Below are 230,686 nucleotides of genomic sequence, written 5' to 3'. Positions count from 1 at the left end.
GAGTGCGCGGCCCCGCCCCTACCTCCCCATTCCCGAATCCGTGCGGTTACCCGACCACCACCAGGCCATCGTCGATGCGGCGATCACAGTGATGCGCGCAGGACGACGCCCGGTGATGGCGCGATTGAGTTCACCGATATCTGTTGAAAAGCAGCGTGTCTCAGTGATCCCGAATGGCGGTGACGGGTCGGCCCAGCTTGCTCAGCGTCCGCTTCCGCCGTCGATCGGGATGATCGTCCCGGTCACATACGCTGCACTGGAGACCAGCCAGGCGACCACTTCGGCCACGTCATCGGCGGTGCCGAGTCGGCCGAGGGGGATGCCGCTCACCGCCGCCTGGGTGGCGTCCTCGACCGATGTGTCACTTGCGTCCGAGAGCATCTCGAGTTCGGCGGCACCCATGTCGGTGTGGATGAACCCCGGTGACGAGGCTCAGAAAAATTCCTCAGGTGTGCTCACTGAAATTCCCCACCTGTGGGCGGCTCCTACTGTAGCGATCTGCGTGTCGGCGCGGTAGCTGCCCGCTGGTTTTGGGTGCGGGCGTGGTGGTCGCGGAGTCGGTAGGAGTCGCCGTCGAGTTTGAGTACGACTGAGCGGTGCAGGAGTCGGTCGAGCATGGCCGCGGCGACGGTGGTGTCGCCGAGGACTTCGCCCCATTCAGCGACTGACCGGTTGGTGGTGATGACGATGCTGGTTTTCAAATATCGTTGCGCCACAACCTGAAATAGTGCGGATGCGGCTTCGGCGGGCAACGGAAGATAACCAAGTTCGTCAATCACCAGCAGAGTCGGTCCGGCGAAGAACCGCATGCAGGTGGCCCACCTGCCCTCGATCGCGGCTTTGTGGCAGCGGGCGGCGAGGTCGGCCGCGGTGGTCACATAGGTGCGATATCCGGCGTGCACCGCGGCGTGGGCCAACCCGACGGCCAGGTGCGTTTTGCCGGTCCCGGGTGGGCCGACGAGCAGCACGTTGGTCGCTGACTCGAGGTAGGCGCAGGTTCGGAGTTCGCAGATCAGCGCCCGGTCCACACCAGGCGCGGCGTCGTAGTCGAACCCCTCGAGGGTGGCCGGGGTGGGCAGGCAGGCGAACCGCAACCGCCCGGCCAGTCGACGGGCCTCGGTCGCATCGACCTCGATGCCCAGCAGGTGCTCGAGGGTCTGGGTCATCGACCAGTCCTGCTCGCCAGCGGTCTGCAACACCTGCGGCAATGCTTCGGCGACGGCGTCGAGTTTGAGCACCGCGAGGTGCCCACGCAGTTGCTGATACACCGAGACCGCTGATTGTGGTTGCGGTTCAACAGTATTGGACGTGCTAACTCGGGTCAAGTTGTTGGTGGTGGTCATGGAAGGGAGGTCCTGTTCTGTGCGGCGCGTTCGTAGACGCTGAGATCGATCACCGACGTCTCGGCGGAATCGTCGGTGGTGGTGTTGGTTGTGTTGTTGTGGCGCAATACTTCTGCTGCATCGCGTGCGGTCTGGCCGGGTGGGATGCGTTCCTTGCGGCGATGCGGCCGCCCGGTGGCCGAGGCGGTGGCGGCCTTGGCGAAGGTATCCAGAGCCAAGACATGCCCGTGGTCACGAACCTGTGCCCCCGCCCCGGCCAGGGCCAGGCGGTGGCGGGCGATCACGATTCCCGACTCGGTGGCAATGTCGATGTGCCCGTCACCGAGACGTTCACTGACAGTCACCTCGCTCATCACCAGTTCTGGGGGCACCGAGTACTGGTTGCCTCGCCACGCCACCAGCGCCTGCCGGGACACGGTCCGGGTCCTCCGTGACCGTGGCGGGATACGGGGCCGCTGGCGGGGCGCTCAGCGGCTCGCGTGCGGCCACGGTGGCCACGTTCGCCCGCCCGTCTTTGGTGCGCCGCATCCGCACATCGGAACGGGTCCGGCAGAACGTGTCGCAACTGGCTTGCGCCTCGATCGCACTCATCTCATCCGGCAGAGTGCGCCACCACCGTTGCGCGGCAGTGTGATTGGCCTTCTCCACCACCCCTTTACGATTTCCACGCCGGGGTGGGCACACGGCCACCGACACGCCGTAATGCTTGGCCACGCCCGCGAACTCGGCGGTCAACGCCCCGGTCGAGGGGTGACACACCGTGGCCATCCGATCGAACCGCCACTTCTTGGTGACACCACCGAGTCGGCGGGTGATGCGGTCGAGGCCGGCGATCACCTGCGGGCGGGTCATATCCGGCGCCAGATAGCCGCGCCAGCGACCCGAATGCGCCAGCGACCCGACAAGCAGGAATGCCGTTGCACCCCAACCCCATTGCGCAGGAGGGTTCGGCAGTTCAACCCAATCCCATTGCGTCTCTTCACCCGGCGGGTGATCGATGACCGCGTTCGCGCGTTCGGTCACCTGCGCGCACTCCTCGCACCGGGGACGCAGCCCGAGCTGGCGGATCTGGCGGGTCAACGTCTGATACGACTGCGTGTAGCCCAGATCCTCGAGCTCGTCGCACAACGTACGCGACCACAAATGCGGATCCTCGACCAACCGCGCCCGCACATAGGCCACGAACGGCTCGAACGGATCGACCGCCGGCTTCTTGCGCTCACCCGGAACGCGATCGCCGTTGATGTAGGCCCGGATCGTCTTCCTGTCGTGCCCGGTATGGCGGGCGATCGCCGAGATCGTCCACCCCCGTTTATGCAAAGCATGTACTTCCACATCTTCCTCCCGTGTCAACATGAAAGCGGGCCTCCCGTGTGCTGGTGAGTGGTCAGAGACCATCAGCATCACGGGAGGCCCGCCTACTCTGGCGGAGCCACACGGGTGGGGAATTCAGATGAGCATCACTGGGGAATTTCGATGAGCGCCGTCACCGGTGCGACTGCGTTGACCCGGATGCCGCGCGGACCGAGTTCTGCCGCAAGCAGTCTGGTCAGGCCGACGACGCCGTGCTTGGCGACGTTGTATGCACCGTAGCCTGCAATGCCGATGAGCCCCGCGGTCGAGGCGACGTTGACGATCGCGCCGTGGCCGTGCTGGGCAAGGTGCGGCACCGCGAGTCGGGAGATTCGTGTCGCACCGAGGACGTTGACCTGCCAGGAGAGCTCCCACTCCCCGTCTGGGACGTCGGCGAAATCGCCGACACCGATTGCGGCCCCGGCATTGTTGACGAGAATGTCCAGTCGCCCGAACTGGCTCACCACATCGGCTATCACCGCCTCCGACCGGGCAGCGTCGGTGATGTCGAGAGCCATGGCCTGCGACCGCACGCCTTCGGCACGGACATCGGCGGCAATCGCTTCGATGGCGTCCATCGAATCCCCGAGGCCGACACCCGCGAGTGGGCCACCACCATGCGGTTCTTCGCCGGCCCAACTCTGTTGGTGATTGACGAACTCGGGTATCTGCCGTTGCCCGCCGAAGCGGCATCCGCACTGTTTCAGGTTGTGGCACAACGCTATTTGAAAACCTCGATCGTGGTCACCACCAACCGATCGGTCGCCGAATGGGGTGCAGTGCTCGGCGACACCACCGTCGCCGCAGCCATGCTCGACCGCCTGCTGCACCGCTCAGTCGTGATCAAACTCGACGGCGATTCCTACCGCCTGCGTGACCACCACGCACGATCGCAAGACCAACGCACCGCCACCGCCGACACCCGCCGGCCGCTACAGTAGGAGCCGCTCACAAGTGAGCAGATTCGATGAGCATCGCTGAGCACTTTCGATGAGCCTCGTCATTGCCTCGGGATCAGTGGCCGGATTGCTCCCAGCTGCGAGTTATCGCGGAAGGGTCAACTCATCGGGCTTGGGCTGTCGATCAGCGAAAGACGGACAACACCGGGTGGGGTGACGGCTCCGACACGCTGCAACCCATCAGCGATCTCGCCTGCTCCATCGAGAGCATGCTGATGGAGCAGATGGGGACACGCCACTGCCGCTCATGCGGCGACTGTGAGAATCATCAGCGCAGAAGTGCTGTCAGAACAACGTACGACTCATGGTCACCCACCAGTTCACGGAGCGTGACATCCGTGAAGTAGTGCCACGTTTGTGGTGGGTGGTACATGCGGCGCGAGCGCAGCTCGGCCAGGGTGACGACAGGGCTCAGTCTTGTCACCCTCGCCAAGTGAAGTGCTGTTGCACAAGAAGTCCCACGGAAGTAGGAGTCGAACTCCCGTGCTGAGATAGCAGCATCTCGCAGAGCCGCACGCTTAACGGTGGTCGGCCGACCACTGACGACCTTGTCGACCTCGCAGGTCGCCACGACGGCGGACATCGGTGCAGTTGCATAGATCGCCACTGGTTGCCCCGGCTCGATCCGAGGGCGAGTACGTCGGAGTTCGACGGTCTTCGTCCCGGCGAGAATATTGGTCACGTGCTCGGGCCGAATGGAGAGGACCATCAATCGGTTCTCAGTCGTACTCGGCGCCACAGCAGGCTTCCTCCATCAGGTCGGCGAACAGTTTAGGACTGATTTTCGTGGCAGACCATACCCGAGGGGTCTGACCGTACTTCGCAGCAAGCTGCTTTAGGCGTGCGTACGACACTGGGCGCTCGAGCAACTCAGTGTCTGCCAATTGCAGCGCTCGGACCGATCCGAGTTATTGTCAAGACCTGTGGATGGGCGAGTTTCAGGCGGCCTCCTCGGAGTCTGAGTTGGGGTCGGGTTCGACGAGTTTGCCTTTTTCGAAGGTGGCGCCGTCACGGACCAGTTTCACCAGGTGCGGTGCGTTGACCGCCCGCCATTTCGATTGGGCAGCCTCGATCAACTTGTAGGCCATCGCGATGCCGGCGGCCCGTGATCCGGGGCCTTTGGTCACCTTGGTCCGCAGTCGCACGGTCGCGAACGTGGACTCGATCGGGTTGGTGGTGCGCAGATGTATCCAGTGTTCGGCCGGGTACCGGTAGAACTCGAGTAGCACGTCGTCGTCATCGACGATCTTGGCCACGGCCTTCGGGTACTTGGCGCTGTAGGCTTTCTCGAACGCGGTGATCGCTTGGCGGGCGTGGTGTTCGTCTTCGGCGTTGTAGATTTCCTGCATCGCCTTGATCGCGTTGGGGTGGGCTGATTTCGGTAGCGCAGCAAGAACATTGGCTTGTTTGTGGAACCAGCATCGTTGCTCACGCGTGTCGGGGAACACCTCCCGGATCGCGGCCCAGAAGCCGAGCGCCCCGTCCCCGACGGCCAGAGCCGGCGCCGGCATGCCGCGGCGTTTGCACGACCGCAGCAGATCCGCCCACGACTCGGTCGATTCCCGATACCCATCAGCGACTGCGATGAGTTCCTTCTTGCCGTCGGCGCGGACCCCGATCATCACCAGCAGGCACAGCTTCTCCTGCTCCAAACGCACCTTGAGGTGGATACCGTCGACCCACAGGTACACATAGTCGGCGGTGATAGCCCGGTCGGCGAAGGCGGCGGCCTCTTTCTGCCATTGCTTGGTCAGCCGGGTGATCGTGGCCGCCGACAGTCCGGCGCCCGACCCCAGGAACTGCTCGAGCGCCGGCCCGAAATCACCCGAGGACAGCCCATGTAGATACAGCAACGGCAGCACCGCGGAGATCTCCGGACTCTTACGCGCCCACGCGGGCAAGATCTTCGACGAAAACTTGTGCCGCTCCTCGGTTTCGGGGTCGACACGCTTGTCATTGACCCGCGGTGCTTTCACCGTGACCGCACCCGCGGCGGTCATCACCTCCCGCGCGTTGTGGTACCCGTTACGGACTACCAGTCGGTGCCCGTTCTCGTCGACCTGATCGGCGAACTGGTCGATGTAGGCGGCCACCTCCGCGCGTAGCGCCGCGGCAAGCATCTGTCGGGCGCCGTCACGCACGATCTCATCGAGGATCGAGCGGCTCTGATCGTCGGCCGGGTTGGAACCTTCATTGGTGTTGACTACCGTGAGCACGAGGCGTGCCTTTCCGCCAGCGCTGCAACGCTGACTTGATCAAGTGACTACCGGGATCATATTTGCGGGAAGGCACGCCCTCCCAGATCCACAGGTCTTGATCATTCCTCCTCCGATCGCCCCGACTGGCGGTGTGGCCACGGCAGTCGGATGGGTGATGATCGGGGTGTTTTGGGGCCGGAGCGGCAGCGGTCGGGGCGATGCTTGGGCACGCCGCCGCTGTCCGGGGTGCAGACATTGAGGAGACAGCGATACGCCGGGCCCGCCTTGCCCCTGCGCTGCTCGCCGCCGTCGTCGTGCTCATTGCCGCTATCGTCCTGGGAAGCTTGGTCAACCCGCTGCCCATCTCTGTCGCTGTCGTGGTGTTGGTGGGCGCAGCGATCGTGGCGGTAGTTGGCGTGTATGCCTCCCTACCTGCCCGTCAGAAGTCGAGAACTCGCTGGTGCGAATACGAAGAGGGTCTGGTCCGATGCGGACCAGACCCTCTTGTTCGTACTGAGCCTGTTCGGCCTCAGGGCTGCGGGATTCGGACGTAGTACGAGACGCCCTTGTTGAGGTTGGGGTGGGTGGTGAAGGACATGAGGTTGATGCCTTGTCCGACTCCGCGGAGGTTCACGCGGACTGGCGCTTCTGGTCGTGGTCCGAGGTTCATCGGCACGCCTTTCTCGCGATATTGGATGCCGGACCAGTAGCCGATCGCGACGTTGACCCGGCAGGAGGGGTTGCGTCCCCAGGCGGGTTGGGTGCCGGTGAATCCGCGTGAGGTGAGGGAGATGGTGGCTTGGCCTCGTTTGGCGGGGTTGGTGTCGATTCCGACGTGGATGGCTCCGTGGCAGAAGGCGTTGTTGCCCATGACCCAGATGTCGTCTCCGAGGACGCCGAGTCGTGGTGCTGGGGCTGCTGATCCTGTCGTTGGGACGGCCAGTAGCAGTGTCGACAGTGCGGCGACGGTGACCAGAGCCCGGGTGGTGATCGTCTTTGTTGTCATGGATCGCACACTACTGCAGGACTTCGCTAATCATGCGGACGAAGAATGACTGAGATCAGCGACCTCGCGTGAGGGACGTTTCCTGTTGCGGTACAGCCCTTTTGGAATGAGCATGCGGAGTGGCTTGGGTCCATGCTCATGAGCGGTGGACAAGCTCACCCTCGCACGGGTTTCGCCGCTGCGCGGGTTGGGTGCAGGGGTGGTCTACCCGTCGACGGAACCCGCGAACCTCCGAGAAGCCCTGGAGTTCTGTCGCGTTGTCGATGGCTACGACCGCTGAAGGGCACCGGCTCTTTCGTCGGTGGGTGGGGGTGGTGCCAATAGGGGGGCTGTGTCGGGACACACGGGCACAATGTGAACAGTAGTGCCCCATAGAGTGGTGTAACTCGGTGGCCGAGATCGTGTCTGACGCTGTGTTGTTGACCGATGCAAAGCGGCCACCGAGCTTGTCAAGATGTCTGTGTAAGAACGTGACTCCTGGTGTTCCTGTGGTTGTTGGTGGGTCTAGCTGAGGTGGGGTTCGATGCGGTCGGGGTAGGCCAGGGCGAGTTGCCCGAGGGCCTGTTTCCAGTTCGTCACGACCTGTCCCTCGACGAGTCGTCCGGGGGCTCTGCGCGTGGCGGCGGGCGTGCCGCGTTCTTTCTCGCGTTGCCTGGCGCGTTTGTCCTCGATGTCGCAGATCGCCAACCACAACAGTTTGCGGACCGCGACGTCGTTGGGGAAGTGTCCCCTGTTCTTGATCACCTTGCGTAGCTGGTAGTTCAGTGACTCGATCGAGTTGGTGGTGTAGATGACTTTGCGTAGCTCGGGCGGGAACGCTAGGAACGGGATGAATCTGTCCCAGGCGCGATCGAAAGCCAATGCCGCACTCGGATATTTGAGCCCGAGCTCGGAGTCCCGGAAGGCTTCCCACTCGCGGCGAGCGGTGTCGGCGTCGGGGGCGGTGTAGATCGGTTTGATCGCCCGGGCGACGTCTTTGCGGTCTTTGTAGTTCACGAACCGCATCGAGTTGCGGATCAGATGCACCACGCAGGTCTGCACCGTGGCCAGCGGCCAGGTGGCCTCGATCGCCTCGGGGAATCCGGTCAGCGCGCATGCACCGCTGACGTTCAATGCCGGCCAGTACCTCGAGGTCCACACGCCGCAGTGGCCCAAGCAGTGGCGCAACTTCTCGCCGTCGATCCCCCCGAACCCGGCCGGTGAACTGGAGTTCCACGTACGGGCGATCAAGGGTGGGACGGTCAGTTCGGCCATCGTCAGCGAGACCAGCGTCGGAGACGTCTGGACGCTGTCCCAGAGTCACGGCACACTGCACGTCGACCGGGACCGGCCCGTGCTGATGGTCGCCGGCGGTACCGGGCTCGCGCCGCTGCGTGCGCTGCTCATCGAGATGTCCAAGCGCGCGGACTCGCCGCCGACGCACATCTTCTACGGCATGCGGTATCCCGGCGAGCTCTACGACCTGAGTGTGCTCCGGCGTATCGCGTCGACCAATCCGTGGTTGCAGGTCACCGCGGTGTCGGAGGAGGAGCGGGATCCGTGGTGGATCACCGCGGTGGCGGCGCCTGCCGAACTCGGGATCGACCACCGGATCGGCACCCTCGCCGACGTCGTCGTCGACACCGGGAACTGGGAGAACCATCAGGTGCTGATCGCGGGGTCGTCGCAGATGATCGAGGCGACCCGGCGCAAGCTGATCATCGCCGGGGTCCGGGCGAGCCGTATCCAGCACGATCCGGTCTAGTCGGTCCGGTTCCCCGGCTCACCTCGTCAGGGCGCCGACTGTCCCGGTTCTCCCGGAGCGGGCACCTCGATGGTGGTGGTCTCCGTCTCGGTCACCGTGAAGGGGCCGGGTATCTCTTCGGTCACCGTGGTCGTCCGGGTGACCGGACGCGGCGCGGTGGTGACCGTCGTCGTGCGGGCCTGCGTCTCGGTTTCGGTCCGGGTGACCGTCGTCGCGTCGGCGGTGACGGTCACGGCCGCGGGTGTCTCGGTGATGGTGACCGACACGGGTTCGGGGGTCTCGCCCTCACCGGCCAGGAGCAGGGCCAGTCCGACGGCACCGAGGAACACCGCGGCTCCGATCGCGGCACCGACGAACCACCAGCGTCGTCCGGTCGACACCCGCGTGGCCCCCGCGGGCGCAGACAGCGCCACCAGGGCGGCGTCGGCCGCGCCGATCGCCGAGGCCAGCGACGGGTTGCCGGCAACCGTCACAGGCCGCTGCGCGGCGTACTCGACGGCCGGGGCGATACCCGGCAGCTCCGCCCCCGGCCCGACGACGATGATCGAGGTGATGTCGCGACCGCGCGGCAGCTTGGTGACGGCCGTCGAGAGCTCGGACGCCCCGTCCGGATCGGTGACCGGCGCGAGCCGGTTGGTGGTGAAGTCGGCCGTCCCGAGGACCGCGCCCGACGTCGTGTCGATCGTGGCCATTGTCGTACCGGCCGCCGGAGCGGCATCGCGGTCGAGGTCGACGACGGCGACGACGCCGCCGCGGGTCGCGTGAGTGCACGCGATCTCGGCGAGCGCCGAGGCATATCCGGTGACGACGACGCGGTCGTACCAGGACTCGGCCGCGGTCTCCGAGGCGAAGACCTGGGCCAGATGCTTGCGAACGTCCTCGCGGGAGACGGAGACGCCGATCTGATCGACGACGACCGGGACCGACTCGACGAGTTCGACGATCGCGGTCTCGACCGCGGGGGCAGAGGGGTCCGGCAGGTCGACGAGATTGCTGGCCAGGATGTGGCCGTCGGCGTCACGGACGACGGATGCGATCTGGTCGTCCACGACAGATATCCCGAGAACCACGGATCCGGGCAGTCCCCCGCCCGCCGGTTCCTGGGTCATCGTCACCTCCACATCGACGTTTGCCCATGAAGCCTAGCGGCTGGTACGAGATCCGTGGCATCCGGACCGTTCGACGCACACTTCGTCACCTGCGGTGCCCGGACCGTGTGAGCCGCGGCGTTGCCGCGGCCCACTTGACTGTTCAGACCCTGTGCACTATCTGGCCGTCGACCATCGTCAATGCGATCGGGCGACCCATCAACGATTCGACCTCGGGATCATCGGGCCAGGTGCCGTCGAGCACGGCGAGGTCAGCGCGCTGTCCGACCTTGAGCGTCCCACGCCACAGTTCGCCGTGCTCGCGGTAGGCGGCCTCGCGGGTGAGCATGGCGAGCGCGTCGAGACTGGTGATGCCTTCAAGATCGTCGGCCGGGACCGGGCCTTCCCAGCAATGCGAGCGGGACACTGCATAGACGACCGCCGGGCGCCAGTCCGGTGGGACGACCGGGGCATCGGAGGTGAGCCCGGGCCTGACCCCCGCGCGCAGCGCCGACCCGATCGGCTCGGTCCGGCGAACGCGGTCCTCTGGGAGCGTCGTGGCGAAGGTCGAGATGATCACCGGGTTGAAGCAGGCGCCGATCCCGTTGTCCACCAGGGTCTTCATGCCCTCGGGATAGAGCTCGGTGGTGTGGATCAGGTAGTGACGCGCCGGGCTGTTCGGGGCGATCTCGGCGATCTTGTCGATCACGGTCTCCACGGTCTGATCGCCGATCGAATGCACACCGATCTGCAACCCCGCACCGTCGACGTACCTGATGATCTCTTCCAGTTCGGCGACCTTGTCGACGTCGCTGTCCCCGGCGATGACCATGTGTCCGCAGCGATGCCCCGGCGCGTTGTCGGTGTGCACCGGTTCCTTGTGCCACGTGGTGCCGTTCTGCGGGGTCCCGTCCGCGAACACCTTCACCCCGACGATCTTCAGTCGCCGCGGATCGATCTCGCGGTCGTCGTAGGCGTTGGCGAGTCCGGCTTCGAGGTGCCGTCGAACGTCCTTCGCACTGCAGCCGCCGGTACCCACCGGCAGCACGAGCACGGAGACACGCATCGTCAGGTCGCCGGACTCAGCGAAGTCACCCAAGACCTCGAGTGCCGCCTCCGACCCGGACCCGTCGAGCAGCGACACGTGGCCCGGCCCCAGTCCGGGTTCGGTCAGAGCCGTGATCCCGAGGGCATGAAGGTCCGCCTGCCCCGCCCGGTACGCCTCGATCAACTGACTTCTCGGGACGGTGGGGATCGTCTCGATCATGGGTGCGATCGCGGCATCGGTGAGGAAACCCGCCGGCGCACCGTCCGCGGTGCGGCTGATGAGGCCACCGGGAGGATCGGGGGTTGCCGTGGTGATCCCGGCCAATTCCAGGGCAACCGAGTTAGCAGTCAGCGAGTGCCCGCTCCAGTCGAAGAGAACCACCGGGGTACCGGGAATCCCGTTGGCCTCCAGTGCCTTGTCGATGTCCTCGGCAGTAAGGTTGCGCCCGAGGACCAGGCCGTCCCAGCCGTGTCCGCGGATCCAGCCGCTCGGATCGATCTTGTCCCGTGTCAAGAACTGGGGAAGCTGTGCGAGGTCGGTGAAGATGTCGGTGCACATCTTCACGTATGTGTGCGTGGTGACGGAATAAGCCGTGAAGTGGAGGTGCCCGTCGTTGATACCGGGGATGACGGTGGAACCGTCGAGCTCGACGACTTCGGTACCCTCACCGATCAGCTCCTCGGCGTCATCTCCGAGCGCGACGATCTCGCCGTCTTTGACGGCCATGGCCGTCGGGCGCGTGCTGAGCCACGCCGCGGTGGCACGGTCGCCCGGCTGCCAGTCGGAGAGGTCGAGTACGGGCCCACCTCGCAGCACGGTGTCGGCTGCTGTGCTTGCGGACATCATTCTCCTATCATCGAAATGGTCGGTACCGGCAGCCCAGGGCGGCGGTGAGAGTGATTGTGGTGTCGCTCAATCGAGTTCACCCGCGCGTGGTCCGCTGGCCGGACCCGCGGACCACACTGGGGACCGATCCGCCTCAGAGGCTGTCGACGTAGAACTGGCGGAGGTCCTCCAGGACCGTGAACGTCACCTCGGAACCCTTCACGAACGAGGCTGCGTCACCCGCGGCAATCCGGTATGTGGGACCGTCGGTGACGGCGTACTCGACGGCACCCTCGACGACGTAGATCGTCCGGTCGAACGGCAGCGTGAGGGTGACCGGGCCAGGCGTCTCATCCGGCCGGACGATCCAGAATCCTGTGCGTACCGCATCATCCTCGCGGAGATGACCCATGCGGCCTGCTCTGTACGGTGTCGTGATGTCTTCAGTGGACGGGCGGTAGTAGGCGGTCACGTGTCTCCGATCGCGGGTTGGCTGCTTGAGTCGGAAGTAAATGCCGATCGGATGCCGTTGGCGCCCCGGCGGTCCGATGAGTGAACCCGGGCGTCGATCGACACACGGTTTGGCCTCAGGATTTCCACACCCGATTTGCACACGTCGTGACCGGACCCAGCGTCGACCACGCGTGTGTCAGGTCGGTCGCCACGCCAGCCGCGCGCTCATCGTCGAGTGCTGTCCCGCGGCTGCTCCTATCAGCCCCATGGGGTTGCACAGCCACGGCTTCCAGCCGCCAGGAGAATCCATATGACCGACAGTCTCACCCCCTCTACCGCAGCGCCGGTGCCACCAGACGACGCCACAACTCTGAAGAGCGGGACGGTTGGGACCACCCACATCGTCGCGATGGTGATCGCCGCAGCCGCACCGATCGCCTCGGCCGTCGCCCTCATCCCCTTGGGAATGCTGCTCGGCAACGGCGCCGGCATGCCCGGTGCCCTACTGCTGGTGTCACTGATCCTTGCCGTCTTCGCGGTCGGATTCGTGAAGATCCTCCCGTACATCACCAACACGGGCGCGATATACGCATATGTGAGCGCCGGTCTCGGGCGCCCCGCCGGTCTCGCGTCCGCGTACGTCCTCGCGCTGGTCTACGTCGCACTGGGAGCTTCTGTAGTAGGTGGGTTCAGCTACTTCGCCACCGCGTTGATGGAACGCTTCTTCGACTTCAACCCGCCATGGTTGATCGTCGCCATCGCTTGTGTGGTGATCGGGACCGGCATGGCTGTCGCCGGTGTCACCCTCACCGCCCGGGTTCTCCTCGTGATCCTGACCCTCGAACTCATCGGACTGCTCGTCGTGGACATCGCGATCCTTGTCGAGCAGGGCTTCCCGGCCTTCACACTGGACGTCTTCAGCCCGTCCACGGTGTTCACCGGAGCCGTCGGGGTCGCCGTGATCTACGCCTTCTCGATGTTCCTCGGCTTCGAGGCCACCGCGATCTACTCCGAAGAGGCGAAGGCGCCGCGGCGAACGATTCCGCGCGCGACCTACATCATCCTCGTGCTCATCGGCGGGCTCTACACCTTTTCGTCGTGGGCCATGGTTGCCGGCACCGGCGTCGACGAGCTGGTACCGGCCGTGGCCGAGGACCCCGGCACATTCGTGTTCCGCCTGTCGGATCACTACGTCGGAACCGGCTGGACGGATATCCTCTCGGTCCTCAACGCGCTCAGCCTCTTTGCCGGCGTGCTGGCCTTCCAGAACGCCGGGGCGCGCTATCTCTTCGCGCTGTCCCGGGACAACATGGCGCCCCGAGCCTTGGGGGTCACGCATCCGAAGACGGGAACGCCGTCGATCGGGCTGATCTCGATCGCAGTGGTGTTCGTCCTCCTCTCGGTCGTGTACTTCGCCGCGGATTACAGTCCGCTGCTGGACATGTCGACCTCACTGGTCGGTATGGGCACCATCGGACTGGTGGGGATGCTTACCGTCGCGTCGATCTCGATCGCGGTCTTCTTCTTCCGCCGTAAGGTCATCGGTGTCACGACTGTCGGAGCCCCGGTACTGGCGGCGATTCTTCTCAGCCTGTGCACCTACGCCGGGATCGACAACTACGGCGCCTTGACCGGTGTGCCGACCTGGTGGGTCAACAACCTGCCCTGGATTCTGCTGGTCGTCGCAGCGGCCGGCCTGGCCTTCGGCTTCTGGGTGCGCGCGAAGTACCCCGAACGCTACGAGCTCATCGGTCAGACTCGTATCTGACGAATCCGACAGAGATTCCGAGAAGGCCTCGGCCGGACATGTTCCGGCCGGGGCCTTCTCGGTGTTCGTTCAGCGATCGAGCGCTCGCGCCGAGCAGCGGCAGGTCCGCGACGCCGACACGGAGTTCAACCGGGTCGCCCACAGCGTCGCCCCCCAGATCTTCCTGAATCCCCGGCACGGCAGCGAAATAGGGGTAACGGACGAACGTTCCGAGAGCAAAGAAGGGCCGGCAGGGCGAATATCTCCGCCCTGCCGGCCCTTTCGTTGCCTTCGAGATGTGCAGTCACAGCAAGAGCATCGCGGTCATGGCACCGACCGACGCGACTCCCGCCCCTACCTCGATACGAGATCGCAGGGTCCGCCGGCCTCGGCCGAACCTCACCTGCCACAGCAAGAATCCCGCGTACGCGACCACCAGCAGAACCATGATCGCCAGACCTGCGGGCCAGAAACCATCGACACCGGCCGTCGACGCCTGTGTCGCAACGGAATCGGCCGACATGTGCGCGCCGTGGGCGCCGTGGCCTGTACGCAAGTGGCCCGTCGGCCCAGGCGAGACCGGAGCCGAGCCGGCGGTCGCGGCATGCGCACTGCGCCCAGCCCCCAGGGCAGCCGGCATGACACCACACAGGACCGCCATGACTGCCGACGTCGCCACTCGCACATACCGCAGGCCGGAATCGTCGGGCCCGAAGAGCTGCGACACCGCGGCGAGCGCGAACACCGCCACCCATGCGAAGGTGGGCAGAATCCGGCTGTCCAGTGCCATGACGTCGACCATGCCGAGGAGCATGACCGACATAGTCATGAGGTTACGGACGTCGATCCGTTTGCCTTCCGCACAACCGATGAGCGCGACCGCCATCGAGATCAACGCGGCCAGGGTCAAGATCGTGTGCATCACGACTCCCTCAGTGGCCGCAGGTGCACTCACCCGGAGGGCAATGGCTGCACCCCGAGGACGAGCAGTGGCTCTTGCTCAGGTCCGGGACGTCCAGAGCAGGGTTCTTGTCGAAGAAGTTGTTGGGCACCAACATGAAGCTGGCCACCTCGGTCGGCATCACCGGCCAGTCCTCCGAACGCGGGATGTGCGTCACTCCCACGGTGTGCCACAGGACCACGTCGGTGTTCTCCACCGGACGATTCGCCTCTGTCCAGGTCGGCAGACCCGCTCCGGACCGGTCCTGATTCGGATGGTCACCGGCAGAGTGCATCTCATCCGGCTGGTACGGGGTGACCCACATGTTCTTGGTTGCGAAGCCGGCACGCTTGACCATCAGCGACGGTTCCTGAGCGATCAGGGTGTCCGACGCCCAGCCCGGGATGAGCTTGTAGCCGACCGGCATACCCCACTTGTTCGCCTTGTTCGGGTTCACGACCGTCCAGCTCCGCGCCGTCTGCGGGTTGGTCAGGCCGTCTCCGTCCTGCTCACGCCCGATCAGTGTCTTGGTCACCGCGATCGCGTTCCCGTACGGGTTGGCGTCCCCGACCGGCGCCGCGTCGACATCGTTCTGGTACACCGAGTTCTCCCAGCCGTCGACCTCCATGTCGAGACGGAACGAGAACAGGTGCTGATGCCAGGTGGCCGCTAGATTCTCGGCGATCGGCGTCGCATGGGGCGGCACCTCGCCGGATTCGTAGGAAATGGTCTGGACGATGCCCAGCAATTTGGTGTCGACCTCGATGTGACCGTCCTGGAAGAAGTTCCAGTAGAAGCCATAGTGGTAGTTACCCACGGTGGCGATGAAACTGACGACGAGCTTGCGCGACCGCCGGACATCGACCTTGCCGGTGACCCAGTCGGTGTGCTTCCAGAGGATGCCCGCGTCTTCTTCGTGGATGCAGATCGCGTTCTTGATCGTCGTCGGGTTTCCGTCGTCGTCGGCCATGACCGCATCGAGGTAGGTGATCTCCCCCAGACAATCACACCCGAGCAGCAGTGAGTTGGCCATCTTCCCGAGTCCGTACTCGCCGGCGTCGAATGCGCTTCGAAAGTAGTGTGCCGCTTCGGGGATCCCGTAGGGAACCATCATCTCGGCCAGCGATCCACGATGCATCACCGAACGGTAGGTGTCACCGTCGCGGTACTCGACACCCGACAGCACGAGACCGTCCAGCGGATGCATGTTGATGCGGAACCGCCACTTCTGCCATTCCATCTGCGGGCCGTCGAGGCTGAAGCTGACGCCCTCCGGCTGGATGATGTCGAGCGGCTTGATGTCGTCGCGCAGCGGCTGATTGTGCTCTGCGGTGTAGTTGTCGCACGTCGGGTTCATCGGCTTGACGCCGTGGTCCTCCACGTCGAACACCTCTTTGCGGACGGTGTCGACGACGATGATCACACCTTCGACGATGTGCGCATACGCGTTGTCCTCGGGGAAGTGACGGTAGTAGGTCACGCAGGCCCACAGCCGACGACCGGAGACGTCGAGGTCGGCGCGGTTGCCCACCCCGAACGGATCGAGTTGCACCAGCGTCAGATCGGTGATGCCGCGCTTCGCGAGTGCCTCGATGTAGCGCGGATCCTGCTTGGCGAGGTCATGGATGATCTCGAGTTCTTCCTCGAGCATCTGCGCACCACCGTCGGTGAGCTGCGTGCTGGAGACAACCGACTCGTCGTCCAGATCGACCAGGACGTCGAAGGTCGCGGCCGAGGTCCGATCGAGGACGAGTGCGCGCGCCTGACGAGACACCGCCGCTCCGGCGCGGAGGAGCGCCTTGTCGGGTTCCTGGGTGAAGACCGACCCGAAACCGGGCCGCTCACCGCCGATCCCGGCCTTGCGAACGATGGTGGAGACGGCACTGATCTCGTCGGCGGTCAACGCGTCGAAGAGGTGGCTGTGCATATCGAGCTTCCTTTCCGGGCCCCGGAAACCGGCTACGACACCACGCCCCGGCGGGGCGGAGTTCACCGTCTCGGTGCTGCTTGGTCGAACTTCGTTGATACCTGGGGCGTTTCAGCCCAGGTTGATGAACACGGACTGGGTCTCGGTGTACTCGTCGAGCGAATAGGCACCCATCTCTCGACCCCAACCGCTCTTGCCGAACCCGCCCCACGGGGCGCCCGGGTCGATGAGCGGAAGCTGATTGACGAACACCGTGCCGGCCTCGATTCGTTCGGGCAGGCTGTGTGCGGTCTTGAGATCTTGCGTCCAGACGACCGCCGCCAAACCGAAGTCGGTGTTGTTGGCACGCGCAATGGCCTCGTCGAGATCCTCGTAGGGCATGATCGACAGCACGGGCCCGAAGATCTCCTCGCGTGCGATGGTCATCTCGTCGGTGACCTCGGTAAACACCGTCGGCCGGTAGAAGAACCCGTTCTCCAGTTCACCGCCGACGCGCTCACCACCGGTGACAAGCTGTGCCCCTTCGGTTTTCCCGGAGGTAACGAAGCCATGGACCCGAGCCAGGTGCTCGGCGGATGCGAGCGGTCCGACGACGGTCTCGGGATCGGAGCCGGGCCCGATCTTCAGCGCGTCGGCCGCCGCCGCGATCTTCTCGACGAACTCGTCCACCCGCGAGCGGTGAACGAAGAACCGGGTGAACGCGCCACATGCCTGTCCGGTGTTGAACAACGCGCCCTGCAGATTTCCCATCACCGCGGCGTCGATGTCGGCGTCCTGCGCGACGATGCTCGGGGCCTTGCCACCCAGCTCGAGGCCGACACGCTTGAGGCTCGCCGCCGCCGCGCGGACGATGTCCTGTCCCACGGCTGTGGACCCGGTGAACGAGATCTTGTCGACCCCGTCATGAGCGACGAGGGCCTTGCCCACCTCGGGACCACCGGTGAGCAGATTCACGACGCCTGCGGGGACTCCCGCCTCACGTGCCAGCTCGACGAGTCGAACCGTCGACAAGGGGGTCTGCTCGGCCGGCTTGAGAATTGCGGCATTCCCCGTGGCCAGCGCGGGTGCAAGCTTCCATGCGGCGATGTCGAACGGGAAGTTCCACGGAGTGATGAGGCCGACCACCCCGAGCGGGCGGCGCTGCTGGTAGGTGAACTGACCGGGGATCGAGACCGGCGACACCTTGCCCTCGAGTTTGGTCGCCCAGCCCGCGTAGTAGCGAAAGGTCTGTGCGGCCAACGGGATCGAGACGTTGGTGCTGACGCCGATGGGCTGTCCTTGGTCCGAGGTCTCCAGCGCCGCGAGCTCGGCGCCGTTCTCCTCGATCAGATCGGCGATGCGCCACAGGATCTTCCCTCGCGCATCGGGCGTCAGCGACCGCCACTCATCGGATTCGAACCCCGACCTCGCTGCGGAAACGGCAGCGTCCACATCTGCGGGACTCGCTTCGGCAAAGTCTGCCAGGATCTCTCCGGTGGCGGGATCGACGGTCTGTCCGGTGGCTCCGGTCGCTGCGTCGACCCATTCCTCACCGATCAACAGCTGAGTGGCGGGCACGAGGTGTCTCCTTCGGTCGCGGTACCCGCCGAAGGTGTCATATCGGCAACCGGGAGAGCACTCGGATGGTCCGTTGACCGAACCGTCGGCCGCACGAACCGTCAGTCGTCGGCGGCCCCATGGCTCTGCAGGACGCGCAGCACCTCACGGAGCCGTTCGAGGATGCGCTCCGAGCGGTCGTCCGACACGTAGATGGCGTGCTGCATCACGAGCCCGTCGACCGCAGCGAGAACGAGTGCGGCGAGCGAACCGTCGTCATCGGTGACACCGATCTCCTCGAGTGTCGCGGAGACCTGCCCGATGTAGATGTCGTATACGGCCACGAGGCGCTCCAGGGGCACACCACCGCGTACCGCCCGTAACAAGTAGTCGTACTGCAGCATGCCGCGGTTGCGCTCACCGGACATGACGGTGACGAAGTCCCGGTTGAAGTCGTCGATCGAGTCTGCGCGGAGTTGCGATTCGTCCGCGTCGAGATGCGCGGCACGCTCGAGGGCCTCGCTGACCATGGCTTCTTTTGATCCGAAGTAGAAGCGCACCAGGCTATGTGACAGGCCGGCGTGCGCGGCCACGGACCGGTAGGTGACCTTGCCGAGCCCATCGGTGCTCGCGATGTGGATCGCGGCATCCAGCAGACGCCGCCGGGTTTCCGGATCCCCCTCACCGCCGCTTGTCGCGGATGGCGCGGTTTCCGTCATGTGGTCCTCCCCGAGTCGAGTGCCGGCGTGTCCGTTTCACCTGCACGGTATCGGAGTTCCACTTCGATACGGCGAACGTGTTGGGTCATTTGGTCAGGCTGACCGCCGACGAGGCCGCCACAGGTTCGGTCAGCGGACCGGCCGTTCGCGCAACAGGGGTTCCCGGCCATTCTGGATGTTCCGACCCTGACCGAGAGGTTTCACCATGCGCGCCGCCCGAATCCACGACTGGGACAAGCCCCCGGTGGTCGAGGACATACCCGTTCCGACGCGACGCCCAGGTGAGACCCTGGTCCGCGTGGACGCCGCGACGGTGAGCCATCTCGACATCACCGTGTCCACCGGACGCTTCGAGTTGGTTCCCCCGCTCCCCTACGTGCCGGGCTGCGAAGGTGCGGCGACCGTCCTCGAATCCGATACCCATGCGCCCGGCACCCAGGTGATCTTCCGCGACGGAGTCATCGGACTCGATCGCGACGGAACGTGGCGCGAGCAGGTCGCCGTGTCCGACGACGCGCTGATGCCTCTCGGTACGCCGCTCGATCCGGCGATCGCCGCGACGTTTTTCGTCCCGACCACCACCGCCTACGTCGCGCTCTTCGATGTCGGGGCGCTCGAAAGCGGACAGACGGTACTGGTCAGCGGTGCGACCGGCGCGGTCGGGTCGATGGCACTGCAACTCGCACAAGACGCCGGCGCCGAGGTCATCGCGCTGGTCTCCCGCGCCGATCGCCTCGCACGCCTGCCCGAGGGAGTTCGGGGTGTGGCGCTCGACGACGCCGCGGCCACCTCCGCGTTGAGAGACGCGAAATCGGCAGATCTGTTGCTGGACACGATCGGTGGCCAGTCGCTGAGCGAACGGATCGGGTGGGTGAAGCCGGGCGGCAAGGTCGCCTGTCTCGGCTACACGGCCGGTACCGAGCTGACCATCGATCTTCCGAACTGGTTCTTCTCCGACGTCACCATCGCACCGGTGAACCTGCTGAACAAAGAACCTCGGGCACAGGAGGTCGCACGGTCGTTGCTTCCCAAGATCGCGGACGGCACACTCCGGGTGACGGTCGAGGAGTTCTCACTCGACGAAGCGTCGACAGCACTCGAGCGGCTCTCCCATGGTTCGGTCACCGGTCGGGCCGTGATTCGTTTCTGACGATCGGGCCACCAAATTCGGTCGTGCCACCAAATGCTCAGCGGGCCCGGAACACTGACGTTCCGGGCCCGCTTCGCAGTTGCAGCGTCATGCCGTCACAGACGGTCCTTGATCCGGAACAGATTCTGTGCGGCCTTGCGCACCAGTCTTTCCGGAGCGCCCAGCGGCGGCCAGTTGCTGTGCCGGTTCCCGCGGAGGAGGTCGTACGCGGCGTATTCGGGGCTGGTGGCCGCGGCTGCGATTCGTCCGCCGTTCCACGATGCCAGCACACCGTTGCTCGAGGTGACCACGGCGGTGGGCGCGATGCGATCCAGCAGTGGCGTCTCTTCGACGGTCGAGGCGATCGCACCCTCCCAGGCGCTGTGGAACGCGACGTCGCCGAGCGTCGGGAAGGTGTCCCGCAGTTCGTCGCGGATGCGGTCTTCGAGCGCCGGTCCGTCGATGGTCTCGAACAGCGTGCTGATGCCGAAGAGCAGGCGGTTGCCCGGGAGTCGGCGGAAGTAGCGCGAGAACGACGCGATCTCCGACGTCGAGTACCACGACGGCATCGCCGCGTCGAGAATCGCCTCGTCGATCGGCTCGGTCACCGCGATCTGCGAGTATCCAGTGAACAGGGTCTTCTGGGTGGACGGGACGACGTCACCGGAGCCGGTTCCCGCCGCGACCACCAGACGCTGCGCATGGATCTCCCCCGTATCGGTCATCACCGTGACCCGGTCACGGCCCGCGTGCATCCCCGTGACCCGGCTGTGTTCGGCGATGACGACGCCGAGCTTCTCCGCATGAGCCGCAAGCCCTTCCAGGAGCGCATGCGGATTGAGGTTGATGTTGTCACGCTCGTAGAGGCCGGCCTCATAGCGATCGGACCGTAAGAACTCCTTCAGGTCCTCGCGGTCGAGATACCGTCGACCGGCTCTGGCCTGTTCGGAGCCCGCCACCGCCGACTTCGCCAGCTGGGCCGCCTGCCGCTTGGTGATCGCCAACCGGATGGAGCCGCGTCGTAGGTCGGCATCGATTCCGTTGTCCTCGATGAACCTGACGAGTTCATCGGCTGCCGCGCCGAGCGACTCGTCGACGATCGAGGACTCCTCCGCGTCGCCGAGATGCGTGCCTTCGCTGAGCAACAGGATGCCGCCGTTGCGGCCCGAGGCACCTGACGCGACGGTTGCCTTCTCCAGAACGATCACACTCATTCCGGCCTCGACGAATGCGGTTGCCGCGGAGATACCCGCGTAACCGGCTCCGACGACCACTGCATCGAAGGTGTGTGTACCGGACAACGGAGGGCGCTCAGGCGTGGCCAATCCGAGTGCGTAATAGGTCTGTTGAGCATCGAGGTCGTTCACAGATGCGACGGTACGGACACTCGCGCCCTTTCACGGCTTCCCGGGTCCGTTCACCGGTCCGCCTTCTGGAGTGGCGCCGTGCGGGCTCCGACACTGAGGCGGCACGGGTGAAATCCCATCGGCGGGATGCCGACACGTCACACCCGACAAGGACGCGCTCATCACCGAGGCGACCCCTCAACCCCTGACGCAATAAGGAGTAACCGTGAAATTCGGCGTCGTTTCCGAAGCCCAGGTGAACCTGGGCATGTCGTACGGAGTCCGTCTCCGCGAGACCATCAAGGAACTGGTGTTCGCAGAGGAGATGGGCTTCGATTTCATCGGCACCTCCGAACAGCACTTCATGGAGGGCCAGTGGTCGATCTCGGCACCCGAGGTCATCATGCCGATCCTGGCCGACCGGACGAACAGCATCAAGATCCGCCAGATGGCGATCACCTGTCTGGGCTTCAATCACCCTCTGCGCGTTGCGGAACGCGTGGCCACCATGGACATCCTGTCCAACGGGCGCTTCGAGTTCGCGACGGCACGATCCAACAACGAGAAGTACATGCGCGGGTTCGGGGTCGACCCAGAGAAGACGCGAGACGAATGGCGCGAGCACATCGAGGTCGTGATCCGCGCCCTCGCGCAGGATGAGATCACTTACCACGGCGACTACTACGACATCGACGGGGTCTCGGTCACCCCGCGTCTGGAGAGCCAGGAGCTCCCGCCCATCTATGCGACCGCGACCAGCCCGGAAACCCATTATCTCGCAGGCAAGATGGGACTCGGCGTCATGACCGCCGACAGCTATCTGGGCTGGGAGTACCAGCAGATGGTGATCGACGAGTACAAGCGCGGACTCAAAGAGGCGGAACCGATCGACAACCTGTACCCCGTCAATCCGCACATCACCGGTTTCACATTCCCCGCCTATTGCGCGGCAACAAAGGAGCAGGCGTTCGACGACGCGGCAGTCAGCATGCGGGCGATGCTCAAGAGCGTCGAAGACCTCGCCGCGGGTCTCGCCGGCACCAAGGCGCCGGGCTACCAGTACTGGCAGAAGCTGTACGAGAACATCCGTGACCGCAGTGATGATCTCCAGTACCTGAACGACACCACCCCGATGCTCATGGTCGGCGACCCCGATTTCTTCATCGAGCGCTGCGAACGTCTCGAGGCGATGGGCATCGACGAGGTCGTGCTGAAGATCGACGGGTACGGACACTCCAAGACCCTCAAGACGATCGAGTTGATCGGCAAGTACGTCATCCCGCATTTCAAGGCACGTAAGGGATCGATCCCGGAGAACTCCTTCACCCGTGTCGGCATCGAGGGCGTCGGCAAGTTCGAGCTCTGACCGTCGTCACGACAGACAAACAGGTGGGCCGTCACCCAGAGGTGACGGCCCACCTGTTGTTTCGGGTTGTCGCGAGCGGTCAGGCATCCTCGGCCGCGAGCACGATGTCGAACCGGACGCTGTCCCACGACCGGTCACCGACAGCACGCCCGTCGGGTGTCGCCTCACCTGCGTCGTGATGCACGAACTCCTTGATGAGAGAGTCCTTGACACCGAAAACACTGTCTCCGAGTGCAATCTGCGGATCGTCCTGGGAGAAGATGTGGGTCACCAGGGTACGGAGACCGTCGGCACTCACCATGAAGTGCACATGTGCCGCGCGCACCGGTGAACGCCCGACGGCGTCGAGCATCTTGCCGACCGGGCCGTCATGCGGGATGGGATATGGAACGGGAGTGAGTCCCCAGAAACGGTATTCACCGTTCTCGTCGGTGAACAGGTGCGCACGAGCCGCCATCCGGTCGTCACCGTATTGCACGTCGTAGAAGCCGTCCTCATCACATTCCCAGGCTTCGATCCGCGCACCGTGCACCGGCAGACCGTCGGTGTCGGTGACACGACCCGAGAACCAGCAGGGCGTACCCCTGGCACCGCCGGCGAGATCTCCTCCGAGCGGGATCTCGGGCGAGTTCTCGAGGAAGAACGGCCCGAAAACGGTTGATTCCGTGGCATTCCCGACGGACGGATTGGCGATGGTGATCGTCTGCATCGACGCACCGAGCACGTCGGACAGCAGGATGAACTCCTGCCGCTTGTCGTCGGTGATGTGTCCGGCGGCGGTCAGGAATTCGATGGCGGTGCGCCACTCCGACTCCGACAGGCGCACATCGCGGATGAACGCGTGGAGGTGTCGGACCAGTGCCTGCATCACCTCCTTCAGGCGAGGATCGGTCGCCTGCTCGAAGGATGCGACGACACGATCGGTCAGAAGCTGTTCGTGCACCGCTTGCCGCTCGTGGTCGTCATCGAGGCGGGCGTGGGTGGACAGGGCCATGATTGTCTCCTTGGTGGTTGATCACACGCTCGGGCGGAGTTCCGTCGCGGGCGTACCCGCCCACGCGGCGCGGAGCAGCGCATCGATGGACTCACTGGTCACCGGCGCGGGATTGGACGGGGGCGCGATCGCCACCACGCGGCCGACGGCCTCGGGGATGTCGTCGGCTCGGAGGCCGAGAGCGGCCAGTGATCGAGGCGCAGCCACGTCGGTCCGCAAGGCCTCGAGGGCTTGGACGGCGTGGGGCGCCCCGCTTCTGTCGTCCACCCGATGGCCCAGAACCTCCGCAAGTCGACCGGAAAGTGCAGGCAGCTTGGGAGCATTGAGTGCCAGGACATACGGGAGGACCACAGCATGGGTCTGTGCGTGCGGCATGTCGAAAGTCCCGCCGAGCACATGGCAGATCTTGTGGTGGAGCCCCGACCCGGCCGACGCGAAGGCCACCGCGGAGAGATAGGTGCCGTAGAACGCGGTCTCACGGCCGGCAGCCGCCTCCTCGCCGTCGATGTCCGGCGAATCACCGGCGATGTCCCGCAGCGCCGCGGACAGCGCACGCGTCGCTTCGAGTGCCAATGCCTGGTTGATGGGATCGGCACGCGGGGCCCACAGCGCATCGACGCAGTGCGCCAGCGCATTCAGGCCGCTCGCGACTGCTAACCCAATTGGTAGCGTCGCCGCGAGATCAGCGTCGTAGATGACGCTGACCGGCAGCACCGCGCTATCGATCCCGGTTGTCTTGGTGCCGTTTTCGGTCAAGCCCCACATGTCGGTGCCTTCCGACCCCGAATAGGTGGTGGGCACCGCGATGATGGGTTGTCCGCCGGTGAGGGCGATGGCCTTCGCCAGTCCGGTCGCCGACCCGCCCCCGACCGCGATCAGGACGTCCGCGCCCGACTCACGTGCGACGAGACGCGCACGTTCGGCATTCTCGATCGGCACGTGTTGCCGCACCTCGTCGATGCGGACCACGGGCGGCAGTACCGCCGTCATTCGTTCGACCAGTCCCGAGTCCCGAGCCGACGCGATCAACAGGGGTTTACGAGCCCCGATGCGGTCGACCTCGTCACGGAGATGTCTGGTCACCTGACCCCGGCCGAACAGGACCCGTTGTTCATTTGTCACATGGACGAACTCCATGGCCATGGCGATACCTCCTTGTATGCCAGTTGATCGTGAACGCGTCAGTTGGTGTGGCTGTCCCGGAAGATTCCGTCGGGGTCGTACTGCTCGCGAACCCGACCCAGCTGTCGGCGCACGTCCGGCAGCCAGGCGCGGTCGACCTCGCCCGGCTCGTTGGCCTTTCCGATGTAGTTCGGGATCGTTCCGGAGCTCTTCAACCTGTCCACGCAGCAGTGCAGGGCACGGATCTGATCCGTGATCACCGTGTCGATCACGTCGGGCTCCGCGCCGATCACGTGGAATGCGTACGCGGCGTCACGTCCGGTCACCGCATTGCTCGACGTCCTCGGCGAGGCCAGCGCGCCGCCCAGGCGTTGCAGACCCACCGAGACGAGGGGGACGTCGTCGTAGGAATGTTGCGGTCCGGCAAGTGCCAGGATCGCGTCGACGGCCTCGTCGTCGAGGTCGTCGAGATAGATTCCGCCGTCGGCGACGGTCACCGGGGCCATCGTGTCCTCGCGCACCCTTCCCGGCTCATGGAACACCGGTTCGGCCGATCGGAGAAGAGGTTCGACCAATTCGAGACCGTCGGATTCGTCGCCGACGTAGATGTGGATCAGTTCGAGCAGGGTTTGGCCACGGAGCGGTTCGGGGAGTTCGGGATCGTCGGGCATCCGGACCAGGTGGGCGTAGGTGTTCATGGTGTCGGGGATGCCGCCACACCATCGCACCCAGTCCCGAAGCACCGCCTCGACATCGGTTGCCGCATAGTACCACGCGTTGCCGTGCACGGTGTCGAGAGGCACGAGCCTGGCCGTCATCGCGGTGACGATGCCGAGCCCGTGATTGCCGCCCCGCAACGCCCAGAAGAGCTCGGCGTGGTGTTGGTCGTCGACCGTGAGCGCACGCCCGTCGCCGGTCACGACGTCGAACGAGATGACCGCGTCGGCGCCATAACCGTAGGTCCGGCCGAGTGGCCCCAGGCCTCCACCCAGCACGTACCCGACGGCACCGACACCCGCATCGGATCCGGACAGCGGCGTCAGGCCGAAGGGGGCCGCAGCGTCGGCGACTTCCTGCCACTTGGTGCCGGCACCGATCCTGGCGGTATTCGTGGCCGGGTCGACGGTCACCGACCGCAGCCCGCGGGTGCGCACGAGGATTCCGTCACTCACCCCGCGATGGAAACCGTGTCCTTCCCCGAGCGCGGTCACCGGTAGCCCGGCTTCTCGCGCCAGGGTGACGATGGCGACGACATCGTCGACGCCGGTCGGCCCGACGGCCACCGGCGGCGTATGGGCGAACGCCAGATGAAATCCCGCGACCAGCTCGCCGTACCGAGCGTCCGACGGTGTCGCAACCTCGCCTCGTAGCCTGCCGCGGAGCGCCTCGACGACACCTGATGCCGTCACCGTGATATCGGCGGTCATCGGGCTCGCACGCTTTTCGCCTCGGGGCTCTCGACTCGGGGGCGGCGGGCCGCGGGCTCGGGGAGATGGGACAGGTCAGGGTGGCGCACGGTGCTCCTCGCAGACGGCTGGCGATCGGGTCCTCGGCACGATCACACAGCGTTCGAACCCTCGACCACGCTCCGGTTCGCTGACCGAACCCAGCCGAACGCGAGTCGTTGTCCAAATGGACAACGTTTCACATTCGTAACTTGAACCGGCTGCAACCGGAAACACAATCTGCGCAGAATTCTGTTGTCCAAATGGAAAACGCCCAGGCAAGGCAGCGGGAGCAAGAATGGTCAACATCAACACAGCGTCGAACATCGCCGAGACCGAAACGGTCGAGATCGGCAGCGGCGCCACCACCCATCCGATCTCCGTCCTGGGCAAGGCGCATCAACTGCTGGCGGCGTTCGGTGCGGGCCCGAGCACTATGGGTCTCACCGAACTGAGCCGGCGCTCGGGTGTTCCGAAGGCGAGCGCCCACCGGTTGGCCATGGAACTGTCGTCCCTCGGATTGCTGGAGCGGACCCCCGACGGCTACCAACTCGGCTGGCGCATGTTCGAACTCGGACAGCTCGTTCCCGGACCCGCGAGCCTGCGGTCCATGGCTCGGCCCGCCCTGATGGACCTGCGCTCGGCGACCAAGGGCGTCACCCACCTGGCGGTACCGCAGGGTTCGGAGTGTGTCTACCTCGAGCGGTTCGCCGGACGGCGCGAGATGCGTCTTCTGGCTTCCGTCGAATACCGCGTCCCGATGCACACCACCGCTTCCGGTCAGCTGTTCCTCGCCTACGGCGATTTCACCCCGAGCGAGCTCGACGCCGCGACCATGCCCCACCTCGGGATCACCCGTCGCGAACGTGACCTACGTTTCGCGTCCATCCGTGAGCGCCGCTACTCGGACGAGAACCAGCGCTGCGTGCCCGGATACAAGACCATCGCGGTCCCGGTGTTCGGTCCGGCGACCGGCGGAGTCGTTGCCGCCATCTCGATCTCGATGGCGGCCGAGCGCCGCGACGACCAGAAGGTTCTTCACGCGCTGTGGTCGGCCTCGGCCGACATCTCGCGCGGGCTCGGCGGCCCGGCGACCCGGCCGCGCCGCAGTCCCGAGCGTTGGGCGGTCTGATGTTTCCTGCTGCCGGAGAGCCACACGCGCGTCTCCGGCAGCAGCGCGTCATCAGCTCTGGTCGGCCCAGGAGGCGTCGGCCTCCCAATAGTCCATGCCACTTGCACTCTGCGAGTGTCGCCAGTCCGATGTACGTCGCAGGGACGGCTCCACCGTCGCGGTGACCCGGTCCGCCGCGTCGGGACCGTCTTCCGGCACTCCCCAATGGACCCAGCCGAGTTCGCGGCCGGCGGCATCGTGGACGAACAAGTCCACATGCTTCCACCCCCACCCGTGGGTGTCGTTGTAACAGACGAGCGTCATGCGCGGAGTCTCACTGTCGGCCGTGGTCGAACCGCCCCCGCCCTCACCCGACGGCATGAAACTCTCGCTGGAAGTAGACGAGGCCGCCGCCGTCGGCGGAGGTGAGCACGGTGTCGATCTCCACGAAGAGCACCGAATGCGAGCCGTGCTGAGCCACCGTCGAGATCCGGCCCACCAGTGAGGCCATCGATCCCTCGAGGACAGGAACACCATGGCCGGCGAGATCCCACCGCTCGTCGTCGAACCGCTTCTCCCGCGGGATGTCTGTGGCGTTCGCGAAGATCAACGCCACGTCCTGCTGCTCCTGGCCGAGCACGTTGATACCGATACGACCGTTCGACACGAACGCGTCATGCGCGGTGGCCGTCTGATTGACGCACACGGCCATCGTGGGCGGCGAGTCCGTCACCGAGCACAATGCGGTGACCGTCGTACCCGCACGGCCGTGTTCGCCGTCGGTCGTGACCACGCCGACGCCGGCGGACAGGTTCGCCATCGCGCCGCGAAATGCCAGTTGGGTCGGCGAAAGCTCTGCGGTCATCGGTTCACACCCCTACTTTGTCGAAGAATTCCTCAAGCGCGGCAACCACTTCGGCCGTCTTGTGTTCCATGACCGGCACAGTCCCACCCACGATCTCGACCATCTCGACCGACGTTGCGTTGGGATAGGCCGTCAGGACGCGATCACGATGCGGATAGGACACCGGGTCACCGGTGTTGGCGAGGATCAGTATCGGTGCGGACACCAGGTCGACACGGTCCTCCATCCGGTAACGGGCACAAGCGAGGTGACCTTCGGCAGGATCGACGCCGGGTGCCAGTGCATCGCGGATGTACCGGTTGAGGATGTCGGGGCGGTGATCCGGATAGACCGGTGCTCGCTTGCTCCACAGCACCTGGAGATGGGAACCGTCGTCCTCGACGGTCGCGACGTCGACATCACCGGCGGTTCCACCCTCGACTTCCTCACCGTGCATCTCCCGGGTCACGGTGTCACGGAACTCCGCGTCCGCGTACTCGGCGCCAGAGAGCACCAGGGCGGCAACGCGATCAGGAACCGCCGAGGCCACCTCCGACGCCACGAAACTCCCGGTGTGATGGCCCACGATCGAGAACTTCTCGATGCCGAGGGCGTCGAGGAGAGTGATCGCGCCGAGGGCGTACTGTTCGATCGTCTGCGGCGTTCCCACCGGCGGTTTCGCCGACAGACCGAATCCGTACATGTCCATCGCGATGACGCGACGGTTGGCTGCGAGCAGCGGTAACACCTCACGGTATTCATCCCAGGAGCGCGGGGTCTGGTGCAGCAACAGCACCGGAGCACCTCCGCCCCCGCCCGCCTCCGCGTAGTGCAACTGCCCCAGGTCGGTGTCGGCGTAGCCGCATCGAACGGTCACGTCGGTCATGGTTGTGCTCCTGACTCGAGTCCACAGTGTCGCCGACCACGATCGCAGCCGCGAGACCTCGGCGGAACGAACGGGTTCGCTCACCGAACCCCGTTGCAGCAAAGAACTTTCCATCTTCCCGCTCGGCACCATCCGGCTGTGGGTTCGGTCACCGGACCACATCATGTCGCCTGGTCGGGCGTACGAGAACAATCGGCACCGTAGGGCGCCGCCTGCGCGCGCCCTCAGCACGAGAAAGGGCCACCGTGACAACAATCTCGGAGGACGCAGGGACCTCCCCCGCCGTCGGATCATCGTCAACCGCGGAGCTCGGCGGATCACACACCGCGGTCATCGACGAGGTCGTCGAGGAGACCCGCGACGTGCGGGTCCTCCGACTCGTCCGCGAGGACGGATCGCCGTTCCGTCCCTATGAGGCCGGCGCGCACATCGACGTCACAGGTCCGACGGGCGTTCTCCGCCAGTACTCGCTCTGCGGTGAACCGTCCGATCTGTCGGGGCTGCTGATCGCCGTGAAGCGCGAACCGGATTCGAGGGGTGGCTCCCGGGCCCTGCACGAGGTCGTTCCGGGAGACCGCCTCACGATCGGCGAACCGCGCAATCTCCTCGCGATCGACGACGGCGCCGATCAGCACGTCCTCGTCGCCGGCGGCATCGGGGTCACCCCGCTGCTGAACATGGCACACGAACTCCACCGCCGCGGAGCGGCTTTCACACTCCTCTATTTCGCCCGCTCCCGCGACGAGATGGCGTTCGCCGATCTCCTCTCGAGCGGCGTCGAGTTCAGCTCGAACGTGCTCCTGCACCCCGGGGTCCCGCGACGGGAGCAACCCGCGATCCTCCGCTCGATCAGAGAGACGCTCACGCCGCGCAGTCACGTATACACCTGCGGGCCGGATGGATTCATGGAACAGGTCTCCGAGGTGTTCGGCGAGACCGTCGGCGCCGGACACGTCCACATCGAGAACTTCACCGCCAAGGACATCGACACCGCGGGCGACCGTCCGTTCGTCGTCGAGATCGACGGCGAATCGTACGATGTGCCCGCCGATCGCACGATCCTGCAGGTTCTCGAGGAGCACGGGATCGAGGTCTTCAAGTCATGCGAAGAAGGCGTTTGCGGATCCTGCGTCTCCGGAGTCCTCGACGGTGTACCCGACCACCGCGACAACTGCCTTTCCGCCGCCGACAAAGCCGCCAACAACGAGATGGCGCTGTGTGTTTCGCGGGCACTGACGGAGAAACTCGTCATCGAACTCTACTGACGTCATCTGGTCCTGATTCGCCAGGACGACTCGTCCATCAACAAGAGAAGGAAAGCCCATGACCGACAACGCCACGATCGAATCCCTCGTCAAGCGCATCGAAGCCCTCGAGGCCGAAGCGGACATCCGCCGAATCCAGGCCCGCTACATGTTCCTCTGCGACACCCCCTGCCCCGAGTTCGGAGTCGTGGACGACGCGCAGCGAATCGAGCTCATCCTCGATCTGTACACCGAAGATGCCGTGTGGGAGGGCGTCGGCGAGTACTACGACAACCAGTTCGGCCGGGCCGTCGGCAAGGATGAACTGCGTGCGCACTTCAATCGGTTCTGGCCGAAGGAGCAGAACCCCCGCCTGCTCCTGAACGCCCACTACCTCACGTCCGAGCAGATCCATGTTCACGGCGACGAGGCCGATGGCCAGTGGATTCACTTCCAGCCGTGGCTCTTCGAGGACGGCAAGTCGCTGATCCGCGGTAGCCGTCTGAACAACGCGTTCCGTAAGGTCGACGGCGTCTGGAAGATCACGCGCACCCGCACCGAGAATGTCGCGATCGTCGACCTGCCGGACTTCTTCGCCTCGAGCTACCCGTCGGAGTCGTTCCTGCTCAAGGCTCCCGGCACCGACCACACCAACGATCACGTGTACGCGGACAGCACCGCCGCCGACTCCTGATCGGCCGTATCCACGACGAAGCCGTGGGTCACCTCCGAGATCTCGGTGGTGACCACGGCTTTGTCGTTGACGGCTCTACGCGGATGCGCCGGCCACCGGGACGACGTGTGCCCGTAGGTGCGATCCGTCCCCGTCGGTCCACCCCTTCGATCCGGCGTACTCGACCATCTTCCCGAAAGCGCTGTACCACTCGGGATCCTCGGCTCGACCTGACGATCGGACGAGCTCGTCGACGGAGACCCACACGTGTTCGACACCGTCCGCATACCCCAGTCCACCCAGAGCACGATTCAGTCCCGGCTCGGTCACCTCGCCGTGAACGTCGACCTGGAACCTCTTCAGATCGTCCGCCTCTGCTACTGCCATCCGCTCTTCGGCGGGAAACACCAGAATCCTCATTCTGAACCTCTCACTGTTTTCTTGCCCGACACAGAAAACGGGCGTCCTGGGGACTCGGGAAGCCCCAGGACGCCTGTCCTCGTGATCACTGCTGTTGCGTCACAACAGGAAACCCGCGGCGGGAACCGGCGAGTCCGAGTCGATCAACCTGATGACCTTCCTGGCGATCTGGTCGTCGCCTTCCGAGACGCCCAGCCGGATGGTGTATTCGACGTCGGCCGCCCACAGGTCATGGCGTCCGCGCTTGAAGGCCACGACCACCTGCCCGGCCGCGATCTCCACGATCTCGTCGGTCACCGCCACCGGCATGAAACGGGAAACCGTACGGACCGTGTTCGCCGCGTCGACGGCCGAAATCGCATAGCCCTCGATCAGGCGTTTGACACGTTCCTCGCGTAACCGCTTGTCGTCGAACACCATGTTGAGGGCGTTGTCGAAATCATTGGTCGACGCGTCGACGGGGATCACATAGATCGCGTCGTCGGCGTAGAGATCTTTCCACTCGACGTAGTCCTTCTTGTCGAGCAGATAGGCTTCCCGCCAGATCAATTCGATCGCACGCTGGACACGCACGTCTGCCAGGCGACTCGTCACGATGGCCTCAGTCATCACTCATCATCTTCTTCCACATCTGATAGGCGGCACGCATTCCCGATTCGTCGGTGCTGTGCGAAGTCGGCCAACCCTCCGGTGCGAGGGTTTCGCGATTCAGGCCACGGTTCACCATGATGGGCATCTCGGGCGACGTCTGCGCGCCCCGCTGAACCCGTTCCCACCCCTCCGCATCGTCCGGAGTTCCGAAACCGAAAGGCCCCTGGAAGTTCTCGTGGATGCGCAGGCGCTCACGGATGACCGGTCCCGCGATCTCCGCGGGCGCGTCCGGCCCGAGGGCGACATGTTCGATCACCGTCTCGTCGACACTGATCGGCCGCAGGACACGGAAGAACGCCGAGGACAGGCCCACATTCGGGAACAGGTTGAGGTTCGAACCGGTGCCGTGCATCGACCGGACCAGCTTGCGGATCTGTTCGTCGTCGACGCCGGCGGACTTCAGTTCCGCCACGAGATCGTCGAACCGGGGCTGCAGCGGCTCGGAACCGTCGTCGTCATCGAGGTCGATGTGCTCGGGGACCATGTGCATGACGCTGTGGCCGTTCCCCAGGTCGTGGCACGTCGACGCCGGGTCGGTCATGAAGCTCAACATGTCGGCCGTCTCGGCGTCGACAGAGGCCATCCACGATCGATGCACGATCGGGAAATGGTAACCGTCGGTGGTGTTCTCGAGCTGGATCTTCCAGTTTCCCTTGAACTTGAAGCGATGTGTGCCGATGACCTTGATCGGGTACCCGCCACCCTGCTTGAGGAACCGGTCCGCCCAGAGCTTGACGTCGCCGAGGAACTCCTCGAGCGGTTCGGCGTCCTCGTTGAACGTGGCGAAGATGATGCCGCGGTAGCTCTCGGTCCGCAGGGTCTTCAGGCCCATGTCCTTCTTGTCCATGACGCCTTCATAGCCGTCGGGGTAGGGAATCCCGCGCAGCTTCCCATCCAGACCGTAAGACCACGCGTGATACGGGCACGTGAAGCCGTTTGCCTGCCCGCTGGGTTGTTCGCACACGCTCGCGCCGCGGTGCCGGCAACGGTTGACCAGGGTGCGGAACTCGCCGCGACGGTCGCGGGTCACGATGACCGGATTCCGGCCGACGTAGGTCGATTTGAAGCTTCCCGGCTTGGGCAGCTCGCTTTCGTGTGCTACCCAGATCCAGGTCTTCTCGAAGATGTTCTTCATCTCGAGTTCGAAGATCTCTGGATCGGTGTACACGCGGCCTGCCACGCGATCACTCTGGACGAGGTCCGCGGGGGCCAGGTCGTGCACGTTGTCGGCGGTTATCTCGATGTCCAGGTCGTTGATGCTCATGTCATTCCTCCTCCAGCACGGGTGAATCGGTGTCAGTCCGGGGTGTCATAGGAAGCCCGGCGTGGTCGGTTGCAGGCCCAGCAACACCGCGCCCGCGTCGTCGTACATGTGTTGACTCAACGAGGCATGGAGCTGGGGAACCTGGGCATCCATGCGAATCTGGTTGAGGGGGTGTGAATTGTTGATGATCGCTGCACCCGAGATCGCGGAGATGTCGTGCACGACCTGACTCGCGACGTCGGACATGTTGACCGCGCTCAGACGGATACGGGCCTTCTGCTCGTCGCGCGCCTCATCACCGGCACGCACCGTCTCCCACACCTCCTCTGCGACATCGAGGAAATACGCCCGCGCAGACTTCAGCGCCACATAGGCTTTCGCGAACTCGGTGCGATGGTAGGCGCGTTCGCCGACCGGCGGCGCCCCTGTGATCCCTCGGTAGGAGCCGGCCTGCTGCGCGTAGTCCAGGGCAGCCTGCGCGACTCCGAGTCCGATCGCGGCGTGGCATTGCGCCTGGTAGCCGATCAGCGGATACCGGAACAGGGGCTCGTCGATCAGCGGTTTGCCGCCGCGGACGAACGTCCAGTCCAGAGGGATCTCGGCGTCCTCGACCATCGTGTCGAATGACCCCGAGGCCCGCATACCCGACACGTCCCAGTTGTCCACCGTGGTGACGCGGGATGCGGGAAGGACGGCTGCACGCGGTTTGCCCCCGGCCGACTCGTCCAGCAACCCGACACTGATGTAGTCGGCGGCCATACAGCCGCTCGCGAACTTCCAATGCCCGCTGACGCGGAAACCGGTCTCTGTCCGTTCTGCCTTCTGCATGGGAAACAGACCACCCACCGCGACGACATCCGGTCCGTTCCTGTAGATCTCGGCTTGCGTCTCGACGGGCAGGGCACCCAGATATGTGTTCGACGACGCGAAGGCGACAACCCAAGCCGTGGAACCGTCCACACGTCCGATTCGCTCCACCATCGTGAGGAACTCATGGGGCGGGATCACCTCACCCCCGAACTTCTCCGGGGTCGCGTGACGGTAGACACCAAGAGGGAAGAACTTCTCGATGAAATCGCGTGGTACGTAGCCCTGTTTGTGAAACTCCGAGCGCCTCTCGGCGAGCTCGGTGAGAACCTCGTCCCAGGCCGGATCGCACGTACTGTCTGTGTCTCGCATAGTCGTTTTCTTCCTCACCTTCTCGACTTTCTGCATGGTTCAGCAGCAGAACGAGTGGATCGAGAGCCCGGACCGCTCACCGGACTCACCTGACCGACGAGGCATTTCGTGGTCCGCGGTGGTCCGCTCATCGAACCCTCCGATGGCGCCCGCGGGATTGTGGACGGAGAGTTCCACCACCGACGTACCGATCCCGGAGGTGACCGTGACCGTGGCTCTCGATCCACCCCAGAGTCTGTCCACCGAGAGTTTCTTCATCGCGGTGGTCGACCGAGCCTGCGACCTGAAGCGCGACCAGGACGCGTTCACCGACACCGGTGAGCAACCGGTGGTGTTGTCATGCGCCGATCTGCCGACCGCACAGCGGGCGTCACAACGTCTGCGCGAGAAGACTTCTGACGGACTGACGGTGGTGCCGATCGTCGAGGTGGTCGCGACGGGGCGGGCGGCATCCCACCACGTGTCCGTTCCGCACAACTCGCGGTCGGTGTCGAGCCTCGCCATCGATCTGGGCCTGCTCGCGATCGCCCGGGGGGTCATCGTCGTCGTCCCCGAAGCCGCCGATGTGGACGGATTCCGGGAGCGCGTCGTCGAAGAGATGACAGCGCAGGGCTATTCGACCCGCACGACGATCCCCGGATGGACGACCGTCCCGCGCGGTTGACGGGCTACACATCGTCCCACCGGACAAACACTGGAGGAGAGATGAACACCGACCACTGGAGCCTCCCGCTCGGTGATCAGGCCGCTGCGGTGCGCGACGGTGTCCTCAGCGCGCGCGACCTGGTCACGCAAACCCGGGAACAGATCGCCGGCCGGGAACCTGATCTCGCGGCGTGGGTCACGTTGTCCGACTCCGTCGTCGACGACGCCGGGGCGATCGACGCCCGTGCTGTCGATGCCCGGCCGGGAGACCTGCCCTTGTGCGGGATCTCCGTCGGGGTCAAGGACCTCATCGACGTGGCCGGCCTGCCCACCCGCGCCGGGAGCGTGACGACCTCTGACCGTCCCGCGGCATCGGATGCGGCGTGCATCGCCCGCCTGCGCGAACTGGGCGCGGTGATCCAGGGAAAGACGGTCACCACCGAATACGGCTACTTCGCCCCGGGACCGACGCGCAATCCACATGCTCTGGACCACACTCCCGGAGGCTCGTCGAGTGGGTCGGCGGCCGCGGTCGGCGCGGGTACCGTCCTGATCGCGTTGGGCACCCAGACAGCGGGCTCGCTGACTCGACCGGCGTCATACTGCGGGGTTGCCGGGATGGTGCTCGCGCAGGGGTCCGCGAGCCTCGCCGGTGTCACCGGAATGTCCGAAACCCTGGACTCTCTGGGCATTCTCACGCGCACCGTGGACGATCTCCACTACGTCTACTCGGCTTTCACCGGCGATCCCGCGTCGGCGTCCGGTGAGACCGCGGGCACTGAAGTACTCATGTGGAGGGGCAGCGACCTCGGCGTCCTGGATCCCGCGATGCTCGATCTCATTGAATCGCTCCCGGCGATCCTCTCGACCGCAGGGCTCGGCTACGGCCGGCTCGAGTGGGACGATGCGGTGCGGACCCTCTCCGACGATCACTCGACCGTCATGTCGTACGAGGCGAGTCGGAGGCTCGCACCGGTCCACACAGCCCAATCCGAGTCACTGAGTCCGCAGTTGCGTGCCCTGCTCGATGACGGACGTCTGGTGCGTGATTCCGCCCACCGGGACGCCTTGGATCGTCGAGATCTGGCCCGCACCGAGCTCTTCTCGATCATCGGGGACAACGCGGTGATCGTCGGACCCGCCGCCCTCGGCCCGGCGCCCGCCGGCCTCGACGCGACCGGCTCGCCGATCCTCAGCAGGCCGTGGCAGCTTCTCGGCCTGCCCGTCGTCGTCGTCCCGGGAGCCCGCGACGATCAGGGTCTGCCCCTGGGACTGCAGGTGATCGGCCGCCCGGGTCGAGAGGCGCAGCTCTTCGAGGTCGCTCGCCGACTCGAGGCCGCGTTACAGGCAGAACGCACTGCAGCGCAGTGACGACGACCGACCTACCCGCCCGCCACTCTCAGAGGAGGAAGCCATGACCGTCCATCAACTCCGTCCGAACAATGAGCGACGAAACCTCCCTGCCGACAACCAGACGACGCCCCTGGACTTCCTGGCGCAGTGGTACCGGCACGGCGGCGGCTCTGACCAGGAGATTTTCGAAACCTTCGGGATCACCTCTCGCGAGTACTTCTCCCACATACTCGAGACACTGGACGACGAGCACAGCGATTTCTCGGTCGCCACGGTGGCAGCCATCAGATCGGTGGCCCGGAGACGCCTCTGGCTCGCGTCGTGAGGTGACAGCACGGGGATCAGGCGAACCGCTGCGCGAGCGCGCGCAGCGTGTCCTCGATGCCCTGACCGTTCTTCTTGTCGTAGCCGATCAGTTCCATGATCTTGGGGATCCTGAGCGTCGAGTAGTCGAAGGTCTCGGTGACCTGAGTGGTCGTCGGTGAGGTGGCCTCCAGCTCCCAACGCCAGCGATGGCCCATGGGGTGTTTCCATTCGACGACTTTGTCGGTCTGGACGTCGGTCGCGGTGGAGGTGATGGTGTACGGGACACCGAACTGCTTCATACCGACACTGAATCGCGCACCGGGAGTGAGCTTCTCCGGCCCCTTGACCGGCGTGTCGCGCACCGTCCCCGAACCGTCGAGTTCGTGGTGACGATGCGGATCGGCGATGAGGGCGAAGACCTCGTGGGCCGGTGCGTCGACGACGATGCGCCGTGAAACACGATGTGGGCCCGAGTCAACGGTGGTGACGGTGTCGGATGCCATACATCCAACGTACGCGGACCGACCGGCCTCCTCGGGAGATCGGTCGGTTCGCGTCTCGTGAAACGAGACAGTTCACTCAGTCGGCGGAACGCTTACGACGCGGCTGCCACACGACGAGGGCGTTGGTCCGGGGCACCGGGACGAGCTCGCCGCCGCGGCGGTTCCGCGACGCGGCGACCTCGTCGGTGAGCTCACGGACGCGCTGCTGCAGCGCCTCGACCTGATTGCTCAGATCGATGATCCGTTTGATACCTGCGAGGTTGACACCCTCCTCCTGCGAGAGACGCTGGATCTCACGCAGGAGGTCGACATCGCGGGAGGAGTAGCGGCGACCGCCGCCACTCGTCCGCTGCGGGGTGACCAGACCGAGGCGGTCATAGGTCCGCAGGGTCTGAGCATGCATGCCGGCGAGCTCGGCGGCCACCGAGATCATGAAGGTCGCGCCGTCGGCGTCGAAGTTCTTCTGACCGGCCATCACTCATCGCCGAGTTATTGTCAAGACCTGTGGATGGGCGAGTTTCAGGCGGCCTCCTCGGAGTCTGAGTTGGGGTCGGGTTCGACGAGTTTGCCTTTTTCGAAGGTGGCGCCGTCACGGACCAGTTTCACCAGGTGCGGTGCGTTGACCGCCCGCCATTTCGATTGGGCAGCCTCGATCAACTTGTAGGCCATCGCGATGCCGGCGGCCCGTGATCCGGGGCCTTTGGTCACCTTGGTCCGCAGTCGCACGGTCGCGAACGTGGACTCGATCGGGTTGGTGGTGCGCAGATGTATCCAGTGTTCGGCCGGGTACCGGTAGAACTCGAGTAGCACGTCGTCGTCATCGACGATCTTGGCCACGGCCTTCGGGTACTTGGCGCTGTAGGCTTTCTCGAACGCGGTGATCGCTTGGCGGGCGTGGTGTTCGTCTTCGGCGTTGTAGATTTCCTGCATCGCCTTGATCGCGTTGGGGTGGGCTGATTTCGGTAGCGCAGCAAGAACATTGGCTTGTTTGTGGAACCAGCATCGTTGCTCACGCGTGTCGGGGAACACCTCCCGGATCGCGGCCCAGAAGCCGAGCGCCCCGTCCCCGACGGCCAGAGCCGGCGCCGGCATGCCGCGGCGTTTGCACGACCGCAGCAGATCCGCCCACGACTCGGTCGATTCCCGATACCCATCAGCGACTGCGATGAGTTCCTTCTTGCCGTCGGCGCGGACCCCGATCATCACCAGCAGGCACAGCTTCTCCTGCTCCAAACGCACCTTGAGGTGGATACCGTCGACCCACAGGTACACATAGTCGGCGGTGATAGCCCGGTCGGCGAAGGCGGCGGCCTCTTTCTGCCATTGCTTGGTCAGCCGGGTGATCGTGGCCGCCGACAGTCCGGCGCCCGACCCCAGGAACTGCTCGAGCGCCGGCCCGAAATCACCCGAGGACAGCCCATGTAGATACAGCAACGGCAGCACCGCGGAGATCTCCGGACTCTTACGCGCCCACGCGGGCAAGATCTTCGACGAAAACTTGTGCCGCTCCTCGGTTTCGGGGTCGACACGCTTGTCATTGACCCGCGGTGCTTTCACCGTGACCGCACCCGCGGCGGTCATCACCTCCCGCGCGTTGTGGTACCCGTTACGGACTACCAGTCGGTGCCCGTTCTCGTCGACCTGATCGGCGAACTGGTCGATGTAGGCGGCCACCTCCGCGCGTAGCGCCGCGGCAAGCATCTGTCGGGCGCCGTCACGCACGATCTCATCGAGGATCGAGCGGCTCTGATCGTCGGCCGGGTTGGAACCTTCATTGGTGTTGACTACCGTGAGCACGAGGCGTGCCTTTCCGCCAGCGCTGCAACGCTGACTTGATCAAGTGACTACCGGGATCATATTTGCGGGAAGGCACGCCCTCCCAGATCCACAGGTCTTGATCATTCCTCTTGATCAGATGGCGCAGAGTCTGACTGACCTCGAACGGGTGCGAGGCTCGATCGTCACCAGCAAGAGAGCTATCAGGCCTCACCCCGAAGTCGTTGGGGTCACCAATCCGCTCAGCCAGGCGCTCTATCGCCTCGGCGGGCTTAGCCCACTTTGCCCGGATAGTCTCGCTCGAGGCCATCGCCGGCGTCGCCCCACGGGGTGCCGAAACACACCCCGTCCGGCAGACCGGTGGTTATCCGAAGCGACACGATTCCGTATGTTCCAGGAATACGTGTGGCAGTTCCTCGGTAGCGCCATCGACCATCTCCGGCTGGTCGACGAGCCTGGCAGCAAACTAACGACTACCGTTTGCGTTCGCGACACTAGCTCGCACAGCCATCACGAATACTGCGACCGCAGTGGCTTCTTGACGCGACGAAGCGACAGGTCGTTCCTCAAGCCCACCCGTCTAGTGGTTCGTGTCGTTAGTTCCTAAATTCTTGTGGATTTGTGAGAATTACCGCATGGCGAATTCTCCGGCCCCAGCATTGATCCTTCGGGATGGTGATCGGGATGTGTTGTTGTCGTGGACGCGTGCCACGACGATCTCTTCGGGCCTGGCGTTGCGTGCCCGGATCGTGTTGCTGGCCGCTGACGGGCTCGCGAACGCACGGATCGCGGACGCAACCGCAACGACCACGACAACGGTATGGAAGTGGCGTAAACGCTATATCCAGCAAGGCATATGCGGTCTCGACGATGCCCCTCGGACCGGGCGACCCCGACATGTCGATCCCGAACGGATCATCACCACAACACTGAAGCCACCACCGAAGAAGTACGGGGTCACCCACTGGTCCTCACGGTTGCTGGCCGAGCACCTCGGTATCGGTAACGCCACGGTGGCCCGGGCATGGCGGGCCTACGGGGTACAACCCTGGCGAACCGAGACATTCACGTTCTCCACCGACCCGGAGTTGGTAGCCAAGGTCACCGACGTGGTCGGGGGAGTATCTGGCCCCACCAGACAATGCGATCGTGCTGTGTGTGGACGAGAAAAGCCAGATCCAAGCGTTGGACCGGACCGCCCCCATGCTGCCGGTCCGGCCCGGTGATGTGGAACGACGTACCCATGACTACAAGCGTCACGGAACCACGACGTTGTTCGCCGCGTTGGAGATCGCGACCGGACAAGTCACCGCAGCAGTCAAGCCGAAACACCGGCGCCAGGAGTTCCTGTCGTTCCTCCGGCAGATCGACCGCGCCTACCCTGACCAGGAACTGCACGTGGTCATGGACAACTACGCCACCCACAAGACCCCCGAAGTACGGGCCTGGCTACAGGCGCACCCGAGGTTCCACACCCACTTCACCCCGACTTCGGGTTCCTGGCTCAACCTGATCGAGGTGTGGTTCGCGATCATCGACCGACAAGCGATCCGCCGCGGCATCTTCACCAGCGTCACCGACCTCAACGCCAAGATCCGGCAATTCATCACCGGCTGGAACAATCGGAAACACCCATTCGTCTGGACCAAGACCGCCGATGAAATCCTGAAAAAGGCCAACCGTCAAACAATTTCAGAAACGAACCACTAGTCTCAAGACTCACCGATAGCGGCAGCTACTCAGCCACGCGCCATATCCACGAACTTCGACAGGTGAAGTTGGTGTGCCACAGTGATTGTCGCGGTCGGACCGTTACGGTGCTTGCCGACGATGATGTCGGCCTCGCCGGCACGCGGGTCGTCACGCTCGAAGGCGTCGGGGCGGTGCAGCAGGATCACCATGTCGGCGTCCTGCTCCAGCGAACCCGACTCGCGGAGGTCGGAGACCTGTGGCTTCTTGTCGGTACGCTGCTCGGGTCCACGGTTCAGCTGGCTGATCGCGATCACCGGAACCTCGAGTTCCTTTGCCAGCAGCTTCAATTGGCGGGAGAACTCCGAGACCTCTTGCTGTCGGGACTCGACCTTCTTACCCGAGGTCATCAGCTGCATGTAGTCCACCACGACGAGTTTCAGGTCGTTGCGCTGCTTGAGACGACGCGCCTTGGCGCGGATCTCCATCATCGTCAGGTTCGGTGAGTCGTCGATGAACAGCGGAGCCTCGGAGATCTCGCCCATCCGGCGGGCCAGTCGCGTCCAGTCGTCGTCGGTCATGGTGCCGCCGCGCATGTCGCCGAGCTTGACCTTCGCCTCCGCCGACAACAGGCGCATGACGATCTCGGTCTTGCTCATCTCCAACGAGAACATGGCGCCGGTCAGGCCGTTGTGGATCGAGCACGACCGCAGGAAATCCATTGCGAGAGTGGAGTTGTGGGTGGGAACCATCGCCTCACCGGCGAGGTAGAGGTGCTCCTCGTTGTCCACCTGCACGCATCGCACGGGCACGCTGTCGACCGGACGGACCGACACCACCCGGCGGACACCGGATCGACGACGGAGTTCCTTGTGCCGCACCGCTTTGTGATGGACGGTGAACACGTCGTCGTCGGCGTCGACGCGCAACCAGCCGGTGGCCGAACGGCGGTAGGTGTAGCCCAGACCGGCCACCAGGTCGGCCACCACCTCGGTCATGTGACGGGTGGCGGCGGGCACGATGATCCAACCGTCGTCGTCGACGATCGCGCGGGCGTCGAGCAGTCCGGCGAGCAGCGCACGACGCTGCGCGATCGAACCGCGCAGGTACTCATAGGGAATCCGGCCACCGAGGTCGGCCATCAACGTCATCACGTCGACGGGCCCCTCGGCGTCGATCCGCATGCCGATCTCGGGGTCGTCGAAGGCCATCCCGGCCAGGGCGGCTACGGTGTAGGGCCCGTAGGCGAAGTTGCGGCGCGGCAGCTCCAGCGGCCGGGTGTTGCGGATGACCGCACTGCCGACATGCCCCCGCAGGGTCTCGGTGGTCATCACCTGGGTCTGGTCGTCGACGTCGGCGACCCACTGGTGCTGGGCGTCGGCGACGAGGACGTTGCCGTCGCTGAACTCGACCTCGAAGCACGGCCGGTCGGTCATCACCTCGGTCGCCGCGACGACCGTGGTGGGGCGACCGTGTGCGTCGAGCAACCGGTCGCCGACGGCCACCCGACCCATGGTGGTCCAGCCGGTGGGCGTGGGCAGCGGGGTGTCAAGGGCGAGCGCCTTGCCGACACCGGGGCGGGCCGCGACGATGATCATCTGCCCCGGGTGCAGCCCGTTGGTGAGCTTGTCGAGGTCGGCGAAGCCGGTGGGGACGCCCAGCGACAGACCGCCCCGCGAGGCGATCGAGTCGATCTCGTCCATGGTGGGCTGCAGCAGCTCTTCGAGCGGGACGTAGTCCTCGGCGGTGCGGCGCTCGGTGACCTCGTACACCTCGGCCTGGGCGCGGTCGACGACCTCGGCGACGTCCTGGCCGTCGGCGCCGGCATAGCCGAACTGCACGATGCGGGTGCCCGCCTCGACGAGTCGGCGCAGGATGGCCTTCTCGGCGACGATCTCCGCGTAGTAGCCGGCGTTCGCCGCGGTCGGCACCGTCGAGATCAGGGTGTGGATGTAGGGCGCACCGCCCACGCGGCGCAGTTCGCCTGCGCGCTCGAGCTCGGCGGCGACGGTGACCGCGTCGGCGGGCTCACCACGCCCGTAGAGCTCCAGGATCGCGTCGTACACGGCCTGATGGGCCGGGCGGTAGAAGTCCGCGGGACGGATGCGCTCGACCACGTCGGCGATGGCGTCCTTGGACAGCAGCATGCCGCCCAGGACGGACTGTTCGGCGGCCATGTCCTGCGGAGGCTGCCGGCCGAACTCCTCGGCCGGGATGTCGGCGTCGTCGAAGTCGTCCTTGCGGCCCTTGCCGCGGAAATCGCCCTTGCCTTTCCGGCCGCCGTCGAATCCGCCGTCGTGCCCCCGATCATCGACAACAGCCACTGAACGTCAACCTTCCACCGAACGGGGCCGGCGCCGAGATCGACACCGAAACTTCCCCTACAACCGGGATCAACCATTACCCCGCGACTCCGACAAAAACGGGGCCGGATTCCCTCCCATGCCACGTGTGCAATGGTCTGTGCGCTGACCTTAGGGGCTGCGGCGGCACCAGCTCAAACCGTCCTGTGCATGAACCTGTGCAGCGATTGTGGAGGGCGTGTGAGCAGCGCAGGAGCCGTTGTGCACCCACTGTGGAATATCTGGGGAATTCGCGTGTGAATGCTCCCATCCGTGCAGGTCAAGGCGGTTCTCAAATTCCACAGGCACAACTTCTTTGTTCCCACGGCGTGTCGGGGGAATGTGGATGCCGGGCGTGTTGTGATACTCGACAACTCACAGTTGTTGACCAGCCGATGAACTCTGCGTGGAACAGGGTTGACCAACGCTTGGGACGACGAATGCGGAGATGTGACTCACAACCGACCCGCGCTGTGTTGCAATGGGGACCGTGCACAGGTTCCGATCGTCGGCCGGTGTCGCCCGCATGATCGCCACCGTCGGGGTGTCGGCGGCAATCATCCTCGGGCTTCCCGCGACCATGTCTTCCCCCGCCGCGCAGGCCGCGCCTGCGGGCCCCACGATGCCGGTCGAGTTCGACCTGGCCCGGTACACACCGGTCGATCCCGACCACTACCGTTCCCTGGCCTACGCCGACAACGGACGCTCCTTCTTCACCACCGGCAGGTGGATGTGCCAGGTGGGCCCGCAATACCGCTACGTCGGCTGTCAGGGCCGTCCGGCCACGGCCCCACGCAACGCCCTGGGTGCGGCGATCGCCGGCGACCAGCAGGGCCCGTGGTGGGTTCAGCCGGGTCTGGGTGACCCGACCTACCGGTTCGGTTCCAAGACCGGCTTCCGGCCGCCGCAGCTGCGCGTCGGTCAGCGGGTGACGATCGGCGGGGTCACCTGCACGGTCCCGCGCGCCGACACCGTCGCCTGCCGCACCGGTGCTCGTGCCCTGATCTTCACCCCGGGCTGGCACAAGTTCTTCTTCCCGGCCTGGGACACCAAGGCGCACAGCGCGAATCCCGCCCCACGGTATCTGCCACCGCGGTTGCAGTACTGGAACCAGCTTCCGGCGTCACCCCCGCCGCCGAAGTAGCGGGCCTTCGCCCGGTCAACGGATTCGGGCGCCCAGTCAACGAACTCGAGGGCCCAGTCAACGGATTCGGGCGCCCAGTCAACGGATTCGGGCGCCCAGTCAACGAACTCGAGGGCCCGGTCAACGCGTTCGAGGGCCCGGTCAACGGATTCGAGCGCCCGGTCAACGCGTTCGAGGGCCCGGTCAACGCGTTCGAGGGCCCGGTCAACGAGTTCGAGGGCCCGGTCGACGACAAAACCCGCCGGACACTGTGTGCCCGGCGGGTTTCGTTGTGTCCGTGCAGGTGTCAGCCCGCGACGACGGCAACCTCGACGGTTGCGGTGACGTCGGCGTGCAGGTTCACCACGACCGGGTACGAGCCGGTGGCCTTGATGTGGCCCTTGGGGAACTCGACGTTGCGCTTGTCGACGACCGGTCCACCCGCAGTACGGATGGCGGAGGTGATGTCGGCGGCGGTGACCGAACCGAACAGCTTGCCCGAGTCGTGGGTCTTGACGGTCAGCGAGACGCCGGACAGACCCTCGAGGGCCTGCTTGATCTCGTTGGCGTGCTCGAGGCCACGCACCTCGCGGGCGGCCTGCGCCCGGCGGATGTCCTCGACCTGCTTCTCCGCGCCACGGGTGGCCTTGATGGCCAGCCCACGCGGGAGCAGGTAGTTGCGGCCGTAGCCGTCCTTGACCTCAACAGAATCGCCGGCCTCGCCGAGGTTCTCGACGGCAGCAGTCAGGATGAGCTTCATGTGTGTTCTCTTCCCTTCCGCTTATCGGCTGGTCGAGGTGAAGGGCAGCAGGGCCACCTCACGCGAGTTCTTGACGGCCACGGCGACGTCGCGCTGGTGCTGCACGCAGTTGCCGGTCACGCGACGCGAACGGATCTTGCCGCGGTCGGACAGGAAACGACGCAGCAGCGCGGTGTCCTTGTAGTCGATGACGGACTTCTTGTCCTTGCAGAAGGAACACGCCTTGGTCTTGGTGACCTTTTCGACGCGAACCTTCCGGCCTTTTTGCTTAGCCATGTGTTGCTCCAGTCAAAATGCTTGCGAACGCACGTGGGTAGACGTCGCCACAGGTTCGCGTATGTATCAGAAAGGTGGTTCGTCGTCCCCGCCGAACGACGACGACCCACTGCTCGCGGGTGCAGAGCCCCAGGGATCGTCGGGCACCGACTGCGCCGATCCGCCTCCGCTGCGGGCTGCGCCGCCACCGGAAGACGAACCGAAGCCGCCGCCACCACCGCCACCGCCGCGCGAGGCCCGATTGACCTTGGCGGTGGCATATCGCAGCGAGGGGCCGATCTCATCGACCTCGAGCTCCACGACCGTGCGCTTCTCACCCTCGCGGGTCTCGTAGGAACGCTGCTTGAGCCGTCCCTGAACGATGACGCGGGAGCCCTTGGTCAGGCTCTCGGTGACGTTCTCCGCAGCCTCACGCCAGATGTTGCAGCGGAGGAACAGCGCTTCGCCGTCCTTCCACTCGTTGGTCTGGCGGTCGAAGGTACGCGGAGTGGAGGCCACCGTGAAGTTGGCCACCGCGGCACCCGACGGCGTGAACCGGAGTTCCGGGTCGGCTGTCAGATTGCCAATGACGGTGATGACCGTATCGCCTGCCATGTGTCTCCCCTTGGTCGTGGTTGGGCACTCGTCGATCGATGTGCACCGGGCTGCGGCCACGAACGGATCGTGGCCTCATGGGTGTCACCCTAGGGCCCGGTACCGACTAACTCGGCACATCCAGAAGAAGCCTGTGGATTACTTCCGCAGGACCTTGGTACGCAGCACCGACTCGTTCAGCTTGAGCTGGCGATCCAGCTCGCTGACCGTCTTCGGCTCGGCGTTCAGGTCGACGACGGCGTAGATGCCCTCGGTGTGCTTGGCGATCTCGTAAGCAAGACGACGCTTGCCCCAGATGTCGACGTTGTCGACCTTGCCACCATCAGTGCGGACCACGTTCAGGAACGTGTCCAGCGACGGAGCAACGGTGCGCTCGTCCAGATTCGGGTCGAGGATAACCATCAATTCGTAATGACGCATGTGACCACATCACCTCCTATGGGCTCATCGGCCACGGACTGTCCGCGGCAGGAGGGTCGCCTGCGTCGGCAACCCGTCCAAGATACACGAGGTTGCCCTGACCTGCGAAATCGTCCTCTTCGCCCAGGGTAGCCGGGCATGGGACGTCGACGACCCCCTACCCTGTAGCCCATGTCTGAGGGCCTGAACACCCTGTATCGGTACGGGCGTTTCACGTTCTCGCGCCGCGGGGACATGGTGCTGATCCTGACGGTGTCGCTGCTGCTGACACTGTTGCTGCTGGCCTGGGGACACCAGGTGAAGGCGGCGTGCGGTGGCGAACCGTACTTCCCCGACGGGCGCAGTCACCGCTGGCCGGTGGGCGACCCGAACGCGATCGTCCCCTGCTATTCGGACCTGATGTATCTGTGGGTCGGACGCGACATCAACAATCACGTCTTCCCCTACATCCACGGCGGGATCGGCGCCGACGGCCAGCTGTTCGGCGGCGTCGTCGAGTACCCGGTGCTGTCGGGGCTGCTGATGTGGCTGGGCGCGATCGGTGCGCACACCGACCTGCAGTTCTTCCAGCATTCGGCACTGCTGCTGGCACCGTTCGGTCTGGCCATCACCATCATGCTCGCGGTGCTGACCCGCTGGAACGTGCTGTGGTGGGCGGCCACACCGCCGCTGGTGCTCTACGCCTTCCACAACTGGGAGCTACCGGTGGTGGCCACCACCGTCGCCGCGGTCGCGGCCATGGCATGGGGTGCGAGCCTGCATCCGGCGACCGGGGAACGGCGGTGGAGTCTCCGCACGAGCGGGATCGTCGCGTCGGTGCTGCTGGCGATCGGGTTCTGTCTGAAGCTCTATCCCGGGTTCTTCGTCCTACCGCTGGCGATCTACGTGCTGACCCGCGGCGACGGCGCACCGGTGGTCGCCGGCGCCCGCAAGGCACTCGACTGGGTGGGCGCGGTGTGGGTGGCCGCGGCCGCGGCGATCACAGTGATCCTGGTGCAGTTGCCGTTCATGATCCTCGGCTACGACGGCTGGAAGGCGGCACTGACGTTCCAGGGCAAACGCCGGGCCGACGTCGACACCAACTCGATCTGGTACTGGGGTCTGCGGCATCTCACCGGTGGCCAGAACGACACCTACAACTCACTCGTCGGGGTGCTCTCACCGATCCTGATCGTCGCGTCGTTCGCGCTCGCGATCTACCTGGGATGGCGGGTGTACCGCAATGGCGGGGCCTACCCGTGGCTCGGCGTGTGCGCGGCGATGCTGGCCGGGTTCATGCTGTTCCACAAGGTGCACTCCCCGCAGTACACGCTGTGGATCCTGCCGCTGTTCGTGCTGCTGCGGATTCACTGGTCGGTCATCGTCGCCTACCTGATCGCCGACCTCTCCCTGGATCTCACGATCTTCCGGCTGTTCGGCATCCTCACCTCGGGCGCCCCGATGAAGTGGTGGGTGATCGGCGGGGTGAACCTGGGCGTATGGGTGCATGCGGTGCTGCTGGTCTATCTGATCTTCGGGTTCGTCCGCGCCGGGATGCGGGAGCCGCTCGCATCGATCGGCCGCCGGCCGGCACCGGAGGAACCAGAGTCGACGCCGGTGCCCGCGCCGGTCTGATCTGCCCCGGGATCCCCCATCCGTGAGGAGACGATGATGAGTTCCTGGCTCGGTACCGGCGCCCTTGTCGGTGAGCGGGTGACCTTGCGGCCGTTCACCGTCGACGATGCCGACGAACTCGCACAGGTGGTCGCCGACCCGGATCGGTTCCGCTGGACGTCCGGAGTGCCCACCGACGTCGACGCCGCACGTGCCTGGATCGATACCGCACTCGCAGATCCAGAACACCGGGTCGCCTACGCCGTCGTCGACAACACCGACGGCACCCTGCTGGGGTCGACGAGCTTCTACGACATCGACGCCACTTCTCTGGCAACCGCGATCGGCTACACCTTCTACGCCGAACGGGTTCAGGGGACGACGGTCAATCCGACGGCCAAGTTCCTGCTGATGCGGCACGCCTTCGAGGACTGCGGCGCAGTGCGGATCGTGTGGCACACCCACGCCGAGAACGCACAGTCCCGTTCTGCCATAGCGAAACTCGGAGCCCAGTTCGAAGGACTCCTACGCAAGCACCGCCGGTTCGGTGACGGATGGCGCACCACCGCCCAGTACGCGATGATCGACGACGACTGGCCGGAGGCGAAAGCCCGCTTGCTGGATCGGATCTCGTAGGTTTCGGTTCCGGTTTCCGACCGCGGCTCAGCGTGGTTCGGATGCGACGGGATGAGCTGGTTGCGTTCCGAGGTCGGCCCGGCGGAGGTTTCGACACGCCTCGTCGCTCCGCTCCTCATCGGCTCAACCACCAACAGCTGCAACCACTTACGGAATTTGTGCCAGGACCGTCAACCCCCACAACCACTTTGATGGCTGAGCCGGGACCGAGCCGGAAAGGCGAGGACCCGAGTCGAAATCTGGTGAGCCGAGAATGTCGCCAACCACACCCCAATCCAGTGGTCACGTCCCGAACTCGGCCGACGGAGGTTTCGACACGCCTCGTCGCTCCGCTCCTCATCGGCTCAACCATCGTTCCCCGCAACAATTTTCGCCACAACCGGCTACGTGGCTCCGCCCCTCATCGGCTCAACCATCGTTTCCCACAACCGTTTTCGCCACAACCGGCTACCAACGGCAGCAACGTCATCCAGTGGGTAGCGGGACACCGTTCGGCGCGACGCGCGGCCGGTGTGCCCCGATGCGGTCGGGTGCACCGTCGAGGACGCCGCCGGCCGGGTCGTCGAGGATGTTGCCCTCGCCGTCCCGGCGCATGAGGTCTTCTTCGGGACGCAGGATCTGCCAGATCACGATGACACACAGGACGATCACGAACAGCGCGCGGATGACGATGATCGCGGTGAACCATTCCTGCGGCAGCCATCGTCGGCTGGGGTCGATGTAGAGCGACATCCGCGGAATCCACACGAGGGCGTCGACGGCCATCCATGCCAGCAGCAGCCGGGTGTGCGGGATCGCCAGGACTGCGAGTGGGACCAGCCACAGTGAGTACTGCGGACTCCACACCTTGTTGAGCAGCAGGAAGCCCGCGACCAGCAGGAACATCAGCTGGGCCACCCGGGGGCGGGTGGGTGCGGCCAGGGCCAGGACCGCGATGCCGATGACGAGCAGGATCATCAGGCCGAACGACACGATGTTGAGGATCGGCACATCCCAGGTGGTGCCGACCGCCTTGGCGGCCAGCCGCAGCAGCGAGTCGGAGTCGGCGCCGCGCTCGGAGTTGAGGCGGAAGAACTCGTACCAGCCACGGGGATAGAGCGTGAGGATCGGCAGGTTGACGACCAGCCAGGTGACCACCGCGGCGATCGCGGTCTGGGCGAATGTGCGGAGCCGCCCGGACCGCAGGCACAGCAGGAACAACACCACCAGCAACAGCACCGGATAGAACTTGGCGGCCGCCCCGAGACCGATGAACACGCCGGCCAGCCAGGGACGCCGACGCGCCCAGCACAGCATGGCCACCGCCAGCATCGCCGTCGCGATGGCGTCGAAGTTGGTGAAGGCGTGCACGATCACCAGCGGCGACACCGCGGCCACCCAGGCCGCCCAGATCCGGGCACGGGCGGTGAGTGCGGTGGCCCAGATGGTGACCAGCCAGAACAGGACCAGACCGAGGGCGGCCAGATCGAAGAACAGGACCGACTCCAATGCACCGGGCACACCCCAGTGCTCCATCGCCCACGACCACGCCTGCGCGCCCTTGGCGACGACGTACATGTACATGCCGGTGATGACCGGATACTCCATGTACCGCTTGATGGTCTCGCCGTTGCCGTCATCCTCGAACCAGTAGGTGCGATACGGGAACGCACCCTTGTCGAGCCGCTCGGCGCCGTAGAGGGCGATCACGTCCGAATAGCAGAGGTCGGTGAACTGTCGCTGGTCGGAGCGGTCGAGCTCGAGCGTCGTCGCGCCGTCGGGGCCGGTGACCACCGCTTCTTGTTGCAGGCAGCCCGCCTTGCCGAACCAGCCCAGGGCGAGGGTGCACAACGCGAGCAGGAACAGCACCCGGATCGGGGTCCAGTGGCGGCTGCGGCCGATCGCCGCATGCGCGCCCGACGGCCCGCCGATGACGCGCGCCGCCTCGGCCACCACCACATCGTGATGGCCGGGGATCACCCGACGGGTGTCGGTGCGCAGGTCGGCGGACAGCGGAGCCGGGCTGTCCGTTTCCGGATCGCCCGGCCCGGGGTCAGCCGCCTGGGACGCCAGGGACCACTCCTTCGCCGTCACCGGTACCGCCGCCGGTCCCGGTGTCGCCCGTATCGCCGGTGCCGGAATCCCCGGTCCCGCCGTTGCCCGTACCGCCGTTACCCGTTCCGCCGTTGCCGGTGCCCCCGTTGCCGGTACCGCCGTTACCGTTGCCCGTACCGCCGTCACCCGGCTGCGCGGCACCCGGTATCGGGATGGTGATACCCGGTGCGACGGTCAGGTTCCCGTCGGCTCCGGTCCCCGGAATGCTCGGGATCTGCGGTCGGGTGCGGGTGGACGGATTGGTCGGCTGGTAGGTGGTGGGCGGCGGCTCGTAGGGCACACCGGCCTGGCCGCCGACGGCCTCCGGCTCCGGGAACTGCTCGATCGGATCACCGTCGAGCGCATTGTCCATCGCCCGCTTCCAGATCTGCGCGGGCAGTCCACTGCCGTAGATCGACGATCCGCCGTAGTTGGTCAGGGCCGTGCCCTTGTCGGTGCCGACCCACACCGCGGTGGCCAGCTGCGGGGTGTAGCCGACCATCCAGGCGTCCTTGTTCTGGCCGGTGTCACCGAGCTGCGCGGTACCGGTCTTGGCCGCCGACGGCCGGGACCCGAGCGACGAGTCGTAGAGCGAGTTGCCGTTGGAGTAGGCCGCGATCGGCTCGAGGGCCGCGGTCACGTTGTCGGCGACCTTGGCCGGGAACACCCGTTTGCCGGGATTGGGCTGGCGGTCGAAGAGCACCTCGCCGCTGGAGGTCTCCACCTTCTGCACGAAGTACGGTTCGCGGTAGATGCCCGACGCCGCGAGCGTGGCGTAGGCGGAGGCCATGTCGATGACGCGGGACGGGTACTGGCCCAGGACCACACCGCCCTCGACGGCACCGTTGTCGTTCTGCAGGGTGTGCTCGACGCTGCCGAACGACTCGGCCACACCGGCCTTGTGCGCGGCGGCCGCGACATCCTCGGCCTTGTTGTCGAGGTCCATCATCAGCCGGTAGTACACCGTGTTCAGCGACATCTTCATCGCGGTCGCCAGGTTGCACGACCCGCAGCTCTCGCCGTCGGAGTTCTCGACGGTGATGTCGGTGTTGGGGATGGAGTACGGCGCAGAGCTGTACACCTTGGACAGCGGGATGCCCTGCTCCAGGGCCGCGACCAGCGCGAACACCTTGAACGACGAGCCGGTCTGCAGTCCCGCCTGGGCGTAGTCCCAGCCCTGGGCGTCGTCGCCGCCGTAGTACCCGGCGACACCACCGGTCTTCGGGTTGATCGAGACGACGGCGTCGCGCAGCTGTTTGGGCTCGCCGTTGAGGACACCGTTCTCGCAGGGGTAGACGTCGTTCTTGCGGCAGGCGGCCTGCACCACAGCGTTCTGCACCTGCGGATCGATCGAGGTGGTGATCTTGAGCCCCTCGGTCTGCACCTGCTGCTCGGAGATGTTGAGCTCGGCCAGCTCGGCGAGGACCTGACGCTTGATCAGTCCGTTGGGTCCGACCGTCTCACCGCCGGTGGCGGGAGCCGGATAGACCTTCGGGTACTTCATCTCCTGCGCCTCGGCGGAGGTCAGGGCACCGGTGGCGACCATGCCGTTGAGCACGTAGTGCCAGCGGGCGACCGCGGCCTCCTCGTTGACCGCCGGATCGTAGTAGGAAGGCGACCGGATGGTGGCGGCAAGGACCGCCGACTCGGCGGGGGTGAGCTTCTGGACCGGCTTGCGGAAATACGCCTGGGAGGCGGCCGCGACGCCGTAGGCCCCGCGCCCGAAGTAGATGGTGTTGAGATAGGCCTCGAGGATGTCGTCCTTGGACCACTGCTCGGACATCTTGGTGGCGATCACCAGCTCGCGCAGCTTGCGCTCATAGCTGTGCTCGTCGCCGACCAGAGCGTTCTTGACGTACTGCTGGGTGATGGTCGAACCACCACCGGCGAGGTCGTTGTTGGTGACCCGGCCCCACACCGCGCGGGACAGGCCACGCACCGAGAAGCCGTCGTTGGTGCGGAACTCGCGGTCCTCGGCGGCGATCACCGCGTTCTGCAGGGACGTGGGGATGTCGGCGATCTTGACGTCGGTGCGGTTGCCCTCCGGCGGGACGATCTTGGCGATCGTCTTACCCGTGGAGTCGACGATCGTGGCGATCTGGTTCTGCTTGATGTCACCCGGCTTGGGCACCGTGGCCGTCTCGTAGGCGATCACGAAGGCGATCACACCGATCAGGACCACCGCGGGGACGATCAGACCGAATGCCCCGACCAGCCAGGCGATGATGCGCTGACGCGAGCGCTTGCTGTCTCCCGTGTCGCTTCCGGAACCGGCACGTGACGACGACGTGCGGCGTTCGTCGCTCAACGTCGAACCTCCCAATGAATCACGCCGCTCTTCGGCGCAACGTTGCTCACCCTACTTGTTTGTCCTCACCCGACGTCCCACTGTGACGCACGACCAGGGGCGCGACCAACCCGGTCACGGGCCCCCGACGTGCGGCATCGCCGGCGGGGATCGCGACGATCCCGGCGGCGGTGGACCTACTTGGCCACCCGGCGACGACGATGCGGCCGCGGCGGCAGACCGGCAACGTACGACTGGACCAGATGGTTCCAGCTGCAGGTCCGGCACACCTCGACGACGTGCACCGAGAACTCCTCGGCGGTGGCGTCGAGACGGGCGATCTCGTCGTTGGAACGGGCCGACCCCGAGACCTGGCCCAGGCGGTCACCGAACACCCATGAGACCAACGTCACCTGCTCTTTCCGGCAGATCGGACACAGGGTGTTGCTCGGGCGACCATGGAATTTGGCGGCACGCAACAGATACGGACTCGCGTCGCAGACATCGGCGACGGCGGTCCGTCCCGACGTCACCTCGGACAGCCGCGACCGACGCTGCAGGGCGTAGTCGACGATCTGGCGTTGCACGCGTTCCAGAGTACGTGGTCGGCACCCGCGTCGTCCGTGTGACCTGCCCGGCTCCGACCGCCACGTCGACCCCCTTTCGCATGTCGTCGGCGGTCGTCCGATCGGTTCATCCGAACGACCCGATATCGACATCGTTTATATCGGTGCGATACATTGAGAAATGCATCAGCGCGAGGTGTTGGTGCGTCATCTCGGGGATACAGATGCGAAAGGAGGTCGACGATGCTCGAACTCGCCATCCTCGGCCTGCTGCTGGAGTCCCCGATGCATGGCTATGAGCTGCGCAAACGCCTGACCGGACTCCTGGGAGCGTTCCGCGCCTTCTCGTACGGCTCGCTGTACCCCACCCTGCGGCGCATGCAGGCCGACGGCCTGATCGACGAGGCCAGCGCCGCACCGTCGGGGATGAAGGTGCGCCGCGGTCGCCGGGTCTACCAGCTCACCGACGCCGGCCGGGTCCGCTTCACCGAGCTCGTCGCCGACACCGGACCGCAGAACTACACCGACGACGGCTTCGGCGTGCACCTGGCGTTCTTCAGCCGCACCCCCGCCGTCGCCCGCATGCGCATCCTCGAAGGCCGCCGCCGGCAGGTCGAGGAGCGCCGCGAGGGACTGCGCGAGATGGTCGGACGCGCCACCCGCAGCTCCGACCGCTACACGCGCCAGCTCCATGAACTCAGCCTCGAGTCCAGCGAACGAGAGGTCCGCTGGCTCAACGAACTGATCGCCGCCGAGGCGTCGGAGAACACCGCGGCCGCCCACGGTCCGACGACCACCGATGTCGACCTCACGGCCGCACAGACCTCCCCCGAACTCCCGGACACCGATTCATCGCAGACCGGTGTCGCAGGGCAGGAAGATGCCGAGACGCCCCGGGCGCTCGGACGAACCCCGGTGTCGCAGCCCAGCGCTGCGACCCACCAAGAAGAAGGAGAACCCGACCATGGGTGAGCCCAATAAGGTGCGCGTGGCCATTGTGGGCGTAGGAAACTGCGCTTCATCCCTGGTCCAGGGCGTGCAGTACTACAAGGACGCCGACGAGAACTCGACCGTCCCCGGTCTGATGCACGTCAAGTTCGGCCCGTACCACGTGCGTGACGTCGAGTTCGTCGCCGCATTCGACGTGGACGCCAAGAAGGTCGGCTTCGACCTGTCGGACGCGATCTTCGCGAGCGAGAACAACACCATCAAGATCGCCGACGTCGCCCCGACCGGCGTGACCGTGCAGCGCGGCCACACCCTCGACGGCCTCGGCAAGTACTACCGCGAGACCATCACCGAGGCCGACGGCGACGGTGTCGACATCGTCAAGACCCTCAAGGACGCCGAGGTCGACGTCCTGGTCAGCTACCTCCCGGTGGGCTCCGATCAGGCCGACAAGTTCTACGCTCAGTGCGCCATCGACGCGAATGTCGCCTTCGTCAACGCACTTCCGGTGTTCATCGCCTCGGATCCGGTGTGGGCCAAGAAGTTCGCCGACGCCGGTGTCCCGATCGTCGGTGACGACATCAAGAGCCAGGTGGGCGCGACCATCACCCACCGCGTGATGGCCAAGCTGTTCGAGGATCGCGGCGTCACCCTGGACCGCACCTACCAGCTCAACGTCGGCGGCAACATGGACTTCAAGAACATGCTCGAGCGTGAGCGTCTGGAGTCCAAGAAGGTCTCCAAGACCCAGGCCGTCACCTCGAACCTGACCGGCCCGCTCGCCGGCAAGATCGCCGACAAGAACGTCCACATCGGCCCGTCCGACCACGTCGAGTGGCTCGACGACCGCAAGTGGGCCTACGTCCGTCTCGAGGGTCGTGCCTTCGGCGACGTGCCGCTGAACCTGGAGTACAAGCTCGAGGTGTGGGACTCCCCCAACTCGGCCGGCATCATCATCGACGCCGTGCGCGCCGCCAAGATCGCCAAGGACCGCGGCCTCGGTGGCCCGATCCTGCCGGCCTCGGCCTACCTGATGAAGTCGCCGCCGGAGCAGGTCGCCGACGACATCGCCCGCGCCCAGCTCGAGGCGTTCATCATCGAGGGCTGATCACCCGACGGGGCAAGAACCACGGTGCCGCACACCTTTCGGTGTGCGGCACCGTTGTCGTCGGCGCAACCCACCCTCGCCACCGACCCGGAGAAGATTCATCAATTCGGGGGAATGTCATCCGATCGTCTGACACATAACCTTGGGACAGCGAGAGGAGGACATGGTGGGCGCGTGCGAGAGGTGCACACAGCGGTTGGCGCCCTGCCCTGGATGCGACGGTGAGGCCGGCGGTTACAGCATCGCGGGGAAGCTCACCTGCGCACGGTGCGACAACACCGGCCGATGGTGCCCGGTTCATGAGAAGAACTGGCGCGCCTGATCTCTCATGGGATGTGTGCCTTCACCACGCCTGCAGCCGGGCGCGATCCACCCAACCGTCGGCGATCAGCTCGATCAGCAGCTGCGACTTGTTGTTCACCGGCCGACCCGCATCCACATACCGATCCATGACCCGACGGAGATGCGTGCGAACGGTGCTCGGCGCGATGAAGTGCCGCGACGACGTCTCCCGCACGGTGGCACCGAGGACATAGGTCACCACCACCTCGCACTCGCGGCTGCTCAGGTGCACCCGCTGCGGTGCCTCCTGATCGGGCCCGATGATCGCGGCCAGCGCGTGCTGCAGGGCCCCGACCGCCCCGGGCGAGTCCGGCAGCCTGATGCCCTTGACCCGGAGGTCTCGGATCCCGATCCCGATGATCTGCGCGGTAGCCGATGCCCTCGTCGCGATGAACCGGTTCAGCCGATCGACGCTGCGCACGATCACGACCGCGGGGGCCGGAACCGGCAGCGGGTTCCCGGTGTCGACGTCGACGATCACCGCGCGATATCCCAGGCGTTCGACGAACGCGAGATAGGCGACGTCGGAGAGGTCGTGCTCGGCGATCACCGCCACCGAACGGCTCGGTGGGAGAGGGCGAACGGGGACGTTCAGATCGTCATCGACATCAGTGGTCATCGAGACTCCTGGAGGGGAGGACGGCGCGCGGTGGAGAGGACGGATCCTCGGGGCCCTTCCACGATCACCAGTGGCCGACGGCACGTCAGCCGTCCTGACGACACTTTCGCCTCATGACGGAGTGGGATGTGGCCCCGGATTCGACGATGGAGGTCGAATCATGCACGGAACCGACCACGTGGGGCATGATGTCGCACGTGACCGCCGGACTGCGCATCCTCATCGCCTCCCCCCTCGGCCATGTGGTCGCGGCACCGTTACAGACCGCGTTCCCGGGTTCCACGGTCGTCGTCGCACAGGATCAGGCGGAGTTCCAGAACGCGATCTCCGCTCGGGTCCGGTTCGACGTGGTCAGCGCGGACCTGATCTTCAACCGGGCCGACCTGGAGTGGACATTCGATGGCCTGGACGTGATCGAAGGGCTCCGCACCGCCGACCGGCTCTCACCGGTTCTCCTGGCCACCCAAGGACATTCGATGGAGGAGGACCACCTGGCCGAAGCACGCGTGCGCGACGACGTCTCGGGTGTCGTGTCGAAGTCGGACGGTCTTCAGTCGCTCGTCGACTCACTGCGCGCCGTCGCGTTCGGCCAACGCCTCGCTCCCCCGGCCGCCACCACCCATCGACCGTCGTTGTTCGAGTTGTTCGACAGTCGCCGAGGGGTCACCACGGCCCGTCTCGCCGGCGCGATCGCATCGGGCAACGCGGCCGACGTGGCCAGTCTCGCGACCATCGCCCGGGTGTCGACCAACACCGCCAACAAGGCGGCGACCACCTACCTGGGGCCGTTGATGCGGGCCCGGAACGAACACGACGAACGGTTGCCGCTGACCCAGGCGTCGGTGTACCGCTGGTGCGGCCTCCACGCCCGCTACATCGTCAGTTGGTGCCGACGACATGGCCACGAGGACGTGCTGGGACTCCCGTCCTGACCCTGGTGGGACCGGCCCGCACAGCTCGATCGACACTCGTTGCCGGTGTGCTGCGCCGTGATCGGCGTGACCGCGGACGCGGGATATCACCCGACCGCGTGCGGTGTCAGGGGCATCGGCCACAATCACCGACATGACCGCACACCGTCGCCGCACCCGTCACGTCCTGCTCATGGCCGGGATGGTCGCGTGCTCACTTCTCGCCGGATGTGCTGCACCGGAATCAGATTCGATCCAACCACCGGTTTCGTCGACGGCCCCGGAGGCGGATGACACTGCCACACAGCCGGTTCCGGGCACCGGAACGGAACGGCCCGAGGAGAGTTCTTCCGCGCAGACGACCCTCGATTCCCTCCCGGTGAAGGGCCGGGCACCGAAAACCGGTTACAGCAGGGCGCAGTTCGGCCAGAGCTGGACCGACGACGTGGACGTCGCCGGCGGACACAACGGTTGCGACACCCGTAACGACATCCTGCGTCGAGATCTCACCGACATCACCGTCAAGCCGGGGACCCGTGAGTGCGTCGTCCTCTCCGGCACCCTCGACGATCCGTACACCGGCACGACCGTTCGGTTCACGCGCGGAACCGACACGTCGTCGCAGGTGCAGATCGACCACGTCGTCGCCCTGGCGGATGCCTGGCAGAAGGGTGCCCAGAACCTCACCCCCGAGAAACGGGCCGACCTCGCCAACGATCCGCGCAACCTGCAGGCGACGATCGGATCGGTCAACCAGAGCAAGGGTGCCGGCGACGCAGCCACCTGGTTGCCACCGAACAAGGCCTACCGCTGCACCTACGCCGAACGGCAGATCGAGGTCAAGGCCGCCTACGGGCTGTGGGTGACCGCGGCCGAACGCGATGCGCTCGCACGCCTCCTGGACGACTGCTGACCCCTCGCCTCGAAACGGTCGCCCGGAACGGTTCGCCGAGGGGACATCGCGCAGCGGCCGCGCGACGGATCCGGCGGTGCCGCACTGGCCTACATGATGGACCAGCTGCGCTCCGACCTGGCCGGCCACGGCATCCATCGGTTGCCCGCCGGATGGCAGTTCGTCCATCTCGACGTACCCACCTCGCCGTCCCGGGTCGAAGGTGTCGGCAACGTCCGCGACCAGGGTGGCGTCTACGTCGGCACCGGCCCGGAGAGCGACAGCTACAAGGTCCTCGACAACGCGATGACCCAGCGCCTGGCCACCAACCAGGCGGTCGACGGGATCGCCACCTGGGCCCCGCGCGACCCGGACTCGGTCTACACCCCGCTGTCCACCGGAGCCGGCCAGTACCGGTCGCTGGGTCGCATGATCACCCTCAGCCGGGTGGGGCAGGTCCGCGACGCGCTGCAGCAGGCCTGGGATCGCCTGTACCTCAACTCCACCGACACCGAGATGCGGTCGCTGTCGATGCCCGGCGCCGGGACCTACAGTCCCGACGACCAGCCGATCGTGCTGGTCGTCTCCTCGATGGCCGGTGGCGCCGGTGCGTCGATGGCACTCGACGTCTGCCGCATCCTCACCCTGGTCCAGGGAGTCGACCCGCGCCTGATGGCCGTGTTCATGGTGACCCCCGACATCTTCGAGACGTTGCCCTCTTCCGCGGTCACCGGTACCCGCGCCAACGCGCTGACCATGCTCGGCGAGATCGTGGCCGCACAGACCGGTTCGGCCCGCGAATCCGACGTCGCACTGTTGCGGGCCCTCGGCTACGAACGCGGTGAGGGCGAACGGATCCCGTTCGCCCGGGTCTTCCCGGTGGGCCGATACGTCGGCGCCCAGCGCACCGTCTTCGGCGACGGCACACCCAACGCCGTGTACCGCGGGCTCGGGCGCGGTCTGGCCGGCCTGACCATGTCGGGTCCGGCACTGCAGCAGTTCGTCGAGTGGGACCTCACCAACGGTGTCGGCGACCAGGGTTCGCTGGAGTTCCTCGGATGGGGCAACCGGCAGTGGAACAACATCCCGTGGGGCACTTTCGGTTACGCCAGCCTGTCGATGGGACGCGACCGCTACGCCGAGTACGCCGCCCAGCGACTGGCCCGCTCCAGCGCCGACAAGCTCCTGCACGGCCACCTCCAGCCCGGCAACAGCGCCTCCGACGAGGAACAGGTCAACGCGATCCTGGACAACCAGTGGGGCAACATCTGCCGGCAGCTCGGTCTGCCCGAGGGTGCCGGCGGCAACCTCGTCGGCCAGTGGCTGGCGTCGCCGGCCGTACTGTCGCACGAGCAGGTGAGCACGCACGGGATGCAGATCGTCAACGCCGCGGTCCGCCCGCGCATCGACCAGAACCCCGGCGTCAACGGCGAACAGTGGGCGGCCTCGGTCTACCGGGTGCTCGGCGAGCAACGCGACACCGTCAAGGGAGCCGCCGCCACCACCGCGTACTCGGTGGCCTACACCTGGCATCAGAACTTCGCCAACGCACTCACCTTCGTCACCACCGAGGCGATCGCCATGCTGGGTCTCCCGTATGCGACCGGCCTGGTGAAACGGGTCTCGCGCCTCATGTCGGATGTGATCCTGCCCGAATCCCAGCAGCTGTCGGGGTATGCGCCGGGCGACGTCGTCGAGGTGTCACCCGAGGTCGCGCGGACCCTCGCATCCCTCAAGGGCACGTTGACCAACCCGGCCGGGGTGAGTGAGCAGGTCCTCGACGGTCTGCGCGGTCCGGTGCAGCAGGAGATCTACGCCTCCCTGGCGACCCGGGTCGCCGACGCCGCGAGTGCGATCGTCGGGGAGATCCTCGACCCGCTGATCACCGGCCTCAACGAGTCGCAGACGCTGCTGCGTCAGGCCGCGGCGGCGCCTCGCCGGGAGACCGGCCTCGCCCACCTGCAGACCACCGAGTACGCGGCCTGGCCGTCGGACAACGACGAGCGCGTCGCCGAACGCTTCTCCGAGGCCGACAACGAGGTGATGCTGACCCGGTCGGGAGAGTTCAAGCAGCGCTACGAGATCGACCTCCCCAGCTCGATCGGCGCCCAGACCTCTGATCCGCACACCTTCCGCATGGCGGTGGGCCGCGCCGCCCACCAGGTGATCACCGGCCACTGGACCACGGTCGGCGGCACCCGCGCACCCGGTGACGTCCAGCCGACGGTGGAGCGCACCTCCGCATGGGTCTCGCGGGCCTTCCCGCGTCACCCGGAGAGCGGCGAGACCCTCATCGCCTCCCCCGCCACCTTCGACATCCACATCCGGCCAGGCGAACTTCTCTCGCGCGCACGGGAATTCGTGGCCCGCCCGGGCGAGGCCTTCCACCGCTTCTGCTCGGTCTCGTTGCGCGAGTACGTGACCGGCCGGACCAGCAGCGACGCCCAGGTGGCCGAGTCCGAGCTGGCCGCCCGCCGACGCGACCTCCTGCTCCGATTCGGCGAGGCGGTGAGCCTGGCCCGGCCGCTGGCCAGCGTGAACGAGAACGCCATGCAGGCCATCCACGGCGTCTCCGAGATGATGTACCGCTACAAGTTCTCCGCGGTGCCCTTCCACAGCCTGACCGTCGCCGACGAACTGTCGACCACCCTCGGGCAGCAGATGCGCGTCGACAAGAACAGCGTCCGCGCACTCGAGGGCGCGCTCACCGACGAGGCCAACATCAAGCGCATCGACATCTTCGGCTCGTACCCGAACTACTCGCCGCTGGCCTACGACGCCGTGGTCGAGGCGGCGTCCCGCCAGTGGCTGGAATCGTCGGCGGCCGAACGCAAGGCGTTCTGGACCCATCGTCGGGCCCGCCCGCTCGCGGCCAGCCTGCCGATGCACGTCGACGAACGCCGGGCGATGGTCGGCGGATGGATCCTCGGCCGCGCCCTCGGCCTGGTCTCGGTTCCCGAGGCGCCGTTCACGCAGGCCGCGCAGGTCTGGGACGGGGAGAACAAACGGTGGTTGCCGTTCCCCGCCCAGCTGCTCACCCCGCCGTCGGAGTTCCTCGCCGAATACGACTGGCTCCCGGCGATTCTCGAATCCGTGCTGCTGGCCATCGCCAACTCGCACCAGCCGCCGGCGATGAGTTCGATGCATCCGTACCGGGCGCTGCGCCGGGTCTACGACGCGGCCGCACAGAACACCACCTCCGGAATGGATCGGGACCAGCTCGCCGCCCGCCGCAACATCGCCGACTGGTTGCGCTCCGGCGATCTCGGCACCGGTATCGCCTCGGTGATCGCCGACACCGGGCCGGGCTCCGACATCGCCACGCGCGCAGAACGACTCACCGCATACCTGACCGAGTACCGCACCTTTGTGGGTGCACACTTCATGCGCCCCGGCGACGGCGGCACCGACGGTCACCCACCGGCCCCGGGCGGTGGTGTCTTCTCGGTGATCTCGGTGCGCGAGCAGGCGTCGAAGACCCCGATCTTCCGCGACCTCGCCCCCGACGTGTACTGGGTCACCAGCGAACTGCTGGCGCTGATCCCGGCGGCGGTGGCCGACGCCGAACGGCCGATCGCCCCGGACACACCGAGCCCGGTACCCGTACAGGGACGTGAGAACGATTGGTCGGCACCGTCGATGGACTTCGGTTCGGCATCCGGCGGGAGCATCTTCTGATGACCGCACTGACGGTGTTCCTCGCCCCCAGCGGCCCCGCCGACGGCGTGCTGGCCGCACTCACCGACCTGTCGGCGGCCGGTCTCGTGGACCAGTTCGCCTGGGTCACCGACCCCGACACCGCCACGCCGGTGCAGTCACTCGTCGTCGTCGAGCGCGGGATCGCCCACGACCTCGCACTGACCGAACTGGTCACCACACGGCGGATCACGCTGCTGCGGATCTGTTCGGTCGTGCCGATCGCCGAGGGCACCCACCGGCTTCCGGTGGGCGCCGAACTCGGTGTGACCCGAGCGCTCCACTCGGCCACCGGGGCCGCACAGGTGGTCCGAATCCGGGTGGCGCTCACCGGCCCCGCCGGGATCGACGGACCGTCCACGGCACTGTCGGTCGAGGGCTGGCACAACGTCGTCGTATCGCCGGAGGATTCACGCGGCCCCGAGTTCGGCCGCATCCCCACCCCCACCGAGCCCACGTCCATCGATCACGGCCGCTTCGCCGGTCCGGTGATCGCGGGACTGACCGGACTGTGGAGCGGGATCGAGCACGCCCCGCTCGACGACGCGCCGGTGTTGCCCGGCAAGGTGATCCGGCTGGCCCGGTCGTTCTACCGGAAACTCGAGACCGCCGACGTCGAGTCGTCCCTGCGCGCGGAGATCCTGGCGCAGGACGGGCGTCTGCCGCTGCCCAGCGATCAGCGCATGCAGGTCGTGTACCTGCAGGATGCCGGGCTGGCGGGCCGGACGATGGCCTCGACGCTGTGGACCAAGCACAGCGCCGTCCTGCGTGGCACGCGCCTGTCCTACCCCACCCAGACGGTCGAGACCATCGGGGCCTGGGCGGCCATCAAGATGTTCCTCGGCTTCCTCTGGGCGTCGATCAAGAACGCCCCGGCGGCCTGGTACCACAAGGTCGCCGGCGGGTTGGCCCGCAGCGTCGCCATCGGCGTCCAGCAGGCCGTCTTCACCGACGCCCCCGCGGCCTACGAGGTGGTCGCCCACGGCCGCCGGGCCAACGGCCAGCACGCCGGATGGGCCGACATCGGCGAGGCCTCCGATCACCTGGGTGGCCTGATCACCGGCACCGGCCCCGTGCATGACGCGGGTACCGACCTGTCGGGGTTGTGGCAGGACTACGCCCGGGCGTCGATGACCCTCGCCGATGCGGGCAACCGCACGTCGGATCTGCCCCCGGTCCCGGTGGGGGCCGCGGTCGGGATCGTGCACGAGGCCGCCGGTGTGGTCCCCGGCCCGGGCGAACGGTTCACCGCGATCCCGGGTGTGATCGGTGCCGCGACCGAGATCGACGGGGTCGACGCCGTGGACGCCCTGGGTGTCGAGGATCTGCGCCGCCGCCTGGGCGATCTCCAGCGCGATCCGCACAACGGCCTCGCCGCCGGTTCCACCTTGTCGGCGTTGAACGACTGGCAGCGCCGGCACTCCGGCAGTTTCGGTGCCGCCGTCGGCGACCAGCTCGCGAAGTCGTTCGCCGGCTGCTGGTCCGAGGTCCAGGGGCTGTTCGCCAAACTCATGAACGCGCAGACCCCGCCGGACCCGGGATCCCGCAATCTCGGACTGGCCCGCTGGGTGCAGGTGGCGGTGGTGCTGTGGCTGATCCTGACCGGCGTCTTCACCTATCTGGCGATCGCGGAGATCGTGGACTGGTGGGTGGCACCGACGGTGATCGTCGGCACGCTGATCGTGCTCGTGGTGGCGCTCGGCTGCGCGTTCATCAGTACCCAACGACGACTGTTCGCCCTACTGCACCAACGGAAATCCGTCATCGCCGAGCACGAGATCGATCTGCAGAACCTGCGGGCGGCGCTCAACGATCTGCGTCGTCTGTCGCAGGCCTACGGACAGTTCCTGGCCTGGAGCCGCGTCATCGGCGGCTTCCTCGCGGCACCGCTCGGACCCGACCTGCATCGCCCGGAGCAGGTCCTGCACATCTCGCGTGGAATGCCGATGTCCACCTCGGTGGGTGTCGCACGGCCTGCCGAGGCCGAGATCGCCACCATCGCAGGACATCTTCGGCGGGATCTGTTCCGGCCGGGGTGGCTCACCCGCTCGTGGGAGGACCTCATCACGCGGGCCGCACCACCGCAGCCCGGGGCACGTGACCTCGGTGTCGGTGCGTCACCGCTGTGGTCCGAACGTGGCCGGCGCTCGGGCTCACAGCTCGACCGGTTCTCGACCGCGGTCCACACCGGCGCCGTCACGTCCTCGGGAGCCGACGTCGTGTGGCAGCATGCGCTCGACCTGCTCGCCGGCCCGATGGGCACCCTCGTCCCGCGACTGCTCGCCTCGGTGCAACCGATCGATCGGGCCGAGACCACCATCGACGAGTTCCTCGGCGGGATCGATCGGCCGACCGAACCGAGCGGGTCGTTCTCGACCGACCTCCTCACCGACGGTGCGATCATGGACGCCGTCGCCAAGGTCGACATCGACTACCGGCGCGCCCAGCGGTGGGGACTCGGGATCATCTGCGCTGCAACCCAGCTCAGCGACGCTTTCACCGCAGATCATCTGGTGACCGTGGGCGACCAGACCCCGCGGGCCGACACCGACTGGGCGGCGCCACAGCCGATCGAATCCGGGTTCGGTGTCTCCCGGAACGGCCAGGACCCCACCGGGGCCCCTGGTCCGGCGACCCGACCGGACGAGTTCCGGGCACCCGAACCCGGCCGAGGATTCGAGTTCTGACATGACGAGCATCAGCCCCGAGACATACCTGGCCACCCTGCAGGTCTGGCGTGGATGGGCAACCGACCAGGGTTACCCGACTCCCGAACCGCCGCGGCTCGTGGAGATCTCCCGGATCCCGCAGCAGTGGGCCGACGGTCCGCTCAGCCCGCTGGAGACGGCGTACCGGGAGACCATCGATCACCTCCTGGCCCAGACGACCCTGGGGGTCACCCCCGAGATCGCCGTCGCGCACATGCCCGAACACCTGCGCGCCGCCCCCGATGTGCCGGATCCCGAACCGGCACCGCGCCGCGACGATCCGCCGGCCGCCGCCACCGCGACCGACGACCCGCAGGCCCGAATCCTGCGGGCACTCATCGAGTGGCGCACCGCCCAGATCGCCAACGGGGTCGAGGGGGCCGACTCCATCAAGGACGTCACCCTCCGAAACCTGCTGCGACGCAATCAGACCAGCGTCAACCAGATCCGGCGGAAGCTGACCGGTGCCGCAGCCGCCCTGGCCCCGGAGATCGCCACGGTGATCGCCGCGTTCGCCGACGAGGCCGCGGACGAGCCCGAGACGGTGACCCCGGAGCCCCGTCGCACGCCGCGGCCCCCGGTCACGCCGGCCGCGTCACAACCGACACCGGCACCGACACCGACAACCGCACCGAGTTCACCGGCGGCATCCGGCGCCCCGGCCGCAGACACCACCACCGCCGATACCACCGGTCAGGCCGGGTCGGCCACCGGCACCGGCACCGGACGCACCTGGTCGCATGGCGACTTCTGCGAATACGACTATCCCGAAACGGATGTCGAACCCGGGCGGATCAAGGTGGGTACCGCAGGAGACGGCGTCCAGCTGAGTTGGGAATCCTGGCCGACCGAAGGCCGGGAGACCGTGCTGTACCGCGTCGTCTCCGGCGACGATGTCGCACCGTACAAGCCCGAGTCCGGGGAGCTGATCGGCGTCACCGCCACCGCAGCGCTCGACGACGGCCGGTTCCTGGCCTCCGCCGTCCGCGTGTTCCAGGTCTGGTGTCACGTCGGCGTCGACGAAAGCTCCGCCCGCGCAGCACAACCGGTGAAGTGGGCCGAGGGCGAAGAGGTCAGCCCGGTGGAGGGGATGCGTCTGTCCGAGGAGTCCGGACGCGTCATCGGCGAGTGGTCGGTCCATACGGGCACCCGCAGCGTCCGGGTGTACCGCATCCCGCTCGAGGGCAGCGGACCGCCGGTCGCGAACCCGAGCAACCAGATCTGTTCCGATCAGCCGAATCTCACCGGATTCGTCGATTCCGGCGCCACCCGGGGAAGACGATTCCTGTATGCGGTCCAGGCCGAGGTGATGGTCGACGACTCGGCGCGGCTGTCCCGCCAGGTCAAGAAGGACATCCTGGTCACCGTCGACCTCGATCCGGTCACCGATCTGACCGTGACCATGTCCGAATCCGGCGGCACCTTCGACTTGCGCTGGAGTACACCGGAATCCGGTCAGCAGGTCCAGATCCACCGGTTCGCCTCAGCGCCGCCGGCGGGCCTGGAGAACGAGGATCGTGACGCCTCGGCGATCACCGTCCAGGGCTTCACCGAGGAATCACGGATCAAGGACCCGGTCACCGCACTCGATCCCACCACCTCCCAGATGACGGGGGTGCTGTGGCCACCGGACTGGGAACGCGCCTACCTGACCCCGGTGACCCTCGCCAACGGACGCGTCCGGATCGGCACCACCCAGGTGCAGACACGTCCGCTGCCCGCGGTGATCAAACCGCGGATCATCGAACGATTCAACACCGAACTGATCACCTTCGGCTGGCCGGCCGGTGCGGCCGCGGTGCAGGTCTTCGTCGGTCCGACGACGCTGAGCCCGGAACAGATCTGCTCCCAGTCGCGGCCATCCGCCGAGGTGACGGCGTCGACGCACCGGCGAGACGGCGCGATCATCATGCCACAACCGTTGAGCTCCAACGGATGTACCGTCTGCCTGGCACCGGTCGCCTACTCGCGCGGCGAGCAGATCCGGGGTGAGATCGCCACACTGGCCTATCCGGGCCTGACCCGGATGGAGTACCGGTTCGAACCGGTGCCGACCGACAACCCCCGGTCGCGTGTGCTGCGGCTGTGGGTCGGCTCGGAGAGCGAGCTCGCGAACCCGCCGGCGCTGGTGCTGGTGGCAAACCGCGAACGACTGCCACTGGATCTCCGGGACGGACACAATCTGCAGTTCCTCGTCCGTGGTCAACGGACTCCGCACTGCCAGCTCCCCCACATCCAACCCGGGGTGCACCGCACCGACTTCTATGTCGATCTCGGCAACGAGTTCGCATTCGTGCGGGTGTTCGTCGACGACACCGCGGACCGCACACCGCGTGTGGCGCTCACCGACCCGCCGATGCAGCAGCTCTGGCAGTTCCGGGCGCCCACACCGCAGGGGGACCAGAGATGACGGCTGCGCCGCCGCCGCCCGCATCGCAGTACGCGCAACTGACCTACACCTCGTTCGACGACGGCGCCGGGCGCGGCGGATGGCAGGTCAAAGAGGTGCGGGGGGATCTGACCACGGCCCAGCGCGACACGCTGGTGGGTCGGGTCGTCACGCGGTTCGACCTCGATCCCCGTCTGCCCGACTTCCCCACCGAGGCACAGATCGCCGAGCGCCCGAGCCGGCTGGCGTACGCGCGGATGGACGACGCCGGGGTGTTCTGGCACACGACGGCCGCCGGCCCGGATGCCACCGGCAGGCCCGGCAATGTGTTCGCGCACATCGCCGTCGACCGCAGCCGTGTCCACCGGCCCGGGTATCGGCCGATCCGGCTCTGGGGTTCACCGGACTGGCTGCGGCCGTACCGCGCCGAGAACGTGGCCGCGGCCCGACTCGGTACCGCCGACATCCCCGCTCCCGGCAGCATCATCACACTCTCGTCGGTCGTCCGGTTCGTGACCGACGATGCCGTCGACCGGCAGGGCGTCTTCCGCGTCCTGATCGACGCCGTCACCCATGCCCTCGAGGACGGCCCGGCGGTGGTGCTGCTGACGCACTCGCACGACGCATCGGCCGCGTGGATCGCCGCCGTGTCCTACCTGCTGCCCCCGGAACTCGCGGGACGACTCGGATGGACCACCCATGATCGCCCGGATCAGATCCCGGCCCACATCGACCGCGGGACACATCTGATCGCCGTCCCCGCCGACAGTGTCGACGAGCGCACGACCTTCGGTGGTGCCCTGGTGATCGACGAGAACGAGGCGCCGCTGCTCGGAGATGTGGGATCGGTGCATCGCGTCGCACGCGGCGAGGTGCCGGTCTCGGCGCTGTCCACCTTTGTCGAGGGTGTTCTCGAAGACGAGGACACCGCCGTCGCCGTGCTCCTGCGCCGCGACGAGGTGGGACTCGCACTCGGTGGGCAATCCACCTCGGGGGCATGGCCGTTGGCGGTGGCGATCGCCGAGAACCCCGCACTCGACGAGTTCCACGACGATGCCCTCCGCGTGGTCGCCCACGACGAACCGGCCGACACCGCCGCCCTTCCCGAGGTCGCCGCGTTGATCGCCCGGGCCCGCAAGCAGTTCCCGATCACCCCGGATGAGGCACTTGCCCAGCTGCGCAAGGCCGTCGCCGGCCAGTCCGATCCGGGCATCCCCGCGTCCCGGTTCCTGGTGGCCGCGCTCGACGACAGGCAGTGGCTTCACACCAGTTCGTTCGGCAAGCTGCCGGCCGTCCAGGCAGTCGACCTCAGTGGGGTACGTGCCACGATCACGTCCCTGCTCGCCGATGCCGAGAAGTCCGTCGACCACGAGCCCACCGGAACCGCCATCTTCGTCATCCGGCTCACCATCCTGCTCGATCAGCTCGCGCGTCATGACAGCGAGTTCGTCGAGGTCGAGGCCGAACTCACCCGTCTCTGGGAGAGAATCGACCCGTCGGTGATCTGGGATACGAACCAACAGTCGAATCTGGTGTTCATTCCGTTGGGGGTCCGAGCCAAGTTCGTGCGCCCCAGTCTTCTTCGCTGGAATCGTGTGCACCTCGAGGCCTTTCGCAGCCCGTTGTGGAACTGGGTCTTCGACGACGGTTCGGGTCGACCCCTGGAACCGCCGGCGAATCCATCCAATGCCGATCGGCGCCTGTACCCGATCGCGGTGGCAGCGTGCCTGCGCGGGACCCCGGCAGGCACACCCGATGCCCTGAACCTGGGCACCGAACAGCGACAGGCGGCCGTCACCCAGGCGATCGAGTTCGTCCTCGAGGACCTGACGCTCGACGACGCGCAGGCCAGGGACCTCACCGGCGAACTGACCCGCCTCGAGGCACCGGCCGCCGCCGATCTGCTGATGTGGACCCACGAGAAGCCCCGTCGGACCTCGCCGACCATGCTGCACGACCACGTGTTCTACGAGAATCCCACGCCGGACATGCTCTACGACCTGGCCGGACAACCGCGCGGTGTGGACGCCGCACAGGATGCCCTGGTCGCCGCGGCATGTCTGCGCAGGTTTCACATGAACCCGGGCAACATCCCGGACCCGCCGACCCTCATCGAGACCGTCCGCGTATGCATGGGTGATCCGGTCGGGTGGAACCGGCCGCTCGCCGAGGATCTGCGCCGGATGCTGTATGCCGGAATGCTCGTCGCGCAGTCCCGCGCGGCGGCGTTCGCGACCGCCGGGGGTCCGGCCGACGAGCGGCTCACACACCAGCGGCCGGACACCGCCAACAGACTCCTCGATCTCCTGGGGATACTCATCGGCCGCAAGCTGCTCGACATCGGCTGGGTCGCGGCGCGCAGCTACCTGTCGCAGTTCGAGCACATCAGGATCGACCACGTCATCGCCGACGACCTCGCCACCGAAGAGCCGTGGGCCGACCGACTGCTGGACGAGGCGGTCCAGGACCAGAGGTATCACGGGCCGGCCACCGCCGACGCCCTGCGTGATGCCGTCTGGCCCACCCTTCGCACCGTCACCGCCGCCGACGCCCAGGACTTCTTCGCCGAGCACCCCAAACAGGCCTCGGCATGGCTGGAGTCCTTCAAGATCATCAGCCCGGAGTCCCCGCTCCGCTGGCTCCGCTCCCGAGAGGATCGCTGACATGGCCACCTACGTTCTCGACGGCAAGGCATCGGCAACACTGCCGCGCCGGCCGTTGGCCGTCCAGCTGGCGACCGCCACCCCCACCACGGGTGTACGACTGGCCGCCCGGACCGCCGACGGCGCCTCCACCCGCGTCATCCAGCAGTCCCCCGGACTGCTGATCCTCCCCCGGGTCGACGTGGAGACGACCATCGTCGCCGTACCCGACGCCGGGCGATCGAACTTCGACCAGGGCACCGTCGTGCATGTCTCGTTCGGTCCCGACGGCGGGAACGACCCGAGCGCCGACATCGCACAGCTGACCCCCCGTGACGTCTCCGGGATGAGCTTCATCGAGCTGGCGACGGTCGCCCCCGACGGCCCCGACACCCTCGTCGTCCAGACCCGTCTGACCATCCCCGACGCGCCGCTGCCCCCGCTCGCCGCCAAGGCGCGAGTCGCATGCCGCGGCGTGCTCCGGCTCGACCAGGTCCCGGCGGCCGATGCGGTGACCGTCCGCTGCATCGTCGACAGTTCCGCCTCGATGGCGGCCCTGATCGCCTCGGGTGCGGTCGCCGCGGCCGGCGACGTCGTCGCGGGCGTCGCCGCTGTCGTCGGCGACCGGCCGACCATCGCCTGTACCCGGGCCGACGGCGCCACCGAAGAGATCGCCCCGGCAGATCTCGGCGAGTTCCTCTCCCGTCCGCCCGGCAACGGATTCGGCCTGCTGGTGGGCTCGCGGCCGACGAGCCCGGCCGTGGGCAGGTCGCTGACCGTGGTCATCACCGACGGACCCGGGACCGGGCTGACCACCGGCACCGGCCCGCGTTCGGGTGAGGCCACCCTGGTGATCTCGCCTTCCCGGGCAGCCACCACACGGCCCGGCTTCATCGGCGCGCAGATCGAACCGCCACAACCCGGTGGAGACCCGAGGGAAGCACTGATCGCCTCGCCCGAACGTCTCACCACCGTCGTCGCCGGACTGCTGGCCGCGACCGAACTCGGGAGCGTGCGACGATGACCGGACCAGGCCCGGCACCGGTGAAATGCCCTCGGTGTTTCACCGCATTGCCCCACGACAAGGTCGCATGGACCGAGGCCACGCCGGAGTCGGTCGCGCACAACCCCACCGCCAGCGCCTACGCCGGGGTCGCCACGTCGACGGGGCAGGTCCACACCGCGAACCGCCCGGAGAACAGTCCCGACTGGATTCCGGCCAGCTTCGATGTGCACCGGCACGTCGAGGTGTGCGTGACCTGCCACTACACGCTGCCACCGATGTGGCGGTACGGCGAGGCCACCTGCGTGGCCATGGCCGGGGCCCGGTACACGGGAAAGACCGTGTTCATCGCCGTCCTGATCAAACAGCTGCAGCAGTACACCGAACGGTTCCACCGTGAGGTCATCCCCGCCGACGACGAGACCGCGAACCGCTATTCGGCGATCTACGAGACCCCGCTGTTCGTCGAACGCGGGATCGTACAGGCGACACCGAGTGCGGCGTCGGAGGCCCATCACCCGCTGATCTTCGACCTCGGCGTGTGGGACGGCCTCAAGCGGTTCCTCGTCATCCGCGACGTGGCCGGTGAGGATCTGGAGGAGGCCAAGGTCGCCGGACCCGCCTGGGAGTTCTTCTCCCGCGCCGACGCGGTGTTCTTCCTGTTCGATCCCCTCCGGGTGGAAGACGTCTCCGATCAGCTCCGCGATCTGATCCCCGATTCCTCACGGGTCGGCGGCGATCCGCGCGACGTCCTGCGGGTGGTGATGCGGCTGATCTCCGGCGGGAACCCCCGGCTCGGTGTCATCCTGTCGAAATTCGATGCACTGCAGGAACTCTCACGGGTCAAGAACAGTGCCTGGGGTCAGGTGATGGGTCATCCGGGTGCGGCCTTCAACCGGGATCCGAGCCTGGTCAACCGGAGCTACGACGAGACCGACGGACAGCTCCTCGACGCCGAGGTGCGCAGTCTGCTCCAGCGCCTGCGGGCCGGGCCGTCGTTGCTCAACATGGTGGACCCGGTGACCGGACAGCAGTACCACCACCGATTCTTCGCAGTGTCGGCCCTGGGTGAGTCACCCGAGGGAGAACGGTTGCACCCCAACGGGATCTCCCCCTTCCGCTGCATGGATCCCATCCGCTGGGTACTCGCCGATCGCCACGTGCTCCAGGAATGAGCGCATGCCGTGACACATCCCCCGAATCCCTTCGGACCCGACCCGTTCTCACCGAACCCGGCCCGGCCCAACCCATTTGCGCCGGGAGCCGGGAACGACCCGTTCCGTCCGGCGGTGCCCACCGAATCGTCACCGCCGGCGAATCCGTTCGGGCCGCCGGCACCGGTACCGGCGTGGGCCGGGACACCACCCCCGCACCCGGGCGGGACAGCGCCCTTCGGCACGCCGCCATCCGGGTATCTCGGCATCCCCGCCGCCGCACCGGTTCACACGCCGCGGCCACCGGCGATCGTGCTGAGCGCCGCCGCTCTCACGGCCGCGGGCCTGCTGGTCGTGGTGCAGACGGTCTTCGGTGTGATCGCGGTGTCGCGCGTACGCGCATCGGCAGACGCCGCCCTCGATGCCGATCCGACCGGTACGGCCGACCGGGTGGCCGGGACCTGGGTCGACACCGGCCACTCCATCGGGATCGGTGCCACCATCGCGCTCGGGGTGATCTTCGCAGCGTCGTACGCACTGTTTACGATCGGTACCTGGCGGGGCCACCGGTGGCCGCGATATGCGGCGATCTTCCTCGCCGTGCTCTCGCTGTTCGGTCTGCTGGCCGGACCGGTCGTCATGGCGATCGTGGTCTGCGGACTGCTCGCCACGGCGGGATTGTGGTTGCCACCGTCCCGGCGCTACACCGAGCAGCGGCCGGCGGCGAGATGACGAGAGGACAACGATGACGACGACTCCGGATCGCCTGGCGGTGATCACCGTCGCGATCGAGTGGGACGGTGCACGCACGCCGGCCGGGATCGACCTCGACCTCGCCGCACTCGTCCTCGGCGACGACGGCACAGTGCTCAGCGACGACTACTTCGCCTTCTTCAACCAGCACGACACCCCCGAGAAGGCGGTCCGGCTGGTCGGCGGGAACGCCCAGGACCCGCGCGAGAGCCTGACCGTCGACACCCTGCTCCTGCCACCGAAGGCCCGCGAGGTGGCCATCGTGGTGACGGTCTATGACAACGCCGACGTGTTCGGCCGGTTCGAGGCCGCCACGATCAGCGCCGCCGACAGCTCCTGTGGCGCACTCGCCGAGTACTCGCTGTCGGCCGGGCAGCCCGATGTCCGGGCGCTGGTCTACGCGCGCCTGGTGCTCGAGGACGGCAAGTGGCGATTCCGGGCCACCGCCGAACGGCATGCGAGCCTGTTGTCGATCGCCTCGGCGTTCGGCGTCAACACCTGAGTTCACGCCCCGGGGCCCCCGGTGCGAAAGCACCGGTGACCACCGCCGAGATCGGTCGTACCGGAGTCCCACGCAGGGGCCCGACCTCGGCCTACCCTGGTTCACAGGTCGGGGCGACCGACGTCATGGGGAGGCAGACGATGAGCTCGGCACACCATTGGGTGGCCACCGGTCCGGCCGGATTGGCCGACTTCGCCTTCGTCGAGACCGAGGTACCCGCACCGGGTCCCGGCGAGGTGACCATCGACGTCGTCGCCGCGGGGATCAACCCGGCCGACCTCAAACATGCGGCGCGCGCCGAGACCTTCCCACTGCCGATCGGCTACGAGGTGTCGGGGCGGATCGCGGCCATCGGCGCCGACACCGAGATCGCCTCGGGTCCGGCGGGGATCGGCGACGAGGTGCTCGCATTCCGTGTCCACGGCGGCTATGCGACCTCGCTGACCGTCCCGGCGTCGACGGTGTTCGCCAAACCGGAGTCCCTCGGATTCGACGAGGCGGCAGGCCTGTTGCTGGCCGGGGTGACCGCCGCCGACATGATCCGTGCCGCCGAGGTCGCCCGCGACGAGCTCGTCGTCTTCCACGGCGCCTCCGGGGCGGTGGGTTCGATCCTGTTGCAACTGGCCCGGATTCGCGGATTCCGGGTGATCGGCACCACCGGCGAGGGCGGCGCCGGGCGGGTGCGCGAGTTCGGTGGACTGCCGGTGGAGTACGGCCCCGGACTCGTCGAGCGCATCCTGGCCCTGGCCGGTGACATCCCGATCGCCGCGGCCCTCGACGCCGTGGGCACCGACGAGGCCGTCGACACCTCCCTCGCCCTGGTCGCCGACCGCTCACGGATCGTCACCGTCGCCGCCGCCGCGCGCGCCCGGACCGACGGGTTCATCGCACTCGGGGGCCGGCAGCCGGAGAGTCAGATGTTCCGGGATTCGGTGCGCACCAGCATGATCCGACTCGCCGGCAATGGCGAGGTGGTGGTTCCGATCGCCGCGACGTATCCGTTGTCGGCGGCACCGGACGCCGTGTCGGTGGTGGCCGGCGGACATGCCGGCGGCAAGGTCGTCCTGCGCCCCTGACCGCGCCGGCCGACACACAACGTCCCCCGCAATCCCACCGCCATGACACCCTCGCCGTGACCTCGGCGCCGTGACCTCAGCGCCGTGACCTCAGCGCCGTGACGGCCCGACGATCAGTTCGGCCCGGAACCGCTCGACGGGGAGAGGACGTCGGCGTGCCCGTTGCGGCGGCACCAGCTCACCAGATACCGCGCGTGCAGACCGCACCAGCGGTAGACCGCGGCCTGGGTCATCGGCATGTCGGGATCGTGCTCGCCCCGCCGGAGGATGATCGGACCGAGGTAATGACTGGTCACCTTGTTGGCGGTGTTCGGCGACACCTTCGCGACGCGGGCCAGGGAGGCGTTGTCGGAGACGTGCCCGGCGGCGATGGCCCCGGCCATCCGGCCGCTGGTCTCGCCGCGGCGGCCGTCGAACAGCTCGTGCAGCGAGGTCCCGTCGGTGACCGGCGTGGGCGGCAGTCGACGCCCGAGCGCGGCGGTGCGGACCGCCTCGGCGAGCGCGCCGAGACCGGCGGACTTGGCGATCACGCCGACCACCTCGGGACGGCGGCCGGCCTCGTCGAGCAGGTCCTGCTCCATACTGTGTCCCTGCGTGGCCAGCACGACCGGCGCCAGGCGGCCGTACCGGGTGAGCGCATCGATCACGTCGAGCCCGTCGAACTCCCACTCGGTGACCGGGTGATTCCACACCAGATCGGCCACCACCACGTCGTAGCGCACCCGGCCGGCGACCCGCTGGGTGAAGTCGTCCCGGTCGACGGCCACGTCGACGTGGGCGCGTTCGAGTGCGGTCGCGAGCGGACCGGCCACCATCCGCCCCAACGGCGAGGCGACCAGCACCCGGAGACCATTCGGCATGACACTCATTGTGTCCGATCAAGCGACTTCATGCGTAATCACGCATGAGATTGTGACTCTGGTGGTGTTTTCTGCTCGAAATCGGAGCGATGGTGCCAAACAGAGACCTGATCTATGCGGTACTCGCGGTAATGCTTGTTCGGTGACCTCCGTTCTCGGCCGTGAACTGCCACCCGCCGGCTCCCACAGCCCCGCCCTGACCGTGGCGGTGCTCGCGGAGGGCGGCATCGCCGACGCCGCATTGTGCGCGCTGTTGCAGAACGCCGGTCACGCGTCGTTCCTGGTGCACACCTCCGATCTGAGCCCCGACCCGCTGCGGCCGACGTCGGCGTCGATCGCGGTGGTCGTCGCACGCTCGGCCGATCACATCGAGGCCGCCCGCAACGATCCGTTGCTCGCCGACGCCCGGTTCGTCGGGCTCGGGGTGGCCTCCGGCGACCCCGACGGAATCGATCTCACCGACTCCCCCAATGCGGCGTCGGAACTGCTGGCCTTCCTCCAGCACGTCGCCGACGACCGGACCCGCACCCCGCAGGTCATCCGCCTCACCCCGCGCGAGCGCGAGATCGTGGTGGCCTATGCGCTCGGCGGCACCACCCGTGAGGTCGCCGAGATCCATCACGTCGCCGAGAGCACCGTCCGCGAGCACTACCGCCGGGTGGTGCAGCGATACGAGGCGGTCGGGCGCAGCGTCGGCAACAAGTCCCGGCTGCTGGTCAACCTGCTCGCCGACGGCTGGGTGCGGCCCCAGGAGATCGTGGCCGCGGTGTGACCCGGTAATCGGCGCCGCCCGGTGACGCACGTGGCACAGTGATACCTGTGTTGCTGCCGACGATGATCCCCAATGCGCCCGACCTCGCCGATGCCGTGATCGTCGGCGACGACCATCTGTCCCGGGAGGAGCTCGTCGGCGCGGCCACCGCGACGGCCGAACGAATCCGCGGCGCCCATACGCTCGCCGTGCTGGCCCGCCCGACCGTGTCGACGGTGCTGGCCATCGCCGGCGGTCTCGTCGCCGGCGTCACGATCGTGCCGATCCCACCGGATTCCGGGCACCGCGAACTGGTCCACATGCTCTCCGACTCGGGGGCCCAGGCATGGCTCGGCGAGGCCCCGCCGGACACCACACTGCCCTCGATCCCGGTCCGTCGATACGCCAAGTCGTGGCATTCACATCCCGAGCCGCCGGCCGACTCCACCGCCCTGATCCTCTACACCTCCGGGACCACCGGCATGCCGAAGGGCGTGCCGATCACCCGGCACGCGATCGCCGAGGGTCTCGACGCCCTCGCCGACGCCTGGGACTGGACCGCCGGTGACACCCTCGCGCACGGGTTGCCGCTGTTCCACGTCCACGGCCTGATCCTCGGTGTGCTCGGCCCGCTGCGTCGCGGTGGCCGACTGATCCACACCGTGCGGCCCACCCCGGAGAACTATGCCGCGGCCGCCCAGGCGGGTGCGTCGATGTTCTTCGGTGTGCCGACGGTGTGGGCGCGGATCGCCACCGACCTCGCGTCGGCGCGCGCGCTCGCCCCGGCACGGCTGCTGGTGTCGGGCAGCGCCCCGCTGCCGGTCCCGGTGTTCGACGAGATCCGGGATGCCACCGGCCACGAGATCGTCGAGCGTTACGGCATGACCGAGACCCTGATCACGGTGAGCACCCGGGCCGACGGCGAACGCCGTCCCGGCTGGGTGGGACTGCCGGTGACGGGTGTGGAGACCCGGCTGCAGGAGGCCGGCGAGGAGCTGCCGCACGACGGGGCGAGTGTCGGCGATCTGCTGGTGCGCGGACCGATGCTGGCCACCGGATACCTCCATCGACCCGAGGCCACGGCCGAATCGTGGTCGGCGGACGGATGGTTCACCACCGGCGACGTCGCGGTGATCGGACCCGACGGGATGCACCGCATCGTCGGGCGCCGCGCCACCGATCTGATCAAGTCCGGTGGTTTCCGGATCGGTGCCGGCGAGATCGAGACCGTGCTGCTGGCCCATCCGTCGGTGTCGGAGGTGGCCGTCGTCGGCGTCCCCGACGAGGACCTCGGCCAGCGGATCGTCGCCTACGTGGTGGGCTCGGCCGTCGAGGACTCCGAGCTGATCGAGTTCGTCGCCGAGGAGCTGTCGGTGCACAAGCGACCCCGCGAGATCCGGTGGGTGGAAGCCCTGCCGCGCAACGCGATGGGCAAGGTGCAGAAAAAGCTGCTGGGCTGACCGGCCGGGAACCGAAATCGGACATGCCACGTTCATTCGGATGACAGACCAGACCCGGGTGGGTCGCCTCGCACTTCACATACAGTGAGGGCCATCGCACGTAGAGTGGCGTTTGGCCGTTCAACGACAGAAAGGCACGACAACCATGGGCGTGAGCCTGAGCAAGGGCGGAAATGTCTCGCTGACCAAGGAGGCCCCGGGACTGACCGCGGTTTCCGTCGGTCTGGGCTGGGACGTCCGCACCACCACCGGCACCGACTTCGACCTGGATGCCAGCGCCATCGCACTGGGCACAACCAAGAAGGTGCTCTCCGACCAGCACTTCGTCTTCTTCAACAACCTGCGCTCACCGGACGGCGCGATCGAGCACACCGGTGACAACCTGACCGGTGAGGGCGAGGGCGACGACGAGGTCATCAACATCGACCTGGCCGGCACCCCGCCGGAGATCGACAGCGTCGTCTTCCCGGTCTCGATCTACGACGCCGACGCCCGCTCGCAGTCGTTCGGCCAGGTCCGCAACGCCTACATCCGCGTCGTGAACCGCGCCAACGGTGCCGAGATCGCCCGCTACGACCTGTCCGAGGACGCCTCCACCGAGACCGCGATGGTCTTCGGCGAGATCTACCGCAACGGCGCCGAGTGGAAGTTCCGCGCCATCGGTCAGGGCTATGCGTCCGGTCTCGCGGGGATCGCCCGCGACTACGGCGTCAACGTCTGATCTCCTCCCCGGTCATCGACAACGTCACGCATGCCGCACCCGGTCATCGCCGGGTGCGGCATTCGTGTGCAGCGGGCGTCGCAGCGCGGCGCGCCCACCGCGGTCCGCGGGGCCGGTCCCCGCGATCGACGGCGTAACGCCCACCGCATCACCAGAAAGGCCACGCCCCAGTGGTTCTCCGAATATTCGGTCTGTCCATAGTCGTCACGATCTTCTCGCTGATCATCGCCTTCCTGTACGGCGGTCCGACAGCACTGTTCCTGACCCTGATCCTCGGCATCCTCGAGGTGTCGCTGTCCTTCGACAATGCCGTCATCAACGCCACCGTCCTGCGACGGATGAGCGAGTTCTGGCAGAAGATCTTCCTCACCGTCGGCATCCTCATCGCCGTCTTCGGTATGCGCCTGGTGTTCCCGCTCGCCATCGTGTGGCTGGCATCGGGGCTCAATCCCATCGATGCCCTCGACCTGGCACTCAACCCGCCGCCGGGCGATGCCGCCTACTTCGCGGACGGCAGCCCCAGCTACGAGACCATCATCACCGACGCGCATCCGCAGATCGCGGCGTTCGGTGGCATGTTCCTGCTGATGCTCTTCCTCGGATTCATCTTCGAGGAGAAGGAGATCACCTGGCTCAGCTGGATCGAGCGGCCGCTGGAGAAGATCGGCAAGCTCGATCAGCTCGAGGTGGTCATCGCGGCGCTGCTGCTGATCATCACCGCCGAGTTCATCGCACCCGACGACGAACGCTCCACCGTGCTGTTCGCCGGCCTCCTGGGCATGGTCACCTACATGGTGGTCAACGGACTCGGTGAGTTGTTCAACACCGACGAGGGCGAGGACGAGGACGAGGCCGACGACGAACGCGCCAAGAACGATCCGCGCGTCGACGAGGCGGCCGCAGTCGCCGACACCGAGCTCCGACGACGCTCCGGCCCGACCGATCTGGCCAAGGCCACCGGTAAGGCCGGCTTCTTCCTGTTCCTCTACCTCGAGGTCCTGGATGCGTCGTTCTCGTTCGACGGTGTGATCGGCGCGTTCGCGATCACCGCCGACCCGATCATCATCGCGCTCGGCCTCGGCCTGATCGGTGCGATGTTCGTCCGTTCGCTGACGGTGTACCTGGTCCGCAAGGGCACGCTGAGCGAGTACGTGTACCTCGAGCACGGCGCCCACTGGGCGATCGGTGCACTGGCCGTGATCCTGCTGTACTCGATCGGTACCCACGTCCCGGAGCTCGTCACCGGTCTCGTCGGCATCGTGCTGATCGGCGCCGCGTTCGCCTCCAGCGTCATCCGGCGCCGCAACGAGCCCGAAGGCGCGAAGGACCACATCGAGATCTGATCGCGGAGATCCGATCGCACACGACAAACCCCCGGCACTCGGTGAGTGCCGGGGGTTTCGTTCATCTCGCGGCCGGTCGGGTCCCGGCACAACCTGCCCGAGGTTTCGACGCCCGGGTGGCCTCGCACCGTCCACGATGGTTGAGCCGACGCGGAGCGCAGAGCTGACCCCTTGAATCCGCCCAGCGACAAGTCGAGTCGACACCTCCGCCGGCCAACATCGGCGGGTGACCACTTCGGCTGTGGTCGCGGACACGCACATCTCACCGGGTTTCGACGACGGGCGGCCTCGCTGCGCGAGGACGACCTGCTCAACCACCAATGGCCACACGATAGTTGAGCCGACGCGGAGCGCAGCGACAAGTCGAGTCGTGCTCAACCACCAATGGCCACACGGTGGTTGAGACCGGCCACGCGCACAGCGACGAGACGAGTCGAGATCTCCACAGCCGACCACGGAACGAGGACGACCGGCCGACATGTGGGCGCGGCCTACCCCTGCTGCTGCCCCAGCTGCTGGTTGATGTGCTGGTTGATCTGCTGCAGACCGGGCACCGACAGCCCCGGGATCTGCCCCTGGATGGTGCGGATCACCGACATGTCGTTGCGGACCTTCTCACTGGACTGGACGAGAACCGTTCCGCTGCCGGTGAAGTCGAACTGGCGTTCCTCACCGGAGTTGATCCCGAACCGGGCGCCGGCGGCGGCGATGAAGGAGTTCACCCACACCTGGTCGTAGTGGTGGCTCGGGGACGGACAGTCCGCCCAGCCGACGAGCGCCTCCGGGTCGACCCGCAGCGGCGGCTCGGCGAACATCACCGGACCGTTCGACGACGCGAGGAACTTGCCGCTGCCGATCAGCGTGAGGAACCCGGGCACGATGGACTGCTGCAACGACAACTGCGGTTGGAAGGCGAGCAGATTCGAGGCCCGGATGGTGAGGTTGCCGTCGTCGAGGTCGAAGGCGTTGATGTTGTAGCCGCGGTCGCCGATGATCAGCTTCCCGTGCCCTTCGGCGACCACATAGTCGCCCAGGTACAGCGGTGCCGAGAACTGTTGGGCCACCATCTGCAACAGACTTCCCTGCAGTCCGTGCTGCAGCGAGGTGAAGTTCATCTGCCCGTAGTAGGCGATCATCGCGCCCTTGGACATGAACCACGGCTGGGTGAGATCGATACAGAACGAGTAGTCGTTGTCCGGGATGTTGTCGTCGACCGGCAACGACATCGGGTTCCAGACCGTGTTCAACTGGCTCACAGCTTCTCCTCCGACGCCTGGACGTATACGACGCCGTGTCCGTTGCACTCCAATTGCATTGCCTCGCCACCGGTCCGGCCGACGTTGCGCCAGCTCATCGCCGACCGCAGGGTGGTGTTGACCTGCCCGGCGGATGCGACGAATGCCTGCGGGTCGACGGTGACCTGCGGCCGGTCCGGCGCGATGGCCAGCTCGAAGACCCCGCCGTGACCGAGGATCACGACCTGCCCGGCCCCCGAGAGCTGGGTGGTGAACATGCCCTGACCGGTGACCGCACCCGCGGCCGCATTGCGCAACGACCCGAACAGGCCACCGCCACCACCGCCGCCGCCACCGCCCTGCGAGGCGACCGAGACGATCGAGGCCTGCAGGCCCGAGGTGTAGGCCAGGGTGCGGGAGGCCTCCACCCGGATCATCCCGCCGACGGCCCCGACGTCGACGATCTCGATCTCGATGCCCTTGAAGCCGTAGTGCACCACGCCCTGCCCCTGGGCGATCATCGTCGACTCGTGCTCACCGGAGAGCATCCGGCCGGCCATCCCGCCGACCCCACCCATCCCGCCGGGGGCACCGGCGACCTGGTGGGGTTGGAAGTAGACGTTGCCGGTGTAGAAGAGCATCGCGCCGCGGCGTGCCACGATCGGGCCGCTGCGGCCGATGTCGACGGACACGACCTTGCTGTTGACCTTGGTGAACATCGTTGTCGCCCTACCGTTCCGCCGGTTGGATGGAGACCACGCCGGTACCGTCCCAGCGCAGCGAGAACGCCTCACCGCCGCCCTGACCGACCGCTGCACGCCAGGTCACGTCGGTGACGAACGACTGGCTGAGCGCGCCGCGGGCGCAGACGAAGGCATCCGGGTCGACGACCACCGGGAACTGCGGCGACACCTCGAGGTGGATCAGCGGACCGCCCTGCGACAGCAAGGCGATCTGCCCGTGGCCGCTGACCGTCGTGGTGAACAGGCCCTGCCCGGAGGTCGCGCCGCGCACCCCGGCGAAGGTGATGTTGGTCTGCAGGTTGCCGTTGAGCACCATCAGCTGCTGCGACTCCACCTGCAGGGTGTCGCCGTTGAGCTCGATGATGGTGGTCTCGGCGGCATCGTGGGCGAAGTAGACGACGCCGGTCCCGGACGCCTCCATCAGCGACAGGCCCTCGCCGGTCGCCCGTTGCTTCATCCCCGCGAGCAGACCGTCGCCCCCGCCGAAGCCGGCCGACTTGAAGCTCACCTGTCCCTCGTAGGCGACCATCGATCCGGACAACGCACGGACCGCGGTGTTGTTCAACCGGGCCTCCACGACCCGCTTCGAACGCTGCACCAGTTGCACCCGCCACCCCTCTCGGCCGCCGCGGCCGCCAGACGCAGGCCGCGTACGACGGTGAAGATAGTCGATAGCATCGGGTGCGTGCCCAGGAACTCTTCGCGTCGATGGTTCGGGGCCAGGTCACGCCCGAATCCCGACCTCGGTGAGTACACAGGACGAATGACGGCGGCGTTCCTGGCGTCGGAGACCGCGCTCGCCGACATCGACTCCGCCGTCCAGGTGGCCCACCAGCTCGACCCCCGCTCCCGAGTGCGGGCCGACTGGACTGCGCTGCGCGAACGGTACGGCCAGGTCACCGCCGAGTACCTGCGTCTGTCCGGGGCGGCCGCCGCCGATCCGCCGCCTCGCGCCGACGAGTTCGCCCGCTGCACCGACGCCCTGGTGGCGATGACCGACGAGATGGCACGGTTCGGTCAGGCCCACGCCCGCGAACTCGACCGGGCCCGGCATGCCGTGACCGAGCTCGGGGTGCTCGATCAGCGTGCCCGGACCGCAGCGACGTCGGCCGGCCACGCCCTCGAGCAGGCCCCGGCGTCGTTCATGCGGCTGACCTCGGTGTCGCAGGCCGCCGACGGCCTGAGCGGTGCGATCGGGGCCTACGAGCAGGCAACCGACCTCCCGGCCCGGCGATCCACGGCGAACGCACTGATCAGCGCCGCCCAACGGGTGGACACGGCGCTGTCGGCGGCGCCGGGATTCACCGAGCGTGCCCAGCGCGTCATTCGATCGGTCGATACTCGCCGCGGCGGGATCGTCACCCGCGCCGAGCGGGTACCGGAGACGATGTCGGCGTTGCGCCGTGAGTTCAGTGGCGAGTGCTCGGCGGATCTGCAGACCGCCGAGGCCGGTATCCGTCGCAACATCGAGGCCGCCGAGGCCGATCTCGCGCGGGCCCGCGAGCGCCTGGCCGACGCCCCCGACCAGGCCATCGCCGACGCCGAGAACGCCCGCGACGATCTCGACGCCGCGGAGTTCGCCGTCGACTCCGTGCTGAGCCGGCTGGAGTTGCTGCGCCAGGTCCGCGCCGACCCGGCCGCCACCGAGCAGCGTGTCCGATTCCGGCTGCGTGACGCACAGCACCTCGCGATGAACAGTAACCTGGTTGACGAATGGGGATCGGTACTCGATGCTCAGGCCGACCGGATCTCCCGTGCGCACACCCGACTCGAACGCGTTCACCCCGACTACTGGGCATATCTGACCGAACTGCGAGCCGTGGAGGACCGTGTCGCCGAGATCGTCAACCGGATGAGAGGACAGGTGGCGGCGCGATGACCGCAACGGCTTCCGAGGACACCACCGCACCGGCCGTCGAGGGCCCGGCACATTTCCATCACCTGGCCGAGGACACCCTGCAACGTCTGTTTCTCCATCGGCCCGAACCGATCTCGCAGTTCTGGGATGCCCGCCGCCTGGGTGTGGCGCTCGGTGCCACGCTGTACGTCCCGGCGACGCGACCGAATCTGGCCGAGGTGATCTCGCGGCGGTTCGCATCCGGGGTGATGACGATGGTGATCGACCTCGAGGATGCGGTGGCCGATCACGAGGAGCCGGCGGCCATCGCGAGTGCGATCGCCGCGATCGCCGAACTCGAGGGCACCCCCGCCGGGCAGATGCTGTTGTTCGTGCGAGTGCGCACCGCCGAGCAGATCGAGACCATCGCGTCCCTGACCGGCGGTTCGGATGTGCTGACCGGCTTCGTGATCCCGAAGTTCGACGCCCACAACGCGATCCACGCCCTGCAGGCCGTCCGCACCGCCGGCACGGCGACCGGTCGGCATCTGTGGGCGATGCCCGTGCTGGAGTCCGCGGCGATCGTCCACCGGGAGACACGCGATGACCAGCTGTCGCTCCTGTCGAGCCATCTCGACGAGTACCGCGACATTGTCCCCGCGGTGCGGATCGGTGCGACCGACATGTGCGGGCTGTTCGGGATCCGCCGCGACCGCGACCTGACCATCTACGACGTGCGGGTGGCCGCCGACGCGATCGCGAGCGTGGTCAACCACCTCGGCCGCGCCGACGGCGGACACGTCATCACCGGACCGGTGTGGGAGTACTTCGCCGACCACGAACGACGATTCGCGCCCACCTTGCGGCACACGCCTTTCCGCGACCACGACGCGGTGTGGTTCCGCCAGGAGCTGGTCAGCCGCGACATGGACGGCCTGCTCCGGGAGATCGCACTGGACCGGGCCAACGGCATGAACGGCAAGACCGTCATCCACCCCCGCCACGTCGCCCCGGTACACGCACTGAGCGCGGTGACCCACGAGGAGTACCACGACGCCCTCGACGTCCTCGCCACCGAGGCCGGGGGCGTGGCCCGCTCGTCGTACGGGAACAAGATGAACGAGATGAAACCCCACCGCAATTGGGCCAACCGTGTGATGGATCGCGCCGCCGCCTTCGGTGTGACCAACTCCGGGATCAGCTTCGTGGACCTGCTGACCGCCGCGGACGTGGCCGCATGAGCGCGATCGGATCGACCTCCGCGGCAACGGGTCCCACCGACTGGGTGACCGAACGGTTCGGGGTGCAGATCACCGGCGATCCCGACGCCCGGTGGGAGCTCTCGGATCTGCTGATCCTGGGCCTACGCCGCAATCGCCGTCGGGCCCACCTGCTGGTGTCGACGGTGCTGGGCAAACACATCCCCACCCCGCCCGAGCAGGTGCGCGGTGCCGCCGACGCCCTCGGCGACGCGGTGATCGGGGTCCTCGGCGCCCAGGATGGGGCCCGCAGCACCGTGATCGGCTTCGCCGAGACCGCCACCGGACTGGGACATTGCGTGGCCGAGCGGATCTCGGCGCAGGTGTACCTGCACTCGACGCGTCGGCAGGTGGGTGACGCGCAGGTGCACGGCACCTTCGAGGAGGGGCATTCGCACGCCACCACCCATCTGCTGCAGCCCAGCGACGCCGCCCTGCTGCGCATCGATCCGGGCGCACCGCTGGTCCTCGTCGACGACGAGATCTCGACGGGGTCGACGGCGATCCGGGCGATCTCGGCACTGCACGCACTCGCCCCGCGGGATCGCTACGTGGTGGCCTCGCTGGTGGACATGCGCACCGACGCCCACCGGGCCGAGTCCGAGCGCTTCGCCGCCGAGGTCGGGGTGCGGATCGACCACGTGTCGCTGGCACAGGGTGAGATCACGTTGCCGGACAGTCTGGTCGACGATGTGTGGGCGCTGACCGCACCCGAGCTCAATCCGGTCGGGATGCGCGGGTCGGTCACCGAGGTCACGCTGGACTGGCCCGCCGACCTGCCCGACGGCGGCCGGCACGGCTTCCTGCGTACCGATACGGCTGCGTTCCACGCGGCGGTCACCGCGGCGGCCGGGCAACTCGCCCCCGCCCTCGCGGCCGATCGTGACGTGGTGGTGCTCGGTCACGAGGAACTGATGTACCTGCCGCTGTGCCTGGCCGAACGCCTCTCGGCGGCCGGGGTGGCCACCAGGTATCAGACCACCACGCGCTCACCGGCCCATGTCCGCGACGAGGCGGGCTATCCGCTGCGTCGCGGATTCACCTTCACCGCACCGGAATCCGACCCGGGCACACCGCGATTCGTCTACAACGTGCGGGCCGCCGACGCCCCCGCCGACGCACCGCTGCCACAGGTCGTGCTGGTGATCGACTCGCCCGCCGACACCGACCTGCTGCGCGCCGACGGTGGGGTGCTCGACGTACTCACCGCCGCCGGTCACGACGTGTGCGTGGCGATCGTCCCGGCCACCACCCCCACCGCACTCGCCGGCCGCACCCTGCCCCTCGAGACGGAAGGTGTCGTGTGAGCACCCCGACCACCGTGACCCCGCCGCTGTACGGACCGGCCTTCGGCTCCTATGCCGCCGACGAGGTGACGTGGCTGCTCAAAGACCTCTCGCATCTGTCCCTCGAGGGTGATCTCACCGAGCGGGAACGCAGGATCCAGTCCGGTGCAGCCCATTACGCGGAGTCCCTGCCGATCGAGTATCAGCCGGGCGAGCAGTATCAGGCACTGTTCCACGAGACGCTGACCGCGTCGGCGGACCGGCTGGCCGAGGCGGTCGGCGTGGTGGCCGAACTCGTCGTCGCCGAGCGCGCCGAGGTGCCCACGCTGGTGTCACTGGCGAGGGCCGGCACCCCGGTGGGCATCCTGATGCGTCGCTGGATCGGTTTCGCGCACGGCACCGATGCCCCGCACTACACGATCTCCATCGTCCGCGACCGCGGGATCGACCGGGTGGCAATCGATCACATCGTCGCCCGGCACGACCCGGCATCGGTGGTCTTCGTCGACGGGTGGACCGGCAAGGGGGCGATCGCGCGTGAGCTGTCGGCGGCCCTGGACGCCTACGCCGCCGCCGGGGGTCCGCGACTGGACGGCGAGCTGGCGGTGCTGGCCGATCCGGGCTCGTGTACGACGACATTCGGCACCCGCGACGACTTCCTGATCGCCTCGGCCTGCCTGAACTCGACGGTGTCCGGGCTGGTGTCGAGGACGGTGCTCAACGCCGACCACATCGGACCCGGAGAGTTCCACGGTGCCAAGTTCTATCGTCATCTGATCGATCACGACGTGTCGCGGCTGCTGCTCGACACCGTCTCGGACCGGTTCTCCGCCGTCGCCGACACCGTGGCGCACCGCGTCTCGCAGATGCGGTTCGCCGAGACCGCCGTCGCCGACCGCCGGCCCACGTGGTCGGGGTGGGCCTCGGTGGAGGCGATCGCCGCCGAGTACGGACTCTCGTCGATCAACTTCGCGAAACCCGGTGTGGGCGAGACGACCCGGGTGTTGCTGCGGCGGGTGCCGTGGCGGGTGCTGGTGAGCGCACCGGATCTGCCCGAGCATCGTCATATCCGGCTGCTCGCGGCCGAGCGCGGGGTGCCGATCGAGGTGCGTCCCGATCTGGCGTACTCGTGTGTGGGCCTGATCAAGGAGGACGCGTGACCGCCCTGGTCGCCACCGACCTCGACCGCACCCTGATCTTCTCCCGCACCGCCATGGGCGAGGAGCAGTTCGCCGGCCTCGCACCGGAATGTGTGGAGATGTATCAGGGTGGACCGCTGTCGTATCTCACCCCCGATTCCCGAATCCTGCTGGAGGAGCTGGTCGCCCGGGTTCCGGTGGTTCCGGTCACCACCCGCACCCCGGCCCAGTTCACTCGGATCATGCTGCCGGGTGGCCCGTTTCGGTATGCGGTGGTCTCCAGTGGCGGGCGCATCCTGACCGACGGATCCGACGACGCGGCGTGGCGGGAGACCGTCGAGCGGCGGGTGGCGTCGACGTCGGCCACCCTCGACGAGGTGACCGCCGCCCTGCGCGCCCGGATCGACGAGCGCTGGGTCCGCTCCCTGCGGACCGCCGACGATCTGTTCTGTTACCTCGTCGTCGACCTCGACGCCCAGCCCGCCGACTTCCTGCCCGAATGGCAGCAGTGGTGCGGTGACCGGCAGTGGATGGTGTCGCAGCAGGGTCGCAAGATCTATGCGCTGCCGCAGCCGGTGACCAAGTCCGCCGCCCTCGCCGAGGTGCGGGCCCGGCTCGTCGCCGACGGGACGCTGCCCGCCGACGCCCCGGTGCTCGCCGCCGGCGACGGCCGCCTCGACACCGACCTGCTCGAGTACGCCGACCACGCGATCCGCCCGTGCCACGGCGAACTGCACGAGATGGGCTGGAACCGACCGCATGTGACGGTCACCGAGCGGCCCGGTGCACTCGCCGGCGAGGAGATCCTGCGCTGGTTCACCGGGCGGGTGGGCGGGGCCAAGGCCCTCGCCACCTGACTCGTGACAGCTCGCAGACCAGATGCAGGTCGAACGGGGGGGTGAGCATCGTTCGCACTTCCGTCCCGTGACCTTCATCGTTGACCTCGGCGACGGCGTCGTATCCGAGCGCCGCGATCGTGGAGCTCGGGTGGCCGGCACGGGCTCCTGGTGGCGTGTACAGCCGGATACCGATGCAGTCGGGCGACAGCCCCATCGAAACGGCTGCTCACGGGCTCTGTGTGCTCGTCGCCGCGAACGGCCGACCACCCGGCGTTCCTCGCTCGGGCCCATCCCTGGTGCGGGCGACGGTGGTATCCGCGATGGTATCCAGCTGTCATTCCATGTGGGATCTATACTGGGATCGAGAGGTGATCATGATGACAGCAGCGCATCCCCGACCGGACTTGGCCGCCTACACCGAAGCGGCTCGTATGTCGCAGCCCGAACTCGTGTCCATGTTGCGAGATCTGCTCGGCGCGCGGTTGGTTGCCTACCTGGGCCGGGTGAGCGAGACGCGTGCGGTGCGGCAGTGGGCCGCCGGCACCCGCACCATCGCCAACCCGGAGGACGTCGAACGGCTCCGGATTGCCTACCGCGCCGCCCGGCTGATCACCGAACGCGACACCCCCGCCGTCGCACAAGCGTGGTTCCAGGGCCTCAACCCGATCCTCGACGACCGTGCGCCGGCGTTGCTGTTGCGCGACGGAGAACTCGCCGACGTCGGCCCCCAGGTACTCGCCGCCGCCCGCCAGTTCGCCGCGGTGGGATGAACCACCCGCACCACCGCTCGGCGATCGACACTCCACGCGGCCCGATCACCACTACCGTCCACACCGGTACGCCCGTCTATCGGGTCGGGTACGCGCCGAGTCCGTGGGAGTGGACGCCGTGGGAGTACGCCACCGACGGCCGCTTCGTCGGCCGCTGGGATGACCCCGAGGGGGTGTGGCGCACCCTGTACTGCGCCGATACTCCCCTGGCCTGCTACCTCGAAGTTCTTGCGTTCGCCCGCCCCAGCCTGCAACTGATCGCCGATCTCGACGAGATCGTCGTCGACGATGAGGACGAGGAGCACTACCCCACGCTGCCGCCCGGGCAGGTTCCGCGATCGTGGTGTGAGGCGCGGATGCTCGGCCACGGCACCCTGACCGGACGGTTCGCGGTGCCCGCCGACCCGGACAGTCTCGCCACCCTCCGGACGGTGTTTCGGCCGCTGGCCATCCGCTACGGGCTGGATGACCTCGACACCGCCGCTCTCCGGGACGGGCGGCCGCGCGGACTCACCCAAGCCATCTCCCACTGGATCTACGCCCTCACCGACCACGGACAGGCAGCGGTCGACGGGGTCGAGTTCGACTCCCGCCACGGTGACCGGCTGCGTATGTGGGCTCTCTACGAACGTGCCGCCGACCCCGATGTGAGCCCGCACATCGACGTCGTCGACGACTCCCCGATCGACGCCGCGGATCCGCAACTGGCCCGCGCCCTGACCCTCCTCGGACTCGAGTGGACCCGCTCGTAGATCGGCCCGAACAGGCTGCGCCGCAACGCCGAGCGAGCATGAATCGGGTTCCACCAGCCGTGGCGGGGCATACGATCGGCTCCTCGAGGCCCGGATCTCGTACCTGCACCGCTACTTCGCGGTGCACGGCTCCGGCTTTGCCGGCTCTTCCCGATCGACGGTGCGGAGAACGTGTCAGAACGACGGGCTCACCGGGCGAACCCGGCCGGAACCGGCGCCGAGGCCGTCATGCGACGCTCGCGGTGCCGGCACCGAGGGCCCGCCGAGAGTGGCATGACCACCGCCCGGCGGGTCGTCCTCACCCCGCGAGCTCACGCTCCCGGCGGACCGCAGGTGACGGGAAACCGTGGCCGCGGGCGCAGACGGTCACGACGATCGCGGGGAGCAGCAGGGCCAGCACCGCCCAGGGCAATGCACCCGCCCCGACTCCGCCGAGCAGCAGTCCGCCGACGACGCCACCGCCGGCGATACCGATGTTCCAGCAGGTGACCACCAGCGATTGTGCGACATCTCCGGCCGGGCCCGCGGCCTCGGCGGACGCGGTCTGCAGCAGTGTCGCCGCGCCACCGAAGGCGAGACCCCACACCGCGACACCGACGAACACGAGCCAGTGCACCTCCCCGGCGAGACCCAGGGTGAGCGCCGCGGCGGCGAATCCGCCCGAGCAGCCGATCATGAGCCGACGCAGCCGCCGGTCGATGAAGGCACCCGTGATGGCGATACCCGCCAGCGAGAAGACACCGAAGACGAGCAGCACCGCGTCGACGCGGCCTGCCAGGCCGAGGGGTGCCAGGAACGGGGCGATGTAGGTGTAGAGAACGTTGTGCGCCAGGACGAAGGCCAGCGTGACGACCAGGACGGGGGCCACCCCCGGGATGCGGACGGTGCGCCGGAGCGGGATGCGGTCCGCCCGCGCCTGGCCGGGGAAATCCGGGACGGTGGCGAGCACCCAACCGATGAGGGCGAGGGTGAGTGCGGTCATGATCCCGAAGGTGAACCGCCAGCCGACGAGCTGCGCGAGGAAGGTGCCGAGCGGGACCCCCACCGACAGCGCGACCGGAGCACCCGCCATCGCGATGGCCATGGCCCGTCCCCGCTGTCCGGGTGTCACCATGCGGCGGGCATATCCGGCCAGGAGCGCCCACAGCAGACCGGCGACGACACCCGCGACGAACCGGGCTGTCATGGTGAGCAAATAGCTGTGCGACACGGCGGTGACACCGTTCGCGATCGCGAATCCCGCCACCGCGAGGATCAGCAGACGACGGCGCGGCCACCCGATGGTCGCCGCCGTCAGGGGCACCGCGGCCAGCGCCGAACCGATCGCGTAGACGGTGACGGTCTGGCCGGCCGCGGCCTCGGTGACGCCGAGATCGGCGCTCATCCCCGGCAGGATCCCGGCCGGCAGGGCCTCGGTCATGATCGTGATGAAGCCCGCGGTCGCGAGTGCGAGCAGACCTGCCAGCGGCAGCCGGTCGGGCGCACGCGGAGCGTCCCGTACGGCGCCGGCCGGTTGCGAGGGGCCGGCCGGTTGCGAGGGGCCGGCCGGTTGCGAGGGGCCGGCCGGTTGCGAGGGGGTGGGCGGGGGCTGGATTCGTGTCATGGCACCATCGTCAAAGGCTGACGTTGACGTCAAGGTCAAGCCCGGACACCGCCCGACGACAGTGAGACCGGACACATGGGGATCGACACATGAGAATCGGGGAGGTCGCCGAGCTCACCGGCACATCCACCCGCGCGCTGCGCTACTACGAGAACGAAGGGCTCGTCGTGCCGAGGCGACAGGCGAACGGGTACCGCGACTACGACGACTTCCTGGTCGACCGCGTCGTCCAGATACGCGGTCTGCTCGACACCGGGCTACCGACCCGCATCATCAAGCAGATCCTGCCGTGCCTGGACAAGCCGCGCACCATCCACTTCTCCGAGGCGACGCCGGAGATCCTCGCCACCCTCGAACGCGAGCGCGATCGGATGAGCGGCCGGATCGACTGCCTCACCCGCAACCGCGACGCGATCGACGACTACCTGAACGCCGTCCGGGCGCTGGCCTGAACGCCCGGTCGATCGCCGTGCGGCACAGGACCGGAACGGCCGGGGCCCGATGACGACCGCGCGGCCACGGCTGGGCCCCGCCGCCGACCGGGGACACCGCGTCGGGCGCCGGTGATGGAATGATCGGTGGCATGACCGCTCTCACCAAGGGACAGAACGCCGCACTCCCCGTCGCCGACGTCGCGATCTCGGTACAGGTGGGCGCCGCCGCCGACGTATCGGCGCTGCTGGTGACCGACGCCATCAAGGTTCGCACCGACGCCGACTTCGTCTTCTACAACCAGCCGCACGGGCCGGGTGTGGAACTGCAGAACCCCACCACACAGCCCGTCCTGGTGGTGCGGACCGCCGCGATCCCCGCCGACATCCACGCGGTGCGTGCGGTGATCACCCTCGACGACGCGTCGTCGAGCTTCGGTCGGCTGGCCCCGCCGACCGCGCGGGTCACCGACCTGACCGGCCGGGAACTGTTCTCCTTCACCATCACCGAGCTGAGTTCGGAATCGGTGGTGGTGGCCCTCGAGCTGTACCGCCGCGGTACCGACTGGAAGGTGCGCGCCGTCGGGCAGGGATATGCCGGCGGCTTCGCCGATCTGATCCGCGATCACGGCGTGTCCGTCGACGACGCCCCGGCGACGACACCTGCGGCCCAGGCACCGCCGGCGTACACGCCCCCGCCCGCAGCGCCGGTCCACACACCACCGGCACCGCCCGCCTACACACCGCCGCCGGCCCCCGCAGCTCCGCCCGCACCCCCGGCGTACACGCCGCCGGCCGCCCCGGCCGAGGTCAGCCTCACCAAGAACAAGCGCGTGAACCTCACCAAGGGGCAGAAGGTCACCCTCCGCAAGGACGGCGGCGTCGCCCTGACCCGCATCCGGATGGGACTGGGCTGGGACCCGGTCAAGCGGGGCGGCTTCTTCGGCCGGTCCCGCGACATCGACCTCGACGCCTCGGTGCTGATGTTCTCGCGCGGGCAGGTGGCCGAGGTGGTCTACTACGGTCACCTGCGCAGCAGCGACAACTCCGTGCTGCACTCGGGTGACAACCTCACCGGTGAGGGCGAGGGCGACGACGAGGTGATCAATGTCGACCTCACCGCCATCCACCCGGCGATCGACAACCTGATCTTCATCGTCACCTCGTATCAGGGCCAGACCTTCGAGGAGGTCGCCAACGCCTACTGCCGCCTCGTCGACGAGACCACCGGCGCCGAGCTCGCCCGCTTCACGCTGCAGGGCGGGATGCCGTTCACCGGCGTGACGATGGCGGTGATCCACCGGGAGGGCGCCGAGTGGAAGCTGCGCGCGGTGGGCGACGGCTTCCAGGGCAAGACCCCGAAGGATGCGCTCCCCCAGGTGCTACATCACCTGAGCTGACCCGGTGCGATCGGCATCGGATCGGGCCGGCGCCGACGCGCCCGGTCCGTGCGGGCCGTACATCGCGGCGTACCAGAGGGATGCGAGGGTGTCGATCGCGTGGTCGTCGGCGGGTCGGTCGACCCCGAGATCGCCCTTGCCGGCCACCCACACCCAGCAGAACGACTCCAGCATCGACATGATCGCCGACGCCATCAGTCCGAGGTCGGCGTCGGCGTCGAGGTGTCCGGCGGTCTGGGCGGCGGCCAGGTGGACCCCGATCCCCCGCACGCCCACCGCACGGACCTCGCGCCACCGCTGGTCGTACTTGAGGTCGGTCATCGACATCTGCACCATGCCGATCATCTCCGGGATGTTCTGCCGGAAATGCCGCAGATAGACGGCGACCGCGCCTCGCACACTCTCGTACGGGTCGGCCGACATCGCTCGCATCGACTCGGCGACCATGTCGTCGGTGAACTGATCGAGCAGGGCGTCGAGGAGCTGCGCCTTGTTCTCGTAGTAGTTGTAGAACGAGCCCGGTGAGCGGCCCGCCGCCCGGGCGATGTCGGCGATCCTGGCGTTGAAGTACCCGTGCTCGGCGAACACCGTCCGCGCTGCCTCGAGCAACGCGTTCTCGGTGCGTTCCCCCTTGCTCATGGCCACCACGACCGCCTCCTGTCCTGCTGGTCCGTCGTCACAGTGCGCAGCGACAGAACTAAATCCCAAGTCAGTTTTCAGCCTAGACCAGTGCACCCGCCCGACCGTCGCCGATGGGACAGACCGATCACCACGGTCAGGAAGCCGAGACGTCCGATACCGGCTCACGCCGAGCGGAGGAGGTCCAGACAGCCACCGGCAACCGCCTTGTCGCGCAGCCGGTCCGGGGTCGCGCCGAGCGCGGCGACGGCGCGGGCACGCCGGAAGTGCAGGCGCGCTTCGTGTTCGCGGGCGGCACCGGTTCCGTCGCAGATCTGGACCAGTGCGCTCGACGCCGCGATGTAGCCGTCGGCGGCCTCCGCCCGGGCCAGCAGCGCGAGGAGGTAGCCGGCGTCGGGTCGGTCCGGGTCGGGACGATCGAGGTGTCCGGCGGCGGCATGGACCAGGGCGCGGGCGGCGGCCCCGATCACCGCGGTCTCCGAACAGCGGTGGGACACCGTCCGAGTGGGCCCCGCCGGCGCGGCGGACTCGCCGCCGAGCCCGGCACACTCGACCATCGCCCGCAGGCAGGCGGTGACACCGCCGACCTGTTCGGCGGCCAGCAGCAGCGCCGCGGCGGCCCGATGGTGGTGCATCACCGTCTGATCGCCGGCGGCACCGAGCAACACGGCGGGTGCCCCCGACACCTCGACGTAGGCCAGCGGGGTGGCCCCGTCGACACCGCGGATCGGAAAGCGTTGCGTCACCGCGGAATCGAGGACGACAAGACCCAGCGCCGGACCACCGGGGGCGTCGAGTTCGGCGAGGACCGCGTCGGCGACGGGTCCGTGGGTCATCGCCCCGAGCCGTCCGCCGACCAGCCCGTCGGCGAATCCGGCACGCGGACCGCCGACCTGGATCGGTGCACCGATCACCGCCTCACCCGCCACCGCCGCGGCCACCACCTCGGCGACCGGCCGGGACATCTCGGTGGCACCGGCCACGGCGAGCAGATGGGCCATCAGCACCGTCGCACGCACCGGGCCCGGATACGCCGACGCCGCACACTCCTCCACCGCCGCGACCAGATGGGTGAGCCCGAGTCCCATCCCGCCCGACCGGCGCGGCGCGCCGAGTCCGGCCAGTCCGATCCGACCGGCCAGGAGCTTCCAGCACTCGGGATCGAATCCGGCACGATCCCAGCACTTCTCGTCGACCCCCTCGGCGCGGGGGCCGGTGAACCGGTCGGCCGCCGGGTCGGCGGAGAAGTACGCACGCAACGTCGCGCGGATGTCGTCCGGGGAGATCGGGACCGCCGACGGCGCGCTCACACGCCCGTCCACGAACGCTCCCCGAGCCAATCGGTGATGACCTCCACCGCCCGGTGCAGGTGCGGGATCTGTTCGCGACCCGAATAGTAGTGTGTCGCACCGTCGATGGTGTGCAGGGTCTTGTCCGGATGGCCGATCCCGTCGAACAGGCGATGCGTGTGACTGGGAGTGCAGGCGTTGTCGGCGGAGTTGCCGATCACCAGCGCCGGGACCGCGAGATCGGCTGCGCAGCGCGGGCCGTCGCCGTTGGCGTCGTCGATACTCCACTGCGACAGCCAGCTCCGCAGCGTGGTGAACCGCGCGAGACCCACCGGCCCCATGTTGACGACCCGCGGATCACCCAGGTAGCAGCCGGGTTCGCGGTCGTTGGGATCCTGGGTGAGATCGAGCCACCGCGGATCGGCCATGGTGCCGTGCACGATGAACCCTCGCTCCATCAGCGGCTCACCGGAGTCACGCAGATCGGCCAGCTGTTCCTTCACCCATCCGGTGATCCGGCGGTTGCGGTCGACCTGGGCCGACCGGTAGCGGGTGAGGAACTCCTCGGTGTACGGCGGCTGATTCGGGTTGTCGGGGTTGTAGAGATCGAGTTCGGGATCACGCTGTGCCGGGTCGGTCTCGTCGATGATGGAGGGATCCATCCATTCGGTGAGCGTGCCGTGACGGCTGACATGTGCCGCGAGCAGCATCAGACCGTCCGCGGCGGGCAGGTCGAGCCGGGTGAGGTCCGGCGGTTCGCCGGCCGGGGTCGCGGTGACCGTGGAGTACTGCGCCTGCTGCTGGTAGTACAGCGAGAGGGCACCGCCCCCGCTCCAGCCCGCGAGGACGACATTGCGATATCCCAGTCGCTCCTTGGCATCTCGCACACATGCACCGAGGTCGGCGACCACCTTCTCCATGATCAGGGCACTGTCCACCCCGCGGTAGCGGCTGTTGCAGTAGATGACGTGATGGCCGGCCCGGGGCAGTGCGTTGGTCATCGGGAGATAGGCGCCGCCTCCGATCGGATGCATGAAGACGACGACGGTGTCGGAGTCGATTCCCTTGGGCTTCAACAGATAGCTCTCGAGCACCACCGACTCGGTGACCCCGCCGTAGGTGTCGCGGTAGGCGGAGGTGTCGTCGAAGACGATCAGATACGGGATGCGGTCGTACTCGAATCGGTTGCCGCTCATACCTGCACCTCGGCGGGGACCTCGGTGGGTGCGGTGCCGAGGACGGCCGGGGTGGGTGTCAGACGACGCCGGGTGTCGACGGCGATCACCTTCCATTCGACGCGGGTGTCGGTGTCGAAGCGGCGTCGGGCACGCTCGCGGGCACGTTCGGGGATGCCGTGGTGGATGCCTTGCGGCGCATGGGAGATGAGGCCCGGCGGCATGTCGACGCCGAACATGGCGCCGCCGTGGAAGAAGGCGATCTCGTCGTAGTCGGTGTTGCGGTGATACCAGGGCAGCCGTTCGGTCCCGGCCCGCCCCTCGACCGGGCGGGGCAGGAAGTTCATCACGTAGACGCCGGTGGCCTGCATGAACAGATGCACCGTGGGTGGCAGATGGACCGAGTCGGAGGTGATCACGTCGTAGTCGTCGATGTTGTAGGCGAACGGGAAGTTGTCACCACGCCAGCCCTCGACGTCGAGCGGATGGAACCGATAGAACACCGAGGTGGCCCCGACGCGCTGCCGGAACCGGATCTCGTACTCCTCGGCGCCGTCGGGGGCCGGGTCGGTGAACACCTCCGGCTCCGGGACCACCACCAGCGACGGGTCGAACGGGAAGTGCCTGCCCAGCACGCCGGCCTCGGGCACCCGGTACTCGTCGGTGGCCTCGATGATCAGCAGCGTCGACGGTTCGGCAGGCCGCTGACGATGGGTGACGCCCTTCGGGAGGTACAGGTAGTCGCCGGGACGGTAGGGCAGACGGCCGAATTCTGTTTCCAGATAACCGGTTCCGGCATGGACGAAGATCAGTTCGTCACCGTCGACGTTGCGGCTCCAGAACGGTGCGGCGGCACCGCGTCGGCTCAGCGAGATCCGGCAGTCGTCGTTGTGGAACATCACCAACGGCTCCCCGGCCGGATCGGTCTCGTCGGTGGGCGTGAGGTCGGAGATCATCCGGTCGACGCCGGCGAGATCGCCGACCGCACGGTATTGGGTCGGATCGTTGCGGCGGTAGAGATTTGCCGTGCGGCCGGTGAATCCGGACCGGCCGAGCTCGTCGTCCTTGAGGCCGTCGAGGTCGCGGTGCAGCTGCCGCGGCGTACGGCCCTTGGTGTGGTGGATGAACGATTCCATCGTGGGGAACTCCTGACGGTCGGTGAGGTCTGGTGAGATCAGCGCTGCGACAGGCCGAGGCCACGTCCGGCGATGGCGGCGTGGGCGAACTCGTCGGTGCAGCCGACCACGTGGAGCACCGGGACCCCGAGGATGAACTCGCTCCAGGCGATCGTGTCGGGGTCACCGAAGTCGATGACGGCGTGGTCACCGAGGACGGCCGCGGCGAGGTCGGCGACGGCGTCGGCGGCCCGGGTCATCACGAGAGCCCCGACCGAGCCGGCGACCGGTTCGAGGTCGTGGGTCCACGACCCGGGCGTCAGCGCCGACACCGCCCGCAGCGCGGTGATGGCGGCGACGACCCGGGCGATGTGCGGACGCAGCACCGGATCGGACTCGCCGTCGAGGCGGCGGATCAGCGCGAGAAGACGCTCGGTGAACGCCGGGGTGAACGGCACGGACTCACCGCGGGCGCCGGTGGCACGCGAGCCGTCGTCGGGCGAGGCAACACGTTCCTCGCAGATCATCATCGCCATCCGCATCAACCCCCAGTGCAGTGACGGAGCTCACTTCCGTCGGCATTTTCTGATGCTAGATTCAGATTCAGAAATCGACAGGCGTTTTCCGGAAATGGCATTCTCGAGTCGGCTCGGTCGAGTGTGACATGCGGTGCCGGCTGTCGTGAGGCACGCGGGAGGCCTCGGCCCGACTCGTTGCCAGGCCGACTGCACAGGCCGCGGACCAGGTGGTTTCGGTGGCGGCGGAGGGAGACACCGATGGCGGCAGCTCACGGGATCGAGCGGGCGGACTTCGACGACCCCGGCCTCACCGGCTTCCTCGAGGACCATCTGAGCGACATCGCGCCGACCGCACCGGCAACCAGCCGCCACGCCCTGACCATGGCCGAGCTCATGGATTCGTCGGTTCGGCTCTGGGTTGTCCGGCAGGACGGTGACGTGGTGGCGACCGGAGCTCTCGCCCGGCTCGAACCAGGCCACGAAGAGCTCAAGAGCATGCGAACAGCTCCGGAGTCACGCGGACGAGGGATCGCGCGGCTGCTCCTGGAGCACCTGCTGCTCGACGCCCGGACGCGAGGAGTGGCCCGGGTGTCGCTGGAGACCGGTTCGATGGACTTCTTCGAGCCCGCCCGCCGCCTCTACCGCTCCGCCGGATTCGTTGTGTGCGGTCCGTTCGGGCGTTACCCGGCAGATCCGAACAGCGTGTTCATGACGCTGGCGTGGTGAGTCGTCGCGGGTCGGGCGCCACCCGCAATTCTCGGACATGGCCTGGTCCGGCTCGTGCCGTGTGTCCGTTGCACCTGGTGGTTCGGGGGTGTTCTCCCCGCGACGCCGCCTACAGTGGACACCCATGACGATGCATGCGGATGCCACCAACCCCGATCTGATCACCGTCGACGTCCCGACGCACTGGTACAACCTCGCGGCCGAGCTCGACACGCCGATCCCGCCCCACCTGCACCCGGGCACCAAGGAGCCGGTCGGCCCCGAGGATCTGGCCGCCCTGTTCCCGTCGGGACTGATCGCCCAGGAGGTCTCCACCGAGCCCTACATCGAGATCCCCGAGCCGGTCCGTGAGATCTACAAGATGTGGCGGCCCTCGCCGCTGTTCCGCGCCCGCCGGTTCGAGCAGTCGCTGAACACCAAGGCGCGCATCTACGTCAAGTACGAGGGTGTCAGCCCGGTGGGCAGCCACAAGACCAACTCGGCTGTCGCGCAGGCCTACTACAACAGCATCGACGGGGTCACCAAGCTCACCACCGAGACCGGTGCCGGCCAGTGGGGCAGCGCGCTGGCCTTCGCCGGTGCCCAGTTCGGCATCGACGTGGAGGTGTGGCAGGTCCGGGCGTCGTATGACTCCAAGCCCTACCGCGGCTACCTGATGCGCACCTACGGCGGCACCGTGCACCCGAGCCCCTCGGATCTCACCGAGGCCGGCCGCGCGATGCTCGCCAAGGACCCCGACACCACCGGCTCGCTCGGCATGGCCGTCAGCGAGGCCGTCGAGGTGGCCGCGAGCAATGCCGACACCCGGTATGCGCTCGGCTCGGTGCTCAACCACGTGGTGCTGCACCAGAGTGTGATCGGCCAGGAGGCCGTCGAGCAGCTCAACGCCGCCGAGCCCGGTGGCGCCGACGTCGTCTTCGGTTGCGCCGGTGGCGGATCGAACCTCGCCGGCCTCTCCTTCCCGTTCCTGCGGGAGAAGATCCACGGCCGGTCGAATCCGCGGATCGTGGCCGCCGAGCCGTCGGCCTGCCCGTCGATCACCCAGGGCGAGTACCGCTACGACCACGGCGACGTCGCAGGCCTCACCCCGCTGCTCAAGATGCACACGCTCGGAATGGATTTCGTTCCCGACCCGATCCACGCCGGTGGTCTGCGCTACCACGGCATGGCCCCGGCCCTGAGCCACACCGTGGAACTCGGTCTGGTCGAGGGCATCGCGATCGGACAGCACGACGCCTTTGCCGCCGGTGTGCAGTTCGCCCGTACCCAGGGCATCGTCCCGGCACCGGAGTCGACGCATGCGATCGCCGCGTGCGCCGCACACGTCGCCGACAACGACACCGAACAGGTCGTGGTGATCGGCCTGTCCGGTCACGGCCAGCTCGATCTGCCCGCCTACGCCGAATTCCTCGACGGCAGCTTCTGAGAACCGTTGCAGTGGTTGCGTTCCGGCCCATCTTCCGGGCCGGAACGCAACCACCGGCCACGTGGCACTCAGTGCGCCGGCGACCACACCCAGTCACGGACCTCCGGCAGGTCCTCGAAGTGTTCGCGCACGTGATCGTGGTGGCGGGCCAGTTGGGCCCGGCAGTACTCGGCCAGCTCCGCGCCCTTCTCCGGTGCGCGCCGTGACCGGGCGAGCGCCTCGAGCACCAGGTGATAACGGCTCATCCGGTTGAGCACCACCATGTCGAACGGCGTTGTGGTGGTTCCCTGTTCGTTGAACCCACGGACGTGGAACCGGCCCGGATGGGTACGGCCGTGCAAGAGCTGGTGCACCGCCCGCGGATAGCCGTGGAAGGCGAAGACCACATCGGTGTCGCGGGTGAACAACTCGATGAACCGGTCCTCGGGCAGCCCGTGCGGATGGTCGGCGTGCGGCAGCAGGGCCATCAGGTCCAGCACGTTGACCACCCGGGTCCGCAGATACGGCACCCACTCGCGCAACAGCTGTGCCGCCGCCAGGATCTCCTGGGTCGGCACATCACCGGCACCGGCCAGGACGATGTCGGGTGCTCCGGCGTCGACACCGGGCAGGTCACCGGATCGGACGCCGGCGCGCTCGGTTCCCGCCCACGGCCAGATCGACGCGCCCGCGGCCGCCTGCTCGTTCGCCTCGTCGAGGGTCAGGTACTGCAGGTGCGGCTGTTTGTCGGCGACCAGCACGTTGACGTGGTCGCGGCTGCGGAAGCAGTGGTCGGCGATCGACAGCAGCGTGTTGGAGTCCGGCGGCAGCCAGACCCGCACCACGTCCGGGGCCAGCGGCAACACCAGGTCGATCAGACCCGGCCCCTGATGCGAGAAGCCGTTGTGGTCGTTGCGCCAGCAGGTGGAGGTCAGCAGGATGTTCAGCGATGCCACCGGCTCCCGCCACGGCAGGCTCGTGGCGTGCTGCAGCCATTTGGTGTGCTGCACCACCATCGACGCCGACACCATCGCGAATGCCTCGTACGTGGCGAACAGGCCGTGCCGCCCCGACAGCGTGTAGCCCTCCAGCCAGCCCTGGCACAGGTGCTCGCTGAGCACCTCCATCACCCGGCCCGACGCCGACAGCCCGTCGTCGAAGTCGGTGGCCGGCAGTTGCCAGCAGCGGTCGGTCTCCTCGAACACCGCGCCCAGGCGGTTGCTGGTGGTCTCGTCCGGACAGAACAGCCGGAAGGTGCCGCCGCCGTCCGGGGTGGAGTTCTCGCGGTAGATGTCACGCATGAACTCGCCGAGCACCCGGGTGGTCTCGTGCACCACCACACCCGGTTCGTCGATCTCGAGGGCGTAGTTGCCGATCGGGGGCAACCGCAGCGGTCTGAGCAGACGACCGCCGTTGGCGTACGGGGTCGCACCCAGGCGCAGATCCCCCGCCGGTGCCAGTGAACTGATCTGCTCGACGACCGCACCGTCGGCGTCGAACAGTTCCTCGGGCCGGTACGACCGCAGCCAGTTCTCCAGGATCTCGAGGTGCTCGGGATTCTCCCGCACCCCCGACAGCGGCACCTGATGCGCCCAGTGTGTGCCCTCGATCTTCTTGCCGTCCACCACCTTCGGGCCGGTCCAGCCCTTCGGCGTACGCAGCACGATGGCCGGCCACCCGGTGTCGGGCTGCGCATCGTCGGGCTGTGCCCCATCCGTGCGGGCCAGGGCCTGGACGGCCCTGATCGTGCGGTGCGCCTCGACGATCGCCGCGCGTAGACCACCGAACACCGCAGCCGGATCGGTGCCCTCGACGAACACCGGTCGCCAGCCCTGACCGCCCAGATAGTCGGAGATCTCGGCGTCGGTGCTGCGGCCCAGCACCGTCGGCCCGGCGATCTTGGCCCCGTTGAGATGCAGGATCGGCAGCACCGCCCCGTCGCGCGCCGGGTTGAGGAATGCCGGGATCTTCCACGACCCCGCCAGCGGACCGGTCTCGGCCTCCCCGTCGCCGACGACGCAGGCGACCACCAGGTCGGGATGGTCGTAGGCGGCACCGGCGGCGTGCACCAGGGCATAGCCCAGCTCGCCGCCCTCGTGGATGCTGCCGGGGGTTTGCACGCTGACGTGACTGGGTATCCCGCCCGGCGTGGAGAACTGCCGGCACAGCCGCCGGACGCCGTCGGCGTCACGGGAGATGTGCGGGTAGATCTCGGAATAGGTGCCCTCGAGATAGGTGTTGGCCACCAGCGCCGGACCACCGTGACCCGGGCCGGTGATGTAGAGCCATTCCGTCCCGGTCTCGGCGATGATGCGATTGAGGACGGCATAGATCGCCGACAATCCGGGGCTGGTTCCCCAATGTCCGAGCAACCGCGGTTTGATGTGTTCGACGGCCAGCGGTTCACGCAAGAGCACATTGTCCTGCAGATAGATCTGCGCGATCGTCAAGTAGTTCGCCGCGTCCCACCACCGGAGATCGGCGGCGAGATCGGCCTTTTCGTAGGAACGATGCGGTATCTCGCGAACGTCGGGCATGCGATTTCCCCTTCGCTTCAATCGATGGTGCGGCACGGACCGATTGCGCCGAATACACACATGGCGCACATCGATGGATTTCCCTGCGATTCCTGACCACCTTCATACCCGCCATCGGCGACATTGTCAGGGTGTCAGCCCGAAGCACCCTGGCACTTCACCAACGCTTCATCGGAAATGTCTGTCCTGTACGCATATGGCCCCGGAATTCGCCGGATCGATGAACGAGGAAGTCACACAATGGGTTCGGTGGACGGCTGCGACCGCACCCGCCCACCGTCACCCCTCGGCGCGACGATACGACTGGCGCGGACGCCCGGTCCCGCCGTACTGCAACGACATCGTGAGCCGGCCAGCACCGACCAGCGCGGCGAGGTGGCGGCGCGCGGTGGCCGCGGAGATCCCGATTCGTTCGGCGACCTCGTCGGCAAAGAGCACCGCGTCGGCGTCGAAGAGGTCCAGCACTCGCTGTTCGGTGTGCGAGACCCGCGTCCGGTCGGCGCGGGAGGTACCGAATCGCAACGCCGACAACGCCACATCCACCATGCCCTGATCGACCGTCGGTGCCGCGAGCGCCCGCCGGTACTGCGCGTAGCCGGCCAGGCGGCGGGCGAGTTCGGTGTCGGGAAAGGGTTTGATCAGATACGCCAGCGCACCCGCCCGCATCGCGGTCCGCACCGCGTCGGCATCGGTCTCGGCACCCACCACGAAACAGTCGCGGTCGAGATCGGCGATGACGTCGATCCCCGATCCGTCGGGGAGATACACGTCCAGCAGCACCAGTTCGATCTCCGGGTGATCGGCCAGCGCGGCGCGGGCGGCGGCGATCGATCCGGCCCGCGCCACCACGTGAAAGCCGCGCACCGCGTCGACGATCGCCGCGTGCAGGGCCGCCACACGGAAGTCGTCGTCGACGATGAGCACCCCGTGCCCGTCGGTGTCGGTCATCGGTGCCCTCCGGTCTCGGTGTCGGTGTCGGTGTGGCCACCGGGGTCGTCGGCGGCCGGGTCGTCGATCACTCCCGGCAAGCGTGCCACCAGCACAGCTCCGCCCAGATTCCCGCCCGGGTCCGCGACCACCACGTCCCCGCCGATCCGCCGCGCCAGCTGTCGCACCACCGCCAGGCCCATACCGCGGCCGCCGGGCACCGCCGGATCCCTCTTGGTGGTGACGCCCTCGGCGAAGATGTCGTCCGGGCGCTCGAAGGCGATACCCGGGCCCGAGTCGGCGACGGTGATCAGCATGGTGGTGGCGTCGGTCAGGATCTCGACCTCCACCTCGGCCTGCGCGGAGCCGGCGGCCGCGTCGATCGCATTGTCGAGCAAATTGCCGACCACGGCGGTCACCGTGACCGCATCGGTGAGCCGGCCCTCCACCCAGGTCTGCGGACCCAGTCGCAGACCCACCCCGCGTTCGCGCGCGTGGGCGGCCTTGGCCTCGAGGAAGGCCTGCAGGTGCGGTTCGTCGACGTTCTCGATGCCGTCGATCGCCCCGCCCGCGCCGGTGCCGGTGAGTTCGTCGAGGTAGACGCTCGCCTCGTCGACGTGGCCGTGCCGGAGCAGCCCGGCGAGGACGTGCATCCGGTTCGCGGTCTCGTGCCGCTGGGCGCGCAGCGCGGTGCTCATCACCCGGATCGAGTCCACCTCGCGGGCGAGTTCTTCGACGTCGGTGCGGTCGACGATGGACATCACCATGCCGAGGTCACGGCCGTCGGCGACGACATGATGCGACGACAACAGGATGATGTTGTCGCCGATGGTCGCGGCCACCGGATCGGCGGTGGGGACGTCGAGGACGCTGCGCACCCGCGGGGTGAGCCCGAGGGTGTCGATGTGCCGTCCGACCGGACGCTCGAGGCCGAGCAGCGTCCGGGCGCGGGTGTTGGCTACGCGGACCACCCCGGACGGGTCGACGGCGAGCACACCGTCGCCGAGCGAGTGCAGCACCGCGCGCTGTTCGCGGACGAGTTCGGCGAGGTCGTCGGGTTCGAGCCCCAGGGTCAGTCGTCGCCAGCGCCGGGCGAGCAGCAGCGAACCGAGCGCCCCCACGCCGAGGGCGGCCAGCGCGATCGACACGGTGACCCCCACCGCATGCCGGGTGTCGGAGGCGAGCTTCGCGGTGGAGATCCCCACACTGACCAGGCCGACAGGTGCAGGTGAACCGGTCACGAAGATCGGGACCTTGGCGCGGACCGACTCGCCGAGGGTGCCGCGGTCGGTGGTGATGTCGACGTCGCCGGACAGGGCCGTCGACGGGTCGGTGGAGACGTGGACACCCACCTCGGCGGGGTCGGGGTGGGCCAGACGGATGCCGTCGGCGTTGGCGATCACCACGAACAGGGCCCCGGTGCGGCGGGTCACGGCCACCGCCTGTTGCTGCAGGGGTGCCGCGACCAGGGTGTCGTGGTCGAATGCGGTGCCCTGGTGTGCGGCGACCTGCCCGATCACGTCGGGGTCGGACGCCATGGTCTGGGCGATGGCGAGGGCACGCTGGGCGTACTCGTCGCGGATGCGGTCGTCGGCGCCGGTGACGACGATGCCGAACCCGACGCCGAGGCTGACCGCGATGACGGCGAGTTGCAGGAGCAGTACCTGCGTTCGCAATCGCATGCGGTCAGCCTAGGCAGTCGGGTGCGGTGGGTGGTCCGAACGAGGACGCTGGTCAGAACGGGATGGCGCCGACCAGGACTCCGGTACCGAGCATGACCAGCGACACCACGGCGGCGCGCCAGAGGACCTTCTTGTGGTGATCGGCCAGGCCCACGCCGGCGAGTGCGACGAGCAGCAGGATGGCCGGCACCAGCGGACTCTGCATGTGGAAGGTCTGGCCGGTGATGGAGGCGCGGGCCATCTCACTCGGGTCGATGCCGTAGCGGGTGGCGGTCTCCGAGAGCACCGGCAGGACGCCGAAATAGAAGGCGTCGTTGCTCATCAGGAAGGTGAGCGGGATGGACAGGACGCCGATCACGATCGCCAGGTGCGGGCCCATCCAGGTGGGGATACCGTCGGCCATCCAGTGGGCGATGGCGTCGACCATCCCGGTACCGCTGAAGACGCCGGTCAGCACGGCGGCGGCGAGGACCATGGCGACCACCGACACGATGCTGGAGCTGTGCCGGGTGATGGCCTCCTGCTGGTCCTTCAGGTGCGGGAAGTTCACCGCGAGGGCGATGGCGGCGAAGATCATGAACAGCACCGGGATGGCGACGATGTCCATGCCGAGGATCGCCAGCAGGGCGACGGTGAGGGCGGCATTGACCCAGAACAGCTTGGGGCGCAGGGTCTTGCGTTCGGGGTCGAGGACGCCGGTGAAGGCGCAGTGGTCGGCGTCGGCACCCTGGACCGGCTGCGGGGCGTCGGGGCCGGATGGGATGTCGCGGCCGGATGGGGTGACCGGCAGGTCGGCGGTGTGCGGTGCGTCGTCGTCGCCGATGCCGGCGCTGCCGGCGCTCCCGGTGCCGGGGGCATCGGACCCGGTGCCTCCGTTCGGGCGACGCCGACCACCGATGCGGAACCGACGGCCGGTCGGGGTGCCGGTGGCGCCCCCGACGCCGGCACCGACGAGTTCGGTCTCCTGCGGGGCGAGGATCGAGTCCTTGACGACGATCCGGCCGATCCGACGACGCTCCAGCACGCCGAGGTGGAAGGCGAACAGCAGGACCACCAGCATGCCCACCGCCAGGGCCGGGACCATCGGCAGGAACACCGAGTTGGTGTCGATCTTCAGGGCGGTGGCGGCGCGGGCGGTGGGGCCACCCCAGGGCAGGATGTTCATGGTGCCATTGGCCAGGCCCGCCACCACGGTCAACACCACCGGGGACACACCGAGCTTGAGGTAGAGCGGCAACAGTGCGGCGGTGGTGATGATGAACGTCGTCGAGCCGTCACCGTCGAGGGAGACCACCGCGGCCAGGACGGCGGTGCCGACGACCAGTCGCGCGGGATCGTTGCGGACCATCCGGACGATGAATCGGACGATCGGGTCGAAGAGTCCGACGTCGATCATGATGCCGAAGAAGACGATCGCGAAGAACAGCATCGCCGCGGTCGGCGCGAGGGATGTGATGCCGTCGGAGATCATGTCGCTGATCCCGAGTCCGGCACCGGCGAACAGACCGAAGGCCACCGGGACGAGGATCAGCGCGACCACGGGCGTCGCGCGTTTGGTGATGATCAGGAACATGAAGGTGGCGACCATGGCCAACCCGAGTGCTACCAACATTGCCTTGCTCTTTCTGCCGAGTACCGACCACCTGTGTCGGCTGCTACCAGAGAAGTGTTGGCGTTACCCAGATCACAGTCACGCTTGTGCGCGTAACTGGTGTTTTGCGCATTACGCGCAGACGCCGATGACCCCACCCGGCGTCCACGGGTGGGGTCATCGACAAGGCTCTGCCGGGTCGACCGGCGAGAGAAGCTTCGGAAGGATCAGGCCCAGACCCAGATCCAGCGACGGCTGCGCGGGTCGAACTGACGCACGCGACGCTTGCGGCGGGCCGGGGTCTGGTTGTTCTTCTTGTTGGCGTTGCGCTGCTGGGGCATTGAGGCCCTCCCTCTCTTGTTGAGTCGAGATCCGCTGTGGGCGTTTCTCTCTGACGGACTCAACAATGCCGCCCCACCCTTGTGGCCCCATGGTGCTCACCTGCCAGGTTCCTGGCCGTGGCTCCCGTGGCACCGCGACCCGGGGTCAGTCGGGCAGCATCGGGGCATCGGCGCCGTGGTGGCGGCCGACGAGGACCGCACGGGTGACCGCGTCCCGGCCGAAGCGGTTGCGCAGCTGATCCATCGTGGTGTCGAGGGCGGCACCGGTGTCCTCGGCGAAGGGCAGGGTGAGCTGGATGGTGTCGGCGTCGTCGAGGTTGGCCAGCGACACCCCGATCAGACTGCAGCCGCGTTCGGCGATCAGTGGTCTCACCTCGTCGAAGAGTCCCCGCGCGCCGGCCATGATGATCTCGGTGCGGTCGGTGGGCTCGGGCAGTGTGCGCGACCTGGTGGCGGTGGCGAAATCGTGGAATCGTAACCGCAACACGATGGTTCGGGTGACACGCTCGGCGGCGCGCAGACGTTTGCCGAGGCGTTCGACGATGGCGATGATCGTCGCATCGATCTCGTCGGCCGAACGTGGCCGACGCCCCAGTGCGCGTTGGGAACCGATGGATCCGCGCCGCCTGCCGGTGTCGACCCGACGCGGATCCTGCGCCATCGACAGCGCGAACAGATGTCGCCCCGAACCCGGTCCGACGATGTGGGACAACGACTTCGGGCCGAGTTGTGCGATGTCGCCGACGGTGTGCACGCCGGCATCGGCGAGTCTGGCCTCGGTCACCGGACCCACACCCCAGAGCCGTCGGACCGGAAGCGGGTGCAAGAAGGCGAGTTCGGTGCCCGGCGCCACCTCGAGGAGGCCGTCGGGTTTGCCGACCGCGCTGGCCACCTTCGCCAGGAACTTGGTGCGGGCGAGGCCGACGGTGATCGGCAGGCCCACCTCGACCCGGACACGACGGCGCAGTTCCGCGGCGATAGCGACCGGGGTGCCGGCACTGCCCGGGGTGTGGCGCAGACCCGCCACGTCGAGGAAGGCCTCGTCCACCGAGATGCCCTCGACGAGCGGGGTGGTGTCGTGGAAGATCTCGAAGACCTCGCGACTGGCCTGCATGTAGTCGTCGAAGCGTGGGGTCACCACGATCGCGTCCGGGCACAGCGCCCGCGCCTCGTGGCCGGGCATCGGCGATCGCACGCCACGGGCCTTGGCCTCATAGCTCGCGGCGAGCACCACACCCCCACCCACGAGCACCGGCCGGCCCCGCAGGTGTGGATCGTCACGTTGTTCCACCGAGGCGTAGAAGGAGTCGAGATCGGCGTGCAGGATCGACGCCTCGGCGCGGTCTGCACTGTGGACGTGCATGGCATGACCTCGCTGTTCAGAAGCGGTGTTCGGGCCGCATTTCCGGGACCCGGTGTACCGGCGGTCGGGCCGCCACACCTGCAGCCTACCTCGAACATGTGTGCGAGGAAAGGTCGCACGCGGTCCAGGTGGGTGGTCGGCTCGGATACGTTGGGACGAGCACAGTTCTGGGCGCGCCGGCCTCCGGTGCCCCGTACCGAAAGGACACCGTCATGTCCACCAGCCGTCTGGTGCCACCGGTCGCCGACGATCCGCATGCCCTCGACGGACTGCGTGCCGAGGTCCGTGACTTCGTCGCCGCGCAGCGCGACGGCGGGACGATCGGCCGCGATGTCGACAGCTGGCTGACCGGCTGGGACGAGAAGTTCTCGCGCGCACTCGCCGCCCGCGGCTGGCTGGGGATGACGGTGCCGGTCGAGTACGGCGGCCACGGCCGCAGCCACGCCGAACGATTCGTGGTGACCGAGGAACTGCTCGCGGCCGGCGCACCGGTGGCGGCCCACTGGATCGCCGACCGGCAGATCGTCCCGTCGCTGCTCAAGTACGGCACCGAGCACCAGAAACACCTGTTCCTCCCCGCGATCGCCCGCGGCGAGTGCTATTTCGGCATCGGGATGAGCGAACCCGACGCCGGCTCCGATCTCGCGAGCGTGCGCACCAGGGCGGTCCGCGTCGACGACGGCTGGTCGATCACCGGCACCAAGGTGTGGACCTCCGGCGCACATCGCGCGCATGCGTTCATCTGCCTGGCCCGGACCGCACCGCCCGACCCGCAGCACCGCCACGACGGGCTGAGCCAGTTCATCGTCGACCTCCGGTCACCGGGCGTCGACATCCGCCCGATCGTCTCGATGAACGGCGGGCACCATTTCAACGAGGTGATCCTCGACGACGTGTTCGTCGCCGACGAGATGGTGTTCGGGTCGATCGGCGACGGCTGGACGCAGGTGACCTCGGAGCTGAGCTTCGAACGCAGTGGGCCCGAACGGTTCCTGTCCACGTTCGAGCTGCTCGCCGAGACCGCCGAACAGATGCGGGCCGGTACCGTCCCCCACCATCCCGACCTCGGACGTCACGTGGCGCGGATCGCGGGTCTGCACCAGATGTCGTCGGCGGTGGCCGGTGCCCTCGAACGTCACGAGCCCGCCGACACCGCGGCCGCCGTCGTCAAGGTCCTCGGCACCTCCACCGAGGGCGACATCGCCGACTTCGCCGATCTGCTCACCGGGGACCACTCGTCGGTGCGCGCCGAGTACGACGCGTTGCTCGACGACGCGGTGATCCAGCGCCCCGGTTTCACGCTGCGCGGCGGCACCAACGAGGTGCTGCGCGGTGTGATCGCACGGGGATTGGGGATGCGCTGATGACGACACGCCCGACCGTCGACCCCGATCTCGTGGCGATGATGTCGGCGGTGTTCGCCGAATACCGCCGCACGCATGCGCCCACCACCGGAATCGCCTTGTGGGACACCGGGTTGTGGACTCGACTCGAGGAGCTGGGTCTGGTCCGGCTGACCGGTGACGAGCAGGCCGGCGGCAGCGGCGCCGGCTGGTTCGAGGCCGCCGAACTGATCCGGTCCGCGGTCTGGCACGGGGTGCACATCCCCCTCGCCGAACACGACCTGCTCGCCGGATGGCTGCTCGAGTCGGCCGGGCTGGATGCCGGTCCCGCCCGCCGAACCTTCTGTGTGCTCGACGAATTCGGGGTGGCACGCGCCGTTCCGTGGGCCTCGTCGGCCGAGAAGATCGTGACGGTGTGGCGCGACCGCGATCGGTTCGTGGTCGCCGACGTCGACGCATCCGCACTCGGCATGTCCTCGGGTGCCAACCTCGCCGGCGAACCCCGGGACACGGTCACCGCAGAGGTGTCGTCGTTGTCGGGGATACCGGTGGCCGACACCGTGATCGACCAGATGATGCTGCGCGGAGCCCTCATCCGGGCACTGCAGGTGTGTGCCGCCCTCGACCGCATCGTCGAACTGTCGGTCACCCACACCACCGACCGCACCCAGTTCGGCCGCCCACTCGCGAAGTTCCAGTCCGTGCAGAACCTGGTCGCCGACATGGCCGCCGAAGCCGCGCTGGCCCGAGCCGCCACCGACGGCGCCCTCGCCGAGGCGGTCGACACCGACTGGTCGGGAAGCGGTCTCGAGTTCCGTGTCGCCGTCGCCCGCTCGTGTGCCGGACATGCGGCGTCGGTGGTGGTCCGCAACGCCCATCAGGTACACGGCGCGATCGGGACCACGATGGAACATCGGCTGCACGAGTTCACCAAACCCGCACTGGCCTGGCGGTCGGAGTTCGGGTCGGTCCACCACTGGGACCAGCTGATCACCACCGCGGCGATCGCTGCCGGACGCGACGGTCTCTGGCCGCTGATCACCGGATAGGGTTGACCTCGGCTCGGATGTGGTTGCGGACAAGTCGATCTCACCGGGTTTCGACACGGGTCCTCGCCTGGCGGCTCGGTCCCGGCTCAACCACCCAGTGGGGCAAGATGATTGAGAACACCTTCACCCAACCCGGCTTGACCACCCAGTGGCGCACAATGGTTGAGTAACACCTTCGCCCAACCCGACTCAACCATCCAGTAGTGCACGATGATTGAGCAACCTCTTCACCCAACCCGACTCAACCAGCCAGTGGTGCACGATGGTTGCGGACAAGTCGATCTCACCAGGTTTCGACACGGGTCCTCGCCTGGCGGCTCGGTCCCGGCTTGACCACCCGGTGGCGCACGATGATTGAGCAACCTCTTCACCCAACCCGACTCAACCAGCCAGTGGTGCACGATGATTGAGCCGCCACCACACCCCACCAGCCACTGCCATACGATGGTTGAGCCGACGAGGAGCGTAGCGACGAGTCGAGTCGAAACCTCCGCCGGCCGAACTCGTCACGCAACCACTCGACGTCAGCCCGCCCGCTGCACGCGCACGACGACGTCCTCGATGTGATGACCGCCGCCTGCGGGGCGGCCCCGATCTCGGGTCTCGTCGGTGGCCACCGTCCAGTCGTCGCCGAGCAGGCCGAGGAAGTCGGTGGGCTGAACGTAGTCGTCCGGATCGAAGCCGTGGGCGCGCACGCCCTCAGGCGCATGGGCAACCACCAGCAGGGTGCCTCCTGGCGCGACGGCGTCGACCAGTTTGCGGGCCACCGCAGCATGTTCGGTGGGGATCGGGAAGTAGTGGGCGGTGATCAGATCGTACGGGGCACCGGGTACCTCGTCGACGGTGAGATCGGCACGCGTCCACGAGATCTCCGGGCGGCCGTCGATCTCACGTGCCCGATCGATCGCGACCTGTGAGATGTCGACGGCGGTGACGGTCCAGCCGGCATCGGCGAGCCATCGGGCGTCGGCGCCCTCGCCGGAGCCCACCTCGAGCGCCCGGCCGGGCCTCAGATCCGAGACCTCCACCGGCAACGCCGGATTGACGTGGGCGGTCCACAGACGGTCGGCGTCGCGGTACCGGGCATCCCACTCGTCGGCGGAATGCGTGGTGACGGGTCCGTGCTCGTGTTCGCTCATGCCCCGACTCTGGCATGCCGCCGGGGCCGCGTCGAGGAGCATTGCCACATGCGCAAGAACACCACGTCAGCGAGCGACGTCGACCACCGCGGCGATCCGGTCGATCGCCTCGGTGAGCACCTCCGGTGAGCATGCCACGTTGAGGCGCGCGAATCCCTTGCCCTGTTCCCCGAACGCCGGACCGCGATGCAGCGCGACACGGCCCTGCTCGAGGATCGGGTCGGCCGGGTCGTCACCCAGGCCGGTGGCGCGAAAGTCCAGCCACGCCAGATACGAGGCGTGCGGCCTGCGCATCGTCACCGACGGAAGTCGCTGTGCCACGAGGGTTTCCAACAGATCGAAGCTCTCACCGATGGTGGCCAGCACCTCGTCGAGCCACTCGTCACCGTCGTCGAATGCCGCCGCGGCGCCCGCGCGCCCCAGGATGCTGGTGCGGAAGGCGACCTCCTCGGGCTGGCGGTCCACCAGTGCCCGCATCGGATTGGACCCGACCACGGTGAACGCACACTTGGCACCGGCGAGGTTGAAGGCCTTGCTCGCCGAATGGGCTGCGATCCCCACCTCGCGGGCGGTGTCGTTCACCGCGAGGAACGGCACGAACTCCACCCCGGGATGCACCAGGGGCGCGTGGATCTCGTCGGAGATCACCACCGCACCGTGTGCGGCGGCCAGGGACGCGAGGGCCTCGAGGTCGGTGCGGGGATGCGGCAGGCCGAGCGGATTGTGTGGATGGCACAGGATGATCGCCCTGGCCCCGGCGACGAAGGCGTCGCGGATACCGCCCAGATCCAGACGCCACGACGAGCCCAGGTCCACCAGGGGCACCTCCACGGTGCGGCCCCCGGCCTCGGGCACGATGTCGAAGAACGGCGGGTACACCGGCGGGGTGATGATCACCGGATCCCCGGGTTCGATGGCCACCCGCAGCGCCTCGACCAGCACCACCGACACATCGGTCGTCGGGTGCACGTCGTCGGGCGCCACCGTCCATCCCCACCGGCGGTGGGCGAAACCGGCGAACGCCTCCCCGGCGGCACCGGCACTGCCCGCGTAGCCGAGATCGTCGGTGCGGATCTGCTCGATCATCGCCTCGGCGACCACCGGCGCGAGGGGATAGTCCATCTCGGCGACGAACAACGGCAACACGTCGTCGGGGTAGGTGCGCCACTTCTCACTGGTGCGACGGCGCAATTCGGCGAGCGGTGGGGCGGTCGGGCGCGGACGGGCGTTACCGGTGTTCACGTTCTCGTTGTACCCGCAACACCCTCGGCGCGGGCAGACTGGAGCGCATGGCCTTTCCCATTCGCATCGGTGTCCAGCTCCAGCCCCAGCACGCCCCCGAGTACTCCCTGATCCGCGACGCGGTTCTGCGCGCCGAGGACGCGGGTGTCGACGTGGTGTTCAACTGGGACCACTTCTATCCGCTCTACGGCGATCCGGACGGCGCCCACTTCGAGTGCTGGACGATGCTCGGCGCCTGGGCCGAGCAGACCGAGCGCGTCGAGATCGGTGCGCTGGTGACCTGCAACTCCTACCGCAACCCGGAGCTGCTCGCCGACATGGCGCGCACCGTCGACCACATCTCCGGCGGGCGGCTCATCCTGGGCATCGGCGGCGGCTGGTTCCAGAAGGACTACGACGAGTACGGCTACGAGTTCGGTACGGCCGGCACCCGCCTGGCCGACCTCGGCCAGGCGCTCGGGCGCATCGACGCCCGCCTCAAGCGCCTCAACCCCGCCCCGACCCGCGACATCCCGGTGCTGATCGGTGGCAGCGGCGAGAAGAAGACGCTGCGCTATGTGGCCCAGTACGCCGACACGTGGCACGGCTTCAACGACATCGAGACCTACCGGCACAAGACGGCGGTGCTCGCCGACCACTGTGCGGCGGTCGGCCGCGACCCGGAGACCATCGAGCGGTCGGCCGGCCTGCAGTTCAAGGGCGACGTGGATGCGCTGCTGCGCGATGCGGACGCGATCAGCGCCGAGGGCGTGTCCCTGCTGACCGTCGGCGTGACCGGTCCCGACTACGACCTGACCCCGCTGGAGGCGCTCTGCCGCTGGCGCGGCTGAGCTGGCCGGATTCGCCGTGGCGGTCCACGGACAGAGGACGAGACCGGCCATCCGGGCGGATGCGTTGACTAGATTGTTCGGCATGGCAACCGCTCGGATGACGCGTCTCGTACACGCCGCAGCCCTCATGATGATCACGCTGGTCCTGGCGTTGCTGTCGTCGGTGCTGCTCGGCTCGGTGCTGGCCGGTCGAGCCGACGCGCAACCGCCCGGCCGACTCCCCGAACCGGTGTCGGACCCGGCGGACGTGCTCACCGAGTCCCAGCGCGCCGACGTCGACGCCGCGGTCGACCGCCTGTACAGCGATCACGGCATCCAGCTGTGGGTGGTGTACGTGAAGTCGTTCGACGGCATGGCCAACGACACCTGGGCGCGCCAGACCGCCGAACTGAGCCTGCTCGGCGACAAGGACATCCTGCTCGCGATCGCCACCGACGACCGCGAGTACCGGCTGACCGCACCGCCCAACGCGTCGACGGCCGACATCACCGACGCCGACCTCGCCACGATCGCCACCGACGACGTCGTACCGGCGCTGAAGAAGGCCGACTGGGCCGGTGCGGGGATCGCCGCGGCCGACGGCATCGCCGCGGCGATGACCCCGTCCAACACCGGCTGGATCGTCGCCGGGACGGTCGGCGGTGTCGCCGTCGTCGGCGGTGGCGGCGCGTGGATGTACTCACGCCGCAAGAAGCGGCGCGCGGTGGAGAGCGGGGTGGAGGCATTGCGCGAACACGAGCTGACCGCCGACCAGCTCGTCGCGCAACCGCTCGACGTGCTCGACCCGTGGTCGCGGGAGGTCCTCACCGACACCGACAACGCGATCCGCACCAGCGAGGAAGAGCTCGCCCTGGCCGTCGGCGAGTTCGGTCCGGCGCAGACCGCGCCGTTCCGCAACGCCCTCAACGATGCCAAGCAGGCACTCGCGGCATCGTTCATGCTGCGGCAGCGCCTCGACGACGACATCCCGGAGACCCCGGACGAGCGGCGCACCATGCTGCTGCAGATCATCACCACCTGCACCGACGCCGACAAACGACTCGACGAACAGGTCACCGGCTTCGACGAGATGCGCAACCTGCTGATCAACGCGGCGGCCCGCTTCGACCAGATCACGCGCTCGCTGGTGGATCTGCGGACCCGGATCGAGGCGTCGACGACGCAGCTGGCCGACCTCGTCGCCCGCCACGGCGAGCAGACCTGCACCCCGATCCTGCACAACGTGGACCTGGCCCGCGAGGAGATCGACTTCGCCGAGCGCAGCGCCGACCAGGGCCGGACCGCGATCGCCCGCCCGGCCGGTGAGCAGGGACCGGCGGTCGCCGACATCCGGGCCGCCGAGGGCGCCATCGACCAGGCCACCAAACTGCTCGACGCCATCGACAACGCGGAGGGCAACATCGCCGCGGCCCACACCCAGATGCCGGCGCTGATCACCGAGGTGGAAGGCGAGCTCGCCGAGGCGGCGCAGCTGACCACCGACGGCGGGCCCGCGCTGGCGACCGCGGTACAGACCGCGTCCGCCGCCCTGGCCGCGGCGAAGTCCGGCTTCGCCACCGACCCGCTGGGGGTGTTCACCGCGCTGGTCGACGCCGACGCCGAACTCGACGACGCGCTCGACGCGGCGCGCGGTGCCGCCGCCGAACGCACCCGTCGTGCCGAGGTGCTCACCGCGGCGCTGACGTCGGCCGACGCCAAGGTGTCGGCCGCCCGGGACTTCATCGCCACCCGCCGCGGCGCGGTGCAGTCGGTGGCCCGCACCCGGTTGTCGGAGGCGGAACGGCTGGTGCAGGACGCGCACGCCGCCTCGACGTCCGACCCGGTCACCGCCACCGACACCGCCCGCCGCGCGGGCTCGCTGGCCGATCAGGCGCTGATGGCGGCCCAGGGTGACGTGGTCAGTTGGCAGCGCACCCAGCAACCGCCGCGCCAGCACGGATCGGCCGCCGGCGCCGTACTGACCGGCGTGCTGGTGGACAGCTTCCTACGCGGCGCGACCCGCGGCGGCGGATACGGCGGGCATCGCGGCGGTGGCTACACCAGCGGTGGCCGCAGCCCCGGTTCGTTCGGTGGGTCGTCGAGCTCCGGACGGATCGGCACCGGCGGACGGTTCTGATCCGACCGCCCCGGCCACGACGCGGGTCGGGTGACGCCGGTTGCGTGACGCCGGTTGCGTGACGAGCTCGGCCGGCGGAGGGTTTCATCGGCTCAACCACCGTGCAACGCTCCACATCAGCGCGGGACGTCCCCACCCGTGGTGACGTCACGAACTCGGCCGGCGGAGGTTTTCATCGGCTCAGCCAGCCGTATCTGCGTGCGGCACTTCGTGTTCGAACGGAACGCCCCGGCGTCCTGCTACGACTCAGAGTGACGAGATCGACGGCGGCGCCGCGGCCACCGGGGCGGGGTGTTGCGCCGACCCCACCGCAGGTAGGCGATCGGCCCGATGAAGTTGACGAAGCTCGCGGCCACCCATGCCTTCTTGGGGCCGCGCACCTGATCGGCCGGACGGTGGGCGAGATCCCAGAGCGTGAGGCCCTGCAGCGCGAACTGGATCGGCACACCGACACAGAGGATCGCGCGCGATCGAGGGGACAGTGGTCGCTTCTTCGACGGGCTCACCCGTCCAACCTACCCAGCCCCGCCCCCGGTGAAACGCGCCACAACGCTTTTATTTAGATTCTCGAAGTATTAGAGTATCTGAACATGACCACCGCAGGATCGGACAGCGCAACGATCGCGAGGCAGATACGGCCCGCGATCACCCGCATGTACCTGTCCTTGCGTCGGCATACCCCGGCCCCCGAGTACTCGGCCGCGCAAGCCTCGGCCCTGGTGACCCTGCTCGACCACGGCGCCATGCGGATGGGCGAGTTCGCCGCCCGCGAATCCATCCGGATGCCCACCGCGACCAGCGTGATCGACGGACTCATCCGCACCGGCCTGGCCCAGCGCTCCCCCGATCCCTCGGATCGGCGCGCCGTGCTGGTGTCGCTGACCGAGCACGGCGAAGACACCGTGCATCGGGTCCGGGACCGACGTGACGACGTGCTCGCACGCGCCGTCGAACAGCTCTCCGACGACGACCGCGCCTCACTGGCCGCCGCCGCCCCGGCCCTCCAGGCGCTGCACACGGCGCTCGAGGGGCAGCCCCCCGTCTGACCGGGCCCACTCGTCGTCGAGTGGATACCCCGCAGAAACCGTCCACCGCAGTGTCCGTTCCGAGGAAGCCGTATGACCACCGTTGATTCCAGGGCGTCGTCGTCCACCGACGCCCATGAGGGACAGTCGTTCCTCCAGACCTTCGCCCACCAGCCCCGCACCGTGTGGATCACCGCCTTCGCCGCGGTGGTCGCGTTCATGGGCATCGGTCTGGTGGACCCGATCCTGCACAGCATCGCCGAGGCGCTCGACGCCCCGCCCAACAAGCTGACCCTGCTGTTCGGCGTGTACGTCGGCGTGCAGTGTGTGGCCATGCTGATCACCGGATGGTCGGCGTCGCGCTTCGGCCCCAAGCGCACACTCGTCACCGGCCTGACCCTGATCATCCTGGCCGCGGCACTCTCGGTGTTCGCCAGCGATATCGACCAGCTGATCATCTACCGCGTGCTGTGGGGTCTGGGCAATGCCCTGTTCCTGGCCACCGCCCTGGCCTTCATCGTCAGCGAGGCCGAGGGCAGCCACCACGGCGCGATCATGCTGTACGAGGCCGCGCTCGGCGTGGGCCTGGCCGTCGGTCCGCTGATCGGCGCCCTGCTCGGCGAGTGGACCTGGCGTGCCCCTTTCGGCGGCACCGCGATCCTGATGCTGATCGGTGCGATCCTGTGTGCGGCGATGCTGCCGAAGGACGGCCCGGCCTCGTCCCGGACGAAGGTCCGGCTCGTCGACCCGATCCTCGCACTGCGCAACCGCACCCTGCTGATCACCTCGATCGGTTCGGCGTTCTACACCGGCGCACTGTTCACCGTGATCGCGTGGGCGCCCATCGCGATGGGACTGCGGCCGATCTACGCCGGCCTGATCTTCTTCGGGTGGGGTCTGCTGACCGCCATCGCCGGTGTCTTCATCGCCCCGAAGCTCGCCCGCGCCGTCGGACAACGCGGCGGTGTGATGATCGCGATCGGCACCTACGCGGTGGCCATGATCGTCGCCGGCATCGGCACCGCCGAGCACCAGGTGTGGCTGATCGGCGTCGCCGTGATCCTGTCCGGTCTCCCCTCCGGTGTGCTCAACACCCTGTTCACCGGCGTCGCGATGTCGTCGGGTGACGGCTCCACCCCGCGCTCGGTGTCCAGCGCCGGCTACTCCTTCCCCCGCTGGGCCGGTGCCGCGATCGCCGCGGTGCTCGTGTCCTACCTCGCCGAGTGGTTCGGCTCGGTGGCCGCACCGTGGTGGTTCGCGACCGCCTACTGCATCGTCGCCCTGATCACGGTGAGCTTCGTGCGGGTGGCCTCGGCCGCCGATCACCACGTCGACCCGCAGGACGCACTGGTGGGTGCCGAAGAGTACTGACCCGCCGAATTCCAGACCTCTGTCCGAGGGAACGAGTCAGGCCCCGCGTCGATCGCCACAACCGGCTGATCCGCGGGGCCTTCTCATGCGGTCGGCCGGATGGGCGCCGATGGTCGTGCGGGCGGGCCTCAGTCCAGCCAGTCCAGAACCGACGCCGCGGTCCAGCTCTGCTGCATGCTGCCCAGCGGCTCACCGGTGAACGGTTCGTAGTACTCGGCGAAGCTGCCGTCGGTGGCCTGCCGCAGCCCCTCCTCACGCAACCGCGCCGACCGCTCCGGCCACCCGCGCCGCGCGAAGGCCCAGCTGAACAGCCACGTCATCACCGGCCACACCGGGCCACGCCAGTACTCGCGTGGCCGGAAGTCCGGGGAGATCGGCGACGTCGACGGCGGCACCGCGTACCGCAGGTCCGGATGACCGCAGAAGCGTGGGCCGTCGAACAGCCGCAGCAGCGCCCGCTCCTGGTCGCGGGACAGCCCGCCGCACAGCAGCGGCGCAAAGATCGCGATGGTCTCGGTGGTGATCCACCGGTTGGCCCGCAGGTCGAAGTCGCGCGCCGCACCGCTGCGCTCGTTGGTCGACGACACCACCCCGGTGCGGAACCGGTCGGCCCACGCCCGCAGATCGCGGACGTCGGCGCGGGGCTTGGAGTAGTCCTCCCCGATCGTGGCGAGCACGTCACAGGCGAGTGCGAAGATCGCGCTGACGAAGACGTCCTCGACGGCGAAGCTCATCGCCGTGGTCAGCGCGGCGTCGTCGTAGGCGGCGCGCTTCATCTCCTCGACCAGCCAGATGTAGCGGTCGTACTCGTGGTCGGACGGCCGCATCGACAGGTCGGTGACGTGGGCGAGGTCGGCACGCTGATACGGCGGCAGATCGTCACCCGGGACGACGTTGGCATACGCCGCATCCCAGCGCGGCGAGTTGTCCATCCCCGATTCCCAGCCGTGATAGATGGTGATGCGGCCCCGGCCCTGCGGATCGCGGGCATGGGCCAGCCAGCGATGCCAGCGCACCAGGGCACCCCAGCGGCGGTCCAGGAACTCGTCGGCGGCCGCCCGGGTGGTGCGCCCGTGGCGGCGGGAGTGGTCGAGGATGCGCTGCACGGCGATCGCGTGCACCGGCGGCTGCGTGATGCCGGAGGTGTCGGGGAAGTCGGGGGCACAGGCGGCCAGACGGGCACACTCCCACCGGCGCGGCCCCGGGAAGTAGCCGTCCCGGCCGTTGGCGAACACGATGTGCGGGATCATCCCGTTGCTCCACTGCGCCGAGAGCAGGGTGTCCATCTCGATCACCGCGCGCTCGACGCTGAGCGGGGCCAGACCCACCGTCACGAACGCCGCATCCCAGCTCCACATGTGCGGGTACAGCCGGGGTGCGGCACTGGTCATCGTGCCGAGGTCGTTGCCCCGCAGCAGGTACGCGGCCCGGGCCGCGAGCTGCGTCTGGGTGAATCCGTTGCGCGCCACGCGTAGATTCTGCCCCGGCCGGGCCCTGCCTGCCGTCTGAGCGCATGCCTCCGGCGGGGCCGCGGGCAGCCGGGCGGCGAGAAGTAGGCTCGCGATCGTGTCCACCGCATTGATCACCGGCGCCGCCCGCGGGCTCGGCGCGGCCATCGCCCGACAGCTCTCCCCCACCCACGACCTGATCCTCGGCGGGCGCGGCTCCGACGCACTCGACGGCATCGCCGCCGAACTCGGGGCGTCGACGTTCACCGCCGAACTGACCGATCACGACGCCGTCGTCGCGGCGGCCGAAGGGATCGACCGGCTCGACGTGCTGGTGCACAACGCCGGGATCGGGAGCAGCCTGCGCCCGGTCGGCGAGACCCCGGCCGACGAGTGGCGCCGGCTGCTCGAGGTCAATCTGATCGCCGTGGCGGAACTGACGCGGGTGCTGTTGCCGGCACTCCGCGCGGCCGGCGGACATGTCGTGTTCATCAACTCGGGTGCCGGAAAGCGCGCAAATCCGGGCTGGGCGGCATACGCCGCGAGCAAGTTCGGCCTCCGGGCACTCGCCGACGCGCTGCGCCTCGAGGAACCGGACCTCCGTGTGACGTCGGTGTTCCCGGGCCGGATCGACACCGACATGCAGCGTGAGCTGATCGCCATCGAGGGCAAGGACTACGACCCGACCCGGTTCCTCGCGCCGACGACGGTGGCGGCGGCGGTCGCACAGGCGGTCCGTACCCCGGCCGACGCCCATCCGACCGAGATCGTGTTGCGCCCGACCGGTCGTCGCTGACGGTCGGCAAATGACACCCGCGTTGTTCTACGTGAAACAACCAACCTCTGGTAGAGGTCGAGAGTTGAGCTGAAACCCTCACGCCGCCTTGTGTTCTGAACGGCACGATCCACGGCGGCGTGAGTGCTTCGGGTCAGAGCTGCTTGAGGTCCGAGGCCTCCCACACCGCGCGCATCGTCGCGATCTTGCCGTCGGCGTCGAAGACCATGATGTCGACCGGGGTGATCTCGAAGCGCAGACCGGCGGTCCCGGTGACGAGGGTGAACTCGAAGACCGCGGTGTCGCCGGCGACCCGCTTCCACTTCAGGGTGGCGGTGCGCTCGTCCATACCCGTGATCACAGAGTAGAACTCGACGAGCTGTTCGCGGGTGTCGCGGATGTCGGCGCCGATCGGGTCCTCCACGGTCGCGCCGGGCGCGTACAGGTCGGCGATCTGCTCGGCCGTACCCGAGGTCAGGTACTCGACGTAGGCCTCGACGGTGGCGTTGATCTTCTCCGACAGACTCGCGGTGTCCGACTCGACGGTCATGGGGCTCCCCCTCCAGGAAACGAGAACGTGTTCTAGTTTCACGGTAGCAGGCGATCCGCCGTCATCCAGGTGATTGATCCGACTCCGCGGGGTTCACCCCACCACCGACGATCGGTGATTGGATGGGGGACGCCGACTCGGATGCAGGGGGCATCCGGCGGGCAGACCATCGGAGGGACACCCATGACCTACTCGCCCGGGGAGGGATTCACCCCGCCCGAGTGGTCGCCGGTCCCGAATGCACCCGATCCCGGTTCTCCCGGTGTCGGTGCTCCCGGTGTCGGTGCTCCCGGGTCCGGCCCCCGATGGGGTTCCGGGATCGGTGCGCCGCCGCCTCCCCCGGTGTGGCAGCAGCCGGCCCCGGCGCATCGGCCGGGCATCGTGCCGCTGCGTCCGCTCGGGGTGGGCGACATCATCGCCGCCACATTCGCGACCCTCACCCGCAGTCCCCGACAGCACTTCGGGATCAGCGCCGCGGTCACCGCGCTCGTCGTGGCGGTGACCATGCCGGCGGTCGCCCTCGCGGTGGCCGTCACCGACGGCGAGATCACCGTCGAGTCCTGGTCGGCCGCCCTCGTCGACGCCCTCGGCAACTACGACCTCATCGCACTGGCGCTCATCGGGCCGGTGGCACCCACGGTCATCGCCGACGCCGCCGGGCTGCCGACATCACTGTCGTACCTCGTCGGCACCGTGCGCCACCGGTTCGCCGCGATCGTCGGGGCGACGGCGCCGGCGATGGTGTTGGGCCTGATCCCGGTGGTGGTGGGGGCCGCCGTGGTCGACCGGCTCCCGGACACCCCCGGTGGTCTCGTCGCGATCATCGCGGTGTCGGCGGCCACGATGATCGGCGTGGTCGCCGGGCTCGTCCGCCTCGGTCAGGCTCCGGCCGTCGCCACGACCGAGGGGCTGCGCCCGGGTGATGCGCTGCGCCGGGCCCTGACCTTGTCCGGCCCCGGTTTCTGGCGATATCTCGCCGTGCTCGTGTTGCTCACGCTGATCTGCGGCGTCATCTCCTGGGTGCTGCAGGTCGGGATCTTCGCGGTCGGCGAGGTGTGGGCGATACCGCCGCTGGCCGAGTCCGCCCTCACCGGCGTCTGGGCGGTCATCGCCTCGGTGACACTCGCTCCCCTGCTCGCCTGCGCCTTCGCGGTGATGGGTGTCGATGCGCGTATCCGGCGTGAGGGATTCCAGGTACAACTCGCCGAGTGGGCCGCCGGGGGTCGACGATGAGCTTCGCGTACTCGGTTCTGGCCGAGGGACTCTCACCGAGCAACGACGAGGCGCGGCAATGGGTGCGGGACGAACTGTCGTCGTCGAACTATCAACCGGACCAACCGAGCTGGCTGGACCGGCTCTCCGACAGCCTGTCGCGCTGGTTCGGTGAGCGTGCCTTCGAGGCGATCTTCGGCGACAACACCTGGTCGATCGTCTTCGCGGTGGTGATCGGGGTGCTGGCGCTCGCACTGATCGGCTACTCGTTGCGGTTCGTGCGACGCCGGCGCAAAGCCCCCTCCGCAGTGGACATCGAGCCCGTACTCGGCACGGAGGCGTTGTCGGCCAAGGCGTTCCGGGCCCGCGCCGAACAGCTCCTGGCCGCCGGCGACTTCGACGGATGCGTCCGCGACGCGATGCGCGCCCTCACCCGCCGCAGCGCCGAACGCTCCCTGCTGACCGACGCACCGTCACTCACCGCCCACGAGGTGGCCATCCGGCTTCGGGGGCCGTTCCCCGGCCATGTGCACGAACTCCTCACCGCCGCAGGCCTGTTCGACTCGGTGGCCTACGGTGGCCGACATGCGACCGAGACGCAGGCCCGGTCCGTCCTCGATCTCGACACCGCACTGAAGTCCACCCGGCCGGCCGGCACGGGGACCGATGCCGGGCTCGACGTCGGATTCGCGGTACCGCGATGACCGCACCCGCTCCTGCACAGGAGTCCTCCCCTCCCCCGGTCCCGGCCGCACCCCGGACGCGCCGACGCATCGGCCTGTGGGTCGGCATCCCGGTGATCGTGCTGCTGCTGGTGGCGGTCATCGCGGTGGTCGTGCTGGTCGGCGGAACCGCGGACCGCGACAAGGGAAACCAGTATCTGCTGGACCCGCAGAACTATGGCGCCACCGGTACCAGCGTCCTCGCCTCGATCATCGACGACCACGGGGTGCAGGTGACGATCGTCCGCGGCCTGGCCGACCTTCGGGTCACGCCGAAACCCGACGCGCACACCACCGTCGTGGTCTCCAACACCGCGGTGCTGCGGCCCGACACCGCAGCGGCATTCGCCGATCGCGTTCGCGAGGCCGATCGGATCGTGCTGCTCAGCCCGAGCAGCGGCACCCTGAGCCTGCTCGACTGGCCGATCGACGGCGATCGCGACCCGGGCATCGTGCCGCCGGGCGATTCGGTCGCCGCCGGCTGCACCGCGGCCGGCATCGACCCCGGCGACGTGGTGACCGCCCGGTCGTATGGCTACCGCGCATTCGACGCGGGTCCGCCCGCGGCCGGCGCACACAACTGTTTCCGGGTCGGCGATGCCGCCCAGGTCGCGATCGCACCGGACAGCCTGGTCGGCCCAGACCTGGTGGCCCTCAACGCCTCCATGACCACCAACGAGCAGATCGAAAGCTTCGACAACGCCGGTGTCTCGGTGCGGCTGCTGGCGAACACCGACCGCATCCTCTGGTACATCCCGCAGGCCGACGACGTCGCCTCGGCCTCCGAGGAACAGTCGATCCTGCCCCGATTCATCGGACCGGCGTTCCTGCTCGCGTTCTTCGTGGTGGTGGCACTGGCCCTCTGGCGCGGAAGACGTTTCGGTCCGGTCGCCACCGAGCCGCTCCCCGCGGTGGTCCGCGCGATCGAGACCACGCGCTCACGCGGCCGGTTGTACCGGCGGGCCGCCGACGCCTCCCGCACGGCCGCGATCCTCCGCGTCCACACCCTGGACCGGTTGTCCGGCTATCTGGGTCTCCCCTACGATCCCGGCCGGGCGATCGACGCGATCGGCGCTGTGCCGGTGGACGATCCCGCGGTGACGACCATCTGCGATGCCGTCACCACCATCACCGGACGCGACCCGGGACAGGTGTCGGCGCTGCTGGCCGGTCCCCTACCCGCCGACGACGCCGGTCTACTGACCTTCACCACCGAACTGACCACCCTCGAGAAGGAAGTCCGTCGCACACCATGACTCCCGAGACACCCACCACCGCATACGCCACCGCGACGGCCCCGTCGAGCCCGCGTGATGCCCTCACCGCGGTCCGCGCCGAGGTCGCCAAATCCGTTGTCGGACAGGACTCGGCCGTCGCCGGCATCCTCATCGCGCTGCTGTGCCGTGGGCACATCCTGCTGGAGGGTGTGCCCGGGGTGGCCAAGACGCTGCTGGTGCGGTCGGTGGCGGCCGCCCTGCAGGTGGAGACCAAGCGGGTGCAGTTCACCCCGGATCTGATGCCCGGTGACGTGACCGGCTCGCTGATCTATGACAACGCGACCTCGGAGTTCACCTTCCGGCCGGGCCCGGTGTTCACCAATCTCCTTCTCGCCGACGAGATCAACCGCACCCCGCCCAAGACGCAGGCGTCGCTGCTGGAGGCGATGGAAGAACGTCAGGTGTCGGTGGACGGCGTGCCGCGTCCGCTGCCGGAGCCGTTCCTGGTGGCGGCCACCCAGAACCCCGTCGAGTACGAGGGCACCTATCCCCTGCCGGAGGCCCAGCTCGACCGCTTCCTGCTGAAGGTCACCCTGCCGCTGCCGCCGCGCGACGACGAGATCACCGTGCTCGCACGGCATGCGGCGGGGTTCAACCCGCGCGACCTCGCCGGTGCCGGACTGCGTCCGGTGGCCTCGGGTGCCGATGCGCTCGCCGGTGCCGAGGCGGTGCACCGCGTCGCCGTGGCCCCGCAGGTGCTCGCCTACATCGTCGACATCGCCCGCGCCACCCGGGTGTCGCCGTCGTTGTCGCTCGGGGTCAGCCCGCGTGGCGCCACCGCCCTGCTGTCGACCAGCCGTGCCTGGGCGTGGCTGTCGGGGCGCGACTTCGTCACCCCCGACGACGTCAAGGCGCTCGCGCAATCGACTCTGGCACACCGTCTCACGCTGCGTCCGGAGGCCGAGCTGGAAGGCGTGTCGGTGTCGGCGGTGCTCGACGCCGCGATCAATTCGGTCCCGGTCCCCCGCTGATGACCGTCACCGGCCGGTTCGTCGCGCTGCTCCTGGTGGGCATCGTGCCGGTACTGGTGTTCCCGCACTACTGGGTGGCCCTGCTGTGGGTGTTCGGATCGATCATCCTGATGCTGGCCGATCTGGTCGCGGCAGGATCCACCGGTGCGGTGACGCTGCTCCGATTGCCCTCGGCGCCACTGCGTCTCGGCGAGTCGGGGGAGTCCACCGTGGTGGTGGTCAACACCGGCCGGCGCCGGTTCCGCGGCCGGATCAAGGATTCCTGGCAACCGTCGGCCGGTGCGTCGCACAATGTCCACGACGTCGACCTCCCGCCCGGGGAACGCCGCACCGTGTCCACCACGCTCACGCCCACCCGCCGCGGTGATCGACTTGCCCTGCGCGCCACCGTCCGCCGGCCCGGACCACTGGGGCTGGCCGCCACCCAGCACACCCGTCTGCTACCGGGATCGGTGCGGGCGCTGGCCCCGTTCAACTCGCGCAAACACCTTCCGTCGCGGCTGGCACGTCTACGCCAGCTGGACGGGCGGTCGGCGGTGCGGATTCGGGGTCAGGGAACCGAATTCGACTCGCTGCGTGACTATGTCGAGGGCGATGACGTCCGCAGTATCGACTGGCGGGCCACCGCTCGGCGCAGCTCGGTGGTGGTGCGGACCTGGCAGCCGGAGAAGGACCGTCACATCATCCTCGTGCTGGACACCTCACGTACCTCCGCAGGCCGGGTCGGCGATGCACCACGGCTCGATGCCGCGATGGACGCCGCGCTGCTGCTGACCGCACTCGCCGCACATGCCGGCGACCGGGTGGATCTGCTCGCCGGTGACCGGATCATCCATCGGCGGGTGGTGGGTGTGGGCCGCACGAGCATCCTCGGACAGTTCGTCAACGCGATGACCGGTCTGGAACCGGCTCTGCTGGAAGCCGATTGGCCGCTGCTGGCCGCTGAGGTGACCAAGATCAGCCGGCAGCGCGCACTGGTGGTTCTGTTGACCCCGGTCGAACCGGCCGCCGTGGAGGAGTCGCTGCTGGCACCGTTGTCGGTGCTGGCACAGCGGCACAAGGTGATCGTCGCGTCGGTCCGCGACCCGGCGCTCGACGAGATGGCCGGGCGCCGCGATGACGCCGAGGAGGTCTACCAGGCTGCGGCCGCGGCACGGACCTTGACGCTGCGGGCCCGCACCGAGACCGCACTCGGACGGATCGGGGTGGACGTCGTCGACGCCGAACCCGAGGCGTTGCCCGCTGCGCTGGCCGACCGCTACCTGGCGCTCAAGTCGCGCGGTCTGCTCTGACCACGTCACCCTCTCAGAGATAGCTCAGAGATCGTCGAACGGTGCCGCGTAACGGAATACGCCGTCGGGAGCAGGGGGAGCGGTCGAGCAGCAGCGCCTGGAAGTGGCGGCCCCAGGCGGGGTCGGGGGAGTCGATGCCGAGGGCGGCGGCCGGTCCGAAACCGAAGCGACCGTAGAAATCCGGTTCACCCAGGAGAGCGACGACCCGCTCACCGGCGGCTCGGGCGGCGTCGAGCTCGGCGTGCATGAGTGCGGTCCCGATCCCGTGCCCCTGCCGGTCGGGGGAGACCGCCAACGGACCGACGCCGACGGCGGGCAGGTCACCGACATGGCCGCGGGTGCCGATCACCATCCCGACCATCGACCGGTCGACCCACGCCGCCAGCGCCAGCGCCGGGAGAAAGCCGGCGTCGGCGAACAGCCGCTCGGTGAGCCCCACCTCCACCGGCTCGCCGCCGTGGGCCGGATCGGCAAAGGCCCGGCCGACCACGTCGAGCACCGCCGGCAGATCGTCCACGGTCACGGGGTGAATGTCCATGGGGTGGATTGTCGGATGCCGATGGCGGGTGGGACAAGTGGATTTCGGGATTGGCGGGTGGGACAAGTGGATTTCGGGATCGGCCACACGGCCTCGATCGGTCACCGCGTCCGCCGGCGCCGCAGTCATGGCCGCCGACGCCGAGTAGCGGTGCCCGGTCGTTGTCGCAGAGCTGTCCGGTCGTTGTCGCGCAGCTCCGCAGCCGGTGGACGCTCGCTGGTGACGGGTTCGTTTCATCCCCGCAATGGAGCCGAAAGCGCGTGGCGCGACGGCCGATCACGATGCAGACGCCGATGGCCGCCCGACATCACATCGGGCGGCCATCGGCGTCGAACTCGGTCAGCTCTCGGTCGCTGCGGCGTCCGCGCCGCCGTCGGCGTCATCGCCGGTAGACGACGCATCGTCGGATCCGGTGGATGCGCCCGACGGTGTGTCGTCGGCGCTCGGGGCGTCATCGGCGGACGGACTGTCATCGGCGGACGGGGTCACGTCGACGGTCGGCGCGGTATCCAATTCGGCCTCGGTCGACGACGCGTCCTCCGGCACCGCATGCCGCGGGGTGTCGGTGCCGCTGCTGGTGAACTGCGGCGCGTGACCTTCGGGGAGTGCGTGACGCCCGGTGGACGTGGTGGTGTCGTCGGCACCGGCGGTGGCGGCCGCGAGCTGCGCGGCTCCCTGCTCCGCGCCGGTGGCGAGCCCGCCGGTGGTGTCGGCGACCTGCGTCGATGTCTGGGCGACATGGTGGGAGACCTGGTTCAGCGTGGTGGTGGCCGCGTCGGCGATCGCCTGCGAGATCTGGGTGGCGGTCGGGGTGACGTAGGTGGTGAACAGCGGGTCGAGGACTTTGACGAGAGTGCCGATCGGGTCGCTGAGCACCCCGTTGGTCGGATCCTCGATCTGTGCGAGCTGCAACAGCAGCGCGGGGGTGAGCGTGATGACCGACGTCGGGACGTCGCCGAGAATCCCCGACAAGGCATCCGGGATCGCCGTCGACCCGGAACCCCTGGGGGCCGAACCCAATTGGAATCCCGGCAGACCGACACCCATGAACGACGGACCGCTCACACCGATCCCGTTGGGACCGAGGTTGATCGAACCCAGGGAGTACACCAGCGGGATGGTCGTGTCACCGATCGTGACGGCAGCGACGGTCCAGCCCGAGTTGTAGGCGGCACCGTCGGGTCCGAGGTGACTCGACTCCAGCAGGCTGGTGCGCTCGAAGCCCAGACCCAATCCGGGGATCGACATGGTGAACGACCGGGATCCGAGCACCGAATCCACGGTCTGGCCGCTGCTGGTCACCAGTCCCGGCGTCCGCTGCATCCCGGTGGTGAAGAGGTTGTCCGGCAAGCTGATACCCGCGGCGTACAGCGGGACGGAGGCGACGTAGTCGTCGGCACCGCCGGTGCCCGGCACCACGACCTGGGTGGCGGCGGCCAGCCAACCGGCCGTGCCGCCGAGCGGCCCGGTGTAGGTGCCGCCGGCCTCGCGCTGGATGACCGAGAAGCCGCCGACGTCGATGCCGTCGAGCGCCGACAACGCGCCGGGGATCGCGGCATTCGGGTCGTAGGTCGTGGTGTGGACCTGGTTCCCGTTCTCGTCGGTCTCGCCCTCCCATTCGGTGTCGTAGATGGGGAGTTCCTGGGTGACTTCGGGAATGGCAGGAATCGTCACGCACTTCTTGATCCCGAAGACCGTGACGCATTCCTGGCGGGAGGGCTGTGCCGGGACGATGACGACGGTCTGCGACCCCACCTGGACCAGATGGGTCGAACCGTTCGCCACCACCAGCGCATCCGGCTGGTTGAGATTCTGGGCGAACAACGCCTTCAGCTGTTCGGAGGTCATCCCGTTCAGGGTGACGCGCTCCTGGTCGACCCAGGTGGTGCCGGTGGCACCCAGCCAGGCGGTGGTACCCGTCCAGTTGGACGTGGTGTGTGTGCCGGACCAGAAGCCCAGGGCCTCGTCGAACGACGGGATGCCGGTGAGCTCACCGGCATGCTGGACCACCTGGTCGCCGCCCAGCGTGCCGGCACCGTCGGCCAGGATGTTCTGGATGACGGTGTTCGGGTTGATGAGGTTCAGCTGCGCCCAGGCCGAGGTGATCTGGGCGAGCACCCCGGCACCGCTGCCGAGGGTTCCGGCCAGCGGCAACGCCGACACAGCCTGCGCGACCTGCGGACTGATCCCCGACAGCGCCGTCGACGCACCGGGGACATGGCTCGTGTCAGGCACTGCGAGCAGCAGCTTGCCGCCCTCGGTGAGGGCCTGGATGACGTTGAGCTGTTCGGTCGTGGTGGACGATGCGCTGGTCACCACCGGCACCCAGCCCTCGGGCAGGATCGAACCGACCGGCGCGAGCAAGGCGATCTGGGCACGGCCGAGGTCGTCGGCGATGACGATCAGATTCTCGGTGGTCGCGTAGGCGTCCTGTGAGATCTGTTGCGACTGGATCGACTCCGCGTAGGCCTGACCTGCGGTTCCCGCCGCGATCGCGATGCCGGCACCCAGGGCGACGACGGCCTTCTGCATTCGTCGTGACCTTCGGTCCTCGGCGCGTTCGCGTGCGCGTCGTTCTTTTCGGTTTGCCGGCGACAGCATCATCGGTGATCCCTTCGTCGAAATCGCTCTCGATTTCGAATCAAATACACCACGGCAAACAATCGCAACTCGCCTCGGGAAAACTCGTCCGTTGGAAGGAACAACGAAGGCAGTGAATGTCATTCATTCGGACGAATCGTTACATTCATTGACCGACAACACATTCAGGGACAGCGGAATCCACCTCGATGTACCGCACAGAGGGCTTCGGCGTCAGTGGTTTTCGGTGTCAGGGGATTTCGGTGTCAGGGGACTTCGAGGTCAGCAGATTTCGAGGTCAGCGGATGTCGGTACCGGGGGAGCCCGCTACCGCGACGACGACCTGGTCACACCGCAGTTCACACCGTGGACGGTGCATAGAAATCGCGGTCGGCCTCATCGATGTCGCCGCGTTCCCCCTCGTGGTGAGCCCACCGGCCGATGACGAAGACATAGACGAAGAAACCCACCCACACCGCCACACCCACCGCGATCCGCGCCCAGGTGGGCAGGGAAGAAGGGGTGACGAATGCCTCGATGATGCCCGTGATACCGAGCAGCACAACCAGTCCGAGCGCGATTCCGATCGCCGCGCGGCCCTGCTCGGCCAATGACTGCAGTCGCGGTTTGTCCCCCGGGGCCACCCACGACCAGAACACCCGCAGACCCACACCCGCGGCGACGAACAGACACGTCATCTCGAGGAGACCGTGCGGCGTGATCAGACCGAAGAACACATCCGCACGACCGTGCCGGATCATGATCGACCCGGTGATCGCGAGATTCATACAGTTCTGCCACAACACGATGATCACCGGGAACCCGAAGACACCGAAGGCGATACACATCGCGGCCAGCCAGAAGTTGTTGGACCAGACCCGGAATGCGAACGCCGACGCCGCATGCTCGCTGTAATAGTCGGCGAAGTCGTGATTGACGAGCTGCTCGATCTCGGCCGCCGAGCCGAACGCACTCTCCACCCGCGGATGCTCCAGGAAGTGCCAGCCGAGTGCCACCGTGACCACCATCGAGACCACCAGCGTCGTCAGCCACCACCACCTCATCGCGTACAAGGCCGCAGGAAAGGTCCGGCCGAAGTACCGGCCGAGGGCCGACCACGTACCCACCCGAGTACCCGCCGCCCGGTTGCGGGCCTTGGCCAGAAGCGCCGAGAGATAACCGACGAGTTCCGGATCCGGCGCACTCGACCGGATCACCGACAGCTGCGTCGCAACGCGCTGATAGGTGTCGATCAGTTCGTCGGATTCGGCTGCGGTCAACCGGCGTTGCCGCGTCAACGTCTCGAGCCGATCCCACGACGGACGCTTCGCGTTCACGTAGGCATCGAGATCCACCCCGCCAGCCTAGTGTGTGCACCCGCATCCGCCGATGCACTCCAGTCGATCAACCGACGCACATGTGTGCCCGGCACCGATACAGTGTGGCCATGCAACCGCCGGCGCCCCATCCAGCTGCGCCGCATCCTTCTGCGCTGCCTCCTTCTGCGCTGCCTCCTTCTGCGCAATACCCCCCTGCGCCGTACCCCCCTGCGCCATACCCCTCTGCGCCGTATCCGGCGGCCTCGCTCCCGCCGGGCCCGTTTCCCCCCGGCGTCCGGCCCGTCCCACCGCCGGGAATGTGGGGTCGGGGAGGCAGCGCGACGGTCGGCGTCGGCCGAGACGATCTGGTCTCCGGCGAGGCCGTCGCACTGGAACTCCCGGCGGCGTCGGTGGGTCTGCGCATCCTGTCCGGACTGATCGACGTCATCGTCGGCATGCTGGTGCTGGTCCTGCTGATCTATCTGTCGTTCAAACTCGCGGCCGGTGTCGACGACGCCCTGTTCGCCGCCTGCCTGACCATGTCCACCGTGCTCGCGTGGTGCGCACTGCCCACCACGGTGGAAACCCTCACGCAGGGAAAGACACTCGGCCACCTGGCCACCGGGATGCGCACCGTCCGCGACGACGCCGGACCGATCGGCTTCCGCCACGCCCTCACCCGCGCACTGATCGGCACCGTCGAGATCTACACGTTCTTCGGGGTTCCGGCCCTGATCAGCGCAGCCGTCAACCGCAAGAACAAGCGCATCGGCGACATGATCGCGGGCACCTACGTGGTGCGCGACCGGCATTCGATCCGGATCGTCGAACCGCCCGCCATGCCTGCGGCACTACGGGAATGGGCGCGCGTCACCGACATCGGGTCGATCCCGGACCCCGTCGCGGGAACCATCCGCAAGTTCCTGATCCATCGTGAGCAGTACACGCCGCAGGCACGAGTGGCGATGGCCGAACGGCTGACCTACACCGTCGCACCGTTCGTGGCACCCGCACCACCGCCGGGTGCACCGTTCGAGGATGTCCTCGCCGCGATCATGGCCGAACGCCGCAACCGCGACACCGACCGGATCAGCCGCGAAGACCGGCTTCGAGAACGCCTGCTGCGCTGAGGAACCCGACGTTCCCCAGCGCCTGCGCCCTCCCGGATCGGTATCGATCCGGTCGGCGCTACTTCAGATCGGTACTGGACTTGCCGAGGACCCGGCGCGCGATGATCAGCTGCTGGATCTGCTGAGTGCCCTCGAAGATGTCGAGGATCTTGGCGTCACGCGCCCACTTCTCCAGAAGCATGGTCTCCGAGAATGCCGCCGTCGCACCGATTTCCACGGCCTTGTTGGTGACCTCGGTGACCATGCGACCGGCCTTGGCCTTCGACATCGACGCCTGCAGCGAGTTGGGTTCGGCGTTGTCGGCCATCCACGCCGCCCGCAGGGTGTGCAACCACGATGCCTCCCACTCGGATTCGAGCCGGATGAACTCGGCGACCGCCGCATGCTGCCCGGCAGCCGGGGCGTCGTAGTCGATCTCGTGTCCCGCGGCCTCGATGATCTGCCGCAGCTCCTCGAGGGCGGCCCGGCCCACACCGACGGCCATCGCGGCGACCACCGGACGGGTGTTGTCGAAGGTCTGCATCACCCCGGCGAAGGCCTTCTTGGTGTCCACCTCGGGGGAGCCGAGCAGGTTGTCGGCGGGCACGCGGGCGTTCTCGAACCGGATCACGGCAGTGTCGGAGGCGCGGATGCCCAGTTTGTGCTCGAGCCGCACCACGGTCACACCGGCGGTGGTCATCGGGACGACGAAACTCTTGATCGCGGCCCGGCCGGCGGTCTTGTCCACCGTCGCCCAGACGACGACGTGGTCGGCGCGCGAACCCGCGGTGACGAAGATCTTCTCACCGTTGATCACATAGTCGTCGCCGTCGCGGGTGGCCGTCGTCGACACCGCCGCGGAGTCCGAACCGAAGCTGGGTTCGGTGATCGCCATCGACGCCCAGACCTCACCGAACCGTTCGAGCTGTTCCGGAGTGGCCACCGCGGCGATCGCCGCATTGCCCAGGCCCTGGTTGGGGATGGACAGCATCAGCGCGACGTCGCCCCAGCCCATCTCGACGCCGTTGAGCACCGCGCGCATGTTGGGCCCGTTGACCACGTCGGAGTCGGTGGACGACGACCCGCCCTTGTCGGCGGCTCGGGCCTTGTCGCGCGCGGCGCGAACGAGTTTGCCCAGGTCGTCGAGTTCCTTGGGGTACTCGTGCTCGGCACGGTCATAGGTGCGCGAGATGGGGCGGAAGATGTGCTCGGCTGCGAGGTGGGCTTGCTCGACCGCCGAATCGAACTTCTTCGGGAGCTCCAGGTTGATCGCCATGCCGGTTATCTTACTCAGAAGTAAGGTCGAGTCCACCCCCACTCCCGACCGCGGGCACGCCTACTCTCGATGAGTGGCCTACGACGAGGAACTCGCCTTTCGCATCCGTGCGCTGCTGGCGACCGAGTCCAACGTGGACGAGAAGCCCATGTTCGGCGGACTCGCGTTCCTGATCAACGGCAACATGGCCGTCACCGCGAGTTCCCGGGGCGGGCTGATGGTGCGCGTGCCGCCGGAACAGACCGAATCGCTACTCGAGTTCCCGCACACCTCGCCGATGGAGATGTCCGGCCGCGAACTGCGCGGCTGGATCCGGGTGTCCGACGAGGGCGTCCGCACCGACCGGCAGTTGACCCGCTGGGTCACCCTCGGTTCCGATTTCGCCCGCAAACTCCCGGTCAAGTAGCCGCCGACCACAATGCCCAGCGCACCCGGCATGATCCCGGTGTCCGCTTCGCCGGATCCCGCACCCACCGTCACCCCGCGACTCGGCCTCGCCTTCTGGCGCACCGTGGTCGCCGCCGACCCGGGCCACACCCGTCTGGTCAACGCCACCGCCGTGGCGTCGGCCGTCCTGATCGCGGTGGTGGTCGCCGCCATCACCCTGACCGCCCTGCACCAACCGCTCGACCTGCTCGTCATGGCCGGAATCCTGACCATGATGGGCACCGCCCAGGCCAAGGACGCCACCCCCCGGGCACGTGTCGTCACCGCGGCCATCCTGCCCTTCCCGGCGATGGTGGGCGCGACACTCGCCGTCACACTGTCGGGGCATCGGCCCGCCCAGATCGCCGCGTTCATCGTGGTGGCCGGCGTCGCGACCTGGCTGCGCCGATTCGGTATCCGCGGCGCCGGCGCCGGCATGGTCGCGTTCTACGGCTACTTCTTCCCGCTGCTGCTCAAGGTGCCGCTGCACGAGCTACCGCTGGTGCTGCTGGTCATCGCGATCTCGCTGGGCTCGGGTCTCGTCGTGCGCCTGGTCTTGCTGCGCCAACGACCCCGCCGGCAGATCGTGCTGCTCCTCGACGAGTTCCGGGCCGCGGTCGCGACCGCGGTCGACACCGCCCTCACCGCCCCGACCGACCCACATGGCGAGCACCAGGTACAGACCCTGATGAGCCGGCTGTCGGCGGTCGCGCTCGCCATCTCCGGCTGGCGGCGGCGGTTCGCCACCCACGACATCCTCGGCATCGACGACGCGGACCTCTCCCGTGCGGTGTTCGACGCCCAGGTCGCCGTCGAGCAGGCGATCCCGGTGGTGTGGGACCTCCGCCGACGTGGGGGCGATCCCGCCGACCTACCCGCGGTGACGGCCGCGATCGGGCGTCTGCGCCGCGAACTGGACGGCACCACGACCTCCGGCTCCGGCACGCCTGCCACTCGCGCACCCGCTGTCGGGGTACCTGCTGTCGGGGTCCCCGCGGCCGAGGCGCTCGCGGCGGTGGATCTCTCTGTGTCCGTGCTGGGTGCTCCCGCCGTGGATTCTGCTGCGTCTGAACCTGCTGCGTCTGAACCTGCTGCGTCGGATTCCGCTGCGTCTGAACCTGCTGCATCTGCACCTGCTGCGTCGGATGCTCCGGCCGCCCGCACGGCTCCTGCGTCATCCACCCGTACAGCGACCGGCCCCGGGACCGCTCGGGCGGCAATCGGCTCGTTGACCGTCATCGTCCTGGACGCCACCACCGACGCCATGACACGACTCCGCGCGCTCGAGTCGCCACGGCCCACCGCCGATCCCGCACCGACCGCTCCTGTATCCACCGCCTCCCGGCCCACCGCCTCTGCATCCGTCGCCTCTGGGCCCACCGCAGCTGGGCCCACCACACCCGTACCCGAGCCGCGTCGCTCCTGGTTCGCGCGGCTGCGCGCCACCCGACCACCACACCTGTCCGACGTCGCACCGACCACCCGGATGGCGGTGCAGGTGATGGCCGCGACAGGGCTGGCCACCATCGCCGGGGAATGCATCTCCGCCTCGCGGTGGTACTGGGCGGTGCTCACCGCATTCGTCGTGTTCGTCGGCACCACGTCCCGGGCCGGCATCCTGACCCGCGCCTACAACCGCGTGCTCGGCACCGCCGGCGGTATCGCGGTGGGTGGCGGGGTGATGCTCGCGGTGAACCATCACGTCACCATCGAACTGATCCTCTGCGTGGTGTGCGTGTTCCTCGCGTTCTACTTCGGGCCGTTGCACTACTGGGCGCTCGTCGGACTCATCACCGTCATGCTGGCCTCGCTCTACGACCTGCTCGGCATCCTCGACCTCCGACTGCTCGAAGAGCGGATCGAGGAGACCCTCGTCGGCGCGGTGATCGGCGTGGTGTGTGCCTATCTGCTGTTCTCGGCCAACTCGCGCAGCGTCCTCACCGGCAAGGTCGACGCCTACCTCGCCGCGCTCGGCGATCTGGTCACCACCGCCACCGACCACATGGCCGCACCCAGCGATGCCGGCACCGAATCGAGCTCGGCCACTGCCGATCTCACCGCAGCCAGCCATGCACTCGATGTGGCCACCGCGGGCGTCGACAGCGCCGTGGGCGCCATGTCGCTGGCCTTTGCCGCCGGACCCACGTCGACAATCGCCCACCGCGACCTGCTCGTCATGACGCAGACGACCCGGTGCGCCCACCAGCTCGCCGAATCCGTGATCGCCTTGTGCACCAGCGATTCTGGCGACTCCTCCGACGCCGACGGGCCGTTCACCGGCGACGACGCGGCGGCACTCCGGCACGCCGTCGACCGCATCCGGTCCGACATCAACGCGATCAGCCCTGCGCTGCACGATGTCCGGCATGTCGACGGCGACGTCCGGCGCGTCCCCGACACCGTCGTCGTCCGCCTCGTCACCGAGCTCGACCTACAGCCGGGAACCCGACGCACCGCCGCGATTCTGGCGCTCTCCCGCCTGCGCTGCGCACTCCTGCAACTTCCCGGCGTGGATTCCGACACCGGCCACCGGGACTGATCGGTTCGGTCAACGGGGTCGGGTACCCGGTCAACGGGGTCGGACGCCCAGTCAACGAGATCAGGCGCCCAGTCAACGCAATCGGGTACCCAGTCAACGAGGTCGGACGCACGGTCAACGGGGTCGGACGCCCACTCAACGAGATCAGCCGCCCGGTCAACGCAATCGGGTGCCCGGTCAACGAGATCAGGCGCCCAGTCAACGCAATCGGGTACCCAGTCAACGAGGTCGGACGCACGGTCAACGGGGTCGGACGCACGGTCAACGGGGACGGGTGCCCAGCCAACGAGATCGGGTGTCCAGTCAACGAGATCGGGTGTCCAGTCAACGAGATCGGGCGCACGGTCAACGCGGTCAGGCGCACGGTCAACGCAATCGGGCGCCCGATCGGTGTGATCGGGCGCCCGATGGACGTCAGGGGTGGATCAGGGGACCACGTTGACCATGCGGCCGGGAACCACGATCACCTTGCGGGGCTCACCGTCGAGCAGCGCGACGATCTTCTCGTCGGCCAGTGCGGCGGCCCGCAGGGTCGCCTCGTCGGCATCGGGGGAGACCCGGATCCGGCTGCGCACCTTGCCCTTCACCTGCACCGGGATCTCGATGGACTCCTCCACCAGCCACTTGTCCTCGGCGGCCGGGAACGGTCCGTGCACCAGCAGATCCGTGTGGCCCAGACGATTCCACAGCTCCTCGGCGATGTGCGGGGCCAGCGGCGCGAGCATGGTGACCAGCTGTTCCACCACATCGCGTGGGGCACCGGACTTCTCGAAGTTCTTGGTCAGGTGGTTGGTCAGCTTGATCAACGCCGCGACGGCCACGTTGTTGCGCAGCTCGGCGAAGTCCTCACGGACCTGGGCGATGGTCTTGTGCAGCAGACGCAGGGTCTCGTCGTCGGCGTCGACGTCGGCGACCCGCACGGCGCCGGTCTCCTCGTCCACCACCAGACGCCACACCCGCTGCAGGAACCGCTGCAGACCCACGACATCCTTTGTCGCCCAAGGGCGCGACTGATCCAGCGGGCCCATGTACATCTCGTACAGGCGCAGGGTGTCGGCACCGTAGTCGGCGGCGATGTCGTCGGGGGTCACCGAGTTCTTCAGCGACTTGCCCATCTTGCCGTACTCCTGGTTGACCTCGGCACCGTCGTAGAAGAACGTGCCGTCGGTCTCGGTCACCTCGTCGGCGGGCACGTAGATGCCGCGCGCGTCGGTGTAGGCGTACGCCTGGATCATGCCCTGGTTGAACAGCTTTCGATACGGCTCACTGCTGGTGACGTAGCCGAGGTCGAAGAGCACCTTGTGCCAGAACCGCGAGTACAGCAGGTGCAGCACGGCATGCTCCACACCACCGATGTAGAGGTCCAGGCCGCCCGGATCGTTCGGGCCGTGCAGCTGCGGGCGCGGACCCATCCAGTAGGCCTCGTTCTCCTTGGCGCAGAACTCCTCGGAGTTGGTCGGGTCGATGTAGCGCAGCTGATACCAGGAGCTGCCGGCCCACTGCGGCATCACGTTGGTGTCGCGGGTGTAGGTCTGCAGGCCGTCACCCAGATCGAGCTCGACGGTGACCCATTCGGTGGCCTTGGCCAGCGGCGGGCTCGGCTCGCTGTCGGAGTCGTCCGGGTCGAAGGACACCGGTGCGTAGTCGTCGACCTCCGGGAGCTCCACCGGCAGCATCGATTCCGGCAGCGCATGCGCATTGCCGTCGGCGTCGTAGACGATCGGGAAGGGCTCGCCCCAGTACCGCTGACGGGCGAACAGCCAGTCGCGCAGCTTGTACTGGATGGTGCCGGAGCCGGTGCCGTCGGCCTCGAGCCGCTCGATCATCGCGGCCTTGGCCTCGTCGACCCGGAGTCCGTCGAGGAAACCGGAGTTGACCAGCGGTCCGTCACCCACATAGGCCTCGTCGACGACACCCTGATCCGACCCGATCACCTCGATGATCGGCAGACCGAAGACGGTGGCGAACTCGTGGTCGCGGCCGTCGTGGGCGGGCACGGCCATGATCGCGCCGGTGCCGTAGCCCATCAGCACGTAGTCGGCGATGAACACCGGGACCTGGCGTCCGTCAACCGGATTGGTGGCGAAGGTACCGGTGAACACACCGGTCTTCTCCTTGTTCTCCTGCCGCTCGAGATCGGACTTGGCGGCGATCGACGCACGGTAGTCGGCGATCGCGGCGGCCGGGGTGGCACCGCCACCGGTCCACCGGGTGTCGGTGCCGGCGGGCCACTCGGCCGCGGTGAGCGCATCGACCAGCGGGTGCTCGGGGGACAGCACCATGTAGGTGGCACCGAACAGCGTGTCGGGGCGGGTGGTGAAGACCTCGATCACCGCCTCGGCGCCGTCGGCGGTCGCGATCCCGGGCACCGGGAAGCGCACCTGCGCACCCCGCGAACGGCCGATCCAGTTGCGCTGCATGGTCTTGACCTTGTCCGGCCAGTCCAGCAGGTCGAGATCGTCGAGCAGGCGATCGGAGTAGGCGGTGATCCGCATCATCCACTGCCGCAGGTGCTTACGGAAGACCGGGAAGTTGCCGCGATCGGACCGGCCGTCGGCGGTGACCTCCTCGTTGGCCAGCACGGTACCCAGACCGGGACACCAGTTGACCAGCGAATCACTCTGGTAGACAAGGCGGTACGAGTCGACGACGGCGGTCCGGTCGGCGGGCGAGAGATCGGCCCACACGCGGCCGTCGTCGAGGGTGCGGGTACCGGCGTCGAACTCGGCGACCAGCTCGGAGATGCGGCGTGCCCTGCCCTGCTCGGCGTCGTAGAAGGCGTTGTAGATCTGCAGGAAGATCCACTGCGTCCACCGGTAGAACTCGACGTCGGTGGTGGCCACCCGGCGGCGCTCGTCGTGGCCGAGGCCCAGGCGGCGGATCTGCGCGAGGTAGCGCTCGATGTTGGCCTCGGTGGTGGTGCGCGGGTGGGTGCCGGTCTGCACCGCGTACTGCTCGGCGGGCAGGCCGAAGGAGTCGAAGCCCATCGTGTGCAGCACGTTCTTGCCGGTCATCCGCTGGTAGCGGGCGAACACGTCGCTGGCGATGAAGCCCAGCGGGTGCCCGACGTGCAGGCCGGCGCCGGACGGGTACGGGAACATGTCCTGCACGAACACCTTGTCGGCGGCCTCGGGGCCCGAGCCGTCGAAGGCCGACATGTCACCGGCCAGCGGACCGACCGGGTTGGGTGCCTCGTAGGCGTGGCGCTCGGTCCACTGCTGCTGCCAGCGGCCTTCGATCTCACCGGCCAGGGTGGCGGTGTACCGGTGCGGATTCGCCGTGCCGCCGTCGCCACCGGAGGCGGTGGGTGCGGCGGTGTTGGTGCTCGAGGTATCGGCGCTAGTCACCCCACCAGCGTAAATGAGCACCCGAACGCCGCCGACGCGGTGGGGGGCGCCACGGGACCCGGTTTCGCCGGATCCGATTTCGGGGGAATCCGGTTTCCCCACGTCGGCCGGTTTCCCCGAGTCGCCGCGGTGATCGTATGGTGGTCTGGTGAGTGTTGTGTCCATTGTCGTCGCCGTCTGCGTGTTCGCCCTCGCCCTGGTGTGGGTGGTGGTAGGCGTCGCCGGGCTGCGCGGCACCCTGCGACGCAACCGGTGGCTCGGTGTCCGCTCCACCGAGACCCTGCAATCCGATGAGGCCTTCGCCGCGGCCAACCGTGTCGCCGCACCCGGCACCCTCGGTGCCGCCGTGATCCTGATCGGCGGGGGACTGCTGACCCTCGGCGTCGGCAGCGGCTGGTCGGTCCTGTTCGGGCTCGGTGCCCTGGTCGCCGCACTGGTGATCGTCGGCATGGTCAGCGGTGTCGCCGTGCGATCGGTGCGCTGGATGCTGACCGAGCACGACGCCGCGGGCTGTTCCTGCTGTTCCGGTGGCGACGCGCATGCCGCCGACGGCCATGCCGCACAGCCGGCCGCCGCGAGCACTGGGGCCGCCGCGAACGCCGACGCCTGCGGTGAGTCGAGCTGTGGCGCGTGCACCCTGCGCGACGCCTGCAGCCGCGACACCGCCGTCCAGGCCTGATCCCCGGCCCGTGCGTGGTCTGCTGAGTCGATCCCCGGTCGACGGATTCGTCCTCTCCATCCTCGCCGCGGTCGTCGTCGCCGCGTTCTTCCCCGCCCGGGGGACCGTCGCCGACGTCCTCGACTGGGTGGTCGTGGTGGCCATCGGCTTCCTGTTCTTCCTCTACGGCGCCCGGCTGCATCCCCGTCAGGCGCTCGAGGGCCTGACCCATTGGCGTCTGCACCTGCTGATCCTGGCGTTCACGTTCGTGGTGTTCCCGCTGGTCGGGCTGGCATTGCAGCCGGTCCTGCGGCCGCTGATCGGCCACGATCTGGCGATCGGTGTGCTCTACCTGTGCCTGGTGCCGTCGACGGTGCAGTCGTCGATCGCGTTCACCTCGATCGCCCGCGGCAACGTGCCCGGTGCCATCGTCAGCGCATCCGCGTCGAACCTGCTCGGGGTGGTGCTGACACCGCTGATGGTGGTGCTGCTGATGAGCAACACCAACGGGGTGCACATCACCGGCAGTTCCATCCTGAAGATCCTGCTCGAGATCCTGGTGCCGTTCATCGTCGGCCAGCTGTGCCGGCCGCTGGTCGAGGGATTCTTCCAGCGATTCGCCGAACCCACCAAGCTGGTCGACCGCGGCTCCATCGTGCTGGTCGTCTACGTCGCGTTCAGCGAGGGCGTCCGCAACGGCATCTGGTCGATCGTCGACGCCTGGCAGGTGATCGCGATGACGGTGATCGCCACCCTGCTGGTGGTGGTGATGCTGTGGCTGACCGGCTGGTTGCCGCGGCGGCTCGGCTTCGCCCGCGAGGATGCGATCGCCATCCAGTTCTGCGGGACCAAGAAGAGTCTGGCCACGGGGCTGCCGATGGCGACGGTGCTGTTCTCCGGCTCAGTGGTCGGGCTGATCGTGCTGCCGCTGATGATCTTCCACCAGGTCCAGCTGATCATCTGCTCGTGGCTCGCGAGTCGGTATGGCCGCGAGGCCGACGCCGCCGAGGCCGCCGGCGAACCCCTGCGCTGACGACGACGTGTCGACCGGGGTCTCCACCACCACCCGATGGCGTGATCGGTAGGCCTTGACCAGTGAATACACCAGCACCACGGCGACCATGCCGAGCACCGCGTACAGCAGGATGGTGGCGCCCAGCACCGCACCGGCGAAGTACCCGGCCAGCAGGACCGTGGTGGCCCAGCTGACCACGCCGATCACATCGGCCACCCCGAACCGGACGAACCGCATCCGCGACATCCCGGCCACCCGCGGCACCAGCGTCCGGACGTAGCCCACCCAGCGCCCGGTGCTGACGACGATCATCCCGGACGAGTCGAGCCGCTGCTGCACCTGCTCCCAGCGGTGCTCACCGAACTTCTGGCCGAGCGCAGAATCCTTGAGCCGATGCCCGCCGACCCGTCCGAACCAGTACCCGGTGATATCGCCGGCCACCGCACACACGCACACCGCCACGATCAGCAATCCGACGTTGGCCGGGCCCACCGCCGCGGCCACACCGGCGGCCAGCAGCACCGCCTCACTCGGCATGATCAAACCGGCGATCAGCACCGCGGTCTCGGAATACACCACCGCGCAGGCGATCAGGTACACCGCCCACACCGGCACCGACCGGATGAGCTCGATGAGCCAGTCAGCCAACGCGGTCACACCCCGAGAGTAAACCGATCAGAGGAACATGCCCGAATCCGTCTCATCGCCGTCGTCCGCGGTCCTGACCGGCACTGCACCACGCGACGACCGGCAACGGTAACTCACATCGGCGTGGACAGGGGCAGGTTCACGAAGCTGGGCCGGTTCGGATCGAGCTGGATGTGCTCGGGACGCAGCTGCGACTCGTTGAGCAACGGGCGCAGCGGCAACCCGCGCGGCAGGTTCATCGCGAACACGTCCACACGCAGTCGGTGCCCGGCACGGATGAGCGCCTCGGTGGGCAGCAGCCCGATGTCGACGGACACCGCCTTGCCGGGTGTCACCGGCTGCCGGGAAGCGAGGGTGAGCTCGTAGAACGGGTCGATCACGTCACCGTTGGGGGCGAACTGCGAGCGGCTGCGGTCGTAGGCGCGCAACGACGCCATCACCTGGCCGGAGCTGATCACCTTGGACGTCCCGTCGGGTGCGACGTCGTTGAGGGTGGCCGTCCAGTAGCCGTCGGTCGCGTCCATCACCGCGTTGACGCGCACGGACGAATAGCCGCTCACGCTGCGCGTGGTCGGCACCGGGGCACTGGTGAAGCTCAGTGCGTTGCGCTCGGAGATCCGCGCGTCGTCGGCACAGAACCCGAACACGGCCGTGGCCCCGGCGGTCTGCTGGGCGGAGTCACGAGAACACACGGTGAGCACGCCCGGGGAGATGGTCATCCGGCCCCGCGACGACGGCACCGCGGTGGTGAGGCTGCCGTCGGCGACGGCATGCGGTGCGGTACCGCTGCGCTTGTCGCCCAGGTAGAGGCGCTGACGGGTCATCCCGGCGCGGGGGAACTGCTGTGCGGTGATCCACGGGTCACCGACCTGCTTCAGGTTGACCGGGCCGTACTCGTCGATGCCGTTGTGGACGCCCTTGAGCCAGCGGTCGAACCACGCCTTCTGCAGCACGTCCAGGCGCGGCGGGGTGCCCGGCCGACCCTGTCCGCCGCCGATGGTCAGGTGGTAGCCGTCGCCCATGATCAGTTGCTTCTTTCCCGGCGGCAACGGGATGCCGTTGTACATCTTGACCTCGCTGTTGGTGAACAGATCGAACCATCCGCCGTAGATGAAGGTGGGGGTGGTGATCCGTTCGGCATGCGCCTGCCACGCCTCGCGGGGAGCGGTGCCGTTCGCCAGCAGGTCACCGAGCTCCGGCGGGATGGACCGCACGTCGGGGGTGAGCAGCGCCGCGAACAGCTGTGGATAGAAGGTCAGCGGATCGGAGATGCGGTCGGCCAGCCACTTCCAGTCGAAGGTGCCGTTCAGCATGGACGCCACGTTCGGGATCATCTTGCTGGTGTTGATCAGGGTCAGCCACATCGGCAGGAAGCCCACGCCGAGCGCGCCACCGGGGGCGACGATGTCGCGGATCAGATCCCCACCGGGCTCCACCGGGAAGATCGCCTTGAGTGCGGGTGGACGCTTGTTGGCGGCCTGGATCTGGTTGATCGCCGAATAGGAGACACCGGCCATGCCGACGTTGCCGTCGGACCAGCGCTGGTGTGCCGCCCAGTCGATCACCTCGACGGTGTCCTGCTGCTCACGCTGCTGGAAGACATCCCACCTGCCCTGCGAGAACCCGGTGCCGCGGACGTCGACGACCACCATCGTGTAGCCGCTGCGGACGAGGTCGTAGTCGACGGCGAAGGTGCGGGCACCGCCGTCGTGCAAGGTCTGGGCGATGTCGGTGATGCCGTCGATCGGGGTGCCGTGCAGATCGATCGCCCCGGTGATCTGCTGCAGGAACGGTTCGAGTACCGGATGCTGCAGCGCCGCGGCGCCCACCGCGCTGACCAGCTTGGTGTAGGGGGTCATGTTCACGATCACCGGGGTCTTGCCGGTTATCGGACGCTGCGCGGCATTCGCCGGCCGGTAGACATTGGCCCGCAGGACCGTGCCGTCGCTCATCCGGATCGGGACGTCCCAGGTGATGGCGACCCCGGCATTCGGCTGCGGTCCGTCGTGGGATGCCAGCCAGCGCTGGGCCGCGGCCCCGCCGTCGGGCGTGGACGCCAGCGCCGCCCCCGGCCCCGCGACCAGTGTCATGATCACGGCCGTCACCGATGCCATCACGACGCCCAGCGCACCCCGAACCCGCATCCCATGACCCCCGAACTGAGACGATTTCGCAGAACGATATCAGTCGGGTGTGACACCGATCACCGATGTCCGAAAGGTGGGGTTCAGGTCATCACACCGGACGGGGCGTGCCGTGGGCAGCCGCAGCCGGGTCAGTTCACCGACGTGTCCAGGGGGTGGGTGGCCAGCAACGACAGCGGCCAGGGCTGGCGGCGCAGCACCTCCGACCACAGGTCGGCGGCGGGCGGGGCGAGAACGTCACGGGCCAACGCCGAGCCCAGCACCCAGCTGTCCTGGTCCATCTCGGCGTCGAGCTGCCCGATACCCCACCCGGCATATCCCGCGAAGATCCTGATTCCTTCCAGGACGGTCTCCAGCTGTTCCGGGTCGGCGTCGAGGTCGACCAGCGCCACCCGTCCGGCGACCGGCCGGATCGCCTCGAAACCGGTGATGTCGGCACCCGGTTTGATCACACCCAGGCACAGCGCGGAATCCTGCTTGACCGGACCGCCGACGAACAGTGCGCGCGGGGAGGCGGCGAGATCGGTCCACGCCGGCATCACGTTGTGCACCGCCGTCTGGCTCATCCGGTTGATCACCACACCGAGACTGCCCGCATCGTTGTGCTCGATCACATAGATCACCGTGCGCGCGAAGGTCGGCTCGAGCAGATCGGCCGAGGAGATCAGGAGTGCGCCCGCCCGAACACGATTCGCCGATTCGATGTCCCGGGCCGCGTCTGCTGTCCCACCGGGCAGATCAGGGGTCGGATCGTCCGCGTCGTCACCACCGTCCACAGGATTCATTGTGGCATGTCCCGCCGGGCGACGATCGGTAATATGGTCCGGTGACATCAGGCAGGACTCATGGCGTGTCCTCCTTCCATACCTTCGCCGCGTCGTTGCGTCATTCGCCGGGCCTCGGCCGGCTGCTGGCAGTTCGTCTGATCAGCCAGTTCACCGACGGCGTCTTCCAGGCCGCGCTGCTCGGCGGTGTCCTGTTCAACCCGGAACGCCACGCCGACCCGCTCGCCGCGGCGCTCGGGTTCGCGGTGCTCCTGCTGCCGTATTCGATCATCGGGCCGTTCGCCGGTGCCCTCCTCGACCACTGGGACCGACGCATGGTGCTGCTGTGGGCCAACGTGGTGCGGGCCGCGATGATCGCGGTGGTGGCCGTGGTGATCGCCGCGGGCAGTCCCGACGTCGTCGTCCTGACGAGCGCACTGCTGGTGACCGGGGCCAGCCGGTTCGTCGCGTCCGGGTTGTCGGCGGCGTTGCCACATGTCACCCATCGCGACGTGATCGTCGGCACCAACGCGCTGTTCACCACCCTCGGCGGCGCGATGCTGTCGGTGGGCGCGGGTGTGGCCCTGCTCGTCCGGATGATGGTCGGCGACGACAACGTCGGCAGCGCGGAGACCGCGATGGTCGGCGTGCTCGCCGCGCTGCTCGCCGCCGCGGTGGCCCGACGCTTCCCACCCCGGCAACTCGGACCGGACGAGCCCGACGACGCCGGGCATTCGGCCGTCCACGCGGTGGCCGTCGGCTTCCTGCACGGTATCCGCGCGGTGGTGCACTGGCGCTCGGCCGCGGCAGCGTTGTCGGCGATCGGTTTCCATCGCCTCGTCTTCGGGCTCAACACCCTCACCCTGTTCGTCTTCGCACGGCAGGCCGGTCAGGGTGACGGTCTCGGCCGGATCGCGCTGGTCCTCGGCTGCGTGGGCGCCGGCGCCTTCCTCGCCGCCATCACCACCCCGATCGCGGTGGCCCGGATCGGTCGGCGGGCCACGTTGATGTCGGCGCTCGCCCTCGGTGCACTCGCACAGCTGGCGCTGCTGTCGTTCTCGATGACGGTGTTCTGTGTGGTGGCCGTCGTGATCGGCCTGGTCGGTCAGACCGCCAAACTCTGCGGCGACGCCGCGATGCAGGTGGACGTCGAGGACACCGTCCGCGGACAGGTGTTCTCCGTGCAGGACGCCGTGTTCAACGTCGCCTACGTGGTGGCGATGATCCTCACCGCGCTGGTCATCCCCGCCGACGGGAGGTCGGTGGTGCTGGTGCTGGTCGGCGTGGTGATCTACCTGCTCGGCGTGCTCGCGGTGCGGTGGATCCATCCCGTGCACCTGCCGATCCCGACCGACCCCGAACCGGATACGGCATCGGTCGGCGACGCACCCGGCGGACCTCATCGGCCGAACCCCGGCGCCGACGCGTCGTAGGTGGTGTCGGCGACGCCATCGGCATCGGTGTCGATCAGTACGCGGTCGGGGTCTCCGTCTCCGTCCTCGTCGACGTAGAGCCGACGACCCCCGAGTTCACCCGCACGCGGCGCGACGTCGACGATCTCGATGTCGGGGGAGCCGTCGCCGTCGAGGTCGTGTGTCTGCACACGCGTGGCACCCGGCGGTCCCGGCTCCGCGGGCGCATCCGTCCCGGTCGGCGGGTCGGTCCGGGTGTGCGGTGCCGGTGTCGCGGACCCGCCGGTCTCCGCCGGCCGCCCCACCGCGATCCCCCAGATCCCCGTCCCCCGATCCCGATAGAACGCATCGGGTTCTCCGTCGTCGTCGGTGTCGAGTGCGGCGACGTCGGCGATCCCGTCGTCATCGGTGTCCCACATCAGATCGTCGATGCGACCGTCACCGTCGAAGTCCAGCCGCACCGCCTCCGCGATACCGTCGGCGTCCGGATCGGCGTCGGCGGGGCTGTGCCAGGCGGTCGGTTCACCGTCGCCGGTGCCGAACACGTACTCGATGACCGGATCCATGAGTCTTGGACGCAGCGGGGACCTCCACGGTTCCCCCGACCTCCACGGTTCCCCGGACCTTCGCCACCCCGATCTTCACCACCCCCGACCTTCACCACCTCCGACCTTCACCGGCTCGGATGGCACACGGTAGGTTCAGAAACCATGTACGTCAGCGTTCTCGGCGAACACTTCCACCGGGCGCGACTCAACCCTGCGATGACACACCTGGATTCGGCGTCGGCCGGCCGGTCGTCGAATGCGGTGATCGGCACCATCTCGGCACATCTGTGGCGGGAGGCCGAACGCGGATCGTATGTGGCGGCCGACGACCGTGCCGACGAACTCGCCCGCGACACCCGCGACCTGGCGTCGCTGATCGGGCACACCGCCGACGAGATCACCTTCCGGGAGAGTGCCCGCGCCGCGCTGCGCGCGCTGCTGACCGGCTGGAGTCTGCCGGTGTCGTCGACGGTGTGGGTCGCCAAGAACGAGTTCGGCCCCAACCTCGTCGAATTCGACCGTCGGGGCTACTCCGTGCGCCCGCTGCCCGACGGGGACGTGTACGGGCACGTCGACGTCGACGCACTGGAGAACATGCTGCAGTTCGAGCAGCCCGACTTCATCCACATCTGCCACGTCGGCTCGATGTCCGGGGTGGTGCAACCGGTGCCGCGGATCGTCGAGGTGGCCCATGCCGCGCGGGTCCCGGTGGTGGTCGACATGGCGCAGTCGGTGGGGCACGTCCCGACCGTCACCGGCGCGGACGTGGTGTACGGCACCAGCCGCAAATGGCTCACCGGGCCGCGCGGTGTGGGTTTCCTCGCGGTGCGACGCGACTCCCTGCGCTCGGTGGACATCGACAGTTCCGAGGCATTCCTGGCCGGACGGCTCGGGCTGGGTGTGGCCGTCGCCGAACTGCAGCAGGTCGGCCAGCAGCGTGTGTACCGCGAGCTCGCAGCCATCGGCCGGGCCACCCGTGAGCGCCTCGACGGGATCGGCAGCTGGGAGATCCTCGAGCCGGCCGACGAACCATCGGCCCTGGTGACGCTGGGTCCGCCACCGGGATGGCAGAGTTCCGACGTCCACGCCGCACGGGATCGGCTGTTCGAGGAGGTGGGGATCCTGGTGACCGCCGCCGACTCCTGGCGCGCACCGCTCGCCGGTGACCAGACCGTGCTGCGGATCAGTGGGCATCTCGACGTGCAGCGCGAAGACCTCGACCGGCTGGCCGACGCATTGCGCACCATGGGCTACTGAGATCGAGGGTGTCGGGGGCGGGGTCCGCGGGCTCGATGCCGCGTCGGATTCCGGTCGATCCGGACACCCTCGGCCACACTGTCCAAACCGACAATTCGGCTCGTTGACGATACTGCGGGTGTGGCACACTCTAGCGAACCGCCATCACCGACCCCGGGACCCTGCAGGCGCCAATGACCGTGAGCACCACCCCTGTCGATCACGTGACCGTGATCGCCAATCCGCATTCGCGCCAGGGCGCCGGCCGGCGGATCGCCCACCGGGCCGTGGGGGCGCTCCGCAGCCTCGGTGTCGGCCACGAACTCGTGCTGACCGCCGATGCCGCACATGTCCTCGAGGCCGCCGGGACCGCCGCCCGCGGTGGGACCGGTGCACTCGCGGCGTGCGGCGGTGACGGAACACTGCGGCTCGTCCTCGAGGGATCGTTCGGATCGGGTACCCCGATCGGGGTGATCCCGGCCGGACACGGCAACGACCTCGCCCGCCACCTCGACATCCCGATCGACGACCCCGACGCGGCCGTCGCCGTCATCGTGGCCGGGCACCGGCGCACCGTCGACCTCGGTCGCGTGACCTTCCCGGACGGCACGTCCAGCCTGTTCGCGTCGGTGGCGGCGACGGGCTTCGACGCGCTGGTGGCCGCCAAGTCGCTGCGGATGAGCTGGCCCCGCGGGCAGTTCCGGTTCCCGATCGCCACGCTCCGCTCGATGAACGTCCTCGACTCTCGGCACTACTACGTGCGCGTCGACGAAGAGCATTCCGAACACGACCTGATGTTCGCGACCATCGGCAACGCCAACAGCTACGGGGCGGGGATGCGGGTGACCCCGGACGCGTCGATGGAGGACGGGATGCTCGACGTGACCCTGGCCGGTCCGCCGCGACGATTCGCCCGGCTCACCATGGCCCGCAATCTGCCGCGCATGTATTCGGGACGACACATCGAGCATTCGCGGGTCACGACCCTGCGCGGCCGTGAGGTGGAGTTGTACTGCGATCCGCCGGCGCCGGTGAGCGTGGACGGGGACGTGGTGGGACACCTGCCCGCGGTGTTCGAGATCGTGCCCGCCGCGGTGGAGATGCTCACCCACCCGGACGACTGAGTCATCGCCCGCATCGAGCCGGCCGCAAGCCCCGACCTCGATCCTCGGCGAAGCCGACCTCAGGCCTCCCGGCGACGCATGCCGCTCGTGCCCGGCTCAGCCCTGCTGCTCGGCCCACCAGACGCGCAGCGCCTCCTCGGCCTCGTCACGGCTCAGCGGACCCCGGTCGAGACGCAGTTCCTTGAGGAATCGCCATGCCTGTCCGACCGCCGGTCCGGGCGGGAGTCCGAGCAGCTCCATGATCGCGTTGCCGTCGAGATCCGGTCGCACCCGGTCGAGGTCCTCGGCGGCCTGCAGGGCGGCGATCCGCTGTTCGAGATCGTCATAGTTCTCCTGCAGCCGGCGCGCACGGCGACGGTTGCGGGTGGTGCAGTCGGCGCGGACCAGTTTGTTCAGGCGGTCCAGTAGCGGTCCGGCGTCGGTGACGTAGCGCCGCACCGCCGAGTCGGTCCAGGCGCCGTCGCCGTAACCGTGGAACCGCAGGTGCAGGAACACCAGTGTCGCCACGTCCTCGACGATCGCCTTGGGATACTTCAGCGCCCGCATCCGCTTGCGGACCATCTTGGCGCCGACCACCTCGTGGTGATGGAAACTGACCCCACCGTTCGGCTCGTGTCGGCGCGTGTCGGGTTTGCCGATGTCGTGCAGCAGCGCCGCCCACCGGAGCACGAGGTCGGGGTCGCCGTCCTCGAGGTCCATCGCCTGCCGGAGCACGGTCAGCGAATGCTGGTAGACGTCCTTGTGCTGGTGGTGCTCGTCGATGGTCAGGCGCATACCCGGGACCTCGGGGAGGATCCGGTCGGCCAGGCCGGTGTCGACCATCAGCTCGATCGCCTCGATCGGATGCTCGCCGGTGATCAGCTTGTCGAGTTCGGCGTGGACCCGCTCGGCGGTGATCCGCTCGATCTCGACGGCCATGTCGGTGATCGCCTGTGACACCCGCGGGGCGACGGTGAAGCCCAGCTGGGAGACGAAGCGCACGGCGCGCAGCATGCGCAGCGGGTCGTCGTCGAAGGACTCCTGCGGGGTGGCGGGGGTGTCGATGATCCCGGCCAGTGCCGCCGACATCCCGTCCAGCGGATCGTGGAAACCCTCGGCGCCGTCGCGGCCGATCCGGACGGCCATCGCGTTGATGGTGAAGTCGCGGCGGACCAGGTCGTCGTCGATCGACTCACCGAAGGTCACCACCGGATTGCGACCGACCCGGTCGTACTTGTCGGCGCGGTAGGTGGTGATCTCCAGGATCAGATCACCCTTGCGGGCGCTGACCGTGCCGAACTCGATGCCGGCATCCCAGAGTGCCTCGGCCCAGCCGGACAGAAGCCCTTGTACCTGCTCAGGGCGTGCGTCGGTGGTGAAGTCGAGGTCGGTGCCGAGGCGGCCCAGCACGGCGTCGCGTACCGATCCGCCGACGAGGTAGAGCTCGTGTCCGGCGTCGGCGAACAGCACGCCCAGCGGTTGCAGGATGTCCGACATCCCGCGCAGCGTCACCGCTGCCGCGGCCAGCAGCCGCGTCCGGCGCTCGTCGGTGTCCCCGGTCGGCACGCCCCCGGTTCGGTCTGTCACGGCACGTCAGCCTACCGGCGTGCCCGGTCCCGACCGAATCGCCCGACGGCGCGGCGGGTGCACAGCCGATGGTGGCGGGACACGCGGGGCCACCCGGCAGCAGCACCATGCGGGCAAACAGCAGGTGACCAGCCGCTAGCATCGAAGACGTGTCCACCGATTCCTCCACCGACCCCGCTGACGTCACCGGTGACGTCCGCTCCGGTGGATACGCCGCCGATCACGGCGGTGGACGCACCCCAGAACTCGCCGGCCGGGCATCCGGCGCCGACGATCCGCGCGGCACCGCAGGTCAGGGACGTCGACGTTCCCGGCGGGGCCGCCGGCGGCGCCGCAACCCCGACTCCCGCTCCGACGCCGACACCGGTCCGCGCGCCGAGGGGCCGGGAGCGGCCACCGCGCCGGCCGGCACCCCGTCCGGTGACCCCAAGCCGGGCGGCCACAAACCGTCCAATGCCAAGACCGGCAATCTCAAGGGCGGGAAGTCCGGGACGCCCAAACCCGGTGGTCACAAGCCTGGCACTCCCAAACCTTCTGCGGTCAAACCTTCTGCGGTCAAACCTTCTGCCGTCAAACCCTCTGCCGTCAAACCCGGACCCACCAAGAACGGTGCGGGAAAGAACGGATCCGGCAAGGGCGGTGTGCGGGTCACCCCGCCGAAGCCGTCCGACATGGCGGTGATGACCGCCAAGATCACGCGCACCGGCCTGTCCCAGGACACGGCCACGCCACTGGCCCCCAAGCCGCCGGCCCGCGGTCGGCGGCGCGGTGCCCGCATGACCCCCGACCGGGTGGTCCCGGAGCGGACCGAACGGTTGCGCACGGTGCGGGAGACGTCCGCGGGCGGTCTGGTGATCTCCGATCTGGAACTGCCGGTGGACGAGTTGGCGGCGGCACTGATCGGACGCGTGGATCGGCGGGGCCGGATGATGTGGTCGCTGCCGAAGGGCCACATCGAGACCGGGGAGACCGCCGAACAGACCGCGGTGCGCGAGGTAGCCGAGGAGACCGGGATCGAGGGGACCGTCGTCGCCCCGCTCGGCAAGATCGACTACTGGTTCGTCAGCGAGGGCCGGCGGATCCACAAGACCGTGCATCACTATCTGCTGCGCAGCACCGGCGGGGAGCTGTCCGACGCCGACTACGAGGTCAGCGAGGTGGCGTGGGTGCCGTTGCACGAGCTGCCCCGCCGGCTGACGTACTCTGACGAGCGGCGACTGGCCCGGATGGCCCGCGGTGTGATCGCCGACCTGGCCGCCGACCCCCAACGGCTGGCGCAGTCGGAGGCGGAGAGCAGTCGCACAGAACCCAACGCCTATGAACGAGCCGCAGCCGCACGCAATCAGCGCCGCAACGAGCCGCCACCCCCGGTGCGGCCTCGGCGGCGCCGGCGGCGTCCCCGTCGGCCGGCCAACGGCGATGGCTGACCGGCCCGCCCGCGCCGTCCTCCGCCCGATCCCCGCACCGCCCCTGGCCGCCCTGCCCCTTGCCGGACTGCGCCGCCTGGTGGTGCTGTGCGCCGTGGCGATGCTGGCGATGCTCGCGGCCGCACCGGCGGTGGCCGCGCCCACATCCGGGTCGGCCTCGGTGTCGCCGACCGCGTCGGAGGGCTCCCGGTTCGCGCGGATCGTGATCGATTCGCTCACCCCGACGATGGTGACGAGCACGTCCGGACCGACGGTGAGCATCACCGGGCATGTGCTCAACACCAGTTCCCGCACCATCCACGATCTGTCCATCCGGCTCGAGCGCGGTGATGCGGTCGCCGACGCCGACGAGCTGCGGTCGGCGCTGGCCGGTGAGCATCCGCCGGTGGCCGCGGCGAGTGCGTTCCGGCCGATCGGCTCCGACGACGGCCTCACCCCGGGCGCGCAGGTGGCCTTCGACCTGACCGTCCCGTTGTCGGGGGCCACGGGTCTGCAGATCGACCGCACCGGCGTCTACCCGCTGCAGATCAACGTCAACGGGCAGCCCGACTACGGCGGGATGGCGCAGGTCGCCGGCTCCCGCACGCTGCTGCCGGTCCTGTCGTTGCCGCCGAATCGTGCGCGTGCGGCGTCGTACGTCGACCCCAGCGAGTCGGGCACCACCACGATCTCCGGCCTCGGCCCCGACGGTTCGGTCTCCGCCGACACCTCCGACCCGTCACGGCTGACCTTGCTGTGGCCGCTGGCCGCACCCCCGCAGCTCGCCCCCGGCGTACTCGGCGGCAACACCGAGCCGGTTCGGCTGATCAGCGAAGACCTCGCCGCGTCGCTGGGCGACGGCGGCCGGCTGAAGGCGCTGCTGGATCCGTTGCGCGCGGTGACCCAACCGCCCGCAGGCACCGCCGGATCGTCGTCGAGCGCGGCGCCGAGCCCGGAGGCCGGGACCCCCGACGCCGACGGTCCATCGGAGTCGGCACCGCCGGCGGTGGCCTCCGAGATCTCGCGGTCGATGTGTCTGGCCGTCGACCCGGATCTGCTGGTCACCGTGCGCGCGATGTCGCTGGGATATGTGGTGACGTCGAATCCGGCGGATCCCACGTCACCGACGACGCCGGGCACCGGGCAGGCCGCGGCGGCCGCATGGCTCGACGAGTTGCGGTCGGTGTCGTCCCGGATGTGTGTGGTGGCGCTGCCGTTCGCCGCCGCCGACCTCACCTCGCTGCACCAGATCGACGACGTCGGGCTGACCGCCGCGGCCCTCGATTCCCCGGCCGACATCATCGACGCGATCCTGGGTGTGCGCAGTGTGCGGGGACTGACCATCCCGGCCCTCGGGGCGATCGACGCCCAGGGGGCGTCGTTGCTGCACGACGCGGACCATCACGCCGCGCTGACCTCGGCGGGCAATGTGACACCCACCCGCGGCGTGTCCGACACCGGCGGCTACCGCATCGGCGACCTGGGGGTGTCGACCTTCGACCAGCCGGTGACGGCCGCCCTGGCCGCGGTCGGCACCGCCCCCACCACCCCCGCCCTCACCCCGGCCGACCAGCAGGTCGATCTGTCCGAGGAGTCCGCGGTCAGCCGACGGCAGGCGGCGGTCGGCGCATTGGCCTTCGGCGCGATCGACGTGCCCTCGACCACCGGCTCGTCGGCGGACGGCAGCTCCGGCACCGAATCCGGCGCGGATCCGGTGACCGGCCGTTCGCAGGTGATCCTGCCGTCGCCGTACTGGTCGCCGACCGACGACGACGCCGAGGCGCTGCTGTCGACGGCCTCCGTCCTGCTCGGTGCCGATGCCGCCACCCCCCGGCCGTTCGCCGAGGTCGCGACGGCCACCGCCGACGCGCGGACGGCCGGACGGTTGACCACGCCCGCCGGCATCGGGTCGGTCGCGAGCCTGTCGGTGCCGCTGACCGAGGCGACCGCCGACACCATCCGCGCCCAGACCGACATGTCGTGGCGACTGCAGAACTCGCTGGTCGCGACGGCGGAGGTGGCCGTCTCACCGGATCGCTACATGGCGCCGCTGCGCGAGGACCTGCTGCGGTCGATCACCACGCCCGCACAGGCCGGTACGGCCACCCGGGATCGGCTGATCGGGTCGCGGGTGGTGGCGACCGACGCGGTGAGTTCGACGTTGAGCCGGGTCCGCTCGGCGGTGACGATCCTGGACCCGGGTGGGCGCTACACGCTGGCATCCGAGCGCAGTCCGCTGCTGCTGGTGGTCCGCAACGATCTCTCCCTGCCGATCCGGGTGCGGATCATCACCGACACGTCGTCGGATCTGGAGGTCGGTGACATGGGCACCATCGAGATCCCGGCGCGCGGCACCCGCCAGATCCAGATGCCGACCCGCGCCGACAGCTCCGAGGCGATCACGGTGACGATCTCGATGACCACGGTGACCGGTGTGCAGCTCGGATCGCCGATCACGTTGTCGGTGCACTCCAACGCGTACGGCAAGCCGCTGTTCATCGTCACCATCATCGCGGCGGTGGTGCTGATCGCACTCACCGCGCGGCGGCTGTGGCACCGCTTCCGCGGCGAGCCCGATCCGGCCGACGAGGACCGCCCGGAACCCGATGAGCTGGAACGATTGCTCGCGGCGACGACCTACCAGCAGCGACGACGTACGCTGCAGAACGAGGAGTTGTCCGACGAGGAGTTGCTGCCCGGGCTTCCTTCCGAGGATTCGGGTACCCCGTCGCCGGGGCATCCGGAACCGAATCCGGACAGCAGCCCGCGCACGTGACCGACACCGAGAAACCGCACAGCAACGACCAGAGCACCGACCAAGGCAGGGGTATGAGCGACCGAGGACCGCGCGACGACATCCCCCGTCGCGCCGCGCCCCGTCGCGTGCCCCCGCCGCCGCGTGTTCCGCCGAATCCGCGGGATCCGCGGGATCCGCGGGATCCGCGGGATCCGCGGGATCCGCGTGATCCGCGTGCCGGACGGTCGGGGCAGCCCCCGCGCGAGGGCCAGGCTCCCCGTTCCGGCGGGCCGCAGCGGCCGACGCCGCTGTCGGGTCCGCTCGCCGATGCGCCACCGCTGTCCGGCCGGGCCGGAACCGACGCGGCGCGCACCCGGAAACCCCAGCCGCAGGCACACCAGAACAAGCACGAGGCACCCGACGCCGGCAGTGCCCGGGCCGTGTCGTCGGTGCTGGAGCAGACCTCCGACGCCGTCGGCGACGACGATTCCCCGGCCGACGGCCTGGCCCGCGACTCCGACTCGTCGATCCTGCGGACCAGCGGCTCGATCGCGCTGGCCACCCTGACCAGCCGGATCACCGGATTCGTCCGCACCATCCTGGTGCTGGCGATGCTCGGCCCGGCGATCGCGTCGGCGTTCCAGGCCGCGTATGTGCTGCCCAGCATGATCGCCGAGGTCGTCCTCGGTGCCGTGCTCACCGCGATCGTCATCCCGGTGCTGGTGCGCGCCGAGGTGGAGGACGAGGACGGCGGACGCGGCTTCATCAACCGCATCTTCACCCTCACGCTCGTCACCCTCGGCAGCGCCACGGTGATCGCGCTGATCGCCGCACCCCTGCTGACCTACCTCAACGTCGGCGACGGTGACGTCAACCGACCACTGACCACCGCGCTCGCCTATCTGCTGCTACCGGAGATCCTGTTCTACGGGCTCTCGGCGCTGTTCATCGCGATCCTGAACATGAAGGGCCTGTTCAAACCGGGTGCGTGGGCGCCGGTGATGAACAACGTCGTGCAGATCGCGACCCTGGTGCTGTACGCGCTGATGCCCGGCGAGATCACGCTGAACCCGGTGCGGATGACCGATCCGCAGCTGCTGGTGCTCGGCATCGGCACCACCCTCGGCGTCGTGGTACAGGCCGTCGTCCTCGTGCCGTACCTGCGCAAGGCCGGTGTGAAGCTGCAGTTGCAGTGGGGACTGGACGCCCGGTTGCGGCGGTTCGGCAACATGGCCGTCGCGATCGTCCTGTACGTGACGATCCTGCAGGCCGGCCTGGTGGTCACCTACCGCATCGCCGCGCACGCCGACGCCTCCGGTATCTCGGTCTACGCCACCCACTGGCAACTGCTGCAGCTGCCGTACGGCGTGCTCGGCGTGACCATCCTGACCGCGATCATGCCGCGGCTGTCGCGCAATGCCGCCGCCGACGACACCGATTCGGTGGTCGACGACATGTCCCTGGCGACGCGGCTGACGATGGTCGCCCTGGTACCGATCGTCGCCTACATGACCTTCTTCGGACCGGCGATCGGTGTCGCCGTGTTCAACTTCGGCCGATTCGACGCCGACGTGGCCTCACAGCTCGGTTCGACCCTCGCCTGGGGTGCGTTCACCCTGATCCCGTATGCGATGACGCTGGTGCAGCTGCGGGTGTTCTATGCCCGCGAGGACGCCTGGACCCCGACGCTGATGGTGCTCGGTATCACCGCGGTGAAGGTCACCGCGTCGTATCTGGGTCCGGTGCTGTTCAGCGACCCGGAGCTGGTGGTGCGCTGGCTGGCGCTGTCGAACGGTCTGGGCTACCTGGTCGGCGCGGTCGTCGGGCACTACCTGCTCAAGGCACGGCTGAGCACGCCGGAGAAACCGGCCCGGTTGGCCGACGTCAGCTACACCACGATCGTGTCGATCGCGGTGTCGGTGTCGGTGGCCTTCGTGGTGTGGTTCATCGCCCACCTCGCCGGGCTGGATCTCGCGACGCAGCACGGCAAGATCGGCTCGATCGCCTATCTGGTGCTGACCGCGATCGTTGTACTCGGCGTGATTTATGCCGGGCTCGCCGCGGCAGGGGTCCGCGACGTGGTGGCGATCATGAACTCGGTGCGCCGTATGCTGGGCCGATTCGTGCCCTCGCTGGCCCCGAAGGACGAGCCGGAGACCCCGTCCGCGCCGACCATCACGGTTCAGTTTCCACGGATCACGACCGACGAATCGCTCCCGTACTCTGGTCAGGTACAGGTACTCCGGCGGTTCGATCGCGGGACCGCGACCTGGCAGTCGTATTCGGTGCATTCCGGCGGAGCCGCGGGCGGCACCGGTGTCACCGCCTGGTCGCCGTCGCATCGGCCGCCGGACATGCGTTATCGCCGGAGAGGAGCGCGTCACGTGAGTGACAGCGGTGTCGACACCACCCCGGATCGTCCCGAGGTCAGCGGGACCCCGATCTCCACGTCCGATGCTCCCCGGCCCGACCCGGCCGTCCCCGGTCCGGTCGGCGCCCCGCCGGCCGCCGTCGTGCCCGATCCCGATCGGGCCGAGCCGGTCGTCGCACCACGCCGCCGCGGACCGCGTCTGGTACCGGGCGCTGCCGTCGCCGGTGGCCGTTACCGGCTGCTCGAGCACCACGGTGGCACCCGTGGACTGCAGTTCTGGAAGGCCCAGGACATCAACCTCGACCGCGAGGTGGCCCTGACCTTCGTCGACGCCGAACAGTTGGCTCCGCCGGCCGGCCGCGACACCACCGCCAAGGAGACCGACGAGGGTCCCCAGGCGGTCCTCACCCGTACTCTGCGGCTGGGTCAGATCTCGTCGGCCGGCGTGGCCCGCGTCCTCGACGTGGTGCGCGGCTCGTCCGGTGGCATCGTCGTCGCCGAGTGGGTGCAGGGCTCGTCGCTGGTCGACGTCGCACGCACCCATCCGTCGCCGATCGGTGCCGCCCGCGCGGTGCGCGCCCTGGCCGCCGCGGCCGAAGCCGCCCACCGGTCGGGCGGTGCGCTGTCGATCGACCATCCGTCACGCATCCGGATCAGCACCGACGGCAACGCCGTGCTGGCCTTCCCGGGCACCCTGGCCGGTGACGACCAGTCGTCGGACGTCCGTGGTCTCGGTGCGGTGCTCTACGCGCTACTGCTGCAGCGCTGGCCGCTCGACGCCGTCACCGGCTCACGCCTGACCACCACCACCGACACCACCGACACCGTCGACGGGCTGCCGGCCGCCATCCCGGGCAAGGACGACGCACCGATCGAGCCGCGCGAGGTGGATCCGGAGATCCCGTTCGAGATCTCCGCGGTGGCCGCCCGCGCCCTCGACGGCACCCGGGGTATCCGCACCGCGGCGACGGTGCAGCACGTCCTCGACCAGGCGACCGTGGTCGACCTCAAGACCGACATGCTGCCCGCGATCGGCCGCGACGACTCCCCGGTGACGATGGCACCGCCGCCGAAGATCGGCACCACCGAACCGGAGCGCAACCGCCGGACCGGTCCGCTGCTCGCCGGTGCGGCCCTGCTGGTGATCTTCGTGATCATCGCGCTGGTGGTGTGGATGACCGGCGTCTTCGGCGGTGGCGACGACAACAGCGACATCGGCACGTTCCTGGGACCCACCACGTCGGAGTCGGCGTCGGCACAGCAACCGTCCACCGCTGCCACCACCGGGGCGGGCGGGGCGATCGTGCCGGCCGCGGTGACGCTGGTGGACTACTCGGGGCAGTCCGGTGACAATCCCGACCTGGTGGGCAACGTCCTCGGCGGGACGCCGCCGGGCTGGCGCTCCGACGTCTACCGGGCCGCGGAGTTCGCCGGGCTCAAGGACGGGCTGGGCCTGATGTTCGACCTCGGGTCCGAACAGGCCGTCAAGACGGTCACCATCACCACCACGACACCGGGTTTCGACGTCTCGGTGCGCACCGCGACGTCGGCCGACGCCACCCTGCGCCAGACCACCGAGGTGGCATCGGGCACCGTCGACCGGCCGAGCACCACCCTGACCGTCACCGATCCGAAGCCCGCCAAGGATCTGCTGATCTGGATCACCTCGTTGCCCAGCGGGTCGAGCGGCTATCAAGTGGCCATCTCCAAGGTGGGACTGACGAGCTGATCGTCGGGACCGCCCGATGACGTCACCGCGCCCGCAGGGCACGCTGCGCCGCGCCACCCTGGCCCGCTACGGCCTCGGTTCACTCGGCACCGGCGGGTTCGCCACACTGCCCGGACTCGTGCTGGTCTACTACCTCACCGACACGCTCGGGGTGGCCGCGGTGGCGGCCGGCGCCATCGTCGCGATCGCCAAGATCTGGGATGTGCTGATCGACCCGGCGATCGGTGCGCTCAGCGATCACGATGCCGCACAACGTGGTTCGCGCCGACGATTCATGACGATCGGCGCGCTGGCCCTGCCGGTCTTCTTCGCGCTGACCTTCGCGGTGCCGACCGGCCTGGCCGGCGGGCCGGCCGCGGTGTGGGTGACCATCGCATTCCTGTTGGCGGCCACCACGTTCAGCCTGTTCCAGGTGCCCTACATCGCGCTGCCCGCGGAGCTGACCGACCGCTATGACGAGCGCACCCGGCTGCTGACCGTGCGGGTGGCGGTGCTGACCGTGGGCATCCTGGCCTTCGGTGCGGGCGGGCCGGCGCTGCGGGAACTCGGCGGGTCACCGGCGGTGGGCTATCTGATCATGGCGGTGGTGTCGGGCGTGGTGATCGGTGCGGCCATGCTGGTCGCCTCCCGCACCGCCGACGACGCCCGTCCGCCCGAGACCACCACGCACCCGCAGGCCGCCGGCACAGCTGTGGTGGGCGAGGGGTACCGGACCGGACTGGCGGTGCTGCGCCGGAGCGCGCCGTTACGGACACTGCTCGGCGCGTTCGTCCTGCAGGGGCTGGCGACCGGGCTGATGCTCGCGGGCGCCCAGTACATCGCGACCTGGGTGCTCGATTCCGAGGCCGCGATCTCCGGACTGTTCGCCGCCCTCATCGCACCGGCCCTGATCTGTGCACCGTTGTGGGGCATGCTGTCCCGGCGGATCGGCAAGGAGGCCGGATTCGCTGCCGCGTCCGTGCTCTTCGCGGTGGCCACGCTCTGCCTGATCGGGCTGTGGTGGTCGCCGGGCGGGTGGGTGTACCTCCCGATCGGGGTGGCCGGTGCCGCCTATGCCGGTATGCAGTCGCTGCCGATGGCGATGCTGCCGGATGTGATCACCCACGACGAGCGCCGGCACGGCCAGTCCACCGCCGGGGTGATCGGCGGTGTGTGGACCGCCGGGGAGACCAGCGGGATGGCGCTGGGTGCGGTGGTGTTCACCGTGCTGCTCGCCCTCGGTGACTACATCTCCTCCGATGCCGATTCCGCGGTGCACCAACCCCGTTCGGCGATCGTGGCGATGGTGGGCGGTTTCAGCGTGGTGCCGGCCGCACTCACCCTGCTCAGCCTGCTGCTGATCGCACGATATCCACTGCGGCGCAGCGATATCGACGCCACACCGTCTGCGGAGAAAGAGACCCTGTGACCGAATCACCCCGCATCGACGCGATCCTCGCCCGGCTCGAGCGGTTACGCGCCGACGACGCCCCGACCCACGGCGGACGTGTGCTGTCCTATGTGTACGACCCGGGTCTGGCCGAGCTCGACGAGCTCGCCCGCCGGGCGGCCGCCGCGGTGCAGTCGCTCAACGGCCTGGATCCGACGACGTTCCCGTCGGTGGCCCGGATGGAACAGCGGCTCATCGACTTCGCCGCGGGCCTGGTACACGGCGACCGGTTGCCGTCGGGGGAGCGGGCGGTGGGTCTGGTGACCAGTGGCGGAACCGAGAGTTGCCTGCTCGCGGTCAAATCCGCACGGGATCGGTGGCGGGCGGCCCGCGCGGCCACATCCGATGCCACGACCGGGATCCCGGTGGTGGTCGCACCGGTGACCGCGCATGCCGCCTTCCACAAGGCCGCAGCCTATTTCGACGTCGAGCTCGACCTCGTCCCGGTGGACGGCCATGGTGCGGTGGATCCGCAGGAGGTGATCGGGCGCCTGTCGGAACGCACCGCACTGGTCGTGTTGTCGGCGCCGAACTATCCCTTCGCCGGACTCGATCCCGTCGCCGCCGTCGCCCCGGTGGCCGCGGCACGGGGCGTCGCGGTGCATGTGGACGCATGTATCGGCGGCTGGGTGCTGCCGTTCTGGGAGAGCGGCGCCGATGCGGTGGCGCCCTGGGATTTCCGGGTCGCCGGGGTCACCAGTCTGTCGATGGATGCGCACAAGTACGGCTACGCCCCCAAGGGCGCCTCGGTGCTGCTGTTCGCCAACCGTGACGCCAAGCGGGCGGCGGGGTTCGCCACCACGGCGTGGCCCGGCTATCCGGTGGTGAACCCGACCATGCTGGGCAGCCGCTCGGCCACGTCCCTGGCGGCGGCGTGGGCGGTCGTGGAGTACCTCGGGACCGAGGGCTTCGCCGAACTCGCCGCCCGCACCCGGGACGCCACCCTACGTCTGAGGGACCGGATCGACGGGATCGGCGGTCTGGAGGTGGTCGGTGACCCGACCGGTCCGTTGCTCGCCGTCCGCGCCGATCCGGCGGTGCCGGAACCGGATCGGGTGGATCCGCATCTGTGGGCGGATCGGGTGCGCGAGCACGGCTTCGTCCTGCAGCCACAGCCCGGCCTGCGGCAGACCGGTGGTCCCGAGCTCGAACACACCACCCATCTGACCGTCACCCCGGTCACCCACGGTGTGGTCGACGAGCTGTGCGCCGCCCTGGGGACCGCCGCCGACGCCGTGCGCGGGGCGCCGCCGATCGACCTGTCGGAGCTGCCGACGGTGATCCCCGCACTCGGCGAACCCGGCCGTCTGGGATCGGATGCGGCACAGGAGATCCTGGTGTCACTGGGGCTCGGCGGTGGCGAGGGGGCGGCAGCGTTGCCGGAGCAGCTGGCACCGGTGATGGCACTGCTCGACGTCATCCCCGGCGATCGGGCCGAGTCGCTGCTGTCGGAGCTACTCGCCCGACTCAACGAGGCCGGTACCGGCGCGGACTGACCGGCCGTCGGCGGGCGCCCATCCGGGTGGACCGAAGGCGTATCCGAGCTTGTCCCGCAACCGATCTGCGGCGCGGACGTCGCGGGCGATGGCGACGTACTCGTGGGTCTGCAGCGTCCAGATGTTGTAGGTGCCGACGGGTTTGGTCAATCCGTAGGTGGGACGGTGGGTCTCGGCCGCGAACGATCCGAACATCCGGTCCCACAGGATGAAGACACCGGCATAGTTCTTGTCGAGGTAGTCGGCGTCGCTGCCGTGGTGGACCCGATGATGCGAGGGGGTGTTGAACACGAATTCGACCGGCCGCCACATCTTTCCGATGTGTTCGGTGTGGATCCAGAACTGATAGATCAGGTTCAGGCCGTAGCAGGCGAAGACCACTGCCGGCGGGATGCCGAGGAAGGGCAGGGGTAGCCACATCACCAGGGCCGCACTGATGTTCCACTTCTGCCGGAGTGCGGTGGCGAAGTTGAAGTACTCGCTGGAGTGGTGGGCCTGGTGGGTGGCCCACACCAGCCGCACGCGGTGGGAGATGCGGTGGTTCCAGTAGTAGAGCAGGTCCACCCCGATGAACCCGATCACCCACGTGTACCAGGCGGAGGCCGGGAGCTGCCACGGGGCGAGGTAGGCGAAGATCGCGGTGTAGGCGAGCAGGCCCAGGGCCTTCCAGCCGGCGCTGGTCGCGATCGAGACCAGACCCATCGAGATCGAGGCCCGGGCATCGCGCGTCTCGTAGCCGCCCACCGGGGGATGGGCGCGCCCGTCGTCGGCCCGGACCTCGTCGGGGTCGGGCCGGTCATGGTCGTCGAGTTTCCACGCGGCGACCCACTCGATGACGAGCAGCGTGAGGAAGAACGGGATGGCGAGCAGCGTCGGCTCACGCATCGGCTCGGGTAGCAGATCCAGCATGGCCACCTCCGGGTGAGCATCTGACACTCCTGCATGTCAGATTGTTATGTGACACGATAGCTTGTCAGATATCGTGGTGTCCACGATCCCGCCGACATCTCCAGGAGCCGCGATGACCGCCGAGCCCACCACCGACGTGGCCGGCGGACGCCGATACGGCGGGGCCGACGCCGACGAACGGCGTACCCGGCGGCGCGCCCAGCTCGTCGAGGCCGGTCTGGACCTGTTCGGGGAGCATGGGTACCCCAACGTGTCGGTCAAACGCGTCTGCGACCACGCAGGCCTCACCCAGCGCTACTTCTACGAGTCCTTCGCCGACCGGACGGCCCTGTTGGTGGCGGTCTACGAGGAGTGCGTGACGACCGCGCGGGCAGAGGTGCTGACCGCCGCGGCCGGGTATCTCGACGACGGACGCCCGATCGCCGCCGACGACGTCACCCCGGCGGCCCGCGCCATCCTCGGCACCTTCCTCGACACGCTCTCCGGTGATCCGCGGCGGGCCCGCGTCATCCTCTTCGAGGTGGTCGGCGTCGACCCCACCGTCGAGTCGGTGCGGATGCGCGCCATCCACGACTGGGCCCAGCTGTTGCTGTCCCTGATCATGGGGGAGCGGGCGCCCAGTCCGGTGCAGCGCCTGGCGGCGGTCGGGCTGATCGGCGCGATCACCCAGCTCCTGGTGGACTGGTACCTGCTGTCGGTGGCCACCGAGCACGTCGACATCGGCACCACCGAGCCCGCCGACCTCGGCACCATCCTCGACGTGCTGGTGGAGATGCTCACCGCCACCTACGACCGGTTGATGCGATAGTCGCCGCGGTGATGGCGGACCCGCGGCCCGGGCGGGCATGATGGGTCCATGGCCGACGCCGACCTCACCGACACCGTCCTCGACTTCCTCACCGAAGGCACCCGCACCGGCAAACTCGCCTTTGTCGCCGCCGACGGACGCCCGCTGGTGGCGCCCGTCTGGTTCATCGTCGACGACGGTGTGCTGGTCTTCAACACCGGCTCCGAGACTGCGAAAGGCCGTGCGCTGAGCCGAGATCCGCGGATCTGCATCCTCGTCGACGACGAGCGTCCACCGTTCTCGTTCGTGCAGGTGCAGGGCACCGCGACGATCAGCGAGGATCCGGCCGATCTGCTCGACACGGCCACCCGGATCGCGGCGCGCTACATGGGCGCCGACCGGGCCGACGACTACGGCAATCGCAATGCCGTCCCCGGCGAACTGGTGGTGCGCCTGGAGCCGACCAAGGTGATCGCCGGGTTCGACATCGCCGACTGAGCCGGCCCGATCCGAACCGGCCCCATCCGAACCGGCCCCATCCGAACCGGCACCGAGTGGAAGTCGGCCCGATCCGAACCGGCGCGAACGCTGACCGGGAGGTCGGGGGTCAGCCGATCGGGCTGCCGATGAATGCCGCGGTGACCAGTGTCCGCAGGTCGGCCTCGGTGACCTGCCGCGGATTGCTGTACGGCGCGGCGAGCGCCTGCCGGATCACCTCGTCGATCCCGGATTCGGGCATTCCCAGTTCGGCCAGCGATCCGACGACGCCCAGGCTCTGTTCGAGTTCGCGGACCAGGGTGGCCGGCGAGTCCGTACCCGTGGCCCGCACGAGGGCGTCGGCGGCGGCCGGTGCGGCCGACAGGTTGAACGCCATCACATAGGGCAGGACCACCGAGTGGGTGTCGGCGTGCGGCAGGTCGAAGGTGCCGCCGAGGATGTGGCAGAGCTTGTGGTGCAGGCCCATGGTGGTGGCGCCGAGCACCGCGCCGCACAGCCACGCCGCGTACAGCGCATCCGAGCGGGCCTGCAGATCCGCCGGATCCGCGACGATCGCGGGCAGCGCGGTGAGCATGTGTGCGACACCCTCGGCCGCCATCAGCGAGATGATCGGCGACGCATCCGGGGCGTAGAGGCCCTCGACGGCATGCGCGATCGCATTGAAGCCACTGGTCACCGACACCTCCACGGGGAGCCCGGTAGAAAGCGTCGGGTCATAGATCACCGATGTCGGCAGCACCCGGCGGTCGCGGCCGGTGCGTTTGATCCCGTCCTCGGTCAGCCCCCAGACCGGGGTCATCTCCGAGCCCGCATATGTGGTGGGTACGGCGATGATCGGCAGCCCGGTGCGCAGTGCGACGGCCTTGCCGAGTCCGACGGTGGAACCACCGCCGAGGCAGACGACGCTGTCGGCGCCCACCTCCGCGATGTACGCGCAGGCCGCGTCGGCCGTACTCACCGGGACGTGCATCGCCGCATGCGGATACACCCCCAGCCCCACGGGTCCGAGCAGTTCGTCGACCTGCTCACCGAAGGCCTGTTCGCGCGGGGTGGTCAGCACCACCGCCCGGCTGACACCGAGTTCCGCGAGCTCGCCGGGCAGCTGCTCGAGAGCCTTCTCGCCGAAGCGAACTCGCATGGGCAGGGCGTCATAGCTGAAGGGCTGCATCAGTTCTCGTCGTCGCTTTCGGCGTGGATGGTGATGTCGATCTGGGCGTCGACGAACTCTCCGGTGACACCGCACGGGTTGTCGGTGCCTGCGGGGCGCGGGACGAAGGACCGGATCAGTGACTCCTTGACCGCGAACACCGCATCGGAGTCGATGTACTCGCTGCCGTCGACGAAGATGTGGGTGGTCAGCTCCCGGAATCCCGGTGCGGTGACGATGAAGTGGATGTGCGCGGGCCGGTAGGCGTGCCGGCCGGTGGCGGCGAGCAGTTCGCCCACCGGACCGTCGGTCGGGATCGGATAGTGTGCCGGGACGATCGATTCGAAGGCGAATCGACCCTGGTCGTCGGTGGTGAACAGGCCGCGGCCGTTGCCGAGGGGCTGCAGATCGGGTTGCTGGACGTCGTAGAAGCCGTCCGCGTCGGCCTGCCAGACGTCGACCAGCGCACCCGGCACCGGGGTACCGTCCTCGGCCCGGACGGTGCCGTGCACCACGCAGGTCTGTCCGACGCTCGACGGCGAGACATTTTCGCCGAGTTCACGTTTCGGCGACTCCACCATGTGGAACGGTCCGAGCACCGTGGATTCGGTGGCGTCCGGGGTCTCGATGTCGTTGAGCGTCTCGACCAGCATCGACACACCGAGGACGTCGGAGAGCAGGATGAACTCCTGGCGGACGTCGTCCCACGTGTGGCCGGTGCGGGTGAGGAAGTCGATCGCGGTCTCCCACTCCTCGAAGGTGAGGTCGACCTCGGCGACGAAGGCATGCAGGTGCCGGGTGAGGCTCTGCAGGACCTCTTTGAGTCGTGGGTTCTCGGTGCGTTCGAAGCTCTCGAGAACGGCCTCGGCCAAGGCCTCGGGTCGCATCAGGTCGGTGGTCATCGGTTCTCCTGGGCGGCTGTCGGAGTTCGGGGCCGCAGTGTGTGCCAGACCACTGCAAGCGCTCGCATTCAGAATGCCAATGCAAGCGCTTGCTGTCAACGTCGCATTGCTTCCACCTGTATGCAAACGCTCGCATTAACTCGGCCGAGGCGGTACGATGAGGACCATTCAGCGGACCGAGAGCAGGGGAGGGGCGTGTCCGTGCGATCCCGATTGGCCGACGTCGCCAAGCTCGCCGACGTCCACCCGGCGACGGCGTCACGCGCGCTCAACGAGCGCACCCGGCATCTGGTCAGTGCCGAGACGCTCGAGCGTGTGCTGGCTGCCGCCGACGAGCTGCACTATCTGCCCAATCCGATGGCGCGCAGCCTGGCCAGCTCACGCAGCAACACCATCGGCGTGGTGATCGGCGACCTCACCGTGCCGCTGTTCGCCCATCTGCTCCGCGGTATCGACGAGGTGACCACCGCGGCCGGCTACGCCACCCTGTTCGTCGACACCCACAACGATCCCGCCCGGGAGCTGGCCCAGCTGCGCACGCTCGAGGCCCGCCACGTCGACGGGCTGATCGTCACCACCTCCGTGGTCGGCGACCCCGACGGCACCGGCCGGTTCGCCAAGGTGGCACCGGTGGTGAACCTGTTGCGCGCCTGCCCGAACGGCGAGAACCCCGAGGTGATCAGCAACGACGACCGCGGCATGCGACTGATCGTCGACCATCTGGTCGGCTTGGGGCACACCAGGATCGCCCACATCGCCGGTCCCGCAACGGTCAGCACCGGGGTCGCGCGCCGACACGGCTACCGGAACGCGATGACCGATCACGGTCTACCCGAGGACGATTCGCTCGTGGTGACGATCGACCGCATCGATGCCGAGCAGGGCAGGGCCGCCGCAATCCACCTGCTCGACACCACCGACTGCACCGCGATCGTCGGATTCAGCGACCTCGTGACCTTCGGCGTGCTGAAGGAGTTGCGCTCCAGGAAGATCCACTGCCCCGAACAGATCAGCGTGGTGGGCTACAGCGACGTCCCGAGTGCCGAACTGATGTCCCCGGCGCTCACCACCGTCGCCGTCGACCACCACGCGATGGGCGCCGAGGCCGCCCGGCTCATGCTCGGCATCCTCGACGACCCGGCCGGCGCCGCCGCCCGCTCGGTCCAGTTCCCGGTGGAGCTCGTCGTCCGCGAGTCGACGGGCCCGTGCCGGGTGATGAGTAGCTGACCGGCCACATCCACCACACCGACGACGAGCGTTGCCCTCCACACCGACGACGAGCGTTACCCACCACACCGACGATGAGCGCTGTCCTCCACGCTGACGACGAGCGCCGTCCTCCACGATGATTGAGCCGACGAGGAGCGCAGCGACGAGACGAGTCGAAATCTCCGCCGGCCAACCTCAAATGGTGACCACCCCAGAAGAAGGGTGCCTTCCAGCCGCAACCCACACAGGTTTCGACAAACGGGCGGCCTCGCTGCGCGAGGACGACCTGCTCAACCACCATGCACGGCGCCGATGCTGCCAATCGAACCGACGACGAGCGCTGCCCACCACGCCGACGACGAGCGCTGTCCACCACGCTGACGACGAGCGTTACCCACCACGATGATTGAGCCGACGAGGAGCGCAGCGACGAGACGAGTCGAAATCTCCGCCGGCCAACCTCAAATGGTGACCACCCCAGAAGAAGAGGTGCGTTCCAGCCGCAACCCACACAGGTTTCGACAAACGGGCGGCCTCGCTGCGCGAGGACGACCTGCTCAACCACCATGCACGACGCCGACGTTGCCAATCAACCCGACGACGAGCGTTACCCACCACGCTGACGACGAGCGTTTCCCTCCACGATGATTGAGCCGACGAGGAGCGCAGCGACGAGACGTGTCGAAATCTCCGCCGGCCAACCTCAGATGGTGACCACCTCGAAGAAGGGGTACGTTCCAACCGCAACCGACAGAGGTTTCGACAGACGGGCGGCCTCGCTGCGCGAGGACGACCTGCTCAACCACCGTGCACGGCGCCGATGCTGCTGATCGAACCGCCGGCCGGGCACCTCCACGTGACCACCTCGGAGATGGCTGCGTTCGGCAGCAGCCCGAACACACTGCGCCGATTATGACTGATTTGCCCGTTCCTTCCGATACCGAAATCCGCAGAGCCAGAGCACATCTCACCCACTTCCGCTACGGCGTACGCTGAAACGGCACGCTCCGTCCACAGAAGCGAGTCGACGAATGTCCGATCCTGTTGTGCTGCCGTCCGCCGACCCTGACCCGCGCCGCTGGAAGGCCCTCGTCTTCATCTGTCTGGCGCAGCTGATGGTGGTGCTCGACGGCACCGTGGTCAACATCGCGCTCCCCGACGCCAAAGCCGATCTCGGGATCAGCACCGCCAACCAGCAGTGGGTGATCACCGCCTATGCCCTGGCCTTCGGTGGCCTGTTGCTCTTCGGTGGCCGCATCGCCGATCTGTGGGGTCGCCGACGCGCCCTGATGACCGGGCTGGTCGGCTTCGCCTTCGCCTCCGCACTGGGTGGTGCGGCGGTCAACGAGGGGATGCTGTTCGGTGCCCGGGCCCTGCAGGGCGCCTTCGGTGCATTGCTGGCCCCGGCCGCCCTCTCTCTGCTGACAGTGATGTTCACCGCTCCGCAGGAGCGGGCCCGTGCCTTCGGTATCTTCGGCGCGATCGCCGGTGGCGGCGCCGCGGTGGGTCTGCTGCTCGGCGGTCTGCTCACCCAGTTCCTGGACTGGCGCTGGACCATGTACATCAACGTGGTGTTCGCCGTGGTCGCCCTGTTCGGGGCGATCGTCGAGATCAAGGAGCCGCCGCGCGCCGACGATCACACGCCTCGACTCGACATCCCGGGCGTGATCCTGGGTGGTGCCGGGCTCGCCCTGGTGGTGTACGGATTCAGCCGGGCCGCCGAGAAGGGCTGGGGTGACACGGGCACCATCTCCTGCCTGATCGCCGCGGTGGTGTTGTTGGCGGCCTTCGTCTTCTGGCAGACCCGCAGCCGGCATCCGCTGCTGCCGTTGCGCGTCGTCGCCGACCGCGCTCGCGGCGGCGCCTATCTGAGCGTCGCGCTGGCCGTGATCGCGATGTTCGGGTCGTTCCTGTTCCTCACGCTGTACATGCAGGTGGTGCACCACTATTCACCGCTGAGCGCCGGCGTCGCCTTCCTCCCGATGGTCTTCGGCATGCTGGTGGGTTCCACCCAGATCGCGGCACGGCTGATCACCCGCGTCCCACCGCGATATCTGCTGGTGCCCGGCGCGCTGCTCGGTGCCTGCGGGATGCTGCTGCTGAGCCAGATCTCGGCGGAGTCCACCCGCTACTGGAGTGTGGTGTTCCCCGCGCTGTTGCTGCTCGGCGCCGGCATGGGCACGGTGTTCATGACCTCGATCAACCTCGCCACCTACGGGGTGGAACCCCGCGACGCCGGTGTCGCGTCGGCGATGGTGAACACCTCCCAGCAGGTCGGTGGCGCGGTGGGTACCGCGTTGCTCAACACCATCGCCGTCAACGTGGCCGCCGCCTACGTCACCGATCACATGGCGTCGGTCCGCGGACCGGCCGACGTCGCGGCACTCCAGGCACAGGCGATGGTGCACGGCCAGAGCATCGGCTTCTATGTGGCCGCGGCGATCCTGGCCGGCGTGGCACTCGAGGCGGGTCTCCTGATCAATGTGCGCAGGCCGATCGGCGCGGCCGACGAGGCGGAGGCGGTGGCCGCACCGGCGGTCTGACCACCGTCAGAACCGCCGGCGCGGACGACCCGTTCCACCCTCAGACGGCTGTCTGCCCTGCCAGGTATCGGTCTCGGGCACGATCGGGATAGCTGTTGGTGAAGTGCACCATCCAGACGATCAGCACGATCGGGATGGCCCAGTTGAGGAAGAAGTCCACCAGGTGCGCGCTGTCGGTTCCGGTCGGGTGGGCGTCGAATACGGTGACGAGCACGCTCGACACCCCGATCAGGGTGATCACCACACCCCACGCCGCGGACAGGACGAGGTTGATGCGGCGGAACAGCGGTGAGTCCCAGAATTCGCGGGGTGTCGACCGCTTGGCGTATTCGGCGGTGAACGGGCGTACCGGTGATGTCGCCAGCAGCGTCAGCCCGAGGATCACACCCACCAGCGGACGTCCCCACTGGTAGAGCCAGTCGTCGACGGCGTGGTCACCGATGAAGCCGACCACGGCGATCACCCCGAACAGGACAACCGAGTAGATGTCCATCTGGGTGGGGCCACCCGTGCGCCGGTTGTAGACGATGAACACCACGCCGATCGCCGCGGCCAACAGCGCGCTCCAGGCGACGCCGTCGGCGGCCAGCCGCGAGGCGACGATGGCGAAGACGATCCAGGGGATGAAGCCGGCGAAGATCGCCAGCGGGTTGAGGTTCTTCTCTTTCGTGTCGGACATGCCGTGTGGTCACTTCCAGGCCGGAATGTGCGGTGGGCGCTCCTATTTGATGATGTTGTGCGGAACGAGGTCACCGATGTTCATCGGGGGGAGTACACGAACCCCCACCATGATCGCGTCGCAGACCAGGGCCGTGGGTGCTCCGGTCGTACACACATAGTTGTCGAGTTTGTCCCAGTTGTCACAGAAACCCTCGAAGCAGTACGTCAGTCCGTCACGCGATTCGCTCCACGGCGGGCCGCTCGGCTTCGGCTGGTTGACGTGATCGGCCGACGCGGTGCCCGCGGTGGCGGCGGCCCCGATGACGGCGCAGGCCGCGATCCCGCTGAAGGTCAGTGCTCGGAGCGTGTTCTTCTTCATGATGTCTTCTCTCGTCGTCGTGGATCGATCTGCTGACCTGATCCTGGTCGGATCCGCGACGCAAGACATCGGCGTGATCGCCTAGATTTTGCTGCCACCCGCATCCTGCCCATCGGGATCGTCGCCGGTGGGGGCCACGACTCTCGGTACGGTTCGACGCGCCACTATGCGCGAGTCAGGGGAGCCCATGAGCGTGCCGACCATGCCGAGAAGTGCCGACGAGATCACCCCCGAGTGGTTGTCGGAGGTGCTCGCCCCGACCCATCCCGGGGTGGAGGTCGCCGACGTCGAGGTGGTGTTGCGCGACGACGGCACCAACCGGCGTGCACGCCTGGCACTCGGCTACCGCCAGGGCAACGGCCCGGCAACGGTTTTCACCAAGTCGGTCGACCCGGCGCACCGTGAGCTGATCCAGTTGACCAGTGGGATGTTCCACGAGCCGCGTCTGTTCGCCTCCGGTGCCACGCTCCCCGTCGACCATCCCGCGGTGTACGCGGCGGTGATCGACGAGGACTCCCAGGACTTCCTGCTGGTGATGGAGGACGTCGTCGCCCGTGGCGCACAGCCTCGTGATGCCTTGCATCCGTTGACACCCCGGCAAGCGGCGTCCGGTGTCCGGGCGCTGGGGCGGTTGCACAGCAGATACTGGGGTCGACGCGTGCAGATCCCCGAACTCGATTGGCTCGAGCCGTTCGTCGCCTTCGAGGGACTGAAGTACGCCGATCTCCCCTCGGCGATCGCCCTGCTCGACGACACCACCCCCGGCGAGGTGCTCGCACTGTCGATCGACGAACTCGTCGACGACATCTGGAAGCCCTTCATCGAGACGGTGGCGACGTCGACGCCCACTCTCCTGCACGGTGATCCGCACATCGGCAACACCTACGTCACGGCGAACGGTGAACTGGGCCTGCTCGATTGGCAGATGGCCCGGCGCGGGAACTGGTCACTGGACGTCGGCTACTTCGTGCAGGGCGCGTTGACCACCGCCGATCGCCGCGCCCACGAACGTGACCTGCTGGCCGAGTATCGCGACGCGCTCGACCTTCCCGATGCGGAAAAGCCTGCACCGGAGGAGATCTGGTTGCGGTATCGGGCGTCGGTCGCCCACGGTCTGGCGACGTGGCTGGCCACCGCCAGTGCGGCCGGCGGTCTGTGGCAACGGGTCGACGTGGCGGCTGCTCTGGCACAGCGCTATTCGGCGGCCTACGGTGACCTCGGTACACGGGAGGCCATCGCCGAGTTGACGCGGTGACGAACCGCTACGAGCAGGACCAGTCGAACACACCGGATTCCAGATCGTACTGAAGGGATCCGCTGCCGATGTTCATCCCGCTGATCTCGACGAGATCGAGGTAGAACGGGGTCAGCCCGTCCGGCACCAGTTGTGCGGGGAACAGGGTTCCGCCCAGGTGGTTGTTGGCCTGGAGCCGATCGGCCCACTCGTGATAGTCGTCGTCCCCAAAGGGATCGGTATAGGGCGAGCACGATGAATTCGTGTCTGCGCCAAAGATATCGACGGGCGCAATGCCCACGTTGGGATCGTCTCGCCGCACCGTGAGTCGCACGAGCATCTCGGGATGGTCGTGGTCCCAGGCATTGGGGTCGCCCAGATAGACCCGGTGTTCGCCGTCTCGTCGGCAGTCGGCGGGCGGAGTGCCGCATCGGCTCAACTCGTCGGCGGTGAGCCAGATGACCGCGAAGTGGCAGCCCAGGATGTCGGTGAGAAGGATCTGTTCGGGGTGGGGGCGATGCCGGCGGAGGTCGGCGATGAACGGGTCGGTCTCGTCGGTTCGCTCGATCGGTTCGGGTCCCTCGCCCACGCCCTGGAACAGCGCGATCCCCGCGAGATCGGGTCCGCGGCGCCGGTAGGGCTCGGGGAGCCACAGGGTGATCGCGTGCAGCATCGGCAGGCCGGTCCGGGGATCTCGCGGCCACTGCTCACCGGTGATGCCCGGCCCGATCGGGCCGATCCTGCCTGCGGGCACCGAGTGTGCCGCGGGCTCGCCGTCGGCGTCGACGAGTGAGCCCTCCGAGGGATAGGGATATGACCAGATCTGACCGTCCGTCCCCTCGAACAGCAGGTCATAGGCGGTGAACCCGCCGTCCGGCGACACCTCGAACGTGGGCTCGCCGATGGTGCCGAAATACGACTCTGCCATCTTTCCTCCGATGCTCGATGAGCTGTGACCGTTCCCGCCGGTCAGAATTCGGGCCAGTCCAACTCGAGGTTGTGCAACCACGGCAGGAACGGATCGGCGATGTACCCGATCCCGTCACGAATGGTCGTCGGATCGGCATCGAGCTCTCGCACCGGCTCCCCGTCGACCCCGAACAGCTCCGCCAGCGCCCCAGCGGGCCCAGGACCCGCCACCACCCGACTCGACGCGTCCTCGTCGACGTCCTCCGCATCGGCGGGCACATACGCCCGATACACACACTCGGCCACGCCGGTCGACAGCCGCCACCCCGAGACGGTGACACCCCACTCGTCGCCGTCCTCGCACAGCACTGCACGCCCGGCACCCACACCGGCGAACACGTCGCCGGCCAGGTCACCGACCACGACGCGTTCGACGAGCAGCGACACCCGAACCGATGAATCACCCGGATCCACGTCGATCTCGGTGTCGTCCAACGGATTCGACATCGGCAACGATGACCGCCCGGGTTCTGATACCTACGACCCAATACCGATCGGAACTGTTTCTCCACCACCGCTGCGGCCGCCTCGTCGACGACATCGGCGATCACGACCGTGCCATACGTACTCACAACGCCACCATCGGTTCCGGGAACACGACATCCCCGATCGCATCATCCGCCACGCCCAGTAGCCGCAGGGCATCCTGCCGGGCGTCATCGATCACCGTCTCCACCACACCGCGGTCACCACCGGCCACCGCATCACGCAACGCGGTGAAGTACGCCTGATATGTGCGTGGCTCCTTACGCGTCGACGCCAACATCCCGTGGCCTTCCAGAAACTTGTCACCCAGTATCTCGTCGATGTCGGCGACAAACTCCTCCCGCGAGCGCGACCCACACACCACCCGCAACGACACCAGGTATTGCAGTGACCGTCCCGCGAAGCGAAGGACGGGATCGTCCCCGATGTCAACCTTGCGGGCCTCCAACCTGGTCAGTTCCTCCCGCAACTCCGGGACCTGGTCGGAGCGCTCCCGGGTCACCGTCCATATCCACTCCGCGAGCGCATCCGGAGTCTGCAGATGCTCGAACTTCCGCGCACGATCCTCACCCGGCATCACGAAGCGATCACTGACCGCACCTTTGTCGCCCATCTCCGTTGCACACGGTGGACGACCGAGAAACGAGATAGGGGCCACCAACCTGCCCAGCCGGGTGTTCTCATATCCCACGAACTGCAACCACCAGCCGACCTTCACCCGCACCAGCCGCGTCGACGCACCCTTACCGGCAACCACCCACTCGTCACCCAGAACCTCGGCCGCCCCGATCGCCAGTTCACGCCACTGTTTGGCGGTGATACCCACCTCAGCCCCCGTCGTCGCCCGACCGTCCCCTGAATGCCCAGAGTTTAACAACCGGGACGATCACTGCATGATGGTGTACGGCGAGGTGTTCGCGGGTGCCAACGAGGTCGGGTGCGGCCGGTAGGGGTACTCACAAACCCGGTTCCGGGAACACGACATCCCCGATCGCATCATCCGGCACACCCGACAACCGCAGGGCATCCTGCCGGACGTCGCGGGGTGCGGGGTTCAGTCGAACTCGATCGCGATGTCGCCGCCTTGCGGGGTGGCCTGGCAGGTGAGCAGGTAGCCGTCGTCGATGTCCTCGGGTTCGAGGGCTATTCCGTTGCCGTGGTCGACTTCTCCCGCGGTCAGCCGGGCCACACACGACCCGCAGTCGCCTTCGCGGCAGGAGTACGGGGCGTCGATGTCGGCGGCGAGCAGAGCGTCGAGGAGCACGGTGTCCGTCCCGCACCGGACCGTCTGCACCGTTCCGTCGATCGACACGCTGACCTCGACGCCGGCACTCTCAGCGGGTGCGGCAAGGGTGAACGGATCGCCGGTCAGCGAGACATACCGTTCGACGTGGATGCTGTCGCGGTGCATTCCCCGGTCACGTACGACCTGCTCGACGAGATCCATGAACGGCGCCGGACCACAGATGAAGGCTTCGCCGGCCGCCTCGGTGACGACCTCGCCGACGGCGTCCGCGGTCGGTAGCCCGCGCTCGGATTCGAGCCAGTGGACCACGGTCAGTCTGTCCGAGAACCGAAGTGCCAGATCGTCGATCGCCGCCGCGAAGATCGTCGAATCACGGTCTCGGTTGGCGTAGAACAGCGTGACCGGACTGTCGTGTTCTTCGAGCGCCGATCGGAGGATCGACATCACCGGGGTGATCCCGCTACCGGCCGCGAACAGGTGCAGCGGGTGGTCCCAGGCACGCGGCGTGAACACCCCCGACGGCGGGATCATGTGCAGGGTCATTCCGGCGGTGGCGTTGTCGCACAACCAGTTCGACCCATAGCCGTCGACTGTTCGTTTGACGGTGATGGCGGGGAGCTCGTCGATGCCGGGTGTGGTGCTCAGCGAATAGCTGCGGGCGACGAATCCGGTGCGCTCGCTGGGGATCCGGACGGTGACGAACTGCCCTGGCCGGTAGTCGACCGACTCGGGGAAGGCCAGCCGGATGGTGCGGGCCTCCGCGGTCTCGTCGACCACACCGTCGACCGTGACGTCCACGCCGAGTGTGCGTTCCAGCGTTTCGCTGCCGGTCTGGCTCATGGCCGACTCCTGGTGGTGAGGGGGAGCGCCCGGTACCAGAGTTCTCCGAGTACCGTGCCGAGGGCTTCGATTCGTTCGCGCCGCGGGGTACTCGCCGGCAGGCCCACGTGGATGTAGGCCATCTGTTCGGTGGCGCAGCCCAGGGTCTCGGCGAGGAGGTCGGTGTCGCAGCTGTCGATGGTGCCGCTGCTGACGAGGCGGTCGAGCCAGCGCTGGGTGCGGCGGACGAAGTCGCCGCGTAGGTTCAGCCACAACTGCTGGAAGCCACGGTTCTCACTCGCGGCGGCCGCCTCACGCAGGAGCCGTAACATGTTGCGGTTGCGCGCATACGACTGCAGATAGGTGGTGTTGACCTCGATCAGGGACTGCAGTTCTCCGTGTGCCCGGTCCGGTCGCAGCCGCGCCTCGGCCAGCTCCTGCAGCGCGGGGCGCAGCGCGGTGAGGAAGATGTCGTCCAGGCCGACGAAGTGGCGGTAGAAGTTCCCCTGGGAGATGTCGGCGCGGTGGGTGATGTCGGAGATCCGCGTGCGGGTGTACCCGTACTCGGTGAAGCACTCGGTGGCGGCCTTCACCAGTCGATCCCGGGTCTGTTCGCCACGTTTGTTCGCCCGTTTCGTCGGTGTCGTGGTGTGCTCGAGGAGCCCGGCAGCCGAGTACGCGGCGTCGATGCCGTCGTGAACACTTGCATCCGAACCTGATTCGGGGCTCATCGGGTCACATCCTGCAGTGCACGAGCGGCGACGAGCGCGGTCAGCGGATGCTCCGGGGGCAATGACGGCGGCAAGAACGACATCAGTTCCTCCACGTACTGGTCGGCGGTGGACTCGGTGCTGAGAACGTCACCGGCATAGACCTTTCCGGTCGAACCGTCCACGGTCACGGTCTGTCCGGCGAGCGATTCGGAGAGTCCGGTTCCGCAGCCCACCACGCAGGGGACCCCGATCTCGCGGCACACCAGTGCGGCATGGGATGTGGTGCCCCCGACCTCGGTGACCACCGCGACCGCATCGAACATGGCGGGTACATCGGCCGGCGAGGTCGACGGGCGGACGAGGACCACCTTCTCCCCGCGGGCCGCGGCGGCACACGCCTCGTCGGTGTCGGTGTGGACGACGCCCACGGCAGCACCGGGGCCGGCACCGATCCCCGACGCGAGCAGCTCGGCGCCGGTGTCTGCGGTGCTCTGCCGTGCCAGCGTCTGCGCCTGTTCGGCACTGATCCGCTCCACTGCTTCCGCCCGACCGATCAGGCCCTCGCGGACGAGGTCGACGGCGATGCGGACCGCCGCACGTGCCGAACGCTTACCCGAACGGCATTGCAGCATGTACAGAGTGCCGCTCTCCACGGTGAACTCGATGTCGACGAGGTCACGGTGCTCGGCTTCGAGGGTCGTCGCGATCGCGGCGAGATCGTCGTGCAAGGCCGGTGAATGGGTCCGGAACCGGTCGATCGTCTCCGGCGTGCGTTCACCCGAGACGACGTCCTCACCCTGCGCCCGGGAGAGCCATTCGCCGAACAGCCGGGGATCTCCGGTCGCGGGATCGCGGCTGAACACCACTCCGGTTCCCGACTCCCCGTCCCGGTTGCCGAACACCATGGCCTGCACGGTGACCGCGGTTCCGCCGCCCTCGCCCAGACTGTGATGCCTGCGGTAGGCGGTGACGCGGTCGTTGGTCCACGAGCGGAACACCGCGCCGATCGCCTCCCGTAGCTGGTCGAACGGGTCCGCCGGCGGGGCGGCGGTGGCGTCACCCAGCACGATCTCACCGTAACCGGCGCAGAAGCGCTTCCAGGTGTCGTCCGCCCACTCCGGATCCCCGGTGGCCGCGGCGAGTTCGGCGGTCAGCTGCTCGGTCAGACCCAGGTTGAGCACCGTGTCCATCATTCCCGGCATACTCTGTGCCGCACCCGATCGCACCGACACCAAGAGCGGGAAGGGGCCCTTCCCGAAGGTCTTGCCGGTCTGTTCCTCGAGCACGTGCAGCGCGGCGACGACGCCTTCCCACACCTCGGCGGGCAGGGTGCCGCCGGCCTCGTGGAATCGGGCACAGACCGGGGTGGTGATGGCGAACGCCGGTGGCACCGGCAGACCGAGTGATCGCATGCGATTGACGCTGTAGGCCTTGCCGCCCAGGAGTTCCCGGTCGGCCGGTGCGGTTCCGTCCAGGGCCAGGACTGGAGATGTGGTCATGAGAGTGGTCCTTTCACTCGGTGAGATCGACCCGAGCTCGGGGCCGGGACAGGGGGAGAGGGATGGATGCGGCGCGCAGACCGGTGAGTCCACCGTCGACGGGGATGTCGATCCCGTTGACCCATGCCGCGGCGGGGCCGATCGCGAAGTCGATGACCGAGGCCGATTCCGCCGCGCTGCCATGGCGTCCGACGAGTGAGGCCGAACGCGCGATCGCGTCGACACCCATCGACTCCTCGAAATCGGTGAGGATCGGGGTCTCGGTGGGGCCCGGGCTCACCGTCAGTGCCCGGATTCCCCGGGGCTGCAGTTGAGCCGACAATGCGACGGTCCAGTCCACCACGGCACGTTTGGAGCTGTCGTAGGCGGCGGGGCCGTCGAGCCGCGTCCGGCCGAGCCAGGCGCGCAGTTCGTCGCGATCGCCGACCTCGAGCAGGCTGACGATGTCCTCGTGGGGAAGGGTGTTGCGGTGTGCGGCAAGCGATGCCACGTTGACGATCGCCCCGCCGGCGCCCATGTGCTCGAGGGCCCGGAACGTCAGCGTCCGCAGACCGAGGGTGTTGACCGCCAGCACCGTCTCGGCAGGTGCGGTGCCGGGGACACCGGCCACATTGGCGAGTGCATCGATGTGTTCGGGAAGTTCCAGTCCGGCAATGGCTTCGGGATCGGACAGGTCACATCGGACCGACTGGGCCCGCGTCTCGGGGCAGGGTGCGATGTCCACGGCGACGATCTGCGTGTCGGGTTCGCGGTCGAGGATGCGGCGGACGAGCGCCAGGCCGATGCCCGATGCCGCGCCGGTGATCACCACGGTGCGTCCGACGGATACGGAGTCGGTCATGCCATCACCGCCATGATCTCGGTGAACTCGGCGATGCCCACGGTTCCCAGTTCGCGCCCGTGCCCGGACCATTTGATCCCGCCGAACGGGGCCGTCGGCCGTTCACGGGTGCGGACCCCGTTGACCTTGACCTGGCCCACCTCCAGGTGGTTCGCCACGTCGATCGCGCGGTCCCGGTCGGCCGACCACACCTCCGCCGACAACCCGTACCGACTGTCATTGGCCACCTCGATCGCCTCCTCCACATCGCGGTAGTACTGCACCACCAGCACCGGACCGAAGATCTCCTCCTGCACCGCAGAAGAATCCGCGGCGAGATCGGTGACGACGATCGGTGAGATGAACGACCGCGACGCACCGATGGCGAGCTGCTCACCTGTTCCCGCGACCACGCGCCCGCCGTCGCGTCGGGCACGACCGATGTGGCCCAGCACGCGTTCGGCATGTGCCGCCGAGGCCAGCGGGCCGTGTGTGGTCTCCGGCGAGGTCGGGTCACCGAACACCAGCCGATCCAGGGATTGCGCGATCAGCGCCTCCACACGCGCGGCGTGCGCGGCGGGCAGGACGAGTCGGCCGGTCGCATTGCAGGCCTGCCCGGAGTTGACGAGTCCAGAGGCCAGGACCCGCGGCACCACCGCGTCGAGATCGGCGTCGGGAAGCACCACCGCGGGTGATTTCCCACCGAGCTCCAGTGTGGTGCGCGACAGCGATGCGGCAGCGGCGGCCGCCACCGCCTGTCCGCCCCGGACGCTGCCGGTGAAGGAGACGTGTGCGACGTCGGGATGCGACGACAATGCCTGTCCGGTCACCGATCCGGTGCCGTGGACGATGCTGAGGACACCGGCCGGCAGACCCGCCTCGATGAAGCAGCGCCGAACCAGTGCCGCGTCGAACGGTGTTGCCTCCGACGGTTTGAGGACGACGGTGCATCCGGCGGCCACCGCCGATGCGACCTTGGCGACGATCTGGTGGACGGGCATGTTCCACGGGGTGATCGCCGCGACGACGCCACCGGCGACGTGACGGATGATCGTCCCGTCGGTGACCTGTTGCCAGGGAAAGCGTTCGGCGGCATCGGCGGTCGCCCGCAGGACCGCGGCCGGCAGCACGTGCTGGGTGGCCACCGCCAGGGTCGTCGGCATGCCCATCTCGGCCGTCACCGTGGCGGCGATGGTGGCGCCGTGGTGTTCGACGAGGTCGGCGGTGGCCCGCAGGACCGCCGCGCGCCGGGCCACCGGCGTGCGCGACCAGCCCGGCAGGGCGGCCACCGCGGTGGCGACCGCCTCGTCCACGAGGGCGGCACCGGCTTGGTGGACCACCCCGATCTGCCGGTCGGTGAACGGGTCGACGACACCGATCGGGTCACCCCCGGTGACGACGCGCTCGGCGATCAGTGCGGCCGGGGCGTCGTCGAGGGCGAGGACGGAACCGGGGACTCCGGATGCGCTCATCGGCGGGCCTCGATGCGTACCGGCAGGGTCTTGATTCCACGGAAGAAGTTGCTCTGCAACCGGTTCGGCCGGTCGAGGACGTCGATCTGCAGACCGCGTTCGATGACGCGGGTGAAGAACAGGCGTGCTTCCATCCGGGCGAGGTTGGCGCCCAGGCACGCATGTGCACCCCACCCGAAACCGAGGTGCTCGTTGGGGAAGCGGTTGCCGATGAAGGTCTGCGGATCCTCGAAGACACGCTCGTCACGGTTGGCCGAGCAGAACCACATCACGACCTTGTCGCCCTCGCGAATCGTCTTGCCGTGCATCTCCATGTCGTGAGTTGCGGTGCGGCGCATGGACAGCACCGGGGAGATCCACCGGACCATCTCCTCGACGACAACTCTGATCTTGGCCGGGTTCTCGCGCATGAAGTCCCACCACTGCGGATTCTCGGCCAGCACGTCGACGCCGCCGGACAGCAGATTGCGGGTGGTCTCGTTGCCGGCCACCATCAGGATCAGGTAATAGGCGTCGAGGTAGCCGCGGGTGAGCGGCACACCGTCGAGTTCGGCGGCGGTCAACACGCTGACCAGGTCTTCGGCCGGGCACTCCCGGCGCAGTCGCTCCAGTCCGCGGAAGTAGTCGAACACCTCGTCACGCGCCTTGACCGCGGTCTCCGGCCCCTCGGAGTAGTCCGGGTCCTCGCTGGCCATCTGATTGGTCCAGCGCAGCAGGTTCGGGCAGTCGGCCAGCGGGGCCCCGAGCAGGCGGCCGATCATCACCAGCGGCAGCTGGGAGGCGACGGCGGCGACGAAGTCGATCTCACCCACGCCGGCATGTGCGTCGAGAAGCTCGTCGATGACCGCGGCGATGTCACCTTCGAGCGCCTTGAGCTTCACCGGCCGCACGTGCGGGGTGACGATCCCGCGCAGCTTTCCGTGTTCGGGCGGATCCACGTGATGGATGCTGCGGGCGCCCTCACCCTCGGCGCGGCGGCTGGCGATCTGGGTACCGTGCGTGACGGTGAAGTCCTCGGCATTGGATGCCACCGTCTTGATGTCCTCGTAGCGGGTCACCGACCAGAATCCGGGGCCGTCGGATTCGGGGTTCCAGTGCAGCGGGTCATCGGCGCGCAGCCGGGCGAACAGATCGTGGTCGACGCCGGCCGCGAAGGGGCGCAGATCCATCAGATCGATGTCGTCAGCGATGGTCATGTCATCTCCAATGAACTCTGGTTTGCGACTGCACTTTCACTAAACCATAGTCTATGGTGTGTTGTGAACCACAAGAACAGAAAAGTCTGATATTGCCTACCTGGGCCAATAGGTGATCGGGTCCAGGAACCGCAATGCGACTATCGATTCGCAATCAGGAGTGACGTGTACCCACCGTCGACAACGCGTGACCGTCCCGACGCCGTCGCCTACGTGATGGCAGGCTCGGGGGAGCGCCTCACCTACGCCGAACTCGATCGCCGGTCGAACCAACTGGCTCGATTCTGGCATGCGCAGGGCGTCGCGCCGGGCGACTCGGTGGTGCTGGTGATGGAGAACAATCTGGCCTGGCCGGTCGCGGTGGCCGCCGGGATGCGCAGCGGCCTGTACGTGACCCCGGTGAACTGGCATCTCAAGCCCGCCGAGCTCGCCGCACTCATCCGGGAGGACCGTCCGGCCGCGATCGTGACCAGCGTGGCACTCGTGGCCCAGGTGGTCGCGGCAGTCGGCGACGACGAGACCCCGCCGGTGATCGTGGTGGCCGACGGTGACGCAGGCGGGGACGAAACGGTCTGGGACGGAGCGGGCGGGGTCATCGGACTAGAGGCCGCCCTCGCCGGTCAGCCGACCGAGCCGCTCGACACCGAGCTGCTGGGGGCACGGGTGCTCTACAGCGGGGGCACCACCGGCCGGCCCAAACGGTTCGCCCAGCCACTTCTCGGCATCCATCCGGAGCAGGCGCCACGTCGGCACTCGGGTCTGGTCGACAAACTGGGCGTCGGGGCCGACTCGGTGCTGCTCTCACCGGCACCGAACTATCACGCCGCCCCGTTCACATTTCAGCTGATCACGTTGGCGGCCGGCGGCACGGTGGTGTGCATGGAGCGATTCGACGCCGCCGCGGCGATGGACGCTATCACCCGATACGGGGTCACCCACTCACAGTGGGTGCCGACGATGCTGATCCGCCTGCTGCGTCTGCCGGAGCGAGAACGCATCGAACTCTCGCCACACCACCGCGTTGCGTTCACATCTGGTGCACCCTGCCCACCCCAGGTCAAGGATGCGATCTTCGACTGGTGGGGTCCGATCCTGCACGAGTACTACGGGGCTTCAGAGGGCTACGGCCACACCTACATCTCACCGCTCGAGGCACGCGCGCATCCGGGGTCGGTGGGCCGGCCCCTGGGTGCGGTCCGCGTGCACATCACCGACTCCGCGGGCGCCGACGTCGGGGCCGGAGTCCAGGGCACGGTCTGCTTCGAGGCCACCGCCCCCGCCGATCCGGGTCCCGCTGATCCGCCGCGGCCGCTGAAACAGATGGGCGACATCGGATATCTCGACGACGAGGGATTCCTCTACCTGGTGGGGCGGCGGGGATTCATGATCATCTCGGGCGGGGTGAACATCTATCCCGAGGAGATCGAGTCGGCACTCATCGCCCATCCCGCCGTCGCCGATGTCGGCGTGATCGGCGTCCCCGACGCCGAGTTCGGCGAATCGGTGAAGGCCGTCGTCGAGATCCGTGCAGGCGCCGCGGTGACCGAGGCCGAGTTGATCGACCACGCCCGCGCGCACCTCGCACACTTCAAGGCGCCCCGGTCGGTCGAGTTCACCACGGACCTGCCCCGACTGCCCACCGGCAAACTCGACAAGCGTGCCCTGGTCGATCGTTTCGCACCAGCAACCGAATCCGGCTCCCGGACAACACAATCAGAAACACCACTGCAAGGAGAGACAGCATGAGCACCGAGACCTCCGACGTCGAGTTCGACGTCCTGCACGCCCTCAAGGTCAAGGGTCTCGCCAACGACGAGGCGCTGGCGGCACTGACCGGCCTGGACGCCGCGACCCTGACGTCGACCATCGACCGGCTGGCCGACGCCGGACTGGTCATCCGGCGCGATGCCGGCCGCGTGTCCGGGACCATGATGACCCCGGCCGGTCGGGAAGCGCATGAGCGCCTGGCCCCGGCCTTCGCGCTCGACGGCTCGGCCCTGGCGGCCACGGAGACATTCCACGAGGCCTTCGGCCCGATCAACGCCACCTTCAAGAAGGTGTGTGCGGCGTGGCAGGTCCGGCCCGACGGAGCACCGAACGACCACGACGACAACAGCTATGACGCTGCCGTCGTCGCCGATCTCGAAGCCGTCCACGAGCAGGTCCGCGCCGCCCTCGACACCGTCGGCGGCGAGGTGCCCCGTCTGGGCCGCTACCGCGACCGCCTGACCGCCGCGCTCGACAAGGTCCGTGCCGGCGACACCGCGGCGTTCGCCCGCCCGATGTACGACAGCTACCACGACATCTGGATGGAACTCCACCAGGATCTGCTGTTGACGTCGGGACGTGAGCGCGGCGCCGGCGACGAGTGACCCCCCGACCGGTCCGCGTCCGGTAAGCACCGACCAGAGGTCTCCGGACACCAGGCGAGCCGCCCATCACAGGTGATGGGCGGCTCGAATTCTCGGTCAGTGCACCATGACTCAGCGTTGACGGGCCAATCCCAGTGCATCGGTCAGCGGCACCGTGGGGTGTCCGTCGGCGCTCGTCCCGGTGAAGACATCGGGGTCGGCGTCGACGCCGCGCAGCGCCGACACCGAGACGTATCCGTCGGCGACGGCAGCGCTGTCGGTGCCTTCGCGGAATCCCGCCTGCCGCTCGTCACGGTTGATCAGCAGCCCGTGCTCGTTGCGCGACAGGCGCAGGGTGAACATGCTCTTGCCAGCCAGCGACGTCACCCGGATACCGCGGAGATCGTCGAAGTCGATGTCGGGGACGTTGACGTTCAACGTCATCCGGGTCGCGCGAGCCTCATCCATCCATCCCACGAGGCGTTCGGCGACCGCGGCGGCCGTGTCATGGCGATGATGGGGTGCGAAGCCGCAACTGATCGCGAGACCGCCGACCCCGGCCACCCGGGCGGCCAGGACAGCGCCGACGGTGCTGGAGAACAGGATCGACCGGCCGGTGTTGTGACCCACGTTGATCCCGCTGACCACGAACTCGGGCCGTGGCCCGAAGGCGCCCGCGCAGAAGGCGACCGTCGCCAGGGCCGGCGGGCAGTCCAGGGCGAAGACCGGGGTGTCGCCGAGCTGGGGCAGCCGGTGCTCGGTCATCGGGATCTGTGCGCCGTCCTCGATGGTGCCCAGCGAGCTCCCGCTCCCGCTGCGCTCGGAACTGGGCGCCCCCACCACCACGTCGTGGCCGGCGGCGAGCAGAGCAGACGCCACCGCAATCAGTCCATCGGCGTCGTATCCGTCGTCGTTGGTGACCAGCACTCGCATCAGATTTCTCCTCTCGACGAGCAGACCAGTACCTGACCGTCTCCCGAAATAGTGACTCATTCATCACATCTGTGTCCAGTGGCCTGACCCATGGACGGATAAAGCTCCAGCCCATCGGCCATCTTTGCCGTCCGGGACGGTTGACATCGTGAGTGACATCACATAATAATGTGACACACAGTTCGCTAACCGCCGCTCGGCGGAGCGCCTGCACGCAGATGCGGTCGCCACGATCGGACCGCTCGCCCGTGACTATCTGGAAGGACGCCCGGACATGACCGCCTGGCCGATCTCGAACGAGACCTCGACGATTTTCCCGCTCTACTCTCGCGCCAATGTCGGCGAGATCTTCCCGGACCCGATCACCCCGTTGAACGCCTCACTCGGGTTCCAGCACACCCTGGAACCCGGATGGCGCGATGCCTTCGTGGCCTGCGGCGTGTGGGACGACGACCTCTACGACGAGTCGGTGTCGTTCAATGTGCTGCCCGCATTCGGTAGCTACCTCTACATCAACATGTCGCTGATGCGGCTGTTCGGTGTGCGGGTGCCGGGGATGAGCGCCGAAGCCGTCGATCTGCAGTACTTCGGGGACATGCCCGGAATCCCGAGCTATGAGAGCGAGAAACGCGACTTCGACGAGGACCCCGCCTTCGAGGCCAAGGCGGGGGCCTGGCTCGCCGAACAGGTCCTCGGTGCAACAGATCTCGCCGCCTACGACGCCGATCGTGTCGAGGTCGACGAGATCCGGCGCACCCGGCCGGACCTCTCGGCATTGTCCGACGACGAGCTCGTCGCCCGGATGAACTCCTTCGAGACCCTGCTCCGCAGGCTCTTCAAGCACCACATCGAGGCCAGTCTCAAGTGTGGGGTCGGGCTCGGCGCGATCGCCCAGCTCGCCGAGGCCGTGGGCCGACCCGAGCAGGCACTCACCCTGGTCGCCGGGCTCGGCAACGTCGACTCCGCCGGTCCGTCACTGCAGATGTGGGACCTCAGTCGCACGGCCGCGCATCCCGATGTCGCGGCATTGTTCGACGCCGGCACCAAGGGGTTGTACGCGAAACTCAGGGCATCGGAGTCACAGGCCGTCGCCGCGTTCACCGCCCAACTCGACACCTTCCTCTCCGACTGGGACTTCCGCGGGCCCGCCGAATGGGAGATCCGGGCGATCACCTGGGGCGTCGATCCCGATCTGGCCCTGGCGACCATCGATCGGATGCGCAACGTCTCCGCGGACGAGGCCCCCGCGGCCAAGGCGGCCGAACGGGCAGCCCAGCGAGACGCCTCGGCGGCCGCCATCCGCGAGATGGTGGCCGGTGACGCCGAGGTCGCCGCACAGTTCGAGGCCGTCCTCAACGCCTCGGCGCTGTGGATGCGCGGGCGTGAACGCGGCCGCACCACCGCCGCGATGGTGATCCACGAACTGCGCCTGCCCGCACTCGAACTCGGTCGACGCGCGGCCGAGAAGGGGGCGATCGACTCGCCCCGACAGGTGTTCATGGTGTTCGCCGACGAGCTGCCCGGATTCCTCGCCGATCCCGCGTCCTACCGAGAGACGCTGGTCGAGCGCGAGCGGGTCTACCTCGACCTCTTCGACCGCAAGCCGCCGTTCGTCGTGGACGGCACCCCGCCGCCGCCCGGCGAGTGGCCGTTGCGGTCGGAATCGACGGTCACCGCAGCATCGGCGGGCGAGATCATCACCGGCGTCCCCGCCTGCGGCGGCACCGCTCGGGGTCGGGCCCGCGTCCTCACCAGCCCCGACGACCCCTCGGCGCTCGAGCCCGGCGACATCCTGATCGCCCCGATCACCGACCCGTCCTGGACGCCCCTGTTCGTCGCCGCCGCCGCTGTCGTCGTCGACGTGGGTGCACCGTTCTCCCACGCCGCGATCGTCAGCCGCGAACTCGGCATCCCCTGCGTGGTCTCGGCCACCGACGCGACGCACCGGATCGCCGACGGCGCCACCGTCGAGGTCGACGGCACCACCGGAACCGTCACCGTGATCTGATCGCCCGGCGATGTGAGCCCGGCCGGCCCCGATGACCACTCTCGGGGCCGGCCGTTCCCATCGGATCGACGGCCACCACCACTCGGACCTGAGAGAGCAGAAAACTTGCCCGAGAACAGATCTCACCACGATTCCCCAGACGACCGCGGCGCGATCGGAACCGAGCGGCTGGGCTTCTACACCCTGGGCGGACACGTATCGGACCCGCGCATCATGCTCGACGAGCTCGCCCGCGCAGAAGACCTCGGACTCGGCCGGGCGTTCATCTCCGAACGGCTCAACGTCAAGGAGGCGTGCGCATTGTCCGGCGCCGCCGGTGCGGCCACCGACCGGATCGGGATCACCACCGCCGCCACCAACATCAACACCCGTCATTCTGCCGTCACCGCCGCATTCGCCACCACCATGCACCGGCTGACCCGCGGTCGGTTCACCCTCGGTGTCGGCCGCGGACTGCGACCACAGATCGCGGGTCTCGGCCTGGCCCAGACCACCACCGCCCAACTCGACGAGTTCGCCCAGCTGATGCGGCGACTGTGGCGCGGCGAGAAGATCTCGGAGTACTCCGGGGCACTCGGCCACTTCCCGAGTATGCAGCTGGACTCGACCTTCGACGAGCACATCCCGCTTGCCACAACAGCTTTCGGACCCGCAACCCTCGCCATGGCAGGGCGGTCCTACGACGTGGTCGTACTCCACACCTTCTTCTCCGACGAGACCACGGCGCGGGCGGTACAGACCGTGAAGGAGTCGGCCACACGAGCCGGACGCGACCCCGACACCGTGCAGGTGTGGTCGTGCCTGGCCACCGTCGACGACGAGCTCGACGAGAAGACACGGCTACGACGGACTGTCGGCAGACTGGCCACCTACCTCCAGCTCTACGGAGACCTCATGGTGTCCACGAACCGGTGGGATCCGGCCCTGCTGACGAGGTTTCGGGAGTCCGACGTCGTCGGCGGTCTGTCCGGATGGGCCGACGCCGTCGGCGACGCCGAGACCTTCCAACGACTCGGCGAGGTCGTCCCCACCGACTGGCTCGCGTGTGCGGCCACCGGGTCGCCACGGCAGTGTGCGGCCGGGGTTCGCGCCCAGTTCGACCTCGGCGTCGACGGCGTCATCATGCACGGCGCCACCCCGGACGAACTCGCATCGACGGTCCGCGAGTTCGGCGCCCACTGAGATCGGGCGCCCATCACCGGCGCCGAGGGCCGGGCCGCGTACCCCTCAGCAATCCCCGAGCAGCAGGTCGACGGTGTGGCGACACAGTTGTCGCATGTGATCGATCGACATCACCGACGACCCCATCAGCGCCTGGATGGTCAGGCCGTCGAGCAGCGCCATCAGGGTGTGGGCGTTGGTGCGCGAGGTCTCCGGGTCGGCCCCGTCGACCCGATCGAACACCGCCTGCATGCGCTGCGCCCACACCTCGTAGGCACGGTTGTGCACATCGGCGAGGGCCTCGTCGCGTTGCGCTGCGGCCCACCATTCGATCCAGACCCGCCATGACTCCCGGGTGGTCTCGTCGGCGGGGAGATAGGTGTCGATGAGGTCGTACAGCGTGGTCCGGACGTCGGCGGATTCGTCGGCGAAGATGGCCGCGCGGCGCTCCAGCGACTGGGACGCGTTCTCCTCGAACGCCGCCCGGATCAGGTCGAGCTTGGTGTCGAAGTAGTAGTGGACGATCCCACCGGACACCCCCGCACCCTTGGCGACGTCGGACACCCGCAGCCCCACCACACCCCGCTCGGAAAGCTGCTGCAGAGCCGACCGAAGGATCTGTTCCTTGCGAACAGCCTCCACATTGGGCCTCGCCATACTCTTCTCCTCGTGTCGTTCGTCGACGTCATGAACAGCTAAGGGTCTCGCGGCTGGTTCTGTCCCCGGGCCGAACTCGCGCCGACGCGACGACCACCAGCACCGATGCCGCCACGACGAGCGCACCTCCGACGATAGTGCGCAGATCGGGCGATTCACTCCACAACACCACGGCGAAGACCGATGCCCATACAGGTTCGAGCACCATGATGATGGCCGCCGACTCCGCACTCATCCGGGTCTGCGCCCACACCTGGGCCACGATCGCGACGCCCGCGATCGTCGCGAGGTACATCATCGCCGGCCAGTCGGGGCCCGTCGGGAGCGAGAACCCGCCGGGCAGGGCGGCGACGGTGAACACCAGACTCAGCACCGCCAGTTGCACCACCGAGATGGCGATGGCCTTCCCGGCGGTGGCCCAGCGGGCCACCCAGATGACGTGCAGCGCATAGATCAGTGCCGACAGCACCGTGAGTGCCTCGCCGATCCCGAACGACCATCCGCGGACGGCCATCGACGCGACGCCCGCCAGCGACACCGCGGCCGCGATCACCGTGACCCGCGACGGTCGGCGCCGACGCGCGATCGCCAGCAGCATGGGGGTGAACACCACATACAGCGACACCAGGAACGAGGCGACCACGATGGATGCCCGTGACAGACCCTCGAACTGGATGTATTGCGCGAGCCCGAACAGCAGGCCGAGGACCACGCCGTGGCGGAGCTCGGGGCCCCGGATTCCCATCACCGCCCGGGGGCACAGGGCGATCAGGATCGCCACGCCGATCGTGTACCGGACCGCGAGGTAGTCGGCGACGGGCAGCCTGTCGACCAGTTCCTTCGACAGCCCGATCGACAGCCCCCACGCCGCGGCGACGGCGACGAGCACGAGCGGTGCCGCCCATGCCGCGCCGCCGCCGGTGGGTGACGAACCCGTCAGACCTCGCTCAGCGGTTCGTCCGACCACGAGTGCCCTCCAGCACCACGTGCGTCGGATCGTCACCGGTCAGGACGAGGGCGACGTTGCGGGCCTGGACCTCGACATAGGCGTCCATGGTGGCCTCGGAGATGTAGGCCGCGTGCGGGGTGACGACGGTCCGGGCGTGGCGGATGAGCCGATGATCCGGGTTCGGCGGTTCCTCGGCGAGGACGTCGAGCCCGGCACCGGCGAGCCGGCCGCTGTCCAGGGCGTCGAGGACGGCCTGCTCGTCGATCAGGCTGCCGCGGCTCACGTTAACCAGCATGCTGCCGGGCTTCATCAGGCCCAGTCGCCGCGCATCGACCAGGCCGTCGGTCTCCGGCGTCGACGGCAGGTGCAGGCTCACCACGTCGGCCCGCTCGAACACCTCGTCCAGCGTGCACTGCTCGACTCCGGCGGCGCTGCCCATCGGGTCGTAGCCGACGACGCCCTCGACCAGCGGTCCCACCATGGATGCGTAGGCCGCCCCGATCCGGCCGAGGCCGACCACTCCCACGGTCAGGTTGGACAGGCGCCGCATCGGCACGGTGGTGCCGTCCCACTGTCCGGCGCGGACATCGTTGTCGAGCGCCACGATCCCGCGGGCGAGGGCCAGGGTGAGGGCCAGTGCATGCCCGGCGACCTCCTGGGTGGCCACACCGGCGACGTTGGTCACCCAGATGCCGCGCTCACGGCAGGCGTCGACGTCGATCATGTCGGTCCCCACCGACTGCGCAGCAACGATTTTCACGTCCGGCAGGGCGTCGAGGATCTCGACGGTGATGGGGGAGTAGCCGAGCAGCAGTGCGTGCGCACCGGCCCCCTCCCGGGCGATGACCTCGGGGTCGGCGGATCCGATGACGCGGGTGGCGACGCCGGATCGTTCGAGGATGTCGATACCCGGGCGGGGATCGGTGTCGACGATGTCGGTGTAGACCGCGAGCGGGCGGCTGTCCACGGCGGTCATGCGCGGGCTCCTTCTCGGACGTGGATCACGGTGGGACGGTCGGCTTTCAGGGCTTCGACGACCGCCGCGGCGACGTCGTCGGGTTCCTGCGCGCCGACGCCGTGACAGCCGACGGATCGGGCGAGGGCGACGAAGTCGGGGTGGCCGAGGTCGACGGCGTGGACCGGTTCGTCCCGGTCGGCCATCTCGTTGCGGATCTCACCGTATCCGCCGTTGTCGACGACGATGATCGGAAGGGGCAGACGGAGTTCGGCGGCCGTCGCGAGTTCGGCCACGGTGAACATGGTTCCGCCGTCACCCTGGATCACGATCACCGGGGCGTCGGGGTCGGCGACCTTGGCGCCGATCCCGGCCGGCAGACCGAAGCCGAGAGTTCCTGCGCCGGTGGGGAACAGGAAGCTTCGTGCCCGGTGCAGCGGCCAGTTGGACAGGGTGCCGTAATAGACGGCCATCGCGTTGTCGGCGGCGATCACGGTCTCGCGGGGTGTCGCCGCGACGAGTGCATCCACCAGCGGTCCCCAGGTGGCGCCGGTGGCCCGGGCCTCGGCGGTGATCGTCGCGCGGATCTCGTCGATGGTCGTCGCGGTGTCGCGGGCCGGGAGACGTCGGGCCAGTCGCGGTGCCGAGTCGGCGATGTCGCCGAGCACGGCGACGTCGGCGGCCCGGTTCGCGTGGATCCCGGCCGGGTCGATGTCCAGCCGAACCATCGAGGAGATGGTGGGCTGTCCGTACCACCAGTCGGCCGGCGCGAGTTCGGTCCCGATCGCCACCAGCAGATCCGACGATTCGACAAGTGCTCGCACACAGGCGTGTTGGACGCCCGCACCGACGAGCAGGGGATGGTCGTCGGCGACCGCACCCTTGCCGTTGGTGGTGGTCAGCACGGGCGCACCGATCCGTTCGGCGAGGGCGGTCACCTGCTCCGACGCCGAGCCCGCGCCACCGCCGACCACCACGATCGGCGACTGTGCCGCGGTGATGGCCGCGGCGGCCCGCTCGATCGCGTCGTCGGCGGCGACGTGCTGTGCGGTGACCGCACGCGGGTAGTCGTCGATCTCGGCGGTCACGTCGAACAGGTCGAGCGGGATCTCCAGATAGACCGGACGCGGACGGCCGTCGATCATCTCGCCCCACAACTGGGCCACGGCAGCGGGGATCTCCGATACCTGGGACACCCGGACCGCGCGGTGCACGACGGCGGCCATCGACGCGGTCTGGTCCCGGATCTCGTGCAGCAGACCGTTACCGAAGCCCGGGTGGTTCGACGGCATCCCGGGGGAGACGAAGAACACCGGGACCGAGTCGGAATAGGCCTGTGCCGCAGAGGATACCGCGTTGAGGATGGCGGGTCCGGTGGTGGTCAGGACGACGCCGGGGCGGCCGGTGGAGCGTGCGTAGCCGTCGGCGGCATAGCCGGCGCCCTGCTCGTGGCGGACGAGGACGTGGCGCAGCCCGACCCGCTCCAGTGCCGAGTAGGCGCCGAGGTTGTGGGTTCCGGGGATACCGAACACGGTGTCGGCTCCCTGCGCGGCGAGTGCGCGGACCAGCGCCTCGCCTCCGGTCGTGATCACAAAGTCACCTTCTTGCTGTGGTTCGAGGGGTCGGGACGATCAGTCGAGGACACGGGAATCCTCTTTGTTCCAGGCGAGTTCGACACTCATGCCGGTTCGGATGCGGTCGTCGCCACGCCCGACGGGTGTGCGGGCGACCAGTTCCACGCCGGTGTCGGTGCGCGCCATGACGGTCTGGTCGCTGCCGAGGTAGACGCAGTCGGTGACCGTCGCCGTCACCCGGTTGAGTCCGGTGGGCACGTCGCCGGCCGCGGTGTGCACCTGCAGGTCCTCGGGGCGGATCATCAGCGCCGAGCCGTCGGCGGCGGCAGCCCCCACGGCGAGGGTCCGGCCGGTGCCGTCCTCGACGAATCCGTCACGGGTCGTCTTGCCGCTCAAGAAGTTCGACACGCCGATGAACTCGGCGGTGTAGCGGCAGTTGGGGCGCTGATAGAGGTCTTCGGGGGTTCCGAGCTGCAGGATCTCGCCGTTGCGCAGCAGGGCGATACGATCCGACATCGTCAGCGCCTCCTGCTGGTCGTGAGTGACGAAGACGAAGTTGATACCCATCTCGCGGTGGAGTCGACGGATCTCGAGCTGGAGTTGCTCGCGCAGGATCTTGTCGAGCGCGCCCAGCGGCTCGTCCATCAGCAGCACCCGCGGCTTGTAGACGATCGCCCGGGCCAGGGCGACGCGCTGCTGCTGACCGCCGGACAGCTGGCTCGGGCGCCGGTCGGCGTAGTCGGCCATCTCCACCATCGTCAGCGCCTCGGTGACCAGTCCGGGGATCTCGGACTTGGCGAAGCCGTGGCGGCGCAGGCCGTAGGCGACGTTGTCGGCGATGCTCATGTGCGGGAACAGGGCGTAGTGCTGGAACATCATGCCGAGGCCGCGACGGTGCGGCGGGACACGGGTGAGGTCGACGCCGTCGACGGTGACCGATCCGGAGTCGGCCTTGACGAAGCCGGCCATGATGTTGAGCAGGGTGGATTTGCCGGAGCCGCTGGCACCGAGCAGGGTGACGAACTCGCCTTCGCGCATGGAGAGGTTCACGTCGTCGAGGATGACGGCGGAGCCGTAGGTCTTGCGGACGCGCTCGAGGTTGATGAATCCGTGACCGGTGGCGGTGGTGGGCACGGTGAAATCGGTGGTGGTCATGTCAGGCTCCTGCTTTGGCCGAGGTCAGGCGACGAGCGCGGCGGCTCTGGATGAAGCGGAGGATCCCGCTGAGGGCGAATGCCGCGACGATGATGAGCAGAATGAGGCTCGACACCGCGGCCAGCGTCGGGTCGATCTGGATGCGGATGCCCGACCACATCTTCACCGGCAGGGTGGTCATGTCGGGTCCGGACAGGAAGATCGCGACGACGACCTCGTCCCAGCTGGTGATGAAGGCGAAGAGACCGCCGGCCAGCATGCTCGGTGCGATGGCCGGCAGGGTGATGCGGAAGAACGTCTGCAGCGGGCTCGCCCCGAGGTTCATCGACGCCATCTCCAGGCGCCGATCGACCGTGGACAGTCCGGCGACGACGTTGATGATCACGTAGGGGACGCCGAGGCAGGTGTGGACGAGGATGAAGCCCAGCGGGGTCTCGGTGAGTCCGATCTTGAGGAAGGTGATGTAGATCGCCAGGCCGACGATCACGTACGGCACCACCAGCGGGGCGAGCAGCACGGCGAGTACGGCTCCCCGGAAGGGGATTCGGCCGCGGACCAGCGCCAGGGCGGCGAGGGTGCCGAGGACCACCGACAGGACCGCCGAGCCGAGGGCCACCGAGAAGCTCGACGCCGCGGACTGCATCCAGGTGGGGTCGTCGATCAGCGCCTGGAACCACTGGAACGACAGCCCCTTGGGCGGGAAGGTCAGAAACGAACTCTCACCCAACGACATCGGGATGACCAGCAGCACCGGCAGGAGCAGATAGACCGCGATGAGCGCAGCGAGGAGGAAAAGTGCTGTGCGCGTGATGATCCGAGTCATGATCTTCCCATCAGGATGCGTTCGACGTCGACGATCCGGCTGGCGATGGCCAGGAGTGCGAACGTGGTCACCAGCAGGAGTACGGCGAGTGCGGAGGCGAATCCGAATCGAAGGACCGTGCTGACCTGCTGGACGATCAGCTCGCCGATCATCATGTTCTTCGGGCCGCCGAGCAGGGCGGGGGTGATGTAGTAGCCGAGGGCCTGCACAAAGGTGAGCAGTGTCCCCGCCGCGACCCCGGAAGCGCTGAGCGGCACGAAGACTCGCCAGAATGCTCCGGACGGCCGGTCACCGAGCGCCTGGGCGGCCAGCGACAGCCGGGGATCGATGGACCGCATCGAGGCGTAGATGGGCAACACCATGAACGGCAAGGCGATCTGGACCATGCCGAAGATGACGCCGGGTAGCGTGCGCAGGATCGGCATCGGCTCGTCGAGGATACCGGCGTTCATCGCAATCGTGTTGAGCACACCCGTATCTCGCAGCAGGACGATCAGTGCGAAGCTGCGGACCAGGATGCTGGTCCAGAACGGGATGAGGATGACCACCATCATCAGTGCCCGCCACTTCGGCGACACCAGGGTCATGACGTAGGCGTAGGGGTAGCCGAGCGCCAGGGTGACCACGGTGACGGTGAGTGCGACGACGAAGGTGTTGATCAGCACCCGCACGTACACCGAGTCGGCGAAGATCGCCCGGTAGTTCTCGAATCCGACCGTCGGGTCGGTGAAGCTCTTCGCGATCAGCGCGACGATCGGGACCACGAACAGCAGTCCGAGGAACACCAGCAGCGGAAGGGCGAGAGCTCCCCAACCGTCGAAGGCGAATGTCTTGCGCCACTGGCGCTTTTCCTTGACCTCCGCGGGTGACGGCGCCGGGGTCACCTGTGGGGGTGACACTTCGCTGAGCTGGGCCGTCATCGGGCGATCCAGCTGTTGAACCGCTCGGTGATGGCATCGTTGTTCTCGGCCCAGTACGAGTAGTCGATCACGGCTGCGGACTTGTCGTTGACCGCAGCACCGCCGGCCACGTCGTTGCGCTTGTCGGCGGGCATGAGCTCGACGCCGGCCGGGGTGGCAGGGCCGTAGTAGGACGCGACGGCGTCGTCGGCCTGGGACTGCGAGTTGGCGAGGAACCACTTCATCCAGTCAAAGGCCAACTGCGCGTTGGGATAGCCCTTCGGCACGACGACCTGGTCATAGGAGATGAGGTTCTGGCCGTACTCGTTGGCCACCGGCTCGCCCGCCTCGGCGGCCTGGGTGATGCGGCCGTTCCAGGCCTGCACGAGCGGGGCCTCGCCGCTGGCGACCAGCTGGGTCTGCTGATCACCGGTGTCGTACCAGACGATGTCGCTCTTGATCGTGTCGAGCTTGGCGAAGGCGCGGTCGAGGTCGAGCGGGTAGAGGTTCTCGGGTGCGACACCGTCGGCGAGGAGTGCCGCCTCGAAGATCCCGCCGGTCGGGTACTTCCAGAAGCCGCGCTTTCCGGGGAACTTCTCGGTGTCGAAGAACTCGGCCCACGTGGTCGGATGGGCATCCGGGAACGTGTTGGTGTTGTAGGCGATGCTGAAGGTGTACTGCAGGACCGGGATCGCACAGTCGCTCAGTTGTTCAGCGGGTGCACCTGCGGTCTTGGCCGCCTCGACGACGTCGGCCGGCAGCTTCTCGAGGGTTCCGTCTGCGCAGGCGGTGGCTGCGTAGTTGGGCTCGACCTCCACGACACCCCAGGAAACCTTGTTCGCACTGACCTGAGCTGCGATTTTCGCGTAGTCGGTGGGCGAATCCTGCTTGATGGTGACACCGTTCTCCTCCGCCCAGGGAAGGAAGTAGGACTCCACGTGGGCCTTCTGGCCGGCGCCGCCCCACATGGTGACGGTGAGTGACTTGGAGTCTGTACCGGAGCCCGATGCACAGGCCGACAACGAGACTGCAGCAACCGAAACCACAACGGCCGCAAAGGTGTTTCTGCGCATGGCGCCCTCCTAGACTGAACTGATTAACCCATCAGTCAAGAATTAAAGGGTGGCTTGGGTCACATGTCAAGACCGGGTGTGGAGATTTAACGTTGGTGACTTCGTTCGTCACAGGTAGTTTTCACGGCGACCGCCCTTCCCCGCCCGAGACAAGCCCCGAGGCCCTTACCACGCCTGGGCGTCGCGGTCGCGGGATCCGATCACGGACCAGTGGTGTTGTCGCCCTGTAGATCTCATGTACCGGTTCGTCGGACTGCCGGTCTACCGAAGCGGGCAAAGGGGACACGACACCGTCGACTCCGCGCGACATCGATCAGTACCGACACACTGCTGATCGTGTCTCCCCAGACGGTCCTCGACCGCATGGGTGGCCCGACGTCGACCACGAGGATGGCTGCCCCGTCGACGGTCTCGCGACCGGTGACAGCGACACGGTGGTCAACGCCGCTCGAGCACTCACCCCAATGCGTGGTAGCCGACCATGATCTCGAAGGGCCAGGGCAGTGTCACCCCGAATGGTCCAGTTCTGGCCACGCCAGACCGAGCGCCGACAGCCACGGCTCGAACGGGTCACCGACAATCCCCAACTGATCAGCGACCGGCGACCCATCCTGCTCCAAGGCCAGAAAGGCCGCGGGGTCGCAGTCGAACAGGTCAGCCGCCGAAGCCGCGGCGTCAGCCCCGGTGACAGTCATCGCGGTCGCCTCTTCTACCGGATCATCCTCGGGATCGTGGACATGGGCGCGATACACACACCGCGCAGCGTCACCGGCGAGCCCCCACACCGAGAACACACCCCGTACTCGTCGAGATCCTCACACACCACCGCACGGCCACCGGATGTGCCGGCAAAGAACTGATCCTCGTGGCCGTTGGGCAACATCATCGACGCCAACACCGTCAGCCGGGCCCCACCATCACCCGAAGCGACCTCAGAAGCGAACTGATCGAACGGATCCGACCCCCACGACCGGTCCCAGTCCTCGGCCAGTACATCCCGAACCTGCGACAGGACACGCTCGGCGTCCTCGACATCGGCAAGATCAGCGATCAACGCGAACCCATACGTACTCACAGCACGATCCTCTCCGAACTCACACCACCGGTTCTGGAAACACCAGTGGCCTCAACGTATCTGGAGATGCACCCAACTCGGCCAGACCCGCCTGGCGAGTACGCGAGATCAGATCCTCCACACCGCCACGATCATCGTCACGCAACAACTCGAGCATCTCGGCAAAGAACACCTCGCTACTCGGATTGGCGCCGTTCTGATTCACCAACCGATCATCGAGCACCCACTGCACATCCTCGATCAGACCCGCGGTCGGCTTGGCCGCACACACCACCCGCAGCAGCACCAGCCGCTGACGCGACCTTCCGGTGTACAGATAGTCATGGCCCGAAGCGGTTCGCGTGACCAGCGTCTCTTCGCTGTATGCCAAGTAGCCCCTCACGTCACGCACAGGATCGAGTGCCACCCCCACCACCACTTCGGCGAACTCCGCGATCCCCGCCGCACAGACCAAGTCATCCTGGTAGCGAATCCGCGGTTCCCCCGGGAAGACGAACTGATCTCCATCCACGCCGGCATCGCCGGTCCGCGTCGGAGGCAACGGTCCTCCCAGAAATGCCGAGTACGCAAAGACCCTTCCCAGCCTGGTGGGTTCGTACCCGACGTAGAGCGCCCACCACTCGATGTCGGTCCGCATCAGCACGGTCTTTCGACCGTCACCGACGACCCGCCACTGCGGCCCCAATCGCTCAGCCGCGGACGTCACCATCTTCCGCCACGCGGACACACTCATCGCCACGTGATCCCCGCCCACCCCTCTGTGGTCCGCACCGATCTGTCACAGCGCATTCGCCCCCCTGTCCGCTCATCAGTTCACCATCTTCGGGCGACCACCGCTGCCGGTGTCGCACGCCTTCCACCTCATCGCCATATGGCACCTCATCGTCATATCGCACCTCAACAGCCCGACCACGCCCGATCCACACAAACACCCCCACCCACAGCTCCGTCCACACCACCGGTCCATCACCCACTCATCACCACCCACCAGCCATTACGCTCATCCCCATGTCCGGGGGGACCACACACGACCAGCGCACCGACGAGCAACTGCTCCGTGCCCACATCCACGGCGATCCGACCGCCTTCACCATCCTCATCACCCGCCACCAGTCCTATCTGTGGACCGTCGCCAACCGCACCACCGGCAATCCCGACGACGCGGCCGATGCACTCCAAGAAGCACTCCTGAGCGCCCATCGCACCGCGCATACCTTCCGGGCCGACGCCAAGGTCACCAGCTGGTTGCATCGCATCGTCGTGAACGCGGCGCTGGATCGGCTGCGGCGCAACGCAAGCCGTCGGACGCTTCCGCTACCCGAGTTCGACACCCTGGCACTGTCGGACGACGCGGACGAGTTCGGACGGGTCGACCTCGCGGTGAGCATCGACCAGGCGCTCGATGAGCTCCCACCGGACCAGCGTGCCGCGGTCGTGGCCATCGACCTCGAGGGCTACACGGTCGCCGAGGCGGCCGAACGTCTCGGAGTTCCGCACGGCACCATCAAGTCACGGTGCTCCCGGGGACGGGTCAAACTCGCCAACCTGCTCCGCCATCTCCAGACCGGTGACCCGTGAATCCGATCTCGCACGAATCCTGGATCAGACGGAACCGATCACGCCCTCGCGTGCGTCCAAGAGATCAGATGCACACGTGACGACAGGGGACACTGACATGATGACCGCGTCACCCGACGCGTTGACCGGCCGTGCGGCGAGGGGAGGGGAGTGGTGATGAACGATGAGGACGCATCGTCGTTCTCCGCAGAAGACCCTCTGCCAGAGCCACCGTTTCCCGTGAAACTTCTCGCCGACCTCGACGCCGGTGTCCTCGACGAGCGCACCAGTGCGCACATCCGATCACGGATCGTCGACGATCCCGGCGCACAGGCGGTACTCGATGCGCTGGCCCGTACCCGGGAAGACCTGAAGTCTCTCCCGGTCGACCCGCAGCCGGTGCCCGACTGGGTGGATGCCCGTACACAGCAGACCCTCGCCGCGATCAGCGCCGAGGTCGCTGCCGGATCGTCCTCGCTCACCGATCGCCGACGACGTCGGTCCGGGCGGATGTTCGCGGTCCTCGGCGCGGCCGCTGCGATCGTGGTGGCTGTCGTCGCCATCGGCGTGGTGTTCCTGCGTCCGGACACCAATAGTGTTGTGCCACAAGCGAACAACTCACAATCTCAACTATCGACGCCGGCAGCCCCACCCGATGCGGCGGCGGTGCTGTCGGTACTCGGCCGTACCGATGGTGCGCCGTTCTCCTCACCCCAGGCGCTCCGACGCTGCACGTCGGCCAATGGAATCCCCGACACCACCGCCGTCCTCGGGTCGGGGGAGGTGACACTGGACGGCACTCCACAGGTGGTGATCCTGCTCTCGACCGGAACCGCCGGGCGATTCCTGGCGCTGGTCGTCGGCCACGACTGTGACACCGGCAACCCTGCGACGCGGTCAAGCACGGTCATCGGCAGGTGAGCGGCCGACGGGTCGGTTGGACAGTGCGTTCAGCGCCGTACAGCGGCACCGGCGGCCCCACCAGGGGAACATCTCCGCATACCCTGTTGTTGGAAGCCGGTACACGCAGCCCGCTCGCGGGCTGCGAGTCCATGCACACGGAGGACGAATTGACCCAGTCAGACAGCCAGCAGATCCACGACCTGATCATCGTCGGATCCGGACCTGCCGGATACACGGCGGCGATCTATGCGGCTCGCGCCGAGCTCGCCCCCATCGTCTTCGAGGGAACCCAGTTCGGTGGCGCACTGATGACCACCACCGAGGTCGAGAACTTCCCCGGCTTCCAGAACGGCATCCAGGGCCCGGCCCTGATGGACGAGATGCGTGAGCAGGCCATTCGCTTCGGTGCCGACCTCCGCATGGAGGACGTCGAGGAACTTCGGCTGGCCGGTGAGGTCAAGGAGATCGTTGCCGGCGGCGAGACCCACCGCGCCCGCGCCGTCATCCTGGCCATGGGTGCCGCGGCCCGCTACCTCGGTGTCGAAGGTGAGCAGGAACTCCTCGGCCGCGGCGTCTCCGCCTGCGCCACCTGCGACGGTTTCTTCTTCAAGGACCAGGACATCGCCGTGATCGGCGGCGGCGACTCGGCCATGGAGGAGGCGACCTTCCTCACCAAGTTCGCCCGGACGGTCACCTTGATCCACCGCCGCGACGAGTTCCGTGCGTCGCGGATCATGCTCGACCGCGCCCGCAACAACGACAAGATCCGCTTCGTCACCAACTCGGCGATCAAGTCGGTCATCGGCGACGGCTCGGTCACCGGCCTCGAGCTCATCGACACCCGCTCCGGCGACACCGAGACCATCGACGTCACGGGCATGTTCGTCGCGATCGGCCACGACCCCCGCAGCGAGCTGGTCCGTGGTCAGGTCGACCTCGACGACGAGGGCTACGTGCGCGTCCAGGGCCGCACCACCTACACCTCGCTGCCGGGTGTCTTCGCCGCCGGTGACCTGGTCGATCACACCTACCGGCAGGCCATCACCGCCGCCGGCAGCGGTTGTTCGGCCGCCATCGACGCCGAGCGCTGGCTCGCCGAACAAGGCGATGTCGAGGCCACCCCGATCGACGGCGAGATCGTCACCGTCGACGCGGTGCACTGACGCCCCGCCCCGCACGTCTACCCCCGATCACACACTTCTACAAGGAGGAACGCTCAATGGGAGCCAACACCGTCGCCGTCACCGACGCCACCTTCGCCGAGGCCGTCCTCGGCTCCGACAAGCCGGTCCTGGTGGACTTCTGGGCCACCTGGTGCGGCCCGTGCCGCATGGTCGCACCGGTCCTCGAGGAGATCGCCGCCGATCACGCGGAGAAGCTGACCGTCGCCAAGGTCGACGTCGACGCCAACCCGGGCACCGCACGCGACTTCCAGATCATGTCGATCCCCACCATGATCCTGTTCGAGAACGGCAAGCCGACCAAGACCATCGTCGGCGCCAAGGGCAAGGCCGCGATTCTTCGCGATCTCGAATCCGTCGTCGGTTCGAAGGCCTGAACCACAGTTCTTCGAATGACAATCGACCGTCGCCACCGGCATCGTCGCTGGTGGCGGCGTTCGTTGTGGTGATGTGATCTAGATCGGTTTGGTCCACGTGAGCGAAGCTGAAAGAATGCTCGTGGTCCGATCGCCTGCCATTTCCGTCTGGGAAGGGCATACAACGATGATCGGCGGGGACGATGTCGCGTCCGACGCGACTGAGGAGTTTGAGCATGCCACTTTTCCGACTGGGGGATCAGGGACCGGCTGTCGCCGAGATCCGCACCATCCTCGCCGGACAGGGCCTGCTCGCCACCACCGGCGGCCGACACGCCGCCCACGTACCCGCCACTGACGTCTTCGACGACGACACCGATCACGCCGTCCGCGCCTTTCAGCAGCAGCGCGGCCTGATCGTCGACGGCGTCGTCGGACCGTCCACCTACCGCGTGCTGCGCGAAGCCTCCTATCAGCTCGGCGCCCGCGTCCTGCTGTATCGGCTGTCGGCGCCCATGGTGGGAGACGACGTCGCCACCCTGCAGAACCGACTGCAGAACCTCGGCTACTACACGAGCCTCGTCGACGGCGTGTTCGCCGAGACCACGCATGACGCCGTCTGTCTCTACCAGAGTGAGTACGGTCTGGCCGCCGACGGAATCTGCGGACCGGCCACCCTGCGCTCGCTCGATCGCCTCGGAACCCGCGTCACCGGCGGTTCGCCCTACGCCATCCGTCAGGAAGAGCACGTACGCCGTTCCGGGCCCCAGCTGTCCGGTAAGCGGATCGTCATCGACCCGGGCTCCGGAGGCCTGCACGATCTGTCCGACGGGCCCACCGCCGAGCTGGAGAGCCGTCTGCTGTGGGATCTGGCCGCACGTCTGGAAGGACGGATGGCCGCCGCGGGCATGGAGACCTTCCTCTCCCACGACGGCCGTGGACGTCCCGGCGACGATGAGCGCGCCCGCGTCGCGAACATGATCGACGCCGATCTGATGATCTCGCTGCGGTGTGGGCACTACCCCAACCCGTCTGCGAACGGCGTCGCCACGTTCTACTTCGGCAACAGCCATGGCTCGTACTCGACCATCGGCCGCAACCTCGCCGGGTTCATCCAGCGTGAGGTGGCCGCGCGGACACCGCTGACCGATTGCCGCAGCCACGAACGCACCTGGGAGTTGTTGCGTCTCACCCGGATGCCGGTGACACTCATCGACGTCGGCTACATCACCAATCCCGACGATGCGGAGATCCTGGGGGATCCCGACTACCGCAATGTGATCGCCGAGGCGATCCTCGTCGCCGTCAAACGCCTGTATCTCCTCGGTGAGAACGACCGGCCGACCGGTACCTACACCTTTGCCGATCTGCTTGCGGCCGAAGAGATCTCCTGACACATCCGATCCACGAGAAAGGCCCGACGGCGAGATCCACTCGCCGTCGGGCCTTCTTCGTCATCTGTCTGTGCGTGCGGTGCCGGCCATCTGAGGTGACGACACCCGGCTGCGTCCGCCACCGGTAACTCGATCGGCGTCCGGGCCCAGCTCTGGTACGCCCGTACTCAGCCTGTGGGGCCCTGTCGGCGGCCGATCGGAGCGAAGGTGCGTTCCCGGCCCGCCAGGTCGATCGCAGCCATCACGACCAGCTTCTCCAGTGCTCCCTCGACCTCCGACTTCCAGCCCAGACCTTCGTCGAGCTCCAGCCGGAAGCGGGGGAATCGAGGGTGGGATGCCACGACGTCGAATCCCGAGTCCTTGAGGAAGGCCGCGTCGATCATGCACTGGGTGCACAGGTCGGCTTGCGGATAGTCGAGGATCTCGCGGGCGACGTTCACGATCTCCTCGTCCGACCATGCGCTGATGTCGGGGAGTGGCCGGGAACCGGGGATGCCGGCATCGACATCGAAGTCAGACGCCGTCGGAAGACCGGAGCTGCGCACCATGCCGAACGACTCGATGGCGCGAACGCCACGGCGGACGAGATCGGTCACCACGGCGTCGAGCAGGGGGACCGCCACTTCCTCGTAACCGGGCTCGGTACTGATGGCCGTCAGCAGAATCGCGTCGGCACTCACCGGCGAGGTGGGGAAGAGGCGTGAGCGCGGGACACGACCGGGCGGGGCATAGAACGCAGTACCCACCACCACACCGGTGCCACGATCGGTGGCGATCTGTCCGCAAGCACCCCATTCGAGCAACGCCGCGGAGATCCACGCCTCCTTGTCGAACTCGCTCTCGTAGGCTCCGATCTCCGGACCACACCCCGCCGAACTCGACGCCGCGGCTGTGGTCGGATCCACCTCCCAGAAGATGCACCGGCGTGCGTGGGGCGGTAGCGACTCGAATGATTCGAGGCTCAGTCGAGAAATCACGGGATCCATGTCAGGCCACCCGGGTCGAAATGGCGCGGAAACCGAAAGTAGCAGTGCGGCAACTTGTTTCGACGTTGCTCAGCATGCGAACACTTCGTTGTGTCACTGTGACGTAACTTCCGCGTGTGGTTGGTTGGGAGAATTCCACCGTCAAATCACTGCTTGGGGTCGATCAGACCGACGATGCGCTGGAGGTCGTCGACGGATCCGAACTCGACCACGATCTTGCCCTTTCGCTTGCCCAGACTCACTGTCACCCGGGTGTCGAGGCCATCGGAGAGGCGCTCGGCGACGTCCTGCAGCCCCGGCATCTGCATCTGCTTACGCTTCGCGGCCGGGTTCCCGGGCATCGGACCGTCTCCCCGGTTGGCCAAGGTGACCGCTTCCTCGGTCGCCCGCACCGACATCCCCTCGGCAACGATACGCGCCGCGAGCAGCTCCTGAGCGTCACTCCCGGTCTCGAGAGCCAGGAGAGCGCGAGCGTGACCGGCGGACAGAACGCCGGCGGCGACGCGTCGCTGCACCGGAATCGGCAGCTTCAGCAGACGGATCATGTTGGTGATCACCGGTCGCGACCGTCCCAGACGGCTTGCCAGTTCTTCATGTGTCACGTCGAACTCGTCGAGCAGCTGCTGATACGCGGCGGCTTCTTCGAGTGGATTCAGCTGGGCACGGTGGATGTTCTCGAGCAGTGCGTCCCGCAGCATGTCGCCGTCGGGGGTCTCTCGAACGATCGCGGGGATCGCCTCGAGACCCGCTTCCTGGCTCGCACGCCACCGGCGCTCACCCATGACGATCTGATATTCGATGCCGTCCACCGGCTCCGTGAGCCGACGCACGACGATCGGCTGCATCAGACCGAACTCCTTGATGGAGTGGACCAGCTCCGCCATCGCCTCCTCATCGAAGACCGAACGCGGCTGATGCGGGTTCGGCTGGATGACCTTCGGCGCGAGTTCGCGGTACACGGCACCGACCTCGTCCACTGTCCCGACAGCGGGGGAGGGGATCGGATCCGGTGCCGGCGTCGTCGTGGTTTCCTTCACGGCGGAGCCGTTGGTCGCTGCCGGTGCCGGCGCGGTACTTCCCCCGCCGATCACCACGTCGGCAGCTGCCGCTCCCAGACGCGGTGCCTCCGACATCTCACCGTCGGCCGGACCGGTCGGGATCAGGGCCGCCAATCCGCGGCCGAGGCCTCCACGGCGATGTGCGGTCTCTTTGGAACTCACGGGATTCCTCTCGGGAAGTACGGGGGTGGAAGTCGATGGGGGAGGGGAGTGGCAGCTCTCGGCGCCACACACGCTCAGGGCGTGACGGCCTCCGCGGTGTTGGCGCGCAATGCCAGTTCCCGTGCTGCGTCGAGGTAGCTCATCGCTCCACGTGAACCCGGGTCGTACTGGATGATCGTCATCGCGTAACCGGGTGCCTCGGACACCTTGACGCTGCGCGGGATGATCGTCGAAAGCACCTTGTCACCGAAGTGGCGGCGCACTTCCTCGGCGACCTGATCGGCGAGTTTGGTGCGTCCGTCGTACATGGTGAGCAGGATCGTCGAGACGTGCAGATCCTTGTTCAGGTGCGCCTGGACGAGCTCGATGTTCCGGAGCAACTGGCCCACACCCTCGAGGGCGTAATACTCACACTGGATCGGGATCAGCACCTCGCGGGCGGCCACCATCGCATTGACCGTGAGCAGACCCAGCGACGGGGGGCAATCGATGAAGACGTAGTCGAACCCGTAGTCGAGGATCGCCTGATCGTTGAGTGCGTTGCGGAGTCGGTTCTCGCGGGCGACGAGGGAGACCAGTTCGATCTCGGCGCCGGCCAGGTCGAGCGTCGCCGGTACGCAGTAGAGATTCTCGTGGTTGGGGCTCTGCTTGACCGTCTCGCGGATGTCCACCTCACCGAGGAGGAGTTCGTAGACCGACGCGATCTCGGGAGCCCGATGATCGATCCCGAGGGCCGTGCTGGCATTGCCCTGCGGATCGAGATCGATGACCAGAACCTTCAGCCCGTGAACGGCCAGTCCGGCCGCGAGGTTGACTGCCGTGGTCGTCTTACCCACGCCGCCCTTCTGATTGGCAACGGTGATGACGCGGGTGTTGATCGGGCGGGGGAGCTGACCTGATGCGCCGGGAGTCAGGACCTGACTCGCGCGTGCAGCCGCAGCGGCGATCGGGGTGTCATGGAAGGAGTTGTGCGGCGTGGGCACCGAGTTCTTTCTCGAAGTTTCACGTGAAACGTGCTGGTCTTTGTCGACCACGCTGGGACTCCTTTGCCCGTCCAATTGTCCGCCTCCGGGAAATTCGGAGGACTGAGATGACGCCCTTCTATTCTGCGCCCTGCGACCGATCCGCACCAACTACCTCCTGAACTTCTTGTCAGACGTGTCCGACGTGGCGGCCACCCCTGCCGTCCCGCCACGTTTGCGGCGGGGGTTCGATTCGAACCCGGCCTGTTTGACGCCGACGATGAGCGTTGTCGGTACCTCCAACACTTCCTCACCGCACACCACCACAGAGAGCTCGGCGAGCCCGACTTTCGCGGCGGACACCCGATCCCGCTCGATCTCGTCCTGGGCAGACGAACCCTTGATCGCGACGAGTCGTCCCCCGACCCGGATCAGGGGAGCGGACCAGCCGGCCAGTCGCTCCAGCGGGGCAACCGCACGGGACGTGACCACATCGGCCGGATCGATCGCTGAACGCACTGCCTTCTCCTCGGCCCGGCCCCGGATCACGCGAACATCGATTCCAAGGTCAGCGATCGCCTCCTCGAGGAAGGTGGCCCGACGAAGCAGGGGCTCGACGAGCGTCACAGTGAGATCGGGACGTGCGATGGCGAGCGGGATGCCCGGCAGCCCCGCGCCGCTACCGATGTCGACGACCGACGACGACTCCGCAAGCGCCTCGCCCAGGACGGCACAGTTCACGATGTGCCGATCCCAGAGTCGAGGAACTTCTCGCGGTCCGATCAATCCCCGCTCGATGCCGGCGGTGGCCAGCATGTCGCGATACCGGACGGCGAGATCGAGACGATCGCCGAAGACTGTTGCCGCCGATGGGGGAGGGGAGGGGTCGACGTCGGAGACGTCCCCGCGTTCATCCACTACCGGACTCTCGTCATGTTCCACGTGAAACCGTGATCCTCTCAGTTCCCCCGGAGCGCCGTTTCACGTGAAACAGCGCTAATCACACCAATGTAATTTCTGGCCCCGAAAATGAGAAAGTCCCGGTCGAAACCGGGACTCCCTCGTTTGCCTGTAAGTCAGTCGACCTTGATGACGACAACCCTACGCTTGGGCTCGGCACCTTCGGACTCGCTGATGACTCCATCCACAGCCGCGACCGCATCGTGCACGATCTTTCGCTCGAATGGGGTCATCGGATCCAGCGCTTCACGCTCGCCACTGTCGCGGACCCGCTCGGCCACCTCGGTGCCGAGTCGCGCCAGGCGCTCTCGACGATCGGCACGCCACCGCGCGATGTCGAGCATCAGGCGACTGCGGTCACCGGTGGCCTGCTGCACGGCCAGACGGGTCAGCTCCTGCAGGGCATCGAGCACCTCGCCCTTACGGCCGACCAGCTTCGCCAGATCATCACCACCGTCGATGCTGACGACGGCGCGGTCACCGTCGACATCCAGATCGATGTCGCCGTCGAAGTCGAGGACATCGAGGAGCTGCTCGAGGTAGTCGCCGGCGATCTCGCCCTCTTCGACCAGACGATCCTCCTCGTCTACCTCGTCGTCCTCGTCGTCCTCGTCATCATCAGAATCGTCGGCCTCGTCATCATCAGAATCGTCGGCCTCGGCGTCCTCGTCGACGTCGTCGGCGTCGTCGGCGGCGTCGTCCTGCTCGGTCGAGGAGTCCTCGGCGTCGGTCACTGCGGTCTCGGAGGCGTTCGACTCGCCCTCTCCGGTCGCGGGCACGCTCGTCACGGACTCATCGGCGATGACGTTCTCGGTCACGTCCGGATCGCCTTGGGTCGCGGTCTCGGCTGTCATCTCAGTTCCACCTAACTCTTGCTCTTACCTGTCAAGTCTGTCGGCCCGAATCGGGCGCTCCCGCCTCGGCGGGAAGTCAGCGACGGCCACCCTTGCGGCCGCCCTTCTTGCCGCCGCCGCCACGATTCTTCTGGCCCTGACGATTCTGTGGCCCGTTCTGGCCGGCCTTGTTCGCCGGCTTCTGACCCGGGCGCGGCTTGGCCGATGGGGTAGGGGAGGAGTCCCCGTCACCGCCGTCCTCCTCATCCGCGGGATCCGCTTGGTCCTCGGTCGTGGCCGGGGTGGCCGGCGCCTCCGCAGCGGAACCCCGCTTGAGGAAGGACAGCTTGCCGAGGACCGATTCCTTCGGATCCGACGCCGTCGTCGCCGGCTTCTCGTCCTCGCTCGACTCGGTCGCAGTGGCTCCGATGGCCTTCTTGGAGCGGTCGGGCTTCACACCGGGCTTCGGTGCGTTGGCCTTGAGCTTCTCCTGCTTGGCCAGGCGTGCCTCTTCTTCTTCCTTCTCGATCTTGCCGAAGACCAGGTGCTGCTGACCATAGGTCCAGATGTTGTTGCTCATCCAGTACAGGAGGATGGCGACCGGGAAGAACGGTCCGGTGAGCAGGATGCCCAGCGGGAAGACGTAGAGCGCCAGCATGTTCATCATGCGGGTCTGCGGGTTCTCGAGAGCGGCCTCGGGCTGACGTGCCACCGAAGCACGCGAGTTCATGTGGGTGGCGATGGACGCGATGATCATCATCGGGATGACGACCAGGGTGATGTTCAGGCGGGTGAAGTCGATCGGCGACCCGGGCTGGACGAACGCCGCCCATTCGGTCTTCGGCTCGGTGATGTACGACGACAACGGCACACCGAAGAGTCGCGCGTCGAGGAAGTTCTGCACCTGGTCGACATTGAAGATGTAGTTGCCGACGTTACGGGTTTCCTCCGGCGACATGCCGAGCTGCCCCATACCGGTACCGGTCCGGTTGAACGACCGCAACACGTGGAACAGGCCGATGAAGACGGGGATCTGCAGGAACATCGGCAGGCAGCCGAGCAGGGGATTGAACCCGTGGTCCTTCTGCAGCTTCTGCATCTCCTCGGTCATCTTCACGCGATCCTTGGCGTACTTCTTGCGGATCGCCTGCAGCTGAGGATTGATCTCCTGCATCTTCTTCGTGGTGCGGATCTGCTTCACGAAGGGCTTGTAGAGGATCGCGCGCAGGGTGAACACCAGGAACACCACCGACAACGCCCACGCGACTCCGTCACCGCCCGGGGAATTGGGCGTGATGAAGTCGAACAACCAATGCCAGAACCACATGATCGCGGAGACCGGCCAATAGATGAAGTTCAGCACGGGTTAGAAATCCCTCACTTCCGTAGATGCGCGAACGCTGTCGCCCTCGGATGGACCACGATTCGGATCCGCGTCGTCGTCGGCCTCGTCCTCCCAGGAGGAGCGGACCGACGGATCCTGCGGTGGATGCCGGAACCCACGCTCGGGTACCGGGTCATATCCAGGTTTGTGCCACGGCCCGCACTTCAGGAGTCGCAACACCGCGAGGGCGCCTCCGTGAAAGAAGCCGTGTCGGGTCAGCGCCTCGACCGCGTACCCCGAGCAGGTGGGCTCGAAGCGGCACGTCGGGAGGTGCATCGGGGAAATCCAGGTGCGGTAGAGCTCGATCAGGAAGATCACGCTGCGCCGCGGCAACAGGTAGAGGAAACGTCGGACCGCCGCCCACCGGTCGGTGCCCGTGACGGCGGGATCCGTGTCGGAGGACGAGGGATCGGTTGCCGATGGGGGCCGGGTGGGGGCGGTGCCGGTCATACCGGGACCTCGGCGTCGGCCGGGGGCGCGAGCCGTCGGATCCGTCCTCGTCCGAGTGCCTCGGACAGTTGGGCGGCGAGCTCGGGGCTGCCGAGTGTCGCCGCACCGGGCAGGGCACGGATCACCACATACGACTCGGTGGCCGGTACCTGGTCGATCACCGATGCGAACGCAGCGCGGAGGCGACGTGCCACCTGGTGGCGCACGACGGCGGATCCGACCGACTTGCTGACGATCAGGCCCAACCAGGGACCGCCGATCATGGCGACATCACGACGACGACGCGCAGGATCCGGCCAGGTCGCGGGAACCACCGCGACACTGACCACCAGATCATGCGTCGATACCCGCACGCCCTTCTTGAGCGTGCGGGCAAAGTCGGATCCACGAGAGATCCGATGACCGGCCGACATCATCGAGCATCACGAAGCCGGTCGGACCAGAGGTCACGACCGGCGGCGTGCATCGAGATCAGGCCGTGAGCTTCGCGCGGCCCTTGGTACGACGGCTGTTGACGATTGCGCGGCCGGCGCGGGTCCGCATACGCAGACGGAAGCCGTGCACACGAGAACGACGACGGTTGTTGGGCTGGAAAGTGCGCTTTCCCTTGGCCACGATGACTCCTTGTGTCCGCTGTGGGCACGCCGGTAGCGCGCGATTCCCACATCCTGTGTTGGTCTCTGCTTATCCTGGGGCGGTGCCGAGCTGATGCCGGTTGGCAGACCCCGCCGATCTGTCCGGCAAAGACCTCTGACCGGGCAAAACGGCACAATCCACCGCGCAAGTCCGCGACCTGGATGACCAGTCGAGACTACTCAAGCGCACCGCGCAAATCAAACGAGCGCCATAGTCGCTGGCCACAGCGGGTGCGCGTGATCCGTTCGGACGAGTCCGGGCCGGATGTCTTTGGCGGCCGAGAACTCCTCTGTTACCGTCGCTCCGAGCGCTCACGGCGCGCGGTCGATGGAGTCTGTCATCCCGCGGTTCGTGGCCCCATCCACCTCTTTGTCCACAGCTGGGGATAAGTTTGTGGACAAGTCGTCGTCTCCCACCGCATGGTGACATCCACGTCGACCGGTAACTGGTAATTTCGTCGTCGCCGGCAAAGGTGAAGAAGTGTGCCCCGCCGCGCCGGGCAGGAGGGTCCAAACGTGACGTCAGATCGTGACTCGTTCGGAGAGGTGTGGCAACGTGTCGTCGCCGAACTCAACGACGATTCCGCCCAGGGCGACCACGAACCCCTGACCCGCCAGCAAAAAGCCTGGTTGTCGCTGGTTCAGCCGCTCACCCTGGCCGAGGGGTTCGCCCTGCTCACCGTGCCCACGCCGCTGGTGCAGGAGCAGATCGAACGCAATCTGCGCGACACCATCCGCACCACGCTGAGCCGTCACCTCGGACAACCGGTCGATCTGGGTGTGCGGACCGCCACCCCGCCGCCGGTCGAGGAACACACCCCGGCCGACACACCCGCACCTGCCGCACAGTCGCCCGCCGCGGCACCCGGATCCCAGGTTCCGGCGAGTACCGCCGTTCCGGCCGCGGGATCCGACGGTGTCGGTGATCACGTCCCGCCCGCACGACCTGCCGCCGACGGTGTGGTCGGACCGGCCCCGGCCGGTGCAGACTGGTCGAGTTACTTCGCCGAACGTCCCGCCACGCCGACTCCGGCCGCCTCGCCGGCGAGCCTGAACCCGAAGTACACCTTCGACACCTTTGTGATCGGTGCCTCCAACCGCTTTGCGCACGCATCCGCGGTCGCCGTCGCCGAGGCACCGGCCCGGGCGTACAACCCGCTGTTCATCTGGGGTGAGTCCGGTCTCGGCAAGACCCACCTGCTGCATGCGGCTGGCCACTACGCGCAACGTCTCTTCCCGGGTATGCGGGTGAAGTACGTCTCCACCGAGGAGTTCACCAACGACTTCATCAACTCGCTGCGTGACGACCGGCGGGTGGCGTTCAAACGCCGCTACCGTGACGTCGACGTGCTGCTGGTGGACGACATCCAGTTCCTGATCGGCAAGGAAGGTATCCAGGAAGAGTTCTTCCACACCTTCAACACGCTGCACAACACCAGCAAGCAGATCGTGATCTCATCCGATCGTCCGCCCAAACAGCTTGCGACACTTGAGGATCGGCTTCGAACCCGGTTCGAGTGGGGCTTGATCACCGACGTCCAGCCGCCGGATCTGGAAACCCGGATCGCGATCCTGCGCAAGAAGGCGCAGATGGACAACATCGCCGTCCCCGACGACGTGCTCGAGCTGATCGCCTCCAAGATCGAACGCAACATCCGTGAGCTCGAGGGCGCGCTGATCCGTGTCACCGCGTTCGCCTCGCTGAACAACACCGAGCTCGACAAATCCCTGGCCGACGTCGTCCTGCAGGCCCTGCTGCCCAACGACGGCACGCTGGAGATCTCCGCGGCCAGCATCCTGGCGATCACCGCCGAGTACTTCGACATCTCGGTCGACGAACTGCGTGGGCCGGGCAAGGCCCGCTCGTTGGCGCAGGCCCGTCAGATCTCGATGTATCTGTGCCGTGAGCTCACCGATCTGTCGCTGCCGAAGATCGGCGAGACCTTCGATCGCGATCACACCACCGTGATGTACGCCGAGCGCAAGATTCGCAAGGAGATGGCCGAGCGCCGCAAGGTCTACGACCACGTCCAGGAGCTGACCGCCCGGATCAAGCAGCGCGCCGACCGCTGACGCCATTTCGGGTCCCGGGCCCACCTCGGGAAATGCCCGTAACGGCCCCTGAGTGCCTCTCTGCGCCCCTTTGCCCGCCCCCGCGAGCAAGGGGGCGCCCTTTTTTTCGTCATCGCGCGCGGATCCGACCGATCTGCCGTCGATCAGAGCCGATCTGCGGCCGTCGGCCAGGAACCGCATCGTGAGGATCCGCGCGGATCCGTGCCCGATGGGGCCGGCCGTCCGGGGCGCCACCACGCATCTACACGCCGTCGAGAACTCACCCCGAGACAGCCGCCGGCCGCCCAACCCTCGATCTCCGCGCGAGCCTTCGGGACGCGGATCCAGGTGGATCCGACCGGATCCGCCGACTTTTTGTCATTCGATGCGACCTGGGCTTTTGCGAATCACAAAACTGTGGATGACGTGTGGGGATCCGAGGCCCTCACTGTGCACGATCAGTGGACGGAGGGTGAATGACAAAAATCATCCACATGCCGCACCATCGCCACCCACCCGTCATCCACCGGTAGTCAACAACCACGGATCCGTCGTGTCCAGCACGGATCCGTCGAATTCCACAGGATCCACAGGCTCTACTACTTCCATTGATCTCTCTCTAGAGAGATCTTCTTGTAAGAAGAACCTGTGTACACAGGCCCGCTCCGCGACCCCCCGAAACATGTGATTCGCGGCGTGGCGACTTGACCCCCAACCACCCCCGCACCCGTCGCGGCGTTCTAGAGTGGGAACTCGCCAATCGTGAACATCCTGTGGAACCGTGCAAGACATCCGCGGAGTGCACGACCCATCCCGCGGAGTCCCACGACCCGCAACACCGTCGGATCCACCGACCCGATCCACCGACGCAACTCAAGAGAAGGGTTTTCCCCGAGTTATGAAGTTCCGTGTCGCGCGCGACGAGTTCTCCGATGCCGTTGCCTGGGTTGCCCGCAGCCTGCCGTCTCGTCCGCCGGTCCCGGTTCTCGGTTGTGTGGTGCTCACCGCAGGTGACGACCCCACCGGTGGCCTGACCATCTCCGGATTCGACTACGAGGTCTCTGCCCAGGAGTCCATCGCGTCGGAGATCGCCGAACCGGGCAAGGTGCTGGTGTCGGGTCGTCTGCTCGCCGACATCACCCGTGCGTTACCGAACAAGCCGGTCGACGTGCATCTCGACGGATCCCGCGTCGCCATCGCCTGTGGCAGCGCCAAGTTTTCGCTTCCGACCATGCCGGTAGAGGACTACCCGCAGCTCCCGGACGTGCCGACGGTCACCGGATCCATCCCGGCCACGTTGTTCGCCGAGGCCATCTCGCAGGTCGCCGTCGCGGCCGGCCGTGACGACACGCTGCCGATGCTGACCGGTGTGCGCGTCGAGATCGAGGGCAGCAGCGTCGTCCTGGCGGCCACCGACCGCTTCCGTCTCGCGGTGCGTGAGCTGGAGTGGGAGCCCGAGCAGGCCGACATCAACGGTGCCGTGCTGGTCCCGGCCAAGACTCTCTCGGAGAGCGCCAAGACCGCCGGTGCCGAGGGCACCGGTGCGGTCCGGCTGGCCTTCGGTTCCGGTGACGGGATCGGTGCCGAGGGGATCCTGGGCATCCTGGGCGAGACCAAGCAGACCACCACGCGTCTGCTCGACGCCGACTTCCCCAAGTTCCGTCAGCTGTTGCCGGCCAGTCACACCGCGGTCGCCACCATCGAGAGCGCGCCGCTGATCGAGGCGATCAAGCGTGTGTCGCTGGTCGCCGAGCGTGGGGCGCAGGTCCGGATGGAGTTCTCCGGTGGATCCGTGCTGCTCACGGCCGGTGGCGACGAGGCCGGTAAGGCCGAGGAGGAGCTGCCGGTGGAGTTCCAGGGCGAGCCGCTGACCATCGCCTTCAACCCCGGATACCTGCAGGACGGGCTGTCGGCGATCAACGCCAAGTCGGTCGACTTCGGTTTCACCACGCCGAGCCGGCCCGCGGTGCTGCGTCCGTCCGCCGGTGAGCGTCCGGTGCCCGACGAGTCGGGTGCCTTCGTCGCCCCGGAGAGCGTGTTCAGCTACCTGCTGATGCCGGTGCGGCTGCCGGGCTGATCGCCCGCGCATATCCTGGCCCCATCGTCCCCTCACCTCGAAGGATCCTGCGATGCAACTCGGACTGATCGGCCTCGGCAAGATGGGCGCCAACATGCGCACCCGGATCACCGCCGGAGGTCACCAGGTTGTCGGCTACGACCCGCGGCCGGAGGTGTCCGACGTGGCGTCGCTGGCCGACCTGGTCGGTGCGCTCGAGGCGCCCCGCGCGGTGTGGGTGATGGTGCCGTCGGGGGATCCGACACGCTCGACAGTGGCCGAGCTCGCCGAGCTGCTGGCCCCGGGTGACATCGTCGTCGACGGCGGCAACTCCCGCTACACCGATGACATCGAGCATTCGAAGGTGTTGGGTGCCAAGGGGATCGGTTACATCGACTGCGGTGTGTCCGGCGGTGTGTGGGGTCTGGAGAACGGGTACGGCCTGATGGCCGGAGGATCCGACGCCGACATCGCCCGGCTGATGCCGATCTTCGACGCACTCCGTCCGGAGGGTGAGCGTGCCGACGGCTTCGTCCACTCCGGTCCGGTGGGTGCCGGGCACTACGCGAAGATGGTGCACAACGGCATCGAGTACGGCCTGATGCACGCCTACGGCGAGGGTTACGAGCTGCTCGCGGCCGAACCGCTGATCACCGACGTCGAGGGCACCCTGCGGGCCTGGACGCACGGCACCGTCATCCGGTCCTGGTTGCTGGATCTGCTGGTCCGGGCGCTGCAGGAGGATCCGGGGCTCGCCGGTATCTCCGACTACACCACCGACTCCGGTGAGGGACGCTGGACGGTGGAGGAGGCCATCCGTCATTCGGTGCCTGCCAACGTCATCTCGGCCGCGCTGTTCGCCCGGTTCGCCTCCCGTCAGGACGGCTCCCCGGCCCTGAAAGCCGTTTCGGCACTTCGTAATCAGTTCGGTGGACATTCGGTGCGCAATACCGCCGGAGAGGCCGTCGGCGAGTCCGGTGCACCGCCGAGCTCCCCGGTCGCCGGCACGTAGTCGTGTTCGTCCGGGAACTGCACCTGCGTGATTTCCGGTCGTGGCCCCAGGCGGATCTGGAGCTGGGACCGGGACCCACCGTCATCACCGGGCGCAACGGTTTCGGCAAGACCAACCTGATCGAGTCGCTGTTCTATCTGGCGACGATGCGCTCGCACCGGGTGGGTAACGACGCCCCGCTGGTGGCCTCGTCGAAGACGTCGGCGCTGGTCACCGCGACGGTGGAGAACAACGGTCGTGAGCTGACGGCGTCGTTGCAGATCAACGCCGAGGGATCCAACAAGGCCTGGCTCAACACCTCACCGCAGCGTCGCCCGCGGGATCTGCTCGGCGTGTTGCGCACCGTGCTGTTCGCGCCGGAGGATCTGATGCTGGTACGCGGGGATCCGTCGGATCGGCGACGATTTCTCGATGAGCTTGTGGCACAACGTGGTCCGCGCCTTGCGGCCGCCCGGTCCGATTACGACAGGGTGCTCCGGCAGCGCTCGGCGTTGCTCAAGACCGCCGGGTCGGCCCTGCGGCGCGGGGGATCCGACGGTGCATCGGTGCTGAGCACACTGGACGTGTGGGACAGCCAGCTGGCCGATCTCGGTGCGGCGGTCACCGCGGCGCGTATCGACGTGCTCAACGATCTGCGGCCGCATGTCGTCGGGTCGTATGCGGCCATCGCACCGCACTCTCGACCGGCCGATCTGCGCTACCGCTCGTCTGCCGGGGATGCGGTGTTGCCGGCCGACGACGAGCCCGCAGACCCCGAGCACATCGCGTCGGTGCTGCTGGCCGAGCTGGCCCGCGTCCGCGACAAGGAGATCGACCGCGGGCTCTCCCTGGTGGGTCCGCACCGCGACGATCTCGATCTGATCCTCGGCTCGGAGAACGCGAAAGGCTTTGCCTCCCACGGGGAATCGTGGTCCTTTGCGTTGGCTTTGCGACTCGGTTCGGTGGAACTCACACGTGTCGAGGGCATCGAACCGGTGATCATGCTCGACGACGTCTTCGCCGAACTCGACGCCGCCCGGCGCCGCAAGCTCGTCGAGTTCACCGCCGGTGCCGAGCAGTTGCTGATCACCGCTGCTGTCGTCGATGACATCCCCGAGCAGATCGGCGGCCGTCGGATCCGCGTGGAACTCCTCGAAGAGGACGGGGTGCGCCGCTCGGTGATCACCGGCGTCGACGACCTCGGATCTCTCGGGCCCGGATCGGAGGTCGTGGGATCCTCCGGCACCGTGGGATCCGCTGAGGAGATCTCCGGGGATCCGGAATCCGCCGGGACGTCGCGCGTGGGAGGGGAACCGTTCGGATCGGTCGAGCCGGTCGGATCCCCTGATGGGGGCGGCGCCGACGGTTCCGCCGAGCCGCCCGTCCAGGGATCCGAGGGGGGATCCCTCGATGCCGTCCTCGACGGGGCGCAAGAATTGTCGGGGGAGAGCGGGACACTGTCGTCATGAGTGGGGAAACGACGGGCGAATCGGCAGATCAGCCCACCGAGGCGGGCACCGCCTCGGCCGGGCCGGAGCTCAGTGGTTACGAGCGGGCCCGCAAGGCACTCGAAGAGGCCCGGGCCGCGGCGCGGGCATCGGGGAAGTCGGTCGGTCAGGGCCGGGCGTCGCCGCAGCGGCGGCCGCTGCGCGCCGGTGGGAGTCGTCGGCGGTGGTCCGGCGCCGGACCCGACGGCCGGGATCCGCAGCCGTTCGGCCGGCTGGTCGGCGGTATCGCCCGGGAACGCGGGTGGGAACCGCAGATCGCCGAGGGCACCCTGTTCGGCATGTGGGAGCAGATCGTCGGATCCGACATCGCCTCTCACGCGCAGCCAACCGCCCTGCGCGACAACGTCTTGTCGGTGCAGGCGGAGTCGACGGCGTGGGCCACCCAGCTGCGATACGTGCAGTCACAGATCCTCGCGAAGATCGCCGCGGCGGTGGGTGACGGTGCGGTCACCTCGCTGCGGATCACCGGCCCCAAGGCCCCGTCGTGGCGCAAGGGGGACCGGCACGTGCGGGGTCGCGGTCCGCGCGACACGTACGGCTGAGTCGGGGCCTGAAGGGGCTCCCTCCGCGGATTCACTGCCAGAGACTTTCTCAGCGAGATTTTGGGTACCGACCACGACCGGACCGGCAGTTGACTGAAAAAATCGGTCTGAGCGCGATTGAGCGGCCCCAGATGTGGGTCTGTGCGTGCCTGAGGCAGTACACTGGTGAGAGTAGTCCCGACAGGGGGATCAGCAGCCCGTTGCGGCGGCCGGTATTCGCGGGGGTCCACCACCCGCGTGTCCTGGCGATCGTACGGGCGGTTTTGTGTGCTGATCCCACCTCGCCTGCCGGGCTGGATGAGATCAGAACAGGAGTGGACGCACCTCGTGGCCGACACCAATGACAAGACCGACAGCCCAGGACCGAAGAAGCCGAAGAAGAAGCCGTCTGAGTACGGTGCCGATTCGATCAACATCCTCGAAGGTCTCGAGGCGGTCCGCAAGCGTCCCGGTATGTACATCGGTTCCACCGGTGAACGTGGTCTTCACCACCTGATCTGGGAGGTCGTCGACAACTCGGTCGACGAGGCGATGGCCGGCTTCGCCAGCCGCGTCGACGTCACGCTGCTGGCCGACGGCGGTGTCGAGGTGATCGACGACGGTCGTGGTATCCCCGTCGCGATGCACGCCACCGGTGTCCCCACCGTCGAGGTGGTGCTCACCCAGCTGCACGCCGGCGGCAAGTTCGACTCCGACTCCTATGCGGTCTCGGGTGGTCTGCACGGCGTCGGTATCTCCGTGGTCAACGCGCTGTCGACCAAGGTGGAGGTGGAGATCGCGCGTGACGGCTACAACTGGGCGGAGACCTTCACCGACTCCAAGCCCGGCGAGCTGGTCCAGGGTGATGCGACCCGCAAGACCGGTACCACCGTCCGGTTCTGGCCGGACCCGTCGATCTTCACCGAGACCACCGCGTTCAACGCCGAGACCGTTGCCCGTCGTCTGCAGGAGATGGCCTTCCTGAACAAGGGCCTGACGATCACCCTCACCGACAACCGACCCAAGGCGGTCGAGGTCCCCGGCGATCCCAACGGTGACGCCGAGACCGGCGAGGGCGGCCCCGACACCGCCGAGGCGGTCAAGTCGGAGGAGGAGAAGAAGGTCGCGGCGTCCAAGCCCAAGACGCGTACCTATCACTACCCCGACGGCCTCGTCGACTACATCAAGCACATCAACCGCACCAAGACCGCGATCCACAAGTCGGTCATCGGCTTCACCGGCAAGGGCACCGGTCACGAGGTCGAGATCGCGATGCAGTGGAACGACGGCTACTCCGAGTCGGTGCACACCTTCGCCAACACGATCAACACCCACGAGGGCGGCACGCACGAGGAAGGTTTCCGCGCGGCGCTGACCCGTGTGGTGAACTCCTATGCGCGAGACAAGAAGCTGCTCAAGGAGAAGGATTCCAACCTCACCGGTGACGACATCCGTGAGGGTCTCGCCGCGGTGATCTCGGTGAAGGTCGCCGAGCCGCAGTTCGAGGGCCAGACCAAGACCAAGCTCGGCAACACCGAGGTCAAGAGCTTCGTGCAGAAGGCCTCCGGCGAGCATCTCGAGCACTGGTTCGAGGCCAACCCGGCCGAGGCCAAGGTGATCGTCAACAAGGCGGTCGACTCCGCCCACGCCCGTCTCGCGGCCCGCAAGGCGCGAGATCTGGTGCGCCGCAAGAGTGCAACCGACATCGGCGGTCTCCCGGGTAAGCTCGCCGACTGCCGTTCCAACGATCCCAGCAAGTGCGAGGTCTACCTGGTGGAGGGTGACTCCGCCGGTGGTTCGGCCAAGACCGGCCGCGACTCGATGTACCAGGCGATCCTGCCGTTGCGCGGCAAGATCATCAACGTCGAGAAGGCCCGCATCGACCGCGTCCTCAAGAACGCCGAGGTCCAGTCGATCATCACCGCCTTCGGCACCGGCATCCACGACGAGTTCGACATCAGCAAGCTGCGCTACCACAAGATCGTGCTGATGGCCGACGCCGACGTCGACGGCCAGCACATCTCGACGCTACTGCTGACCCTGCTGTTCCGGTTCATGCGTCCGCTCATCGAGCAGGGCCACGTCTACCTGGCACAGCCGCCGCTGTACAAGCTCAAGTGGCAGAAGGGCGCCGAGCCGGAATACGCCTACAGCGACCGTGAGCGCGATGCGATGATCGAGGCCGGTGTGTCCTCCGGCAAGAAGATCAACACCGACGACGGTATCCAGCGCTACAAGGGCCTCGGCGAGATGAACCCGAGCGAGCTGTGGGAGACCACCATGGATCCGGCCACCCGGACCCTGCGTCTGGTCACCCTCGACGACGCCGCCGCAGCCGACGAACTGTTCTCCGTGCTGATGGGCGAAGACGTCGTCGCCCGACGCAGTTTCATCGCCCGCAACGCGAAAGACGTTCGCTTCCTCGATGTCTGATCGGTGATCCCGGGAGAACTGCCCGGGCACAGTCGGATTCGACGCGAACACCCATGAAGGAACTCTGATGACTGACACCACCCTCCCGCCCACCGGCGGTGAAGGCGATCGCATCGAACCGGTCGATCTCGGCCAGGAGATGCAGAACAGCTACATCGACTACGCGATGAGCGTGATCGTGGGCCGTGCCCTGCCGGAGGTGCGCGACGGCCTCAAGCCGGTGCACCGCCGACTGCTCTACGCCTCCTACGACGCCGGCTTCCGCCCCGACCGCAGCTATGTGAAGTCGGCGAAACCCGTTGCCGAGACGATGGGTAACTACCACCCGCACGGCGACTCGGCCATCTACGACGCCCTGGTGCGTCTGGCCCAGCCGTGGTCGATGCGCTACCCGCTCGTCGACGGTCAGGGCAACTTCGGTTCCCGCGGCAACGACGGCCCCGCCGCGATGCGGTACACCGAGGCCCGCCTCACCCCGCTGGCCATGCAGATGCTGCGTGACATCGACGAGGACACAGTCGATTTCACCCCGAACTACGACGGCAAGACCAACGAGCCCACGGTGCTTCCGGCCCGTGTGCCCAACCTGCTGATCAACGGTTCCGGCGGTATCGCGGTCGGTATGGCCACCAACATCCCGCCGCACAACCTCAACGAGGTCGCCGAGGCCATCTTCTGGGCGCTCGAGCACCACGACGCCGACGACGAGAGCACGCTCGCCGCGTGTATGGAGCGGATCAAGGGACCGGACTTCCCGACCGCGGGCCTGATCGTCGGTGGCCAGGGCATCAAGGACGCCTACACCACCGGCCGTGGATCGATCCGCATGCGCGGTGTGGTCGAGATCGAGGAGGGCAAGGGCGGGCAGGCGCAGATCGTCATCTCCGAGCTGCCCTACCAGGTCAACCCCGACAACATGATCCAGTCGATCGCCGAGCAGGTGAACGAAGGAAAACTCAAGGGCATCAGCAAGATCGAGGATCACTCCTCCGATCGTGTGGGCCTGCGGATCGTGGTGACGCTGCGTCGTGACGCGGTCGCCAAGGTCGTGCTGAACAACCTGTACAAGCACAGCCAGTTGCAGACCAGCTTCGGCGCCAACATGCTCTCCATCGTCGACGGCGTGCCGCGCACCCTGCGTCTCGACCAGATGATCCGCCACTACGTGAACCATCAGATCGACGTCATCGTGCGTCGCACCCGCTACCGGTTGCGCAAGGCCGAAGAGCGCGCCCACATCCTGCGGGGTCTGGTCAAAGCCCTTGACGCCCTTGATGAAGTGATCGCGTTGATCCGTGCGTCGGCCAACACCGAGGCCGCCCGTACCGGGTTGATGGACCTGCTGGAGATCGACGAGATCCAGGCCGACGCCATCCTGGCGATGCAGCTGCGTCGCCTGTCGGCGTTGGAGCGGCAGAAGATCATCGACGAGTTGGCCGAGATCGAGCGCGAGATCGCCGATTACCAGGACATCCTGGCCCGCCCGGAGCGTCAGCGCGCGATCGTCCGCGACGAGCTCGCCGAGATCGTCGAGAAGTACGGCGACGAGCGTCGGACCAAGATCATCGCCGCCGACGGGGACGTCTCCGACGAGGACTTGATCGCCCGCGAGGACGTCGTCGTCACCATCACCGAGACCGGCTACGCCAAGCGCACCAAGACCGACCTGTACCGCAGCCAGCGGCGCGGCGGGAAGGGTGTGCAGGGCGCCGGCCTCAAGCAGGACGACATCGTCGCGCACTTCTTCGTGTGCTCCACACACGATTGGATCCTCTTCTTCACCACCAAGGGGCGGGTGTACCGCGCCAAGGCCTACGAGCTTCCGGAGGCCAACCGCACGGCCCGCGGTCAGCACGTCGCCAACCTGCTGGCCTTCCAGCCGGAGGAGCGGATCGCCCAGATCATCCAGATCAAGGCCTACGACGACGCGCCGTATCTGGTGCTCGCCACCCGCAACGGTCTGGTGAAGAAGTCGCGCCTGGAGGACTTCGACTCCAACCGGTCCGGCGGTATCGCCGCGATCAACCTGCGTGGCGAGGACGAGCTGGTCGGGGCACAGCTGTGCAGCGCCGACGACGACCTGCTGCTGGTCAGCCACAAGGGGCAGTCGATCCGCTTCCACGCCGACGACGAGGCGCTGCGGCCGATGGGTCGCCAGACCTCCGGCGTGCAGGGCATGCGGTTCAACGACGACGACACGCTGCTGTCGCTCAACGTGGTCCGCGAGGGCACCTATCTGCTGGTGGCGACCTCCGGCGGCTACGCCAAGCGCACCGGCATGGACGACTACCCGGTGCAGGGCCGCGGCGGCAAGGGCGTGCTGACCATCCAGCACGACAAGCGACGCGGGATCCTGATCGGCGCGACCATCGTCGACGACGATTCGGAGCTGTACGCCATCACCTCCGGTGGCGGGGTCATCCGGACCGCGGCCAAGCAGGTCCGCAAGGCCGGTCGCCAGACCAAGGGTGTGCGTCTGATGAACCTCGACGAGGGCACCAGCCTGCTGGCCATCGCACGCAATGCCGACGAACCGGACACCGACGGCGAGTGATCTGACGTCATACGCGAGCCACGATCCCCGGCGCGGGGTCGTGGCTCGCGTTGTGTGACGCCCATAACCGATAGGGTGGACCAGACGGTTCGCCGGGCCTCGCGTCCGCCGGATCGGGGATGAGCAACCGCGGCGAGACGCCGAGTGAGGGAACACCAGTGAGCCAACCGAACGATCCGGACACGAAGTCACCGGCGACACCGGCGTCTGGTGGCGCCCCCGAGGGCCCCGGCGCGCAGGCCGGCCCACAACGCGGTGGCCTGGTGCCGCCGTGGCAGCGTGGCCCGGCAGATGTCACACCCCAGCCCACCCCGCCGCCCGGTGAGGGGGACAAGAACGGCAACGGTGAGCGCCCGGCCGGTCCACCGCCCCGCGGGGTGGTCTCCAGCGGTCCGGCCGCAGGACCCGGAGGTGGCGGCCCGGCCGGCACCGGTGGCCCGGGCGGGGGAGCACCCACCAACGGTCAGGTTCCGGTGAAGAAGCTCGACGCACCGCAGGTGGGTCCGTCGGTTCCGGCGCCGACCGGCAAGCCCGACGCCAAGGAGCCGCCGCGTCCGCGGTTCACCGAGGTCCCCACCCGCACCATCACGCGGGATCCCTCGGCCGATGAGCAACTGCCCGATCTGGACCAGATCCACCACGCCGATGTCGCCAAGGCGGCCGCGGCGGCGTCGAACGCCAAGACCGAGACCATCACCCGTCCTGCGCCCACTCAGGTGGGTAAGACGGCGGCCGGGGGAGCAGGGCTGCGTGCGGCCGTCCAGATCCGCCGGCTGGACCCGTGGGCGACGTTCAAGGTGTGCGGCACGCTGGCCGTGATCGGCTTCGTGATCTGGATGATCGCCGTCGCCGTGCTCTACCTCGTCCTCGACGGGATGGGCGTGTGGGAGCAGGTCAACAGCTCGTTCGGCACGCTTGTCACCGCCGACAGCACCTCCACCGAGGGCGACATCATCGGGGCAGGATCGGTCTTCGGTTATGCGGCTCTGCTCGGTGTGATCAATTCCATACTCGTCACCGCGCTCGCCACCATCGGCGCCTACATCTACAACATCGTCGCCGACATGGTCGGCGGTCTCGAGGTGACCCTCGCTGATCTGGATTAGCCCAGGTCAGACGGCTGCCGAGGATGCGTTTTGGTTTCTCGGCATGCCGTGGGGTAATGTCTGTCCTCGGTTCAAGGGCCTATAGCTCAGGCGGTTAGAGCGCTTCGCTGATAACGAAGAGGTCGGAGGTTCAAGTCCTCCTAGGCCCACTGCGAATGGATGTACGCATCCGGATACGCACCCAACGTCGTACCCGCGCGACGCGGAAACGGCACGGGGCCTTAGCTCAGTTGGTAGAGCGCTGCCTTTGCAAGGCAGATGTCAGGAGTTCGAATCTCCTAGGCTCCACATCTGGCATATTTGCCCAAGTTGGACACCCCCAGTTTGGGGCTACTGTGGCCATCGACAGAATCTCCGCGCAAGCCCTCAGTAATGAGATTGATTCGCAATAGTGCTGCTGGTGGTAACAGCTGACTGGGCACAGGACTCGCCAACGTGGCCGACACGCGATACAGACTGCCCATTCGCCTGAGCCAGCCGATCCAGGCGGGCAGTGAGTGGAGTCCGCAGGCGCAGCTCTGCGCGCGTTACGGCGCCAGGCTTGTTGATACGCGACGAACCCTAGTGGACGTGGCAGCGTTGATGATCAAGTACGGCATCGGTGTTCAGACGCGGGGACGTGTCTACTGTCGTCGAGGTCGATGAGGATTTCTTCGACTGAGGCAAGTGGCTACGGCATGATTCCGAGGATTGAGTTCACCAGAACGGGATTGTGTGATTCTCGGTTTCGTCCGGTTTTGCTCTTTCGCATCAAGTGAAGCGCTGCGGTCGCGGCAGCCCGAGTGACGGCGGTGTCGTCGAGGAGGTCTCGAACTGATTCGAGATCGGGTGCCCAAAGCATCAGGTTGAAGGGCCCGGCGGCCTGATACGGCGACTGCATAACACTCACTCCGGGGTGTTGGCGCATGAATCTGACCAGTGCGTCATCGCGCATTTCTTCGCCGAGGAGCTCGATCCCGTTGACGTGCAGCATCCCGCTCAGATGTCCGACTTTGTCGATCATGGTTCTGAAGGCTTCGGTCCAGCCGATGCTGAGGTTCGACAGTGTGCGATGGCGTGGGACGACGTCGGGCGAGCTCAGTACCCAGTGCGTGTACTCGGTGTGCAGCGGAAGCGGCAGGCAACGGACCATATAGATGCCCAACAGCGACCGCACGGTGTCGGTGTGCTCTCCTGTCCGCTCAAGCCAGCGTTTGTACGCGGCCTCCCCAGCCGCCAGTTGGTCCGCGCTTGGCGTGAGGGAACGACTTGCTCTATCGTCACGCCGGTTGCAACTGATGGGATCGGCGAGCCACTCCGCAGCCGTGGTTCCGTTCGACTTGAAGATCGCGTCGATAGGAAGGCCATCGCCGGTCAGGTATGTCATCTGAGCCTTGTTCCTCGCAGGTAGCCCAGCGGTTTGGAGGCTGTGGATCAGGCTTGCTTCGCGCTCGAGTAGATGCCTGAGTGGATTCACGAGGCTTCGTGCGATCAGGTCGGGCAGGAGGCGAATACTGCTGATGTCCTTGTGAAGCGCGCGGTGCCCTTTGAGTCGGTCCGCGATCGAAATTGACTGGCCGAGGTAACAATCCCCGTCGGCGAACTCGAGGAGGTAGTAGCCGACGTTTCCTTCGTCGAGCTTGTCGAGGGCTCGCTGGACATCAGCGGGTTTCGCCGGTTCGATCGGCGCCCCGAAATCGTTGTTCGATGCCCACGTGTCCACTGCCTTCCGGCGTTCGTCGACCTCAGGGTGTGTGCGGGTCGGTGCGACGGCTGGCTGGACGAGGGCTGAGCCCTTCATCGGGCTTCCCGCAGTGTGGCGCTGGATTGGGGCATCGATGCCTGAATGGAGAGTCCACGCTGGAGCGCTGCTGATCGCATAGGTTTGAATATCGTCGATTCTCACGGGCTGGCGTTCGCCGCTTGCGGTGATGGCCACAGCCAAGTCGTCAGGGAACCGCCAAAGTGCTCGATCGCTCATACCTTCCGGCCCGTACGTCGCCTCGAGTCGCGCCAAGCCCGCTGGCAGACGTAGCGCGCGCAGCGCCGTCGCCGCCCGCTCGGCGTCGCTGCCGGGGGCCTCCGCTTCGAGGCTGATCTGCGGCGTGCCGGTCGTTGCATCCTTTGAATCGAGGTGGTGCACCGTTACATGCCAGCCAGTCGAAACCAGCGTCGTGAACAGTTCCACCAGTTGAGCGTGAGCATCCGCGGTGGCGAAGAGTTGGTCGGTTAGCGCGTCCTCGTCGCTCGAATCGACATCCTTGACATCGTCGGGAATTAACGGAGCCCAGGGCGTCGTCGTTGCCGAGTCCGCAGCGCGATCGTGATCTGTCCACCGCTCGTGGTGGTAGGTCATCACATAGTCGTCGTCTTGAACGTCCAACGGGGATGCTGTCAATCGCAATCCGGCGTCGCCCGGGTGAAGAGCGATAGAGAAGTCATCGTCGAAGAGCGGCAAGACCGCGAGTTCGTAGAGTTGGTCAGCGATGAATGCAGTTCTGCTCGTCTCGAGTGACATCGGCCCTCCGTCGCGGTGGTAATTGAGCGAGTCGATTGTGCCCTGTGGGACCGACACCGTCTCGGCGACAGCAATTCATTCAACCTGTCGGAGGAGCGATGTAGTCTGTCCGGCCTACGTCAATCAGGTCAGGCATTGTGCCAAGATCGGACAGGCTAGGGAGGAGTCAAGGTGGCCGGCAGCTTCGACTTTTTGCAGGGTGAGTGGCCCCAGATTCACGCATCGGCGAAGAACACCGAGCGTGATGCACTGTTCGACAGCCGTTCGGCGTGCTTCTACGCTCGTCGCACTATCGAAGCCGCGGTGAAGTGGCTGTATACGGTCAACCGCCTGGACAAGCCGTACAAGGATGACCTCTCTGCTCGCGTCCGCGACCCTGCGTTCCAAGCGATTGGACCGAGCAACGTGCAGACGAAGCTGAATCTGATCCGCCGGGCGTCATTTGGCTGTTCGTCGATTACCTCACCAGAAACGGCTCGATGGAGACGGCGCAACTCTTCGACCCACCATTCATCGACAACGTGCCGCAGGGACCAACATGGATCTTCGAGATGGACAGAGTGGCTCAGCTCATGGAGATGATCCAGCGAATTAGTTCGTCGGCAGATGAGGAGTCTGCTTGACCGCGGCAGGCAACGAGTTTGCGACCATGTTCGCGTACCGCAGCGGCCCGGTCACGGCGGTTCGTGCAGGATTAGGATGGGCTTTCATCGACACGGTCAACGGGAGGCCGCATGTACGTGCCGAGTCTGCAAGAGGCTGTGAATCGGTACTCGACAAGACTTGCGGTGCCCTCAAAGCTAGAGAAACTACACCATCGAAATCGTGGAAATCCGGGAAACGCTGGCGCATTTGGCACCTGCGATCGTGCTGACCTCCGTGTCTGCATTTGAGGGCTTCGTAGAGGAATTCGTCGCCCTAGTCGCAGCTCACCGAAATCAGAGGTTTGGACAGATCGCGAAGGTCGTGTCCATGAACAACCCCACAGTGAGTGTCTTCGACGAGAAGCTCCGTCAGGTGTTGTCATGGGGGGGACGGCGCCAATTGGAAATCCAAATTCACGGTGGATGTGTGGAAGCCGCCCGCGATCGGAGACTCTTCGTGGATCGGCAAGCAGACGTTGCCCTGGGACGAAGCTACGACGCACGCGCAGGGGTGGATGCAGGTCCGTCACTGTCTCACCCACGGACTCGCACCAGGCTTCCGACCCGAGGTATGGCCGGGCCCCTCAAAGGGACTGTGGCGGCCTCAAGCGTGCTGCGCTCGCGCAAGGAAGGGAAACACTCACTGTCTTTGCGGGGCGCCTAATCATGCGCGCACATCTATCGTATCTGTGCTCAATTCCGCGCGGACGAAGCGGCATTGGCAGGTCCCCGGTAACCGGTCCAGGTAGTTCTAGAGCCGGTTCCTCGTTGTGATCGTCAGTCGATCTCGCAGCCCACGGGGTGATGTTGGTGGGTGCATCGGGCAGCGTACTCGGCCGGGGTTTGGTAGCCCAGCGCCGAGTGCCGGTGTCGGTGGTTGTGGTCGTCTTTGAAGTCTTCGATGACCACGCGGGCCTCGATCAGTGTGGGCCAGCAGTTGCGGTTCAAACACTCATCGCGCAGCCGGTTGTTGAACGACTCGATGAACCCGTTGTTCCACGGTGTGCCGGGCGGAATGTAGGAGATCCCCACCGACCCTGCGCAGAACGCTTGTAGGGCTTCTGAGATGAACTCGGGGCCGTTGTCCATGCGCAGCACCATCGGTGGGCCACCCCAGATCGCGAATGTCTTCTCCAACTCCTCGATCAACCGCTCGGCCGGGATGGACCGGTCCACGATGTTCAGCAGCGACATGCGGGTGTGTTCGTCGACCATCGAAGCGATCTTGACCTTCTTGCCGTCGACGGTGGAATCGAACTGAAAGTCCAATGCCCACACCACCTTCGGCGCGTCCGCGACAACAATCGGGACCGATGACTGGCCGGCCCGTTTCCGGCGTGGCGCGCGCCGGACCTGCAGTCCTTCGTCCTTCCACAACCGGTGCACCTTCTTCTTGTTGATCTCGATGCCGTCGTCGAACCGCAGGTGTGCCCACGCCCGCCGGTACCCGTGCCGTGGATTCTTGCGGGCATAGACACGCAGCTGCTCGCGCAGTGCGAAGTCGGGATCGGCCGGTGTCTGCGCCTGCGGCAGGCGTCGATACGCGGATCGGGACAGCCCAACTACCCTGCACGCCATCCGTTCTGACATGTTCTTGACGTCTTTGAGCATGTCGATGGCGGCGCGTTTGGCGGTTGGGCTCAGAATTTTCCCCTGGCGATCTCCCGCAGCGCGTCTTTCTCCAACTCGGCATCGGCGAGCAGTCGTTTGAGTCGGTTGTTCTGCTCGCGTAGTTCTTTGAGTTCCTTCGCGGCGTCGCCGTCCATGCCGCCGTACTGGCGGCGCCAGTTGTACAAGGTCGCTGCCGACACCTCGAGGTCGGCGGCGATCTCCTCGCCGGTCTTGCCTTCCGCGGCCAGTTCGTCGGCCCGGCGCAGCTTGCGCACGATGTCCTCCGCCGAATGACGCTTCCGTCCTGCCATGTTCTTCATCGTCCCTTCTTCGCCCTCATCAGGGCAATCAGGACTCTAAAACCACCCGGGCCGGTTCACTGGGGACACGCCAGCATTATTTATCGGTCACCCGCCCCTCGATTGGGCCAACGTCGCGGATTTCGAATCCTTGCACTGAGGGCTTGGCTCAAATTCCTCCCCTCGGACCAGATTTGACAACCATCCACCGGATGAGCCACCCGAAGACGATTAGAAACGTGTTGGCCAGGAGTAGCCCCGTATCAATCCTCGAACGTGTACCAAGGCACGTAACACGCTGTACCACAGAATGAATGGCGGTGGGAGAGGTCCTGGTCAGCTGCTATTCCAAACATGCCAAATTCATTCCATTCATTCAACCACCACTCGATCAATCCTTTACTCATCCAATTATTGGGTTCATTCTCGAGGCAGGTATCGCGCGCCGCGGCGTTCTCCTATCAGGCGTAATCGGCCGTCGTCAACCAAGCGTTTCAGGACTGATCTCGCCTGAGGCGGGGTCGTTTGACATAACTCAGCGGCTTGGCTGCGGGTAATGGATCCGTAGGCGTTTGCGTAGTCAAGTATCATTCGCTCTTGCTGGAGGGGATCAATTCCCTTGACGCGCACGTAGGCGTTGCGATCTTGGGCGAGGTCATAGAATCGCGCGGTGAGATGGTACTTGCGACTTCGACCTACTCCACGAGACTCCAGGATCCCGCATTCCACCAAATGACCGAGACTCGTTTTCACGTTGGCGGAGATCAGATGCAATTCGCTTGCCACTTCGAGACTCGTCGCCGAACCGGAGGTCTTCACTTCGTGAACGATCCGCAGTTCGTCGAGGCTGAGTGGCTCTTGGTGCTCGTTTTCCCAGGTGAGTAAGAACCGGACCAGATCGAGGTCGGCGTTGCCGAGGGGGACAGTGACCACGACCGATTCGCTGGTGCTGTGCGAGTAGTCAGGTGCTTCCCGGCCCGCGCGCAATTGCTGTTCAAACATGTCGTTGACACCCTTGCCTCGTCGCTCGACCAAGCCGGCGCGCTTGAAGGCGGCAGCGAGAATCGGGCTGCGGGGCCGCGACTGATCAAGGATGTTCTGCGTAGTGACGCCGGGTGGAAACCCGCCGGGGTTGGCGACCACGAAGGAACTATCGGTCAGCTGCACACGTACCGGACCCATGGCCGCATAGTCACGGTGGACAAGCGCGTTGGCCACCGCTTCCCGGCGCGTGATCGAGGGAATGAGTGGCACCTCGATCCGATGGAGCCCAGCCATCAGTTCGGTGACTGTATTGCGGGTGTCGATGAGTTCGCGAAGATACTCGGCAGTGCGAAGGAGGGGCTGCACAATCCTGATGTTTGTCGGTTGGTACCCGGATCGAGCATCCTGGAAGAGCACTTCTGCGTTGGGAACCCACCGTTGCATCGCTGTTTCGGTTCCGAACAGCAGGATGGCGCCGATGCTGACTGGCGCGGCAATCGGTACAAGGCCAAGAGCGCGCAGTACATCGTCATCCGAGAGATCTGCGAGCTCGTCGCCCGCTCCGTGGCACAGCCGCCGAAAACGGTCGAACTCAAGGGGATCGAGATCACTCATGCTGGCGTCCCTTGCGATTGACGCCGCGAAGTCCTGTCCGCGGGTGACCATGCCCATGCTGACGATCTCGTGAGCCGTCATTGGGGCGCACTCGGGTTGGCCTGTCGACTTGAGTACGCGTTTGGTGAAGACGCCCAACTTTGTCCCGATGGGTCCGGGGTCTCCGCGGGGCACATCTATGCGTATGACCTCTCGGCCATCGATTGTCTCAAGGTAGACACTGACCGCAAGTGCGGGTTCGGTGTTGGCCTGGATGTACGCCGCGACGCGGGCAGGGTCGGTCACTCGTCCATGGCGAGCCGAAGCGCCGACAACCGTGCCATCGTCGTCAACTCCGACCAGCAGAACTCCGCCCTCTCCGTTCGCCAAGCACGCAACTGCCTTGGTGAGGGCCTTGTCGTTGATGTCGGAGCGTTTGAACTCGGTCGTGAAGGTCTCTCCGCCTGCGATCAATGCGCGTGACTCCATGGACCCAATTATGCATAAGTATGGATAGGATTGACCTAGGCTCTCATGGAGCCATAACTTTTAAGAGATTTGACGGCCTGCGACTGCAGGTGTGCCAGAGATCAGAGGAGTGTGTGCCACCGATCCGGGAGACCTGCCCGTCGCTGATCAGGACCATATCCAAACATGCCCACCTTCTCTCGCCCGCGCGCATGTCGCATCAGGGGCAGGATCCCCCCTCTCCTCGAAGGCCACGTTCTCGAGACGGCATCGTCATCACTGTCACCGGACCACAACTCTGGTCGTCCACCGGTGGAGTCGTTCTTCACGAGGTCACCTCAGGCGGACTCGTTCCGCGGCTACATTGAGTGCGTGAACGCACCGTCGGACGATCCGGTGTTGGTGTGGCGATGGCTTCCGGCGTTGCTCGCCGCTGTTGCGGCGATCCCCGCCGTGATCGTCACGGCACTCGGATCCGTCCAGGAGGGTGCGGCCTTCGCACTCGGGCTGCTGCCGGCACTGATCGTCGGAATCCCGCCGGACCGGCGTCATCGGGTCGTCCTGCTGATCGCCGCGATGATCGTCGGTCTCCCCATCGCGCTGGGCGCCGTGGTCACCTCGATTCCGGTGCTGGCACTCGTGGTGCTGTTCTTCGTGCCGATCATCGCCACGGTCACCGCCGACC

At 67.5% G+C, this 230,686-nt stretch carries 188 protein-coding genes, 2 tRNA genes and 8 pseudogenes (1 of these 198 only partly in view); 93 read left to right on the top strand and 105 right to left on the bottom strand.

From position 1 onward, the window contains the following. Positions 1–201 precede the first annotated feature (201 nt). The 4 genes and pseudogenes from Q9K23_RS13675 to Q9K23_RS13660 form a co-directional block, all read right to left on the bottom strand. Positions 202–414: an SDR family oxidoreductase gene (locus tag Q9K23_RS13675; RefSeq protein WP_261977745.1), complete on the bottom strand. Its 213-nt coding sequence runs from the start codon at positions 412–414 to the stop codon at positions 202–204. A gap of 71 nt (positions 415–485) precedes the next feature. Further along, positions 486–1,343 (bottom strand): IS21-like element helper ATPase IstB, encoded by an 858-nt coding sequence (gene istB / locus Q9K23_RS13670; protein ID WP_305950156.1) that lies wholly within the window; start codon positions 1,341–1,343, stop codon positions 486–488. Next, a pseudogene (locus Q9K23_RS13665) lies at positions 1,340–2,699 on the bottom strand (IS21 family transposase). Before Q9K23_RS13665 ends, istB begins: the two are co-directional and overlap by 4 nt. 104 nt (positions 2,700–2,803) lie before the next feature. Then, positions 2,804–3,274, bottom strand: coding sequence for an SDR family oxidoreductase (locus Q9K23_RS13660; RefSeq protein ID WP_020794314.1), 471 nt, complete (start codon positions 3,272–3,274; stop codon positions 2,804–2,806). 27 nt (positions 3,275–3,301) lie between these two features. Between Q9K23_RS13660 and Q9K23_RS13655 the strand changes: the two are divergent. Then, a pseudogene (locus Q9K23_RS13655) lies at positions 3,302–3,637 on the top strand (ATP-binding protein); the annotation flags it as partial. A gap of 956 nt (positions 3,638–4,593) precedes the next feature. On the opposite strand, the gene Q9K23_RS13650 reads toward Q9K23_RS13655, so the two are convergent. The 3 genes and pseudogenes from Q9K23_RS13650 to Q9K23_RS13640 all read right to left on the bottom strand — a co-directional run. Further along, the gene (locus Q9K23_RS13650; protein WP_053778630.1) at positions 4,594–5,871 is read right to left on the bottom strand and encodes an IS256 family transposase; all 1,278 of its coding nucleotides are present in this window, start codon (positions 5,869–5,871) and stop codon (positions 4,594–4,596) included. A 511-nt stretch (positions 5,872–6,382) separates the two neighbouring features. Then, entirely contained in the window at positions 6,383–6,859 is a 477-nt protein-coding gene (locus Q9K23_RS13645; RefSeq protein ID WP_053776720.1) for a hypothetical protein, read from the bottom strand. Between the two features lie 504 nt (positions 6,860–7,363). Further along, positions 7,364–8,044, bottom strand: a pseudogene (locus Q9K23_RS13640) (transposase); the annotation flags it as partial. Between Q9K23_RS13640 and Q9K23_RS13635 the strand changes: the two are divergent. Then, positions 7,950–8,603: pseudogene (locus tag Q9K23_RS13635) on the top strand (FAD-binding oxidoreductase); the annotation flags it as partial. The pseudogenes Q9K23_RS13640 and Q9K23_RS13635 overlap by 95 nt on opposite strands. 26 nt (positions 8,604–8,629) lie before the next feature. Here Q9K23_RS13635 and Q9K23_RS13630 read toward each other — a convergent pair. The 3 genes from Q9K23_RS13630 to Q9K23_RS13620 all read right to left on the bottom strand — a co-directional run bounded on the left by Q9K23_RS13630 (position 8,630) and on the right by Q9K23_RS13620 (position 12,036). Continuing rightward, entirely contained in the window at positions 8,630–9,712 is a 1,083-nt protein-coding gene (locus Q9K23_RS13630) for a hypothetical protein (RefSeq protein WP_059038550.1), read from the bottom strand. 142 nt (positions 9,713–9,854) lie between these two features. Beyond that, a complete protein-coding gene (locus Q9K23_RS13625) occupies positions 9,855–11,582 on the bottom strand; it encodes an amidohydrolase (protein ID WP_160319580.1) in 1,728 nt (575 codons plus the stop codon). Positions 11,583–11,718: 136 nt separating this feature from the next. After that, complete coding sequence (locus tag Q9K23_RS13620; protein ID WP_152972661.1) at positions 11,719–12,036, bottom strand: cupin domain-containing protein; 318 nt, start codon at positions 12,034–12,036, stop codon at positions 11,719–11,721. Between the two features lie 291 nt (positions 12,037–12,327). Between Q9K23_RS13620 and Q9K23_RS13615 the strand changes: the two genes are divergently transcribed. Further along, complete coding sequence (locus Q9K23_RS13615; RefSeq protein WP_082365778.1) at positions 12,328–13,785, top strand: APC family permease; 1,458 nt, start codon at positions 12,328–12,330, stop codon at positions 13,783–13,785. Between the two features lie 283 nt (positions 13,786–14,068). Here Q9K23_RS13615 and Q9K23_RS13610 read toward each other — a convergent pair whose 3' ends face one another. The 4 genes from Q9K23_RS13610 to Q9K23_RS13595 form a co-directional block, all read right to left on the bottom strand. After that, entirely contained in the window at positions 14,069–14,686 is a 618-nt protein-coding gene (locus Q9K23_RS13610; RefSeq protein WP_059038546.1) for a hypothetical protein, read from the bottom strand. A gap of 10 nt (positions 14,687–14,696) precedes the next feature. Beyond that, positions 14,697–16,631, bottom strand: a complete 1,935-nt coding sequence (locus Q9K23_RS13605) for a primary-amine oxidase (protein ID WP_020792655.1) — start codon at positions 16,629–16,631, stop codon at positions 14,697–14,699. Between the two features lie 111 nt (positions 16,632–16,742). Further along, positions 16,743–18,188, bottom strand: coding sequence for an aldehyde dehydrogenase family protein (locus Q9K23_RS13600; RefSeq protein WP_059038543.1), 1,446 nt, complete (start codon positions 18,186–18,188; stop codon positions 16,743–16,745). Positions 18,189–18,289: 101 nt separating this feature from the next. Next, positions 18,290–18,886, bottom strand: coding sequence for a TetR/AcrR family transcriptional regulator (locus tag Q9K23_RS13595; protein WP_020790675.1), 597 nt, complete (start codon positions 18,884–18,886; stop codon positions 18,290–18,292). Positions 18,887–19,091: 205 nt separating this feature from the next. Between Q9K23_RS13595 and Q9K23_RS13590 the strand changes: the two genes are divergently transcribed. After that, a complete protein-coding gene (locus Q9K23_RS13590) occupies positions 19,092–20,036 on the top strand; it encodes a zinc-binding alcohol dehydrogenase family protein (RefSeq protein ID WP_020790674.1) in 945 nt (314 codons plus the stop codon). A 95-nt stretch (positions 20,037–20,131) separates the two neighbouring features. Here the strand turns inward: Q9K23_RS13590 and Q9K23_RS13585 are convergent, their stop codons facing one another. Continuing rightward, positions 20,132–21,289: an FAD-dependent oxidoreductase gene (locus Q9K23_RS13585; RefSeq protein WP_053776716.1), complete on the bottom strand. Its 1,158-nt coding sequence runs from the start codon at positions 21,287–21,289 to the stop codon at positions 20,132–20,134. A 298-nt stretch (positions 21,290–21,587) separates the two neighbouring features. On the opposite strand from Q9K23_RS13585, the gene Q9K23_RS13580 reads away from it, so the two are divergent. Next, positions 21,588–22,727 carry an LLM class flavin-dependent oxidoreductase gene (locus Q9K23_RS13580; RefSeq protein WP_059038539.1) on the top strand — a complete coding sequence of 380 codons (1,140 nt, stop codon included), beginning with the start codon at positions 21,588–21,590 and terminating at the stop codon, positions 22,725–22,727. Between the two features lie 79 nt (positions 22,728–22,806). On the opposite strand, the gene Q9K23_RS13575 is transcribed toward Q9K23_RS13580, so the two are convergent. Genes Q9K23_RS13575 through Q9K23_RS13565 form a run of 3 tightly spaced genes read right to left on the bottom strand, consistent with a single transcriptional unit; the run spans position 22,807 to position 26,270 of the window. Further along, positions 22,807–23,721, bottom strand: coding sequence for a dioxygenase (locus Q9K23_RS13575; protein ID WP_053776714.1), 915 nt, complete (start codon positions 23,719–23,721; stop codon positions 22,807–22,809). Between the two features lie 21 nt (positions 23,722–23,742). Next, positions 23,743–24,858 (bottom strand): maleylacetate reductase, encoded by a 1,116-nt coding sequence (locus Q9K23_RS13570; protein WP_338018375.1) that lies wholly within the window; start codon positions 24,856–24,858, stop codon positions 23,743–23,745. 44 nt (positions 24,859–24,902) lie between these two features. Next, a complete protein-coding gene (locus Q9K23_RS13565; RefSeq protein ID WP_020790681.1) occupies positions 24,903–26,270 on the bottom strand; it encodes an FAD-binding oxidoreductase in 1,368 nt (455 codons plus the stop codon). 316 nt (positions 26,271–26,586) lie between these two features. On the opposite strand from Q9K23_RS13565, the gene Q9K23_RS13560 reads away from it, so the two are divergent. Next, positions 26,587–27,420 (top strand): IclR family transcriptional regulator, encoded by an 834-nt coding sequence (locus Q9K23_RS13560; RefSeq protein ID WP_053776713.1) that lies wholly within the window; start codon positions 26,587–26,589, stop codon positions 27,418–27,420. A 51-nt stretch (positions 27,421–27,471) separates the two neighbouring features. Here Q9K23_RS13560 and Q9K23_RS13555 read toward each other — a convergent pair whose 3' ends face one another. The 3 genes from Q9K23_RS13555 to Q9K23_RS13545 are packed head-to-tail and all read right to left on the bottom strand — an operon-like array spanning position 27,472 to position 29,129. Beyond that, entirely contained in the window at positions 27,472–27,723 is a 252-nt protein-coding gene (locus Q9K23_RS13555) for a hypothetical protein (protein ID WP_053776723.1), read from the bottom strand. Positions 27,724–27,766: 43 nt separating this feature from the next. Then, positions 27,767–28,264: a flavin reductase gene (locus Q9K23_RS13550; RefSeq protein ID WP_053776712.1), complete on the bottom strand. Its 498-nt coding sequence runs from the start codon at positions 28,262–28,264 to the stop codon at positions 27,767–27,769. Positions 28,265–28,268: 4 nt separating this feature from the next. Beyond that, positions 28,269–29,129, bottom strand: a complete 861-nt coding sequence (locus Q9K23_RS13545; RefSeq protein WP_202927159.1) for an alpha/beta hydrolase — start codon at positions 29,127–29,129, stop codon at positions 28,269–28,271. Between the two features lie 332 nt (positions 29,130–29,461). Here Q9K23_RS13545 and Q9K23_RS13540 point away from each other — a divergent pair, with 332 nt between their 5' ends. Together Q9K23_RS13540 and Q9K23_RS13535 are read left to right on the top strand one after the other, a co-directional pair. Then, a complete protein-coding gene (locus tag Q9K23_RS13540; RefSeq protein ID WP_053776721.1) occupies positions 29,462–30,394 on the top strand; it encodes a PDR/VanB family oxidoreductase in 933 nt (310 codons plus the stop codon). A 58-nt stretch (positions 30,395–30,452) separates the two neighbouring features. Continuing rightward, positions 30,453–31,067 carry a nuclear transport factor 2 family protein gene (locus Q9K23_RS13535; protein ID WP_020791203.1) on the top strand — a complete coding sequence of 205 codons (615 nt, stop codon included), beginning with the start codon at positions 30,453–30,455 and terminating at the stop codon, positions 31,065–31,067. Positions 31,068–31,142: 75 nt separating this feature from the next. Here the strand turns inward: Q9K23_RS13535 and Q9K23_RS13530 are convergent, their stop codons facing one another. From Q9K23_RS13530 to Q9K23_RS13515, 4 genes are all read right to left on the bottom strand, one after another. Then, entirely contained in the window at positions 31,143–31,466 is a 324-nt protein-coding gene (locus Q9K23_RS13530; protein ID WP_152972660.1) for a hypothetical protein, read from the bottom strand. Between the two features lie 99 nt (positions 31,467–31,565). After that, complete coding sequence (locus Q9K23_RS13525) at positions 31,566–32,075, bottom strand: aromatic-ring-hydroxylating dioxygenase subunit beta (protein WP_053776711.1); 510 nt, start codon at positions 32,073–32,075, stop codon at positions 31,566–31,568. Next, complete coding sequence (locus Q9K23_RS13520) at positions 32,068–33,381, bottom strand: aromatic ring-hydroxylating dioxygenase subunit alpha (RefSeq protein ID WP_053776710.1); 1,314 nt, start codon at positions 33,379–33,381, stop codon at positions 32,068–32,070. Before Q9K23_RS13520 ends, Q9K23_RS13525 begins: the two co-directional genes overlap by 8 nt. A 45-nt stretch (positions 33,382–33,426) precedes the next feature. Beyond that, the gene (locus Q9K23_RS13515) at positions 33,427–34,596 is read right to left on the bottom strand and encodes an acyl-CoA dehydrogenase family protein (protein ID WP_020791574.1); all 1,170 of its coding nucleotides are present in this window, start codon (positions 34,594–34,596) and stop codon (positions 33,427–33,429) included. Positions 34,597–34,765: 169 nt separating this feature from the next. Here Q9K23_RS13515 and Q9K23_RS13510 point away from each other — a divergent pair, with 169 nt between their 5' ends. From Q9K23_RS13510 to Q9K23_RS13500, 3 genes are read left to right on the top strand one after another with little or no spacing between them, the layout of a single operon-like run. Further along, a complete protein-coding gene (locus Q9K23_RS13510; protein ID WP_152972659.1) occupies positions 34,766–35,224 on the top strand; it encodes a hypothetical protein in 459 nt (152 codons plus the stop codon). A gap of 41 nt (positions 35,225–35,265) precedes the next feature. Next, positions 35,266–36,576, top strand: coding sequence for an amidase (locus tag Q9K23_RS13505; RefSeq protein WP_053776707.1), 1,311 nt, complete (start codon positions 35,266–35,268; stop codon positions 36,574–36,576). Positions 36,577–36,619: 43 nt separating this feature from the next. Beyond that, positions 36,620–36,883 (top strand): DUF3263 domain-containing protein, encoded by a 264-nt coding sequence (locus tag Q9K23_RS13500; RefSeq protein WP_020794329.1) that lies wholly within the window; start codon positions 36,620–36,622, stop codon positions 36,881–36,883. A gap of 16 nt (positions 36,884–36,899) precedes the next feature. Here the strand turns inward: Q9K23_RS13500 and Q9K23_RS13495 are convergent, their stop codons facing one another. From Q9K23_RS13495 to Q9K23_RS13485, 3 genes are all read right to left on the bottom strand, one after another. Further along, entirely contained in the window at positions 36,900–37,367 is a 468-nt protein-coding gene (locus tag Q9K23_RS13495; protein ID WP_020794328.1) for an SRPBCC family protein, read from the bottom strand. A gap of 76 nt (positions 37,368–37,443) precedes the next feature. Further along, positions 37,444–37,842, bottom strand: a complete 399-nt coding sequence (locus tag Q9K23_RS13490) for a helix-turn-helix transcriptional regulator (protein WP_053776706.1) — start codon at positions 37,840–37,842, stop codon at positions 37,444–37,446. Between the two features lie 44 nt (positions 37,843–37,886). Further along, complete coding sequence (locus tag Q9K23_RS13485) at positions 37,887–39,164, bottom strand: IS256 family transposase (protein ID WP_053778630.1); 1,278 nt, start codon at positions 39,162–39,164, stop codon at positions 37,887–37,889. A 614-nt stretch (positions 39,165–39,778) separates the two neighbouring features. Here Q9K23_RS13485 and Q9K23_RS13480 point away from each other — a divergent pair. After that, positions 39,779–40,853, top strand: a pseudogene (locus Q9K23_RS13480) (IS630 family transposase). A gap of 29 nt (positions 40,854–40,882) precedes the next feature. Here the strand turns inward: Q9K23_RS13480 and dnaB are convergent. Further along, positions 40,883–43,048, bottom strand: a complete 2,166-nt coding sequence (gene dnaB, locus Q9K23_RS13475) for a replicative DNA helicase (protein WP_261977917.1) — start codon at positions 43,046–43,048, stop codon at positions 40,883–40,885. A 652-nt stretch (positions 43,049–43,700) separates the two neighbouring features. Between dnaB and Q9K23_RS13470 the strand changes: the two genes are divergently transcribed. Further along, positions 43,701–44,318 (top strand): hypothetical protein, encoded by a 618-nt coding sequence (locus tag Q9K23_RS13470; protein WP_152972736.1) that lies wholly within the window; start codon positions 43,701–43,703, stop codon positions 44,316–44,318. Between the two features lie 286 nt (positions 44,319–44,604). On the opposite strand, the gene rplI is transcribed toward Q9K23_RS13470, so the two are convergent. The 4 genes from rplI to rpsF all read right to left on the bottom strand — a co-directional run bounded on the left by rplI (position 44,605) and on the right by rpsF (position 46,347). After that, a complete protein-coding gene (rplI, locus tag Q9K23_RS13465; protein ID WP_020793041.1) occupies positions 44,605–45,057 on the bottom strand; it encodes a 50S ribosomal protein L9 in 453 nt (150 codons plus the stop codon). A gap of 21 nt (positions 45,058–45,078) precedes the next feature. Then, positions 45,079–45,333 carry a 30S ribosomal protein S18 gene (gene rpsR / locus Q9K23_RS13460; protein WP_020793036.1) on the bottom strand — a complete coding sequence of 85 codons (255 nt, stop codon included), beginning with the start codon at positions 45,331–45,333 and terminating at the stop codon, positions 45,079–45,081. Positions 45,334–45,399: 66 nt separating this feature from the next. Beyond that, entirely contained in the window at positions 45,400–45,927 is a 528-nt protein-coding gene (locus tag Q9K23_RS13455; protein WP_020793040.1) for a single-stranded DNA-binding protein, read from the bottom strand. Between the two features lie 138 nt (positions 45,928–46,065). After that, positions 46,066–46,347, bottom strand: coding sequence for a 30S ribosomal protein S6 (gene rpsF / locus Q9K23_RS13450; protein WP_020793037.1), 282 nt, complete (start codon positions 46,345–46,347; stop codon positions 46,066–46,068). A gap of 171 nt (positions 46,348–46,518) precedes the next feature. Here rpsF and Q9K23_RS13445 point away from each other — a divergent pair, with 171 nt between their 5' ends. Further along, positions 46,519–47,961 carry a hypothetical protein gene (locus Q9K23_RS13445; RefSeq protein WP_053777210.1) on the top strand — a complete coding sequence of 481 codons (1,443 nt, stop codon included), beginning with the start codon at positions 46,519–46,521 and terminating at the stop codon, positions 47,959–47,961. Between the two features lie 36 nt (positions 47,962–47,997). Continuing rightward, a complete protein-coding gene (locus Q9K23_RS13440) occupies positions 47,998–48,576 on the top strand; it encodes a GNAT family N-acetyltransferase (RefSeq protein ID WP_053777211.1) in 579 nt (192 codons plus the stop codon). Positions 48,577–49,041: 465 nt separating this feature from the next. Here the strand turns inward: Q9K23_RS13440 and Q9K23_RS13435 are convergent, their stop codons facing one another. The 3 genes from Q9K23_RS13435 to Q9K23_RS13425 all read right to left on the bottom strand — a co-directional run bounded on the left by Q9K23_RS13435 (position 49,042) and on the right by Q9K23_RS13425 (position 53,523). After that, entirely contained in the window at positions 49,042–50,628 is a 1,587-nt protein-coding gene (locus tag Q9K23_RS13435) for a glycosyltransferase 87 family protein (RefSeq protein WP_261977918.1), read from the bottom strand. Further along, positions 50,609–52,957 (bottom strand): transglycosylase domain-containing protein, encoded by a 2,349-nt coding sequence (locus Q9K23_RS13430; protein WP_020790619.1) that lies wholly within the window; start codon positions 52,955–52,957, stop codon positions 50,609–50,611. Before Q9K23_RS13430 ends, Q9K23_RS13435 begins: the two co-directional genes overlap by 20 nt. A 176-nt stretch (positions 52,958–53,133) precedes the next feature. Then, positions 53,134–53,523 (bottom strand): DUF5318 family protein, encoded by a 390-nt coding sequence (locus Q9K23_RS13425; RefSeq protein ID WP_053777212.1) that lies wholly within the window; start codon positions 53,521–53,523, stop codon positions 53,134–53,136. A gap of 222 nt (positions 53,524–53,745) precedes the next feature. Here Q9K23_RS13425 and Q9K23_RS13420 point away from each other — a divergent pair, with 222 nt between their 5' ends. After that, positions 53,746–54,474: a PadR family transcriptional regulator gene (locus Q9K23_RS13420; RefSeq protein ID WP_020790621.1), complete on the top strand. Its 729-nt coding sequence runs from the start codon at positions 53,746–53,748 to the stop codon at positions 54,472–54,474. Beyond that, on the top strand, positions 54,467–55,558 hold the full coding sequence (locus tag Q9K23_RS13415) for an inositol-3-phosphate synthase (protein ID WP_053777213.1): 1,092 nt from the start codon (positions 54,467–54,469) through the stop codon (positions 55,556–55,558). The genes Q9K23_RS13420 and Q9K23_RS13415 overlap by 8 nt, the downstream gene beginning before the upstream one ends. 343 nt (positions 55,559–55,901) lie before the next feature. Here the strand turns inward: Q9K23_RS13415 and Q9K23_RS13410 are convergent, their stop codons facing one another. Further along, entirely contained in the window at positions 55,902–56,519 is a 618-nt protein-coding gene (locus Q9K23_RS13410; RefSeq protein ID WP_020790614.1) for a LuxR C-terminal-related transcriptional regulator, read from the bottom strand. 197 nt (positions 56,520–56,716) lie between these two features. Here Q9K23_RS13410 and Q9K23_RS13405 point away from each other — a divergent pair, with 197 nt between their 5' ends. The 11 genes and pseudogenes from Q9K23_RS13405 to Q9K23_RS13355 all read left to right on the top strand — a co-directional run bounded on the left by Q9K23_RS13405 (position 56,717) and on the right by Q9K23_RS13355 (position 74,245). After that, a complete protein-coding gene (locus tag Q9K23_RS13405; protein ID WP_261977900.1) occupies positions 56,717–57,451 on the top strand; it encodes a response regulator in 735 nt (244 codons plus the stop codon). Between the two features lie 172 nt (positions 57,452–57,623). Next, positions 57,624–58,340, top strand: a pseudogene (locus Q9K23_RS13400) (HNH endonuclease family protein); the annotation flags it as partial. Between the two features lie 96 nt (positions 58,341–58,436). Continuing rightward, positions 58,437–62,000, top strand: a complete 3,564-nt coding sequence (locus tag Q9K23_RS13395) for a tubulin-like doman-containing protein (protein WP_020790613.1) — start codon at positions 58,437–58,439, stop codon at positions 61,998–62,000. Beyond that, positions 62,000–64,705, top strand: a complete 2,706-nt coding sequence (locus Q9K23_RS13390) for a hypothetical protein (RefSeq protein WP_053777283.1) — start codon at positions 62,000–62,002, stop codon at positions 64,703–64,705. The genes Q9K23_RS13395 and Q9K23_RS13390 overlap by 1 nt, the downstream gene beginning before the upstream one ends. 1 nt (position 64,706) lies before the next feature. Further along, the gene (locus Q9K23_RS13385; RefSeq protein WP_305950155.1) at positions 64,707–67,136 is read left to right on the top strand and encodes a hypothetical protein; all 2,430 of its coding nucleotides are present in this window, start codon (positions 64,707–64,709) and stop codon (positions 67,134–67,136) included. Continuing rightward, complete coding sequence (locus tag Q9K23_RS13380) at positions 67,133–69,778, top strand: hypothetical protein (RefSeq protein WP_305950154.1); 2,646 nt, start codon at positions 67,133–67,135, stop codon at positions 69,776–69,778. Before Q9K23_RS13385 ends, Q9K23_RS13380 begins: the two co-directional genes overlap by 4 nt. Before the next feature lies 1 nt (position 69,779). Next, positions 69,780–70,781 carry a hypothetical protein gene (locus Q9K23_RS13375; protein ID WP_053777219.1) on the top strand — a complete coding sequence of 334 codons (1,002 nt, stop codon included), beginning with the start codon at positions 69,780–69,782 and terminating at the stop codon, positions 70,779–70,781. Then, positions 70,778–71,935, top strand: a complete 1,158-nt coding sequence (locus tag Q9K23_RS13370; RefSeq protein ID WP_053777220.1) for a hypothetical protein — start codon at positions 70,778–70,780, stop codon at positions 71,933–71,935. Before Q9K23_RS13375 ends, Q9K23_RS13370 begins: the two co-directional genes overlap by 4 nt. Positions 71,936–71,944: 9 nt before the next feature. Next, positions 71,945–72,646: a hypothetical protein gene (locus tag Q9K23_RS13365; protein WP_053777221.1), complete on the top strand. Its 702-nt coding sequence runs from the start codon at positions 71,945–71,947 to the stop codon at positions 72,644–72,646. Positions 72,647–72,659: 13 nt separating this feature from the next. After that, complete coding sequence (locus Q9K23_RS13360) at positions 72,660–73,169, top strand: TerD family protein (protein WP_020792149.1); 510 nt, start codon at positions 72,660–72,662, stop codon at positions 73,167–73,169. A gap of 140 nt (positions 73,170–73,309) precedes the next feature. Continuing rightward, positions 73,310–74,245 (top strand): NADP-dependent oxidoreductase, encoded by a 936-nt coding sequence (locus Q9K23_RS13355; RefSeq protein ID WP_053777223.1) that lies wholly within the window; start codon positions 73,310–73,312, stop codon positions 74,243–74,245. Between the two features lie 113 nt (positions 74,246–74,358). Here the strand turns inward: Q9K23_RS13355 and Q9K23_RS13350 are convergent, their stop codons facing one another. Then, on the bottom strand, positions 74,359–75,105 hold the full coding sequence (locus tag Q9K23_RS13350) for a response regulator (protein ID WP_053777284.1): 747 nt from the start codon (positions 75,103–75,105) through the stop codon (positions 74,359–74,361). A 142-nt stretch (positions 75,106–75,247) separates the two neighbouring features. Here Q9K23_RS13350 and Q9K23_RS13345 point away from each other — a divergent pair, with 142 nt between their 5' ends. From Q9K23_RS13345 to Q9K23_RS13330, 4 genes are all read left to right on the top strand, one after another. After that, a complete protein-coding gene (locus Q9K23_RS13345; RefSeq protein ID WP_053777224.1) occupies positions 75,248–75,877 on the top strand; it encodes a LuxR C-terminal-related transcriptional regulator in 630 nt (209 codons plus the stop codon). A 47-nt stretch (positions 75,878–75,924) separates the two neighbouring features. Continuing rightward, positions 75,925–77,316 carry an acyl-CoA synthetase gene (locus Q9K23_RS13340; protein WP_305950153.1) on the top strand — a complete coding sequence of 464 codons (1,392 nt, stop codon included), beginning with the start codon at positions 75,925–75,927 and terminating at the stop codon, positions 77,314–77,316. 145 nt (positions 77,317–77,461) lie between these two features. Beyond that, positions 77,462–78,037, top strand: a complete 576-nt coding sequence (locus Q9K23_RS13335) for a TerD family protein (protein WP_020794038.1) — start codon at positions 77,462–77,464, stop codon at positions 78,035–78,037. A 170-nt stretch (positions 78,038–78,207) separates the two neighbouring features. Further along, positions 78,208–79,380 carry a DUF475 domain-containing protein gene (locus Q9K23_RS13330; protein ID WP_020792869.1) on the top strand — a complete coding sequence of 391 codons (1,173 nt, stop codon included), beginning with the start codon at positions 78,208–78,210 and terminating at the stop codon, positions 79,378–79,380. Between the two features lie 491 nt (positions 79,381–79,871). Here the strand turns inward: Q9K23_RS13330 and Q9K23_RS13325 are convergent, their stop codons facing one another. Genes Q9K23_RS13325 through Q9K23_RS13315 form a run of 3 tightly spaced genes read right to left on the bottom strand, consistent with a single transcriptional unit; the run spans position 79,872 to position 81,965 of the window. Beyond that, positions 79,872–80,636 (bottom strand): AIM24 family protein, encoded by a 765-nt coding sequence (locus tag Q9K23_RS13325; RefSeq protein ID WP_053777225.1) that lies wholly within the window; start codon positions 80,634–80,636, stop codon positions 79,872–79,874. Further along, entirely contained in the window at positions 80,633–81,334 is a 702-nt protein-coding gene (locus tag Q9K23_RS13320) for an AIM24 family protein (protein ID WP_305950152.1), read from the bottom strand. Before Q9K23_RS13320 ends, Q9K23_RS13325 begins: the two co-directional genes overlap by 4 nt. A gap of 10 nt (positions 81,335–81,344) precedes the next feature. Then, positions 81,345–81,965: an AIM24 family protein gene (locus Q9K23_RS13315; RefSeq protein ID WP_059036574.1), complete on the bottom strand. Its 621-nt coding sequence runs from the start codon at positions 81,963–81,965 to the stop codon at positions 81,345–81,347. A gap of 156 nt (positions 81,966–82,121) precedes the next feature. Here Q9K23_RS13315 and Q9K23_RS13310 point away from each other — a divergent pair, with 156 nt between their 5' ends. The 7 genes from Q9K23_RS13310 (at position 82,122) to Q9K23_RS13280 (ending at position 89,240) form a co-directional block, all read left to right on the top strand. Continuing rightward, on the top strand, positions 82,122–83,237 hold the full coding sequence (locus Q9K23_RS13310; RefSeq protein ID WP_305950151.1) for a hypothetical protein: 1,116 nt from the start codon (positions 82,122–82,124) through the stop codon (positions 83,235–83,237). Beyond that, the gene (locus tag Q9K23_RS13305; protein WP_020792941.1) at positions 83,234–84,436 is read left to right on the top strand and encodes an HpcH/HpaI aldolase/citrate lyase family protein; all 1,203 of its coding nucleotides are present in this window, start codon (positions 83,234–83,236) and stop codon (positions 84,434–84,436) included. The genes Q9K23_RS13310 and Q9K23_RS13305 overlap by 4 nt, the downstream gene beginning before the upstream one ends. Beyond that, positions 84,433–85,761, top strand: coding sequence for a phosphoribosyltransferase family protein (locus Q9K23_RS13300; RefSeq protein ID WP_053777226.1), 1,329 nt, complete (start codon positions 84,433–84,435; stop codon positions 85,759–85,761). The genes Q9K23_RS13305 and Q9K23_RS13300 overlap by 4 nt, the downstream gene beginning before the upstream one ends. Further along, complete coding sequence (locus Q9K23_RS13295) at positions 85,758–86,900, top strand: cysteine protease StiP family protein (protein ID WP_020793785.1); 1,143 nt, start codon at positions 85,758–85,760, stop codon at positions 86,898–86,900. Before Q9K23_RS13300 ends, Q9K23_RS13295 begins: the two co-directional genes overlap by 4 nt. Continuing rightward, the gene (locus tag Q9K23_RS13290) at positions 86,897–87,736 is read left to right on the top strand and encodes an HAD family hydrolase (protein WP_305950150.1); all 840 of its coding nucleotides are present in this window, start codon (positions 86,897–86,899) and stop codon (positions 87,734–87,736) included. The genes Q9K23_RS13295 and Q9K23_RS13290 overlap by 4 nt, the downstream gene beginning before the upstream one ends. 359 nt (positions 87,737–88,095) lie before the next feature. Next, positions 88,096–88,488, top strand: coding sequence for a hypothetical protein (locus Q9K23_RS13285; RefSeq protein WP_053777285.1), 393 nt, complete (start codon positions 88,096–88,098; stop codon positions 88,486–88,488). Then, on the top strand, positions 88,485–89,240 hold the full coding sequence (locus tag Q9K23_RS13280; protein ID WP_020792662.1) for an RES domain-containing protein: 756 nt from the start codon (positions 88,485–88,487) through the stop codon (positions 89,238–89,240). The genes Q9K23_RS13285 and Q9K23_RS13280 overlap by 4 nt, the downstream gene beginning before the upstream one ends. A 298-nt stretch (positions 89,241–89,538) precedes the next feature. On the opposite strand, the gene Q9K23_RS13275 is transcribed toward Q9K23_RS13280, so the two are convergent. Next, complete coding sequence (locus tag Q9K23_RS13275) at positions 89,539–90,843, bottom strand: MFS transporter (RefSeq protein WP_305950149.1); 1,305 nt, start codon at positions 90,841–90,843, stop codon at positions 89,539–89,541. An 89-nt stretch (positions 90,844–90,932) separates the two neighbouring features. Here Q9K23_RS13275 and Q9K23_RS13270 point away from each other — a divergent pair, with 89 nt between their 5' ends. Both Q9K23_RS13270 and Q9K23_RS13265 read left to right on the top strand, forming a co-directional pair. Then, positions 90,933–91,295 carry a MerR family transcriptional regulator gene (locus Q9K23_RS13270; protein ID WP_020794502.1) on the top strand — a complete coding sequence of 121 codons (363 nt, stop codon included), beginning with the start codon at positions 90,933–90,935 and terminating at the stop codon, positions 91,293–91,295. A 131-nt stretch (positions 91,296–91,426) separates the two neighbouring features. Continuing rightward, complete coding sequence (locus tag Q9K23_RS13265; RefSeq protein ID WP_053777287.1) at positions 91,427–92,674, top strand: TerD family protein; 1,248 nt, start codon at positions 91,427–91,429, stop codon at positions 92,672–92,674. Here Q9K23_RS13265 and Q9K23_RS13260 read toward each other — a convergent pair. From Q9K23_RS13260 to Q9K23_RS13240, 5 genes are all read right to left on the bottom strand, one after another. Beyond that, on the bottom strand, positions 92,657–93,313 hold the full coding sequence (locus tag Q9K23_RS13260; protein WP_053777288.1) for a TetR/AcrR family transcriptional regulator: 657 nt from the start codon (positions 93,311–93,313) through the stop codon (positions 92,657–92,659). The genes Q9K23_RS13265 and Q9K23_RS13260 overlap by 18 nt on opposite strands. A 164-nt stretch (positions 93,314–93,477) precedes the next feature. Continuing rightward, the gene (locus tag Q9K23_RS13255) at positions 93,478–94,623 is read right to left on the bottom strand and encodes an acyl-CoA dehydrogenase family protein (protein WP_305950148.1); all 1,146 of its coding nucleotides are present in this window, start codon (positions 94,621–94,623) and stop codon (positions 93,478–93,480) included. Further along, on the bottom strand, positions 94,620–95,798 hold the full coding sequence (locus Q9K23_RS13250; RefSeq protein ID WP_020792030.1) for an alpha/beta fold hydrolase: 1,179 nt from the start codon (positions 95,796–95,798) through the stop codon (positions 94,620–94,622). Before Q9K23_RS13250 ends, Q9K23_RS13255 begins: the two co-directional genes overlap by 4 nt. After that, positions 95,795–96,913, bottom strand: a complete 1,119-nt coding sequence (locus Q9K23_RS13245; protein WP_053777228.1) for a homogentisate 1,2-dioxygenase — start codon at positions 96,911–96,913, stop codon at positions 95,795–95,797. The genes Q9K23_RS13250 and Q9K23_RS13245 overlap by 4 nt, the downstream gene beginning before the upstream one ends. A 38-nt stretch (positions 96,914–96,951) precedes the next feature. Then, entirely contained in the window at positions 96,952–97,428 is a 477-nt protein-coding gene (locus tag Q9K23_RS13240; RefSeq protein WP_152972729.1) for a hypothetical protein, read from the bottom strand. A 240-nt stretch (positions 97,429–97,668) separates the two neighbouring features. Between Q9K23_RS13240 and Q9K23_RS13235 the strand changes: the two genes are divergently transcribed. Both Q9K23_RS13235 and Q9K23_RS13230 read left to right on the top strand, forming a co-directional pair. Further along, positions 97,669–98,136: a GNAT family N-acetyltransferase gene (locus tag Q9K23_RS13235; RefSeq protein WP_020791336.1), complete on the top strand. Its 468-nt coding sequence runs from the start codon at positions 97,669–97,671 to the stop codon at positions 98,134–98,136. Between the two features lie 124 nt (positions 98,137–98,260). Further along, complete coding sequence (locus Q9K23_RS13230; protein WP_053777230.1) at positions 98,261–99,562, top strand: TrpB-like pyridoxal phosphate-dependent enzyme; 1,302 nt, start codon at positions 98,261–98,263, stop codon at positions 99,560–99,562. Positions 99,563–99,630: 68 nt separating this feature from the next. On the opposite strand, the gene Q9K23_RS13225 is transcribed toward Q9K23_RS13230, so the two are convergent. The 5 genes from Q9K23_RS13225 to dinB all read right to left on the bottom strand — a co-directional run bounded on the left by Q9K23_RS13225 (position 99,631) and on the right by dinB (position 107,982). Continuing rightward, a complete protein-coding gene (locus Q9K23_RS13225) occupies positions 99,631–102,078 on the bottom strand; it encodes a phosphoketolase family protein (protein WP_053777231.1) in 2,448 nt (815 codons plus the stop codon). 279 nt (positions 102,079–102,357) lie between these two features. Then, positions 102,358–103,026: a response regulator gene (locus Q9K23_RS13220; RefSeq protein ID WP_020794551.1), complete on the bottom strand. Its 669-nt coding sequence runs from the start codon at positions 103,024–103,026 to the stop codon at positions 102,358–102,360. Further along, a complete protein-coding gene (locus tag Q9K23_RS13215) occupies positions 103,023–104,687 on the bottom strand; it encodes a sensor histidine kinase (RefSeq protein WP_053777232.1) in 1,665 nt (554 codons plus the stop codon). Before Q9K23_RS13215 ends, Q9K23_RS13220 begins: the two co-directional genes overlap by 4 nt. Before the next feature lie 52 nt (positions 104,688–104,739). Continuing rightward, positions 104,740–106,299, bottom strand: a complete 1,560-nt coding sequence (locus Q9K23_RS13210; protein ID WP_053777233.1) for an SLC13 family permease — start codon at positions 106,297–106,299, stop codon at positions 104,740–104,742. Positions 106,300–106,764: 465 nt separating this feature from the next. Further along, a complete protein-coding gene (dinB, locus tag Q9K23_RS13205; protein ID WP_020792038.1) occupies positions 106,765–107,982 on the bottom strand; it encodes a DNA polymerase IV in 1,218 nt (405 codons plus the stop codon). Positions 107,983–108,194: 212 nt separating this feature from the next. On the opposite strand from dinB, the gene Q9K23_RS13200 reads away from it, so the two are divergent. Both Q9K23_RS13200 and Q9K23_RS13195 read left to right on the top strand, forming a co-directional pair. Further along, positions 108,195–109,346 carry an acyl-CoA dehydrogenase family protein gene (locus tag Q9K23_RS13200; protein ID WP_053777234.1) on the top strand — a complete coding sequence of 384 codons (1,152 nt, stop codon included), beginning with the start codon at positions 108,195–108,197 and terminating at the stop codon, positions 109,344–109,346. Then, on the top strand, positions 109,346–110,374 hold the full coding sequence (locus Q9K23_RS13195) for an acyl-CoA dehydrogenase family protein (RefSeq protein ID WP_053777235.1): 1,029 nt from the start codon (positions 109,346–109,348) through the stop codon (positions 110,372–110,374). Before Q9K23_RS13200 ends, Q9K23_RS13195 begins: the two co-directional genes overlap by 1 nt. A gap of 524 nt (positions 110,375–110,898) precedes the next feature. Here Q9K23_RS13195 and Q9K23_RS13190 read toward each other — a convergent pair. Then, positions 110,899–111,513, bottom strand: coding sequence for a class I SAM-dependent methyltransferase (locus tag Q9K23_RS13190; RefSeq protein WP_020792935.1), 615 nt, complete (start codon positions 111,511–111,513; stop codon positions 110,899–110,901). A 66-nt stretch (positions 111,514–111,579) separates the two neighbouring features. After that, positions 111,580–112,755 (bottom strand): aminotransferase class I/II-fold pyridoxal phosphate-dependent enzyme, encoded by a 1,176-nt coding sequence (locus tag Q9K23_RS13185; protein ID WP_020792936.1) that lies wholly within the window; start codon positions 112,753–112,755, stop codon positions 111,580–111,582. A 47-nt stretch (positions 112,756–112,802) separates the two neighbouring features. On the opposite strand from Q9K23_RS13185, the gene Q9K23_RS13180 reads away from it, so the two are divergent. Further along, positions 112,803–113,585 (top strand): LLM class F420-dependent oxidoreductase, encoded by a 783-nt coding sequence (locus Q9K23_RS13180; RefSeq protein WP_053777236.1) that lies wholly within the window; start codon positions 112,803–112,805, stop codon positions 113,583–113,585. Between the two features lie 130 nt (positions 113,586–113,715). Next, positions 113,716–115,701, top strand: coding sequence for a TPM domain-containing protein (locus tag Q9K23_RS13175; protein ID WP_261977920.1), 1,986 nt, complete (start codon positions 113,716–113,718; stop codon positions 115,699–115,701). A 239-nt stretch (positions 115,702–115,940) separates the two neighbouring features. On the opposite strand, the gene Q9K23_RS13170 is transcribed toward Q9K23_RS13175, so the two are convergent. Next, positions 115,941–116,147 (bottom strand): PLDc N-terminal domain-containing protein, encoded by a 207-nt coding sequence (locus tag Q9K23_RS13170; protein ID WP_315972008.1) that lies wholly within the window; start codon positions 116,145–116,147, stop codon positions 115,941–115,943. Between the two features lie 144 nt (positions 116,148–116,291). Here Q9K23_RS13170 and Q9K23_RS13165 point away from each other — a divergent pair, with 144 nt between their 5' ends. Together Q9K23_RS13165 and Q9K23_RS13160 are read left to right on the top strand one after the other, a co-directional pair. Further along, positions 116,292–116,747, top strand: a complete 456-nt coding sequence (locus tag Q9K23_RS13165) for a MarR family transcriptional regulator (protein WP_053777238.1) — start codon at positions 116,292–116,294, stop codon at positions 116,745–116,747. 72 nt (positions 116,748–116,819) lie between these two features. Next, entirely contained in the window at positions 116,820–118,097 is a 1,278-nt protein-coding gene (locus Q9K23_RS13160) for an MFS transporter (RefSeq protein WP_020792851.1), read from the top strand. A 128-nt stretch (positions 118,098–118,225) separates the two neighbouring features. On the opposite strand, the gene Q9K23_RS13155 is transcribed toward Q9K23_RS13160, so the two are convergent. Beyond that, the gene (locus tag Q9K23_RS13155) at positions 118,226–119,566 is read right to left on the bottom strand and encodes a glycogen debranching protein (protein ID WP_053777239.1); all 1,341 of its coding nucleotides are present in this window, start codon (positions 119,564–119,566) and stop codon (positions 118,226–118,228) included. Between the two features lie 97 nt (positions 119,567–119,663). Here Q9K23_RS13155 and Q9K23_RS13150 point away from each other — a divergent pair, with 97 nt between their 5' ends. Continuing rightward, a complete protein-coding gene (locus Q9K23_RS13150) occupies positions 119,664–120,341 on the top strand; it encodes an SDR family oxidoreductase (protein WP_053777240.1) in 678 nt (225 codons plus the stop codon). A gap of 133 nt (positions 120,342–120,474) precedes the next feature. Here Q9K23_RS13150 and Q9K23_RS13145 read toward each other — a convergent pair whose 3' ends face one another. Continuing rightward, positions 120,475–120,870, bottom strand: coding sequence for a nuclear transport factor 2 family protein (locus Q9K23_RS13145; protein WP_020793317.1), 396 nt, complete (start codon positions 120,868–120,870; stop codon positions 120,475–120,477). A 183-nt stretch (positions 120,871–121,053) separates the two neighbouring features. On the opposite strand from Q9K23_RS13145, the gene Q9K23_RS13140 reads away from it, so the two are divergent. Genes Q9K23_RS13140 through Q9K23_RS13120 form a run of 5 tightly spaced genes read left to right on the top strand, consistent with a single transcriptional unit; the run spans position 121,054 to position 126,344 of the window. Continuing rightward, positions 121,054–122,103 (top strand): hypothetical protein, encoded by a 1,050-nt coding sequence (locus Q9K23_RS13140; RefSeq protein WP_152972730.1) that lies wholly within the window; start codon positions 121,054–121,056, stop codon positions 122,101–122,103. Next, entirely contained in the window at positions 122,100–122,786 is a 687-nt protein-coding gene (locus tag Q9K23_RS13135; protein ID WP_053777242.1) for a DUF4129 domain-containing protein, read from the top strand. Before Q9K23_RS13140 ends, Q9K23_RS13135 begins: the two co-directional genes overlap by 4 nt. After that, complete coding sequence (locus Q9K23_RS13130) at positions 122,783–124,060, top strand: DUF4350 domain-containing protein (protein WP_053777243.1); 1,278 nt, start codon at positions 122,783–122,785, stop codon at positions 124,058–124,060. Before Q9K23_RS13135 ends, Q9K23_RS13130 begins: the two co-directional genes overlap by 4 nt. Beyond that, positions 124,057–125,052, top strand: coding sequence for a MoxR family ATPase (locus Q9K23_RS13125; RefSeq protein WP_053777244.1), 996 nt, complete (start codon positions 124,057–124,059; stop codon positions 125,050–125,052). Before Q9K23_RS13130 ends, Q9K23_RS13125 begins: the two co-directional genes overlap by 4 nt. Next, positions 125,052–126,344, top strand: coding sequence for a DUF58 domain-containing protein (locus Q9K23_RS13120; protein ID WP_053777245.1), 1,293 nt, complete (start codon positions 125,052–125,054; stop codon positions 126,342–126,344). The genes Q9K23_RS13125 and Q9K23_RS13120 overlap by 1 nt, the downstream gene beginning before the upstream one ends. A gap of 13 nt (positions 126,345–126,357) precedes the next feature. Here Q9K23_RS13120 and Q9K23_RS13115 read toward each other — a convergent pair whose 3' ends face one another. From Q9K23_RS13115 to Q9K23_RS13105, 3 genes are all read right to left on the bottom strand, one after another. Next, on the bottom strand, positions 126,358–126,882 hold the full coding sequence (locus Q9K23_RS13115) for an N-acetyltransferase (RefSeq protein WP_261977910.1): 525 nt from the start codon (positions 126,880–126,882) through the stop codon (positions 126,358–126,360). A 339-nt stretch (positions 126,883–127,221) separates the two neighbouring features. Next, positions 127,222–129,414, bottom strand: coding sequence for a hypothetical protein (locus Q9K23_RS13110; RefSeq protein ID WP_261977911.1), 2,193 nt, complete (start codon positions 129,412–129,414; stop codon positions 127,222–127,224). A gap of 407 nt (positions 129,415–129,821) precedes the next feature. Next, positions 129,822–130,817: a stage II sporulation protein M gene (locus tag Q9K23_RS13105; protein ID WP_020790195.1), complete on the bottom strand. Its 996-nt coding sequence runs from the start codon at positions 130,815–130,817 to the stop codon at positions 129,822–129,824. A gap of 281 nt (positions 130,818–131,098) precedes the next feature. On the opposite strand from Q9K23_RS13105, the gene Q9K23_RS13100 reads away from it, so the two are divergent. Then, entirely contained in the window at positions 131,099–131,911 is an 813-nt protein-coding gene (locus Q9K23_RS13100) for an RDD family protein (protein ID WP_020792517.1), read from the top strand. A gap of 58 nt (positions 131,912–131,969) precedes the next feature. On the opposite strand, the gene Q9K23_RS13095 is transcribed toward Q9K23_RS13100, so the two are convergent. Then, positions 131,970–133,166, bottom strand: coding sequence for an acyl-CoA dehydrogenase family protein (locus Q9K23_RS13095; protein WP_053777246.1), 1,197 nt, complete (start codon positions 133,164–133,166; stop codon positions 131,970–131,972). A gap of 73 nt (positions 133,167–133,239) precedes the next feature. Between Q9K23_RS13095 and Q9K23_RS13090 the strand changes: the two genes are divergently transcribed. Further along, complete coding sequence (locus Q9K23_RS13090; protein WP_020792520.1) at positions 133,240–133,572, top strand: TfoX/Sxy family protein; 333 nt, start codon at positions 133,240–133,242, stop codon at positions 133,570–133,572. Between the two features lie 12 nt (positions 133,573–133,584). Beyond that, positions 133,585–136,131 (top strand): FUSC family protein, encoded by a 2,547-nt coding sequence (locus tag Q9K23_RS13085; RefSeq protein ID WP_152972731.1) that lies wholly within the window; start codon positions 133,585–133,587, stop codon positions 136,129–136,131. A 425-nt stretch (positions 136,132–136,556) separates the two neighbouring features. Here Q9K23_RS13085 and leuS read toward each other — a convergent pair whose 3' ends face one another. Beyond that, entirely contained in the window at positions 136,557–139,478 is a 2,922-nt protein-coding gene (gene leuS / locus Q9K23_RS13080; protein ID WP_305950147.1) for a leucine--tRNA ligase, read from the bottom strand. 148 nt (positions 139,479–139,626) lie between these two features. On the opposite strand from leuS, the gene Q9K23_RS13075 reads away from it, so the two are divergent. Then, a complete protein-coding gene (locus Q9K23_RS13075; protein WP_053777249.1) occupies positions 139,627–140,157 on the top strand; it encodes an SdpI family protein in 531 nt (176 codons plus the stop codon). 10 nt (positions 140,158–140,167) lie between these two features. Beyond that, the gene (locus Q9K23_RS13070) at positions 140,168–141,169 is read left to right on the top strand and encodes a bile acid:sodium symporter family protein (RefSeq protein ID WP_020789530.1); all 1,002 of its coding nucleotides are present in this window, start codon (positions 140,168–140,170) and stop codon (positions 141,167–141,169) included. A 153-nt stretch (positions 141,170–141,322) separates the two neighbouring features. On the opposite strand, the pseudogene Q9K23_RS13065 reads toward Q9K23_RS13070, so the two are convergent. From Q9K23_RS13065 to Q9K23_RS13055, 3 genes and pseudogenes are all read right to left on the bottom strand, one after another. Further along, positions 141,323–141,688, bottom strand: a pseudogene (locus tag Q9K23_RS13065) (VTT domain-containing protein); the annotation flags it as partial. 224 nt (positions 141,689–141,912) lie between these two features. Further along, entirely contained in the window at positions 141,913–143,943 is a 2,031-nt protein-coding gene (locus Q9K23_RS13060) for a CocE/NonD family hydrolase (protein WP_053777250.1), read from the bottom strand. Positions 143,944–144,074: 131 nt separating this feature from the next. Beyond that, a complete protein-coding gene (locus Q9K23_RS13055; protein ID WP_053777251.1) occupies positions 144,075–144,728 on the bottom strand; it encodes a YqgE/AlgH family protein in 654 nt (217 codons plus the stop codon). A gap of 65 nt (positions 144,729–144,793) precedes the next feature. On the opposite strand from Q9K23_RS13055, the gene Q9K23_RS13050 reads away from it, so the two are divergent. Continuing rightward, entirely contained in the window at positions 144,794–146,140 is a 1,347-nt protein-coding gene (locus tag Q9K23_RS13050) for an MFS transporter (protein WP_261977913.1), read from the top strand. Here Q9K23_RS13050 and Q9K23_RS13045 read toward each other — a convergent pair. Further along, on the bottom strand, positions 146,107–146,685 hold the full coding sequence (locus Q9K23_RS13045) for a hypothetical protein (protein WP_053777253.1): 579 nt from the start codon (positions 146,683–146,685) through the stop codon (positions 146,107–146,109). The genes Q9K23_RS13050 and Q9K23_RS13045 overlap by 34 nt on opposite strands. Positions 146,686–146,829: 144 nt before the next feature. Here Q9K23_RS13045 and Q9K23_RS13040 point away from each other — a divergent pair, with 144 nt between their 5' ends. Continuing rightward, positions 146,830–147,924: an aminotransferase class V-fold PLP-dependent enzyme gene (locus Q9K23_RS13040; protein WP_053777254.1), complete on the top strand. Its 1,095-nt coding sequence runs from the start codon at positions 146,830–146,832 to the stop codon at positions 147,922–147,924. Between the two features lie 173 nt (positions 147,925–148,097). Beyond that, positions 148,098–149,027 (top strand): YegS/Rv2252/BmrU family lipid kinase, encoded by a 930-nt coding sequence (locus Q9K23_RS13035; RefSeq protein WP_059036533.1) that lies wholly within the window; start codon positions 148,098–148,100, stop codon positions 149,025–149,027. A 96-nt stretch (positions 149,028–149,123) separates the two neighbouring features. Here Q9K23_RS13035 and Q9K23_RS13030 read toward each other — a convergent pair whose 3' ends face one another. Further along, entirely contained in the window at positions 149,124–150,593 is a 1,470-nt protein-coding gene (locus Q9K23_RS13030) for a CCA tRNA nucleotidyltransferase (RefSeq protein ID WP_053777255.1), read from the bottom strand. A 149-nt stretch (positions 150,594–150,742) separates the two neighbouring features. Here Q9K23_RS13030 and Q9K23_RS13025 point away from each other — a divergent pair, with 149 nt between their 5' ends. Genes Q9K23_RS13025 through Q9K23_RS13005 form a run of 5 tightly spaced genes read left to right on the top strand, consistent with a single transcriptional unit; the run spans position 150,743 to position 161,761 of the window. After that, the gene (locus tag Q9K23_RS13025) at positions 150,743–152,020 is read left to right on the top strand and encodes an NUDIX domain-containing protein (RefSeq protein WP_305950146.1); all 1,278 of its coding nucleotides are present in this window, start codon (positions 150,743–150,745) and stop codon (positions 152,018–152,020) included. After that, positions 152,013–154,775: a DUF6049 family protein gene (locus tag Q9K23_RS13020; protein WP_305950145.1), complete on the top strand. Its 2,763-nt coding sequence runs from the start codon at positions 152,013–152,015 to the stop codon at positions 154,773–154,775. The genes Q9K23_RS13025 and Q9K23_RS13020 overlap by 8 nt, the downstream gene beginning before the upstream one ends. A 53-nt stretch (positions 154,776–154,828) precedes the next feature. Further along, entirely contained in the window at positions 154,829–158,836 is a 4,008-nt protein-coding gene (locus tag Q9K23_RS13015; protein ID WP_053777290.1) for a murein biosynthesis integral membrane protein MurJ, read from the top strand. A 16-nt stretch (positions 158,837–158,852) separates the two neighbouring features. After that, complete coding sequence (locus tag Q9K23_RS13010; RefSeq protein WP_053777256.1) at positions 158,853–160,244, top strand: MFS transporter; 1,392 nt, start codon at positions 158,853–158,855, stop codon at positions 160,242–160,244. Beyond that, on the top strand, positions 160,241–161,761 hold the full coding sequence (locus Q9K23_RS13005) for an aminotransferase class V-fold PLP-dependent enzyme (protein WP_305950144.1): 1,521 nt from the start codon (positions 160,241–160,243) through the stop codon (positions 161,759–161,761). Before Q9K23_RS13010 ends, Q9K23_RS13005 begins: the two co-directional genes overlap by 4 nt. Here the strand turns inward: Q9K23_RS13005 and Q9K23_RS13000 are convergent. Continuing rightward, positions 161,720–162,670, bottom strand: a complete 951-nt coding sequence (locus tag Q9K23_RS13000) for a sterol desaturase family protein (RefSeq protein WP_053777291.1) — start codon at positions 162,668–162,670, stop codon at positions 161,720–161,722. The two genes, Q9K23_RS13005 and Q9K23_RS13000, sit on opposite strands and share 42 nt — an antisense overlap. Positions 162,671–162,782: 112 nt before the next feature. Here Q9K23_RS13000 and Q9K23_RS12995 point away from each other — a divergent pair, with 112 nt between their 5' ends. Together Q9K23_RS12995 and Q9K23_RS12990 are read left to right on the top strand one after the other, a co-directional pair. After that, the gene (locus Q9K23_RS12995; RefSeq protein ID WP_187343548.1) at positions 162,783–163,478 is read left to right on the top strand and encodes a TetR/AcrR family transcriptional regulator; all 696 of its coding nucleotides are present in this window, start codon (positions 162,783–162,785) and stop codon (positions 163,476–163,478) included. A gap of 48 nt (positions 163,479–163,526) precedes the next feature. After that, positions 163,527–163,955, top strand: coding sequence for a PPOX class F420-dependent oxidoreductase (locus tag Q9K23_RS12990; protein ID WP_020791512.1), 429 nt, complete (start codon positions 163,527–163,529; stop codon positions 163,953–163,955). A gap of 109 nt (positions 163,956–164,064) precedes the next feature. Here Q9K23_RS12990 and Q9K23_RS12985 read toward each other — a convergent pair whose 3' ends face one another. Both Q9K23_RS12985 and Q9K23_RS12980 read right to left on the bottom strand, forming a co-directional pair. Beyond that, complete coding sequence (locus tag Q9K23_RS12985; protein ID WP_053777258.1) at positions 164,065–165,123, bottom strand: maleylacetate reductase; 1,059 nt, start codon at positions 165,121–165,123, stop codon at positions 164,065–164,067. Further along, positions 165,123–166,004, bottom strand: coding sequence for a dioxygenase (locus Q9K23_RS12980; protein ID WP_020791517.1), 882 nt, complete (start codon positions 166,002–166,004; stop codon positions 165,123–165,125). The genes Q9K23_RS12985 and Q9K23_RS12980 overlap by 1 nt, the downstream gene beginning before the upstream one ends. 201 nt (positions 166,005–166,205) lie before the next feature. Between Q9K23_RS12980 and Q9K23_RS12975 the strand changes: the two genes are divergently transcribed. Further along, positions 166,206–167,231 carry a LacI family DNA-binding transcriptional regulator gene (locus Q9K23_RS12975; protein WP_020791515.1) on the top strand — a complete coding sequence of 342 codons (1,026 nt, stop codon included), beginning with the start codon at positions 166,206–166,208 and terminating at the stop codon, positions 167,229–167,231. Positions 167,232–168,244: 1,013 nt separating this feature from the next. Beyond that, positions 168,245–169,756, top strand: coding sequence for an MFS transporter (locus tag Q9K23_RS12970; RefSeq protein ID WP_053777260.1), 1,512 nt, complete (start codon positions 168,245–168,247; stop codon positions 169,754–169,756). A gap of 40 nt (positions 169,757–169,796) precedes the next feature. Here the strand turns inward: Q9K23_RS12970 and Q9K23_RS12965 are convergent, their stop codons facing one another. Beyond that, positions 169,797–170,435 carry a hypothetical protein gene (locus Q9K23_RS12965; RefSeq protein ID WP_020789831.1) on the bottom strand — a complete coding sequence of 213 codons (639 nt, stop codon included), beginning with the start codon at positions 170,433–170,435 and terminating at the stop codon, positions 169,797–169,799. A 42-nt stretch (positions 170,436–170,477) separates the two neighbouring features. Continuing rightward, positions 170,478–170,795 (bottom strand): hypothetical protein, encoded by a 318-nt coding sequence (locus tag Q9K23_RS12960; RefSeq protein WP_053777261.1) that lies wholly within the window; start codon positions 170,793–170,795, stop codon positions 170,478–170,480. Positions 170,796–170,982: 187 nt separating this feature from the next. Here Q9K23_RS12960 and Q9K23_RS12955 point away from each other — a divergent pair, with 187 nt between their 5' ends. Continuing rightward, positions 170,983–172,050: a phosphotransferase gene (locus Q9K23_RS12955; RefSeq protein WP_020789830.1), complete on the top strand. Its 1,068-nt coding sequence runs from the start codon at positions 170,983–170,985 to the stop codon at positions 172,048–172,050. Positions 172,051–172,057: 7 nt separating this feature from the next. Here Q9K23_RS12955 and Q9K23_RS12950 read toward each other — a convergent pair whose 3' ends face one another. The 9 genes from Q9K23_RS12950 to Q9K23_RS12910 all read right to left on the bottom strand — a co-directional run bounded on the left by Q9K23_RS12950 (position 172,058) and on the right by Q9K23_RS12910 (position 181,249). Beyond that, on the bottom strand, positions 172,058–172,957 hold the full coding sequence (locus Q9K23_RS12950; protein WP_020789834.1) for a hypothetical protein: 900 nt from the start codon (positions 172,955–172,957) through the stop codon (positions 172,058–172,060). Positions 172,958–172,998: 41 nt separating this feature from the next. Then, positions 172,999–173,445 (bottom strand): hypothetical protein, encoded by a 447-nt coding sequence (locus Q9K23_RS12945; RefSeq protein ID WP_020789823.1) that lies wholly within the window; start codon positions 173,443–173,445, stop codon positions 172,999–173,001. Positions 173,446–173,566: 121 nt separating this feature from the next. Next, the gene (locus tag Q9K23_RS12940; protein ID WP_020789825.1) at positions 173,567–174,310 is read right to left on the bottom strand and encodes a hypothetical protein; all 744 of its coding nucleotides are present in this window, start codon (positions 174,308–174,310) and stop codon (positions 173,567–173,569) included. Positions 174,311–174,538: 228 nt separating this feature from the next. Beyond that, complete coding sequence (locus tag Q9K23_RS12935) at positions 174,539–175,570, bottom strand: ferredoxin--NADP reductase (RefSeq protein ID WP_020789826.1); 1,032 nt, start codon at positions 175,568–175,570, stop codon at positions 174,539–174,541. Next, a complete protein-coding gene (locus Q9K23_RS12930; protein WP_020789833.1) occupies positions 175,567–176,280 on the bottom strand; it encodes a TetR/AcrR family transcriptional regulator in 714 nt (237 codons plus the stop codon). The genes Q9K23_RS12935 and Q9K23_RS12930 overlap by 4 nt, the downstream gene beginning before the upstream one ends. Continuing rightward, positions 176,277–177,761: a pyruvate, phosphate dikinase gene (locus tag Q9K23_RS12925; protein WP_020789829.1), complete on the bottom strand. Its 1,485-nt coding sequence runs from the start codon at positions 177,759–177,761 to the stop codon at positions 176,277–176,279. The genes Q9K23_RS12930 and Q9K23_RS12925 overlap by 4 nt, the downstream gene beginning before the upstream one ends. A gap of 13 nt (positions 177,762–177,774) precedes the next feature. After that, positions 177,775–178,602 carry an SDR family oxidoreductase gene (locus Q9K23_RS12920; protein WP_020789827.1) on the bottom strand — a complete coding sequence of 276 codons (828 nt, stop codon included), beginning with the start codon at positions 178,600–178,602 and terminating at the stop codon, positions 177,775–177,777. Next, positions 178,599–180,053, bottom strand: a complete 1,455-nt coding sequence (locus Q9K23_RS12915; RefSeq protein ID WP_053777263.1) for an aldehyde dehydrogenase family protein — start codon at positions 180,051–180,053, stop codon at positions 178,599–178,601. Before Q9K23_RS12915 ends, Q9K23_RS12920 begins: the two co-directional genes overlap by 4 nt. Further along, positions 180,050–181,249 (bottom strand): cytochrome P450, encoded by a 1,200-nt coding sequence (locus Q9K23_RS12910; RefSeq protein ID WP_020792089.1) that lies wholly within the window; start codon positions 181,247–181,249, stop codon positions 180,050–180,052. Before Q9K23_RS12910 ends, Q9K23_RS12915 begins: the two co-directional genes overlap by 4 nt. Before the next feature lie 165 nt (positions 181,250–181,414). Here Q9K23_RS12910 and Q9K23_RS12905 point away from each other — a divergent pair, with 165 nt between their 5' ends. Further along, positions 181,415–182,995, top strand: coding sequence for an AMP-binding protein (locus Q9K23_RS12905; protein WP_020792090.1), 1,581 nt, complete (start codon positions 181,415–181,417; stop codon positions 182,993–182,995). Further along, positions 182,992–183,621, top strand: a complete 630-nt coding sequence (locus Q9K23_RS12900; RefSeq protein ID WP_053777264.1) for a MarR family transcriptional regulator — start codon at positions 182,992–182,994, stop codon at positions 183,619–183,621. The genes Q9K23_RS12905 and Q9K23_RS12900 overlap by 4 nt, the downstream gene beginning before the upstream one ends. A gap of 111 nt (positions 183,622–183,732) precedes the next feature. Here the strand turns inward: Q9K23_RS12900 and Q9K23_RS12895 are convergent, their stop codons facing one another. After that, positions 183,733–184,533: a 5'/3'-nucleotidase SurE gene (locus tag Q9K23_RS12895; protein WP_082365870.1), complete on the bottom strand. Its 801-nt coding sequence runs from the start codon at positions 184,531–184,533 to the stop codon at positions 183,733–183,735. Between the two features lie 274 nt (positions 184,534–184,807). Between Q9K23_RS12895 and Q9K23_RS12890 the strand changes: the two genes are divergently transcribed. Both Q9K23_RS12890 and Q9K23_RS12885 read left to right on the top strand, forming a co-directional pair. After that, entirely contained in the window at positions 184,808–186,541 is a 1,734-nt protein-coding gene (locus tag Q9K23_RS12890) for a PEP-utilizing enzyme (RefSeq protein WP_053777265.1), read from the top strand. Positions 186,542–186,646: 105 nt separating this feature from the next. After that, positions 186,647–187,723, top strand: coding sequence for a TIGR03857 family LLM class F420-dependent oxidoreductase (locus Q9K23_RS12885; protein ID WP_020792411.1), 1,077 nt, complete (start codon positions 186,647–186,649; stop codon positions 187,721–187,723). Between the two features lie 45 nt (positions 187,724–187,768). Here the strand turns inward: Q9K23_RS12885 and Q9K23_RS12880 are convergent, their stop codons facing one another. The 11 genes from Q9K23_RS12880 to Q9K23_RS12830 all read right to left on the bottom strand — a co-directional run bounded on the left by Q9K23_RS12880 (position 187,769) and on the right by Q9K23_RS12830 (position 197,595). Then, complete coding sequence (locus Q9K23_RS12880) at positions 187,769–188,359, bottom strand: TetR/AcrR family transcriptional regulator (protein WP_305950143.1); 591 nt, start codon at positions 188,357–188,359, stop codon at positions 187,769–187,771. A gap of 28 nt (positions 188,360–188,387) precedes the next feature. Continuing rightward, the gene (locus Q9K23_RS12875) at positions 188,388–189,326 is read right to left on the bottom strand and encodes a DMT family transporter (protein WP_053777267.1); all 939 of its coding nucleotides are present in this window, start codon (positions 189,324–189,326) and stop codon (positions 188,388–188,390) included. Next, positions 189,307–190,284 (bottom strand): C-terminal binding protein, encoded by a 978-nt coding sequence (locus Q9K23_RS12870; protein WP_020793141.1) that lies wholly within the window; start codon positions 190,282–190,284, stop codon positions 189,307–189,309. Before Q9K23_RS12870 ends, Q9K23_RS12875 begins: the two co-directional genes overlap by 20 nt. Further along, a complete protein-coding gene (locus tag Q9K23_RS12865; RefSeq protein ID WP_020793142.1) occupies positions 190,281–191,855 on the bottom strand; it encodes a thiamine pyrophosphate-binding protein in 1,575 nt (524 codons plus the stop codon). The genes Q9K23_RS12870 and Q9K23_RS12865 overlap by 4 nt, the downstream gene beginning before the upstream one ends. Positions 191,856–191,894: 39 nt before the next feature. Beyond that, positions 191,895–192,992, bottom strand: coding sequence for an ABC transporter ATP-binding protein (locus tag Q9K23_RS12860; RefSeq protein ID WP_053777268.1), 1,098 nt, complete (start codon positions 192,990–192,992; stop codon positions 191,895–191,897). Position 192,993: 1 nt separating this feature from the next. Continuing rightward, positions 192,994–193,815 carry an ABC transporter permease gene (locus Q9K23_RS12855; RefSeq protein WP_020793140.1) on the bottom strand — a complete coding sequence of 274 codons (822 nt, stop codon included), beginning with the start codon at positions 193,813–193,815 and terminating at the stop codon, positions 192,994–192,996. Next, complete coding sequence (locus Q9K23_RS12850) at positions 193,812–194,735, bottom strand: ABC transporter permease (protein WP_053777269.1); 924 nt, start codon at positions 194,733–194,735, stop codon at positions 193,812–193,814. The genes Q9K23_RS12855 and Q9K23_RS12850 overlap by 4 nt, the downstream gene beginning before the upstream one ends. Beyond that, on the bottom strand, positions 194,732–195,787 hold the full coding sequence (locus tag Q9K23_RS12845) for an ABC transporter substrate-binding protein (RefSeq protein WP_053777270.1): 1,056 nt from the start codon (positions 195,785–195,787) through the stop codon (positions 194,732–194,734). The genes Q9K23_RS12850 and Q9K23_RS12845 overlap by 4 nt, the downstream gene beginning before the upstream one ends. A gap of 506 nt (positions 195,788–196,293) precedes the next feature. After that, complete coding sequence (locus Q9K23_RS12840) at positions 196,294–196,482, bottom strand: hypothetical protein (RefSeq protein WP_053777271.1); 189 nt, start codon at positions 196,480–196,482, stop codon at positions 196,294–196,296. Positions 196,483–196,496: 14 nt separating this feature from the next. Beyond that, positions 196,497–196,862, bottom strand: a complete 366-nt coding sequence (locus Q9K23_RS12835) for a hypothetical protein (protein WP_053777272.1) — start codon at positions 196,860–196,862, stop codon at positions 196,497–196,499. 19 nt (positions 196,863–196,881) lie between these two features. After that, a complete protein-coding gene (locus tag Q9K23_RS12830; RefSeq protein ID WP_152972734.1) occupies positions 196,882–197,595 on the bottom strand; it encodes a hypothetical protein in 714 nt (237 codons plus the stop codon). 275 nt (positions 197,596–197,870) lie between these two features. On the opposite strand from Q9K23_RS12830, the gene sigM reads away from it, so the two are divergent. The 5 genes from sigM to Q9K23_RS12805 all read left to right on the top strand — a co-directional run bounded on the left by sigM (position 197,871) and on the right by Q9K23_RS12805 (position 202,253). Next, positions 197,871–198,440, top strand: coding sequence for an RNA polymerase sigma factor SigM (gene sigM, locus Q9K23_RS12825; RefSeq protein WP_020790210.1), 570 nt, complete (start codon positions 197,871–197,873; stop codon positions 198,438–198,440). A gap of 219 nt (positions 198,441–198,659) precedes the next feature. Further along, entirely contained in the window at positions 198,660–199,340 is a 681-nt protein-coding gene (locus Q9K23_RS12820) for a hypothetical protein (RefSeq protein ID WP_020790213.1), read from the top strand. Between the two features lie 149 nt (positions 199,341–199,489). Then, the gene (gene trxB / locus Q9K23_RS12815) at positions 199,490–200,485 is read left to right on the top strand and encodes a thioredoxin-disulfide reductase (RefSeq protein ID WP_053777296.1); all 996 of its coding nucleotides are present in this window, start codon (positions 199,490–199,492) and stop codon (positions 200,483–200,485) included. A 56-nt stretch (positions 200,486–200,541) separates the two neighbouring features. Next, positions 200,542–200,880, top strand: a complete 339-nt coding sequence (trxA, locus tag Q9K23_RS12810; protein WP_020790214.1) for a thioredoxin — start codon at positions 200,542–200,544, stop codon at positions 200,878–200,880. A 215-nt stretch (positions 200,881–201,095) separates the two neighbouring features. After that, positions 201,096–202,253 carry an N-acetylmuramoyl-L-alanine amidase gene (locus Q9K23_RS12805; protein ID WP_020790917.1) on the top strand — a complete coding sequence of 386 codons (1,158 nt, stop codon included), beginning with the start codon at positions 201,096–201,098 and terminating at the stop codon, positions 202,251–202,253. 167 nt (positions 202,254–202,420) lie between these two features. Here the strand turns inward: Q9K23_RS12805 and Q9K23_RS12800 are convergent, their stop codons facing one another. From Q9K23_RS12800 to rpmH, 9 genes are all read right to left on the bottom strand, one after another. Next, entirely contained in the window at positions 202,421–203,239 is an 819-nt protein-coding gene (locus tag Q9K23_RS12800) for a hypothetical protein (RefSeq protein WP_053777274.1), read from the bottom strand. A 146-nt stretch (positions 203,240–203,385) separates the two neighbouring features. Beyond that, the gene (locus Q9K23_RS12795) at positions 203,386–204,459 is read right to left on the bottom strand and encodes a ParB/RepB/Spo0J family partition protein (RefSeq protein ID WP_020790916.1); all 1,074 of its coding nucleotides are present in this window, start codon (positions 204,457–204,459) and stop codon (positions 203,386–203,388) included. Positions 204,460–204,533: 74 nt separating this feature from the next. Continuing rightward, positions 204,534–205,493, bottom strand: a complete 960-nt coding sequence (locus Q9K23_RS12790) for a ParA family protein (protein ID WP_020790912.1) — start codon at positions 205,491–205,493, stop codon at positions 204,534–204,536. 99 nt (positions 205,494–205,592) lie between these two features. Next, complete coding sequence (rsmG, locus tag Q9K23_RS12785; RefSeq protein WP_053777275.1) at positions 205,593–206,339, bottom strand: 16S rRNA (guanine(527)-N(7))-methyltransferase RsmG; 747 nt, start codon at positions 206,337–206,339, stop codon at positions 205,593–205,595. Between the two features lie 158 nt (positions 206,340–206,497). Further along, entirely contained in the window at positions 206,498–207,235 is a 738-nt protein-coding gene (locus Q9K23_RS12780) for a protein jag (protein WP_020790914.1), read from the bottom strand. 76 nt (positions 207,236–207,311) lie between these two features. Next, positions 207,312–208,577 (bottom strand): membrane protein insertase YidC, encoded by a 1,266-nt coding sequence (gene yidC, locus Q9K23_RS12775; RefSeq protein ID WP_053777276.1) that lies wholly within the window; start codon positions 208,575–208,577, stop codon positions 207,312–207,314. A gap of 3 nt (positions 208,578–208,580) precedes the next feature. Further along, positions 208,581–209,048, bottom strand: a complete 468-nt coding sequence (gene yidD, locus Q9K23_RS12770; protein WP_020790393.1) for a membrane protein insertion efficiency factor YidD — start codon at positions 209,046–209,048, stop codon at positions 208,581–208,583. Then, positions 209,045–209,464, bottom strand: coding sequence for a ribonuclease P protein component (gene rnpA, locus Q9K23_RS12765; RefSeq protein ID WP_020790392.1), 420 nt, complete (start codon positions 209,462–209,464; stop codon positions 209,045–209,047). The genes yidD and rnpA overlap by 4 nt, the downstream gene beginning before the upstream one ends. Positions 209,465–209,519: 55 nt before the next feature. Next, complete coding sequence (rpmH, locus tag Q9K23_RS12760; protein ID WP_082365875.1) at positions 209,520–209,663, bottom strand: 50S ribosomal protein L34; 144 nt, start codon at positions 209,661–209,663, stop codon at positions 209,520–209,522. Between the two features lie 536 nt (positions 209,664–210,199). Between rpmH and dnaA the strand changes: the two genes are divergently transcribed. The 10 genes and pseudogenes from dnaA to Q9K23_RS12710 all read left to right on the top strand — a co-directional run bounded on the left by dnaA (position 210,200) and on the right by Q9K23_RS12710 (position 223,192). Continuing rightward, positions 210,200–211,756 (top strand): chromosomal replication initiator protein DnaA, encoded by a 1,557-nt coding sequence (dnaA, locus tag Q9K23_RS12755; protein ID WP_053777277.1) that lies wholly within the window; start codon positions 210,200–210,202, stop codon positions 211,754–211,756. An 877-nt stretch (positions 211,757–212,633) separates the two neighbouring features. Beyond that, complete coding sequence (dnaN, locus tag Q9K23_RS12750; protein WP_020791285.1) at positions 212,634–213,812, top strand: DNA polymerase III subunit beta; 1,179 nt, start codon at positions 212,634–212,636, stop codon at positions 213,810–213,812. 52 nt (positions 213,813–213,864) lie between these two features. Continuing rightward, positions 213,865–214,803 (top strand): phosphogluconate dehydrogenase (NAD(+)-dependent, decarboxylating), encoded by a 939-nt coding sequence (gene gnd, locus Q9K23_RS12745; protein WP_020791286.1) that lies wholly within the window; start codon positions 213,865–213,867, stop codon positions 214,801–214,803. Between the two features lie 2 nt (positions 214,804–214,805). Then, positions 214,806–215,948, top strand: a pseudogene (recF, locus tag Q9K23_RS12740) (DNA replication/repair protein RecF); the annotation flags it as partial. A 299-nt stretch (positions 215,949–216,247) separates the two neighbouring features. Further along, complete coding sequence (locus tag Q9K23_RS12735) at positions 216,248–216,832, top strand: DUF721 family protein (RefSeq protein WP_059039057.1); 585 nt, start codon at positions 216,248–216,250, stop codon at positions 216,830–216,832. 327 nt (positions 216,833–217,159) lie between these two features. Continuing rightward, positions 217,160–219,244, top strand: a complete 2,085-nt coding sequence (gene gyrB, locus Q9K23_RS12730; protein ID WP_053777278.1) for a DNA topoisomerase (ATP-hydrolyzing) subunit B — start codon at positions 217,160–217,162, stop codon at positions 219,242–219,244. Between the two features lie 67 nt (positions 219,245–219,311). Next, a complete protein-coding gene (gyrA, locus tag Q9K23_RS12725) occupies positions 219,312–221,798 on the top strand; it encodes a DNA gyrase subunit A (RefSeq protein ID WP_053777279.1) in 2,487 nt (828 codons plus the stop codon). A gap of 158 nt (positions 221,799–221,956) precedes the next feature. After that, positions 221,957–222,904 (top strand): DUF3566 domain-containing protein, encoded by a 948-nt coding sequence (locus Q9K23_RS12720; RefSeq protein ID WP_261977916.1) that lies wholly within the window; start codon positions 221,957–221,959, stop codon positions 222,902–222,904. 75 nt (positions 222,905–222,979) lie between these two features. Next, a tRNA-Ile gene (locus Q9K23_RS12715) sits at positions 222,980–223,053 on the top strand. Positions 223,054–223,119: 66 nt separating this feature from the next. Next, a tRNA-Ala gene (locus Q9K23_RS12710) sits at positions 223,120–223,192 on the top strand. A 382-nt stretch (positions 223,193–223,574) separates the two neighbouring features. Here the strand turns inward: Q9K23_RS12710 and Q9K23_RS12705 are convergent. The 3 genes from Q9K23_RS12705 to Q9K23_RS12695 form a co-directional block, all read right to left on the bottom strand. Continuing rightward, positions 223,575–225,401, bottom strand: a complete 1,827-nt coding sequence (locus Q9K23_RS12705) for a hypothetical protein (RefSeq protein WP_053777281.1) — start codon at positions 225,399–225,401, stop codon at positions 223,575–223,577. A 1,421-nt stretch (positions 225,402–226,822) separates the two neighbouring features. Continuing rightward, positions 226,823–227,976 (bottom strand): IS3 family transposase gene (locus tag Q9K23_RS12700; protein WP_305950142.1). Its coding sequence is split into 2 segments (ribosomal slippage): positions 226,823–227,700 and positions 227,700–227,976, totalling 1,155 coding nucleotides; the frame shifts between segments, so codons are not numbered across the junction. A 399-nt stretch (positions 227,977–228,375) separates the two neighbouring features. Then, a complete protein-coding gene (locus Q9K23_RS12695) occupies positions 228,376–230,022 on the bottom strand; it encodes an RNA-binding domain-containing protein (protein ID WP_053777637.1) in 1,647 nt (548 codons plus the stop codon). 351 nt (positions 230,023–230,373) lie between these two features. Between Q9K23_RS12695 and Q9K23_RS12690 the strand changes: the two genes are divergently transcribed. Then, positions 230,374–230,686, top strand: the beginning of a protein-coding gene (locus Q9K23_RS12690) for an FUSC family protein (RefSeq protein ID WP_305950141.1). 707 nt of this gene lie beyond the right edge of the window; the window shows 313 of its 1,020 coding nt (coding positions 1–313); the start codon lies at positions 230,374–230,376; its stop codon lies beyond the right edge, outside the window.

It is taken from the genome of Gordonia sp. NB41Y (assembly GCF_030718915.1).
In the GTDB taxonomy this organism is placed as follows: domain Bacteria; phylum Actinomycetota; class Actinomycetes; order Mycobacteriales; family Mycobacteriaceae; genus Gordonia; species Gordonia desulfuricans.
The sequence above is the reverse complement of the archived record's forward strand: the minus strand, read 5'-3'. Positions and strand labels throughout refer to the sequence as shown.

Bases quoted from the DNA above. Each gene is read 5' to 3' on its own strand.
- Q9K23_RS13560 (WP_053776713.1), top strand. From the start codon at position 26,587: ATGGTCAACATCAACACAGCGTCGAACATCGCCGAGACCGAAACGGTC.
- Q9K23_RS13240 (WP_152972729.1), bottom strand. From the start codon at position 97,428: ATGGCGATGATGATCTGCGAGGAACGTGTTGCCTCGCCCGACGACGGC.
- rpsR (WP_020793036.1), bottom strand. From the start codon at position 45,333: ATGGCTAAGCAAAAAGGCCGGAAGGTTCGCGTCGAAAAGGTCACCAAG.
- Q9K23_RS12920 (WP_020789827.1), bottom strand. From the start codon at position 178,602: ATGACCGACTCCGTATCCGTCGGACGCACCGTGGTGATCACCGGCGCG.
- Q9K23_RS13245 (WP_053777228.1), bottom strand. From the start codon at position 96,913: ATGGAATCGTTCATCCACCACACCAAGGGCCGTACGCCGCGGCAGCTG.
- Q9K23_RS13140 (WP_152972730.1), top strand. From the start codon at position 121,054: ATGACCTACTCGCCCGGGGAGGGATTCACCCCGCCCGAGTGGTCGCCG.
- Q9K23_RS13045 (WP_053777253.1), bottom strand. From the start codon at position 146,685: ATGGATCCGGTCATCGAGTACGTGTTCGGCACCGGCGACGGTGAACCG.
- Q9K23_RS13515 (WP_020791574.1), bottom strand. From the start codon at position 34,596: ATGCAGAAAGTCGAGAAGGTGAGGAAGAAAACGACTATGCGAGACACA.
- Q9K23_RS13180 (WP_053777236.1), top strand. From the start codon at position 112,803: ATGGCCTTTCCCATTCGCATCGGTGTCCAGCTCCAGCCCCAGCACGCC.
- Q9K23_RS13145 (WP_020793317.1), bottom strand. From the start codon at position 120,870: ATGACCGTCGAGTCGGACACCGCGAGTCTGTCGGAGAAGATCAACGCC.
- Q9K23_RS13250 (WP_020792030.1), bottom strand. From the start codon at position 95,798: ATGAGCGGCAACCGATTCGAGTACGACCGCATCCCGTATCTGATCGTC.
- Q9K23_RS13020 (WP_305950145.1), top strand. From the start codon at position 152,013: ATGGCTGACCGGCCCGCCCGCGCCGTCCTCCGCCCGATCCCCGCACCG.
- dinB (WP_020792038.1), bottom strand. From the start codon at position 107,982: ATGCACGTCCACAGTGCAGACCGCGCCGAGGCGTCGATCCTGCACGCC.
- Q9K23_RS13595 (WP_020790675.1), bottom strand. From the start codon at position 18,886: ATGACGGAAACCGCGCCATCCGCGACAAGCGGCGGTGAGGGGGATCCG.
- Q9K23_RS12830 (WP_152972734.1), bottom strand. From the start codon at position 197,595: ATGAGTGTGTCCGCGTGGCGGAAGATGGTGACGTCCGCGGCTGAGCGA.
- Q9K23_RS13535 (WP_020791203.1), top strand. From the start codon at position 30,453: ATGACCGACAACGCCACGATCGAATCCCTCGTCAAGCGCATCGAAGCC.
- Q9K23_RS12930 (WP_020789833.1), bottom strand. From the start codon at position 176,280: ATGAGCCCCGAATCAGGTTCGGATGCAAGTGTTCACGACGGCATCGAC.
- Q9K23_RS13590 (WP_020790674.1), top strand. From the start codon at position 19,092: ATGCGCGCCGCCCGAATCCACGACTGGGACAAGCCCCCGGTGGTCGAG.
- Q9K23_RS13300 (WP_053777226.1), top strand. From the start codon at position 84,433: ATGAGCGCGATCGGATCGACCTCCGCGGCAACGGGTCCCACCGACTGG.
- Q9K23_RS12800 (WP_053777274.1), bottom strand. From the start codon at position 203,239: ATGGATCCCGTGATTTCTCGACTGAGCCTCGAATCATTCGAGTCGCTA.
- Q9K23_RS13555 (WP_053776723.1), bottom strand. From the start codon at position 27,723: ATGACGCTCGTCTGTTACAACGACACCCACGGGTGGGGGTGGAAGCAT.
- Q9K23_RS12980 (WP_020791517.1), bottom strand. From the start codon at position 166,004: ATGACCACCGACCTGATGCGACCCGAGGCCTTGGCCGAGGCCGTTCTC.
- Q9K23_RS13645 (WP_053776720.1), bottom strand. From the start codon at position 6,859: ATGACAACAAAGACGATCACCACCCGGGCTCTGGTCACCGTCGCCGCA.
- istB (WP_305950156.1), bottom strand. From the start codon at position 1,343: ATGACCACCACCAACAACTTGACCCGAGTTAGCACGTCCAATACTGTT.
- Q9K23_RS13395 (WP_020790613.1), top strand. From the start codon at position 58,437: ATGATGGACCAGCTGCGCTCCGACCTGGCCGGCCACGGCATCCATCGG.
- Q9K23_RS13285 (WP_053777285.1), top strand. From the start codon at position 88,096: ATGACAGCAGCGCATCCCCGACCGGACTTGGCCGCCTACACCGAAGCG.
- Q9K23_RS13320 (WP_305950152.1), bottom strand. From the start codon at position 81,334: ATGTTCACCAAGGTCAACAGCAAGGTCGTGTCCGTCGACATCGGCCGC.
- Q9K23_RS12890 (WP_053777265.1), top strand. From the start codon at position 184,808: ATGACCGCCTGGCCGATCTCGAACGAGACCTCGACGATTTTCCCGCTC.
- Q9K23_RS12695 (WP_053777637.1), bottom strand. From the start codon at position 230,022: ATGGAGTCACGCGCATTGATCGCAGGCGGAGAGACCTTCACGACCGAG.
- Q9K23_RS12900 (WP_053777264.1), top strand. From the start codon at position 182,992: ATGAGCACCGAGACCTCCGACGTCGAGTTCGACGTCCTGCACGCCCTC.
- Q9K23_RS13455 (WP_020793040.1), bottom strand. From the start codon at position 45,927: ATGGCAGGCGATACGGTCATCACCGTCATTGGCAATCTGACAGCCGAC.
- Q9K23_RS13505 (WP_053776707.1), top strand. From the start codon at position 35,266: ATGAACACCGACCACTGGAGCCTCCCGCTCGGTGATCAGGCCGCTGCG.
- gyrA (WP_053777279.1), top strand. From the start codon at position 219,312: ATGACTGACACCACCCTCCCGCCCACCGGCGGTGAAGGCGATCGCATC.
- Q9K23_RS13420 (WP_020790621.1), top strand. From the start codon at position 53,746: ATGCTCGAACTCGCCATCCTCGGCCTGCTGCTGGAGTCCCCGATGCAT.
- Q9K23_RS13615 (WP_082365778.1), top strand. From the start codon at position 12,328: ATGACCGACAGTCTCACCCCCTCTACCGCAGCGCCGGTGCCACCAGAC.
- Q9K23_RS12840 (WP_053777271.1), bottom strand. From the start codon at position 196,482: ATGACTGTCACCGGGGCTGACGCCGCGGCTTCGGCGGCTGACCTGTTC.
- Q9K23_RS13110 (WP_261977911.1), bottom strand. From the start codon at position 129,414: ATGCAGAAGGCCGTCGTCGCCCTGGGTGCCGGCATCGCGATCGCGGCG.
- Q9K23_RS12935 (WP_020789826.1), bottom strand. From the start codon at position 175,570: ATGAGCCAGACCGGCAGCGAAACGCTGGAACGCACACTCGGCGTGGAC.
- Q9K23_RS13260 (WP_053777288.1), bottom strand. From the start codon at position 93,313: ATGAGCAAGGGGGAACGCACCGAGAACGCGTTGCTCGAGGCAGCGCGG.
- Q9K23_RS13160 (WP_020792851.1), top strand. From the start codon at position 116,820: ATGACCACCGTTGATTCCAGGGCGTCGTCGTCCACCGACGCCCATGAG.
- Q9K23_RS12845 (WP_053777270.1), bottom strand. From the start codon at position 195,787: ATGCGCAGAAACACCTTTGCGGCCGTTGTGGTTTCGGTTGCTGCAGTC.
- Q9K23_RS13165 (WP_053777238.1), top strand. From the start codon at position 116,292: ATGACCACCGCAGGATCGGACAGCGCAACGATCGCGAGGCAGATACGG.
- Q9K23_RS13055 (WP_053777251.1), bottom strand. From the start codon at position 144,728: ATGAATCCTGTGGACGGTGGTGACGACGCGGACGATCCGACCCCTGAT.
- Q9K23_RS12985 (WP_053777258.1), bottom strand. From the start codon at position 165,123: ATGCAGCCCTTCAGCTATGACGCCCTGCCCATGCGAGTTCGCTTCGGC.
- Q9K23_RS13415 (WP_053777213.1), top strand. From the start codon at position 54,467: ATGGGTGAGCCCAATAAGGTGCGCGTGGCCATTGTGGGCGTAGGAAAC.
- Q9K23_RS13175 (WP_261977920.1), top strand. From the start codon at position 113,716: ATGATCACGCTGGTCCTGGCGTTGCTGTCGTCGGTGCTGCTCGGCTCG.
- Q9K23_RS13210 (WP_053777233.1), bottom strand. From the start codon at position 106,299: ATGTTGGTAGCACTCGGGTTGGCCATGGTCGCCACCTTCATGTTCCTG.
- Q9K23_RS13195 (WP_053777235.1), top strand. From the start codon at position 109,346: ATGACGACACGCCCGACCGTCGACCCCGATCTCGTGGCGATGATGTCG.
- Q9K23_RS13135 (WP_053777242.1), top strand. From the start codon at position 122,100: ATGAGCTTCGCGTACTCGGTTCTGGCCGAGGGACTCTCACCGAGCAAC.
- Q9K23_RS12910 (WP_020792089.1), bottom strand. From the start codon at position 181,249: ATGACCATCGCTGACGACATCGATCTGATGGATCTGCGCCCCTTCGCG.
- Q9K23_RS13035 (WP_059036533.1), top strand. From the start codon at position 148,098: ATGACCGTGAGCACCACCCCTGTCGATCACGTGACCGTGATCGCCAAT.
- Q9K23_RS13355 (WP_053777223.1), top strand. From the start codon at position 73,310: ATGAGCTCGGCACACCATTGGGTGGCCACCGGTCCGGCCGGATTGGCC.
- Q9K23_RS13390 (WP_053777283.1), top strand. From the start codon at position 62,000: ATGACCGCACTGACGGTGTTCCTCGCCCCCAGCGGCCCCGCCGACGGC.
- Q9K23_RS13235 (WP_020791336.1), top strand. From the start codon at position 97,669: ATGGCGGCAGCTCACGGGATCGAGCGGGCGGACTTCGACGACCCCGGC.
- Q9K23_RS13360 (WP_020792149.1), top strand. From the start codon at position 72,660: ATGACGACGACTCCGGATCGCCTGGCGGTGATCACCGTCGCGATCGAG.
- Q9K23_RS13375 (WP_053777219.1), top strand. From the start codon at position 69,780: ATGGCCACCTACGTTCTCGACGGCAAGGCATCGGCAACACTGCCGCGC.
- Q9K23_RS13225 (WP_053777231.1), bottom strand. From the start codon at position 102,078: ATGCCCGACGTTCGCGAGATACCGCATCGTTCCTACGAAAAGGCCGAT.
- Q9K23_RS12805 (WP_020790917.1), top strand. From the start codon at position 201,096: ATGCCACTTTTCCGACTGGGGGATCAGGGACCGGCTGTCGCCGAGATC.
- Q9K23_RS13120 (WP_053777245.1), top strand. From the start codon at position 125,052: ATGACCGTCACCGGCCGGTTCGTCGCGCTGCTCCTGGTGGGCATCGTG.
- Q9K23_RS12860 (WP_053777268.1), bottom strand. From the start codon at position 192,992: ATGACCACCACCGATTTCACCGTGCCCACCACCGCCACCGGTCACGGA.
- Q9K23_RS13545 (WP_202927159.1), bottom strand. From the start codon at position 29,129: ATGACCGACGTGACCGTTCGATGCGGCTACGCCGACACCGACCTGGGG.
- Q9K23_RS13060 (WP_053777250.1), bottom strand. From the start codon at position 143,943: ATGCGGGTTCGGGGTGCGCTGGGCGTCGTGATGGCATCGGTGACGGCC.
- Q9K23_RS12870 (WP_020793141.1), bottom strand. From the start codon at position 190,284: ATGACCGCCGTGGACAGCCGCCCGCTCGCGGTCTACACCGACATCGTC.
- rplI (WP_020793041.1), bottom strand. From the start codon at position 45,057: ATGAAGCTCATCCTGACTGCTGCCGTCGAGAACCTCGGCGAGGCCGGC.
- Q9K23_RS13335 (WP_020794038.1), top strand. From the start codon at position 77,462: ATGGGCGTGAGCCTGAGCAAGGGCGGAAATGTCTCGCTGACCAAGGAG.
- sigM (WP_020790210.1), top strand. From the start codon at position 197,871: ATGTCCGGGGGGACCACACACGACCAGCGCACCGACGAGCAACTGCTC.
- Q9K23_RS13570 (WP_338018375.1), bottom strand. From the start codon at position 24,858: ATGGAGTTCGTCCATGTGACAAATGAACAACGGGTCCTGTTCGGCCGG.
- Q9K23_RS13500 (WP_020794329.1), top strand. From the start codon at position 36,620: ATGACCGTCCATCAACTCCGTCCGAACAATGAGCGACGAAACCTCCCT.
- rnpA (WP_020790392.1), bottom strand. From the start codon at position 209,464: ATGATGTCGGCCGGTCATCGGATCTCTCGTGGATCCGACTTTGCCCGC.
- Q9K23_RS13550 (WP_053776712.1), bottom strand. From the start codon at position 28,264: ATGACCGCAGAGCTTTCGCCGACCCAACTGGCATTTCGCGGCGCGATG.
- Q9K23_RS13445 (WP_053777210.1), top strand. From the start codon at position 46,519: ATGTCTGAGGGCCTGAACACCCTGTATCGGTACGGGCGTTTCACGTTC.
- Q9K23_RS13310 (WP_305950151.1), top strand. From the start codon at position 82,122: ATGACGGCGGCGTTCCTGGCGTCGGAGACCGCGCTCGCCGACATCGAC.
- Q9K23_RS13200 (WP_053777234.1), top strand. From the start codon at position 108,195: ATGTCCACCAGCCGTCTGGTGCCACCGGTCGCCGACGATCCGCATGCC.
- Q9K23_RS13380 (WP_305950154.1), top strand. From the start codon at position 67,133: ATGACGGCTGCGCCGCCGCCGCCCGCATCGCAGTACGCGCAACTGACC.
- Q9K23_RS12990 (WP_020791512.1), top strand. From the start codon at position 163,527: ATGGCCGACGCCGACCTCACCGACACCGTCCTCGACTTCCTCACCGAA.
- Q9K23_RS12850 (WP_053777269.1), bottom strand. From the start codon at position 194,735: ATGACGGCCCAGCTCAGCGAAGTGTCACCCCCACAGGTGACCCCGGCG.
- Q9K23_RS12780 (WP_020790914.1), bottom strand. From the start codon at position 207,235: ATGACAGCCGAGACCGCGACCCAAGGCGATCCGGACGTGACCGAGAAC.
- Q9K23_RS13625 (WP_160319580.1), bottom strand. From the start codon at position 11,582: ATGTCCGCAAGCACAGCAGCCGACACCGTGCTGCGAGGTGGGCCCGTA.
- Q9K23_RS13125 (WP_053777244.1), top strand. From the start codon at position 124,057: ATGACTCCCGAGACACCCACCACCGCATACGCCACCGCGACGGCCCCG.
- Q9K23_RS13100 (WP_020792517.1), top strand. From the start codon at position 131,099: ATGTGGGGTCGGGGAGGCAGCGCGACGGTCGGCGTCGGCCGAGACGAT.
- Q9K23_RS13370 (WP_053777220.1), top strand. From the start codon at position 70,778: ATGACCGGACCAGGCCCGGCACCGGTGAAATGCCCTCGGTGTTTCACC.
- Q9K23_RS13605 (WP_020792655.1), bottom strand. From the start codon at position 16,631: ATGCACAGCCACCTCTTCGACGCGTTGACCGCCGACGAGATCAGTGCC.
- Q9K23_RS13085 (WP_152972731.1), top strand. From the start codon at position 133,585: ATGCCCAGCGCACCCGGCATGATCCCGGTGTCCGCTTCGCCGGATCCC.
- Q9K23_RS13630 (WP_059038550.1), bottom strand. From the start codon at position 9,712: ATGACCCAGGAACCGGCGGGCGGGGGACTGCCCGGATCCGTGGTTCTC.
- Q9K23_RS13575 (WP_053776714.1), bottom strand. From the start codon at position 23,721: ATGGCCCTGTCCACCCACGCCCGCCTCGATGACGACCACGAGCGGCAA.
- Q9K23_RS13525 (WP_053776711.1), bottom strand. From the start codon at position 32,075: ATGACTGAGGCCATCGTGACGAGTCGCCTGGCAGACGTGCGTGTCCAG.
- Q9K23_RS13565 (WP_020790681.1), bottom strand. From the start codon at position 26,270: ATGACCGCCGATATCACGGTGACGGCATCAGGTGTCGTCGAGGCGCTC.
- Q9K23_RS13530 (WP_152972660.1), bottom strand. From the start codon at position 31,466: ATGAGGATTCTGGTGTTTCCCGCCGAAGAGCGGATGGCAGTAGCAGAG.
- Q9K23_RS13015 (WP_053777290.1), top strand. From the start codon at position 154,829: ATGAGCGACCGAGGACCGCGCGACGACATCCCCCGTCGCGCCGCGCCC.
- Q9K23_RS13270 (WP_020794502.1), top strand. From the start codon at position 90,933: ATGAGAATCGGGGAGGTCGCCGAGCTCACCGGCACATCCACCCGCGCG.
- Q9K23_RS13520 (WP_053776710.1), bottom strand. From the start codon at position 33,381: ATGAGCATCAACGACCTGGACATCGAGATAACCGCCGACAACGTGCAC.
- Q9K23_RS13280 (WP_020792662.1), top strand. From the start codon at position 88,485: ATGAACCACCCGCACCACCGCTCGGCGATCGACACTCCACGCGGCCCG.
- Q9K23_RS13230 (WP_053777230.1), top strand. From the start codon at position 98,261: ATGACGATGCATGCGGATGCCACCAACCCCGATCTGATCACCGTCGAC.
- Q9K23_RS13660 (WP_020794314.1), bottom strand. From the start codon at position 3,274: ATGGACGCCATCGAAGCGATTGCCGCCGATGTCCGTGCCGAAGGCGTG.
- gnd (WP_020791286.1), top strand. From the start codon at position 213,865: ATGCAACTCGGACTGATCGGCCTCGGCAAGATGGGCGCCAACATGCGC.
- Q9K23_RS13350 (WP_053777284.1), bottom strand. From the start codon at position 75,105: ATGCCGAATGGTCTCCGGGTGCTGGTCGCCTCGCCGTTGGGGCGGATG.
- Q9K23_RS12950 (WP_020789834.1), bottom strand. From the start codon at position 172,957: ATGGCAGAGTCGTATTTCGGCACCATCGGCGAGCCCACGTTCGAGGTG.
- Q9K23_RS13275 (WP_305950149.1), bottom strand. From the start codon at position 90,843: ATGACACGAATCCAGCCCCCGCCCACCCCCTCGCAACCGGCCGGCCCC.
- Q9K23_RS12945 (WP_020789823.1), bottom strand. From the start codon at position 173,445: ATGTCGAATCCGTTGGACGACACCGAGATCGACGTGGATCCGGGTGAT.
- Q9K23_RS12735 (WP_059039057.1), top strand. From the start codon at position 216,248: ATGAGTGGGGAAACGACGGGCGAATCGGCAGATCAGCCCACCGAGGCG.
- Q9K23_RS13095 (WP_053777246.1), bottom strand. From the start codon at position 133,166: ATGGCGATCAACCTGGAGCTCCCGAAGAAGTTCGATTCGGCGGTCGAG.
- Q9K23_RS13130 (WP_053777243.1), top strand. From the start codon at position 122,783: ATGACCGCACCCGCTCCTGCACAGGAGTCCTCCCCTCCCCCGGTCCCG.
- Q9K23_RS13215 (WP_053777232.1), bottom strand. From the start codon at position 104,687: ATGCGATTGCGAACGCAGGTACTGCTCCTGCAACTCGCCGTCATCGCG.
- Q9K23_RS12960 (WP_053777261.1), bottom strand. From the start codon at position 170,795: ATGAAGAAGAACACGCTCCGAGCACTGACCTTCAGCGGGATCGCGGCC.
- Q9K23_RS13440 (WP_053777211.1), top strand. From the start codon at position 47,998: ATGAGTTCCTGGCTCGGTACCGGCGCCCTTGTCGGTGAGCGGGTGACC.
- Q9K23_RS13410 (WP_020790614.1), bottom strand. From the start codon at position 56,519: ATGACCACTGATGTCGATGACGATCTGAACGTCCCCGTTCGCCCTCTC.
- Q9K23_RS12705 (WP_053777281.1), bottom strand. From the start codon at position 225,401: ATGTCACTCGAGACGAGCAGAACTGCATTCATCGCTGACCAACTCTAC.
- Q9K23_RS13385 (WP_305950155.1), top strand. From the start codon at position 64,707: ATGACGAGCATCAGCCCCGAGACATACCTGGCCACCCTGCAGGTCTGG.
- dnaN (WP_020791285.1), top strand. From the start codon at position 212,634: ATGAAGTTCCGTGTCGCGCGCGACGAGTTCTCCGATGCCGTTGCCTGG.
- Q9K23_RS13305 (WP_020792941.1), top strand. From the start codon at position 83,234: ATGACCGCAACGGCTTCCGAGGACACCACCGCACCGGCCGTCGAGGGC.
- Q9K23_RS13265 (WP_053777287.1), top strand. From the start codon at position 91,427: ATGACCGCTCTCACCAAGGGACAGAACGCCGCACTCCCCGTCGCCGAC.
- Q9K23_RS12955 (WP_020789830.1), top strand. From the start codon at position 170,983: ATGAGCGTGCCGACCATGCCGAGAAGTGCCGACGAGATCACCCCCGAG.
- Q9K23_RS13010 (WP_053777256.1), top strand. From the start codon at position 158,853: ATGACGTCACCGCGCCCGCAGGGCACGCTGCGCCGCGCCACCCTGGCC.
- Q9K23_RS12965 (WP_020789831.1), bottom strand. From the start codon at position 170,435: ATGTCCGACACGAAAGAGAAGAACCTCAACCCGCTGGCGATCTTCGCC.
- Q9K23_RS12925 (WP_020789829.1), bottom strand. From the start codon at position 177,761: ATGACCACATCTCCAGTCCTGGCCCTGGACGGAACCGCACCGGCCGAC.
- Q9K23_RS12915 (WP_053777263.1), bottom strand. From the start codon at position 180,053: ATGAGCGCATCCGGAGTCCCCGGTTCCGTCCTCGCCCTCGACGACGCC.
- Q9K23_RS13490 (WP_053776706.1), bottom strand. From the start codon at position 37,842: ATGGCCGGTCAGAAGAACTTCGACGCCGACGGCGCGACCTTCATGATC.
- Q9K23_RS13000 (WP_053777291.1), bottom strand. From the start codon at position 162,670: ATGCTGGATCTGCTACCCGAGCCGATGCGTGAGCCGACGCTGCTCGCC.
- Q9K23_RS12880 (WP_305950143.1), bottom strand. From the start codon at position 188,359: ATGGCGAGGCCCAATGTGGAGGCTGTTCGCAAGGAACAGATCCTTCGG.
- Q9K23_RS13115 (WP_261977910.1), bottom strand. From the start codon at position 126,882: ATGGACATTCACCCCGTGACCGTGGACGATCTGCCGGCGGTGCTCGAC.
- Q9K23_RS12995 (WP_187343548.1), top strand. From the start codon at position 162,783: ATGACCGCCGAGCCCACCACCGACGTGGCCGGCGGACGCCGATACGGC.
- Q9K23_RS12855 (WP_020793140.1), bottom strand. From the start codon at position 193,815: ATGACTCGGATCATCACGCGCACAGCACTTTTCCTCCTCGCTGCGCTC.
- Q9K23_RS12970 (WP_053777260.1), top strand. From the start codon at position 168,245: ATGTCCGATCCTGTTGTGCTGCCGTCCGCCGACCCTGACCCGCGCCGC.
- Q9K23_RS13190 (WP_020792935.1), bottom strand. From the start codon at position 111,513: ATGAGCGAACACGAGCACGGACCCGTCACCACGCATTCCGCCGACGAG.
- Q9K23_RS13220 (WP_020794551.1), bottom strand. From the start codon at position 103,026: ATGACCGACACCGACGGGCACGGGGTGCTCATCGTCGACGACGACTTC.
- Q9K23_RS13470 (WP_152972736.1), top strand. From the start codon at position 43,701: ATGATCGCCACCGTCGGGGTGTCGGCGGCAATCATCCTCGGGCTTCCC.
- Q9K23_RS12895 (WP_082365870.1), bottom strand. From the start codon at position 184,533: ATGCGAGTGCTGGTCACCAACGACGACGGATACGACGCCGATGGACTG.
- yidD (WP_020790393.1), bottom strand. From the start codon at position 209,048: ATGACCGGCACCGCCCCCACCCGGCCCCCATCGGCAACCGATCCCTCG.
- trxA (WP_020790214.1), top strand. From the start codon at position 200,542: ATGGGAGCCAACACCGTCGCCGTCACCGACGCCACCTTCGCCGAGGCC.
- Q9K23_RS13610 (WP_059038546.1), bottom strand. From the start codon at position 14,686: ATGCACACGATCTTGACCCTGGCCGCGTTGATCTCGATGGCGGTCGCG.
- Q9K23_RS13495 (WP_020794328.1), bottom strand. From the start codon at position 37,367: ATGGCATCCGACACCGTCACCACCGTTGACTCGGGCCCACATCGTGTT.
- rpsF (WP_020793037.1), bottom strand. From the start codon at position 46,347: ATGCGTCATTACGAATTGATGGTTATCCTCGACCCGAATCTGGACGAG.
- Q9K23_RS13040 (WP_053777254.1), top strand. From the start codon at position 146,830: ATGTACGTCAGCGTTCTCGGCGAACACTTCCACCGGGCGCGACTCAAC.